This is a genomic window from Micromonospora sp. NPDC047670, assembly GCF_043204915.1.
Classification (GTDB): domain Bacteria; phylum Actinomycetota; class Actinomycetes; order Mycobacteriales; family Micromonosporaceae; genus Micromonospora.
Genome location: NZ_JBIDDA010000001.1, coordinates 1 through 181229, shown reverse-complemented (window position 1 = coordinate 181229; position 181229 = coordinate 1). Strand labels below are relative to the sequence as shown.

Annotated in this window: 174 protein-coding genes, 4 tRNA genes, 4 pseudogenes and 1 riboswitch; of the genes and pseudogenes, 88 read left to right on the top strand and 94 right to left on the bottom strand. The window is 74.1% G+C overall.

All coding sequences use genetic code 11. The features are described from left to right. Window positions 1-271 precede the first annotated feature (271 nt). Entirely contained in the window at window positions 272-892 is a 621-nt protein-coding gene (locus ACGF7U_RS00910; protein ID WP_393102879.1) for a putative glycolipid-binding domain-containing protein, read from the top strand. Between the two features lie 16 nt (window positions 893-908). On the opposite strand, the gene ACGF7U_RS00905 is transcribed toward ACGF7U_RS00910, so the two are convergent. The 3 genes from ACGF7U_RS00905 to ACGF7U_RS00895 all read right to left on the bottom strand — a co-directional run bounded on the left by ACGF7U_RS00905 (window position 909) and on the right by ACGF7U_RS00895 (window position 3396). Next, complete coding sequence (locus ACGF7U_RS00905) at window positions 909-2000, bottom strand: PLP-dependent cysteine synthase family protein (RefSeq protein ID WP_393102013.1); 1092 nt, start codon at window positions 1998-2000, stop codon at window positions 909-911. A 22-nt stretch (window positions 2001-2022) separates the two neighbouring features. Beyond that, window positions 2023-2850 carry an SDR family NAD(P)-dependent oxidoreductase gene (locus ACGF7U_RS00900; RefSeq protein ID WP_393102012.1) on the bottom strand — a complete coding sequence of 276 codons (828 nt, stop codon included), beginning with the start codon at window positions 2848-2850 and terminating at the stop codon, window positions 2023-2025. Between the two features lie 87 nt (window positions 2851-2937). Further along, window positions 2938-3396 (bottom strand): Lrp/AsnC family transcriptional regulator, encoded by a 459-nt coding sequence (locus tag ACGF7U_RS00895; RefSeq protein WP_393102011.1) that lies wholly within the window; start codon window positions 3394-3396, stop codon window positions 2938-2940. A 269-nt stretch (window positions 3397-3665) separates the two neighbouring features. Here ACGF7U_RS00895 and ACGF7U_RS00890 point away from each other — a divergent pair, with 269 nt between their 5' ends. Then, entirely contained in the window at window positions 3666-3932 is a 267-nt protein-coding gene (locus tag ACGF7U_RS00890) for a BldC family transcriptional regulator (protein ID WP_089002465.1), read from the top strand. A 62-nt stretch (window positions 3933-3994) separates the two neighbouring features. Here the strand turns inward: ACGF7U_RS00890 and ACGF7U_RS00885 are convergent, their stop codons facing one another. After that, window positions 3995-4624, bottom strand: coding sequence for a UbiX family flavin prenyltransferase (locus tag ACGF7U_RS00885; RefSeq protein WP_393102010.1), 630 nt, complete (start codon window positions 4622-4624; stop codon window positions 3995-3997). A gap of 201 nt (window positions 4625-4825) precedes the next feature. Between ACGF7U_RS00885 and ACGF7U_RS00880 the strand changes: the two genes are divergently transcribed. Continuing rightward, window positions 4826-5809: a terpene synthase gene (locus ACGF7U_RS00880; RefSeq protein ID WP_393102009.1), complete on the top strand. Its 984-nt coding sequence runs from the start codon at window positions 4826-4828 to the stop codon at window positions 5807-5809. Between the two features lie 137 nt (window positions 5810-5946). Here ACGF7U_RS00880 and mqnP read toward each other — a convergent pair whose 3' ends face one another. Both mqnP and ACGF7U_RS00870 read right to left on the bottom strand, forming a co-directional pair. Further along, on the bottom strand, window positions 5947-6921 hold the full coding sequence (mqnP, locus tag ACGF7U_RS00875) for a menaquinone biosynthesis prenyltransferase MqnP (protein ID WP_393102008.1): 975 nt from the start codon (window positions 6919-6921) through the stop codon (window positions 5947-5949). After that, on the bottom strand, window positions 6921-8381 hold the full coding sequence (locus ACGF7U_RS00870) for a menaquinone biosynthesis decarboxylase (protein WP_393102007.1): 1461 nt from the start codon (window positions 8379-8381) through the stop codon (window positions 6921-6923). The genes mqnP and ACGF7U_RS00870 overlap by 1 nt, the downstream gene beginning before the upstream one ends. A 108-nt stretch (window positions 8382-8489) precedes the next feature. Here ACGF7U_RS00870 and ACGF7U_RS00865 point away from each other — a divergent pair, with 108 nt between their 5' ends. After that, window positions 8490-8810 (top strand): alpha/beta fold hydrolase, encoded by a 321-nt coding sequence (locus ACGF7U_RS00865; protein WP_393102006.1) that lies wholly within the window; start codon window positions 8490-8492, stop codon window positions 8808-8810. Here the strand turns inward: ACGF7U_RS00865 and ACGF7U_RS00860 are convergent. After that, the gene (locus ACGF7U_RS00860) at window positions 8752-9312 is read right to left on the bottom strand and encodes a carboxymuconolactone decarboxylase family protein (protein WP_393102005.1); all 561 of its coding nucleotides are present in this window, start codon (window positions 9310-9312) and stop codon (window positions 8752-8754) included. The two genes, ACGF7U_RS00865 and ACGF7U_RS00860, sit on opposite strands and share 59 nt — an antisense overlap. 110 nt (window positions 9313-9422) lie before the next feature. On the opposite strand from ACGF7U_RS00860, the gene ACGF7U_RS00855 reads away from it, so the two are divergent. Continuing rightward, window positions 9423-9899, top strand: a complete 477-nt coding sequence (locus tag ACGF7U_RS00855; RefSeq protein WP_393102004.1) for a MarR family winged helix-turn-helix transcriptional regulator — start codon at window positions 9423-9425, stop codon at window positions 9897-9899. Between the two features lie 122 nt (window positions 9900-10021). On the opposite strand, the gene ccsB is transcribed toward ACGF7U_RS00855, so the two are convergent. From ccsB to hemL, 6 genes are all read right to left on the bottom strand, one after another. Beyond that, window positions 10022-10999 carry a c-type cytochrome biogenesis protein CcsB gene (gene ccsB / locus ACGF7U_RS00850; protein ID WP_393102003.1) on the bottom strand — a complete coding sequence of 326 codons (978 nt, stop codon included), beginning with the start codon at window positions 10997-10999 and terminating at the stop codon, window positions 10022-10024. Continuing rightward, complete coding sequence (locus ACGF7U_RS00845; protein ID WP_393102002.1) at window positions 10999-12654, bottom strand: cytochrome c biogenesis protein ResB; 1656 nt, start codon at window positions 12652-12654, stop codon at window positions 10999-11001. The genes ccsB and ACGF7U_RS00845 overlap by 1 nt, the downstream gene beginning before the upstream one ends. Beyond that, window positions 12654-13499 carry a cytochrome c biogenesis CcdA family protein gene (locus ACGF7U_RS00840; RefSeq protein ID WP_393102001.1) on the bottom strand — a complete coding sequence of 282 codons (846 nt, stop codon included), beginning with the start codon at window positions 13497-13499 and terminating at the stop codon, window positions 12654-12656. The genes ACGF7U_RS00845 and ACGF7U_RS00840 overlap by 1 nt, the downstream gene beginning before the upstream one ends. Further along, window positions 13499-14071 (bottom strand): TlpA family protein disulfide reductase, encoded by a 573-nt coding sequence (locus ACGF7U_RS00835; protein WP_393102000.1) that lies wholly within the window; start codon window positions 14069-14071, stop codon window positions 13499-13501. Before ACGF7U_RS00835 ends, ACGF7U_RS00840 begins: the two co-directional genes overlap by 1 nt. Then, on the bottom strand, window positions 14071-14718 hold the full coding sequence (locus ACGF7U_RS00830; protein ID WP_393101999.1) for a histidine phosphatase family protein: 648 nt from the start codon (window positions 14716-14718) through the stop codon (window positions 14071-14073). Before ACGF7U_RS00830 ends, ACGF7U_RS00835 begins: the two co-directional genes overlap by 1 nt. 64 nt (window positions 14719-14782) lie before the next feature. Continuing rightward, the gene (gene hemL, locus ACGF7U_RS00825; protein ID WP_393101998.1) at window positions 14783-16120 is read right to left on the bottom strand and encodes a glutamate-1-semialdehyde 2,1-aminomutase; all 1338 of its coding nucleotides are present in this window, start codon (window positions 16118-16120) and stop codon (window positions 14783-14785) included. 175 nt (window positions 16121-16295) lie between these two features. Between hemL and ACGF7U_RS00820 the strand changes: the two genes are divergently transcribed. Next, window positions 16296-16631 carry an STAS domain-containing protein gene (locus ACGF7U_RS00820; protein ID WP_393101997.1) on the top strand — a complete coding sequence of 112 codons (336 nt, stop codon included), beginning with the start codon at window positions 16296-16298 and terminating at the stop codon, window positions 16629-16631. A 124-nt stretch (window positions 16632-16755) separates the two neighbouring features. Here the strand turns inward: ACGF7U_RS00820 and ACGF7U_RS00815 are convergent, their stop codons facing one another. Further along, entirely contained in the window at window positions 16756-17310 is a 555-nt protein-coding gene (locus ACGF7U_RS00815) for a two-component system response regulator (protein ID WP_393101996.1), read from the bottom strand. Further along, window positions 17307-21674 carry a HAMP domain-containing protein gene (locus ACGF7U_RS00810; protein WP_393101995.1) on the bottom strand — a complete coding sequence of 1456 codons (4368 nt, stop codon included), beginning with the start codon at window positions 21672-21674 and terminating at the stop codon, window positions 17307-17309. The genes ACGF7U_RS00815 and ACGF7U_RS00810 overlap by 4 nt, the downstream gene beginning before the upstream one ends. A 233-nt stretch (window positions 21675-21907) precedes the next feature. Here ACGF7U_RS00810 and ACGF7U_RS00805 point away from each other — a divergent pair, with 233 nt between their 5' ends. Beyond that, the gene (locus ACGF7U_RS00805; RefSeq protein ID WP_393101994.1) at window positions 21908-23995 is read left to right on the top strand and encodes a SpoIIE family protein phosphatase; all 2088 of its coding nucleotides are present in this window, start codon (window positions 21908-21910) and stop codon (window positions 23993-23995) included. Between the two features lie 37 nt (window positions 23996-24032). Here ACGF7U_RS00805 and ACGF7U_RS00800 read toward each other — a convergent pair whose 3' ends face one another. Next, complete coding sequence (locus ACGF7U_RS00800; protein WP_393101993.1) at window positions 24033-24686, bottom strand: TetR/AcrR family transcriptional regulator; 654 nt, start codon at window positions 24684-24686, stop codon at window positions 24033-24035. Window positions 24687-24753: 67 nt separating this feature from the next. On the opposite strand from ACGF7U_RS00800, the gene ACGF7U_RS00795 reads away from it, so the two are divergent. From ACGF7U_RS00795 to ACGF7U_RS00780, 4 genes are all read left to right on the top strand, one after another. Beyond that, on the top strand, window positions 24754-26310 hold the full coding sequence (locus ACGF7U_RS00795) for an MFS transporter (RefSeq protein WP_393101992.1): 1557 nt from the start codon (window positions 24754-24756) through the stop codon (window positions 26308-26310). A 32-nt stretch (window positions 26311-26342) separates the two neighbouring features. Further along, window positions 26343-27233, top strand: a complete 891-nt coding sequence (locus ACGF7U_RS00790; protein WP_393101991.1) for an aldo/keto reductase — start codon at window positions 26343-26345, stop codon at window positions 27231-27233. A 77-nt stretch (window positions 27234-27310) separates the two neighbouring features. Next, the gene (locus ACGF7U_RS00785) at window positions 27311-27916 is read left to right on the top strand and encodes an NADPH-dependent FMN reductase (RefSeq protein WP_393101990.1); all 606 of its coding nucleotides are present in this window, start codon (window positions 27311-27313) and stop codon (window positions 27914-27916) included. A 49-nt stretch (window positions 27917-27965) separates the two neighbouring features. Further along, window positions 27966-28316 (top strand): DoxX family protein, encoded by a 351-nt coding sequence (locus ACGF7U_RS00780; RefSeq protein ID WP_393101989.1) that lies wholly within the window; start codon window positions 27966-27968, stop codon window positions 28314-28316. A 147-nt stretch (window positions 28317-28463) separates the two neighbouring features. On the opposite strand, the gene ACGF7U_RS00775 is transcribed toward ACGF7U_RS00780, so the two are convergent. Next, complete coding sequence (locus ACGF7U_RS00775) at window positions 28464-29819, bottom strand: FAD-binding oxidoreductase (protein WP_393101988.1); 1356 nt, start codon at window positions 29817-29819, stop codon at window positions 28464-28466. 90 nt (window positions 29820-29909) lie between these two features. Between ACGF7U_RS00775 and ACGF7U_RS00770 the strand changes: the two genes are divergently transcribed. Beyond that, window positions 29910-32006: a S9 family peptidase gene (locus ACGF7U_RS00770; protein ID WP_393101987.1), complete on the top strand. Its 2097-nt coding sequence runs from the start codon at window positions 29910-29912 to the stop codon at window positions 32004-32006. 319 nt (window positions 32007-32325) lie between these two features. Further along, window positions 32326-32451 (top strand): hypothetical protein, encoded by a 126-nt coding sequence (locus ACGF7U_RS00765; protein ID WP_393101986.1) that lies wholly within the window; start codon window positions 32326-32328, stop codon window positions 32449-32451. Between the two features lie 86 nt (window positions 32452-32537). Here the strand turns inward: ACGF7U_RS00765 and ACGF7U_RS00760 are convergent, their stop codons facing one another. From ACGF7U_RS00760 to ACGF7U_RS00735, 6 genes are all read right to left on the bottom strand, one after another. Next, window positions 32538-34658 (bottom strand): bifunctional polysaccharide deacetylase/glycosyltransferase family 2 protein, encoded by a 2121-nt coding sequence (locus tag ACGF7U_RS00760; protein WP_393101985.1) that lies wholly within the window; start codon window positions 34656-34658, stop codon window positions 32538-32540. A 2-nt stretch (window positions 34659-34660) separates the two neighbouring features. Then, window positions 34661-35077, bottom strand: a complete 417-nt coding sequence (locus tag ACGF7U_RS00755) for a hypothetical protein (protein ID WP_393101984.1) — start codon at window positions 35075-35077, stop codon at window positions 34661-34663. Between the two features lie 111 nt (window positions 35078-35188). After that, window positions 35189-36715: an FtsX-like permease family protein gene (locus tag ACGF7U_RS00750; protein ID WP_393101983.1), complete on the bottom strand. Its 1527-nt coding sequence runs from the start codon at window positions 36713-36715 to the stop codon at window positions 35189-35191. Continuing rightward, window positions 36712-37413, bottom strand: a complete 702-nt coding sequence (locus tag ACGF7U_RS00745) for an ABC transporter ATP-binding protein (RefSeq protein ID WP_393101982.1) — start codon at window positions 37411-37413, stop codon at window positions 36712-36714. The genes ACGF7U_RS00750 and ACGF7U_RS00745 overlap by 4 nt, the downstream gene beginning before the upstream one ends. Beyond that, on the bottom strand, window positions 37410-37946 hold the full coding sequence (locus tag ACGF7U_RS00740) for a PadR family transcriptional regulator (RefSeq protein ID WP_393101981.1): 537 nt from the start codon (window positions 37944-37946) through the stop codon (window positions 37410-37412). The genes ACGF7U_RS00745 and ACGF7U_RS00740 overlap by 4 nt, the downstream gene beginning before the upstream one ends. Window positions 37947-38060: 114 nt before the next feature. Next, window positions 38061-38633 (bottom strand): TIGR03086 family metal-binding protein, encoded by a 573-nt coding sequence (locus ACGF7U_RS00735; protein WP_393101980.1) that lies wholly within the window; start codon window positions 38631-38633, stop codon window positions 38061-38063. Between the two features lie 31 nt (window positions 38634-38664). Here ACGF7U_RS00735 and ACGF7U_RS00730 point away from each other — a divergent pair, with 31 nt between their 5' ends. Next, window positions 38665-39510: a DUF6597 domain-containing transcriptional factor gene (locus ACGF7U_RS00730; protein WP_393101979.1), complete on the top strand. Its 846-nt coding sequence runs from the start codon at window positions 38665-38667 to the stop codon at window positions 39508-39510. Window positions 39511-39549: 39 nt separating this feature from the next. On the opposite strand, the gene ACGF7U_RS00725 is transcribed toward ACGF7U_RS00730, so the two are convergent. From ACGF7U_RS00725 to ACGF7U_RS00700, 6 genes are read right to left on the bottom strand one after another with little or no spacing between them, the layout of a single operon-like run. Then, complete coding sequence (locus ACGF7U_RS00725) at window positions 39550-41088, bottom strand: SpoIIE family protein phosphatase (RefSeq protein ID WP_393101978.1); 1539 nt, start codon at window positions 41086-41088, stop codon at window positions 39550-39552. A 2-nt stretch (window positions 41089-41090) separates the two neighbouring features. Then, window positions 41091-42419 carry an ATP-binding protein gene (locus tag ACGF7U_RS00720; protein ID WP_393102877.1) on the bottom strand — a complete coding sequence of 443 codons (1329 nt, stop codon included), beginning with the start codon at window positions 42417-42419 and terminating at the stop codon, window positions 41091-41093. Between the two features lie 35 nt (window positions 42420-42454). Then, window positions 42455-43474 (bottom strand): SpoIIE family protein phosphatase, encoded by a 1020-nt coding sequence (locus tag ACGF7U_RS00715; RefSeq protein WP_393101977.1) that lies wholly within the window; start codon window positions 43472-43474, stop codon window positions 42455-42457. Next, the gene (locus ACGF7U_RS00710; RefSeq protein ID WP_393101976.1) at window positions 43471-43890 is read right to left on the bottom strand and encodes an ATP-binding protein; all 420 of its coding nucleotides are present in this window, start codon (window positions 43888-43890) and stop codon (window positions 43471-43473) included. The genes ACGF7U_RS00715 and ACGF7U_RS00710 overlap by 4 nt, the downstream gene beginning before the upstream one ends. Beyond that, entirely contained in the window at window positions 43887-44300 is a 414-nt protein-coding gene (locus ACGF7U_RS00705; RefSeq protein ID WP_393101975.1) for an STAS domain-containing protein, read from the bottom strand. Before ACGF7U_RS00705 ends, ACGF7U_RS00710 begins: the two co-directional genes overlap by 4 nt. After that, window positions 44300-45157 carry an STAS domain-containing protein gene (locus tag ACGF7U_RS00700; RefSeq protein ID WP_393101974.1) on the bottom strand — a complete coding sequence of 286 codons (858 nt, stop codon included), beginning with the start codon at window positions 45155-45157 and terminating at the stop codon, window positions 44300-44302. The genes ACGF7U_RS00705 and ACGF7U_RS00700 overlap by 1 nt, the downstream gene beginning before the upstream one ends. Before the next feature lie 163 nt (window positions 45158-45320). On the opposite strand from ACGF7U_RS00700, the gene ACGF7U_RS00695 reads away from it, so the two are divergent. Further along, window positions 45321-45677, top strand: coding sequence for an STAS domain-containing protein (locus ACGF7U_RS00695; protein ID WP_092381119.1), 357 nt, complete (start codon window positions 45321-45323; stop codon window positions 45675-45677). A 10-nt stretch (window positions 45678-45687) separates the two neighbouring features. On the opposite strand, the gene ACGF7U_RS00690 is transcribed toward ACGF7U_RS00695, so the two are convergent. Beyond that, a complete protein-coding gene (locus ACGF7U_RS00690) occupies window positions 45688-47004 on the bottom strand; it encodes an MFS transporter (RefSeq protein ID WP_393101973.1) in 1317 nt (438 codons plus the stop codon). Window positions 47005-47054: 50 nt separating this feature from the next. Here ACGF7U_RS00690 and ACGF7U_RS00685 point away from each other — a divergent pair, with 50 nt between their 5' ends. From ACGF7U_RS00685 to ACGF7U_RS00660, 6 genes are all read left to right on the top strand, one after another. Next, on the top strand, window positions 47055-47738 hold the full coding sequence (locus ACGF7U_RS00685; protein WP_393101972.1) for a FadR/GntR family transcriptional regulator: 684 nt from the start codon (window positions 47055-47057) through the stop codon (window positions 47736-47738). A 39-nt stretch (window positions 47739-47777) separates the two neighbouring features. Then, window positions 47778-48251, top strand: a complete 474-nt coding sequence (gene mscL, locus ACGF7U_RS00680) for a large conductance mechanosensitive channel protein MscL (RefSeq protein ID WP_393101971.1) — start codon at window positions 47778-47780, stop codon at window positions 48249-48251. 82 nt (window positions 48252-48333) lie between these two features. Continuing rightward, window positions 48334-48582 (top strand): hypothetical protein, encoded by a 249-nt coding sequence (locus ACGF7U_RS00675; protein ID WP_393101970.1) that lies wholly within the window; start codon window positions 48334-48336, stop codon window positions 48580-48582. Between the two features lie 51 nt (window positions 48583-48633). Continuing rightward, window positions 48634-49008, top strand: coding sequence for a hypothetical protein (locus ACGF7U_RS00670; RefSeq protein WP_393101969.1), 375 nt, complete (start codon window positions 48634-48636; stop codon window positions 49006-49008). Between the two features lie 360 nt (window positions 49009-49368). After that, window positions 49369-49884 (top strand): SigE family RNA polymerase sigma factor, encoded by a 516-nt coding sequence (locus tag ACGF7U_RS00665; RefSeq protein ID WP_393101968.1) that lies wholly within the window; start codon window positions 49369-49371, stop codon window positions 49882-49884. Continuing rightward, window positions 49881-51050: a hypothetical protein gene (locus ACGF7U_RS00660; RefSeq protein WP_393101967.1), complete on the top strand. Its 1170-nt coding sequence runs from the start codon at window positions 49881-49883 to the stop codon at window positions 51048-51050. The genes ACGF7U_RS00665 and ACGF7U_RS00660 overlap by 4 nt, the downstream gene beginning before the upstream one ends. Before the next feature lie 184 nt (window positions 51051-51234). Here ACGF7U_RS00660 and ACGF7U_RS00655 read toward each other — a convergent pair whose 3' ends face one another. Then, complete coding sequence (locus ACGF7U_RS00655) at window positions 51235-52584, bottom strand: benzoate/H(+) symporter BenE family transporter (RefSeq protein ID WP_393101966.1); 1350 nt, start codon at window positions 52582-52584, stop codon at window positions 51235-51237. A gap of 56 nt (window positions 52585-52640) precedes the next feature. Here ACGF7U_RS00655 and ACGF7U_RS00650 point away from each other — a divergent pair, with 56 nt between their 5' ends. Beyond that, window positions 52641-53201 (top strand): helix-turn-helix domain-containing protein, encoded by a 561-nt coding sequence (locus ACGF7U_RS00650; RefSeq protein ID WP_393101965.1) that lies wholly within the window; start codon window positions 52641-52643, stop codon window positions 53199-53201. A 26-nt stretch (window positions 53202-53227) separates the two neighbouring features. On the opposite strand, the gene ACGF7U_RS00645 is transcribed toward ACGF7U_RS00650, so the two are convergent. Then, the gene (locus ACGF7U_RS00645; RefSeq protein WP_393101964.1) at window positions 53228-54292 is read right to left on the bottom strand and encodes an AAA family ATPase; all 1065 of its coding nucleotides are present in this window, start codon (window positions 54290-54292) and stop codon (window positions 53228-53230) included. Between the two features lie 62 nt (window positions 54293-54354). Here ACGF7U_RS00645 and ACGF7U_RS00640 point away from each other — a divergent pair, with 62 nt between their 5' ends. Both ACGF7U_RS00640 and eis read left to right on the top strand, forming a co-directional pair. Next, complete coding sequence (locus tag ACGF7U_RS00640; RefSeq protein ID WP_393101963.1) at window positions 54355-55074, top strand: PP2C family protein-serine/threonine phosphatase; 720 nt, start codon at window positions 54355-54357, stop codon at window positions 55072-55074. Window positions 55075-55318: 244 nt separating this feature from the next. Next, on the top strand, window positions 55319-56518 hold the full coding sequence (gene eis / locus ACGF7U_RS00635) for an enhanced intracellular survival protein Eis (protein ID WP_393101962.1): 1200 nt from the start codon (window positions 55319-55321) through the stop codon (window positions 56516-56518). A 45-nt stretch (window positions 56519-56563) separates the two neighbouring features. On the opposite strand, the gene ACGF7U_RS00630 is transcribed toward eis, so the two are convergent. The 5 genes from ACGF7U_RS00630 to ACGF7U_RS00610 all read right to left on the bottom strand — a co-directional run bounded on the left by ACGF7U_RS00630 (window position 56564) and on the right by ACGF7U_RS00610 (window position 59308). Continuing rightward, entirely contained in the window at window positions 56564-57637 is a 1074-nt protein-coding gene (locus ACGF7U_RS00630; protein ID WP_393101961.1) for an NAD-dependent epimerase/dehydratase family protein, read from the bottom strand. Window positions 57638-57681: 44 nt separating this feature from the next. Further along, entirely contained in the window at window positions 57682-57984 is a 303-nt protein-coding gene (locus ACGF7U_RS00625; protein WP_393101960.1) for a hypothetical protein, read from the bottom strand. A 104-nt stretch (window positions 57985-58088) separates the two neighbouring features. Beyond that, window positions 58089-58577, bottom strand: coding sequence for a DUF1772 domain-containing protein (locus tag ACGF7U_RS00620; RefSeq protein ID WP_393101959.1), 489 nt, complete (start codon window positions 58575-58577; stop codon window positions 58089-58091). 213 nt (window positions 58578-58790) lie between these two features. Continuing rightward, a complete protein-coding gene (locus ACGF7U_RS00615; RefSeq protein WP_393101958.1) occupies window positions 58791-59051 on the bottom strand; it encodes a flavin reductase in 261 nt (86 codons plus the stop codon). Further along, entirely contained in the window at window positions 59048-59308 is a 261-nt protein-coding gene (locus tag ACGF7U_RS00610; RefSeq protein WP_393101957.1) for a hypothetical protein, read from the bottom strand. The genes ACGF7U_RS00615 and ACGF7U_RS00610 overlap by 4 nt, the downstream gene beginning before the upstream one ends. A 264-nt stretch (window positions 59309-59572) precedes the next feature. Between ACGF7U_RS00610 and ACGF7U_RS00605 the strand changes: the two genes are divergently transcribed. The 3 genes from ACGF7U_RS00605 (at window position 59573) to ACGF7U_RS00595 (ending at window position 60782) form a co-directional block, all read left to right on the top strand. Then, window positions 59573-60379, top strand: a complete 807-nt coding sequence (locus ACGF7U_RS00605; RefSeq protein WP_393101956.1) for a helix-turn-helix transcriptional regulator — start codon at window positions 59573-59575, stop codon at window positions 60377-60379. Further along, complete coding sequence (locus tag ACGF7U_RS00600) at window positions 60366-60557, top strand: DUF397 domain-containing protein (RefSeq protein WP_393101955.1); 192 nt, start codon at window positions 60366-60368, stop codon at window positions 60555-60557. Before ACGF7U_RS00605 ends, ACGF7U_RS00600 begins: the two co-directional genes overlap by 14 nt. A 153-nt stretch (window positions 60558-60710) precedes the next feature. After that, a tRNA-Lys gene (locus ACGF7U_RS00595) sits at window positions 60711-60782 on the top strand. Between the two features lie 84 nt (window positions 60783-60866). On the opposite strand, the pseudogene ACGF7U_RS00590 reads toward ACGF7U_RS00595, so the two are convergent. Then, a pseudogene (locus ACGF7U_RS00590) lies at window positions 60867-61317 on the bottom strand (site-specific integrase); the annotation flags it as partial. 538 nt (window positions 61318-61855) lie between these two features. Between ACGF7U_RS00590 and ACGF7U_RS00585 the strand changes: the two are divergent. After that, the gene (locus ACGF7U_RS00585) at window positions 61856-62368 is read left to right on the top strand and encodes a hypothetical protein (protein ID WP_393101954.1); all 513 of its coding nucleotides are present in this window, start codon (window positions 61856-61858) and stop codon (window positions 62366-62368) included. Between the two features lie 57 nt (window positions 62369-62425). On the opposite strand, the pseudogene ACGF7U_RS00580 reads toward ACGF7U_RS00585, so the two are convergent. Continuing rightward, a pseudogene (locus tag ACGF7U_RS00580) lies at window positions 62426-62675 on the bottom strand (GntR family transcriptional regulator). A 308-nt stretch (window positions 62676-62983) separates the two neighbouring features. Here ACGF7U_RS00580 and ACGF7U_RS00575 point away from each other — a divergent pair. Further along, window positions 62984-63235 (top strand): hypothetical protein, encoded by a 252-nt coding sequence (locus ACGF7U_RS00575; RefSeq protein WP_393101953.1) that lies wholly within the window; start codon window positions 62984-62986, stop codon window positions 63233-63235. 314 nt (window positions 63236-63549) lie between these two features. On the opposite strand, the gene ACGF7U_RS00570 is transcribed toward ACGF7U_RS00575, so the two are convergent. Beyond that, window positions 63550-64527, bottom strand: coding sequence for an SDR family NAD(P)-dependent oxidoreductase (locus tag ACGF7U_RS00570; protein WP_393101952.1), 978 nt, complete (start codon window positions 64525-64527; stop codon window positions 63550-63552). Window positions 64528-64618: 91 nt separating this feature from the next. On the opposite strand from ACGF7U_RS00570, the gene ACGF7U_RS00565 reads away from it, so the two are divergent. Next, a complete protein-coding gene (locus tag ACGF7U_RS00565; RefSeq protein WP_393101951.1) occupies window positions 64619-65260 on the top strand; it encodes a TetR/AcrR family transcriptional regulator in 642 nt (213 codons plus the stop codon). A gap of 181 nt (window positions 65261-65441) precedes the next feature. Here the strand turns inward: ACGF7U_RS00565 and ACGF7U_RS00560 are convergent, their stop codons facing one another. Further along, window positions 65442-65846: a RidA family protein gene (locus tag ACGF7U_RS00560; protein WP_393101950.1), complete on the bottom strand. Its 405-nt coding sequence runs from the start codon at window positions 65844-65846 to the stop codon at window positions 65442-65444. A gap of 104 nt (window positions 65847-65950) precedes the next feature. Between ACGF7U_RS00560 and ACGF7U_RS00555 the strand changes: the two genes are divergently transcribed. Then, entirely contained in the window at window positions 65951-66628 is a 678-nt protein-coding gene (locus ACGF7U_RS00555) for a DUF1028 domain-containing protein (protein ID WP_393101949.1), read from the top strand. Between the two features lie 71 nt (window positions 66629-66699). On the opposite strand, the gene ACGF7U_RS00550 is transcribed toward ACGF7U_RS00555, so the two are convergent. Both ACGF7U_RS00550 and ACGF7U_RS00545 read right to left on the bottom strand, forming a co-directional pair. Further along, the gene (locus ACGF7U_RS00550; RefSeq protein WP_393102875.1) at window positions 66700-66969 is read right to left on the bottom strand and encodes a cupin domain-containing protein; all 270 of its coding nucleotides are present in this window, start codon (window positions 66967-66969) and stop codon (window positions 66700-66702) included. A 154-nt stretch (window positions 66970-67123) separates the two neighbouring features. After that, window positions 67124-68278, bottom strand: a complete 1155-nt coding sequence (locus tag ACGF7U_RS00545; protein WP_393101948.1) for a Cmx/CmrA family chloramphenicol efflux MFS transporter — start codon at window positions 68276-68278, stop codon at window positions 67124-67126. A gap of 419 nt (window positions 68279-68697) precedes the next feature. Here ACGF7U_RS00545 and ACGF7U_RS00540 point away from each other — a divergent pair, with 419 nt between their 5' ends. Next, window positions 68698-69375: a M23 family metallopeptidase gene (locus ACGF7U_RS00540; protein ID WP_393101947.1), complete on the top strand. Its 678-nt coding sequence runs from the start codon at window positions 68698-68700 to the stop codon at window positions 69373-69375. Window positions 69376-69441: 66 nt separating this feature from the next. On the opposite strand, the gene ACGF7U_RS00535 is transcribed toward ACGF7U_RS00540, so the two are convergent. Both ACGF7U_RS00535 and ACGF7U_RS00530 read right to left on the bottom strand, forming a co-directional pair. Continuing rightward, window positions 69442-70476 (bottom strand): questin oxidase family protein, encoded by a 1035-nt coding sequence (locus tag ACGF7U_RS00535; protein WP_393101946.1) that lies wholly within the window; start codon window positions 70474-70476, stop codon window positions 69442-69444. A 34-nt stretch (window positions 70477-70510) separates the two neighbouring features. Continuing rightward, window positions 70511-70828 (bottom strand): NIPSNAP family protein, encoded by a 318-nt coding sequence (locus ACGF7U_RS00530; protein WP_393101945.1) that lies wholly within the window; start codon window positions 70826-70828, stop codon window positions 70511-70513. Between the two features lie 339 nt (window positions 70829-71167). Here ACGF7U_RS00530 and ACGF7U_RS00525 point away from each other — a divergent pair, with 339 nt between their 5' ends. Then, entirely contained in the window at window positions 71168-71674 is a 507-nt protein-coding gene (locus ACGF7U_RS00525; RefSeq protein ID WP_393101944.1) for a hypothetical protein, read from the top strand. Here the strand turns inward: ACGF7U_RS00525 and ACGF7U_RS00520 are convergent. Continuing rightward, a complete protein-coding gene (locus tag ACGF7U_RS00520; RefSeq protein ID WP_393101943.1) occupies window positions 71618-72109 on the bottom strand; it encodes a GNAT family N-acetyltransferase in 492 nt (163 codons plus the stop codon). The genes ACGF7U_RS00525 and ACGF7U_RS00520 overlap by 57 nt on opposite strands. Window positions 72110-72161: 52 nt before the next feature. After that, entirely contained in the window at window positions 72162-74567 is a 2406-nt protein-coding gene (locus ACGF7U_RS00515) for a glycoside hydrolase family 65 protein (RefSeq protein ID WP_393101942.1), read from the bottom strand. 170 nt (window positions 74568-74737) lie between these two features. Here ACGF7U_RS00515 and ACGF7U_RS00510 point away from each other — a divergent pair, with 170 nt between their 5' ends. After that, window positions 74738-75367 carry a phosphatase PAP2 family protein gene (locus ACGF7U_RS00510; protein WP_393101941.1) on the top strand — a complete coding sequence of 210 codons (630 nt, stop codon included), beginning with the start codon at window positions 74738-74740 and terminating at the stop codon, window positions 75365-75367. A gap of 200 nt (window positions 75368-75567) precedes the next feature. Here ACGF7U_RS00510 and ACGF7U_RS00505 read toward each other — a convergent pair whose 3' ends face one another. Beyond that, entirely contained in the window at window positions 75568-76323 is a 756-nt protein-coding gene (locus ACGF7U_RS00505; RefSeq protein WP_393102873.1) for a prepilin peptidase, read from the bottom strand. Window positions 76324-76931: 608 nt separating this feature from the next. On the opposite strand from ACGF7U_RS00505, the gene ACGF7U_RS00500 reads away from it, so the two are divergent. The 12 genes and pseudogenes from ACGF7U_RS00500 to ACGF7U_RS00445 form a co-directional block, all read left to right on the top strand. Further along, window positions 76932-77498, top strand: a complete 567-nt coding sequence (locus ACGF7U_RS00500; RefSeq protein WP_393101940.1) for a hypothetical protein — start codon at window positions 76932-76934, stop codon at window positions 77496-77498. Further along, window positions 77492-78499: a hypothetical protein gene (locus ACGF7U_RS00495; RefSeq protein ID WP_393101939.1), complete on the top strand. Its 1008-nt coding sequence runs from the start codon at window positions 77492-77494 to the stop codon at window positions 78497-78499. The genes ACGF7U_RS00500 and ACGF7U_RS00495 overlap by 7 nt, the downstream gene beginning before the upstream one ends. Then, entirely contained in the window at window positions 78496-79155 is a 660-nt protein-coding gene (locus tag ACGF7U_RS00490) for an SAF domain-containing protein (RefSeq protein ID WP_393101938.1), read from the top strand. Before ACGF7U_RS00495 ends, ACGF7U_RS00490 begins: the two co-directional genes overlap by 4 nt. A gap of 2 nt (window positions 79156-79157) precedes the next feature. After that, the gene (locus ACGF7U_RS00485) at window positions 79158-79958 is read left to right on the top strand and encodes a ParA family protein (protein ID WP_393101937.1); all 801 of its coding nucleotides are present in this window, start codon (window positions 79158-79160) and stop codon (window positions 79956-79958) included. Next, window positions 79948-81507 carry a CpaF family protein gene (locus ACGF7U_RS00480; RefSeq protein ID WP_393101936.1) on the top strand — a complete coding sequence of 520 codons (1560 nt, stop codon included), beginning with the start codon at window positions 79948-79950 and terminating at the stop codon, window positions 81505-81507. The genes ACGF7U_RS00485 and ACGF7U_RS00480 overlap by 11 nt, the downstream gene beginning before the upstream one ends. Before the next feature lie 7 nt (window positions 81508-81514). Continuing rightward, complete coding sequence (locus tag ACGF7U_RS00475; RefSeq protein ID WP_393101935.1) at window positions 81515-82414, top strand: type II secretion system F family protein; 900 nt, start codon at window positions 81515-81517, stop codon at window positions 82412-82414. A gap of 94 nt (window positions 82415-82508) precedes the next feature. Next, window positions 82509-83378 (top strand): type II secretion system F family protein, encoded by an 870-nt coding sequence (locus tag ACGF7U_RS00470; protein ID WP_393102871.1) that lies wholly within the window; start codon window positions 82509-82511, stop codon window positions 83376-83378. A gap of 26 nt (window positions 83379-83404) precedes the next feature. After that, the gene (locus ACGF7U_RS00465; protein WP_393101934.1) at window positions 83405-83608 is read left to right on the top strand and encodes a hypothetical protein; all 204 of its coding nucleotides are present in this window, start codon (window positions 83405-83407) and stop codon (window positions 83606-83608) included. Between the two features lie 9 nt (window positions 83609-83617). Continuing rightward, window positions 83618-84142: a TadE family protein gene (locus ACGF7U_RS00460; protein WP_393101933.1), complete on the top strand. Its 525-nt coding sequence runs from the start codon at window positions 83618-83620 to the stop codon at window positions 84140-84142. Beyond that, a complete protein-coding gene (locus ACGF7U_RS00455; RefSeq protein ID WP_393101932.1) occupies window positions 84127-84606 on the top strand; it encodes a TadE/TadG family type IV pilus assembly protein in 480 nt (159 codons plus the stop codon). Before ACGF7U_RS00460 ends, ACGF7U_RS00455 begins: the two co-directional genes overlap by 16 nt. Continuing rightward, on the top strand, window positions 84603-85043 hold the full coding sequence (locus tag ACGF7U_RS00450) for a pilus assembly protein TadG-related protein (RefSeq protein WP_393101931.1): 441 nt from the start codon (window positions 84603-84605) through the stop codon (window positions 85041-85043). Before ACGF7U_RS00455 ends, ACGF7U_RS00450 begins: the two co-directional genes overlap by 4 nt. 14 nt (window positions 85044-85057) lie before the next feature. After that, window positions 85058-86137, top strand: a pseudogene (locus ACGF7U_RS00445) (LysM peptidoglycan-binding domain-containing protein); the annotation flags it as partial. Window positions 86138-86511: 374 nt separating this feature from the next. Here the strand turns inward: ACGF7U_RS00445 and ACGF7U_RS00440 are convergent. Together ACGF7U_RS00440 and bluB are read right to left on the bottom strand one after the other, a co-directional pair. Beyond that, a complete protein-coding gene (locus ACGF7U_RS00440; protein ID WP_393101930.1) occupies window positions 86512-87351 on the bottom strand; it encodes a Rieske 2Fe-2S domain-containing protein in 840 nt (279 codons plus the stop codon). Between the two features lie 277 nt (window positions 87352-87628). After that, complete coding sequence (gene bluB, locus ACGF7U_RS00435) at window positions 87629-88258, bottom strand: 5,6-dimethylbenzimidazole synthase (RefSeq protein WP_393101929.1); 630 nt, start codon at window positions 88256-88258, stop codon at window positions 87629-87631. Between the two features lie 35 nt (window positions 88259-88293). Continuing rightward, window positions 88294-88494, bottom strand: a riboswitch (cobalamin riboswitch). Window positions 88495-88607: 113 nt separating this feature from the next. On the opposite strand from bluB, the gene ACGF7U_RS00430 reads away from it, so the two are divergent. Continuing rightward, window positions 88608-89525, top strand: a complete 918-nt coding sequence (locus ACGF7U_RS00430) for a DMT family transporter (protein ID WP_393101928.1) — start codon at window positions 88608-88610, stop codon at window positions 89523-89525. A 40-nt stretch (window positions 89526-89565) separates the two neighbouring features. Here ACGF7U_RS00430 and ACGF7U_RS00425 read toward each other — a convergent pair whose 3' ends face one another. After that, the gene (locus tag ACGF7U_RS00425) at window positions 89566-91032 is read right to left on the bottom strand and encodes a dihydrolipoyl dehydrogenase family protein (RefSeq protein WP_393101927.1); all 1467 of its coding nucleotides are present in this window, start codon (window positions 91030-91032) and stop codon (window positions 89566-89568) included. A 91-nt stretch (window positions 91033-91123) separates the two neighbouring features. On the opposite strand from ACGF7U_RS00425, the gene ACGF7U_RS00420 reads away from it, so the two are divergent. After that, the gene (locus ACGF7U_RS00420; protein WP_393101926.1) at window positions 91124-92188 is read left to right on the top strand and encodes a serine hydrolase domain-containing protein; all 1065 of its coding nucleotides are present in this window, start codon (window positions 91124-91126) and stop codon (window positions 92186-92188) included. A 54-nt stretch (window positions 92189-92242) separates the two neighbouring features. Here the strand turns inward: ACGF7U_RS00420 and ACGF7U_RS00415 are convergent, their stop codons facing one another. Next, window positions 92243-93184 carry a phytoene/squalene synthase family protein gene (locus ACGF7U_RS00415; protein WP_393101925.1) on the bottom strand — a complete coding sequence of 314 codons (942 nt, stop codon included), beginning with the start codon at window positions 93182-93184 and terminating at the stop codon, window positions 92243-92245. Window positions 93185-93248: 64 nt separating this feature from the next. Here ACGF7U_RS00415 and ACGF7U_RS00410 point away from each other — a divergent pair, with 64 nt between their 5' ends. From ACGF7U_RS00410 to ACGF7U_RS00375, 8 genes are all read left to right on the top strand, one after another. Continuing rightward, the gene (locus tag ACGF7U_RS00410; RefSeq protein ID WP_393101924.1) at window positions 93249-94403 is read left to right on the top strand and encodes a polyprenyl synthetase family protein; all 1155 of its coding nucleotides are present in this window, start codon (window positions 93249-93251) and stop codon (window positions 94401-94403) included. Next, window positions 94403-95911, top strand: a complete 1509-nt coding sequence (crtI, locus tag ACGF7U_RS00405) for a phytoene desaturase family protein (RefSeq protein WP_393102869.1) — start codon at window positions 94403-94405, stop codon at window positions 95909-95911. Before ACGF7U_RS00410 ends, crtI begins: the two co-directional genes overlap by 1 nt. Before the next feature lie 34 nt (window positions 95912-95945). Further along, entirely contained in the window at window positions 95946-96566 is a 621-nt protein-coding gene (gene idi, locus ACGF7U_RS00400; protein ID WP_393101923.1) for an isopentenyl-diphosphate Delta-isomerase, read from the top strand. After that, window positions 96556-97506 carry a MerR family transcriptional regulator gene (locus ACGF7U_RS00395; protein ID WP_393101922.1) on the top strand — a complete coding sequence of 317 codons (951 nt, stop codon included), beginning with the start codon at window positions 96556-96558 and terminating at the stop codon, window positions 97504-97506. Before idi ends, ACGF7U_RS00395 begins: the two co-directional genes overlap by 11 nt. 75 nt (window positions 97507-97581) lie before the next feature. Further along, the gene (locus tag ACGF7U_RS00390) at window positions 97582-98382 is read left to right on the top strand and encodes a polysaccharide deacetylase family protein (protein ID WP_393101921.1); all 801 of its coding nucleotides are present in this window, start codon (window positions 97582-97584) and stop codon (window positions 98380-98382) included. 154 nt (window positions 98383-98536) lie between these two features. Beyond that, a tRNA-Glu gene (locus tag ACGF7U_RS00385) sits at window positions 98537-98609 on the top strand. 32 nt (window positions 98610-98641) lie between these two features. Continuing rightward, window positions 98642-98715, top strand: a tRNA-Asp gene (locus ACGF7U_RS00380). A 103-nt stretch (window positions 98716-98818) separates the two neighbouring features. Then, window positions 98819-98892 (top strand) — tRNA-Phe (locus tag ACGF7U_RS00375). A gap of 105 nt (window positions 98893-98997) precedes the next feature. Here ACGF7U_RS00375 and ACGF7U_RS00370 read toward each other — a convergent pair. Beyond that, window positions 98998-100089, bottom strand: a complete 1092-nt coding sequence (locus ACGF7U_RS00370; RefSeq protein ID WP_393101920.1) for a hypothetical protein — start codon at window positions 100087-100089, stop codon at window positions 98998-99000. A 222-nt stretch (window positions 100090-100311) separates the two neighbouring features. Between ACGF7U_RS00370 and ACGF7U_RS00365 the strand changes: the two genes are divergently transcribed. Further along, window positions 100312-100827 (top strand): SRPBCC family protein, encoded by a 516-nt coding sequence (locus ACGF7U_RS00365; protein WP_393101919.1) that lies wholly within the window; start codon window positions 100312-100314, stop codon window positions 100825-100827. Between the two features lie 48 nt (window positions 100828-100875). Here the strand turns inward: ACGF7U_RS00365 and ACGF7U_RS00360 are convergent, their stop codons facing one another. Together ACGF7U_RS00360 and ACGF7U_RS00355 are read right to left on the bottom strand one after the other, a co-directional pair. Further along, on the bottom strand, window positions 100876-101583 hold the full coding sequence (locus ACGF7U_RS00360) for a DUF2786 domain-containing protein (protein ID WP_393101918.1): 708 nt from the start codon (window positions 101581-101583) through the stop codon (window positions 100876-100878). A gap of 95 nt (window positions 101584-101678) precedes the next feature. Continuing rightward, on the bottom strand, window positions 101679-102068 hold the full coding sequence (locus ACGF7U_RS00355) for a hypothetical protein (RefSeq protein ID WP_393101917.1): 390 nt from the start codon (window positions 102066-102068) through the stop codon (window positions 101679-101681). 155 nt (window positions 102069-102223) lie between these two features. Here ACGF7U_RS00355 and ACGF7U_RS00350 point away from each other — a divergent pair, with 155 nt between their 5' ends. Further along, the gene (locus ACGF7U_RS00350; protein ID WP_393101916.1) at window positions 102224-103573 is read left to right on the top strand and encodes an ABC transporter substrate-binding protein; all 1350 of its coding nucleotides are present in this window, start codon (window positions 102224-102226) and stop codon (window positions 103571-103573) included. Window positions 103574-103651: 78 nt separating this feature from the next. Here ACGF7U_RS00350 and ACGF7U_RS00345 read toward each other — a convergent pair whose 3' ends face one another. Together ACGF7U_RS00345 and ACGF7U_RS00340 are read right to left on the bottom strand one after the other, a co-directional pair. Continuing rightward, entirely contained in the window at window positions 103652-104395 is a 744-nt protein-coding gene (locus ACGF7U_RS00345; protein ID WP_393101915.1) for an enoyl-CoA hydratase/isomerase family protein, read from the bottom strand. Window positions 104396-104447: 52 nt separating this feature from the next. Beyond that, window positions 104448-105305 (bottom strand): 3-hydroxyacyl-CoA dehydrogenase family protein, encoded by an 858-nt coding sequence (locus ACGF7U_RS00340; protein ID WP_393101914.1) that lies wholly within the window; start codon window positions 105303-105305, stop codon window positions 104448-104450. Between the two features lie 163 nt (window positions 105306-105468). Between ACGF7U_RS00340 and ACGF7U_RS00335 the strand changes: the two genes are divergently transcribed. Then, window positions 105469-105765 carry a hypothetical protein gene (locus ACGF7U_RS00335; protein WP_393101913.1) on the top strand — a complete coding sequence of 99 codons (297 nt, stop codon included), beginning with the start codon at window positions 105469-105471 and terminating at the stop codon, window positions 105763-105765. Window positions 105766-105812: 47 nt separating this feature from the next. Here the strand turns inward: ACGF7U_RS00335 and ACGF7U_RS00330 are convergent, their stop codons facing one another. Next, window positions 105813-106592 carry a class I SAM-dependent methyltransferase gene (locus ACGF7U_RS00330; RefSeq protein WP_393101912.1) on the bottom strand — a complete coding sequence of 260 codons (780 nt, stop codon included), beginning with the start codon at window positions 106590-106592 and terminating at the stop codon, window positions 105813-105815. 54 nt (window positions 106593-106646) lie between these two features. Between ACGF7U_RS00330 and ACGF7U_RS00325 the strand changes: the two genes are divergently transcribed. Next, the gene (locus tag ACGF7U_RS00325; protein ID WP_393101911.1) at window positions 106647-107045 is read left to right on the top strand and encodes a PPOX class F420-dependent oxidoreductase; all 399 of its coding nucleotides are present in this window, start codon (window positions 106647-106649) and stop codon (window positions 107043-107045) included. A gap of 81 nt (window positions 107046-107126) precedes the next feature. On the opposite strand, the gene ACGF7U_RS00320 is transcribed toward ACGF7U_RS00325, so the two are convergent. Together ACGF7U_RS00320 and ACGF7U_RS00315 are read right to left on the bottom strand one after the other, a co-directional pair. After that, window positions 107127-107336, bottom strand: coding sequence for a BldC family transcriptional regulator (locus ACGF7U_RS00320; protein ID WP_007073996.1), 210 nt, complete (start codon window positions 107334-107336; stop codon window positions 107127-107129). Between the two features lie 251 nt (window positions 107337-107587). Continuing rightward, complete coding sequence (locus tag ACGF7U_RS00315) at window positions 107588-108427, bottom strand: hypothetical protein (protein ID WP_393101910.1); 840 nt, start codon at window positions 108425-108427, stop codon at window positions 107588-107590. Between the two features lie 171 nt (window positions 108428-108598). Here ACGF7U_RS00315 and ACGF7U_RS00310 point away from each other — a divergent pair, with 171 nt between their 5' ends. Continuing rightward, on the top strand, window positions 108599-109681 hold the full coding sequence (locus tag ACGF7U_RS00310; protein ID WP_393101909.1) for a Glu/Leu/Phe/Val dehydrogenase: 1083 nt from the start codon (window positions 108599-108601) through the stop codon (window positions 109679-109681). A gap of 290 nt (window positions 109682-109971) precedes the next feature. Next, window positions 109972-110187 carry a DUF3073 domain-containing protein gene (locus tag ACGF7U_RS00305; RefSeq protein ID WP_091099829.1) on the top strand — a complete coding sequence of 72 codons (216 nt, stop codon included), beginning with the start codon at window positions 109972-109974 and terminating at the stop codon, window positions 110185-110187. 145 nt (window positions 110188-110332) lie between these two features. Here the strand turns inward: ACGF7U_RS00305 and amcA are convergent, their stop codons facing one another. The 5 genes from amcA to ACGF7U_RS00280 form a co-directional block, all read right to left on the bottom strand. Continuing rightward, a complete protein-coding gene (amcA, locus tag ACGF7U_RS00300) occupies window positions 110333-110566 on the bottom strand; it encodes a multiple cyclophane-containing RiPP AmcA (protein WP_393101908.1) in 234 nt (77 codons plus the stop codon). Then, window positions 110535-111638, bottom strand: coding sequence for a cyclophane-forming radical SAM peptide maturase AmcB (gene amcB / locus ACGF7U_RS00295; RefSeq protein ID WP_393102867.1), 1104 nt, complete (start codon window positions 111636-111638; stop codon window positions 110535-110537). Before amcB ends, amcA begins: the two co-directional genes overlap by 32 nt. A gap of 174 nt (window positions 111639-111812) precedes the next feature. Next, complete coding sequence (purM, locus tag ACGF7U_RS00290; RefSeq protein ID WP_393101907.1) at window positions 111813-112967, bottom strand: phosphoribosylformylglycinamidine cyclo-ligase; 1155 nt, start codon at window positions 112965-112967, stop codon at window positions 111813-111815. A gap of 59 nt (window positions 112968-113026) precedes the next feature. After that, entirely contained in the window at window positions 113027-114568 is a 1542-nt protein-coding gene (gene purF / locus ACGF7U_RS00285; RefSeq protein ID WP_393101906.1) for an amidophosphoribosyltransferase, read from the bottom strand. 170 nt (window positions 114569-114738) lie between these two features. After that, a complete protein-coding gene (locus ACGF7U_RS00280) occupies window positions 114739-115092 on the bottom strand; it encodes a sterol carrier family protein (protein ID WP_393101905.1) in 354 nt (117 codons plus the stop codon). 160 nt (window positions 115093-115252) lie between these two features. Here ACGF7U_RS00280 and ACGF7U_RS00275 point away from each other — a divergent pair, with 160 nt between their 5' ends. Continuing rightward, window positions 115253-117166: a hypothetical protein gene (locus tag ACGF7U_RS00275; RefSeq protein ID WP_393101904.1), complete on the top strand. Its 1914-nt coding sequence runs from the start codon at window positions 115253-115255 to the stop codon at window positions 117164-117166. A 110-nt stretch (window positions 117167-117276) separates the two neighbouring features. Here ACGF7U_RS00275 and ACGF7U_RS00270 read toward each other — a convergent pair whose 3' ends face one another. The 4 genes from ACGF7U_RS00270 to purS all read right to left on the bottom strand — a co-directional run bounded on the left by ACGF7U_RS00270 (window position 117277) and on the right by purS (window position 121819). After that, complete coding sequence (locus ACGF7U_RS00270) at window positions 117277-118032, bottom strand: 2-phosphosulfolactate phosphatase (protein ID WP_393101903.1); 756 nt, start codon at window positions 118030-118032, stop codon at window positions 117277-117279. Window positions 118033-118036: 4 nt separating this feature from the next. Beyond that, complete coding sequence (gene purL / locus ACGF7U_RS00265; RefSeq protein ID WP_393101902.1) at window positions 118037-120805, bottom strand: phosphoribosylformylglycinamidine synthase subunit PurL; 2769 nt, start codon at window positions 120803-120805, stop codon at window positions 118037-118039. Window positions 120806-120875: 70 nt separating this feature from the next. Continuing rightward, complete coding sequence (purQ, locus tag ACGF7U_RS00260; RefSeq protein WP_393101901.1) at window positions 120876-121559, bottom strand: phosphoribosylformylglycinamidine synthase subunit PurQ; 684 nt, start codon at window positions 121557-121559, stop codon at window positions 120876-120878. Then, complete coding sequence (gene purS, locus ACGF7U_RS00255) at window positions 121556-121819, bottom strand: phosphoribosylformylglycinamidine synthase subunit PurS (protein WP_030332194.1); 264 nt, start codon at window positions 121817-121819, stop codon at window positions 121556-121558. Before purS ends, purQ begins: the two co-directional genes overlap by 4 nt. Window positions 121820-122234: 415 nt before the next feature. Here purS and ACGF7U_RS00250 point away from each other — a divergent pair, with 415 nt between their 5' ends. Beyond that, window positions 122235-122918 carry a S1 family peptidase gene (locus ACGF7U_RS00250; protein ID WP_393101900.1) on the top strand — a complete coding sequence of 228 codons (684 nt, stop codon included), beginning with the start codon at window positions 122235-122237 and terminating at the stop codon, window positions 122916-122918. A 23-nt stretch (window positions 122919-122941) separates the two neighbouring features. Then, window positions 122942-123509 (top strand): annotated as a pseudogene (locus tag ACGF7U_RS00245) (YbjQ family protein). A gap of 110 nt (window positions 123510-123619) precedes the next feature. Here ACGF7U_RS00245 and purB read toward each other — a convergent pair. Further along, the gene (gene purB / locus ACGF7U_RS00240) at window positions 123620-125044 is read right to left on the bottom strand and encodes an adenylosuccinate lyase (protein WP_393101899.1); all 1425 of its coding nucleotides are present in this window, start codon (window positions 125042-125044) and stop codon (window positions 123620-123622) included. A 309-nt stretch (window positions 125045-125353) separates the two neighbouring features. Between purB and ACGF7U_RS00235 the strand changes: the two genes are divergently transcribed. Continuing rightward, complete coding sequence (locus ACGF7U_RS00235; protein WP_393101898.1) at window positions 125354-125830, top strand: hypothetical protein; 477 nt, start codon at window positions 125354-125356, stop codon at window positions 125828-125830. A gap of 304 nt (window positions 125831-126134) precedes the next feature. On the opposite strand, the gene ACGF7U_RS00230 is transcribed toward ACGF7U_RS00235, so the two are convergent. From ACGF7U_RS00230 to ACGF7U_RS00215, 4 genes are all read right to left on the bottom strand, one after another. Further along, window positions 126135-127949, bottom strand: a complete 1815-nt coding sequence (locus ACGF7U_RS00230; RefSeq protein ID WP_393101897.1) for a sugar ABC transporter permease — start codon at window positions 127947-127949, stop codon at window positions 126135-126137. 155 nt (window positions 127950-128104) lie between these two features. After that, on the bottom strand, window positions 128105-129397 hold the full coding sequence (locus ACGF7U_RS00225; RefSeq protein ID WP_393101896.1) for an acetyl-CoA C-acetyltransferase: 1293 nt from the start codon (window positions 129395-129397) through the stop codon (window positions 128105-128107). A 165-nt stretch (window positions 129398-129562) separates the two neighbouring features. Continuing rightward, window positions 129563-130417 carry an ABC transporter permease subunit gene (locus ACGF7U_RS00220; protein ID WP_393101895.1) on the bottom strand — a complete coding sequence of 285 codons (855 nt, stop codon included), beginning with the start codon at window positions 130415-130417 and terminating at the stop codon, window positions 129563-129565. A gap of 76 nt (window positions 130418-130493) precedes the next feature. Further along, window positions 130494-131402 carry an ABC transporter ATP-binding protein gene (locus ACGF7U_RS00215; protein ID WP_393101894.1) on the bottom strand — a complete coding sequence of 303 codons (909 nt, stop codon included), beginning with the start codon at window positions 131400-131402 and terminating at the stop codon, window positions 130494-130496. An 85-nt stretch (window positions 131403-131487) separates the two neighbouring features. Between ACGF7U_RS00215 and ACGF7U_RS00210 the strand changes: the two genes are divergently transcribed. From ACGF7U_RS00210 to ACGF7U_RS00175, 8 genes are all read left to right on the top strand, one after another. Continuing rightward, a complete protein-coding gene (locus tag ACGF7U_RS00210; RefSeq protein WP_393101893.1) occupies window positions 131488-131970 on the top strand; it encodes a GbsR/MarR family transcriptional regulator in 483 nt (160 codons plus the stop codon). Window positions 131971-132052: 82 nt separating this feature from the next. After that, on the top strand, window positions 132053-133408 hold the full coding sequence (locus ACGF7U_RS00205; RefSeq protein ID WP_393101892.1) for a 3-oxoacyl-ACP reductase: 1356 nt from the start codon (window positions 132053-132055) through the stop codon (window positions 133406-133408). After that, the gene (locus tag ACGF7U_RS00200) at window positions 133408-134475 is read left to right on the top strand and encodes a MaoC/PaaZ C-terminal domain-containing protein (protein WP_393101891.1); all 1068 of its coding nucleotides are present in this window, start codon (window positions 133408-133410) and stop codon (window positions 134473-134475) included. The genes ACGF7U_RS00205 and ACGF7U_RS00200 overlap by 1 nt, the downstream gene beginning before the upstream one ends. Before the next feature lie 96 nt (window positions 134476-134571). Next, on the top strand, window positions 134572-135324 hold the full coding sequence (locus ACGF7U_RS00195; RefSeq protein WP_393101890.1) for an NUDIX domain-containing protein: 753 nt from the start codon (window positions 134572-134574) through the stop codon (window positions 135322-135324). Continuing rightward, window positions 135321-136295 (top strand): serine/threonine protein kinase, encoded by a 975-nt coding sequence (locus ACGF7U_RS00190; RefSeq protein WP_393101889.1) that lies wholly within the window; start codon window positions 135321-135323, stop codon window positions 136293-136295. The genes ACGF7U_RS00195 and ACGF7U_RS00190 overlap by 4 nt, the downstream gene beginning before the upstream one ends. Window positions 136296-136304: 9 nt before the next feature. Further along, window positions 136305-137264: a hypothetical protein gene (locus tag ACGF7U_RS00185; protein WP_393101888.1), complete on the top strand. Its 960-nt coding sequence runs from the start codon at window positions 136305-136307 to the stop codon at window positions 137262-137264. Further along, complete coding sequence (locus ACGF7U_RS00180; RefSeq protein WP_393101887.1) at window positions 137261-138538, top strand: adenylosuccinate synthetase; 1278 nt, start codon at window positions 137261-137263, stop codon at window positions 138536-138538. Before ACGF7U_RS00185 ends, ACGF7U_RS00180 begins: the two co-directional genes overlap by 4 nt. Before the next feature lie 57 nt (window positions 138539-138595). After that, window positions 138596-139195 (top strand): DedA family protein, encoded by a 600-nt coding sequence (locus ACGF7U_RS00175; RefSeq protein WP_393101886.1) that lies wholly within the window; start codon window positions 138596-138598, stop codon window positions 139193-139195. A gap of 39 nt (window positions 139196-139234) precedes the next feature. Here ACGF7U_RS00175 and ACGF7U_RS00170 read toward each other — a convergent pair whose 3' ends face one another. The 3 genes from ACGF7U_RS00170 to ACGF7U_RS00160 all read right to left on the bottom strand — a co-directional run bounded on the left by ACGF7U_RS00170 (window position 139235) and on the right by ACGF7U_RS00160 (window position 141871). Next, on the bottom strand, window positions 139235-139876 hold the full coding sequence (locus ACGF7U_RS00170; protein ID WP_393101885.1) for a response regulator: 642 nt from the start codon (window positions 139874-139876) through the stop codon (window positions 139235-139237). Continuing rightward, the gene (locus tag ACGF7U_RS00165) at window positions 139873-141186 is read right to left on the bottom strand and encodes a sensor histidine kinase (RefSeq protein WP_393101884.1); all 1314 of its coding nucleotides are present in this window, start codon (window positions 141184-141186) and stop codon (window positions 139873-139875) included. The genes ACGF7U_RS00170 and ACGF7U_RS00165 overlap by 4 nt, the downstream gene beginning before the upstream one ends. A 67-nt stretch (window positions 141187-141253) precedes the next feature. Then, entirely contained in the window at window positions 141254-141871 is a 618-nt protein-coding gene (locus tag ACGF7U_RS00160; RefSeq protein ID WP_393101883.1) for a TetR/AcrR family transcriptional regulator, read from the bottom strand. 89 nt (window positions 141872-141960) lie between these two features. Between ACGF7U_RS00160 and ACGF7U_RS00155 the strand changes: the two genes are divergently transcribed. Continuing rightward, window positions 141961-142854 (top strand): NAD(P)-dependent oxidoreductase, encoded by an 894-nt coding sequence (locus ACGF7U_RS00155; protein ID WP_393101882.1) that lies wholly within the window; start codon window positions 141961-141963, stop codon window positions 142852-142854. Window positions 142855-142992: 138 nt separating this feature from the next. Beyond that, entirely contained in the window at window positions 142993-143634 is a 642-nt protein-coding gene (locus ACGF7U_RS00150; RefSeq protein ID WP_393102865.1) for a DedA family protein, read from the top strand. Window positions 143635-143717: 83 nt separating this feature from the next. Here ACGF7U_RS00150 and ACGF7U_RS00145 read toward each other — a convergent pair whose 3' ends face one another. Beyond that, complete coding sequence (locus ACGF7U_RS00145; RefSeq protein WP_393101881.1) at window positions 143718-144353, bottom strand: TetR/AcrR family transcriptional regulator; 636 nt, start codon at window positions 144351-144353, stop codon at window positions 143718-143720. A gap of 68 nt (window positions 144354-144421) precedes the next feature. On the opposite strand from ACGF7U_RS00145, the gene ACGF7U_RS00140 reads away from it, so the two are divergent. The 4 genes from ACGF7U_RS00140 (at window position 144422) to ACGF7U_RS00125 (ending at window position 149306) form a co-directional block, all read left to right on the top strand. After that, window positions 144422-144874 (top strand): SCP2 sterol-binding domain-containing protein, encoded by a 453-nt coding sequence (locus ACGF7U_RS00140; RefSeq protein WP_393101880.1) that lies wholly within the window; start codon window positions 144422-144424, stop codon window positions 144872-144874. 1 nt (window position 144875) lies between these two features. Continuing rightward, window positions 144876-146090, top strand: a complete 1215-nt coding sequence (locus tag ACGF7U_RS00135) for an acyl-CoA dehydrogenase family protein (RefSeq protein WP_393101879.1) — start codon at window positions 144876-144878, stop codon at window positions 146088-146090. A gap of 225 nt (window positions 146091-146315) precedes the next feature. Further along, a complete protein-coding gene (locus ACGF7U_RS00130; RefSeq protein WP_393101878.1) occupies window positions 146316-147878 on the top strand; it encodes an AMP-binding protein in 1563 nt (520 codons plus the stop codon). Between the two features lie 102 nt (window positions 147879-147980). Continuing rightward, a complete protein-coding gene (locus tag ACGF7U_RS00125; RefSeq protein WP_393101877.1) occupies window positions 147981-149306 on the top strand; it encodes an MFS transporter in 1326 nt (441 codons plus the stop codon). Here ACGF7U_RS00125 and ACGF7U_RS00120 read toward each other — a convergent pair. The 9 genes from ACGF7U_RS00120 to ACGF7U_RS00080 form a co-directional block, all read right to left on the bottom strand. Continuing rightward, window positions 149297-149509 carry a sigma factor gene (locus ACGF7U_RS00120; protein ID WP_393101876.1) on the bottom strand — a complete coding sequence of 71 codons (213 nt, stop codon included), beginning with the start codon at window positions 149507-149509 and terminating at the stop codon, window positions 149297-149299. The two genes, ACGF7U_RS00125 and ACGF7U_RS00120, sit on opposite strands and share 10 nt — an antisense overlap. Window positions 149510-149568: 59 nt before the next feature. Further along, complete coding sequence (purD, locus tag ACGF7U_RS00115) at window positions 149569-150816, bottom strand: phosphoribosylamine--glycine ligase (RefSeq protein WP_393101875.1); 1248 nt, start codon at window positions 150814-150816, stop codon at window positions 149569-149571. Window positions 150817-150827: 11 nt separating this feature from the next. Continuing rightward, window positions 150828-153035: a DUF2357 domain-containing protein gene (locus ACGF7U_RS00110; RefSeq protein ID WP_393101874.1), complete on the bottom strand. Its 2208-nt coding sequence runs from the start codon at window positions 153033-153035 to the stop codon at window positions 150828-150830. Beyond that, the gene (locus ACGF7U_RS00105) at window positions 153036-155456 is read right to left on the bottom strand and encodes a hypothetical protein (RefSeq protein WP_393101873.1); all 2421 of its coding nucleotides are present in this window, start codon (window positions 155454-155456) and stop codon (window positions 153036-153038) included. It abuts the gene before it with no gap. Then, the gene (locus ACGF7U_RS00100) at window positions 155456-156952 is read right to left on the bottom strand and encodes a hypothetical protein (protein WP_393101872.1); all 1497 of its coding nucleotides are present in this window, start codon (window positions 156950-156952) and stop codon (window positions 155456-155458) included. Before ACGF7U_RS00100 ends, ACGF7U_RS00105 begins: the two co-directional genes overlap by 1 nt. Continuing rightward, window positions 156921-160265 carry a DEAD/DEAH box helicase gene (locus ACGF7U_RS00095; RefSeq protein ID WP_393101871.1) on the bottom strand — a complete coding sequence of 1115 codons (3345 nt, stop codon included), beginning with the start codon at window positions 160263-160265 and terminating at the stop codon, window positions 156921-156923. Before ACGF7U_RS00095 ends, ACGF7U_RS00100 begins: the two co-directional genes overlap by 32 nt. Then, window positions 160265-161692: a hypothetical protein gene (locus tag ACGF7U_RS00090; RefSeq protein WP_393101870.1), complete on the bottom strand. Its 1428-nt coding sequence runs from the start codon at window positions 161690-161692 to the stop codon at window positions 160265-160267. The genes ACGF7U_RS00095 and ACGF7U_RS00090 overlap by 1 nt, the downstream gene beginning before the upstream one ends. A 70-nt stretch (window positions 161693-161762) precedes the next feature. Continuing rightward, window positions 161763-162425, bottom strand: coding sequence for a VWA domain-containing protein (locus tag ACGF7U_RS00085; protein WP_393101869.1), 663 nt, complete (start codon window positions 162423-162425; stop codon window positions 161763-161765). A gap of 344 nt (window positions 162426-162769) precedes the next feature. Further along, the gene (locus ACGF7U_RS00080) at window positions 162770-164056 is read right to left on the bottom strand and encodes an adenylosuccinate synthase (RefSeq protein ID WP_393101868.1); all 1287 of its coding nucleotides are present in this window, start codon (window positions 164054-164056) and stop codon (window positions 162770-162772) included. Between the two features lie 123 nt (window positions 164057-164179). Here ACGF7U_RS00080 and ACGF7U_RS00075 point away from each other — a divergent pair, with 123 nt between their 5' ends. Together ACGF7U_RS00075 and ACGF7U_RS00070 are read left to right on the top strand one after the other, a co-directional pair. Beyond that, window positions 164180-165214, top strand: a complete 1035-nt coding sequence (locus tag ACGF7U_RS00075; RefSeq protein ID WP_393101867.1) for a hypothetical protein — start codon at window positions 164180-164182, stop codon at window positions 165212-165214. A gap of 77 nt (window positions 165215-165291) precedes the next feature. Then, window positions 165292-167496, top strand: a complete 2205-nt coding sequence (locus tag ACGF7U_RS00070) for a chromosome partitioning protein (RefSeq protein WP_393101866.1) — start codon at window positions 165292-165294, stop codon at window positions 167494-167496. A gap of 58 nt (window positions 167497-167554) precedes the next feature. Here the strand turns inward: ACGF7U_RS00070 and ACGF7U_RS00065 are convergent, their stop codons facing one another. Then, window positions 167555-167983 (bottom strand): DUF3151 domain-containing protein, encoded by a 429-nt coding sequence (locus ACGF7U_RS00065; protein WP_393101865.1) that lies wholly within the window; start codon window positions 167981-167983, stop codon window positions 167555-167557. A gap of 340 nt (window positions 167984-168323) precedes the next feature. Between ACGF7U_RS00065 and ACGF7U_RS00060 the strand changes: the two genes are divergently transcribed. After that, entirely contained in the window at window positions 168324-169577 is a 1254-nt protein-coding gene (locus tag ACGF7U_RS00060) for an LOG family protein (RefSeq protein ID WP_393101864.1), read from the top strand. A gap of 68 nt (window positions 169578-169645) precedes the next feature. Here the strand turns inward: ACGF7U_RS00060 and fbaA are convergent, their stop codons facing one another. Together fbaA and ACGF7U_RS00050 are read right to left on the bottom strand one after the other, a co-directional pair. Beyond that, a complete protein-coding gene (gene fbaA / locus ACGF7U_RS00055) occupies window positions 169646-170671 on the bottom strand; it encodes a class II fructose-bisphosphate aldolase (RefSeq protein ID WP_393101863.1) in 1026 nt (341 codons plus the stop codon). Between the two features lie 152 nt (window positions 170672-170823). Next, complete coding sequence (locus tag ACGF7U_RS00050) at window positions 170824-171207, bottom strand: phage holin family protein (RefSeq protein WP_393101862.1); 384 nt, start codon at window positions 171205-171207, stop codon at window positions 170824-170826. Window positions 171208-171332: 125 nt separating this feature from the next. Here ACGF7U_RS00050 and ACGF7U_RS00045 point away from each other — a divergent pair, with 125 nt between their 5' ends. After that, window positions 171333-171545 carry a hypothetical protein gene (locus tag ACGF7U_RS00045; protein ID WP_393101861.1) on the top strand — a complete coding sequence of 71 codons (213 nt, stop codon included), beginning with the start codon at window positions 171333-171335 and terminating at the stop codon, window positions 171543-171545. Window positions 171546-171601: 56 nt separating this feature from the next. Here ACGF7U_RS00045 and ACGF7U_RS00040 read toward each other — a convergent pair whose 3' ends face one another. Together ACGF7U_RS00040 and ACGF7U_RS00035 are read right to left on the bottom strand one after the other, a co-directional pair. Beyond that, on the bottom strand, window positions 171602-172645 hold the full coding sequence (locus ACGF7U_RS00040) for an LCP family protein (RefSeq protein ID WP_393101860.1): 1044 nt from the start codon (window positions 172643-172645) through the stop codon (window positions 171602-171604). Continuing rightward, a complete protein-coding gene (locus tag ACGF7U_RS00035) occupies window positions 172642-173127 on the bottom strand; it encodes a SigE family RNA polymerase sigma factor (RefSeq protein WP_393101859.1) in 486 nt (161 codons plus the stop codon). Before ACGF7U_RS00035 ends, ACGF7U_RS00040 begins: the two co-directional genes overlap by 4 nt. A gap of 178 nt (window positions 173128-173305) precedes the next feature. Between ACGF7U_RS00035 and ACGF7U_RS00030 the strand changes: the two genes are divergently transcribed. The 4 genes from ACGF7U_RS00030 (at window position 173306) to ACGF7U_RS00015 (ending at window position 180039) form a co-directional block, all read left to right on the top strand. Next, on the top strand, window positions 173306-174859 hold the full coding sequence (locus tag ACGF7U_RS00030) for an LPXTG cell wall anchor domain-containing protein (RefSeq protein ID WP_393101858.1): 1554 nt from the start codon (window positions 173306-173308) through the stop codon (window positions 174857-174859). 279 nt (window positions 174860-175138) lie between these two features. Continuing rightward, window positions 175139-176593 carry a 3' terminal RNA ribose 2'-O-methyltransferase Hen1 gene (locus ACGF7U_RS00025; protein ID WP_393101857.1) on the top strand — a complete coding sequence of 485 codons (1455 nt, stop codon included), beginning with the start codon at window positions 175139-175141 and terminating at the stop codon, window positions 176591-176593. After that, entirely contained in the window at window positions 176590-179115 is a 2526-nt protein-coding gene (locus ACGF7U_RS00020) for a polynucleotide kinase-phosphatase (protein ID WP_393101856.1), read from the top strand. The genes ACGF7U_RS00025 and ACGF7U_RS00020 overlap by 4 nt, the downstream gene beginning before the upstream one ends. A 210-nt stretch (window positions 179116-179325) precedes the next feature. Next, a complete protein-coding gene (locus ACGF7U_RS00015; protein WP_393101855.1) occupies window positions 179326-180039 on the top strand; it encodes a DedA family protein in 714 nt (237 codons plus the stop codon). A 58-nt stretch (window positions 180040-180097) separates the two neighbouring features. Here ACGF7U_RS00015 and ACGF7U_RS00010 read toward each other — a convergent pair whose 3' ends face one another. After that, on the bottom strand, window positions 180098-180475 hold the full coding sequence (locus tag ACGF7U_RS00010) for a helix-turn-helix transcriptional regulator (RefSeq protein WP_007073957.1): 378 nt from the start codon (window positions 180473-180475) through the stop codon (window positions 180098-180100). Window positions 180476-180532: 57 nt separating this feature from the next. Next, the gene (locus tag ACGF7U_RS00005) at window positions 180533-181072 is read right to left on the bottom strand and encodes an orotate phosphoribosyltransferase (RefSeq protein ID WP_393101854.1); all 540 of its coding nucleotides are present in this window, start codon (window positions 181070-181072) and stop codon (window positions 180533-180535) included. Between the last annotated feature and the right edge of the window lie 157 nt (window positions 181073-181229).

Below are 181229 nucleotides of genomic sequence, written 5' to 3'. Positions count from 1 at the left end.
CGGCGACCGGCCCACCGACGGCCGCAGCTACGGCGACCGCCCCCAGGGCGAGCGCCGCTTCGGTGACCGGGGCGGCTTCCGGCCGGAGGGCCGGGGTCGCGACGACCGGGTCCGCGACGAGCGGCGGGGCTTCGGCGGCCGGCCGCCGGCCCGTACCCACTGATCACGAACGTCGACCGGAACGCCGTCGCGGAGCGCATGCTCCCCGGCGGCGTTTCCGCATCCGCTGCCGGTGCCGGTCCGGTCGCGTAACGTCCGGCTCATGCCGACCATGCCGAAGTCGCTCTTCTGGACCCGGACGGACACCGCCGGCTCCGAGCACGCGCTGCTCGACGACGGACGAGGGCTGGCGGCCCGGGGCACGCTCACCGCCGTCGACCCGGTCCCCTACACCTGCCGTTACCGGCTCGCCACCGACCCGGAGTGGGTCACCGCCCGGGTGGAGGTCGAGGTGGAGGGCTCCGGGTGGCTGCGGAGCGTACGCCTGGAACGGGCCGGCGACCGGTGGCGGGTGACCACCGGCGAGCAGGGTGACCTCGACGCGGCGCTGCGGGCCGCCGGCCACCCGCCCGCCGGGTTGCCCGGCACCGACGACCCGGACCGGCTGGCCGAGGCGCTGGACGTCGACCTCGGCGGTTCGCCGCTGTTCAACGCCCTGCCGGTGCACCGGCTCGGGTTGCCCCGCGCGACGGCCGACATGCCACACCGGATCGCCGTGGCCTGGGTGTTGGTGCCCAGCCTGCTGGTGGTGCCCGCCGAACAGGTCTACACGCCGCTGGGCCCCGGCCGGGTCCGCTTCACCAGCGACACGTTCAGCGCCGACATCGACCTCGACGCCGACGGCTACGTGGTGCGCTACCCGGGGCTCGCCGAGCGCGTCGACCCGCGCTGACCGACCCGCCGGCGGGTCAGGCCGGCCAGGCGCCGTCGGTGAGGAAGCGCTCGATCGTCGCGAGGTGCGGCCCCAGGTCGAGCCCCTGGGCGGCCACCCAGTCGTCGGCGTAGTAGGTGTCCGCGTAGCGGTCGCCGGCGTCGCAGATCAGGGTGACCACCGAGCCGGCGCGGCCCTCGGCGAGCATCCCCGCGATCAGCCCGAAGGCGCCCCACAGGTTGGTGCCGGTCGAGCCGCCCACCCGGCGGCCGAGCACGGCCGAGCCGGCCCGCATGGCCGCCAGCGAGGCGGCGTCGGGCACCTGGACCATCCGGTCCACCACCGACGGTAGGAACGACGCCTCCACCGTCGGCCGGCCGATCCCCTCGATCCGGGAGCCGCGCCCGGTGCGGACCGACCAGTCGGCGGCCTGCCAGGCGGGATAGAACGCGGAGTTCTCCGGGTCGACCACGCAGAGCTTGGTGGGCAGCCGCCGGTAGCGGGCGTACCGGCCGATGGTGGCGCTGGTGCCGCCGGTGCCGGCGCCCACCACGATCCAGGCCGGCACGGGGTGCCGCTCCAGGGCGAGCTGCGCGTAGATCGACTCGGCGATGTTGTTGTTGCCCCGCCAGTCGGTGGCCCGCTCGGCGAAGGTGAACTGGTCCATGAAGTGCCCGCCGGAGTCCTCCGCCAGCCAGCGGGCCTCGACGACCACCTTGGCCGGGTCGTCGACGAGGTGGCAGCGCCCGCCCTGGAACTCGATCTGGGCGATCTTCTCGGGTGAGGTGGAGGCCGGCATCACCGCGATGAACGGCAGCCCCAGCATCCGCGCGAAGTACGCCTCCGAGACGGCCGTCGAGCCGGAGGACGCCTCCACGATCGTGGTGCCCGGGCCGATCCACCCGTTGCACAGCCCGTAGAGGAAGAGCGAGCGGGCGAGCCGGTGCTTGAGCGAGCCGGTCGGGTGCACCGACTCGTCCTTGAGGTAGAGGTCGATCCCCCAGGCCCGGGGCAGCGGGAACGGCAACAGGTGGGTGTCGGCGGACCGGTTGGCGTCCGCCTCGACGGTGGCGATCGCCTCGGTCACCCAGCGCCGGCTGGCCTCGTCGCACCGGTCGAGATGAGTCACGCCCGAAACCTAGCAAGCCCGCTCAGCGCGGCTCGCCTCCGACCCGGCGGCGTAGGCGGCGCTGGCCCGACCGGCCGGCCGCGAGGATCAGCGGGGCGAGCCGCACCGCAGCGCCGGGCAGGGCGTCGAGGAGCCGGACCTGCGCGCCCCGCCAGCGCGGGACGCTGACCACCGGGCGGGGCCGGCGGGCCAGTCGCGCGGCCCGGCGGGCCACCCGCTCGGGGCTCAGCAGCGTTCCGGTGAAGGAGGCCGCGGCGCCCGGGTCGTCGAGCCGGTCGTGCAGCATCGGCGTCCAGATCCCGTCCGGGCAGAGACACGAGACGTGTACGCCCCGGTGCCCGGCCAGCCGCAGGTCGGCGAGGGTGCCGATGCTGAAGGCGATCAGCGCGTGCTTGCTGGCCGCGTAGACGGTCTCGCCGGGGGCGGCCACCAGGCCGGCCAGCGACACGACGTTGACCACGTGCCCGTTCCCCTGGCCCCGCATGACGGCCAGCGCGGCGAGGGTGCCGTTCATCGCGCCGAGGACGTTCACCTCGACCAGGCGACGGCGGGTGGCCGCGTCGTGCTCCCAGGAGGGGCCGGTGACCAGGATGCCGGCGTTGTTCACCCAGAGGCCGAGCCCGCCCCGACCGGCCGCCTCGGCGGCGACGGCGGCGCAGGCAGCCTCGTCGCGTACGTCCAGCGGGCGGGACCAGCCGCCGAGCGACGCGGCGGCCCCCGCCACCGCCCGGGCGTCGAGGTCGGTGAGGAGCACCGACCAGCCGTCGGCGTGCAGCGCGGCGGCGATGGCCCGGCCGAGACCGCCGGCGGCGCCGGTGACCACGGCCGCCCCGGGAGCGGGCTTCGTCATCGGCGCACGCTACCGCCGCCCGGCGGCCCGACGCCAGAGCGAGCACACCCGCCGCCCGGACGCCACCTGCGCGCGGCCGGGCGGCGGTCAGGCGCCGGGCGACACCGGGGGCTGCGGGCGGTTCTCCCACTTGGTGGAGAGGGCGATGCCGGTGCGGGTGGAGGCGACGCCGGGGGTGCGGTTCAGCCGCACGATCAGGCGCTCCAGCTCGGCGATGGTGCCGACCCTGGCCTTGAGCAGGAACGACTCGACGCCGGCCATGAAGTAGCAGGACTCGATCTCGGGCATCTGCCGGAACGCCTCGAGCACGTCGTCGGTGTCGCCGCCGGAGTCCTGGACGATCCCGATGAGCGCGGTGACGGCGAAGCCGATGGCCTCGGGCTCCACCTCCGCCCGGTACGCCCGGATCACCCCGCTGGCCTCCAGCTTGCCGACCCGCTCGTGCACGGCCGGGGCGGAGAGGCCGACCTGCCGGGCCAACTCGGCGTAGGACAGGCGGGCGTTGCCGCGCAGCAGCTCGACGAGGCTCAGGTCGATGGCGTCCACGGACTGTAGACACTAGCTGCCCGGGCGTAACGTCGGCCATTCGGGATGCGTTGAACATGACAGGGTGTAGTTGTTCGCAGACTCGCAGTCAAGGGAGCCGTCCGCAGGTAATATTTCCTAACTTCCCACTCAGTGCTTTTTTCGCGTTTGGCGGACAGGCCAGGTCGCTGGTGCTGTAATTGCCATACGTCCCTCATGACGGCTCTGGGCTCGCACCGGCCGGGGGCAGTGTGTTCAGCCGGGGGCTTCGTCGACGCGAGGAGGGGGCTGTGGACACTGGAGATCGCCTGCTGACACCGGGTGAAGTTGCCGCGTTGTTTCGGGTCGACCCGAAGACTGTGACGCGATGGGCGGCGGCGGGCCGGATAGGCAGCATCCGGACTCCAGGCGGGCATCGCCGGTTTCGGGAATCCGAGGTGCGGGCCCTGCTTGAGGGTGAGGGCATGTTGGACGAGGCGGAGGACGTCGGCAAGCCGCGTAACGCGGGCCCGGCCGCCTCGACGGGCCCGGGCCCGGCCAACGCCGGCATGTACTGATCGGTGCGGATCGCGCGGACCGGACACCTGCTCCGGTCCGCGGCCCTGTGAACCGGCCGGGGTCAGCCCCGCGCCGCGCCCAACTCGCCCGACCAGCGACGGAACAGGTCGTGCGGCACGCCGAGGGCGTCCAGCACCTTTCCGGCCACGAAGTCGACGAGCTGCTGGGCGGAGGCCGCCGCCCCCGCCCCGTAGAAGCCCGGGCTGGCCGGCAGCACCACCGCCCCGGCGTCGTGCAGGGCGAGCAGGTGCTCCAGGTGACTGCGGGTCACCGGCGTCTCCCGGGGCACCACCACCACCGGCCGACGCTCCTTGAGGTTCACCTCGGCGGCGCGCTGGAGCAGGTCCTTCGAGAGCCCGATCGCGATGCCGGCGCAGGCCGCCGTGCTCGCCGGCACCACCGCCATCCCGCGTACCCGGTAGGAGCCGCTGCTCGGGCCGGCCGCCAGGTCACCGGCGGGCCAGTGCCGCACGTCGGCCCCCGCGAGGTCCCGGCCCAGCCAGCCGGCGAGGTCCTGCTCCCAGTGCCCGTCCCGGAACGGGCGGCCCGTCTCGTCCAGGACGGTCAGCCGCGCGGCCCGGGAGACGATCAGGTCGACCGGCTCCCCGGCGTCGAGCAGCCCCCGCACGACGGCCGCCGCGTACGGCGTTCCGGACGCCCCGGAGACCCCGACCACCCATGGTTCCCGCATGCCCCCAGCCTGCCTGGTCGCCCTCCCGCACCGGCGGGCACCCCCGGGGCCGGAACCCGGCCCGCCCACCCGCTATGCCCCACTGCGGGGTGGTTGTCCCCGACGAGCGCGATGTCGGCCGGGATCGCGGGTGTCCCGGCGACCTGGCATGCTGCCGAGGGCGATTCGCACGGGCGCAGATCGCACGCGGGAGGAACGGTGATGACCGGCGAGATCCTCTGGTCGCTACGGTCCGAGTGCCCCATCGCGCCCCGGCTCTCGCCGCACGCCGACCGCGTGCAGCGGTGGCTGACGGACGACCTGCTGCCGGGCCTCGGCCTCCCGGCGGGCGACGCGGCCCCGCAGCGGCTCGCCGGCGCCGGCGTCGCCCGGTACGCCGGCCGGCTCTACCCGGACGCCGCCGAGGCCGACCTGCGCGTGCTGGCCGCGCTGTTCACCTGGTTCTTCCTGGTCGACGACGCGTGCGACGGCCCCGGCCGGCTCGACAGCGACCAGATCCGCGCGCTGCGCGCCGGCACGCTGACGCTGCTGCACGACGGTCCGCGGCTCCGGCACGCCGCCCTCACCGGGCCGCTGCGGCGGCTGCTGGTACGCGCGTGGCGGGAGCCGCGGCGGCGGATGCCGGCCCGCTGGCGGCAGCGCTTCGCCGAGGCCGTCGCCGACCACCTCGACGGCGCGTGGCGGGAGGCGGTCAACAAGTCCGTCGGGCACCGCCCCGGCGTCGCCGAGTACGTCGAGCTGCGACGTGCCACGTCCGCCGCGTACGTGTCCTATCCGTTGGTGGAGTTCGTCACCGGGCGTCCGCTGCCGGACGCGGTGCATCACCACCCGCTGCTGCGGCGGATCGCCGACACCGGCAACGACCTGCTCTCCTGGTACAACGACCTGGCCTCGCTGGAGCGCGACCGGGCCACCTCCGGCGGGCACAACCTGGTGCTGGCGACGGCCGCCGAGCGCGGGGTGCCGGTGGAGACCGCGATCGCGCTGACGGCCGAGCGCTGGCGGGCGTCGATGCGCCGCTTCGTCGAGCTGCGCGCGGCGGTGCCGTCGTTCGGTCCCGCGCTCGACGAGGCGGTCACCGACCACCTCGACGGGGTGGCGAACGCCGTCCGGGGCACCATCGAGTGGACGCTGGAGAGCGCCCGCTACCCCGGCGCCCGACCCGAGCCCGCCGCCCTCGGCTGAGCCCGACCCGAGCCCGCGCCGCCGGTGCCGCCGTGGGGGTGGGCCTTTCCTTGCCCGGGGACCGTGGCCCCGGACAGCGGCCACCGGCGACCGCCCCGGTCAGGGGCGACCGCCCCGGTCAGGGGCGACCGCCCCGGTCAGGGGCGCAGGTCGAGGCGGATCACCAGGTCGAGCAGGGCGAAGACGAACAGCGCGATGCCGACGAAGCCGTTGGCCGTGAAGAAGGCCCGGTTGACCTTGCTCAGGTCGGTCGGGGTGACGACCACGTGCTGGTAGCCGAAGGCGAGCGCGGTCAGCGCCAGCCCGATCCACCAGGGCCAGCCGAAGCCGACGAGCGCGCCGAACCAGATGAACAGCGCGAACGTGACCACGTGCGCGACGGTCGAGGCGTGCAGCGCGAACCGCAGCCCGTACCGGGCGGGCACGCTGTGCACGCCGATCTTCCGGTCGACGTCGGCGTCCTGGCAGGCGTAGATGAGGTCGAAGCCGCCGATCCAGAGCCCGACGGCCGCGCCGAGCAGCCAGGCCGGCCACGAGCCGTCGAGGGTGCCGGTGACCCCCAGCCACGCGCCGACCGGGCCGACCGCCTGGGCGACCGCCAGGATGGCGTGCGGCCAGTTGGTGAACCGCTTGCCGTACGGGTAGACGACCAGCGGCACCACGGCGAGCGGCGCGAGCAGCAGGCAGAGCGGGTTGAGCAGGGCGGCGGCGGCGAGGAAGACCACGACCGCGACCGCCGCGCCGGTCCAGGCCGTCCGGACGCTGACCGCCCCGGTGACCAACTCACGGGAGGCGGTACGCGGGTTCCGTGCATCGATCCGCCGGTCCAGGATCCGGTTGGCGGCCATCGCGAACGTCCGCGCGCCGACCATCGCCACCGTGATCAGCAGCAGGTCGAGCCACCGGACCCGTCCCCCGTTGACCTCCATCGCGGTCAGCGCCGACAGGTACGCGAACGGCAGCGCGAACACGGAGTGCTCGATCGCGACGAGGTCGAGGAACGCCCGGACCCTGCCCCGCGATCGCGCACCGGCCGCCGGGGCAGAGCCGGCGGAACCGGGCGAATCAGCGACGGAGACGGCGAGATCGCGCGGATCGGAGGCGGCGGCCATCAGATGCCGTACTCCTTCCAGCGCTTGTCGACCAGGGAGACGACCTCGGGCGCCATGCGCATCGCCTCCGGCCAGTCACGGGTGTAGCCCTCCTCGGGCAGCTTGCGGGTCGCGTCGACGCCCGCCTTGCCGCCCCAGAACTGCTGGTAGGACGCGTGGTCCAGGTGGTCCACCGGGCCCTCGGTGAGCAGCAGGTCGCGGGCGTAGTCGACGTTGCCGAACGCGCGGAAGGCGACCTCGTTGTAGTCGTGCACGTCGCAGTCCTCGTCGACGATCACGATCAGCTTGGTCAGCGACATCATGTGCGCGCCCCAGATCGCGTTCATCACCTTCTGCGCGTGCTTCGGGTAGCGCTTGCGGATCGACACGATCGCGCAGTTGTGGAAGACCCCGGCGGCGGGCAGGTCGTAGTCGACGATGTCCGGGATCAGGAAGCGCAGCAGCGGCGCGAAGATCCGCTCGGTGGCCTTGCCGAGACCGTGGTCCTCCTGCGGCGGCTGCGACGTGACGATCGAGTGGTAGACCGGGGCGCGCTGCATGGTCATGCACTCGATGTGCATCACCGGGAACGGCTCCACCGGCGTGTAGAAGCCGGTGTGGTCGCCGAACGGGCCCTCCGGGAGCCGCTCGCCCGGCTCGATGTAGCCCTCCAGGACGATCTGCGCGTGCGCCGGCACCTGCAGCGGGACCGTCAGGCAGTCCACCATCTCGACCCGCTCGCCGCGCAGGTAGCCGGCGAACAGGTATTCGTCGATATCCGCGGGAAGTGGCGCGCTGGCCGCGTAGGCGACCGCGGGGTCGGCGCCGATGGCGATCGCCACCGGGAGCCGCTGCCCCAGCCGCTCGGCGACCGCGTGGTGCGCCGTGGAGTTCTTGTGGATCTGCCAGTGCATGCCGATGGTGTTCCGCGAGTGCTGCTGCAACCGGTACAGCCCCAGGTTCCGCTTGCCGGTCTCGGGGTGCTTGGTGTGCGTCAGCCCGAAGTTGTGGAAGATCCCGCCGTCCCCCGGCCAGACCTGCAACCCCGGCAGCCGGTTGAGGTCGACGTCGTCGTCGCGGTAGACCACCTGCTGGCAGGGGGCCGTCCTGACCTTCTTCGGCGGCATCGACTTGAGCTGCATGACCTTGCCGAGGCCGTCCATCATCCCGGAGAGGCCCATCGGCAACTCCGGCTTGAGCATGTTGCCGATCCGCTCGCCGATCTCGTCGAGGTGCTCCACCCCGAGCGCCATCGCCATCCGCTTCTCGGTGGCGAAGAGGTTGATCGCCACGGGCATCTCGCCCCTGGTCGGCCGCTCGAAGAGCAGCGCCGGGCCGCCCGCGCGGACCGTCCGGGTGACGATCTCGCTGATCTCCAGGGTGGGGTCGACGGGGACACTCACCCGCCGTAGCTCACCCGCGCGCTCCAGCGCCGCGAGGAAGTCCTTGAGATCGGTGTACGGGAAGCCACGAGCCGCCATGCCTGCCAGTCTCCCGCACCGGTGGCCCGACCGCCCCAGCCGGGTCGGGTGATGTCGGCGGCGGTGTGCGCTGCGCCACACGGACGCCCGGCGGGGCGGTCGTTGTCGGTGTCCGGCGGCAGCACGCGTGGCCGTCGTAAGGATCCGGAGGGCGGCGCCCCGTTCGCCCGGCCGACCCTGGTCCTCACCCGGCGGCAGGACCACGCGACGGGCTACCTCGACCAGTTCGCGCTGCTGCCGCACTTTCCCCGGGCGACGTTCGCGGTGCTCGACGTCGCCGGCCACAACCTCCAGATCGAGCAGCCCGGCCTGTTCGACGCGCTGGTGGGCGAGTGGCTCGACCGGGTCGCCGGAGCGCTGACCGCCGCCGTCAGCCGGCCGGCTCCCAGGCGTACGCGGCCACGGGCGGGTCGAGCGGTGCGCCGGTGAGCCGGTTGGCGAAGGTGGAGATCGTGTACGTCCCGACGCCGAGCACCACGTCCAGGGCGTGCCGGGGCTGGTAGCCGGCCGCCAGGAAGGCGCGCGTCCCCGCCTCGGGCACCGCGCCCCGGTAGTCGAGCACGGCGAGGGTGAAGCGCCGCAGCGCCTCCAGCCGGTCGTCGGGCAGCGGCGTGCCGGCGCGGAGCGCCTCGATCAGCTCGGGCGCGGCGCCGTGCCGGGTCAGCGTGGCGGTGTGCATGGCCACGCAGAGGTGGCACTCGTTGCGGGTGGCGACGGTCAGCACGACGACCTCCCGCTCGACCGGATCGAGGGCGCAGCCCTCGAAGATGCCGTTGACGGTGAGGAACCCCCTGAGCAGCTCCGGGGACTCGGCCATCAGGCCGACCGCGGCGGGCAGGTGGCCGAGCTTGCGGCGCACCCCCTCGATGGCAGGGCGTGCGGCGGCCGGGGCGGTGGCGACGGTGTGGGCGGTGAACGGGGACGAGGACACAGGGCCTGCTCTCGGGGTCGGGCGGACCGGCGCGGCCGGAACGGCGGCACGCCGCGCGTGACGTACGATCGTCAACGTGGTTGTCCAAATAGTAAACGTGGTTGTCGAACATGGCAACGGCTGAGCCCGCGCGCCCCGGCTTCCTGCTGCCCCTGCTGCTGCTCGCCGGCTTCCGTACGCTCATCGACGACCTGCACGCGGAGCTGGCCCGGCAGGGGCACCCGGAGCTGCGGCCGCTGCACGGCTTCGTGCTCCAGGCCGTCGGCCACGAGGGCACGACCGCCACGGAGCTGGGCCAGCAACTCGGCATCTCCAAGCAGGCGGCCGGCAAGACGGTCGACCGGCTGGTCGCGCTCGGCTACCTGGAACGCGCCGACGACCCGCGCGACGCCCGGCGCAAGCTGGTCCGGACGACCCCGCGCGGGCTGGACGGCCTGCGCCGCTCGGCGGTCGTCTTCGACGAGCTGCGGCAGCGGTGGGCGGCGACCCTCGGCCCGGAACGGGTGGCCGCGATCGAGGACGACCTGCGCAGGGTCGCCCCGGCCAACCTGTTCCGCCTCGACGTGCCCGGCTGGTTCGGCGGCTGACCCGGGCGGGCGCCGGCGAGACGTGTCACCGCGCCGGCCCGGCACCCTCCGGCCCGGTGCGCGGCGTCGGGGACCCGGGGGACGGTTCCCGGAGGCGTCGTCCTACCGGGCGCGGCGGGGAATCAGTCGAGGCCGCCGTAGGAGTGCAGGCCCTCGAAGAAGATGTTCACCCCGAACAGGTTCATCAGCATGGTGAGGAAGCCGGCGACGGCGAGCCAGGCGGCCACGTTCCGCTTCACGCTCGGGGTGGCCCGCGCGTGCAGGTAGCCGGCGTAGATCACCCAGGAGATGAACGACCACGTCTCCTTCGGGTCCCAGCCCCACGGCCGGCCCCAGGCCGCCTCGGCCCAGATCGCCCCGGCGATCACCGCGAAGGTGAAGACCGGGAACGCGAAGGCGTGCAACACGAACGTCAGCCGCTCCAGGCCGGCCGCCGTCGGCATCCGCTTCGCCAGCGTGTACGGGAAGCTCCGCCTGCCCTGCTCGTAGCCGGACCGCATCAGGAACGCCACCGCCGGCACCGCGCCGAGCAGGAAGATGCCGGAGGCGAAGACGATGGTCGAGACGTGGATGACGAACCAGTACGAGTTCAGCGCCGGCACCAGCGGCACGATCGGCACGTAGAGCACCAGCTCGGCGGTCGCCAGCAGCAGCACCATCACCAGCGACAGGAAGAGACCCAGGCGGCGCAGCATCGGCCGCTTCCAGAGCACCACCAGCCAGGCGGCGGCGCCGATCCACGACACCGTGAGCACGAACTCGTACATGTTGCCCCAGGGCATCCGGTCGGCGGCGATGCCGCGCGCGACCAGCGCCCCGAGGTGCAGCAGCGCCGCCAGCGCCGTGGCGGCGACGGCGCCCAGGCCGGCCGACCGGGCGCGCCGGGCGGTGCGCCCGGCCGCCGCCGCGTCGGCCCCGGTGGGGGCCTCGGGCAGGCTGCCCCCGGCCGCGCCGACGCCGGCACCGACCAGCTCGCGGGCGGGGGGTGCCGCGACCCGCGTCCGGGCGTTGCCGAGCGCGTACTCGACGGCGTGGCTGATCATCGCGACCAGGTACGCCAGGATCGCGAACGACACCAGCTGGTCGGAGAGTGCGGACATCACTCGGCTCCTTCTCGCGCTCCGGCCCGCTCGCCGCCGTCGCGATCGACACCGGCCCGCCCGTCCGGCCGCCCGTCACCGCTGACCGCGGCGACGAGCTGCGCGAACTCGTCGGCGAACCCTGGATGGTCGGTGCGCGGCAGGCCACCGGCCTCGACCAAACTACTACCGCCCGTCGGAGATCCACTCGTGGGGTCGGCCGGAAGCACCCGGAAGAAGACCCGCCGGCGCCGGCCGAACAGCGAACCCATCAACCCGACCAGCAGCACGGCCGAGCTGACCAGCAGCAGCGTCGAGCCGGGGTCGTGCCGGACGGACAGGGTGACGTACGGCCGGGTGTCCAGGAACTCGACGGTGGTGCCGTCGTCCAGCGTCCAGGTCTCGCCCTTGCGGAGCAGCTTCGTGCCGACCTCCTTCACCTTGCCGGCGCGCACCTGCCGCTGGTCCAGCTCGTAGATCGAGCCGGGGATGCCCGCGTCCAGCCCCAGGTTGCCCCGGTAGGCGACGAGGTTCAGCGCCGGGTTGCGCTCGGTGGGGTACTCGGAGCGCGCGTACGGCGGCGCCCCGGGCGCGGTCGGCAGGTAGAGGCCCGAGAAGGCCATCTGGAGATCCGGGCTCCGGCCGCCGGTGGCCGGGTCGACGTTGGCGTCCGGGAAGGCGGCCAGCCCTTCGCTGGTCAGCCCGACGTCGCCGGTCGTCAGGAACGGCACGGTGCTGGTCTGGCTCCGGCCGAACCGGTCGGTGTAGCGGATCACCGGGGCGTAGCCGTGGCCGAGCAGGTGGACGTTCGCGTCGTCGAGGCGCAGGGGCGCGTTGACGGAGAATTCGGCCTGCCGCCGCCCGCCGTCGGCCTCGTCGACGGTCACCGTGGCGTTGAAGAACTCCGGCTGGCCGGACTCCAGGAACCGGGCGTGGAAGTCGTCGAGCCGGACGCAGAAGCCCGGCAGGTCCTCACTGCCCACGCGCGGGCCGAGCTTGGCCTCGGCGTACTGCTGGCGGGTGTTGCAGAACGCGTTCTCCTCGCCGGCGACCAGCAGCCGGTTGCCGCTCCAGCCGTACCACGAGCCGAGCGCGACGCCGACCAGCACGACCACCATCGAGGTGTGGAAGAGCAGGTTGCCGGTCTCCTTCAGGTAGCCCTTCTCGGCGGAGACCTCGTCGCCGCGGACCACCACCCGCCAGCGTCGCCGGCGCAGCGCCTCGGCGATCGCCGCCGCGCCGCCCTCCGGGGCGGGCAGCACCGTGTGCTGCGGCAGCCGGTCCAGCCGCTTCGGGGCGGCCGGCGGCTTCGACCGCAGCGCCCGGACGTGGTCGCGCAGCCGGGGGGTGATGCAGCCGATCAACGACGTGAACAGCAGCAGGTAGATCGCCGAGAACCAGACCGAGCCGAACGCCTCGAAGGCGCCGATCCGGTCCAGCACCGGGGCCAGTTCGGGGTGCTCGGTGAAGTAGTCCCGCACGTCCTCCGGGTTGACCCCGCGCTGCGGCAGCACCGAGCCGGGGATGGCGGCGACCGCGAGCAGGAACAGCAGCACCAGCGCCGTACGCATGCTGGTGAGCTGCCGCCACGAGTTGCGCAACAGGGCCAGCAGCGGGTTGGGCCGACGCCGGGGCGCCTCGGCCGGCGTCGCCGGCCGCTCGTCCACGACGGTCATCAGATGCTCACCTCACCCACCCCGACGGTGGTCTGCAACCAGATCACGAAGTTCGTCCACCCGCCGGTGACCAGCGCGAGGCCGATCAGGACCAGCAGGGCGCCGCCGACCCGGGTGACCCAGCGGCTGTTGCGCCGGACGGCGCGGAAGACCCCGAGCAGGCGGTGGAAGCCCAGCCCGAAGACGACGAACGGTACCCCCAGCCCCAGGCAGTACGCCACGGCGAGCACCACGGCCCGGTCCGTCTGCCCGCCGACGGCCGCCATGCCGATCACCGCACCCAGCGTCGGGCCGACGCAGGGCACCCAACTGAGCGCGAAGACCGCGCCGAACACCGGGGCGCCGAGCAGCCCGGCGGCGGGCAGCCGGTGGATCCGGAACTCCCGCTGCAACCCCGGGACCACCCCGACGTAGCCCAGGCCGAGCACGATGACCAGCGCGCCGATGACGATCTCCAGCGTGCGCTCGTACTCGAAGAAGACCCGGCCGACGCCGGCGAAGAGGATCGCGGTGGCGGTGAAGACGACGGTGAAGCCGGCGATGAACAGCAGCGTGCCGGCCAGCACCCGGCCCTTCACAGCGGCGACGGCCGGCGTGGTGCGCTCCCGCACCGCCACCCCGCCGCTGCCGGCAACCGCCGGATCCGTCACCGGGGCGCCCCCCGTCGCACGCGGGCCGCGGGTTTCGAGGTCGGTTCCGGCGAGGCCGGTGACGTACGACAGGTAGCCCGGCACCAGCGGGAGAACGCACGGGGAGAGGAAACTGACCAGGCCGGCGAGCGCGGCCGCGCCGATGGCGAGCAGCAGCGGACCGGACTGGGCGAGTTCCCGGAACGTCTCGCCCATCAGCGGGAACCGTTGGGCTGCTCGGCCGCGACCCGCTCGACGATGGGCTGGAGGCCCTCCTGCTTCACCGCCGCACGGATCACCGCGGCGATCCGGCCGTCCCGGTCGAGCACGATGGTGGCCGGGATCGTGTTCGGGGGGATGTCCAGGGCGAGCGCCACCCGGCTGGGCGGGTCGAACAGGCTCGGGTAGCTGACCCCGAACCGCTCCTCGAAGGCGATCGCCTTGTCCCGGCTGTCCTGGATGTTGACGCCCAGGAAGGTCACCCCGGATGCCTTGGTGGCCTGGTAGGTGTTCTCCAGGTCGTCCGCCTCGGCGCGGCACGGGTTGCACCACGAGCCCCAGAAGTTGACCACGACGACCTGGCCGCGGTCCTTCACCACGTCGTGGCTGCCGCCGGTGAGCAGCTCACCGGAGATCTTCGGAGCCGCGGAGCGCTCGTCGGGCGCGCACTCGATGACGCCGTCCGGGCTGGTGCCGCAGGCCTCCTCCCGGCTCGGCGAGGAGCAGCCGGCCAAGGCCACCGTCGCGACGGCGGCGAGCAGACCCGCGGTCCACCTCCGGGCGTTCATCAGGCCCCCTTGGCCGTCCGGGCGGTCGACGACATCGCGATCAGGTGCGCGGCCGGCTCCGAGTAGCCGATGCCGACCACTTTGGCGCCCTCGAAGTGGAAGGAGGTGAGGCTGGCCAGCCCGCACTGGCGCCGGCGCGGGTCGTGCCAGAGCCGCTTGCGCTCGACGTACCGACGCAGCGTCCAGATGGGGAGCTGGTGCGAGACCAGCACGGCCTCGCGCCCCTCGGCCGCCACCCGGGCGGCGTGCAGGGCGGCGAACATCCGCTCCGCGATCGCGCGGTACGCCTCGCCCCAGGACGGGGTGACCGGGTCCCGCAGCACCCACCAGTTGCGCGGGTCGCGGAACGAGCCGTCGCCCGGCGAGACCTTCTTGCCCTCGAACCAGTTGGCGCTCTCGATGAGCCGCTCGTCCACCCCGACCGGCAGCCCGAACTGCGCGGCGATCGGCTCGGCGGTCTGCTGGGCGCGTTCCAGCGGGCTGGCCACCACGTGCACGACCTCCCGCTCGGCGAGCCCCTGCGCGGCGGCCTTGGCCATCTGCACGCCGAGCTCGGAGAGCCGGAAGCCGGGCAGCCGGCCGTAGAGGATGCCCTCCGGGTTGTGCACCTCACCGTGCCGCAGCACGTGGACCACCGTCTTGCTCACCGCTGCGTCCCCTTCGTTCGCGACCGCAGGGTTCGCAGACCCGGCTCACTCCTCGCGCTCATCGCTACCCCCCGTGACCCGCCGCTGCCGCCGCGTTCGCCGCCGCCGGCAGCGCGGCGGCGACCTGCTCCAGAGCGGCGTCGTCCAGCGCCGCCGACACGAACCACGCCTCGAAGGCGCTCGGCGGCAGGTAGACGCCGCCGGCGAGCATCGCGTGGAAGAACGCCTTGAACGCCGGCACCCGCTGGGTGCGGGCGCTGTCGTAGTCGACCACGTCGGCGTCGGTGAAGAAGATCGAGAACATGTTGCCCGCGTACGACAGCCGGTGCGGGACCCCGGCGGCGGCGAGCGCGTCGGAGGCGAGCTTGCTCACGACGGCGGCCGTGGAGTCGAGCTTGCGGTAGAGCGCGTCGTCGGCCAGTCGCAGGGTGGCCAGGCCGGCGGCGCAGGCCAGCGGGTTACCGGAGAGGGTGCCGGCCTGGTAGACGGGGCCGGCGGGGGCCAGCCGTTCCATGATCTCCGCCCGCCCGCCGAACGCCGCGGCCGGCAGCCCACCACCCATGACCTTGCCGTACGTCCACAGGTCGGCGTCGGAGGCGTCGATGCCGTGCCACCCGGCGCGGGAGACGCGGAACCCGGTCATCACCTCGTCGACGATGAGCAGCGCGCCGTGCGCGTGCGCGATCCGGGCGAGCTGCTGGTTGAAGCCGTCGCGCGGGGCGACCACGCCCATGTTGCCGGCGGCGGCCTCGGTGATGATCGCGGCGATGTGCTGGCCCTCGGCGGCGAACGCCTGCTCCACCGCGGCGATGTCGTTGTACGGCAGCACGATCGTGTCGCCCGCCGCCGCGCCGGTCACGCCGGGCGAGTCGGGCAGACCGAGGGTGGCCACGCCCGAGCCGGCGGCGGCCAGCAGCGCGTCGGAGTGCCCGTGGTAGCAGCCGGCGAACTTGATGATCCGGGGCCGACCGGTGAACCCGCGGGCCAGCCGGATCGCCGACATGGTGGCCTCGGTGCCGGAGTTGACCAGCCGGACCTGCTCGACCGGGGTGCGGTCGACGATCTCGGCGGCCAGCTCGACCTCGCCGGGGGTGGGGGTGCCGAAGCTGGTGCCCCGGGCGGCGGCGGCGCGGATCGCCTCCACCACGTCCGGGTGGGCGTGGCCGAGGATCAGCGGGCCCCAGGAGGAGACCAGGTCGACGTAGCGCCGGTCGTCGGCGTCGTAGAGCCAGGGCCCCTCCCCCCGGACCATGAAGCGCGGGGTGCCGCCCACGGCACGGAACGCGCGCACGGGGGAGTTCACCCCGCCCGGCACGATGGCCTTGGCGCGGTCGAACAGGGCCTCGGAGGCCGGCGCGTCGGCCGGGTAGCGGCCGGATCCGGCGGGAAACATATCGGTCACGATGCCGCCATTGTGTCAGCGCCGGACGGCGAATCGGCAGCCACCCCGCACCGGGGTTACCAGGCTCACCCGGGCCGACCGCTCAGCGCCCGCCCGGGCGCGCTGGTCGTGCCCCGTGGGCGCGGTCGCCGCCGCTCGACAGGCCGGGTCGGCCGGATCGCGCTAGGCTGACCCGGTGGATCGTGCCGAACTGTCCATCACGCTTCACCGGACGGGCGACGAAGCTGTGCTTCGCCTGGCCGGCGAGATCGACATGCTCACGGCCGCCCAGCTGTCGACCGTCGTCAACGAGGTGCTCGCCGATCCACCGCCACGGATCGTCCTCGATCTCGGCGGGGTCACGTTCTGCGACTCGCAGGGCCTGGGCACCCTCGTCGTGCTCAGCCGCAAGGCCAGCCACGCGCAGAGCCTCCTGGTCCTGACTAACGTCGGCGACTTCTTGCTCCGCGTCCTGGACATCACCGGCCTCCGCAGCGCCCTGATGATCCGCAACGACCAACCCACCGGCTGACCCCACGCCCCGCCCCGCCCGCAACACCGCGGCGATCTTGCGCTTTCGGCCCGCGACTTGTCCGCTTTCGCGGGCTCTGCCGGGGCACGGAAGTGCAAGATCGGCGCGTGCCGGGGGGCAGGGGTCAGGGGGTGTTGCCCCAGCGGGCCTGTTCGAGGAGTTCGACGGCGCGGTCGCGGGCGTCCGGGTCGTCCGTACGCAGCATCGCGGTGGCCTCGTCGACCGCGTCGGTGAGCATCCGCCACTGCGAGTCGCGTTCCCGCACCAGGTCGGACTGGGCCGCGAGCTGCCGGGTCTTCACCCACAGCTCGACAAAGACCGACACCTTGGCCCGCAGCACCCACGGGTCGAACGGCTTGGTGAGGTAGTCGACCGCGCCGACCGCGTAGCCGCGCAGCGCGAGCTGGGCGTCCCGGTCCGCCGCGGTGAGGAAGATGATCGGCACGTGCCGGGTACGCTCGCGCCGCTTGATGTGGCTCGCCGTCTCGAAGCCGTCCATGTCCGGCATCTGGGCGTCCAGCAGGATCACCGCGAAGTCGTCCACCAGCAGCTGCTTGAGGGCCGCTTCGCCGCTCTCGACGGCGACGGACTGGACCGGCAGCCCCTGGAGGATCGCCTCCAGCGCCATCAGGTTCTCCCGGCGGTCGTCCACCAGCAGCGCCTTAGCCATCTGGGTCACGAACTCTCCTCGCTCCGGCTGCCGCTGATCCAGGACGACATGAGTTCGATCAACTCGTCCAGGTCGACGGGCTTGGTGATGTAGTCACTTCCCCCGGCCGCCAGCGCCGACTCGCGGTCGCCGGGCATGGCCTTCGCAGTCAGGAAGACGATCGGCAGGTCGGCGAACCGGTGGTTGCGCCGGATCTGCCGGGTCGTCTCGTACCCGTCCTGATCGGGCATCATCGCATCCATCAGGACGATGTCCACCTCCGGATGCTCGGCCAGCAGGCGGACGCCGTCCGCCCCGTTGTCCGAGTACAGCACGGTCAGCCCGTGCAGTTCCAACGCACTGGTCAGCGCGAAGACGTTCCGGACGTCGTCGTCGACGATCAGCACGGTGGCCCCCTCCAGTCGCCGGGTGGCCGGCGTGGAGGCCGGCTCGGGCAGCTCCGGCGGCGGCATCAGCAACGACGACGGCAGCCCGGCCCGCGCCGGCGACGGCGGCAGCGGCGCCACCACCGCGTCCGGGGCGAGCACGTCCGGCACGAAGAGCGTGAACGTCGAGCCCTGCCCGGGCGCCGACGACACGGCGATGCTCCCGCCCAGCAGCCGGGCCAGGTCCCGGCTGATCGACAGCCCCAGCCCCGTGCCGCCGTAGCGGCGGCTGGTGGTGCCGTCGGCCTGCTGGAACGCCTCGAAGATCAGCGACAGCTTGTCGTCGGAGATGCCGATGCCGGTGTCGACCACCGTGAACGCGATGACCTGCCGCGCGTTGATCAGCGCCGGCACGTCGAAGACCGCGTTCTCGGGCGCCGGCGCGATCCGCAGCGTCACCGCGCCGTTGTCGGTGAACTTGACCGCGTTGGAGAGCAGGTTGCGCAGGATCTGCTGCAGGCGCTGGGCGTCGGTGACCAGGGCGGGCGGCAGGTCCTTGCTGACCCGCACCTGGAAGTCCAGGCCCTTCTCCTCGGCCTGCGGCGCGAACGCCTGCTCCACGTAGCCGCGGATCTCGTCGAACCGGACCTCGGTCGGCTCGACGTCCATCCGCCCCGCCTCGATCTTGGACAGGTCGAGGATGTCGTCGATCAGCGACAGCAGGTCGGAGCCGGCCCCGTGGATCGTCCGGGCGAACTCGATCTGCTTCGGCGTGAGGTTCTGCTCCGAGTTCTCGGCCAGCAGCCGGGCCAGCAGCAGCAGCGAGTTCAGCGGCGTACGCAGCTCGTGGCTCATGTTGGCCAGGAACTCCGACTTGTACGCCGACGCCCGGGTGAGCTGCTGGGCCTTCTCCTCCAGGCCGAGCCGGGCCAGCTCGATCTCCCGGTTCTTGGTCTCGATGTTGCCCTTCTGCTCGGAGAGCAGCTGCGCCTTGTCCTCCAGCTCGGCGTTGGTGCGCTGGAGCTCCGCCGACTGCTCCTGCAACTCGTGGGCGAGCCGCTGCGACTGGGCGAGCAGCTCCTCCGTACGCCGGTTGGCCTGGATGGTGTTGACCGCGATGCCGGTGGTGAGCACCAGCCGCTCCAGGAACGCCAGGTGCAGCTCGGAGAAGGGCGTCACGCTGGCGAACTCGATCACCCCGAGCAGCTCGCCCTCGAAGAGCACGGGCAGCACCACCAGGTCGGCCGGCGGGGTGTCGGCGAGACCGGAGCGGAGCATCAGCTTGCCGTCCGGCGTCCCGCCCATCCGGATCGTCCGGCGGGAGAGGGCGGCCTGGCCGACCAGGCCCTCACCCGGCCCGAAGGTGACGTCGTGCCCGCGGGCGACGTAGCCGTACGAGGCGGTCAGCCGCAGCCGCGTCACACCCTCCGAGTTGTCCGCCAGGAAGAAGGCGCCGAGCTGCGCCTCGACCAGCGGGGTCACCTCCATCATGATCATGCGGCAGACCTCGCCGAGGTCGCGCTGCCCCTGGAGCAGGCCGCCGATCCGGGCGAGGTTCGAGTCGAGCCAGCCCTGCTCGGCGTTCTTCTTGGTCGTCTCCCGGAGGGTGACGATCATCTGGTTGATGTTGTCCTTCAGCTCGGCGACCTCGCCCTGCGCCTCGACCGCGATCCGCTGGGTCAGGTCGCCCCGGGTCACCGAGGTGGAGACCTGGGCGATGGCACGCAGCTGGGTGGTGAGGGTCGAGGCGAGCTGGTTGACGTTCTCCGTCAGGTCCCGCCACGTGCCGGAGACGCCCTTGACCTGGGCCTGACCGCCCAGCTTGCCCTCGATGCCGACCTCGCGCGCGACGCGGGTCACCTCGTCCGCGAACGACGAGAGCTGGTCCACCATCGTGTTGACGGTGTTCTTCAGCTCCAGGATCTCGCCCTGCGCGTCGACCGTGATCTTCTGCGACAGGTCGCCGTTGGCCACGGCGGTGGTCACCGAGGCGATGTTGCGCACCTGCGACGTCAGGTTCGACGCCATCGAGTTCACGTTGTCCGTCAGGTCCCGCCACGTACCCGAGACGCCCTTGACCTGGGCCTGACCGCCCAGCTTGCCCTCCGTGCCGACCTCGCGGGCCACCCGGGTCACCTCGTCCGCGAACGACGAGAGCTGGTCCACCATCGTGTTCACGGTCGACTTCAGCTCCAGGATCTCGCCCTGCGCGTCGACCGTGATCTTCTGGCTGAGGTCGCCCTTGGCGACGGCGGTGGAGACCTGGGCGATGTTGCGGACCTGGGCGGTGAGGTTGGACGCCATCGAGTTCACGTTGTCGGTCAGGTCCCGCCAGGTGCCGGCGACGCCGCGCACCTGCGCCTGGCCGCCCAGCTTGCCCTCCGTGCCCACCTCGCGGGCCACCCGGGTCACCTCGTCCGCGAACGACGAGAGCTGGTCCACCATCGTGTTGACCGTCGACTTCAGCGCGAGGATCTCGCCCCGGGCGTCGACGGTGATCTTCTGCGACAGGTCGCCCTTCGCCACGGCGGTGGTCACCGAGGCGATGTTGCGCACCTGCGACGTCAGGTTCGACGCCATCGAGTTCACGTTGTCCGTCAGGTCCCGCCACGTACCCGAGACGCCCTTGACCTGGGCCTGACCGCCCAGCTTGCCCTCCGTGCCCACCTCGCGCGCCACCCGCGTCACCTCGTCCGCGAACGACGAGAGCTGGTCGACCATCGTGTTGACGGTGTTCTTCAGCTCCAGGATCTCGCCCTGCGCGTCGACCGTGATCTTCTGGCTGAGGTCGCCCTTGGCAACGGCGGTGGAGACCTGGGAGATGTTGCGGACCTGGCTGGTCAGGTTGCCGGCGAGCTGGTTGACGTTCTCCGTCAGGTCGCGCCAGGTGCCGGAGACGCCGCGCACCTGCGCCTGGCCGCCCAGCTTGCCCTCGATGCCCACCTCGCGGGCCACCCGGGTCACCTCGTCGGCGAACGACGAGAGCTGGTCCACCATCGTGTTCACGGTGTCCTTGAGCTCCAGGATCTCGCCCTGCGCCGCCACGGTGATCTTCTGCGACAGGTCGCCCCGCGCCACCGCCGTGGAGACCTGCGCGATGTTGCGCACCTGCGACGTCAGGTTCGACGCCATCGAGTTGACGCTGTCGGTCAGGTCCTTCCACGTGCCCGCCACGTTCGGCACGTCGGCCTGGCCGCCCAGCTTGCCCTCGGTGCCCACCTCGCGGGCCACCCGGGTCACCTGCTCGGCGAAGAGCCGCAGGGTGTCGGTCAGGTAGTTCATCGTGTCGGCCAGCTCGGCGACCTCGCCGCGCGCCCCGACCGTGATCTTCTGCGACAGGTCCCCCTTGGCCACCGCCGTCGCCACCTGGGAGATCGACCGCACCTGGCCGGTGAGGTTCGACGCCATGGTGTTCACCGAGTCGGTGAGGTCCTTCCAGGTGCCGGCGACGCCCCGCACGTCGGCCTGGCCGCCGAGCTTGCCCTCGGTGCCCACCTCGCGCGCGACGCGGGTGACCTCGTCGGCGAACGACGAGAGCTGGTCCACCATCGTGTTCACGGTGCGCCCGATGCGCAGGTACTCGCCACGCAGCGGCCGGCCGTCGATCTCCAGCGCCATGTGCTGGGACAGGTCGCCCTCGGCGACCGCCACGATGACCCGGGCGATCTCGGTGGTGGGCCGGCCGAGGTCGTCGATCAGCGAGTTGATCGCCCGCTGGCCCTCCGCCCAGGAGCCGTCCAGCCCCTCGTCGTCCAGGCGCTCGGTGAGCCGGCCGTCCCGGCCGACGATCCGGCTGATCCGTCGCAGGTCGAGGTACTGCCGCTCCTGGAGCGAGACGACATCGTTGAAGGCGTCCGCGACCTCACCGGCCCGGCCCGCCCGTCGGGGCAGCCGGACCTTGAGGTCGCCGCGGCGGACCCGCCGCAGCGCCTCGGTCAGTTCGACGAGGAGCGCCTCGTGGTCGGGCGCGGACGGATCCGCGGTCGCCGACTGTTTCGCCGTGGTCATCAGTCCTCGCTCAGCTCGGGGCCACCGACGCCTGCGACGCAGGCCATCCCATCATTGTGCCCGTGGCCCCGTCCCCGCCACGGGTGCGCGGCCCGTCGCCACGCCCGACAGTGCCCCGCCCGCGCCGTTCGTCCCGTTCGCGGGGCCGTCCGCCGTGACCGGCCGGCCACCGAGCGCGCCACTCGTCCGGGACCGGCTTGGCACCCGAGCGGACGGCGGTGGAGGATACGAGGGTGTCAGCGGAGGCGGGGCCCGCGGAGACCGGGGGCCGAGACGAGCACGTCCGGCGCGTCCGGCTCCCCGCCGACCGGCGTACGCCCGCCGCGGCGCGGGCCCTGGTGCGGTCGGTGCTCACCGAGGCGCACCTGGACGAGCTGGTCAACGAGGCGCTGCTGCTGACCACGGAACTCTCGACGAACGCGGTGGAACACGCCCGCACCGAACTGGACATCGAGGTCGTCGCCGACCCGTTCGGGCTCACCGTCACCGTCTCGGACTTCGCGGCCGGCCCGGTGGACGAGCTGACCGTCGGGGTCCGCAACGACGCCACGGACATCGACGAGGTCTCCGAGCGCGGCCGGGGCCTGCTGCTGGTCGACCACTTCGCCAGCCGCTGGGGCACCACCTACCTGCCGACGGGCAAGGGCGTCTGGTTCCGGCTGGACCGGCCCGGCCCGGCCGGTGACGGGGAAACGGGCGCCCCGGCGCGGGCGACGCCGGGCGCGGCGACCGCCGGGGGTGGCGCCGCCGCCAGGTCGGAGAGCTCCGCGCCGAGCGCGGGGGCGATGAGCGAGCTGATGCAGACCACCCCCGACCCGTACGCCGAGGATCCGCTGCCCGACTTCGCGGCCAGCCTCCTCACCCGGGTGGCCGAGATGGTCGGCGCGGCCGGCGGGGTGGTCCGGCTGGACCGGGGCGACGGGCAGGGCACGCAGGCGCTGGCCCGGTACGGCCGCCAGCCCCGGCCCGGCAACGAGCTGCTCCGGGTGCCGCTGGCCGTGCACCGGCCGTACAGCGGGGAACTGGAGCTGGACGCCGCGCCGTCGGCGTACGCCCGGCCGCTGGCGGTGCTGATGGCCGAGCGGCTCTCGCTGCACCTGGAGAACGACCGGCTGCGCCGGGCGGACGTACGCCGGCAGGCGTGGCTGACCTTCCTCGCGGAGGCCAGCGAGCTGCTCGCGCAGTCCCTGGACGTCGAGCTGACGATGGCGCTCGTCCCGCAGCTCGTGGTGCCCCGGCTCGGGCAGTGGTGCGCGGTGCACACCACCGACGAGTGGGGCCGGTTGCGCCTCGCGGCGGCCAGCCACGCCGACGAGTCGGTGCTGCCCCAACTGCACAAGGTGCTCCAGGAGACCGGCCCGGACTCGGTCCAGGAGCGGCTTCGCGAGGCGTCGCGCAACGGCACCCAGATGCCCCTCGGCACGCCGATGGAGGGCTTCGCGGTGCCGCTGATCGCGCGGGGGCAGCGGCTCGGCACCCTGGCCGTCGGCCGGCACCAGCGGCACCGGCACGACCCGGACGAGGTCGCCGTGCTGGAGGACGTGGCCCGGCGGGCGGCGCTGGCGATCGAGAACGCCCGGATCCACGCCGAGCGGCGCCGGGTCGCGCAGACCCTCCAGCAGTCGCTGCTGCCGCCGGTGCTGCCCGTGGTCGAGGGCATCGGCTTCGCCGCCGAGTACGTCCCGACCGGCGGCGACGCCGACGTCGGCGGCGACTTCTACGACGTGGTGCCGCTGCCGGACGGGCGCTGGCTGGTGGTGGTCGGCGACGTCTCCGGCAAGGGGGTGCAGGCGGCGACGGTCACCGGCCTGGTCCGCGACGTCATCCGGGTGCTGGTCGGCGACGGCAAGCCGCTGCCGGAGGCGCTGGCCAGGGTCAACGAGACGCTGGTCGAGCGGGGCGGCGGGCGGTACTGCACGCTGGCCCTCGCGGCGGTCGGTCCGGGCAGCGGCGGGCAGCTCGACGTGTCGCTGCACCTCGCCGGCCACGACCGGCCGGTGCTGCTGCGCTCCGGTGGCGGGGCCGCCTTCGTCGGCACCGGCGGCACCGCGCTCGGGCTGCTCGACTCGATCACCTCACCGGCGGCGGAGATCCCGCTCGGCCCGGGCGACTCGCTGGTCTTCTACACCGACGGGGTCACGGAGCGGCGGCGCGGCCGGGAGCTGTTCGGCACCGACCGGCTGCGCGACGCCGCCGCCCCGCTGGCCGGCTACTCGGCCGACGTGGTGGCCGCCCGCCTCCGCTCAACGGCGCTGGGCTTCTCGGCGGAGGCGCCCCGCGACGACATCGCCATCCTGGTGCTCCGCAACGAGGCGGCCTGAAGCACCGCCGACCCGGAGCCGCCGCGGCCCTGACGACTCAACCCTTGTAGCCGTAGAGGAAGGCGTGGACTCCGGCTGCGGCGACCTCGTCTATCTCGGCCTCCGACATGGCGTCCATGCCTGCCCGGTCCCTGCCCCAGGTGTTGGTCACCAGCGCCGCGAAGTGCTGCGCCGCCATCTCCGCGTCCCGGACGCGCAGCAGCCCGCGCTCGGCGAGCCGGGCGATCCTGGCCCCGAGAGCACGCTGAACTCTCAGCGGGCCGGCCTTCTGCCAGGCGTCGTGCAGATCGCGGGGGAAGTGCTCCCCCTCGGCGTTGATCCTGGCGACGATCGCGAAGTGGTCGCTGAACTCGGGCCGCGGCCGCACCCATTCCTTGGCGAGGCCGACGAGATTCGCCTCCAGGTCGTCGCCTCCCACCGTCTCTCCGAGGTGGCGCTCGATCATCGCCTCGTGGGCGGCTGCCACCTGCTGCGAGCTGTCGGTCAGCACGGTGGCGAACAGCTGATGCTTGTTCTCGAAGTGGTTGTAGATCGTGCGGGTCGACACCGCGGCCTCGGTGGCGATCATGTCGATGCTCGCCCCCAGGTAGCCGACCTGCCCGAAGACCTTCCGGGAGGCGCGCAGGATGGCCTGCCGCTTCTCCGGGAATCCCTTGCGCGGCCGGTTCTGCTGGTCGTCCGTCCTGGTCACCTGGCACCTCCTGGTTGATTACAACCATCACTTTACATGAGTGCAATGCACGTTGTACTTTACTTTCATGAGCACATCGCAGAAGCTCGGCCGGCCGGCGGGGCCTCCCGGCGTCCGACCCTCTCCGGCCGCTGCCGGCCGGGTCAGGGCGGCGCTGACCCTGGGCTCCGTGCTGCTCGGCTACCTCGTCGTCCCGATGGCCATGTCCGGCACCAGCGTCGCCCTGCCCCATATCGCGGCCGACCTGGGCGGGAGCGGCGCCGCCCTGCAGTGGGTGGTCACGGGCTACTTCCTGGCGGCCTCCTGCCTGATGCTCGTCGCCGGATCGCTCGGTGACCTCGTCGGCCGGCGGCGGATCTTCACCATCGGAGCCGTCGTCTACGCGGTGAGCACCGCGGGCGCCGCCCTGGCCCCCCATGTGCTGCTGTTGGACGCCGCCAGGACCCTGTCGGGCGTGGGCGCGGCCGGCGTGATGGCCGGTGGGGGCGCGCTTCTGGCCAGCACCTTCGAGGGGTCCGCCCGCACCCGGGCCTTCGCCATGGTCGGCACCACCGTCGGCGTCGGCCTCGCCTTCGGCCCGACTCTCACCGGCTGGCTGGTCAGCGCGCTCGGGTGGCGCGCGATGTTCGGCGCCTTCGCCGGCGTGGGCGTGCTGCTCGTGGCGGGCACGCGGGTCATGCGGGAGTCCGCCGCCGACCGCCGGCCCAGGTTCGACCTGCCGGGGACCGCCGCTTTCGTCCTCGGCGTTGTCGGGCTGATGTACGGCGCCAACCAGGTGGCGGGGGCGGGCTGGACCAGCCCCGTCGTCCTCGCCTACATCGGCGCCGGCCTGCTGCTGCTGGTGCTGTTCGGCTTCCTGGAACGACGCACCGACCATCCGGTCCTGGACCTGGCGCTGCTGAACAACGGCCCCTTCCTCGGCTGGCTGCTGGCCGCCCTGACCACGGCGGTCGGCACCGTCGGAGTCCTGGTGTACCTGCCCACGTACCTTCAGGGCGCGGCCGGCTTCTCCGCCGGAGACGCGGGCACCATGATGCTGGCGATGACCCTGCCGGTCCTGGCGGTGCCCCCACTGGTCGGAAGGCTGGTGAACCAGGGGGTCTCCGCCAAGCGGCTCATCGTGCTGGCGATCGCGCTCATCGCCGGGGGCAACGCCTGGATGACCGTGCTCGGCCCGGGCTCCGGTGTCGCGGAGCTCCTCGGCCCGCTACTGCTCATCGGTGTCGGCAACGGACTGGCCGCCGCGCTCGTCGACGCGCAGGCGATGGAGCACGTCGCCGCCGACCGTGTCGGGATGGCCTCCGGCCTGCTCAACACCGCGCGCGGCGGCGCCAACGCATTGGCCCTCGCGGTCTTCGGCGCGGCTCTGATCAGCCTCATGCAGTCCCAGATCGGCGGGCGCGAGCTCGCCGGACGGGTCACCGCGGGCGATTTGAGCGGAGGCTCCCGGCCTCTCCTGATCGAGCAGTACACCAGCGCGTGGCACACGGTGCTGTGGACGGTGGCGACGCTGTGCGCCATCTCCGGCGTGGTGGTTCACCGGCTCCTCACGGCACGGGTCGCCGAGCGCGCCGGGACCGGGGATCCGGACATGGATCCGACAGACCCCGGGGAAAGGGGGTGACGAGCGTGCGCACGCGATTGAGGACGACCCCCATGGGCCGCACCGGGCTCGTGGTCCCCGTCCAGGGACTCGGCTGCATGCGGATGACCGAACCCGGCACGGCGGTCGGACCGTCGGAAGCGACCGCTGTCATCAACCACGCGATCGACCTTGGCGCGACGATGATCGACACGTCCGACATGTACGGCCGCGGACGCAACGAGGAGATCGTCGGCGCGGCCATCCGCCACCGCCGCGACGAGGTCGTGCTGTGCACCCGGTTCGGAGTGGTGTTCGGACCCGGCGACACCTGGTGGGTCCGCGGCGACGCCCCGTTCGTGCGCGCCGCCTGCGAAGCCAGCCTGCGCCGCCTCGGCACCGACGTCATCGACCTCTACTACCTGGCCCGGCCCCAGGTGAACGTCCCCTTGGAGGAGACCATCGGCGCCATGGCCGACCTGGTCACCGAAGGCAAGGTGCGCCACCTCGGGCTCTCCGAGGTCAGCGGCGAAGAACTTCGTCGAGCCCACGCTGTGCACCCCATCTCCGCAGTGCAGTCCGAGTGGTCACTGGGTGCCCGCCGAATCGAGGCGATGGTGCCGGTCTGCGCCGAACTCGGCGTCGGTGTGGTGCCGTTCTCACCGAACGGTCGCGGTCTGCTCGCCGCGGGGTCGGATCGGTCCGCTCGGTTCGCCACGACCTTCCCCGGCCGGGCCGCGCTTCCCGCAGTGCTGCGGGAGATCGCCGACGGGCGGGGCGTCAGGCCCGGCCAGATCGCACTGGCCTGGGTGCACCACAGGGCCCAGGCGTGGGGGATCCCCGTCACGCCCATCCCCGGCACCGGCCGGCTGCGACATCTGGAGGAGAACGTCGCGGCCGCAGGCATCGCACTCGACCCCGGAGAACTGGCGCGACTCGACGCCGCCGCACTTCCGGACGTGTGATCCGGAACAGCCCAACCCCTCTTTCCTCTCTCTGTTTCCGCACGCCCAACTGTCCAGGAACAAAGGAGTAACCCAGCATGTCCCGTGACACGCTCAAGCTCGCCGTCATCCTCGCAAGCGTCCGCGAGGGGCGGTTCGGCGAGGTCGTGACCCACTGGTTCGCCGAGCTGGCGACCGAGCACAGCGCCTTCGAGGTGGAGGTCGTCGACCTGGCCCGGACCGATCTCCCGCTGGCCCTGCCCGCGACGCCGCCCGCCATGGCGACCGAGGAGACCCGCCCGGCCGAAATGCTCCCGCTCTCCGCCAAGCTGGCCGAGGCGGATGCCTTCGTGGTGGTGACCCCTGAGTACAACCGCAGCTTTCCCGCCTCCCTGAAGTCCCTCATCGACTGGCACTTCACCGAGTGGCAGGCCAAGCCGATCGGGTTCGTGTCCTACGGCGCCCAGGCCGGCGGCCTGCGGGCCGTCGAGCAGCTGCGCCCGGTCTTCGCCGAACTGCACGCCGTCACCATCCGAGACACCGTGGCCTTCCCCTACTACTGGGAGCAGTTCGGGGAGGACGGGCAGCCGCGTGACGTCGAGGCCGCGCAGGCCGCCGTCAAGATCATGCTCGACGAGCTGGCCTGGTGGGGCACCGCGCTGCGCGAGGCGCGCGCCAAGACCCCGTACAACCCGGCGGGCTGACACCGCCCTCACTGCCGCGCAACTCCGCTGCCTACTCCTGGGAAGAATCATGTTCATCGCGTACGTCGTGCTGGCGGTGCTGCTGTCAGTGCTGCTGGTGGTCTCCGGGCGAGCCAAACTCGTCAAGGACAAGGACATCGCGGAAACCCTGACCCGGCTGGGCGTCCCCCACAACTGGTTCCCGATCCTGGCGCTTCTCGAGTTCGCCGGGGCGCTGGGGCTGCTGGCCGGCATCGTCTACCGGCCACTGGGAATCGCCGCGAGCATCGGCGTGGTGCTCTACTTCGTCGGCGCGGTCGTCTCCCATCTGCGCGTCAAGGACGTCAAGGGCGCCCCCGTACCGACCGTCCTCGTGCTGGTCTCGGCCGCACCCCTGGTGCTCGGCCTGGCCACCCACTGATCACCACGCCAACGGAACCGGCCCGCACGACCATGCGGGCCGGTTCCGCCCCGGGCAAGGCTCGCCATGCATGCGGGGCAACGAGGAAATGACCACCGGGAGGACCGAGAACCCCGCGGGGCAGACCCTCGAGTCCACTGGACGGGGCTACAGGCCGCCCGGCAGGCGGCCGGGGGCGAGGCGGTGGTGCGGGTCCAGGTGCTCCTTGGCCGCGCGCAGCCGGGGCAGCCCGGCCAGCTCGCCCCAGAGGTCGACGGCCCGCCGGACGGCCGCCGGCGCGGAGACCACCACGCACCGGCCCTGCCGGGCGAGGAGCACCCCACGGACGGCGGCCAGGATCGAGGCCACCCGGTCGGGAGCCATGGCGCCGGGCAGGGCCGCGTGCACGACGCCCAGGCCGGCGGAGCCGCGCACCGGGACGGGGGCGCCGGCGGCGTCGCGCAGCGCGTAGACGGCGGCGTGCAGGTCGGCGATCGGCACCTCGATCCGCAGCGCGGTGTCGCCCGGGCCGAACGGATAGCGCCGCCACCACTGCGGCGCCGAGTGGCTGACCCCGGACCTGCCGCCGAGGAGCGTGACCAGGCGGTCGGCGCGCTCGGCGACGTCGGCCGGGCCGCCCTCCAGCAGCACCGCCAGCCGGCCGGCGCCGGCGCCGGCCGGGCCGACCGAGGCGCGCCCGGTCATGGACGGGTGGCGCGCCATCGACTCGGCCCGGCCGCCCTGGCGCGGCCGGGGTCCCGCGCCGGCCGGCAGGTCCAGCTCGACCGCGGCCGGGTCGAGGCGTGCGGCGAGCACCGTACGCACGAGGTCGTGCACCTCCAGCGGGGTCCAGACCGGCCGGGTGACCCAGATCCGGCTGGCCGGGACGGTCTGCACCCGCAGCGTCGCCGAGACCAGCACGCCGAGCGCCCCCTGCGAGCCGCAGAGCAGCCGGGCCAGCTCCAGCCCGTCGATGCCGCCACCGGCGTTGACCAGCTCGCCGTCGGCGTCGAGGTAGCGCACGCCGAGGAGCTGGTCGCACGGGCTGCCGTGGCGGTGCCGCAGCGGGCCCGCCTCCCCCGCGGCGAGCACCCCGCCGAGGGTGGCGCCGGGCGAGGGGGCGTCGACCGCCAGCCGCTGCCCGGTGCGTTCGAGCGTGGCCTGCACCGCGCGCAGCGGGGTGCCCGCGCCGACCTCGGCGGTGGGCGCGGCGAGCGGCTCGTGCCCGATCCCGGCGAGCCGGCCGGTGTCGAGCATGATGTCGACCCGGTCGGGGGCGGCACCCCAGTCGATCTTCGTGCCGGCGCCGCGCGGCACCACGCTCAGGTCGTGCCGGGCGGCCAGCCGCAGCACCTCGGCGGCGGCGTGCGGACCGCCCGGCACGGCCACCCAGCGGGCCGGGCGCCCGGCCACCTCGTCGGCCGGGCCGGCGAGGCGGGCGAACGGCGGACCGCAGATCTCCGTCAACCGCCGCGTGATGTCGAGGGCTCCGGGCCGGTCGGTGGAACTCGCTGCTGCCGCCATGCCGGCCATCGTACACATGTTCGAAAGATGTGGCGGCGGTTCGAGCGACGAGGCCACCCGGAGGGCGACCCGCGCCGGTAACGTGGCGCCGTGACCACCGAGACCCCCGTGCCCACCGCGAAGCGGGTGCCCAGCGAGCGCACCCACCACGGCGACACCGTCACCGACGAGTACGCGTGGCTGGCCACGAAGGACGATCCGGAGACGATCGCCTACCTGACCGCCGAGAACGCCTACACCGAGGCCCGGACGGCGCATCTCGAAGGGCTGCGCGCCGACCTGTTCGAGGAGACCCGCCGGCGCACCCAGGAGACCGACCTGTCGGTGCCCAGTCGCAAGGGCGGCTACTGGTACTACACCCGCACCGTCGAGGGGCAGCAGTACGGCGTGCAGTGCCGGCGGGCGGTCCGCGACGGCGAGACCGACCCGCCGGTCAGCGCGGACGGCGCGCCGCTGGACGGCGAGGAGGTGCTGCTCGACGGCAACCTGCTCGCCGAGGGGCACGACTTCTTCGCGCTCGGCGCGTTCGACGTCAGCCCCGACGGGCGGTGGCTGGCCTACTCGACGGACTTCTCGGGCGACGAGCGGTTCACGCTGCGGGTCAAGGACCTCTCCACCGGGGAGCTGCTGCCCGACGAGGTGCCCGACACCTTCTACGGCACCGCCTGGTCGGCCGACGCCTCGGTGCTGTTCTACGTGACGGTGGACGACGCGTGGCGCCCCAACCGGGTCTGGCGGCACACCCTCGGCACCCCGTCCAGCGAGGACGTGGTGGTGCACCAGGAGGACGACGAGCGGTTCTGGGTCGGCGTCGAGCTGACCCGCTCGGAGAAGTTCGTCCTGATCGACATCCACAGCAAGATCACCAGCGAGGTGCTGGTGATCCCGGCCGGCAACCCGACCGGCACGCCCGCGTCCGTCGCGCCCCGCCGGCAGGGCGTGGAATACACGGTCGAGCACCACGGCCACCGCTTCCTGATCCTGCACAACGACGGCGCCGAGGACTTCGCGCTGGCGTACACCTCGGCGGACGCGCCCGGCGACTGGGTGCCGCTGATCGAGCACTCCCCCGGCACCCGGTTGGAGGCGGTGGACGCCTTCGCCGACCACCTGGTCGTCTCGCTGCGCACCAACGGGCTGACCGGGCTGCGGGTGCTCCCGATCGGCGGCGGCGACGCCTTCGACATCGACTTCCCGGAGCCGCTCTACAGCGTCGGCCTGGACAGCAACCCGGAATATCGCACCGGCCAGATCCGGCTGCGCTACACCTCGCTGGTCACCCCCGACTCGGTCTACGACTACGACCTGGTCACCCGGCAGATGGTGCTGCGCCGGCAGAAGCCGGTGAAGCCCGGGCCGGACGGGCGGGCCTACGACCCGGCCGGCTACGAGCAGCACCGCGACTGGGCGCTGGCCGACGACGGGACGCGCGTGCCGATCTCGCTGGTCTGCCGGGCCGGCACGCCGAAGGACGGCTCCGCCCCCTGCGTCATCTACGGCTACGGCTCGTACGAGGCGAGCATGGACCCGTGGTTCTCGATCGCCCGGCTCTCCCTGCTCGACCGCGGCGTCATCTTCGCCGTGGCGCACATCCGCGGCGGCGGCGAGCTGGGCCGCCGCTGGTACGACCAGGGCAAGCTGCTGGCCAAGAAGAACACCTTCACCGACTTCGTGGCCTGCGCCCGGCACCTGGTCAAGGCCGGCTGGACGGCGACCGACCGGCTCGTCGCCCGGGGCGCCTCGGCCGGCGGGCTGCTGATGGGCGCGGTGGCAAACCTCGCCCCGGACGCGTTCGCCGGCATCGTCGCGCAGGTGCCCTTCGTGGACGCCCTCACCTCGATCCTGGACCCGTCGCTGCCGCTGACCGTCACCGAGTGGGAGGAGTGGGGCAACCCGCTCGACGACCCGGAGGTGTACGCGTACATGAAGTCCTACACCCCGTACGAGAACGTACGGGCGGTTGACTACCCGGCGATCCTGGCGGTGACCAGCCTCAACGACACCCGGGTGCTCTACCACGAGCCGGCGAAGTGGATCGCCCGGCTGCGGGCGGTCGCCCCGCAGGGCGACTACCTGCTCAAGACCGAGATGGGCGCCGGCCACGGCGGGCCGAGCGGCCGCTACGACGCGTGGCGCGAGGAGGCGTTCGTCAACGCCTGGATCCTCGACCGCCTCGGCCGCGCCTGAGCGACGACGGGGTGACCGAGGCGCACGGGGGCCGGGCGGCGGACGGTTCGCCCGGCCCCACCCCCGGCCCGGCCCCTGCCCCTGGCCCCGCCTCCGGCCCTGGCCTTGGCCCTGGCGACGGCTCTGCCCCTGGTCCTGGCCCTGGCGACGGCTCTGCCCCTGGCCCCGCCTCCGGCCCCCAGCCTGACGACGGCCCTGGCCCTGGGGACGGGCCCGAGCCTGGCGACGGCCCTGGCCCTGGGGACGGGCCCGAGCCTGGCGACGACCTGGCCCTGGGGACGGGAAAAGGGACCAGAGCGACGCTGCTACGGAGCCGGGCGTGGCCCGGCGCGGGCCGACCTGGGTGATCCTGGCGGTGATCGCCGCCGTTCTGCTGGTCTGCTGCTGCTCGGCCGTGCTCGGGCTCGCCCTCTCCTGGTCCGCCGGCCTGTTCGACGCACGCTGAGGGATCTTGGTGCGAAGTGGCCCCTCCAGGGGCCGTTTCACACCGAGATCGGCACGGCGGGACGCACGGGACCGCGAGTGGGTGGGTCAGCGGGGGGTGGGGAGCAGGGCGGCCGCCTCGCCGGTGCGCACCATGCGCTGCCAGCGCAGCCGGTTGCCGATCAGCGCGGTGACCACCGACTGCACCACCACCAGGTACATCACCTGCCGGTAGATCAACTGCTGGAACGGCAGGCTCCACAGCGGACCGAGCCGTTCCCGGTCCAGCCGCAGCGCGTACGCGGCGGTGACCGCCTGGAGCAGCAGCAGCACCGCCCAGGCCAGCACCAGCGTCGACCAGGGCAGGAACAGCAGGCCGTAGACGGCGTAGACGTCCACCGCCGGGGCGGTCAGCGGCAGCACGATCTGGAACACGGTCAGGTACGGCAGGCCGCGCCGGCCGAGCTTGCCGCCCGCGCCCCGCTCGCGCAGCGCGTGCCGGTGCTTCCACATCGCCTGCATCGTGCCGTAGCACCAGCGGTAGCGCTGCCGCCAGAGCTGCCGCAGCGAGGAGGGCGCCTCGGTCCAGGCGATCGCCGCCTCCTCGTAGACCACCCGCCAGCCGGCCCGCAGCACCTGCATGGTGAGGTCGGTGTCCTCCGCCAGGGTGTCCGCGGGCACCCCGCCGACCGCGAACAGCGCCTCGCGGCGGAACGCGCCGATCGCGCCGGGGATGGTCGGCATGCACTCCAGCACGTCGTACATCCGGCGGTCGAGGTTGAAGCCGATCACGTACTCCAGGTGCTGCCACCGGCCGAGCAGCCGGCGCCGGTTGGCGACCTTGGTGTTGCCGGAGATCGCGCCGACCGTGGGGTCGGCGAAGCCCTGCACCAGCCGGCGGACGGTGTCCGGCTGGAAGACGGTGTCCCCGTCGACCAGCACCAGCAGGTCGGCGCGGGCCGCCCGGATGCCCGTGTTCAGCGCCGCGGGCTTGCCGGCGTTGGCCTGCCGGATGACCCGCACCCCGCGCAGGCGGAGCCGCTCGACGATCCCGGCGGTGTCGTCGCTGGACCCGTCGTCCACGACGATCACCTCCAGCGTCGGGTAGTCGCTGGCCACCAGCGACCGGACGGTCGCGGCGATGTTCGCGGCCTCGTTGTAGGCGGGCACGATCACCGACACCGGGGCGGTGATCGCCGGCGGCACCCGCCTCGGCCGGCGGACCCGCCGCACGTGGACCTGCGCGCAGCACACCTGCACGAGCAGCCGGGCCACGCCCAGCACCAGCGCGATCCCGAGCAGCAGATCCATCGCCCCGGCCAGCCAGCCGGCGCCGGCCTGGGTCCACCGCAGGGCGTGACCGCTCAGCCGGCTGTCCCCGGCGGCCGGCACCATGGAGGCCGGCGCGCCGATCCCCTCGGAGACGGTGGTGAACCGGTAGCCCTGCCGGGTCAGCCCCGGCAGCAGCCGGTCGAGGGCGGCCACCGTCTGGGCCCGGTCGCCGCCGCCGTCGTGCATCAGCACCACCGCGCCGCGCCCCCGCTGCGGGGTGGCGGCCTCGACGATGGCCGGCACGCCCGGCCGCTGCCAGTCCTTCGTGTCCCGGTCGGCGAGCACGGTGACGTGCCCGGTGCCGGCGGCGGCGCGCAGCGCGGCGTACTCGGGAGCGGTCAGCGCCGACGGATGCGACGAGAACGGCGGTCGGAGCAGGGTGACCTCGCGGCCGGTCGCGCCGGCGACCGCCTTGCGGGTCAGCGAGAGTTCCAGGTCGCGCCGCCAGCCCGGGGCCGCGCCGAGGTCGGTGTGGGTGAAGCTGTGCGAGCCGATCTCGTGCCCCTCGGCGAGGATCCGGCGGACCAGCTCGGGGTGCTCGTTGACCCGGGCGCCGACCACGAAGAAGGTGGCGCGGGCGCCGTGCCGGCGCAGCGCGTCGAGCACCTGCGGCGTCCACTGCGGGTCCGGCCCGTCGTCGAAGGTCAGCGCGATCGTCCGGTCGGGCATCGTGCGACTGACGGGCCGCTCCCGGTCCAGCCGCAGCACCGGCCCGCCGGTGGCGACCTCCTTCGGCACCGCCGGCCCGGCGGACGGGTCGGCGCGCGGCTCGCCGGAGCCACCCGCGAGCCCGGTCACCAGGCCGTCGACGGTGAGCGCCGCGAGCAGCAGCGCCAGCCCGAGCAGGAGCAGAATCCAGTGCGCCCGCGGGTCCCGGCGGGCGACGTGCCGTGCCACCGCTACCTCGGCTTGCCCGGGGAGCGGCCGGGCTTCGCGGTGCGCCGCTCGTCGCCCTGACCCGGCTGTTCGGACGGGTTCGGCCGGGCGGTGGGGGCGCCGGCGGCCGGAACGGCGCCGGGGGCGCGGGTGTGCGTCGGCGCCGAGGTGCTGGTGGCGGGCGACGGACGGGGGGCGGTCGGCGACGCGCCGCCCAACTCGTCGCGGCCGTCCACCCCGGCTTCGAGCGGTGCCGCCGGCCGGCTGTCCGACCAGCCGGGCAGCGACACCGACGAGTCCATGAAGAGTCCGGCGGCGATCAGGCCGAGGCTGGTGAGCAGGCCCAGACCCATCGCGGTGCCGGCGATCACCGTGAGCCGGCGCCGCCGCCCGGTCCGGTCGACGAACACCGGCGGCGCTCCACCCGGCTGGTTCTGCATCTGCTGAGCTCCCGCTGCCACGCGCGACCGGGGCCCTCCGGCCCCGGTCCGGGCCCGTCGGCCGGGCCTCCGGAGCGAACAGCGCCCCCGGCGCCACCTGCGTTACACCGCTCAGGCCGCCCGCAGCTCCTCCACGGCGGTGCCGGCGCGCAGGAAGAGCAGCCCGACGCCGACCGTCACCAGCACCGCGGCCAGCGCGCCACCGCCGAGCGCCGCCAACTGCTCCACGGGTACGCCGGGCGTCACGGTCACCTCCGGCACCCGGACGATCCGGGTGTGCTGCGCGCGGGTGACCGGGTCGGCGCAGAGGTGCTCGGCGGCCTCGCAGACCTCGTCGGTGTAGCCGCCACCGCTCGGCGCGCGGAAGAGGCCCCGGGCCAGCAGCAGGCCGACGGTGAGCGCCACGGCCACCGCCGGCACGGCCGGCGCCAGCGACTGCCAGGCGATCGACCGGCCGAGCGTGTGCCGCGGCACGCCCGTCGCGACCAGGGCCGCGTACGTCCGGCGCCGGGCGACGATCCCCTCCACGAGGGCGACGACCAGCCCACCGGCGGCGACCAGCATCGCCACCGCCACCGCCAGGTCCACCAGGTCCATGGTGCGGAGATAGAAGTCGTCGCCGTCGGCCGGCCCGGCGTTGGTCAGTCGGTGAAGCTCGTTCTGGGCGACGAAGTACGACCGGAGCCCGGCCGCGCCGGCGCCGAGGAGCACCGCCGCCAGCAGGGTGGCGAAGGTCCGGCTGCCCGCCCACGGGTCGGCCGTGAGCCGGCGGGCGGCGAGCAGTGCCGCCGGACCCCGGGCGTAGCGGTGCAGCACCCGCCCGGCGGTCCAGGAGATCCAGCCGGTGCCGACGACCACGCCGATCATCGCGGCCAGCCCGCCGCCGACCAGCAGCGTCGGCACCAGCCACAACGGCGGATCGGCCTCGCGCCGGACGTACCAGCTCACGACCGGTTCGACGGAGACGAACGCGGCGAGGCCGGCGCCGATGAGCACACCGGCCCAGGGCCGGGGCCCGCGTTCCCGGCGGGCCCGGCGCACGACGCCGAACGGGGTGGCGCTCACCCTGCGCAGCATCAGCGCGGTGGCCAGCGCCGCGGCGACCGGCAGCCCGAGCAGCACGGCGGTCAGCACGCCCGTCGCGGGCAGCACGTCGGTGGGAAGGGCGAGCCGGCCGTCGGCGGCGGGCCGATCCCACGCCTTTCGGCCGGCGAAGTAGATCGACGCGCCGGCCAGCGTGCCGAGCAGGCTCGCCAGGCCGGTTTCCAGCACGGCGATCCAGGTCACCTGCCCGGGGGTGGCCCCGGCCAGCCGGAGCGCGGCGAGCCGGCGGTCCCGCGCCGGGGCGCCGAGCCGGGCGCACTGCCCGGCCAGCGCCAGCACGGGAATGGTGAGCAGCAGCAGGGCGAAGGCGGTGCCGCCCCGCAGCCCCGGCTCGACGAGCAGCGGGTTGGCGTACTGCTGCGACCAGCGGTTCTCGTTTCCGGCGGTGGCGGGCGGCGTGGGGATGGCCAGCACGGTGAGCGCCGCCAGGCCGGTGAGGGTGGCCAGGGTGGCACTGAGCGCGGTCAGCGCGACCCGGACGGTGTCGGTGCGGGTGCCGGCCAGGGCGAGCCGGGCCAGGGTCGACGGCCTCACCGCTGCCCACCGGTCAGCGGCGCGTCGAGCCCCAGGCCGGTGTGGTCCACCTCGCCGTCGCGCAGGACGACCTCGCGGTCGGCGTACGCGGCGATCCGCGGCTCGTGCGTGACCAGCACGACGGCGGTGCGCTGCTCGCGGGCCAGGCGGACCAGCCGGGTGAGCACCTGCTCGCCGGTGAGCGTGTCCAGGGCGCCGGTGGGCTCGTCGGCGAAGAGCATCCGGGGCTCGGTGACCAGGGCCCGCGCCATGGCGCAACGCTGCTGCTGTCCGCCGGACATCTCGCCGGGCCGGGTGTCGGCCAGGTCGACCACCCCGAGCCGGTCCAGCCAGGACAGGGCCGCCGTCCGCGCCTCTCGCCGCCCCGTGCCGGCGAGAAGCAGCGGAAGGGCGACGTTCTCCGCGGCGGTCAGCTCGGCGACGAGCTGGCCGAACTGGAACAGCACGCCGAACTCGGTGCGGCGCAGCCGGGACCGGGCCGCCTCCGGCCAGGTGTCGATCCGTTCGCCGCGCCAGCTCACCTCGCCCGCGTCGGGGCGAAGGATCCCGGCGAGGCAGTGCAGCAGGGTCGACTTGCCGCAGCCGCTGGGCCCGGTGACGGCGACGATCTCGCCCTCGGCGACGTCGAGGTTGACCCCGCGCAGCGCGGGCGTCGGCCCGTACGAACGGACGACTCCGCGAGCCTGGAGTTGTGTCACGAGTGCACCTCCCGGTGCCAGTCGGCGACCCGGTCCAGGGTGGTGTGCAGCCACCGTAGATCGGCGTCGACGTGGGCGATGGCGTAGTCGGCCGCGACGACGTCGTCGAGCGTGGCCGAGGGGGACGTCTTGACGGCGGTCAGCTCCCGCAGCCGCTCGGTGTGCGCGCGGCGCTGGGCGATCAGGTAGGCCCGGGCCCGGTCGACGTCGGCGACCAGCAGTGCCACCACGACCTTGGCGAAGAGGGTGCTGGACACGTGCGGCATCGGCGGCTCGACCGTGCCGAGCCACCGGTCCAGCGCGGCGCGCCCGTCACCGGTCAGCGCGTACGCCGTGCGGTCGGGGCCGCCCTCGCGCTCCTGGCCGGTGACGGTCACCAGGCCGTCCCGGTGCAGCCGGCCGAGGGTGGCGTAGACCTGCCCGAAGGCCAGCGGCCGGGCGCGGGGCAGGCGCTCGTCGTGGGCGCGCTTGAGCTCGTAGCCGTGCTTCGTGCCGGTGGCGAGCAGCCCGAGCAGCACATGCGGGGTGGACACCCCGCCACTATTCACCGAGTGAATAGACGGTGTCAACGGGCCCGCGGCGGCGTGCCGCGCGGGCCCCGGGGTGCCGACGGCAGGCGTCGAGCGGTGGTCGTGCCGCCCCCGGCGTCAGGCGGTCGGGGACCAGGCGGGGTCGCGACCGGTGTCGCAGAGCAGCCGGTGCAGTTCCGGCAGGTCGGCGTCGGCCGGAACCGGCTCGGCGAAGACGCCCATCCGGCGGGCCTGCGGCCCGAGCTGCCCGACCAGCTCGTGCAGCGCGGCCATCGCCTCCGGTGCGGGGCGGTACGGCTGGCCGGTGGCGACGGCGAGGTCCCAACCGTGCACCGTCAGGTCCAGCAGCGCCATGCCGCCGACCGTCGTCTGCGGCATGCCCATCCCCGGCGAGACGCCCTCCAGGGTGGACGGGTCGGACCAGGCGTCGACCAGCCGCCGCGTCTCGGCCTCGAAGCGGTCGCGCCAGCCGTCGGTGAGGTGGTCGGGCTTGTCCGCCCACGCCACGCCGCGTTTCGCCGCCAGGTCCTGGAAGTTCACCACCACCTCGAACAGGTGGTTCAGCAGGTCGCGCACCGCGTACTCGCGGCAGGGCGTCGGCAGGTCGAGCTGGTCGTCGGCGATGCCGCGCACCACCGCCACCGTCGGCGGCGCGGCCACCGCCAGCAGGTCACTAGTCTGGGTTGCCATACGGCCAGCGTATGAGGGTGGTCTTGAAGAAATGCGACACCAGCCGCGCGGGGACAGCCGGGGCATCCTGGACCCGGCCCGGCTGCTGCGGCGGGTCCGCTTCCGCCGGCACCTGCCCGCCGTCGCGCTGCGGCCGTACGTCGAGCACTACTGGCTGGTCGACTGGGAGCTGACGGAGCCGCTCACGCAGCGGATCGTCCCGCACCCGGCGGTGAACGTGGTGTTCCGGCGCGACGGCGACGGCCCGGAGACCGCCGAGGTGGCCGGGGTCGGGCGGGAGCTCTTCGCGATCACGCTCGCCGGAGCCGGCCGGGCCAGCGGGGTCCAGTTCCGGCCGGGCGGCTTCCGCCCCTTCTGGGGACGGTCGGTCGCCGAGCTGACCGGGCGGCGGTGGCCGATGCCGTCGCTCGCCGGGCGCTGGCCGCCGGCCGCCGCCCTGGTCGACGCGGCGTCGGGCGGCGCCGGATCTCCGCCCGCCGGCCGCTGCGACGGTACGGACGCCGAGCGCTGCCGCGCGCTGGACGACCTGCTGCTGGGCTGGGCGACGGAGGCGCACCCCGTCACGGAGGAGGTGATCGCGCTGGTCGAGGCGGTCCGCGTCGACCGGACGGTGCTGCGCGTGGACGACTTCGCCCGGCGGCGGGGCCTCTCCGTCCGGCGGCTGCAACGCCTGTTCCTGGCGCACGTCGGCGTCGGCCCGAAGTGGGTGATCCGTCGGTACCGGCTCCAGGAGGCGGTCGAGCAGGCGGCCGGTGGTCCGCCCGACTGGGCGGCGCTCGCGGCGGACCTCGGCTACAGCGACCAGGCCCACCTGGTCCGCGAGTTCACCGCCGTCGTCGGCGTCTCCCCGGCCGCGTACGCCCGCTCGGTCGGCTGACCACGGCCGCCGGCCCCGTCCGGGAGCCTTCCCCGCGCGTCAGCGGCGGCGCAGGGCGACCACGGCGACGTCGTCGTGGATCTCCGGCGGGGCCAGCTCGACCAGGAGCCGCTCGCAGAACCGGTCCAGGTCGTCGTCGATCTGGCTGGCGACCGAGGCCAGGGCGGCCAGCCCGTCGTCGATCGTGGTGTCCCGCCGCTCGATGAGGCCGTCGGTGTAGAAGACCAGCGTCGCCCCGGCCGGCAGCACGAACTCCAGGTCGGGCGGTCGCTGTGCGCGGACCCCGAGCAGCGGCGCCGAGTGCTGCACGAACTCCACCTTGCCGTCCAGGTTCAGCACCGGCGGCAGGTGCCCGGCGCTGGCCAGCCGGACCCGGCCGGTGGGCGGGTGCAGCAGCAGCACGCAGATCGTGGCCAGCTCGGTGGGGAGCAGGGTGCGCATCAGCTCGTTCACCCGCTCCAGGATCTCGCCCGGCTGGTGCCCCTCCACCGCGTACGCCCGCACCGCGTGCCGCAGCTCGGCCATCACGGTCGCGGCGTGCAGCGAGTGGCCCGCGACATCGCCGATCGCCAGCAGCAGGTGGCCGTCGAGCATCACCAGCTCGTAGAAGTCGCCGCCCACCTCGGTCTGCGCGCTCGCCGGCTCGTAGCGCACGGCCAGGTCGAGCCCGTTGATCTCCGGGATCCGGCGCGGCAGCAGGCTGCGCTGGAGGGTGACCGCGATCCGGTGCTCCTCGTCGAAGGAGCGCTGCGCCTCCACCGCCGCCGCGACGGCCTGGGCGAGCTGCACCAGCACGGGGGTGCGGGCGGTCTGCGTGGCGGTGGGCACGACGACGTAGAGCGGCGCGCGGTCCTCGCGCAGCCGGGCGGCGGCCACCGTGACCGTGTCGCCCGCCGGCCAGTCCACCAGACCCCAGTTGGTCGGGTCGTCCACCCGGACCGTCGCGCCGGTCGGCACGCCCGCGTCGTCCACGATCCACGGCACGATGGCGGCCCCGGAGCCGGAGCCGGCCGCCACCCCGGCGAGGCAGTCACCGTCGAACGTCTCGGCGATCACGGCGGCCGGGCTCTTGAAGATCCGCGCGGCGCCGGTCGCCGCCTCCTCCAGCAGCCGCGCGAAGTTCGGCGCGGAGTGCACCGCCACGGTGGTGTCGGCCAGCCCGAGCAGCCGCTCGGCGAGCAGCTCCGCCCGCTGCCGGGCCCGGTAGTAGCGCAGCACCGCGTGCGCGGTGGCGACCAGCTCGTCCGGCTCGATCGGCTCGGCCAGGTACGCGTCCGCGCCCCGGGTCAGGCCCTGCGTCCGGTCCACCACGTCCACCGCGTGCGCGGACACGTGGATCACCGGCATCGCCGGGTGCGCGGCCTTGATGCGCTCGCACACCTCGAACCCGCTCAGGTCGGGCAGCCGCACGTCGAGCACCACGAGGTCGATCGGTTCCACCCCGACCCGGGCGAGGGCCTCGCCGCCGGTCTCCGCCTCCAGCACCGTGAAGCCCGCCCGGGAGAGCCAGCTGACCAGCAGGTACCGCTTGGTGCGACTGTCGTCGACCACCAGGACGGTCGCCGCGCCGCCCTCCACCGTCACGCTCCGCCCGCGGGCAGGCTGACGGTGAACGTGCTGCCCCGGCCCGGCTCGCTGGACAGCTCCAGGGTGCCGCCGAGCAGGGTCGCCAGCCGCCGCGCGTACGGCAGGCCGAGGCCGGTGCCGCCGACCCGGGTCACGCCCGGCACCTGGTAGAACTCCTCGAAGATCCGGTGGTGCTGCTCCGGCGGGATGCCGGGACCGGTGTCGGAGACCGACAGCAGCCAGCGGTCGCCCCGCCGCTCCGCCCGCAGCCGGACCTCGCCGCGCTCGGTGAACTTGAGCCCGTTGTGCAGCAGGTTGCGCAGCACCTGGGCGAGCAGCACCTCGTCGGTGCGCAGCGTGGCCGGAACCGGCGGCTCCTCCACCACGAGCTCCACGTCCGGCCGGGTGGCCAGGGCCCGCAGCGTGCCGCGCAACTGGCCGAAGACCGGCCGCAGGTCGACCTCGGCCCAGTTGGGCTCGATCCGGCCGGACTCGGCCTTGGCCAGGTCGAGCAGCTCGTTGACCAGGTTGAGCAGGTCACTCGCCGAGGAGCGGATCAGCCCGACCTGGCGGGCCTGCTCGGCGGTGAGCGGGTCGGACGCGGAGTCGCCCAGCAGCCGGCCGAGCCCCATGATCGCGGTGACCGGCGCGCGCAGCTCGTGGCTGACGTTCGCCAGGAACCGGCTCTTCGACTCGCTCGCCGCCCGCAGTTGGGCGGACTTCTCGTCCAGCTCGGCGTAGAGGGCCACCACGCCCCGGTTGGTCTCCTCCAGCTCCTCGGTGAGCTGGTTGTAGAGCGCCATCACGCCACGGTTGGTCTCGGCCAGTTCCTCGTTCAGCACGGCCAGCTCGTCGCGCTGGCTGCGCACCTCGTCGAGGGCGGCGACGAGTTGCGCGTTCTGGGCGGCCAACTCGTCGAGGGCGCTGCCCGGAGCGTTCCGGCCGAGCTCGGAGCGCAGCTCGGTGAGACGCTCCGGCGTCAGCACCTCCGCGGTGACCGGGACACGTCGGGACATCCTCACGACCGTATCCCCCTCCCCGGTCACCACGCCCAGCATGTCCACCAATCGCGCCACCGCGCCCGACTGCGGCTCGTACCGCCCGCCGGGCAGCGGGCGCACCGGGACGAGGTCCACCCGCAGGTGGCTCCTACCGCCAACGGCGTCATGGGCGACCGCGAATGTCACATCGGCCCCGCCGACCCCGCGCAGCAGGTCCCGGGCGACCTCGCTGAGCGCCGTGGCCACGCGTACCTGGTCCTGGTGCTCCAGGCCGACCGCGGCGGCGACCTCACGGCCCCGCTGCCGGACCACGAAGATGTCGTGCTCCACCCGCAACGCCATCTGGAGCAGCGGCGCCGCCGCCCCGGCGGGGCCGGTCACGACCACGCCCGGGCGACCAGGACGCACGCGTCGTCACGGCGGGTGCCGGCGTCGCGCAGCACCGTCGCGGCCACCACGAGGGGCGACCGGTCGACGAGACCGGGATAGTCGGCTAGCTGCCAGCGATCCACCACCCCGTCACTGTGCATGACCAGCAGGGCGCCGGGGTGGAAGGGGTAGTCGTACTCCCGGACCGGGGGCCGTTGGTGCCCGGCGATGCCGGGCAGCGAGACCAGGCCCCGGCGCTGGCCGTCCGCGCCGATCACCGCCGCGGAGATGTTGCCCAGCCCCGAGTAGCGCAGCACCCCGGCCGACGGGTCCAACTCGGCGACGGCCAGCGCCGCGCCCCGGGTGTGCGACATCGACCGGTGCAGGTGCTGGACGACCGCCGCCGGCGGCCCCGCCGGCGCCTTCCGGAACGCGTCGAGCGCGGCGTCGGTGGCGGCGGAGGCGAGCGGCCCGTGCCCCAGGCCGTCGCAGGTCAGCATCTGCCGCCGGCCCTCGGCGATCCGCCAGGCGTACCCGTCGCCGCTGACCGTCTCCCCGGCCAGCGGCCGGGTGAGCGCGCCGACCCAGGGCCGCTCCCGCTGCGCCCGGCGGTCGGGCCAGATCTCCACGGCGAGGACGGTGCCCCGCCCCGGGCGGGAGTAGCCGTCGAACCAGCTGGCCTGCCGGACGATCGCGCCGAGGCCGATGCCGAGCGTGCCCGTGGTGGAGTGCCCGTCCTGCGAGGAGACGGTCAGGTCGGCCATCCCCGGCCCGGCGTCGATGGCGACCAGCTCCACGCCGGCCTCCTGCTCGTGTCGGACCGGCCGCAGCAGCAGCACCCCGTCCTCGGCGTGCTTGACCAGGTTGCTGGTCAGCTCGGCGGCGACGATCGCCAGGTCGGCCGTGCGGGCCTCCCCCAGGACGAGCTGGGCGCCGAGCCGCTCGGCGGCCCGGCGCACCGCGCTGGCCGCGCTGCCGCTCTCGACCCGGAACCAGATGCCGCGGTCGGGGACCGCGTCCTCGCTCATCTCGACCACTTGGTGACCGTGATGCGGGTGCCCTCACCCACCGCGGTCTGGATGTCGAACTCGTCGACCAGCCGGCGCGCGCCGCTGAGCCCGAGGCCGAGCCCGCCGCCGGTGGTGTAGCCGTCGGTCAGCGCCAGGTCGAGGTCGGCGATGCCGGGACCGGAGTCGGTGAAGACGATCCGCACGCCCCGCCGCATCCCGTTGTCCACCGTGCCCACCTCGACCGTGCCACCGCCGCCGTAGACCAGCGTGTTGCGGGCCAGCTCGCTCGCCGCGGTGACCACCTTGGTCTGGTCGACCAGGGAGAGCTTCACCGCCACCGCGACCGTACGCACCAGCTGCCGGACGCGTACCACGTCCTCGTCGCTGCGGATCGCCTGCGCCTGCGGCTGGCCCAGGTCGATGCCGGCGGTCATGACGAGGCCGTCGTCTCGACGTCCGGTTCGTCGTCGAACGCGAGCTCGTGCTCGTCCGCGCGCGCCGCCGCGATCAGCTCCATGCCCCGTTCGACATTGAGCGCCGTGCGGATGCCGTTGAGCGACAGGCCGAGTTCCACAAGCGTGATGGCGACGGCGGGCCGCATCCCGACGACCACCGTCTCCGCGTCGAGCACCTTGGAGATGGAGGCGATGGTCGACAGCATCCGCCCGACGAAGGAGTCGACGATGTCCAGGGCGGTGATGTCGATGATCACGCCGTGGCAGCCGGTGGCGACGATCCGCTCCGCGAGGTCCTCCTGGAGCTGGACCGCCGTCTGGTCGGACATGTCGACCTGGATGGAGACCAGCAGGATGTCGCCGATCTTGAGGATCGGCACCCGCTCCATCACGCCTCCCGGCGCTGGCGGCGGCCGGTCTCGACCCCGGTGAGCCGGAGCACGTGCCGCAGCGCGTCGGCGAGGCTGGCCTTCGTGGCGATGTCGCCGAACTCGATGCCCAGGGCGACGATCGTCTGCGCGATCTGCGGGCGGATGCCGGAGATGATGCAGTCGGCGCCCATCAGCCGGGCGGCCACCACGGTCTTCAGAATGTGCTGGGCGACCTGGGTGTCCACCGCCGGTACGCCGGTGATGTCGATGATCGCGTAGGGCGAGCCGGTGTCGACCAGGGTCTGGAGCAGCCGCTCCATCACCACCTGGGCGCGGGCCGAGTCGAGGGTGCCGACCAGCGGCACGGCGACGACGCCCTCCCAGAGCTTCACCACCGGGGTGGAGAGCTCCAGCAGCTGCTCCGCCTGGTCGGCGATGAGGCTCTCGCGGGTGCGCACGAAGCTCTCGAAGGTGAACAGCCCCATCTGGTCGATCAGCCCGGAGAAGGCGACGTAGTCGCGGAGCGTGTCGGGGCCGTTTTCGGCCTCCATCAGCTCCAGCAGCACCTCCTTGAGCGCGAACACGCTGATCGCCGTCTCGGAGGCGGAGAAGCCCTGCCGGGCGCGCCCCCGGGACAGCTCGGAGAGCACCGCGCGCAGCTCCGTGGCCTGCTCGGAGTCGAGGTCGACGGCACCCTGGTGGCCGACGGTGATCATGCTGGAGTGCAGCTCCTGCACCTGCCGGCGCAGTTCCCCCTGGCTGAGCCGCCCGCGCAGCGACCCGGCGACGATCTCCGTCCAGCGCTGTGTGATCCGCTCGGCGTGACTGGTCAGCAGACCGGCCAGTCGGCTGCTCTCGTCGGCGCTCAGCGCCATGGCAAACCCCCTTCGACCTGGACCGGCGGACTCTATCACCGGAGGCCGGAGAGCTACTTGCCACGTGGCAAACGAATGATGGTGGCCACCGGATACCGGCTCCCCTTCTGCGTACCACCCCGATCGTGGGATACCGTTTCCCCGATAACAGGAGGTCTGGCGAATGTCCTTGACGGTGCACACGGAACAGCGCGGCGACGTGGTCGTCGTGTCGGTCGCGGGCGAGCTGGACATGGCGACCGCACCGCAGCTACAGGACCAGATCACCGACCTGCTCGACAAGGGCCGCAGCCGGCTCGTCTTCGACCTGGCGAACGTCTCGTTCTGCGACTCCACCGGGTTGTCGGTGTTCGTCCGCGCCAAGAACAGCTGCGACGAGGCCGGCGGCGTGGTGCGGTTGGCCGCCCCGCAGCGGGGCGTGCTGCGCATCCTGGAGGTCAGCGGCCTCGTCGAGGTGCTGCACACCTACCCGACGGTCGACCAGGCCGTGGCGGGCGACCCGACGCCGGCCTCCTCCTGACCGTCCCGCCTCACGCCTCGTCCTCGATGTACCGGGGACGGGCGATCACCAGGCCCGCGCCGGTCTGCACGGCGAGCGCCGCCAGCAGGAACCCGATCGGCGCGGTCCACCCGCCGGTGGCCTCGTAGAGGATGCCCACCAGCAGCGGCCCCAGGGCGGCGATGACGTAGCCGGTGCTCTGCGCGAAGGCCGACAGCGCGACGGTTCCCTCGGCGGTCCGGGCGCGCAGGCCGATCACCGTCAGGATCAGCGGGAACGCGCCCTGCCCGATCGCCAGCAGGGCCACCCAGAGCAGCGCCGCGCCGTGCGGGGCCAGGGCGAGCCCCAGGTAGGCCAGGGTGGACGCGGCGGTCAGCGAGAGCACCAGCGGGCGTAGCGTCCGCAGCCGGCCGGCCATCGTGGGCATCAGCAGGGCGATCGGCACACCGAGCGCGGTCACCCCGGCGAGCAGCAGCCCGGCCGTCTCCGGGTGGTAGCCGGCGTCCCGGAAGAGCTGGGCCAGCCAGCCCATGATCGCGTACCCGCTGAGCGACTGCGCTCCGAAGTAGACCGCCATCGCCCAGCCGAGCCGGGTGCGGCCGGGCCGGATCCGGACACGGGGCGCGACGGCCTCCGTCGGGGTCGCCCGTCGGGCGGCGGCCCGGGCCCGCAGCGCCAGCGGCACCCACGGGAGTACGGCCAGCGCGGCCAGGCCGGCCCAGACCCCGAGCCCGACCCGCCAGGAGCCGAACGCGTGCGCCACCGGCACCGCCGACGCGGCGGCCACCGTCGTGCCCACGGTCAGCGCCATCGTGTACGCCCCGGTGACGAGCCCGGTGCGGTGCGGGAAGTGCTGCTTGACCAGCATCGGCAGCAGGATGTTCGCCACCGCGATGCCGGCCAGCGCCAGCGCGCTGGTGAGCACGAAGACCAGTGCGGAGTCGGTGACCACCCGCAGCACCTGACCGGTGGCGAGCGCGAGCATCGCGACCACCAGCACCCTTGCCGGGGCGAACCGGCGGACCAGCCACGGGGTGAGCGCGCCGAGCCCCGCGAAGGCGATGGTGGGCAGGGTGGTGACGAGGCCGGCCATCGCCCCGGAGAGCGCCAGGCCGTCCCGCACCTCGTCGAGCAGCGCCCCGAGACTGGTCACGGCGGCCCGCAGGTTCACGGCGACCAGCAGCATCCCGACCAGCACCAGCACGCCTCCGGCGCCGGGGCGGACCGCCCGGTCCGGGCGCGCCGGACCCGCCGTGGCGGCGGCCTCGGGGGCCGGGCCGGGGGTCACGTCGGCGGTGGTCGTCGGCGTGCCGGCGGCGTACGCGGTGGGAGTTGCTGGCGGCGTCATGCGCTTGAACCTACAATCATGGGATGAATTTCGGGCAGGAGTTGTAACGCGTGCCACCGCCGATTGATTCCGCCACCGCGCCGCCCCGCGGGCACCGGGTGCGGCAGACCATCGCCCAGCTCAGGGAGCGGATCCTCGGCGGCGAGTGGCCGGTGGGCGGCCGGATCCCCACCGAGCCGCAGTTGGTCGCGGCGTTGGGCGTGGGGCGGAACACGGTCCGCGAGGCCGTGCGGGCGCTGGTGCACGCCGGGGTGCTGGAGTGCCGGCAGGGCTCCGGGACGTACGTGGTGTCGACCGACGAGCTGGCCCCGGTGGTGGCCCGCCGCCTCACCGACGACCGGATGGCCGAGGTGGTCGAGGTGCGGCGCGCCTTCGAGGTGGAGGCGGCCCGGCTCGCCGCGCTGCGGCGTACGCCGGAGGACCTGACCGCGCTCGACGGCGCGCTCGCGGCCCGCGAGGCGGCCTGGCGCGGTGGCCGGGTCGACGAGTTCGTGGAGGCCGACGCCGCGCTGCACGTCGCCGTGGTGGCGGCCGCGCACAACGGCATGCTCGCCGAGCTGTACGCCTCGGTCGGCACCGCGATGCGCAGCACCGTCGCCCAGTCGATGGGGGACGCGCTGGAGCCCGAGCGCTACGTCGACCACTCGCGGCTGGTCGAGGCGATCCGGGCCGGCGACCCGGACCGGGCGGCGATCGAAGCCGGCGCTTTTCTGGAGCCTCCCCGCAGGGCATAGGTTGTGCCGGACGGAAGACCGGACACTTCGGGAGTACGGATGCTCAAGGGCTTCAAAGACTTCATCATGCGCGGAAACGTGGTCGATCTCGCGGTCGGCGTCGTCATCGGCGCCGCGTTCACGGGCGTGGTCACCCAGCTCACCAAGTCGTTCCTGGAACCGCTGGTGCGCGTCCTCATCGTGCTGATCACCGGCAACAAGAACGGCCTCACCGGCTCGACGCCGTCGTTCCGGGGCATCCCGTTCGACTGGGTGGCCTTCGTGAACGCGCTGATCACGTTCCTGCTCACCGCCATGGCGCTGTACTTCCTGGTCGTCTACCCCATGAACAAGCTGGCCGAGCGGCGCAAGCGCGGCGAGGAGCCGCCGCCGAAGGCGCCGAGCGAGGAGGTCCGGCTGCTCACCGAGATCCGGGACGCCCTGGTCGCCGCCGGGCACACCACCCCCGGGCAGCAGCGCGGCGCGCTCGACGACGTGCTCGGCCGCCGGGAGGAACCGCCCACTCCGCGCTGAACCCGGCACACGCACATCGGCCCCTGCGGGAATCCCGCGGGGGCCGCACTTTTTAGTACGCCTGTTCGATAGAGTCCCCGCCATGGAGCAGCGGAAGCACTGGTGGAACGGGAAATGGGGCCGGCTGGCGCGGCGGGACGTCTTCCTCCGGGTGGACGCCGACCGGTGGCACGTCGAGCAGCGGGCCGGCGGTGCCGAGGGCGTCTCCCGGTTCTACGAGTACGACAGCGCCGAGGAGGCCGAGGAGACGGTCCGGGCGCTGCTCCAGGGCACGGACGGTTGGCGCGAGCTCTCCCCCCGCCCGCCGAGCGCCTGGTCCCCCGACGCCTGAGACGGGGGCGCGGGCGGTTTAGCCGGAGCGGGGGCCGGGAACCGCGCGGGAATGAACCAACAGGGCACCGAGCGGCAGGCGATGGTTTCCCGGGTCACCACGGGCATGCGGGTGATCGACGTCGACGGCACCGAGGTCGGCACGGTCGACCTCGTGCAGCGGGGTGACCCGAACGCGGTGACCGCGCAGGCGCCGACCGCCGACCCGGGCAGCAGCCTGGACGAGCTGATCGAGTCGACGGCGGTCGAGGAGCCGGACGTGCCGGCCGACCTGGCCGCCCGGCTGCTGCACAGCGGCTACCTGAAGGTCTCCACGGACCTGGCGCCCACCGGCGCGGTCTACGTGCTCGCCGAGCAGATCGCCACCGTCGCCGACGACCGGGTGAGCCTCGACGTCCCGGCCCGCGACCTGCCGCCCGAGGAGTGAGTGACGTCCCGCCAGTGGCAGGGGCCTCGAACGCCGGGGGTGATGGCGTGCCCGCGCACGCTGTCGAGCTGATGTCGTAAACGATTCACCGTTCCGGTCCCGCATCCCTGCCACCGGCTCTACCACAGCCACTCCCACACCAGCCACCGCGGCTCCGCCACGTGCCACCGCCCGTCCCGCGAGCTGATCATTCTGGGGTCAGCCGAGATGAGTGCGTCCGATCATGCCGATGGCAGGACGTTCTCCGACGGGTCGGTGGCGCTACGGTCACCGGCGTTGATCTGGCACCCCGCCGAACTCCGACGTGACGCAACCCGACGGTCGTCCGGACCCGTCGAGCTTGCGGAGGAGGGAGCCCCGATGGCGGATGCCGAGCGTGAGTTCGTGGAGTACGTCTCCGCGCGACTGCCGAGACTGCACCGGACCGCGTTCCTGATGTGCGGCGACGCCCACCTGGCCGACGACGTGGTGCAGCAGACGATCACGGCGCTGTACGTGAACTGGCGCCGGGTCAGCCGGGCCGACAACGTCGATGCGTACGTGCACCGGATGCTGGTCCACAAGCTCGTCGACGAGAAGCGGTTGAGCTGGGCGAAGGTCCGGCTGCTGGGGTGGATGCCGGAGCCGGAGCGCCCGCCGGTCACGCCGCACGACGACCTGGCCGAGCGGGACAGCCTGCTCGCCGCGCTCGCCCGCCTTCCCCGGGGTCAGCGCACCGTACTGGTCCTGCGGTTCCTGTGTGACCTGTCGCTGGCCGACACGGCCGCCGCGATGGGCTGCTCCGAAGGCAACGTGAAATCGCAGACGGCGCGGGCGCTGGCGGCGGTCCGCCAGGTGCTCGACGTCACCGAAACGGCCGGGAGGAATTCGAGATGACCGCGTTGGACGACCAGCGGATGGCCACCCTGATGCAGGCGGCACCGGTTCCCGAGCCACGGGTTGACGTGGGCCGCGCGGTCCGGGACGGCCGACGTCGCCGCCAGCGCCGCCGCCTCGGCGGGATCACTGCGGTGACGGTGCTGGCCGGGCTCGGCGTCGTGGGCGCGGTCCAGCTCGGCGGGGCCGCCAGCCGGCCGGCTCCGGCCACGCCGGCCCTCGCGGCGTCACCGGCCGGGACCGTGTCGGCCGCCCCGGTCTCGCCGGTCACCTGCGAGGCGTCGTGGTTGCCGCAGCCGATCGACGGTCCGGTCGCGGTGGCGAACGGCGTCGACCCCACCGGGCGGCACATCGTCGGCGAGATCGGCACCGGGCAGGAGGACGGGCGGGTCGTGCTGTGGACCGACGGCCAGGCACGCGTCCTGCCGGCCGGCGCGCGGCACGCGGCCGCGGTCAACGCCGGCGGCGTCGTGGTCGGCACCAACGGCGACGGCACCGGGTGGGTCTACCGCGACGGGAAGCTGCGCTTCCTCGCCACCCCACCCGGCTACCGCGCGGTCCTCGTGCACGCGGTCAACGGCCGGGGCGACATCGTCGGCACCGCCAGGGGAGCCGGCGACTCGCACCACGCCGTGCGGTGGTCGGCGGACCGCCCGCAGGAGCACCGGCTGGTCGGCCAGTCGGGTTCCACCGCGACCGGGATCACCGAGGACGGCACGGTCGTCGGCGCGATGGGCCAACTGCCCTACCGGTGGACGCCGCAGGGGATCGGGGCGGCGCTGGCGGTGCCCGACGGTTACCCGCGCGCCTCGGTCGACTCCGCGCACGGCGAGTGGGCGATCGGCATGGTTCCCGGCGCCCAGCAGGGCGGTGCCGTGCAGATGCTGCCGGTGCGGTGGAATCTCACGACGGGGGCGGTGGGCGTGCTGCCGTTCCCGGGGGCGACCGCGATCGCCGGCAACGGCGACCTGCTGGTCGGCGGCAGTGAGCCGATGGTCGTCGCCCCGGACGGCACGTCCCGCCGGTTGCCGGGCCGGCCCGACGTCCGGGCGACCGAGGCGGGCACGTACACGGCCAACGGGATCAGCGACGACGGTCTGACCGTGGTCGGTGCCGTCTACGAGAACCAGATGCACCGGCCGCTGGTGTGGCACTGCCGCCGCTGAGGGGCGCGCACCGGTCCGTGCCCCTGACGCCGGGCTCCGGAAGGGTCGATTCGGGCGGTCAGGCGCAAGGCGGCGATCATGTGCCGGACGCCCTGGTCACGGGGTAGGTGGCCCGTAGCCGTGCCGGCCGCTGCCGGGCACTGCGGCGATGTCGTGGACGACTCAGCTCCACGGCGCGTGGAGATCAGTTGCCACCGGTCCGGCCGCTCGCTGACGAGGTGACCGCGACGGAGTCCGGTCCAGCCGGGTCTGGCTCGGCCGCACCTGGCCCGGAAACGCCTGGCCCGGCCGAAGCCGGCCCAGCCGAAGCCGGCCCGGCCGCCCTCGGCCCCGCCGACCCCGTCGCGGGTTCGGGCGACGGCTCCGGCGCGGCCGGGTCGGCGGGACGCCGGCGGAAGAGCAGGAGCATCAGCCCGCCGGCGACCAGCCCCCAGAACGCGCCGCCCACGCCGACCAGGGTCACCCCGGAGGCGGTGACCACGAACGTGACCACCGCGGACTCCCGGGCGGCCGGCTCGGCCAGCGCCGAGGTGAGCGCCGTGGCCAGCGCGCCGAGCAGCGCCAGCCCGGCGACCGCCTCGATAAGCACCGGCGGCGCGAGCGCGATCAACGCGGTGGCCGCCCCGGCGCCCAGCCCGAGCAGGGCCAGCCCCGTCCCGGCGGTGACCGAGGCGATCCAGCGCCGGTCCGGGTCGGGGTGGGCGTCCGGGCCGGCGGCCAGGGCGGCGGTGAGCGCCGCGAGGTTGACCGCGTGCCCGCCGGCGGGGGCGGCGGCCAGGCTGGTCAGCCCCGTCGCCCGCAGCGCGGCGCCGAACGGCGGCCGGTAGCCGTAGCCGACCAGCACCGCCATCCCGGGCACGTTCTGCGCGGCCATGGTGACCAGGAAGAGCGGCAGCGCCAGGCCGACCAGGGCGGAGACGCTCCAGGCCGGCGTGGTCAGCTCGACGGCGGGCAGCAGCCGCGCGCCGCCGAGGTCGGCGACCGGGGTGGTCAGCGCGATCGCCGCCACCGCCACGACCAGCGCGCCGGGCACCGCCCAGCGCCGTGCGAAGCGGTGCAGCAGCAGCCAGGCCAGCACCACGGGGGCGGCCAGCCGGGGCACCTCGACCAGCGCGCGGACCGGCGCGGTGCACAGCGGCAGCAGGACGCCGGCCAGCATGGCGCCCGCGATCGGCCGGGGGATCGCCGCGACGGCCCGACCGAGCGCCGGGAACAGCCCGGCGGCCACGATCAGCACGCCCGAGACGAGGAACGCCCCGACGGCGACGGGCCACCCACCGGGCACCGGGCCGGTGGCGACCAGCAGCGCCGCGCCCGGGGTGGACCAGGCGACGCTCATCGGGATCCGGTGCCGCAGGCCCAGCCAGACGGCGGAGACCCCCGACGCGACGCAGACCGCGAGCAGGCCGGAGGCGGCCTGCGCGTCGGTGGCGCCGACGGCCCGCAGGCCCGCCAGCACCACGGTGAACGAGCTGGCGAACCCCACCAGCGCGGTCACCACCCCCGCCAGCAACGGTTGCGACCGTCCCGCCATCCCCGCCCCCCAGATCGTTCCGTTTACGGAACACGGACCTGTAGCACCATAGCGGGGTGCCACCGACCTCACCAGCCCGCCCACCGCATCCCGACCCGGGCGCCGACGCCGTCGGCCGCCGGGTACGCGCGCTGCGCGAGGAGCGGGGCATGTCGCTGTCCACCCTGGCCCGGCTGGCCGGGGTGGGGAAGGCGACCCTTTCCGGGCTGGAGAACGGCACCCGCAACCCGACCCTGGAGACGCTCTACGCGATCACCGCGCAGCTCGGCGTGCCGCTGGCGGCCGTGCTCTCCGGCCCGGCCGCGACACCCACCGTCCGCGGCACTGCGGTCAGCGCCATCCTGCTGGAGGTCTTCGAGGAGGCCGACGCCACCTACGAGCTGTACCGGATGCTGATCACGCCCGGCCCGGAGCAGCTCTCCCCAGCGCACCAGCCCGGCGTCACCGAACACGTCACCGTCTTCGCGGGCGTGCTGCGCGCCGGCCCGGTCGACGCGCCGCTGACCGCGACCGCGGGCGAGCACCTGCGCTGGACGTCCGACGTGCCGCACGTGTACGCCGCCGTCGGCGACGAGGAGGTCGCCGCCAGCCTCCTGCTCCGCTACCCCCGCCCCTGAGCGCGGGCGACGGCCGCCGCGCCGGCTCAGCCGTCGACCGGCGTCGGCACCGCCATCCGCCGCTGCACCGCCCAGATCGCCGCCTCGGTACGCGACGCCGACCCGGTCTTGCGCAGCAGGTTGGAGACGTGCACGGTGACCGTCCGCACCGAGATGCCGAGCGCCCGCGCCGCCTGCTTGTTCGACATCCCGGCGACCAGGCAGCCCAGCACCTCGATCTCCCGCCCGGTCAGCTCGGCGTCCACCGGGCCGGCCGGCCGGGGCACCACCGCCGCCGAGGGCGCCGGCGTCGACCGCGCGGCCCGCGACGGGGCCGGCGGCGGCGGGCGGAGCAACGCCTCGGGCCCCCGGCCGGCGTGCGCGGCGAGCAGTTCGGTCAGCAGGTACGGGTTGCCGCCGGTGCGCCGCCAGACCGCGCGCACCAGCCGACCGGAGGGGCGCGGGTCCGCGTACACCTGGGTCAGCACCTCGGCGACCTCGGCCGGGAGCAGCGGTCCGAGGTGTTGGCGGACGGCGCCGCGGACGCCGCAGAGCCGGGCCAGCGCGCGGACCGCGAGGTCGGGCGCGACCGCGTCCGCGGCGGGCCGGGTGGCCACCACCAGCAGCGCCGGCAGGTCGGCGGCGGTGGCCAGCTCGCCGACCAGGTTCAGGCTGGCCGGGTCGAGGGCGTGCAGGTCCTCCACCACCAGCACCGCCGGCCCCGCGCCGACCAGCAGCCGGACGACCCGCACCGCGAGCCGGAGCAGGGTGCCCGGGGCGTAGCGCTCGCGCGGCGCGGTGGGCTGTTGGGCGAGCCAGGCCAGCGCGTCCGGCGGCAGGTCGAGCCCGCTGGTGTCCCGACCGGTGAGAACGGCGGCCAGCCAGTCGTACGGGGCGGGGCTGTGCACCCGGGCGGCGCCGGAGAGCACCACCGCGGGGCGGGGGGCGAAGGCGTCCAGGGCGGCCGCGACCAGCAGGGACTTGCCCACCCCGGCCTCACCGGTGATGACCGCGACGGCGGGCGCGGAGCGCCGGGAACCGGCCACGGTGGACCACGCCCGGTCGAGCTCGGCCAGCTCACCGGCGCGCCCCACCATGGACACCGGCATCATTCCCACACCCTACGCAGTAGTGCGTAGAGACGGCGGCAGGGTGTTCTTGGCAAGCTTGTCCCATGACGCTGATCCTCCGCTCGGCCATCCTCAACGACATCGGCCTGGTCCGCACCAACAACGAGGACTCCGCCCTCGCCGGTGACCGCCTCGTCGCGGTGGCGGACGGCATGGGCGGCCTGCCCGCGGGCGAGGTGGCGAGTGAGATCGTCATCCGCATCCTGGACGAGCTGAGCCCGCCGACCGACCCCGACGAGGCCGCCGACGCGCTGCGGGCCGTGGTGAGCACCGCCAACCGGCGCATCCACGCCGCCATCGCCGTCGACCCGGCCCGCGACGGCATGGGTACGACCCTCACGGCGGCCCTGCTCGCCGGGGACGCGCTGGTGCTGGCCCAGGTCGGCGACTCCCGCTGCTACCTGCTGCGCGACGGGCAGCTCACCCAGCTCACCCGGGACGACACCTTCGTCCAGGCGCTGGTGGACCAGGGGGCGCTCTCGCCCGAGCAGGCGCGCCACCACCCGCAGCGGTCGTTGGTGACCCGGGCGGTGCAGGGCGCGGACGCCCCGCCCGCGATCGGGGTGCTCACCGTGGTCGCCGGCGACCGGCTGCTGCTGTGCAGCGACGGCCTCTCCGACTACGTCGACGACGCCACGATCGCCGGGACACTCGGCATGTACGCCGACCGCCAGCAGTGCGGCGAGCAGCTCGTCAAGCTCGCCCACCAGGCCGGCGCGCCGGACAACGTCACCGTCGTGGTCTCCGACGTCACCGCCGTCTAGAGCCGGGAGATCGCCACCTGGGCGGTCGACCACGCGGACTCCGGCTACCTGACCCCGGGGTCGCCGCACGGGCTGGCCGTCACCGCGTTGCTGGTCGTCACCGTGGCGGCCGTGTTCAGCTGCCGGCTGCGCCGCCGCCGGCACCTGCGCCACCCTGCCGACCGGCTGACCGCGGCGACGGGTGGGCCGACCACTTCCGGCGATTGCGGTTGCGCGGAGCGGGAAGCCGGGTTGGGATTGGCAGATGACCATCCGCCGTGTGCGCGCCGAGAAGCGCCTGACCACCAGCTTCCCGCTCCAGGCGTACGCGTTCGAGACGTCGCCGCTCACCGCCGCCCGGACGGAGGAGTTCCGCGACTACCTGCCCTACAACGAGGGCAACCGGACGCTGGTCGTGGAGGCGGACGGCGTGACGGTGGCCGCCGCCTCGGCGGTGCCCATGCGGCAGAACCTGCGCGGCAGGGTGCTGCCGATGGCCGGCGTCGCCGGGGTGACGACCCATCCGCTGGCCCGCCGGCAGGGACACGTCCGGGCCCTGCTGCACCAACTCCTCGACGAGATGCGCGACGAGGGGCACCGGCTGACCGCGCTCTGGCCGTTCCGGCCGTCGTTCTACGCCCGGTTCGGCTATGTCGGGCTGCCGAAGGCGCGTACGGCCACCTTCTCGCCGGCCGACCTCGGCGAGTTGCTCCGCGCCGACCTGCCCGGCGAGGTGGGCTGGGAGCGGATCGGCGCGGGCTACCGAACCTGGCGCGAGTTCACCGAGCGCTGCCTGCGCGAGCGGCACGGCTTCGCCATCTTCCCCGACTACCGGGACGTCGGGCTGCGCGACCGCGACGAGCGGTGGCTGCTCACCGCCCGGGTGGGCGGGACGGTCACGGGCGCGGTTACCTACCGGATCGACGACCACGGCGGCACCCTGATCGCCGACGACCTGCTCGCCACCGACCCGGTCGCCCGCGCGCTGCTGCTGCAGTTCTTCGCCCGGCACGTCGACCAGGTGGAGCGGGTGCGCGTCCAGATCCCCGCCGACGAGGTGCCGGAGCTGTGGCTCACCGACCTGGCCGTGCACGTCGAGGCGCGGGTGGCCCGCCCGGGCTCGTCCGCGCCGATGGCCCGGCTGCTGTCGGTGGAGGCGCTGGCGGGGCTGCCCGCCGGGCCGGGCCGGGTGCGCGTCGAGCTGACCGGCGACCGCTGGCTGGCCGGGTCGTACCTGCTGGACGGCGCGACCGGCGCGCTGGAGCTGGTCGGCGGCGCCGCCGCCACCGCCGGGGAGCCGCCGGTCGCCACGCTGACCGCCGCCGGGATCTCCGCGCTGGCGTACGGGGTGCTCGACCCGGTGGAGGTGGGGCTGCGAGGGCTGGGCGAGGTGCCGGCGGACGCGGCGGCGGAGCTGCGCAACCTCTTCCCGCGCCAGCTTCCGTACCTCTTCGCCGACTTCTGACGCGACGGTCGGCGGGCGCCGGGTGCGGTCCCACGGATGCCGGCGTCAGTAGGGGTTGCCGTGGCCGGCGGGACGGCCGCGCAGCAGGGCGGCGGGGCGGCCGCTGGCGGCGGACATCGCGGGGCTGGCGGTGCGGGCGCCGCCGGCCATCCCGGCGAAGAGTTCCTTGAGGGCGCTGAGCGCGTCGTGCCGGGGCTGCCAACCCAGCTCCGCCTCGGCGCGCTCGCTCGACATCAGCGGCACGTTCAGCGCCAGCTCCACCCAGCCGGCGTCGATCGGTTGCAGCCGCGCCCGCCAGGTCAGCGCGGCGGCGGCGCGCAGCACCGGGGCGGCCACGGGCACCGTCCAGCCGTGGAAGTGCCGGGCCACCAGCTCCGGGGTCAGCACCGGGTCCGCCGCGAGGTTGAACGGGCCGCGCGCGTCGCCCAGGACCGCTCGGGCGTACGCGTCGGCGACGTCGTCGGTATGCACCGCCTGCATCCGCAGCCGCCGGTTCGTCGGCACCAGCGGGATCCGGCCGAAGCGGAGCAGCCGCACCGGCGCGAACGGGCCGAGGAAGTAGCGGGTGATCTCGGTGGCCGCCACCCGCTGGAAGTTCAGGCCGGGCCGCATCCGCACCACGCGCAGCCCCGGGTGCTCCCGTTCGGCACGGTCGAGCAGCGCCTCCACGTCGGCCTTGTCCCGGCTGTACGACGAACCGGGCACCCCGGTCGCCGGCCAGCGCTCGGAAACCGGGTGGTCCTTGGGGCCGGGCGCGTAGGTGCCGACCGACGAGGCGTAGACGAGGGCCGGCACGTTCGCGCGGACCACGGCGTCGACCACCGCCGCGCTGCCGCCGACGTTGGTCCGGCGCAGCACCCGCTGGTCGTGGCTGGGCTGGATCTGCCAGGCCAGGTGCACCACCGCGTCGGCCCCGGCGAAGACCTCGGCGAGCTGGTCGGCCGCGCCCGGCAGCCCGACGTCGCAGGAGTGCCACTCCACCTGGTCGTACGGCTCACCCGCGTCCGGCCCCGGCAGTCGGCGGGCCACCCCGGCGAGATCCACTCCGCGTTCCCGGCGCAGCCGGCGCAGCAGGGCGGTGCCCGCGTTGCCGGTGGCCCCCACCACCACGATCCGCATGCCGACCCCGTACCCGGTCAGCCGCCCGCCAATCGCGGCGGCCGTCAGGGGCGGGGCGAGTGGCGGACCCAGCTCTTCTTCTCGTCCCGGCGGCGGCCTTCCGCGGCGGCCTGGCAGCGCGGGCAGATCCGGCCCACCGCGTCCGCCTCGGTGAGCACGTCCGTCGAGCGGTAGTCGAACCGCACGTGCGGGAAGCGGCGCAGCCGGGTCCGGCTGAGCGGGAGCCCGCAGACGGTCTGGTTCTGCCCGGGCAGCCAGGCGTGCACCTCGCCGGCCGGCTCCCGTACGCCGTCCGGGCCGGTCTCCTCGCCGGAGGCCGCCACGGCGGGGGTGCTGCTCATCCTCATGCGGACACGGTTCCCCCGCGCCCGCCCGCCCATGCCTGCCTGTCGGGCGGGTCTCCGGCGGCGGGCGCGGGCGGCGCTCGGCCGCGCCGGGTGCCGGCGGGCGCTCAGCGCCGGGCCAGCAGGGCGGCGATCAGGCAGGCGAGGGCGGCCACCGAGGAAACCGTGCGGACCAGGTTCCAGCGCACCCAGGTCGCCTCGAACCAGGCCCGCACCTCGGCCGGGTCGCCGATCCGGTCCACCGGGCCGGCGGCCTCCAGCCGGTCGTTGAGCGGCACGTTGAGGCCCATGGTGACCCCGACGGTGACCAGGTAGCAGACCAGCGCGGCGAGGGTCCAGAACAGCACCGGGCCGCCGCGGGACAGGTGCGCGGCGGCGGCCACGGTGAGCAGCAGCACCGCGCCGAGGAACGCGGTCAGGAACCAGCCGTTGAGGATCTTCCGGTTGATCGACTGCATCGCGCCGATCAGCGTCCGGTCGTCGGTCGCGCCCAGACCCGGCATCACCGAGCAGGTGTACGCGAGGAAGAGCCCGGCCATCAGCCCGGTGGTCAGGGTCGCACCGGCCAGGGCGGCAGTGCGGATCGGCTCAGGCATCGTGGTCCTCCCGTTGTTCGTCCCCTCAGTCAACCGGCGGAAGATCCGTTCAGCCATGGCCGGACCACTCGGCCCCATAAGCGAGCGTCCACCGCTCGCGGTGGCTGCGGGCTGAGCGTGAGGGGGCCGCCCGGGCCGGCCCACGGGAAAGACCGGCCCGGGCGGGATCAGGGGTGGCCTGCCCGCCGCGCGTCGCGGGGTGGCTCGCCCTCTTCAGGCGGTGGCCTGCCCGCGCGGGCGGGCCCAGCCGGTGAAGCGCTCGGCCAGGTCGGTGCACGGCCGCTCGCCGTCCAGCCCGGCGAGCTGCCCGGCGGCCTCGGCCTGGAGCGTGCCGAGATAGACCAGCAGCGCGGTCCGGTCGGTGCGGTACTCGCCGAGCAGCCGCAGCTTCGCCGCCGAGCAGGGCCAGGCGATCCCGCAGGCCGCGCAGCGCCAGGTGGGACGGGAGGGCAGGTGGTCCCGGCGTCGGGTCACCGCGCCGGCACCGTCACGACGGTCGCCCGGTCCACCCGGACGAAGGCGTACCGCTCGCGCGGCCGGAGCGCGCCGCCCAGGGTCAGTTCGCGGCCGCGCAGCTCGACCCACTCCGCGCCCTGGAACGGGCCCCGGCTGACGATCTCGGTGACGTACAGGGTGAGGACCCCGGTGCCGAACCGGTAGGAGTCCTCCGGGACGCGGATGACCTCGCCCGTCACGATCGCGCCCTCCCGGCGCGGCCCGTCGCCCGTCACGTCTTCCTCCTGCCTGTCGACCTGTCGTCGGCCGGTCCGCCGGCCGGTCCGGTGCGTTGGAGGGGCCGCCGACGGATGCTCGCCCGGGCGGCCCCCACGAGGACCACCCCCGGCCAGTGCTCCACGAGCGGCCCTCGCTGGTGACACTCTGCTGTGGAGGCGACTACGCTCGGAAGGCTCCGCGGGCGTCCGGGTGGAGCTGGCCGGCCCCGCGCCCGGCGGGTGGCGTCGTGGGTAGTCGATCTTCAAACTGGGAGGGCCTGGATGGCCGACGTGCCGAGTCCGCTCGCCGCCTTCGTCGTGGCCGAGATCCGCCGTGCCCGGGGCGCGGCCGGGATGACGCAGGAGACCTTCGGGCGGGGCGCCGGGTTCAGCGCATCGCACGTCAGCGCCGTCGAGGGCGGCACCCGCGCCCTGACGATGGATTTCATCAAGGGCGCGGACCGGGCGCTCAGGACCGGCGGGCTCTTCGAACGGCTCGTCGCCAGCGTCGGCGCGCCGTCCTGGTTCCTACCCTGGCTCGACGCCGAACGCGCTGCGCGGCAACTCCGGCTGTTCGAGCCGCTGCTGGTCCCCGGTCTGTTGCAGACCGAGAACTACGCCTGCGTGGTCATGCGCCTCAACGACCTGATGTCGGCGACGGAGGTCGACCAGCAGGTGAGCGCCCGCATGGAGCGCCAGAGAATCCTGACCGGCGAGAACCCGCCGCAACTGGTCGCCGTCATGGACGAATCGGCGCTGCGCCGGACGGGCGACGGATTCAGCGGCATCATGGCCGAACAGGTGGCGCACCTCGTCGCGATGGCGGAACTGCCCCACGTTCACGTGCACGTGATCCCGGCCGCGACCGGCCTGCACATCGGCCTGTCCGGTCCCTTCGCCCTGGCTCGGTCGGCCGACGGCGGATGGGTCGGGCACCTGGAGAACCAGCTTGGCGGAGTGGTGGCCGACAGCAAGGATGATGTGGCTAGCCTCCTGGCGAAGTGGGAGGGCGTGCGAAACGAAGCGCTCCCACGTCGGCAGTCCATCGACCTGATGAAGGAACTGGAGAGCCATCATGGACCTCAGTAGCGCGCGGTGGCGCAAGTCCAGCCGCAGTGGTTCGAGCGGCGGGAACTGCGTCGAGGTGGCCGACAACCTGCCCGGCGTGGTCGCCGTCCGCGACTCCAAGGACCCGGCCGGCCCGGCGCTGACCTTCACCCCCACGGCCTGGCGCGCGTTCGTCGCCCGGACCGCCGACCGGGCCTGACCGCCCTCCCGTACGCCCGGAGGAGCCCGTCCCCCGACCGGGGCGGGCGCCTCCGGTGGTCGCGACCTGAACACCCCCATTGAGCTGCTGGTATCGACGGCGGCGCGGAAGCCGTAAGTCGCTGCCGGCCGACGTCCGGTAACCTGAGCGCGCGGGCCGCTAGCTCAATGGCAGAGCTGTGGACTTTTAATCCATAGGTTCAGGGTTCGAGTCCCTGGCGGCCCACTCCTCCGCAGGTCAGCGGCCCTCTGGGGGTCGCTGTCTTTGTCAGCACGGCTCGTACAGCAGCGAAGTGCAGCAGTAGCTGCCTTACCGGTCCAGCGCGCTGCCGAGCCGCTTGAGGGCGTCGCGGGTGGCCGACGAGGAGACCACCGTGTAGATCTCCATCGTGATGGCGAACTGGGCGTGCCGGAGGATCTGCATCGCCACCCGGGGGGTGAACATCCAGGTCCGCCAGGATCAGGTCGGACGAGTGCCAGGCTGGGCCGGCGGCATCCCGGGCGGTGGTCTGGGCGGCACGGCGGCGATCGAGCGCCACGGTGCAGATGTCCGGCAGCGGGAGGGTGGCGTCCGAGGCGGCCGTCTTCGTCTCCCGGTGCAGCAGGTCGGCACCGACCCGCTGGAGCTGCCGATCGATCGTCAACTCACCGACGTCCGGGGCGACGTCAGCCCAGGTGAGCCCCAGCATCTCGCCCTTGCGGAGCCCGAGCACCAGGACTAGGACGTACGCGGCGTAGAGCGGGTCGTCGTCGGCGCGGGCGCGTCACGGAGCGTGGCGAGGTTTCTTCGCCGAGGCGCGGTTCGAGCGGGCGGGCCGAGGAGGCGTACGTCGACAGCGGGAGAGGGCGTCACGGGGTGAAGGCTCGGCGGTAGGCGGTAGGCGGTAGGCGGTAGGCGGCAGGCGGTGGGCGTGGTCGCGAAGGCTCGGTGGAAGTGTGCCCGCAGGTCGGTAGCGGTGCCGAGGTCCGCTTGACGTGGCGGGCCGGGCGGCGGCCCGCTCCCCAGGAGGGCGGGCCGAGGGCAGACGAGATGGCAACGGCGCGCGTGGGCGTTAGCCGGGCAACGATTCGCGGCGTTCAACCCGGTTGCACACATATGCAGGAGCCCCGATTAGATACCTGCTAGATGCCATCGAGAAGTGGGAGGACCCGCGTCAGTGAGGTATGGCAGGATATAGGACTCCGTGATTCTGAGAGCAAGGAGGGTCTACTGGCATGCAATGGGGTGCCCATCGCGGCCGTCGCATCGTCCTTCCTAGAGGAGTTGACGAGACTGACGTAGAAGACTGTGCTTCCTTGATGAACGCCACAAAGGTGCGAGACACGACCGCACTGGTCGAGATCGGCTTGACAAGGGAAGTGACGTGGCGAGTTGCCAACGACTACTATATGCATTTCGGCAAGGAGTACCCCTTCGGGATCAATTTTGTCTTCGCCTCCGGTCCGGAGGAACCGGAAGTGGGCGAACTGACTGCGATGCTATCGGAGTACTTCGAGCCACCAACCGATGAGGAACTGCTCTCCGCCGTTGACAGCTCCACCTCTGTTGAACAAAGGAGAGAGAACCTAACTCGCCTGGGCGTCGGGGCTTCCACTGTGGAGGACCCACGCTATCGAGAGAAAATCGTCGAGGCAATGCGTTCCAGTGACGAGCGAGTACGTGAGGCTGGACTTTGGGCAGCGCTGTGGGCACTTTGGCCACAAATCCTTCCCGAGATCGACTCGATGAATAAGAACGATGCAAACCCAGTTCTGCGAGCTCAGGCAGGAGCGCTGGCAGGGTGGATGAGGCGGGAAGGCATTACACCGTGATCCGCTGTGCGGATATACCTTGCGGCGGATCAACAGACGCGGCGTCTACACCTGAGATCAACCCGCTTGGGTGACTAACTGGGTGACGACGGGTACGAATGGTGCCGGACGCCCACGGACTCCCGCCGACGGGCTCCGCAGGTAGGCCTTGAGCACGAGCATGGCGGCGCGGATCACTGTGTGGCTGACCTTGTAGTGCTCGCAGAGGGCGGCGAACGAGGGCAGCTTGTCGCCCGGCTTCAACTGGCCGCAGCTGACCTGCTCGCGGATATCCCGGGCGACCTGTAGGTAGGGCAGCTTCAGACATAGGCGGTGCTCCCAGCTTGGCGGCTGGTGCAGCCAGACCACATCGCGGGCTCGACTTACAACGCTATGTGTCGTAGCCGTTGGCCCAGCGCACATTGCGTCTTAAGTTGCTCGTGGGGCTACCCAGCTTGGTGGCTTGGTCGTCCTGCCGTGGGTGCCCTGTCTCCGGACACGGCTGACCGGGTGCCCACGGGATCCCAAGCGTCGGCGGGAGGCGTGATGACCGCACCGCACGATGCAAGTAATTTAACCGCAGGTGCCGTGCGGGATGCCGGGTGCCAACAGCGGCGGGACAACAGCTGGCGGCGTGTGTCCTACGACGAGTACGTCCTGGCGGCGGCGCTGACCCTCGCCCGCCTACACCGGCCTCTGTGGTCATGGCGGCACTGGCGGCGCATCTGCCGCCAGAACGTCACATTGCAGCGTGTCACCGTCGTCGTTGCGGTCCCCGACAAGCGCCCGCAACAGCACAGGCAACGCGGCGGTTTCGCATGCCCCCGCCAGCACACGCGCGATCTGATCCCGGGCAACAGAGTCGTCGGCGGCAACGTACCGATGTAGCAGTTCCTCCAGACTGGGCTGAAGGAACCCGGCCGCTGGCCTGGCGAGCTGTTCAACAAGGCCTGCGGTACGTCGCCGACGATCGGAGCCCTGATCGCTGTCCAACTGTAGGACCAACTCGTGAAGCGCTTGCCTCAAGCCCGCCCGGTCCCGATCATCCGCATGTCGCGTCACGGCGGGAACCCTAACTTCGGGTCTCCGACGGTCAAAGTCCAGCGTCACCAGACGATCACGTTCCACCCAGGACTCGAACCCGAGCCACGGCCCATCGTCGCTGGCCAGGTACCAATGAGAATTGGCTTCGTCAGGAGCTCTCAGCGTTTGTCGAGCTCTGCGTCAATCATCGCTTCGAACTTGTCGCGGCCCTGGATGCCCAGAGCGCTGCCGAGTGCGGTCGCCAGCCGGTCGAACGGGTCCTCGAGTGGCAGTGCTGTCAGTTCTGCCGCCAGCTCGGGAACCGTCCAGAGCGTCTTGTCCTTGTTGACCTGCGCGCCGCGCGACCAGCCGTGGTTGACCCCGATCGAGCCGCCACGCACCGACAGCACTTGTCCGGTCAGTGAGCACGCCTCGCTGACCAGGTAGGCGACGAGGGGAGCCACCCAACGAGGGTCCTTGGGATCCGGTTCCCCGTCCGGCGGCGTCTGATCCATGCCTGGCACGGGGTTCGTCAGCCGAGTGCGCACCATCGACGGGCTGACGCAGTTCACCCGGACTCCCAGCCGCCGCAGTTCCAGCGCGTGCACCGTGGTCATGGCCGCGACCGCGGCGTTCGCCGCCGCGTAGTTCGTCTGGGTGGGCAAGGGATTGAGCAGGCCGGAGCCCGACGCGGTGTTGACGATGGCGCGGTCCGTGCGGACTCCTTCGTCTCGCCGGTCACGCCAGTACGCCGTGGCCCAGCGGCTCACCGCGAAGGTCCCTTTCAGCTTGACCGCCACCACGTCGTCGAACTCCGCTTCGGTCAGCCGTTCAAGCCCTTTGTTGATCTCGATCGTGGCGTTGTTGACCACCGCGTGCAGGTCGCCGAACTCCGCGACGGCCAGTTCGACCATGCGCTGGGCGGCCGTCCAATCGGTGACGCTGCCGGTGTCGGCGACCGCGCGCCCGCCCTGTGCGCGAATCTCGTCGACCACAGCGGCGGCGACGCTGGCGTCGCCGCCGCGCCCGTCGATCTCCACGCCGGGGTCGTTCACGACCACATTCGCGCCGCTGGCGGCCAGATACAACGCTTCCGCCCGGCCGATGCCCCGCCCGGCACCGGTCACCAGCACCGTCCGTCCAGTCAACTCGCCCATTCGGCACCTCGCTCCGCTTCATCCATCTCGATGCACTCAGTGTACTCATGCACTCGGTGAACTGATATACGCGGTGTACTACGCTCGTCCCGTGCCAGAGGACCTCGGACGCCGTGAACGCAAGAAGCAGCTCACCCGGCAGGCGCTGGTGAACGCGGCGGTCCGCCTGTTCACCGCGAAGGGTTACGACCAGACCAGCGTGGCTGACATCGCCGAGGCCGCCGACGTCAGCAAGCGCACGTTCTTCCTGCACTTCGCCACCAAGGAGGACGTCCTGCTGGCTGACGGCAGCAGGAGGATCGACCTGGCCGTACAGGCCATCGCGGCACGGAAGCCCGGCGCGTCGATCCAGGAGGCACTGGCCGAAGCGACGCGAAGCATGATCGCCGACACCGCCGCGGGTGACCTACCGAGCGGGCTGGCGGCGCTGCGTGCGCAGCTGGTGGTCACCGCACCCACTGTTCAGGCCCGCGTGCTGCACACCATCTTCACCGCTCAGACCCGTATCGCCGAGGCGCTGCACCGGGCCTACCCACAAGCACTCGACGAGGTCACCGCGGCAGCCGTCGTCGGCGCGCTGATGGGAGCCGTCAGCGCGGCCGCCGTGACCAGCCTCCAGCACGCCGAGCCACCGGAACGCACCCGCGCCGCGATGCAGCACGCGGCCGAGATCGCACTGCACTGCCTGGAAGCGCCACACCTGTCCGACTCCACCGACGACGCCACCCCATAGGTTTCCGCGCGGTAGGGCACCCCGGTGCCGCTCGTCCTCTGCCTGGGCGCGCAGCTCGTCGACGCCGCCGAGGACCTGGGCCACGTCCCCGCCGGCCACCTGCACCGCCCACTTTTCCGCAGGTCAACAGCCCTGATCTTCATGCCGGATCCGGTCGCCGGCATGGTCCCCGTCGTGAGGTTCAGCGGTCGGCGATGGCGGCGACCGCCTCGATCTCGATCAGCAGATCCGGTCGGAACAGACCTGCTACCTGGACAAGCGAGCTGGTCGGTGGCCGCTGGGTGTTGATGAACTCGTCCCGTACCGCCCGTACGACCGCCAGCGCAGAGGTATCCGTCAGGTAGAAGGTGAGCTTGAAGACGTCGTCCCAGGTCGCGCCCGCGGCGGACAGGGCGGCACCGACATTGCGCATGGCCTGCCGGGTTTGGGCCTCCCAGTCGTCACTGGGCGCTGCGGTGCCGTCTGCGGCGATGGGCACCTGACCCGACGTCCAGACCAGCCGGCAACCCGGACCGATGGTGGCTGCATGGCTGTACCCGTTCGGCTGCGGGAGCGTCGGCGGCGTGGTGAACTCGATGTCGGCCATGGCGACCACCCTAGGACCGGGCTCAGGCGGGCATCCGGCCTGGCCGCCGGCACGTGGGGTACGTCCGTCGGCATGCCGGTCACTCGTCCGGGTACCCGCTGGCCGTGACCTTCTCGATCGCCGCGCGGTGTCCGCGTACCGGCCAGCTCGGGGTGGGCGCCCTGACGGCCCGGCCTGCGGTGGGCAAGCTCGTCGCCCACGTCCACGCCGGCGGTGGCGCGGTGGCGACCCAGGCCACCCCCAATCCGTTCCTGGCCTACGACGGCCTGCCACTGCTCGGCGAGGGACGCTCGCCGCAGGACGTCCTGACCGAGTTGCTGGCCCGCGATCCGGGTCGGGAGGTGCGGCAGGTCGGCATGGTCGACCGCCAGGGGCGCTCGCACGCCTTCACCGGCTCCCGTACGGCGGACTGGGCGGGGCACCGCACCGGGCCGGGTTACGCGGCGCAGGGCAACCGCCTGGTGGGCCCGGAGACGCTCGCGGAGATCGTCCGGGTGTTCGAGGAAAGCCGGGAACTCGACCTGGCGGAGCGGCTCGTGCGGGTCATCGAGGCCGGTGAGGAGGCCGGCGGTGACCGGCACGGCGCCCGTTCGGCGACCGTGACGGTGATCGGCGACCAGCCGTACCCGCTCTGGGACGTGCGGGTCGACGACGCCGAGCATCCGGCGGGGGAGCTGCGGCGGCTGCACGGCGTCTTCCAGGAGGAGGTGCTGCCGACCGTCCAGCGCCTGCCCACCCGCCAGGATCCCATGGGCGAGGGTGCCCGGCAGGCGCTCGGGTAGCCCGCGCGGAGCCGGGCGGGCCGGCACCCGGCGGACGGGTGCGGGCCGGGCGGCGAGCCGCCCGGCCCGTGCTAGATCTTCACCTCGTACTGGTCGTGGCGGGCGTACAGCTCGGTCCACTCGTCCTCGGTGAGCTGCCGGCCGGTGGCGACGATGTCGGCGAGCTCTTCGAAGTACGCCTCGCGCGGCGCGCCGGGCGTGAACAGCACCAGCATCGAGGCGGCTGCCCCGGAGTTGTTGCGGAAGGCGTGGATGCCGCCCGGTGGCACGTACAGGAAGTCGCCCGCGGTGGCGTCGCGCCAGGTGTCGCCGTCGTAGAGCGACACGGTGCCGTCCAGGATGAAGAACGATTCGGAGAAGGTCCGACGTTAGTGACCGCACCGGCGCGACGGGTAGATCCAATTCGGGGCTCGCCCGTTGGGCAGAAGCGCGTGACTCGCGCACCGGCGAATGCGGGTGCACGCCGTCGCGCACCCGGTTGGTCGGGGCGGCGCGTCACCTCGGTGCCGCCACGGCGGCTCGCGTCCGGGCGGCGACGATGACGACGGCCGCCGCCGCCAGCGCGGCGCTGACCCACGCGGCGTGGCGGTAGTCGTGCGTCGTCTCGGTCGCGATGCCGGCGAGGAGCGGTCCCAGAAACGCGCCGGCGTTCAGCGCGACCGTGGCGAACGACCCGCCCAGCGACGGCGCGCGGGAGGCGACCACCATGACGCGGTTGACGAGCATCGAGCCGATGCCGAACGACAGCCCGCCCTGGAGGATCGTCACGACGAACAACGGGGCGGTGTGGGCGCTGGTCGCGGCCAGCACCGCCCATCCGGCAGACAGGGCACACACGGCGAGGACCAGGCCCCGCCGTAGCTGTCCGTCGCCGATCCGACCGGCCGCCGTGACCCCGACGAACGCGCCCACCCCGAACGCGGCGAGCAGCCCGGGCACCGCGCCGCCGGGCAGGTGGGTGACCTCCGTCGCGATGACGGCGAGGTACGCGAACGTCGCGAAGGTCGCCCCGTTGACCAGCGCCGCGAGGATCATCGCCAGCCGCACGGGGCGCGACCCCACCTCGCGCGCTTCCTTCCTGATCGACACGTCCCGGCGGCGGGCCGCGGCGGCGGGCGCCGACCGGAACACGAGCGCCAGTGCGGGTAGGCAGAGCGCGGCGACCGCCCAGAACGCCGACCGCCAGCCGAAGCGGTCGCCGAGCAGCGCGCCCGCCGGCACGCCGGCGACGCACGACAGCGTCACCCCGGACAGCATGACCGCCGTGGCTCTGGCCTGCCGGGCCGGGCCGGCCAGGGCGGTCGCGGCGGACATCGCGACCGCGAGGAAGCCGGCGTTGACGATCGCGGCGACGATGCGGGTGCCGAACAGCACCGGGAAGCTCGTGGTGACCGCGCCGACCACGTGCACGACGACGAACGCGGCCAGGAAGCCCGCCAGCGCCCGACGACGTGGCCATCGGGCGCTGAGCACGGCCATGGCCGGCGCCCCGACGATCATCCCGACGGCGTACGCGGAGGTCAGGCCCGCGGCGGCCCCCACCGACACGGACATGTCGCGGGCGATGCCCGGCACGAGACCGGACAGCATGAACTCGGAGGTTCCCTGCGCGAAAACGGCAAGGCTGAGGACGTAGACGAACAGAGGCATGGGTCGACTCCAGCGCTGGGATACGCGAGCAGAGGCAGCGCGCGCCGGGCAGCGACCTACGTCAACCGGGAAGCCGGGACGAGAGACGGAACTGGGCCGGACGCGCGGGACACGTGTCCGGTCACTGGGAGCGAGACCCGATCGGGAACCGATCGGTCACTGGTCAGAGAACAACCCGCCGCCGAGCGACCGGCGGCTCCACTCTGTCTGACTCAGGGCTCACCCGAGGCACAGTACCCGCGACTCCTCGGGCCGCCAAGCTTGCGCACCTGTGCCAGGGTCGTCGGTGGTGCGGGACACGACGTGGGCGGGCCGATCACCGGCCGGTCGGCGCGGGAGCCTCGTGGCACGCGACCGCGCGGAGAAACGCGCCTGGCGCTCGCGCCCCGCCACGAGCAGGCGACACGGAAGGACCCGCGATGTCCACACCCGAACCGGTCGTACTCTCGCTGCCGTTTCGCGGCACGTGGCTCGCGCGGAACAGCCCGGCGCGGCGCGTGCCGAGCCACGGCACCGACCTGTTCGCCACGACGTACGCCATGGACTTCGTCGCGGTGCGGGGACGGCGCACGGCGACCACGCGGGACTGGCGCGCGCTGTTGTCCACGGAGCCGGTGGAGCGGTTCTTCGCGTTCGGTCAGCCCATCCTCGCGCCCGCCGCCGGCCGGGTGGTGTCGGTGCACGACGGCGAGCCGGACCTCGTGGCGCGGCGGTCGCCGCTCGCGCGGGTGCCCTACGCCCTGACCCAGGCGGCCCGGGTTCGCGGGGGCGCGGGCGCCATCGCGGGCAACCACGTCGTCCTCGAACTGGACGATCGCGGCGGGTACGTCGTGCTCGCGCACCTGCGCGCCGGTTCGATCCGGGTCGGCGAGGGCGAGCCGGTCGCGGCCGGCCAGGAGTTGGGGGCCTGCGGCAACTCGGGCAACTCCACGCAGCCGCACCTGCATATCCAGGTCATGGATTCGGCGGACCCGTTCACCGCGCGCGGCGTTCCCCTGTCCTTTCGGGACTATCAAGTGTGGCGCCGGCCCGACGGGCCGCCGGTCGCGGTCGAGCAGGGCATCCCCCACGAGTCGGAGGTCGTCGAACGGCGGTGACGCGGCCGGCCCCCATGACCGCGGCTCGCGCGGGCGTACCCGCTCGCGTTCCCCCGGCGGCGACGGTCAGTCGGCGAGGATCTGATCTGTCGCCTCGGCGGCGACGGCGAGGATCGCGGGGCTGCCGCTGCGGGCGTACGTGTCCATCGCGGTGTCGACGAACTTGATGGCGTGGGCGTCGCCGGTGTCCATGGCGCGGCGCATGACCTCGTCGGGGTCGGGAGCGGAACCGGCGCGCGGGGCGGGCCGTCCCTCCGCGGGGGCGTAGGCGGCGGTCACCGCGGCCGTCGCCGCCCAGGCGGCGGCGAGACTCGGCGCCCAGAGCGCTCCCGGCAGCGCGGGCAGCGTCCGCAGGACCGCGTTCGGCGCGGTGGCGGCGTGCACGAGCATGACAGGGCTGGCGTATCCGTGCGTGCCGTGTCGGACGACGGCGGCGTCGACGATGCCGGCGAGCCGGGCCGGCACGTCGTCCGTGTCGCTGCCGGGCACCGCACCCGCCGCTGCCGGCCACTCGGCCAGGTCGGCCAGCTGGGCGAGGCGGGCGCGGATGCCGAACCGCTGGTCGGGCACGCGGGGCACCGCGTCGAGCGCGGACCGGGGGTCGGTCGTCCGGTACGGCCCGGTGCCGGGCGGGGCGAGGGGTTGCCACCGGGCGGCCCAGTAGGCCAGCCCCTGACCGAGCTCGGCGACGCGCGGGCCGGTCTCCTCGTCGAGCAACGCGCGTACGGCGTGCCCGACGCGGATCACGCCGTGGGTGGCGCCCGCGGCGATGCCGGGGAGCAGACGCGGCCACCAACGGACGAGCACCTCGCGCCAGTGTTCGCCGGCCAGCTCGCGGTCGAAGTAGTCGAGCCAGTCGCCGGTGCGGACCGGGTCGCCGAGCGGGTCACGCCACTCGTCGGCGGGAATGGCCCGGATGCCGCGCGGCCGCTCCTCCAGCCGGTCCGCGTAGGAGTCGAGCCACCGGTGGACGGCCTGTTCGTGACCGCGGTGCGCCAACGCCTCCACCGCCATCGGCGCGTGGTTGGACAGCCAACCGTTCCGCTCCGGGCCGGTGTTCCGCACCCGTTCGTACGCTTCGTCGAGCATCGAGCCTGTCATGCGTACGAGGCTAAAATCTCAAGTTGGGTTGAGGTCAAGGGCGGGACGGCGGCAGCAGGGGGCGCATGAAGGAGCGGTCGTAGCGCAGGACGCAGCCGCTGTCGTCACGGATGCGGTCGGCCGCCACGAAATCCGGGTCGGTGCCGAACAGCGACCGGTACTGCTCGTACGCGGCGAGGCTCGGGAAGCTGAACAGGGCGAGTGCGCGGTCACTGGCGCCTTCCGCGGGAAGGAAGTAGCCGTGGTGGGTCCCCCCGTGCCGCGCCACCAGCTTTATCCAGCGGTGGGCGAACCGCTCGAACTCGTCCAGCTTGCCGGGATCAATCACGTAGTCGACGACACAGGTGATCATGCGTCAACGCTACGCCGTCCAGCGGACGAGGTAGCGTCCGTGAGCTGACGTTCAGCCCGGCCGACCTGCGGGCGATCGGTGTCGACGACACGGAGCCGAACACCACGGACCACCCGCTCTACGAGGGCTGACCCCGGCACGCCGGGCGCCGACGTCCCCCGGCGACCCGCCGTCGCGTCCGCCGTTTGGGTCGCCGCTCTCGGCGAACCGCGTCCACGCGCTGATCCGGTCGGGCCCGCCGTGTCGTTGATCCGGTCGGGCCCGCCGTGTCGTTGATCCGGTTGAGCCTGCCCCCACCTGCGGCGACGGTGGGGGCACCGACCGTGAGGAGGCACGCCGATGACCCGTCAGCGCGAAACCGTGGAGGTCGACCCGGTCCTGTTCCGTGCCGTCTACGACTCGCCCGCGTCGCTGCCCGGCGCGCACCGGTGGACGACGCCCGAGTCGGACGTACGGCGGATCGAGAAGTTGCTCGGCATGCCGCTGCGCAGCATCGGCGCCCCGCTGTGGGTCAGCGGCGACGAGCCGGACTGCCCGAAGTGCGGCCGGCGGGTCAACTGGTACGACATCGTCTCCTCGGCGCTCTCCGGCGTACACGACCGGATGATGATCGCGACGGTCATCCTCGGCGACCGCAAGTACGTCAACACCGAGGTCCCGGACGCGATCGCCGGGGTGCGCTGCTCCGACTGCCGCACTTCGATCGAGGGGCTGCGCAGCTTCAAGTGCCACAACTGGGCGTACGCCTTCGAGGCGCTGGAGGCCGTCCGGGAGCGGATGTCCGGCGCGTCAGTCGTCGGCCGTCAGCTCGCGGGCGAACCGCAGACCGGGGCGCCCGTCGAGTGACACCTCGCCGACCCGCGTGAAGCCGGTGCGCCGGAGCACCGCGAGGGAGCCGGCGTTGTCCAGAGTGGTCCGGGCGGTCAGCCGGCGCAGCCCGTACGTCCGGCGGGCCAGCGCGACGACGCGGCGGACGCCGTCGGTCGCCACCCCGCGCCCGGCGGCCCGCTCGGCCACCCGGTAGCCCAGCTCGGCCTCGCCGTCGGCGACGTCGACCAGGTTGAACCGGCCCAGCACCGTGCCGTCGCCGTCGACCAGGACGTGGAAGTGGCACACGCCGGCCTCCTGCTCGGCGACCAGCCCCGCGAGCCGCGCGTCGAAGTCGGCGAAGTACGCGTCGCCCCGGTCCGGCACCGACCGGGCGAACCACTCCCGGTTGTCGAGTTCGAAGCGCAGCAGGGCCGCGGCGTGGTGGGCGGCGAGCCGCTGGAGGTCGGGCACCGCGCCACCCTAGCCGGGGCGCGCCCGCGATCGCCCCCGGATTTCGGTGCGGTCAGCGTTCGCCCGCGGAGCGGCGGGTGGGGCGGCGGCCGGGCGGGGAGGGCGGCTCCGGGCCGGGGTCGGGGACCTCGGGCATCGGCCGGACCACCGCTTCGCCGCCGGTGACCCGCAGCGGCTCGCCGTGGTGCCACAGCTCGATGCCGGTCTCCGGGCCGGCGTCGGGCAGCTCGTAGCGGGCCTCGTTGCGGGTGAGGGCGACCCGGAGCCGGTGACCGTGCCAGCGCAGGTGGAACACCAACCGGTCGACCGCCGCCGGCAGCCGGGGGTCGAAGGAGAGCACGCCCCGGTCGTCGCGCATCCCGCCGAAGCCCTGCACCAGCGCCAGCCACGCCCCGGCCAGCGACGCCAGGTGCAGCCCGTCGCCGGTCTTGTCGCCCAGGTCCGCCAGGTCCTGCAGCACCGACTCGGCGAACAGGTCGTACGCCAGGTCGAGGTGCCCGACCTCGGCGGCGAGCACCGCCTGCGGGGAGGCCGACAGCGACGAGTCCCGGACGGTCCGGGCCTCGTAGTAGGCGAAGTTGCGCGCCTTCTCGTCGGCCGTGAACTCCCCCGGGCAGCGCTGCATCGCGAGCACCAGGTCGGCCTGCTTGACCACCTGCCGGCGGTAGAGCTCCAGGTAGGGGAAGTGCAGCAGCAGCGGGTAGTCGTCGTCGGAGGTGTTCGCGAAGTCCCACTCCGGCTGCTCGGTGAAGCCGGCCGCCTGCTGGTGCACCCCGCGCTTGCGGTCGTACGGGACGAGGACCGCGTCGGCGGCGGCCCGCCAGCCGGCCACCTCGGCCGGGTCCACGCCGAGCCGGGCCGCCGCCTCGGGGTGCCGCTCGGCGGCGTCGGCGGCGCCGCGCAGGTTGCGCCGGGCCATCAGGTTCGTGAAGACGTTGTCGTCGACGAGGGCGGAGTACTCGTCCGGGCCGGTCACCCCGTGCAGGTGGAAGGTGCCGGTGTCGGACCAGTGGCCGAAGCCGTGCCACAGCCGGGCCGTCTCCACCAGCAGCTCCAGCCCGGTCTCGGCGAGGAACTCCTCGTCGCCGGTGGCGGCGACGTAGCGCAGCACCGCGTCGGCGATGTCGGCGTTGACGTGCAACCCGGCGGTGCCGGCCGGCCAGTAGCCGGAGCACTCCCGGCCGCCGATGGTGCGCCACGGGAAGCTCGCCCCGGCCAGCCGCAGCTCCGCCGCGCGTTCGCGGGCCTCGGGCAGGTGGGCGTGCCGCCAGCGCAGCGCCGAGCGGGCCACCCGCGGGGCGAGGTAGGTCAGCACCGGCAGCACGTAGCCCTCGGTGTCCCAGAGGACGTGCCCGTCGTAGCCGTTGCCGGTCAGGCCCTTGGCCGGGATGGTCCGGTCGCCGTCCGGTCGCCCCGCCTGGATGAGGTGGAACAACGCGAACCGGATGGCCTGCTGGAGTTCGACGTCGCCGTCGAGCAGCACGTCGGCCGCCTGCCAGGCGTCGTCCAGCGCCGCGCGCTGGGCGGCGAGCAACGCGTCGAAGCCCGCCGCGCGGGCCGCCCCGGCCGCATCGACCACCAGGCCGGCCAGTTCCTGCGGCGGCGTCGCGTCCACCGGCGCGCACTCGTACGCGGCGAACTTGGTCAGCCGCACCCGCTCGCCGGCGCGCAGCGTCCCCGTCAGGGTGAGGCGCAGCCGGTCGGGCGCGCAGTCGACGCCGGTGGCGAAGCCCTCCGGGGCCCGCACCTCGTGCGCGACGGCGACGGCGACCCGCTGCCCGCTGCGCCCGGTGCGGTGCACGAGGACGCCGTCGTGCCCGTTCGAGTGGCGGTACTCGGCGGTCAGCGGATCGGTGATCACCGACGCGGCGCGGGGGTCGTCGGAGCGCTCCGGTACCCGCTCGTTGGCGAGCAGGTCGGCGCAGACCCGCACCTCGACCGTCCCGTCCAGCGGCTCGACGCTCCACCGGACGGCGGCCACCGGGCGCCGGGGCAGCGAGACCAGCCGGGTGCTGCGGACGCGTACGCCGCGCCCGGCCGGGGAGACCCACTCGGTGTGCCGCTCGACCACCCCGGCGCGCAGGTCGAGCACCCGCTCGTGGACACGCAGGGTGCCGGTGCGCACGTCCAGCGGCTCGCCGTCGACCCAGAGTCGGATCAGGGCGGCGTTCGGCGCGCTGATCACCGTGTCGCTGAGCTGCGGGAAGGCGTACCCGTCCTCGGGGTAGCTCAGCTCCCGCCGCTCGTGGAAGCCGTTGAGGTAGCTGCCGGGCATCCCGTACGGCGTGCCCTCGTCGAGGTTGCCGCGCCAGCCCACCCACCCGTTGCCCAACGCGAAGATCGACTCGGTCTCGGCGAGCCGGTCGAAGTCCGCCTCCGTACGCCGGATCCGCCAGACCTCGTCGTCCCCCGTCCCGCGCACGGCCGGCGGTCGATCGGCGGTGGGGGTGTCGTGCACAACGCCTCCAGGAGTCGACGTACCGGGGTCAACCGTGGCAGACCGGGCTGAGAGGTCGCTGAGACGAAAGTCAGGGCTGCCACCTGACCAACGCACACTGCGTCCGACTTGCAGATGTTCCAGGGTTGTCTGGCCGCTAAACGCGGTATGAACGATCGGTGAGGTGAATCATGGTTGATGCGGACGTGCCGGATGTTCCGGAGATCAGCGTCGAGTGGTACCAGGACATCGTCGACTTCGCCGCCGACACCCCGCAACCGGTGCAGTGGTTCGCCGGGCACTTCACCGAGGGCGCGATCCTGCTGCTCGGCGCACTGTGGCTGGTCGCGGCCGTGTCCCGGCTCGGAGGTGGGCCGCGCGACCGGGCGTACGCCCTGGTGACGCCGGTGGCGGTGGTGCTCGCGTACGGGTGCAGCGAGGCGTTGAAGACGGTGGTGGACCAGGAGCGCCCCTGCCGGGCGGTCGCCACCGAGCTCGCCATCGTCGCGAGCGAGTGTCCACCGACGGGCGACTGGTCCTTCCCCAGCAACCACTCCACGATCGCGGGCGGGCTGGCGGTGGCGACGCTGCTGCTGTCCCGCCGGGTCGGCTGGGTGGCGTTGCCGGTGGCGGCGCTCGCCGCGTTCTCCCGCACCTTCGTCGGCGTGCACTACCCGCACGACGTGGTCGCCGGCGTCCTGCTCGGCGCCTTGGTCACCGCACTGCTCACGCCGCTGCTCGCCCGCCCCGCCGCCGGGCTGCTCCAGCGCCGCGCCCGCCACGCCGAACGCCCCGTCCCCACCCCCACCCCCCGCCGCTGACCCCTCCCCCTCCCTCTCCCTCACCCTCCCCCTCTCCCTCTCCCTCTCCCTCTCCCTCACCCTCCCCCTCTCCCTCTCCCTCTCCCTCTCCCTCTCCCTCTCCCTCTCCCTCTCCCGCGATCTTGCAGTTTCTGCCCCGGCGAGGCGCACGAAGCACGCATCTCCGGGGCCACAAGTGCACTATCGCGGCAGTGGGAGGGTCAGGTGAGGAGGAGGGCGGCCAGGGCGCCCAGGACGAGGAAGGGACCGAAGGGGAGGTGGCTGCGCCAGGCGACGCGGCGGGCCGCCAGGAGCGCGACGCCGGCCACCCCGGAGAGCAGCAGCGCGAGCGACAGGCCGGCGACCAGGACGGCCCAGCCGTACCAGCCCAGCAGCGCGCCGACACCGAGCGCCAACTTGGCGTCGCCGAGGCCGAACCCGCGCGCTCCGAGCAGCAGCGTGGTGGCGGCGAAGAAGAGCGCCAGCGCGAAGCCGGCCGCGGTGGCCCGCAGCCAGGGTGCCGGACCGGCGCCGGCCAGCGCGGCCACGCCGAGCAGCAGCCACGTCCCGGCCGCTGCGGGCCCGGTGAGCCGGTCCGGCAGCCGGTGCACGGCCGCGTCGACGAAGGTCAGGGGGATCGCCCAGCCCAGCCACCAGGCGGTGGCGGCCAGCACGGCGGCGGGCGGCCCCGCCAGCAGCAGCACCCCGACCGCCGCCGCCAGGACGAGTTCGACAGTGCCGGGCGGCGGGCCGACCCGCGCGTCGCAGCGCCCGCACCGGGCCGCCGGGCCCAGCGCCGGCCACGGCCAGGCCAGCCCGATCTGGGTGCCGCAGGCGTCGCACCCGGTCCGGATGGCCACCCCCGGCGGTACGGCGTGCCGGAGCACGGCGAGGCGGAGCACCGGAGCGACGGCGAGGACGGCCAGCGTCCGCGCGGCGCGGGAGCCGAGGGGCCGCCCGGTCGGCTCCGCCACCACCGGCGGTTCGGTCAGCGCCACGGCAGCCCCTCCGATCGGACGCCGGGACACGACACGGAGGGTGACGCCACCGCCGCCGGTCGGTAACGGGCGGATCGGCCTGCGCCCCTGCTGTCGAAGTCGCGGAAATGCGCGCGGAAATGGCGTGGACGCATAAGCGGGAATCCCATGTGAATGCAATGGCGGGCCATCGACATGGGGGACGGATCGGACCAGACGCCACGTCCGGGACACGTCCCGCCGGCCACTGCGGCAACTCGCCCGTCCGGCGAACTCCCACCGCGTCGACTCCCTCGGCCGCCGGCCACAGCCCGGCCATCCGGCCCCGCCCCGCCGTCCGCCACCACCCGTGCCACCACCTGTCATCACTCACCGTGTCGACCAGAATTGCCCCTGTTGCATCGGCGAACGTCAGCCTATGCTCGCCCCTTGGGCACTGTGCAACCCCGCGACAAAGCGACAGGACGATCCAGGATTTGCATTTGTAGAGATCTATAACGGCGAATGCAGCGACGCTTCCCGACAGGTCCGGATGACCCCATTCGGCCGCGTCGCCGCATGCCCGGAGGCCGGCGCGCCGGTCACCGGACAGCCAGAGGAGGCACCACGTGCGCGGACGGCAACTCGGCCGACGGGCGACCAGCCTGCTCACCGTCGCGGCGGTCGGCGCGGCCACGGCCTGCGGCGCCGACCCGGCGACGACCGCCCGGACGGCCCCCGCCGCCGGCACGCCGACCCCGACCCACTCCGCGGCCGACGAGCGGGCGGCCAGGCAGGCGGCCCTGGCCGCGTACGCCGGGTATCTCGCCGCCTCCCGCACGGCGAGCGGGCGCAGCGACCCCCACCATCCGGACCTGGCGCGGTTCCTCGCCGACCCGCTGCTGACCCGGGTCCGGCTCTCCATCCACGAGGCGAAGGAGCACGGCGCGATGCGTACCGGCACGTTGGTCTCCGACCCCACCGTGACGTCGGTCAGCCTGGATTCGAGCCCGCCCACCGTGGAGATCCAGGACTGCCTGGACGCGACCGGCTACCGCCTCGTCTACGCCCGGAGCAAGCGGGTCGTCCCCGGCACCGGCGGGACCCGGCACCTGGCCACCGCGACCGCCACCCGCTACCCGGACGGCCGCTGGCTGATCAGCGCCGGCGCCGCCCACGAGGACCTGCCGTGCTGACCTGGGGAGGAAGGGACGCCCCGGCCCTCGCGTCGACCGCGGCCGGGGCGACCCGTCCGCGTACCGCCGGCGCGCGGGCCGGGGCGACCCGCCGGGCGCTCGCCGGCGCCGGGCTGGCCCTGCTGCTGGCGCTCGGGGCGGCCGTGCCCGCGCTCGCCGCCGGGCGCGCGGACCCCGGCGCGGAGTGCCCGCCCGGGCAGAGCGACTGCAGCGTCTGGGACGACGATCCCGGCACCCCGGGCGGTGGCGGGGACACCGGCGGAGGTGGCGACCCCGGCGGTGGGGGCACCGGCGGAGGTGGCGGAAAGTGCCAGTGGAACGGCCGGACCGTCAAGTGCTACCACGACGTGCTCGGCTGGTTCAACAACGGCGACGGCTGCTACTACAAGCTCTCGGAGCCACAGAAGGAGGCCCCCGAGGGCAAGCAGTGGTACACGCGCACCTGCAACGGCGGCGACCTCGGCGCCCAGACCGAGGTCCTGCTCGACGCCCCGCCGCCCGGGTTCGGCGCGCCGCCCGACCCGGAGGAACTCGCCCGCCGGGCCCTCGCCAAGATCACCATCGCGGCGCCCCGGATCGCGGTCGCCCCCCGCCGCAGCAAGGGGCCCGGCCTGGTCGGGCTGCCGGTCTGGATGTGGGGCAGGAACGACGATCCCAAGTACTTCGGGCCGACCCAGGAGGCGTCGGAGACCGACCGGGGCCTGACCGTGGAGATCACGGCGACGTTCGACCGGATCGTCTGGGACATGGGCAACGGCCGCACGGTCACCTGCTCCGGCGCCGGCACCCCGTACGAGGCCGGTGGCCGGTACGCCGGCCGCCCCTCCCCCGACTGCGGCTACGACAGCGGCTACCCGAAGGCCGGCGACTACCGGGTGCGGGCCACGACGTACTGGACGGTGACCTGGCGCGGCGGCGGCGAGAGCGGCGTCATTCCCCTCACCCGGACGACGGGCACGGTCCCGGTCCGGATCAACGAACTACAGGTGGTGTCCGAGTGAGCGTGGCGACCCGTGACGGAACCGGACCGGTGGACGCGCCGGTCGCCCCGCCGAAGGTGGTACGGCAGCGCCGCATGCGGCCCGGGCTGCTCGGCCTGGCCGTGCTGCTGATCGCCCTCGGCGGCCTCGGCGCGGCGTTCGCGGTCACCTCGGTACGCGCCACCGGCAGCTACCTCGCCGTGGCCCGACCGGTCGAGGTCGGCCGGCAGATCAGCGCCGACGACCTGGTCCCGGTGCAGGTGGCCGGCGGCCAGGGGCTGTCCCCGGTGCCCGTCGGCCGACTCGACGAGGTGGTCGGCAAGCGGGCCGCCGTGTCGCTGACCCCCGGGACGCTGCTGACCATGGCCCAGCTCACCGACGACCCGCTGCTCGGCCCCGGCCAGCAGCAGCTCGCGCTGGGTCTCGGGCCCGCCGAGGTGCCCGCCCGCAAGCTGCACCCCGGCGACAGGGTTCTGCTGGTCAGCCGCCCGGACGGCGACGACGACCGCCCGGCGGGCGCCGCCACCCGGTTCGAGGCGACGGTCATCGACACCGCGACGTCCGACAACGACGACGAGGTGGTGGTCTACCTGGCGCTCGCCGTGCGGGACGTGCCGGCCGTGGTGGCGCTGTCCGCGCAGGAGCGCATCGCCGTCGTGCTGACCGAGGCGGCCTGACCATGGCGATCATCGCGCTGGTGTCGGCGAAGGGCTCCCCGGGCGTGACCACCTCCGCCCTGGCCTGCGCCCTCACCTGGCACCGACGGCTGGTGCTCGCCGAGTGCGACCCGGCCGGCGGGTCCGTCCTCGCCGGCTACCTGGGCGGCGCGCTCGACGGCCCCCGGGGTATCGGCGAGCTGGCGGTCGGCGAGCTGCGCGACGGCAACCTCGAGACGGCGTTCTGGTCGCAGTTGGTCGACCTGGACGCGCCGAAGCGGGAGCGACTGCTGCTGCCCGGCGTCGTGGACCCGGCGCAGGCCGGCAGCGTCGCCCCGCTCTGGCAGCGGTTCGCCGACTTCTTCGGCAGCCTGGAGCGCGGCGACCCGCCGTACGACGTGCTCGTCGACTGCGGGCGGCTGCACGTCGTCGGCCCACCCTGGCCGATCCTGCGCGCCGCCTCGGTGGTGCTGCTGGTCAGCCGCGCCCGGCTGCCCGACCTGTCCGGCGCCCGGGCCATGATCCGGGCGATCGAGCGGGACTTCGCCGAGCACCGGGTGCCGCCGGGCAGCCTGCGGCTGCTGTTGGTGGGCGACGGCCACGGCAGCGGCGAGGTGAGCAAGGCCCTGCGGCTGCCGGTCGCCGCCCGGCTCCCGCACGACCCGCGTACGGCCGACGTGCTCAGCCTGGGCGGCACCGTGCGGGCCGGTCGGCCGCTGATGCGCGCGGCCGGGGCCCTGGAGGTGCCGGTCGGGGCGCTGCTGGAGCGGCGGCGCGCCCGGCTGGCCTGGCCCGTGTCGCAGGGGGTGCCGGATGCGGTTTGAGCCGGTCTCCGCCGACCCGCGCCGGCAGCCGCCCGGCGCCACCTCCACCGCGCCACCCGGTGCCACCTCCACCGCCCCGCCGCTGCCCCCGCCCAATGGGCGGCACCACCATCCCCTCGCGCTGCCGGCGCCGGTGGCCGCGCCCCCGCCGGAGCCGCCGCCCCGCCACCGGATCGACTTCCAGGTGGTCCGCGAGCTGCGCCGCGAACTCAGCGAACGGCTCACCCGGTGGCAGCGCGGCCGGGAGTTCACCGTCGACGAGGAGGACACCGAGCGGGCCCGGCTGGCGGTGGCGGTGGTGGCCGAGTACGCCGACGCGGTGCGCCGGTCCGGCACCCCGATGGCCGCCGGCGAGGAGCGGCTCCTGCTCGACCAGGTCACCGCCGAACTGGCCGGGCTGGGCCGCCTCCAGACGCTGCTGGTCGACGACACCATCGAGGAGGTGCACATCCTCGGCTGCGACCAGGTGCGCGTCACCCGGCACGGCGGCGGCGTCGACTGGGCCGAGCCCATCGCCGACAGCGACGACGAGCTGGTGGAGATCCTCCAGGCGGCGGCCCGCCGGGCCGGGGCCACCGAGCGGTCGCTGTCGACCTCCAAGCCCACCCTCGACCTGCAACTGCCCGACGGCAGCCGGTTGGCCGCGGTGTTCCTGGTCAGCCACCGCCCGTACGCGGTGATCCGCAAGCACAACACGCTGGACGTCAGCCTCGACGATCTCGCCGGGGGCCGGGGCGACCTGGACGAGATGATCGACCCGCTGGTGCGCGACTTCCTGCGCGCCTCGATGCGCGCCGGGCTGAACATCATGGTGGCCGGGCTCGCCGGGGCCGGGAAGACCACGGTCATCCGGGCGCTGATGGACGAGATCCCGGCCGACGAGCCGTACGTGCTGCTGGAGGAGAGCCGGGAGCTGCTGCCCGCCCGCCGACGGCTCAAGCACCGGGCGGTGATGAGCTTCGAGGCCCGCGAGGGGCACGGGGAGCGCGGGCCGGACGGCCGCCCGGCCGGCGAGGTGAGCATCGCCGACCTGATCCCCGTCTCGCTGCGGATGGGCGTGCTGCGGATCATCGTCGGCGAGGTCCGGTCGCGGGAGATCGTCCCGATGCTCCAGGCGATGACCACCAGCCGCGGCTCGATGTGCACCATCCACGCGCGTACGCCCGCCGGGGTGAGCGAGCGGATCATCGAGCTGGCGCTGGCGCACGGCCGGGAGATGACCGTCGACCAGGCCCGCCGGATGGCCGGCAACGCGCTCGACCTGATCGTCTACGTCACCGTCGAGGACGAGACCGCGATCGGCGGGCGCAAGCACCGCTTCGTCTCGCACGTCGAGGAGGTCATCGGGGTCGGCGACGGCAACCGGATCACCACCACGCAGGTGTTCGGTCCCGGGCCGGACGGCCGGGCGGTGCCCCGGCACCTGCCCGAGCGGATCCGCGCGCAACTCCTCCGGGTCGGCTACGACGCCCGGCTGCTCAGCCGGTGGATCGAGGCCGGCACGGGCGCCTGGCGGCGGCCCCGGCAGACCCGGCTCGGACGGCGGTGACCCGGAGATGCCGGACAACGTCGAACTCGTCGCGGTGGTCTCCGGGGCCGCCTGCGTGGCCGGGCTGCTGCTGGCGGTCGTCGCGCTGGTCGGCACCCGCCGGCCGCCCGGCCGGCCCGGCGCGGGCCGGGGGCTGGACCGCCTGTGGAAGGGCTCCGGCGCCACCCCGCGCGAGCAGCGGGCCTACCAGGCCCTGCTGGTCGGCGCCCTGGTGGCCGGCGCGCTGGCCTTCCTGGTCACCGGCCTGCCGGTGGTCGGCCTGCTGGTCGCGGTCGCGGTCCCCGGCACGCCGTGGCTGTTCTCCGTCGGCAAGGCCGAGCAACGCGCCATCGCCCGCATCGAGGCGGTCGGCGAGTGGACCCGCCGGCTCAAGGACGTCTCCGCCACCGGCCAGGGACTCCAGCAGACGATCATCGGTACGGTCGCCACCGCCCCGGAGGAGATCCAGGAGGAGGTACGGCTGCTCGCCGCCCGCCTCCACGCCGGCTGGCTGGCCCGCTCCGCGCTGCTCGCCTTCGCCGACGAGATCGGCGACCCGGTCTGCGACCAGGTGGTGGCGGCGCTGATCCTGCACGTCACCGACCGGGGCGAACGCCTCGGCGACGTGCTCGGCTCGATCGCGCAGGCGGCGGCGGCCGAGGTCGCCACCCGCCGGGAGATCGAGGCGAAGCGCACCCAGCCCCGGTTCGCGGTCCGCTTCCTCACCGGGATGACCCTGGCCACCGTCGCGTACGGGCTGCTCAACACCGAGTACGTCAGCCCCTACGGCACGCCCTTCGGCCAGCTCGTGATGGCGGCCCTCGGCGCGGCGTTCGTCGGCCTGCTGGCCTGGGTGCGGTCCATGAGCCAGCCGCGCCGGCCGGCCCGCTTCCTGCCCGCCCCCGACCCGCAGGAGGTGCTGGCGTGACCACGTACGGGCAACGCGCGGGCGCCGCGGTCCACGTGCCGGCGCCGGCCCGGCGCGCCCCGGCCGACGTCGGGAACGGGAGGCCGGTCCCGTGATCCTCAACTGGCAGCTCGCGCTCGCCGTCAGCGGCGGGGCGACCGTCGGGCTGGGCGCCTTCCTGGTGGTCCGCGAGCTGGTGCCGGCCACCCCGGCGCTCGGGCCCGCGCTGCGCCGGCTGCACCAACCGCCGGGCGGCGGGCAGCTCACCACCCCCGCCGACCGGCGGCTGGAGTGGCTCACCGGGCTGTCCCGCTGGCTGCGGCCACCGCACCGGCAGCTCGCCCTGATCGACCGGAGCCCCGAGCAGTACGCCCTGTCGATGCTGCTCTCCGCGCTGATCGGGCTCGCCGCGCCGACGCTGCTCGGCGCCACCCTGTTCGCCGTCGGGGTCCGGCTGCCGGTGGTCGTGCCGGTGCTCGGCAGCCTCGGGCTGGCGCTGCTCTGCGCCCTGGCCGCGCACCGGGCCGTGCTCGACCGGGCGGACAAGGCCCGCGACGAGTTCCGCCAGGCCGTCTGCACCTACCTCGATCTGGTCGCGTTGCAGCTCTCCGCCGCCCACGGGCCGGTGCAGTCCCTGGAGCGGGCGGCCGCGGTCTGCGACGGCTGGGTCTTCGACCGCATCTCGGAGGCCCTGCGGATCGCCCAGATGCAGATGCACTCGCCCTGGGACGAGCTGCGCGACCTGGCCGAGCGCATCGGCATCCCGGAGCTGGGCGACGTCGGAGCCATCATGCGCGCCTCGGGCAGCGAGGGCGCGCAGGTGCACGAGACCCTGCGCAGCCGGGCCGACTCGCTGCGCGACCAGATCCGCACCGACAACCTGGCCCGTGCCGAGGGGGTGACCAGCCGGCTCGACATCCCCGGGGCGCTGCTCGTCTTCGTCCTGCTCGGCTTCGCCGTCTATCCGTTCATCGCCCGCCTGTGATCCGACCCCGAGAGAAGGAGCACGTCATGTCCGTCATCACCTACCTGCACGTCGCGCTGGCGGCGCGGCTGGCCGAGCTGCGCCGCGACGGCGACCGGGGCGACAGCCCCGTGCCCACCGCCGTGATCATCTTCGGCCTGGTCGCCGTCGCGATGGCGGTCACCGCCGCCGCCCTCGGCGCGGCCAACGACTGGATGGACAACATCCCGACCCACCAGGACCCGAAGTAACGCCGGGCCGTGCGCCGAGCAGACTCCGTACCGGGACGCCGGGTGGCCACCGCCGCCCGGCGTCCCGCCCTGGCCGCCGAGCGCCGCCCCGTCCCCGCCGGGGCCGGTCCCGGCGGCTGGCGTCCCGTCCCGGCCGTCGCCCGGCGCCTCGCGGCCGGCGGGGCCGACCGGGGCGCCAACCCCGTCGAGCTGGCGGTGGCGATGCCGGCGATCCTGCTGCTGCTCTTCGCCTCGATCCAGACCGCCGCCTGGTTCGTCGCCCGGTCCACCGCCCTGAACGCGGCGCAGAGCGCGGTCAACGCCCAGCGGCTGCACCAGGCGCCGCCCGGCGCCGGCGAGGCCCGGGCCACCACCTTCCTGCGCGCCGCGGGCGGCTGGCTCGTCGACTGGGACGACCCCGCCCCGAGCTGCCAGACCAGCGCCACCGAGGTGACCTGCACGGTGCACGGCCGCTCCCTGTCGGTCGTACCCGGGGTCGACTTCCCGGTGCGGCAGACCGCGCACGGGACGGTGGAACGGTGGACGACGCCGTGAGCCGTACCGCCGAGCGGGGCTCGGTCTCGATCGAGGTGGCGGTGCTCGCCCCGGCCTTCATCGCGCTGATCGTGCTGGCCGGCGTCGCCGGGCGTACCGCCGTGGCGGCCGAGGCGATCGACGCCGCCGCCCACGACGCGGCCCGCGCCGCCTCGATCTCCCGGGACGCCCGCACGGCCCGGGCGGAGGCCCGGGACGCGGCCCGCCGGCAGCTCGACTGGCGCGGCCTGGACTGCGTCGGCGCTCCGCAGGTGACCTTCAGCGGCGCGGTACGTGGTCGCGCCACCAGCTTCGACGCGGCGTTCCGCAGCCCGGCCGGGCAGGACGCCTCGGTCACCGTCCGGATCGCCTGCACGGTCTCCTACCAGGACCTGCGCCTGTCGGCCCTGCCGGGGATGCCGGCCGGCAGGCGGGTGTCGGCGAGCTTCACCTCGCCGCTGGACCGCTACCGGAGTCGGGGATGACCGCCCGTCACGGCCGGCCCGGCGGACGGGACGACGGGCGGGTGAGCGTCTTCCTCGCGGTGGCGATGGTGGGGGTCCTCGCCGTCATCGGCATGGCCTTCGACGGCGCGGGCCAACTGCGCACGTTGCAGCGGGCCGGCAACCTCGCGGCCGAGGCCGCCCGCGCCGGTGGCCAGGCCATCGACCGGGCCACCGCCATCGAGGGCGGGCCGACGCGGATCGACCGCCCGCAGGCCCGCCGGGCCGTCGCCGCCTACCTCGCCGCGGCCGGCGTCACCGGCCACGCCGTCAGCTTCCCGGTGGTCGACGGGGAGACCCGGGTCCGGGTACGGGTCACCGTCACGCACCACCGATCCATGCTCGGCCTGTTCGGCTTCGACGAGACCGTCACCGTCTCCGGCGAGGCGACCGCGCGGCCGCTCACCGGGGCACCGTAGGAAGGAAGGCAGCCATGGCCGCATCGGGGCGTTCCGCCGTACGGCGGACCGGACGCATCCTGACCGGGTTCGGCGCGCTCGTCGTGCTCTGCGCGGTGCTGGCCGGCGCGCCGGTGGCGCTGCTCGCCCTCGCCGGCAACCCGCTGCCCGACCACCTGCCCACCGTCGCGGAGATCGGCGCGACCCTGACCAGCCGCGACGACGGGCGGCTGTTCCTGCGCGCCCTGGCGCTGGCCGGGTGGTTCGGCTGGGCCACCTTCGCCCTCTCGGTGCTGGTGGAACTCTGCGCGCAGGCGCTGCGCCGGCCGGCGCCCCGGCTGCCCGGCATGAGCCGCCAGCAGCGGGCGGCCGCCGCGCTCGTCGGGTCGGTCGCGCTGATCGTCGCGGCCAGCCCGGCGGCGAGCGCGGCCACTGCGGTCGCCGGCCCGTACGCCCCGCCGGCGCCGACCACGGCGACCGCGGCGGCGGTCACGCCCCGGGCCGCCTGGCCGGACTCCGCCGCCCCGACCGTCCAGCCGGTCGCGGGCCGGGCCGGCCCGGTGACCCGCGCCGCCCCGGCGGTCCAGCCTGTTCCGGCGGACCCGGACGAAGACCCGGCGGTCTACCGGGTCGCCCGGGGCGACCACCTGGGCACCGTCGCCCAGCGCTACCTGGACGACTTCGGCGACTACCGCGAGCTGGCCGCGCTGAACCGGCTCGCCGACCCGGACCGGATCCACCCGGGCCAGTTGCTGAGGCTCCCGCAGGAGGCCGAGGACCGGGGTGCCCGCCGGCACGCCACCGGCCACCTCGTCGCCCGCCCCGCACCAACCGCCCCGGCCCCCCGGCCCGCGCCGGAACAGGCCGCGCCGGAACAGGCCGCGCCGGAGCGGCCGACGTCACCCCCGCCGGCGGAGGCCCCCGCGCCGCCGGCGGACGCGCCCGGCGACGACGGTCCGACGGTGACCGTCGGGGCGGCCCGGCCCGGCGAGCCCGACCGGGTGAACCGGCCGCTCGCGGTCTCCGCCGTCCTGGCGGTGGCGAGCATCGTCGGCGCGCAGATCGGCGCGGTCCTGGGCCTGCGCCGCCGCCCCGCCCCCGTACCGGCCGGCACCAGCACGGCACGCCGCTCAGGTGCCGGCGGCGGCGCGAGCAGCCACCGCGGGGCAAGCGGCCACGGCGGCGCAAGCGGGCACGGCGGCGCAAGCGGCCAGCACGGCGCGAGCGGGCACGGCGGCGCAAGCGGGCACGGCGGCGCAAGCGGCCAGCACGGCGCGAGCGGGCACGGCGGCGCGAGCGGGAACCGGCACGCCGGACCGGTGGTCGGTGCCCAGGCGCGGGCGCACGCCGACGCCACCCGGGAAGGCCCCGTCGGCCGCCACCGCCGCCCCTGACCCACGCCGGGACTCGCGCTCCGGCCAGGACGTTGCTGCGGGGCACGCCGATCAGGACGACAACGACGGCAGGCGGGAGGGTGCGGCGGGGGCGGTCAGGGGAGGCGGGTCTCCAGCATGCCGTTGACGATGCGGGTGGGCAGGACCTGCTGGTCGTTGCCGGACGGCCCGTGCACGACCTCGCCGCCGTTGAGCCGGAACGTGCTGCCGTGCCAGGGGCAGACCACGCACTCGTGCCCGTCGACCTCCCGCACCTCGCCCTCGCCGAGCGGGCCGCTCTGGTGCGGGCACCGCTCCAGCATCACGGTCACGTCGTCGCCGTGTCGGTAGAGGATCACCGAGACGTCGTCGACCTCCCGGGTGATCAGCTTCCGCTGCGGCAGAGTGGCCATGTCGGCGATCGAGTGCCAGCCGTCGCTCATCCGGTGCAGTTCGGAGATGCTCTGGTTGACCTGCGCGCCCTGCTTGTACGCCAGGTGTCCGCCGAGGTAAGCCCCCATGCTCGCGGCGCTGAGCCCGAGGAAACCCAGCGTACGGCCGAGGTTGTGCCGGCCGGACATCCGGGCGGCGACCGAGCCGGCGTAGAACGCCAGGCCCACGCTGTTGGAGGCGGCGTGCACCAGGCCGATCCGGCGCTGGTCGCGGGCGAGCGCCGCCCAGTCGTTGAGCCCGGCGACCGCCGCCGGCAGCGCGCTGACGGTGCCCACCGCGCAGAGCGTGGTGGCGGCCCTGCGCTGCCCCGGCATCAGGTCCAGCACCGCGGTGCTGATCCACGCGCCGACCGGCACCTGCACCATCGCGGGGTGCAACGGGTGCCCCAGCCAGACGCCGTGCAGCAGGTCACGGACCCGCTGCGGACGGAGGGTGGCCTGGACGGCGCGCTGCAACCGGTCGCCGATCCGGTCCAGCCCGGAGGCCTGCTCGATCTTCGTCATCAGTGCTCGCACCCGTACCGACTTCCCGGCAGGAGCGGCCGCAAACCGGTCGCCGGTGACGGATCCGCAGCGGTACGTGACGAGGCCCCTGCCGGCCCACAACCGGACGCGCCGCCCCCGAGGCGGTGAGGTCGGCGCCCGGCAGAGCCGAGAGGCGCAACTTCCCGGAAAGAGTGGCCTCGGCACGCCGGGAGGCGACTCTTTCCGGGAAGTTGCGCCGCCGGCCGCCTGCGTCCGCGCCGGCCGGGTCCGCCAGCCGGGTCCGCCGGTGGTTGGGTCAGGGGCCCGGGGGCGTCCAGCGGTCGTGGTGGATCGCCTCGGCCAGCGGGCGCTTCTGCCGCCAGCCGTGCCGGGCCAGGTCGGGCACGCGCTCGAAGTGGGTGACCGGGCCGACGCAGAGCCACGCCACCGGCCGTACGCCGTCGGGGATGCCGAGCAGGTCCGCCAGCCACGGCTCGCGGTAGAACGACACCCAACCGACGCCGAGCCCTTCGGCGGTCGCGGCCAGCCAGAGGTTCTGGATGGCGAGGCAGGCCGAGTAGAGCCCCGTGTCGGCGATGGCGTGCCGGCCGAGCACGGCGGGGCCGCCCCGGGCCGGGTCGTAGGTGACCACCACCGACAGGGTGGACTCCAGCACCCCGTCGATCTTGATGCGGGCGAACCGCTCGGCCGCCTCCCCCTCCAGCGTGGCGGCGAAGGTCTCCCGCTCGGTGTGGACGTGCTCGTGGAACCGGCGCCGCAGCTCCGGGTCCCGCACGACGATGAAGTCCCAGGGCTGGGAGTAGCCGACGCTCGGCGCCGCGTGCGCCGCCGCCAGCACGCGGTGCAGCGTCTCCTCGGGCACCGGCGCCCCGGTGAACTGGGCGCGTACGTCCCGGCGGCGGTGGATGACGTCGTACAGATCCAAGGCAGGCTCCCGCTGCGCTCGGCCCACGCTCCGGGCGTGGGCACCTGACGCGAGGCCGGTCTTCGGACTCCCGGATCGACGCCTGGCCGTCCGCCTTCCCGGCCCGTCCGGGCCAGTGGCTGCGCTCTCGCGCGTGGACGGTGGCTCCCCGGTCACCGCGGCGGGCCCGTGCCGGATTCGCACCGGCTTCCCGATTCTCCCCGCTCGCGCGGGGCACCTCACATGATCGTGCCGCCCGGCATGGTAGCGGGATCGGCGGCGCACCGCCGACGGGCGGGTGCCCGGCGTCGCCGGGGCGGGCGTGGAAATCCGGTCGCGCGGCGCGCCGTCCGCGAGCACCGTGGTCCGGGTGTACGCACTCGCCTCCCGCCCGCTGCCGGCCGGCCACCCGGCGGCCCGGCTGACCGTCGCCCTCGGCCGGCCCCGGGCCGTGCCGCCGCCCCTGCTGATGCTGCTGGGCATGCTCTCCACCCAGGTCGGGGCGGCCGTCGCCAAGCAGCTCTTCGGCAGCACCAGCGCCGGCGGTACGACCACGCTGCGGCTCGGCTTCGCCGCGCTGATCCTGCTGCTCGTCGCCCGGCCCGGGCTGCGGCTGGGCTGGCGCACCGCCGGCCTGGTCGGGGCGTTCGGGCTCACCCTGGCGCTGATGAACCTCGCCTTCTACGCGGCCCTGCACCGGGTGCCGCTCGGCGTCGCGGTCACCATCGGCTTCGCGGGGCCGTTGCTGGTGTCGCTCGCCGGCAGCCGCCGCCCCGCCGACGTGGCGTGGGCGGTCCTGGCCGGCGGCGGGGTGCTGCTGATCAGCGGGCTCGGCGGGACCGGGCTGGACCGGGTGGGGCTGCTGCTCTGCGTCGCCATCGCGGTCGGCTGGGCCGGGTACGTGCTGCTCGGCAAGGCGGTCAGCGCCCGCGTGCCGGGCAGCCGGGGTCTCGCGCTGGGGATGGCCGTCGCCGCACTGGCCGTACTGCCGTTCGGGGTCGCCGGCAGCGGCACGGCGCTGCTCGACCCGTGGACCCTCGCGCTGGGCGTCGCGGTGGCGCTGCTGTCGTCGGTGCTGCCGTACTCGGCGGAGTTGGCCGCGCTGCGCCGGATGCCGGCCCGGGTCTTCGCGATCCTGCTCAGCCTGGAGCCGGCGATCGGCGCGCTGGTCGGGCTGGTCCTGCTGGGCGAGGTGCTGGCCTGGCCGCAGGCGGTCGGGGTGGCCTGCGTGGTCGGCGCCGCGCTGGGCGCGACCCTGGTCCGCCCCCGACCGGCAGAGACACGCTGATCCCCTTGGGCCGACGGCGGCGGGATCCGCGCCCGGCCGCCTAGCGGAGGTTGCGCAGGGCGTCCTCGATCGCCCGGTGGAACGTCGGGTACGCGTAGATCATCTGCCGGAGCCGGCCGAGCGGCACGGCCGCGTGCACCGCCACCGCCAGCCCGGAGAGCACCTCGCCGCCGGCCGGGCCGACCGACGTCGCGCCGACCAGTACGCCCCGGTCGGCGTCGGCGACCAGCTTGACGAAGCCCTCGTTGCCGCTCTTGTGGATCCAGCCCCGCGCCGACGACGGCAGCTCGGAGAGGCCGACCTGCACGTTGATCCCCCGCTCGCGGGCCTGCCGTTCGGTGAGGCCGACCGCGCCGACCTCGGGGTCGGTGAAGGTGACCCGGGGCAGCGCGCGGTAGTCGGCGCGCGGCACCGCGCCGGCGGAACCGTCCGCCCCGGCGGCGCCCGACGCGCCGACCGCGCCGCCCGTCACGCGGGCGGTCCCGCTGGCGTCCGGCCCGCCGTCGGCGCGCGCGACGTGGTCGAGCACGTCGGCGACGACGATTCCCGCCTGGTACATCGCGACGTGGGTGAACGCCCCCTCGCCGGTGACGTCGCCGACCGCCCAGATCCCCTCCGTGACGTGCAGCCGGTCGTCGACAACCAGGTAACGCTGCCCGGCGTCCACCCCGACGGTGTCCAGGCCCAGCTCGTCCAGGTGGGCCCGGCGGCCGGTCACCACCAGCAGCCGCTCGGCGGTGAACCGCGCCCCGCCGGCCCCGCGCAGGGTGAAGCCGCGCCCGTCGTGGCCGACCCGCTCCGCCCGCACCCCGGTGTGGATCTGGACGCCGTCGGCGCGCAGCGCGGCGGCGGCCACCTCGGACGCCTCGGGCTCCTCGACGGCGAGCACCCGGTCCGCCGCCTCGACGACGGTGACCCGGACCCCGAACCGGGCGAAGACCTGGGCCAGCTCCAGACCGATCGCGCCGCCGCCCAGCACCAGCAGCGACTCCGGCAGCTCCTCGACCTCGATCGCCTGGCGGTTGGTCCAGTACGGCGTGTCGGCCAGCCCGTCGACCGGCGGCACGGACGGCTTGGTGCCGGTGCCCAGCACGATCCCGTGCCGGGCCTGGAACACCCGCTCGCCGACCCGGACCCGGCCGGGGCCGTCGAGGCGGGCGCTGCCCCGGACGAACCGGCCGCCCTTGCCGGTGAAGCGTTCCACCGCGACCGTGTCGTCCCAGGTGTCGGTGGCCTCCTCGCGGATCCGCTTCGCCACCGGCGCCCAGTCGGGCCGGACCTCGGCGGCGCCGGCGAGCCCGTCGATCCGGCGCGCCTCGGCGATCGCGTTGGCCGCCCTGATCATCATCTTGCTCGGGATGCAGCCCCAGTAGGGGCACTCCCCGCCGACCAGGTCGCGCTCGACGCCGACGACGGTCAGCCCGGCCTCCGCGAGCCGGCCGGCCACCTCCTCGCCGCCGACCCCGAGCCCGACCACGACCACGTCCACCACTTCCGGCTCCGCCATCCCGCCAGCATTGCGCACCGCCCGGTTGCGGGCCAACGATCACCCCCGGAATTCCGCTGCCCGTCGGCTCCCGGCCGCCTACGGTGGCCGGATGCGCGCACGCTTCTCCGCCGTCCACGACTGCTTCGCCGAGCTGCTCGCCGCCGGCCGGGAGACCGGGGCCGGCCTGGCGATCTGGTACGACGGCGAGCCGGTCGTCGACCTCGTCGGCGGCGTGCGGTCGCCGGGGCGGGCGTGGCGGCCGGAGACGCTGGTGAACGTCTACTCGGTCGGCAAGCCGGTCGCGGCGCTCTGCCTGCTGATGCTGGTCGACCGGGGCCGGCTCGACCTGGACGACCCGGTCGCCGCGCACTGGCCCGGCTTCCGCACCCCGGCCACCGTCCGGCAGGTGCTCACGCACACCGCCGGGCTGCCGGCCTTCCCGGTGCCCCGGCCGGCCGCCGCGATCGCCGACTGGGACCTGCTCTGCGCCGACCTGGCCGCCGCCGAGCCGGAGTGGCCGCCGGGTTCCGTCGCGGGCGAGCACGCCTGGACGTACGGGCACCTGGTGGGCGAGCTGGTGCGGCGGGTCGACGGTCGGCCGGTGGGCCGGTTCCTGGCCGAGGAGATCGCCGGGCCGTGGCGGCTGGACCTCGGCTTCGGCCTCGGCGAGGCGGACCAGCGGCGCTGCGCCGAGCTGCGGTACGGCGATCCGGCTTGGCCGGACCGGGCGGCCGGTGAGCCGGGCTCGCTCTGGGCGCGGGCGCTGGACAACCCGCCCGGCGGGCGGGACCTGGCCGTGGTGAACAGCCCGCTCTGGCGGGGCGCCGAGGTGCCGGCGGTCAACCTCCACTCGACCGCGGGCGCCCTGGCCCGGCTCTACGCGGGCCTGCTCGCCGGCGGCGTCCTCGACGGCGTGCGCCTGTTCGGCCGGGAGTTGGTGGCCGAGGCGGCGCGGGTCCAGTACGACGGCGACGACCTGCTGCTGGGCCGGCGTGTCCGGTGGACGCTGGGCATGCAGTGGGAGGAGGACGGGAGCTGGGGCATGGCCGGGATCGGCGGCAGTTCCGCCTGGGCCGACCCCGGGCGCGGCTACACGTTCGCCTACGCCACGTCCCACCTGGCCGACCACGACCGGGTCGACGCACTGGTGGACGCCCTGCACTCCTGCCTCTGACCGCCCCCGGCGGGCGCGCTCGCCGGAGGCGACCGGGTCACCGGGTCGGCACGCTCACCGGCTCGGCACGGGCACCGGGGTGGGCGCCGGGGCGGGCGGCCCGGGCACGACCACCGGCGTGCCGGCCGGGGTGACCAGGGCGCGGGCGGCCACCGCCAACCGGCGGCGCCGCGGCACCCCCGCCCGGCCGGCGAAGACGTCGTAGTCCCGCGCGGCCACCTCGTCGAGGATGCCGCCGTAGAGCGCGTACGCGGTGCGCATGCACGCCTGCGAGGCGGGCGCGAGCAGCGTGATGCCGGGCGCGGCGGCGGCGTAGTGCGCCTGGGCGCGGCTCACCTCGTACGCGATCAGCTCCCGGATCCGCGGCGTGGCGCGACCACGGGCGCGGGCCTCGACCAGCTCCTCGCGGGCGACGCCGAACAGGGCCAGGTCGTCGTCGGGCAGGTACGTCCGCCCGCGGTCGAGGTCCTCCGCCACGTCCCGGATGAAGTTGGTGAGCTGGAAGGCGAAGCCGAGCTGGCGGGCCGGCTCCCGGGCGGCGGCCGGGTCGGAGCTGCCCAGGATCGGCAGCATCATCGTGCCGATGACCGCCGCCGAGCCCTCCATGTAGCCGAGCAGGTCGTCGTAGGTGCGGTACGAGGTGACCGTCAGGTCCATCGTCATGCTCCTGAGGAACGACGCGAAGTCGTCCCGGTCGAGATCGAAGACGGCGATGGTGTGCAGCACGGCCGGGAGCAGCGGGTCGTCGACCGGTTCGCCGTGCAGCCCGGCGACGAAGCGGCCCGCCCAGTCGTCGAGGCGCGCCGCCCGCTCGGCCGGCGGCAGCTCCTCGGTCCGGTCGACGATCTCGTCGGCGTGGCGGGTGAACCCGTACAGCGCGTGCACGTGCCGCCGTTTCCATGCGGGCAGCAGCCGGGTGGCGAGATAGTAGGTGCGGCCGTGGTGTCGGTGCAGCTCACGGCAACGGTCATAGGCAGCGGTGAGATCCAGGTCCACCGGCCCTCCTCATTATCGACGCACCAATCGACGCAACACGTAACCCTAGGGTACTCTCGGCCGCATGGCCAACGACGCAGTTGCGGGTAACACCCTCCGCGTGGCCCCGGCCGGACGGGCCGACGGAGACGACCCGGTCCGCGCGGTCCTGGCCGCGTACACGAGGGATCTGGTCTCGGCGGTGGACGACACCCTCGCCGCCTTCCTGGCCACCGAGGTCGCCTCGCTGACCGAGATCGACGCGGCGATGGGCGGCTTCGCCACGACGGCGCGCGACAGCGTGCTGGCCGGCGGCAAACGGCTCCGCCCGACGTTCGCCTACTGGGGCTGGCGCGGCGTGGTGGGCGGCGCCGAGCCGCTGCCGCCCGTGCTGCCGGCGCTCGCCGCCCTGGAGTTGCTGCACACCTTCGCCCTCGTGCACGACGACGTGATGGACGCCTCCGCCACCCGGCGGGGCAGGCCGACGGTGCACACGGCGCTGGCCGCCCGGCACGCCGCCGCCGGCCACCGGGGCGACCCACGCCGGTTCGGCGAGGCCGTCGCGGTGCTGGTCGGCGACCTCTGCATGGTCTGGGCCGACCGGCTCCTCGCGCACGCCGCCCTGCCGCCGGCCCGGCTGCTCGACGTCCGCCGCTGCTACGACCAGATGCGGGTGGAGACGGTGGCCGGGCAGTATCTCGACGTGCTCGGGGAGAGCGACGCGGCGAACTGGACGGTGGACCGCGCGCTGCGGGTGGCCCGCTACAAGACCGCGAGCTACACGGTGCAGCGTCCGCTGCTGTTCGGCGCCTGCCTGGCCGGCGTCGGCACCGACGCCCCGCTGATCGCCGCCTACACCCGCTACGGGCTCGCCGTGGGCGAGGCGTTCCAGCTCTGCGACGACCTGCTCGGCGTCTACGGCGACCCGGCGGCCACCGGCAAGCCGGCCGGCGACGACCTGCGCACCGGCAAGCCCACCGCGCTGCTCATGCTGGCCCGGCAGCTCGCCACGCCCACCCAGCGGCGCGCGCTGGACGGGCTCCGCCCCGGGGCGGGCGACGGGGAGATCGCCCGGCTCGCCGGCCTGGTCGCCGAGACCGGCGCGGTCGACCGGGTGGAGCGCATGATCTCCGACCGGGTCGCCGAGGCGCTGGCCGCGCTCGACACCGCGTCGATCGACGGGACGGCGCGCACCGCGCTCACCGGTCTCGCCACCGCCGCCACCAACCGGCGGGCATGATGGGCAACTTCGCACAAGGAGGTGGTCGCGTGCGCACCGTGAACGGGCGTACGGACCGGGTGGTGGTCGTCGGCGCCGGCCTGGGCGGGCTGGCGTGCGCGCTGCACCTGGCGGGCAGCGGTCGACAGGTGACCGTGCTGGAGCGCGAGCCGGTGCCGGGCGGCCGCGCCGGGCGGCTCAGCGTGGACGGCTACGAGTTCGACACCGGCCCCACCGTGCTCACCATGCCGGACCTGATCGCCGAGGCCCTCGCCGCCGTCGGCGAGGAGCTGGACGACTGGCTCGACCTGACCCCCCTCGACCCGGCCTACCGGGCGTACTACCCCGACGGGTCGACGCTGGACGTCATCACCGACACCACCCGGATGGCGGCCGAGATCGCGCGGGTCTGCGGCCCCCGCGAAGCCGACGGCTACCTGCGCTTCGTCGACTACGCCCGGAAACTCTGGCAGTGGGAACGCGCCGACTTCATCGAGCGCAACCTCGACGCGCCCACCGACCTGCTCACCGGCAACCTCGTGAGGCTGCTGGCGGGCGGCGCCTTCCGCCGGCTCCAAACGAAGATCAACCAGTTCTTCCGCGACCCGCGCACCCAGCGGATCTTCTCCTTCCAGGCGATGTACGCCGGCCTCGCCCCGCACGACGCGCTGGCCATCTACGCCGTCATCGCGTACCTCGACTCGGTGGCCGGGGTCTACTTCCCGCGCGGCGGCATCCACGCGGTCTCCCGCGGCATGGCCGGCGCCGCCGAGAAGCACGGCGTGCAGATCCGGTACGACACCACGGTCACGCGGGTGGAGACCGCGAACGGCCGGGCCACCGGCGTGCTGACCGCGGACGGGGAGCTGATCCCGGCCGACGTGGTGGTGCTCAACCCCGACCTGCCGGTCGCCTACCGCGACCTGCTGCCGCCGGCCCGTCCCCGCCGGCTCACCTACTCGCCGTCCTGCGTCGTCCTGCACGTCGGATCTCGCCAGGGATATGGGAAGATCGCCCACCACAACATCCACTTCGGACGGTCGTGGAAGGGCACCTTCGATGAGGTCATCCGGCGTGGCGAGCTGATGAGCGACCCGTCCCTGCTGGTCACCAACCCGAGCCGGACGGACCCGTCGGTGGCGCCCGCCGGCCGGCACACCTACTACGTGCTCGCCCCGGTGCCCAACCTCGACCGGGCACCCTTCGACTGGCGGGGCGACCTCACCGACCGGTACGCCGACCAGCTCGTCGGCACCCTGGAGGAGCGGGGCTACGCCGGCTTCGGGGAGGGCGTCGAGGTGCTGCGGGCGGTCACCCCGGCCGAGTGGGCCGAGCAGGGGATGGCGGCCGGCACCCCGTTCGCCGCCGCGCACAGCCTCTTCCAGACCGGCCCCTTCCGCCCGTCGAACCTGCACCGGACGCTGCCGAACGTGGTCTTCGTCGGCTCGGGCACCCAGCCCGGCGTCGGCGTGCCGATGGTGCTCATCTCCGGCAAGCTCGCCGCCGCCCGGATCACCGGCGGATCCTGATGGCCCACCCCCGCACAACCGAAAGGCACGCGCCGTGACCACCCGCGAGAAGCACCTCGTCGAACTCGTCGACGACGCCGGACGAGCGCAGGGTGAGACCACCGTCTCCGCCGCGCACCAGCCCCCGGGCCAGCTGCACCGCGCCTTCTCGGTGCTGCTCGTCGACCCCGAGGGCCGGGTGCTGCTGCAACGGCGGGCCGGCGTGAAGACCCGCTTCCCGCTGCGCTGGGCCAACTCGTGCTGTGGCCACCCCGCGCCGGGCGAGTCGCTGGTCGAGGCCGCCAACCGCCGGCTGCGCGAGGAGCTCGGCGCCGAACCGGTCGAGCTGACCGAGGTCGGGGTGTACATCTACTACGCCGAGGACCCGGCCACCGGCCGCGTCGAGTTCGAGTACGACCACGTCCTGCGGGGCGAGTTCCGGCCGGGCGCGCCGCTGCTGCCCGACCCGCACGAGGTGGCCGAGCTGCGCTGGGTCGACCCCGTCGAGCTGGCCGCCGACCTCGACGCCGACCCCCGCGCGTACGCGCCCTGGCTGGGCGGGGTGGTGAACCGGCTGCGGCAACCCTCGGGGCCGTCCGCCGGCGGTCCGGATGCGGCCATGACCCCCTCCGGGCTGCCGGCGGACGACGCGTCGGAGCGGCCGGGTGGTCGATGAGGCGCTGAGCGCGGGGGCCGTGGCCCGGCGGCTGGGGGTCGCCGTCACCACCCTGCGCACCTGGCACCAGCGCTACGGGCTCGGCCCGAGCGAGCACGTCCCGGGGCACCACCGGCGCTACACGCCGGCCGACCTCGCGCGCCTGGAGATCATGCGGCGGCTCACCGCCCAGGGGGTCACCCCCGCCGAGGCGGCCCGCTGGGCCCGCCGGGCGCCGGACACCGCGCCGACCGACGCCGGCACGCGCCCACGCGCCCGCACCACCGGCACGCGGGACGGCGGCGGCCTGACGATCCCGGTCGGCCGGGCCGGGCCGGCTGCCCGCGGGCTGGCCCGCGCCGCCATGCGGTTGGATCCGGTCGCGGTCAACGAGGCGATCGCGCACGCCATCGAGGCGGACGGGGTGGTCGCCACCTGGGACCGGCTGCTGCGCCCGGTGCTCGTCGGCATCGGGGAGCGACACGCCGCCACCGCCGGCCTGATCGAGGTCGAGCACCTGATCTCGCGCTGCGTGTCGGAGGCGTTCGCGGCGGTCACCCGGGCCGGCGCGCCCGCCGAGCCGCCGCGCGTCCTGCTCGCCTGCGCCGACGAGGAGCAGCACAGCCTGCCGCTGGAGGCGCTCGCCGCCGCGCTCGCCGAGGCCGGGGCGGGCTACCGGATGCTGGGCGCCCGGGTGCCGGCGGCGGCGCTGGTCGAGGCGGTCAACCGGACCGGGCCGGCCGCCGTGGTGATCTGGTCGCACACCCGGGCCACCGCCGACCCCGCCCAGCTCGCCGCCCTGCTCGCCGCGCCCCGCCGGCCGCTGCTGGTGCTCGCCGCCGGGCCGGGCTGGCTGGCGGACTCGCTGCCCGCCGGAGTGGTGCGGCCCGTCGACCTCACCGAGGCGCTCTCGCTGGCGCTGGCCGTACGCGACTCGCTGGACCAGTCGACGACGGACTGACCGGGGGTGCGGGGACGGAACGCCGTCCACTAGCGTCGGGGGCTGCTGACCCCCGACCCCCTTCGGGAGCGAACGATGCGCCCACGCGCCGTACTGGCGTCCGGTCTGGCCCTGGCCCTCCTCCTCGGCGGCTGTGGCGACACCACTCCGTCCGCGTCGGAGCCGGCCGGCCCCAGCCCCGTCGCCTCGGCGCCGCTGCCGCCGGAGCCGAAGCCGACCGCCAGTCCACGTCCGACCCGCACCACGCCGCCGCCCAGGCGGCCCGTCCGCCCGCTGCCGACCGCGCTGCCGGCGGGCCTGCACCGCACCACCGGCGCGCGGACGGTGGCGCTGACCTTCGACGACGGGCCGGACCCGGTCTGGACGCCGAAGGTCCTCGACCGCCTCCGCGCGGCCCGGGTCACGGCCACGTTCTGCGTGGTGGGCACCCAGGCCCGCCGCCACCCCGACCTGATCCGGCGGATCGTGCGGGAGGGGCACCAGCTCTGCAACCACAGCTGGCGCCACGACATGGACCTCGCCCGGCGACCGGTCGCCGAGATCCGCGCCGACCTGGCGCGCACCAACGCGGCCATCCGGGCGGCGGTGCCCGGCGCCAAGGTGCCGTTCTACCGGCAGCCGGGCGGCCGGTGGACCCGCGAGGTGGTGTCCGTCGCCAAGCAGCTCGGCATGCGGTCGCTGCACTGGAACGTCGACCCGCAGGACTGGGGCAAGCCGACCGCCGCGACGATCACCAAACGGGTACGCGCCGCGGCCCGGCCCGGATCGGTCGTGCTGCTGCACGACGGGGGCGGTGATCGCGGTGCGACGCTGGCCGCCTGCCCGCACCTGATCATCGACCTGAAGCGCCGCTTCGGCATCGCGCGGCTCCGCTAGAACGCCTCTGACCTGCGGTTTTGCGGGCCGGTGTGGCTAGGGCCATACCGGTTTGGTCGACCGGGGGGCCATCACGTAAGCTATCCAAGCCTCCGGCGGGGCCGGATGGGAGCAAGTCCGCTTGAAGTTGCGAGTGTGCAATGATGGCGGGGCCGCCCTCATCGTCTAGCGGCCCAGGACGCCGCCCTTTCAAGGCGGTAGCACGGGTTCGAATCCCGTTGGGGGCACGGTCCGGCTTCGGCCGGAGGCAACAAAGCTAGGTCCTGTGGAGCAGTTGGAGTGCTCGCCGCCCTGTCAAGGCGGAGGTCGCGGGTTCAAGTCCCGTCAGGACCGCAGCGCTTACGCCGCGCCCATCATGCGCGGCGTTCTGCGTATCGGAGCGTGTGACCCTCCCGGCGGAGAACCCGCCGTGCGGGTAGCATGAACCGAGCAACACGGCCAGGTAGCTCAGTTGGTACGAGCGTCCGACTGAAAATCGGAAGGTCGGCGGTTCGACCCCGCCCCTGGCCACATAGCCTTTCGCCGGGCTACTGAAGATCCCCACCTGCGGAAACGCCGGTGGGGATCTTCTTGTACGCCCTCCTGACGGACGAACGGCGGTGGCGCCGGCCCGCGTCAGCGCCCCTGTTGCCGGTGCTGGGCGATCCCGCTCTGGATCGCCTCCCACACGCTCCGCCCGGCCTGCCGCAGCGTCTCCCCCGCCTGCTCGGCGAGCTGCGTCGCGCTCGGCGGCGCGCCAGCGGCGTCGTCGGGCCGCGTGCCCGGCCCGCCCCCGGGTCGGTCCTCGGACGGCTTGCGTTGGCCGGCCTCCGGCCCGCGGTCCTCCCCGCCCTGGCGCGCGCCACCGCCGGGCTTCTCCGCCGGGGCCGGACCGCCACCCTGCTCGCGCGGCCGGCGGTCGGGCCCGCCCGGCTCGGGGCGCGCCTGCTCAGCCGGGCCCCGCTCGCGCTCGGGCCCACCCCGCTCCTCGCGGGCCTGCTCGGGTCCACCCTGCTCGGGCGGGCCCGCTCCGCGCGCCGACTGCTCCCGGGCGCGCTGGGCCCGGCCCTGTTCGCCACCGCCGCCCGAACCGCTGGCGAGACCGCCGCCGCGCGCCGCCTGGCCAGCGCCGGGCCCGCCGCCCTCCGCGCGGCCGCCGGGCTTCCCGCCCTGATCCGGTGCACCCGGCTTCCCGCCCTGGCCGGAGGTGCCCGGCTCGCGCAGCGACCGGTCGGCGACGGCGCCGATCGCGCCGACCTGCTGGCCGAGTTCGTCGGTCGCGCCGCCGAACCGCTCCGCCGAGGCGGCGACCTGCCCGCTCAGGTTCGTCACCTGTTGCGTCGCCCGGTTCACGTCGTCGACCGAGACGGTCGCCGTACGCGACAGCGCCTCGATGATCTGCGGATTGCGGTCGATGGTCGTCAGCGCCCGGTCCAGGATGTCGACGACCTTCTCCAGACGCACCTTGAGCTGCGCCTCGGCGTGCACCCCGGTGATGTCCAGCTCGACGCCCCGCAGGTGCACCCGCACGCCGGCGTCGAGCTCGAGGAGGTTGGCCAGCCGCGCCCGCAGGGACAGGTCGGCGTCCAGCCCGTCCACGGCGAGCCGGATCGAGTCGACCGACACCTCCGGTACGTCGAGCAGGACGTCCGGCTCGGCCGCCCCCTCTCGTCGGGCTGGTCGCTCACTGACCTGGTCCGGTTCGCGCTGCTGTGCGTTCTCGCTCATGCTCCCCGCTCCGCCTCCTCCGGCCCGGCCGGCCGGGACCGTCCGGCGCGGTTACCCGCTATCCGACCGACCATCCCGCCCTCCGTCCCCGCGCCCCGGCGGGCGGGCGCCACCGGCCGACCTGGCCGTACGCCCGCCATCGCGCGTACGGGAAAGGGGTGTCCGGAACCGGGCAGAACGCGAAGCTGCGCACCCGGGCACCAGCCGGTATGGTCCGGGCCTATGGGACAGGAGATGGCTGACCCGGCCGACATCCGGCAGGAGTCCGAGCGGTTCTCGTTGCGCAGCGTCCTCCTGGTCCACGCCCCCGCGGATCGGGCGTTCGCGGTGTTCACCGACGCCCTGGCGGACTGGTGGGTGATGGAGTACACGTGGTCCGGCCCGGAGCGCCTGGCCGAGCTGGGCATGGAGCCGCGCGCCGGCGGGATGCTCTACGAGATCGGCCCGTACGGCTTCCGCTGCGACTGGGGGCGGGTGCTGACCTGGGATCCGCCCCGGCGGCTGGTCTTCACGTGGCAGATCGGCGCGGACCGGGCGCCGGTCCCGGATCCGGCGCGGGCCAGCGAGGTGGAGGTGCTCTTCCAACCGGACGCACCGGAGCGGACCCGGGTGGAGGTCGAGCACCGGCACTTCGACCGGCACGGCGAGGCCGCCGAGGGCTACCGGCAGGCGCTGACCGCCGGCTGGCAGGAGTTGCTCTCCCGCTACGCCGCCACGGTGGCCAACGGCGCCGGCTGACCGACTCGTCCGACCGACCGGGCCCCGCGCACCGTCACCCGCGGCGCGTCAGCGCCCGATGCCGGGGCGGGTGCCGGGAGCCGTGGCGACACCCCGGCCGCCGAGATCGGCGCGGCGTCCCGCCTCGGCGCCGGAGCCGAACCCGGTGCCGGCCAGCCGACGCGGCGCGGCGGTGCGCAGCCGCGGATACACCTCGGCGACGCGGTGCCGCACGCGGTCCGACCGGTCGGCCAGCACCAGCGCGACCGACGGCCCGCCCGCCTCGGTGGCCGCGTCGATCTCGGCCGCCCTCAGCCGGAAGCCGATCACCTGGGCGAAGCCGGCCAGCCAGGAGCGCCGGAAGGCGGCGGGATGTTCGCCGGGCGGCACCTCGGCCGCGGCCAGCCCGTGCGCGGCCTGCACCAGCAGCGAGGTGAAGAGCAGGTCGACCCGTTCCAGGTCGCTGGCGAAGCCGAACAGGTGCATGGCAAAGCCACTGCCCTGCCGGCGGCGGACGCAGCGGCAGCGGAGCGGGTCGGCGACCGCGGCGAGCAGGCCGGCCTTGTCCCGGGCGTACGGGGCGACGACCTCGACCACCCGGTCGCCCACCGGGTCGGTTGCGGGGTCGCGGGCGGCCAGCAGCGCCCGGTCCACGCCGTAGCGGGCGATCAGCTCGGTCGCCTTGGCGGTGAACGCGGCCGACTCGGCGGGGGTGCAGGCCGGGTCCTCGGCCTGGGCCAGGAGCTTGCGCACCTTGCTGAGCATGGCCTCGGACATGCCCCCAGCCTGTCACGCCGGACGCTCGAGGCGGGACGGCGACCGGCCGGTCGCCGCGCAGGGTGTCGGCGTAGCGACGGCCCGTGTCCGCGCCGTCAGCCCGCCCGGCTGCGCAGGGTCGCCACCGTCGAGCCGGCCAGGGTGAGCAGGCAGTCGGGCAGCAACCCGTCGGCCGCCGCCGCCCCGAACAGCGCCTCGCCGGTGTCGGCGTCGGCGTTGGCGTACGCGCTGACGAACCGGGCCACCCAGCGGGTGTCGTAGTCCGCCTCGTCGATGCCGGGAAAGTCCAGCGCGCAGCTGCCCGGCGGCACCGGCCCGCCGACCATCGTCGCGGCGAGGCACCAGGCCACACCGTACGCGCCGGCCAGGCCGGACCGGTCGACGACCGCGTCGAACGCTCCCACCACCGCGTCGCCGTCCCCGGCCAACGCCGAGCGGAGCACGGCGGTCGCGTCGTCGAGCGTCTGCTGTGGTGATTCGGTCACGCACCGCACGGTAGGGCAGGAGGTCAAGTGACCGAGCCGGAATCACTCTCCGTGAGCATGGCGGGCGACCTGCGGATTGAGTCGCCTCCGTGGTCACGCCACCCGCCTCGGCACGCTAATGTGCGCAGCGGACCTTCGCCGGAGGAAGGACGACCATGCTCAAGTCACGCGCCTCGCGGGCGGCCACCCTGGCCGCCTGCGTGACGTTCCTGCTCGCCAACAGCGCCTGCGGGACCGAGGGCGCCGAAGAGGCGACCACCCACCAGGTGCGCCTCTACGGCACCGACGGCAACATGCTCAACTCCTACCCCGCAGAGCTGAAGGATCGCGCCAGCCTGGTCGACGGCATGAAGGGCACCACGCCCATGACGCCGCTGCCGGAGAGCTTCAAGAACCGGCTACGGTCCGTCGACGCGGAGCTGAACGACTTCGTCTACGCCGCCGAGACGTACGACGCGGTGGTGATCAGCGCGCTCGCCGCCCAGCTGGCCGGCAGCACGGACCCGGCCGCGATCGCCAAGCAGATCGTCGGGGCCACCAACAACGGGCAGCGCTGCGAGGACGTGGCGACGTGCCTGGCGCTGGCCCGCGCCGGCCAGGACATCGAGTACCGCAGCGTCTCGATGACCCGCGCCGGGTTCACCGACGCCGGCGAGCCGGCCACCGCCAGCTACGCCACGGTGCACTTCGACGGGCAGCAGCTCAACGACGGCAAGACGGAGTTCGTCGGCGCCGGGGACGAGTCGGCCGCGAGCACCAAGGCACCGCCGAAGGCGAAGAAGCAGCGCGGTGGCCGCACCGACCGCAGCGACGGCTCTCCGCTGGTGCTGGGCGGCCTGCTGCCGAAGAGCGGTGACCTGGCGCTGGCGTACCCGCAGATGGCCGCCGCGGTCGCCGTCGCGGTCAAGGAGATCAACGCGGCCGGCGGGGTGCTCGGCGAGCCGCTGGTCTGGATCGAGGGCGACGACGGCACCAACCCGGCGGTGGCCAAGGCAACCGTGGCGAAGCACGTCGAGCGGAAGGTGCACGTCATCATCGGCGCCGGCGGCTCCGGGATCTCCCGGGAGGTGCTGCCCGACGTGGTACGGGCCGGGAAGGTCCTGTTCTCCCCGTCCAACACGGACGCCAGCCTGACCGAGCTGGACGACAACGGCCTCTACTTCCGCACCGCCCCGCCCGACAACCTGCAGGGGCGGGCGCTGGCCGACGTGATCCTCCGGGACGGGCCGCAGAAGATCGCGATCGTCGCCCGCAAGGACTCCTACGGCGAGGGCCTCCAGGCCACCGTCAAGGCCGAGCTGGAGCGCGCCGGCGTCGGCGGTGACCGGTTGAAGCTGCTGACCTACGACCCGCCGGCCGACGCCAAGGCCAGCCCCGTCGATTTCACCGCCACCGCGAAGGAGATCAAGGACTTCGGCGCGGAGGCCGTGCTGATCATCGGCTTCGCGGAGTCGGCGCAGGTGATCCGCGCGCTCGCGGACGCCGGCGTGGAGATCCGGCACTGAGCCGCTGACCCGTCGCACTCCGACGGCCGCACCGGTGATCCGGTGCGGCCGTCGTCGTCCGGGGTGCGTCGCCGCGACTCAGCGGGGCCTACGCCGCTCCAGGAACTCGGTCATCCGCCGGTGCTTCTCCTCGTCCTCGAAGAGCACCGCCTGGCTGACCAGGTCGAGGTGCGGGTGGGCGGCGGGCGGCGCGTCGACGGCCAGCTTGGTCAGCCGCAGCGCGAGCGCGGACCCCTTCGCCATCTCGTCCAGCAGCCCGTGGGCGGTGGGCAGCAGCTCGGCGGGCTCGGCGACCACCCGGTTCACCAGACCGATGCGCAGCGCCTCCTCCGCGTCCACCCGGCGGCCGGTGAAGAGCAGCTCCTTGGCCAGGGCCTCCCCGACGAGCGCCGGCAGCCGGTGGGTCGCACCCGCGCCGGCCAGGATCCCCAACCGGACCTCCGGCTGCCCGAACACCGCCCGCGCCGTGCAGACCCGCAGGTCGCAGGCGTACGCCAGCTCGGCCCCGCCGCCCAGCGCGGGCCCGTCCACCGCCGCCACGGTCGGCATCGGCAGTGCCCGGATCCGGGCGAAGGCGGCCGAGTTGATGGCCGCCAGGGCGTCCAGCCGGCCCCGCTCGCGCAGCTGACCGATGTCCGCCCCGCCGGCGAAGATGCCCTCGGTGCCGCCGGTGAGCAGCAGCAGGCGGGGGCGCGCCTCCAGCTCCGCGCAGACCTCATGCAGCTCGGCGATCAGGTCGGCGTCGATGGCGTTGCGCTTCTCCGGTCGGTCGAGCGTGACCACCAGCCGGTCCGGCCGCTCCTCGACCCGCAGCCCGCTCACGCGGTGCCCCCTGCGCCCGCGACCGCGGGGCTCACGGACTCGCTCCTCGCGCTCACGAACGAACCCCGTCTTCCCAGCGGTAGAAGCCCTGCCCGGACTTCTTGCCGAGCTTCCCGGCGGCCACCATCTCCACCAGCAGCGGCGGCGGCGCGAACCGGTCCCCGTACGCGGCCTGGAGGGTGCGCGCGATGTCCAGCCGCACGTCCAGCCCGACCAGGTCGGTCAACTCCAGCGGGCCCACCGGGTGCCGGTAGCCGAGCACCATCGCCTTGTCGATGTCGGCGGGGCTGGCCACCCCGTCGGCGACCATGCGGATCGCCTCCAGGCCGAGGGTGACCCCGAGCCGGGAGGTGGCGAATCCCGGCATGTCGCGTACGACCACGGGATCCTTGCCCAGCCGGCCGGCGAGCGCGACGGCCGCGGCGGTGGTCTCGTCGGCGGTGGCCGGGCCGACCACGATCTCCAGCAACGCCATCGCCCAGACCGGGTTGAAGAAGTGCAGCCCGAGGAAGCGTTCCGGCCGCGCCAGCCCGTCGGCCAGCTCCGCGATCGGGATGCTGGACGTGTTGCTGCCCAGCAGCGCGGGGCGCAGCGCCTCGGCCTCGCGCAGCACCGCCCGCTTGAGGTCCCGCCGTTCCGGCACGGCCTCCACCACCACGGCGGGCTCCGGCGCGACCTCGGCGAGCGCGGCCCGCAGGGTGACCCGCTCCCGGTTCGTCGCGGCCTGGTCGGCGGTCAGCTTCCCGCGCCGCACCGCCCTGTCCCACAGCTCACCGAGCCGGTCCACGGCCGCCGCGCCCCGGGCCCGGTCGACCTCGACCAGCTCGACGGCGTGCCCGGCCCCGGCCGCCACGTACGCGATGCCGAGCCCCATCGTGCCGGCCCCGACGACGACAAAGCGGTCGCTCATGACGCCTCCCTGCCTCCGGCGGCGACCCGGGGTTGACCCGCGCTCCGCCACCCGCTCCACTCGCTCATGGGCCGACCCTATGCAGCGACGCTCTCCCCGGCATGCGTGGGGGCGGCGCGGATCGGGTACGACGGCCGTCAACGACAGGGAAGGACGGGCCGAGATGAGCCAGGCACCGGAGACCGTGGACAGTGCGGGCGCGGCGGAGACCGTGGAGACCCGTGGGGACGAGCGGGTGGACCTGCTGCGTGCCGACACCAACAACGACGGCCGTACCGACGTCTGGGTGGCGGACACCGACGGGGACGGCAAGCCCGACCTGTTCCAGTTCGACACCGACCACGACGGCAAGGTGGACATCACGATGGTCGACCTCGACGAGGACGGCACCCCGGACGAGGTGGTCGACGGCGACGGCGGCCTCCCGCCCGAGCAGCTCCCCCCGACCGTCCAGGTCTGAGGGGTACGCCGGTGTCCGGGGCCCCGCCACCCGGCGGGGCCCCGGCGTCAGCCGGTCAGGCGCAGGGTGGCGAGGTAGTACGGCGCGTCCCGGTCGTCCACGTCGGTCAGTCGCCAGGCGGTGCCCCGGACCAGCCCGGCCAGCTCGTCCGGCGAGCAGACCAGGTAGTCGAACCACTCGGTGCCCAGTTCCCGGTAGCGCAGCCGGAGCCGGAGTTGCCCGCCGAGGCGGCCCCGGCGGCGGTTGCGCTCGTGGTAGCCGGTGTGCAGCGGGTCCCGGGTGCCGTACGGGTCGGTGCCCTGCGCGATGACCTGCGCGCCCGGCCGGGCCAGCGCGGCGAGCGCGGCCAGCAGCACCGGGGCCCGTTCCCGCCCCTCCAGCAGCCCGACGTTGTTGCCGAGCAGCAGGAACGTGTCGTAACTGCGGCCGTCGGCGACGTGCGCGTCGACCGTGCCGTGCACCAGGTCGCGGACGCCCCGCCGGCGGCAGACGGTCAGCGCGCCGGCCGAGGTGTCGAGCCCGGTGACCGGCACGCCCCGCTCCTGGAGCAGCAGCGCGACCCTGCCCGCCCCGACCCCGACGTCCAGGGTGGCGCCCTCGACCCGGTCCACGGCCCGGTGGTCGTACGGCTGCCAGTCCGCCGGGCCGTCCAGGTAGTGCGCGGCGGGCGCGCCGTTGATCAGCCCGTCGTCCCGCTCGATGATCTCGATGACGGGTCGGGGCAGCCGCCCGCCGGCCAGCGGCCGGGGGCCGACGCCGGTGGCCACGGCGAGCGCGTCGCGCAGCATCTCCCCGAACACGTCGCCGATCAGCGGTTCCACCGTCACGGCTTTCACGCTATCCGGCCGGTCAGTCAGCCGCAGCGGCCGTATCCTGACGGCGTGACCACACTGGATCGCCTCGCGGCGGAGAAATACGTCCTGCTGACGACGTTCCGCAAGGACGGTCGGGCGGTGCCGACGCCCGTCTGGGCGGTGCGCGACGGCGACGCGCTGGCGGTGTGGTCGGCGGCGGATTCCGGCAAGGTGAAGCGGATCCGGCGCAGCGGGGACGTCACGGTCGCGCCGTGCGACGTCCGGGGCCGGCCGCACGGCGAGGCGGTGCCCGCCCACGCGACGCTCTGCGGCCCGGCCGACACGCGGCGGGTACGCGACCTGATCAAGCGGAAGTACCGGCTGATCGGCCGGCTCAGCCTGCTCGGCAGCCGGCTGCGGCGCGGCGAGGGCGGGACGATCGGCATCCGGGTCTCCCTCGCCGACCGACCGTCGGGCGGCGGCTGACCCGCCCGCCCGGTCCGGACACGACGAAGGGCGGCGGACCGTGTCCGCCGCCCTTCGTGAACACCTGTTGACTTCCGGCCGTCAGTCCCCCTGGCGCTGCTGGGGGATCTGCCCCTGCAGCAGGGCCCTGACCTCCGACTCGCGGTACCGGCGGTGGCCCCCCAGGGTGCGGATGGCGCTGAGCTTGCCAGCCTTGGCCCACCGGGTCACCGTCTTCGGGTCGACACGGAACATCGACGCCACCTCGGCCGGTGTGAGTAGCGGCTCTGGTTCGTGCGTTCGCGATGCCATCGGTCACTCCTCCACATGTATAGACATCGGCCGGGGTCCCGCCGGCCGACGCGTCTCCCATGGTCCGGCTAGTCCCCGATGTCCGACATGGGCCGAACGGCCGAACGTCCCTAGACGGACGGATGAACCATGCCCGATTTATGCGACTTTTACACGGCAGAAAGTACCTTATTCGGACTCATGATCACGGTTCGTGATGCGCCAACTACGAGTACGCCTCGGATCGAGGGCGCTTCCTGGGCGATTTGGGATTAGTTGCACCGTTCCAGCAACTGCACCGCGCGCCACCGGGCGACGAGCTTGTCGTACGCCGCGGAAGCCTCCTCGGCCTCGCCCCGGGACAGCCCGGCGAGCCCGCTCGCCACCAGCTCGGGCGAGTCGTCGGCGGCCAGCGTCTCGTCGGAGAGCAGCTCGACCAGGCCGCCGTAGTCCAGCTCCACCACCGAGCGGGGATGGAACTCCTCCAGCCAGCGGGCGGCCTCCTCGACCGCTTCGGTGATGGGCGCGTCCCCCACCGACTTGCGCAGCACCGACAGGGCGCGCGACGACCGGCGTCGGGCCTTGGAGATCTCCGTCCGGTAGCGCAGCGCCCGCCGGCCGGGACTGGTCACGTGGTGCCGCTCCTCCGGGTCGAAGAGCACGAACCAGCGCAGCGGCACGCCCCAGGTGGCGATCTGCTCGTGCAGCCGGGGGACACCGTGCTCCAGCACCCGGGCCCCGCTGCGCCAGTCCTCCACCACGGCCTTGGCCTGCCCGGCGAGCACCGGCGGGACGAACGCGTCGGCCAGCACCGGCGGCACGCCGTCGCGGGCGCTGAGCGCCGCCTCGGCCACCCGGATGCGCAGGTTCCACGGGCAGACCAGCAGCGACTCGTCGGTCTCCAGGACGTACGCCTCGTCCGGCAGGTCGGGCAGCCGCGTCCAGCCCGCGCCGAGGGCCTCGATCACCGACGTCCGTTGCCGACCGGGCCCCTCGACCGGGGCCACCGCCCGCCCCTGCTCGACGTAGCGGCGCCAGTACGTCTGGCGATCCCGGTCGAAGGCGGTCAGCGGCTCGTACACGCGCAGGTATGAAGCGAAGAGCGACGGCACGGCGCGATCCTCCCACGAATCGGAACCCAACCGTCGTCGGCGCTGCGATCACGCGTGCCGTGGGCGGTCGGACGGCGTCGGCCGATACTAGGCTCAGCGGCACCGGCAGCATCCCGCCGGCGTCCACAGGCCGCGTCCCACAAGGACGCACCCCAAACCCAGGAGCTAGTCATGGGCGTATTCGCCACCAACGACGACCCGGGATCCACCGGTCACGAACAGGTCGTCTTCTGCCAGGACAAGCAGTCCGGCCTGAAGGCGATCATCGGGATCTACTCCACCGCGCTCGGCCCCGCGCTCGGTGGCACCCGGTTCTACCCGTACGAGAGCGAGGAGGCCGCCCTCGCCGACGTGCTCGACCTGTCTCGGGGCATGGCGTACAAGAACGCCCTGGCCGGGCTGGACCTGGGCGGCGGCAAGGCGGTCATCTGGGGTGACCCCGAGCGGATCAAGAGCGAGTCGCTGCTGCGCGCGTACGGCCGCTTCGTCGAGTCCCTGGCCGGGCGCTACTACACCGCCTGCGACGTCGGCACCTACGTCGCCGACATGGACGTGATCGCCCGGGAGACGTCGTACGTCACCGGCCGCAGCGTCGAGCACGGCGGCGCCGGCGACTCCTCGATCCTCACCGCCTGGGGCGTGTTCCAGGGCATGCGGGCCGCCGCCGAGCACGTCTGGGGCGCGCCGACCCTGGCCGGCAGGCGGGTCGGCGTGGCCGGCCTGGGCAAGGTCGGCAAGTACCTCGTCGGCCACCTGCTCGACGACGGCGCCGAGGTGGTGGCGACCGACGTCAACCCGAAGGCCCTGGAGTGGGCCCGCACCACCCACCCGCAGGTCGCGCTGGTCGACGACGCCGCCGCGCTGGTCGCCGCCGACATCGACGTGTACGCCCCGTGCGCGCTGGGTGGCGCGCTCAACGACGACACGGTGCCGGCGCTGCGCGCCAAGGTGGTCGCCGGCGCGGCCAACAACCAGCTCGCCCACTCCGGCATCGAGAAGCTGCTGGCCGACCGCGGCATCCTCTACGCCCCCGACTACGTCGTGAACGCCGGCGGCGTGATCCAGGTCGCCGACGAGATCGACGGCTTCAACTTCGAGCGGGCCAAGCTGCGCGCGACGCGGATCTACGACACCACGCGGGAGATCCTGCGGCTGGCCGACGCCGAGGGCGTGCCGCCGGCGGTGGCGGCGGACCGGCTGGCGGAGCGGCGGATGGCCGACGTCGGCCGGCTGCGCACGATCCACCTGCGATGAGCGGCACGGGGCGGAGCCGGCCGGTTCCGCCCCACCGCGCCGCCCTTGGCGGTCCGCGCCGTTAAGCTGTTTTCGCGGGGGTTTGTCCGGTGTCACGGGCGCTCCCGGCACCGCTCCTTACCCGGTACAATCGGTGACGGCTGGATGACCGCGACGCGCGGTGCCGGTCGACGGTAACCCGAGGTGCCGAACGATGGCATCCCCATGTACCGTAAGAGCCACGAGAGATGCCTGACGTCATCGGGGCCCGCCTTCGGGCTGCCCCGCATTCTGTGCGAGGGGGTCGAGCCATGGGGCGCGGCCGTGCTAAGGCCAAGCAGACGAAGGTGGCCCGGGAGTTGAAGTACCACTCCCCGAACACCGACCTCACCGCCTTGCAGCGCGAGTTGGCGGGTGCTGGTAAGTCTGAGCACAACTTCGACGACGACTACAAAGAGTATGTCGACGACGATGATGAGGATCACGCGGACGAAGACCCGGACCCCTGGGTACGTCCGACCCGCTGACCTCCGGTCGCAGCTGAGCACGCGGTAATCCCCCGCGTGCTCACGCATGTGCCCATCTGAAGCGGCGCCGAAACCGACGATCAGGGACCATGCCGTCCCGGAGGCGACTCCGGCTGCTCGGCAGGTCCCTGATCGCGGTGCGCCCTCAGCGAGGGCGGTTGTTCCAGTTGTAGAACGTCGGGATGTTCTCGAAGTGGTTCCAGGCGCAGACGGCGCTCGCGCCGTCGCCGCCCGCCACCTCCGCCCGCAGTCGCCGCGCGGCCTCCGCCTCGTGGAGCAGCGCGGTGAGTCCCGGCGCGGCGTCCCGCACCCGATCGGCGACGTCCGCGGCGGCGTCCGCCCCGCGCTCAGGCTGCCGGTGACTGGTGGTCTCGGGCATGCTCCAACACTCCCTCCAGTAGGTGGATCTTGCTGTTGCGGCAGTGCGCGGTCTCCGTACCGTCGAAACGCCCCAGCTCGAAGTAACGGTTGGCCGCGTGGCCACCGCCGCAGAAACCGAAGTAGGGGCAGGACGAACGGCACGCCTCGACCCCGGCGAGGAACTCGCCGACCCAGGGCGTCCGGTCCGCTCCGGCCAGGATCTCGGCCAGCGGGGCGGTCAACACGTTGCCGCTGCTGAAGTCGCCGTACCGGACGTCGGTGAAGCCGGCCAGCTCGGGCGAGAGCACCGTCACCGAGCCGTCGTGCCCGACGGTCGGGATCGGGTCCAGCCGCCGGGGCAGCAGGTCGTCGGCGGTGCCGTCCAGCACGGCGGCGGCGTACCGCAACGACCACTCGACCTCACGCAGGTGGATCCGGGGATCCCGGCGCCAGGCCGCCACCAGTTCCGCCCAGAACGCGGTCACCGCCCGGGCGTCGTGGGAGTTGTCGCGGAGGTTGACCCCCTCGGTCTCCTCGATGTTGATGCCGAGCACGTCACACCCGAGGCCGAGGAAGTAGTCGTACAGCTCCGTGGCGAGGCCCGGCTCGGGGCGACCCACCACCGCGAGCGCGGAGAACGGCAGCCCGTGCCGGCGCAGCGCCGCCACCCCGCGCACGATCCGGTCGTACGCCGGCCCGCCTGCCCGGGTGACCCGGTCGGCGTTGCGCTCCCGCGGGCCGTCGACGCTCACGCTCACCCGCACCCGGTGCTCGGCGAAGAACGCGCACCAGGCGTCGTCGATCAGCGTCGCGTTGGTCTGCACGTGGTGCTCGACCTCGGGCCCGAAGGGCGCGAGCAGCGCGGCCAGGTGCTCCCGGCCGGCCGCGAGCGGCTCCCCGCCGTGCCACACCACGGAGAACCGGCCCGCCGCGGCCCACGGGTTGACCGACTCGGCCACCGCCTCCGCCACCGACACCGGCATCCGCCGGTCGGCGGCACGGAACGGCAGGTAGCAGTACGCGCAGTCCAGGTTGCACAGGGTTGTCGGCTGCATCACGACGTACGAGGGGACGGCGGCCAGGCCACGCATCCCGCTGAACGACTGTCCCCGAGCAGCCATTGCCCTCCTTCGCGCCTGAAGGGCTGTCGGGAACCCCGGTGAGGGGGTTGCCCCGACAGCTTTTGAGGGTGCCCTTCAGGCTAGGCGGCGACGGCCACTCGGGTGAAGCCCTGATCAGGTGCCCGTACGATCACCGGAGCGTGATCATCCCCGGGTGTGCTGCCCGATCATCTGCACGTTGCCGGAGCCCTCGATGATCTCGCCGGCCTGCCACGCGTCGACGCCGCGGCCGGTCAGGGTGGCCAGCGCGCGGTCGGCGTCCTCGGCGGAGACGATCGCGAACATGCCGACGCCCATGTTGAAGGTCGCCTCCATCTCCGGGTCCTCGATCCGCCCCTTGGACTGGATCAGGTCGAAGATCGGCTGCGGCTTCCAGGTGGAGCGGTTGACCACCGCGTCGACGTGCTCGGGCAGCACCCGGACCAGGTTGCCGGGGATGCCGCCGCCGGTGACGTGGGCGATGGACCGCACCTCGGCCTCGGCGATCAGCTTGAGGCAGTCCTGCGCGTAGATCTTGGTCGGGGTGAGCAGTTCCTCGCCGAGCGTGCGCTGCCGGCCGAAGTCGTCGATCACCACGTCGAGCCGCATCCGGCCCGCGCCCAGCAGCACGTGCCGCACCAGGGAGTAGCCGTTGGAGTGCAGGCCCGAGGAGCGCATCGCGATGACCACATCGCCGACCTCGACCCGCTCCGGGCTGAGGATGTCGGCCTCCTCCACCACGCCGACGCCGGTCGCGGAGATGTCGTACTCGTCCGGGCGGAGCACGCCGGGGTGCTCGGCGGTCTCGCCGCCCAGCAGGGCGCAGCCGGCGTACCGGCAGCCGTCGGCGATGCCCGCGCCGATCTCGGCGACCTTGTCCGGCACGACCTCGCCGGTGGCGATGTAGTCGAGCAGGAACAGCGGCTCGGCGCCGCAGGCGACCAGGTCGTCGACGACCATCGCGACCAGGTCGATGCCGACCGTGTCGTGGATGTCCATCTGCTGCGCGATCACCAGCTTGGTGCCGACGCCGTCGGTGGACGAGGCCAGGATCGGGTTCTTGTACTTCTTCGTGTCCAGCCGGAACAGGCCGGCGAAGCCACCGAGGTCGCCCATCACCTCCGGGCGCCGGGTCTGCTTCACCTTCGACTTGAGCAGCTCGACAGCCCGGTCGCCCGCCTCGATCGAGACGCCGGCGTCCGCGTACGAGACCGAGCGTTTGCGCGCCTGGCGGCCGGCCCCGGCCGTCCAGGGCTGGCGGTCGCCGCCGGCGCCGGTCGGGCTGCTTCCTGCGCCGCTGCGCTCGGACACGTGCGTCACGGTTCTCCCCTTTGTGGTTCTGGCGCCGCGCCGGTGGTGACCGGCCGCGCCGGGTGGTGCTACGGGCGGTGTGTGGTCACGCCGCCCGGAGTGGCGACGAGCGGAGGGGTGGTGTGCTCCGGGTTGTCGGGCGCCCCGGCGGCGACCCGCCGGCCCACCCCCTCGAGCACGTGCTTGCCGATCAGGTTGCCGGCGGGCAGGTCGATCGGGTATTCCCCGTCGAAGCACGCGCGGCACAGCCGGGTCTTCGGCTGCTCGGTGGCGGCGATCAGCCCGGAGAGCGAGACGTAGCCGAGCGTGTCCGCCCCGATCGACCGCCGGATGCCCTCGTTGTCCAGCCCGTTGGCCAGCAGCTCGGCGCGGGTGGCGAAGTCGATGCCGTAGAAGCAGGGCCAGCGGACCGGCGGCGAGGAGATGCGTACGTGCACCTCCAGCGCGCCGGCCTCGCGCAGCATCCGCACGATCGCCCGCTGGGTGTTGCCGCGCACGATCGAGTCGTCGACCACGACCAGCCGCTTGCCCCGGACGTTCTCCCGCAGCGGGTTGAGCTTCAGCCGGATGCCGAGCTGGCGCAGGGTCTGCGACGGCTGGATGAAGGTGCGCCCGACGTACGGGTTCTTCATCAGGCCGGCGCCGTAGGTGATGCCGGACTCCTCCGCGTAGCCGATGGCGGCCGGGGTGCCGGACTCCGGCACCGGGATGACCAGGTCGGCCTCGACCGGGTGCTCCTTGGCCAGCTGGCGGCCGATCTGCACCCGCGCGGAGTGCACGTTGCGGCCGGCGATGGTGGCGTCCGGCCGGGCGATGTAGACGTACTCGAAGAGGCAGCCCTTGGGCTCCGGGGCGGCGAACCGGCTGGAGCGCAGGCCGTCCTCGTCGATCGCGATCAGCTCGCCGGGCTCGACCTCGCGGACCACGCTCGCGCCGACGATGTCCAGGGCGGCGGTCTCGCTGGCCACCACCCAGCCGCGCTCCAGCCGGCCCAGCACCAGCGGGCGCACACCGTGCGGGTCGCGGGCCGCGTAGAGGGTCGACTCGTCCATGAACACGAAGCTGAACGCGCCGCGCAGCTGCGGCAGCACCTCCAGCGCGGCCGCCTCCACCGACAGGTCGGGGCGGCTGGCCAGCAGCATCGTCACCAGGGAGGTGTCGTTGGTCGAGCCGTCGGCGACCAGGCCCCGCTCGGTGACCTCGCGCTGGAGCTCGGCCGTGTTGACCAGGTTGCCGTTGTGCGCCAGCGCGATGGTGGTGCCGGAGGTGGTGGAGCGGATGGTCGGCTGGGCGTTCTCCCAGGTCGAGCCGCCGGTCGTGGAGTAGCGGGCGTGGCCGATCGCCACGTGCCCGCGCAGGCTGGCCAGGGTCGGCTCGTCGAAGACCTGCGCGACCAGGCCGAGGTCCTTGTAGACCACCACGCCGGAGCCGTCGCTGACCGCGATGCCGGCGGCCTCCTGGCCGCGGTGCTGGAGGGCGTAGAGCCCGAAGTAGGTCAGGTTGGCGACCTCCTCCCCCGGCGCCCACACGCCGAAGACGCCACACGCGTCCTGCGGGCCTGGTCGTTGGGGGTCAAGGTCGTGGCTCAGCCGGCCGTCGCCTCGGGGCACCTGCGCTCCCTCATGCTGGTCTGGACCGGCCGTGCGAACCACGCGGGGGGCGGATTCGCACTCCTCGGCCGGGACCACTGTCGTCGCCTGACAGTGTACGCGAATCGCTGTCGATACAGAAAGTCACGATCTGGCTCCTGAACGTCACCGGTCGATGCCCGTCGCCGCAGCTAGAGCGGCAGGTGCGCGGAGAGATCCGCCCGAATTCCGCTCACCTGTACGCGACCCTGCGTGATCGCCTCGGCCCATTCGAGCCGCCCGGTGGCCACCGCCAGCCAGGTCGCCGGATCCATCTCCACGACGTTCGGCGGGGTGCCGCGGGTGTGTCGGGGACCGGGAATGCACTGAACTGCGCCGTAAGGTGGGACACGCACCTCCACCGATCGGCCGGGGGCGCGCTCCGCGAGGGTGGCCAACAGGGCACGGACCGCCTCCCGGAGGACCGGCCGTTCGGGTGTACGCCCCTCGTCGAGCGCCGACAACGCCGCCGCGACCGCGGCGGACTTAATGTGCGGAGAGGACACGACGGGACGATACGACCCGAACGCACGGTGGCTCACGCTGGCCCTGGGTCGCGCCGATCCGGTCAGACAAGGCATAGTTGCCGACGGCGTATTCGTACCGTGATGATCCCCGGCCCGGCGCCCCGCCGGTCGAGGGAAGTCAGTCCGGAAGGCGGTGGACGTGTCAACACACCGACGTGCCTGGAAGCAGCGGGCCGGTGTGGTCGTGGCGCTGGTTGTCGGCGCTGTGCTCGCTGTCCCCGCCACACCAGCCCTGGCCGCCGACGTCAGCGTGTCGCCCGGCTCGATCACCGTCAACGCCGGCAGCGACGCCGCCGTCACCGTGCAGGTGACCCCCCGCGACGGCGACGAGAGGGTCCGGATCAGCCTCGCCGGCCTCCCGGGCGGCGTGAGCTGCGCCAGCGGCTGCGGGGAGGTCGACTTCAACAACGACCGGCCGAAGTCGCAACTGCTGCGGATCAGGGCCAACGACAACGCCGGCGACGCGAACGTCACCGTGACGGTGGCGGCCGAGGCCGAGTCCGGTCCGGGCACCGCGACGTTCCAGCTGACCGTCAGGGGCAAGGCACAGCCGTCCCCGACCCAGTCGCAGACGGTCCGGTCGGTCTCCGGCAAGGTGGTCATCCAGGCGAACGGCAAGGCCGTGCCGAACGCCGTGGTGATGCTCCAGGACGGCGCCGGCAAGAAGATCGACACGATCAGCGACGACAGCGGCAACTTCCGCTTCACCGGCACCAGCGAGAAGCCGATCGCGCCGGGGCGGCTCGCCGTCGGCGCCAGCGTCGGCGACGTGTACGCCACCAAGAGCTTCGACGCGGCGGCGGGTCAGAGCATCACCGGCCAGCGCATCGCCCTGGCGATCAAGGTCGAGACGACCCCGAGCGCCACCCCCTCGGCCAGCGAGGAGCCCCTCCCCACCGACGAGGCCCTCGACGAGACCGCCGAGGAGAGCACCGAGGCCACCCCCGGCGCGGCGGCCAACGCCAGCAACGAGGACTCCGGCGGCATGGGGAACTGGCTGTTCATCCTGCTCGGCGGCCTGCTCGTCGCCGCCGGTGTGGGCACCATCGTGCTGCTGTGGATGCGGCGCAAGGACAACGACGACGAGGCCGACGCCCCCGCCGGCGCCGCGGCGGGCGCGGCCCCGGCGGGTCGTGGGGGGTACCGGGGCGCCGGCGCGGACGACCAGACGCGGGTGGTCAACCGGGTCGGCGCGGGGCCGGACCCGACGATGGTCGGCGGCACCTCGCTCAGCGACGCCCCGACGATGATGCACCGCCCCGTGGTCGACGACGTGCCGCCGGACCCGTACGGCGCGCCCCCGCAGCCCTACGGCGCGGCGGGCGCCGGGCAGGGCTGGGCCGGCAACGGCTACGGCGACGAGCCGGCCGGCGCGGGCGGCTACGGCGCCGGCGGGTACGGCAACGCGCCGTCCTCGGGCGGCGGCTACGGCAGCAACGCGCCCGCCTCCGGCGGCGGCTACGGCGGCCACGACTACGGCGCGCCGGCAGGCGCCGCGGGTGCCGCGGGTGCCGCGGGTGCCGCCGGCTACCCGCCGGCAACCGGGGGTGCCCGGGGCTACGGCGACCGGTACGACGAGCCGACCGGCCGCTACACCGGCGACGCCACCCAGTACCCGGCTCCGGCCGACCCGTACGCGACCGGCGTCTACCAGCCGGAGCAGGGCCAGGGCTACGGCCGGTCCGAGCCCGCGCCGTACGGCCGGGGCGCGGAGCCGGCCGGCGGCTACGACCAGCGCGGCGGCTACGACGACCCCGGCTACGGCCAGCAGGGCGGCTACGGCCAGGAGCCGGCGCCGCGCGGCGGCTACGGCCAGCCGGGCGGCTACGACCAGCCCACCTCGTACGACCAGGGCGGGTACGGCCAGCAGGGCGGCTACGGCCAGGAGCCCCCGCAGCAGCGCGGCGGCTACGACGACCGCGGCTACGGCCAGGGTGGCGGCTACGGCCAGCCGGGCGGCTACGACGACCCGCAGGCCGGGCGTGGCCGACCGGACGGCCCGCCGCCGCAGCAGGACCGGGGCGGGCGCCGGCTGGACTGGCTGGACGACTGACCGCGCGGGCCGCGCGCCCGACGACAGCAGCACGGCGAGGGCCGTCCGGGGATCCCCCGGGCGGCCCTCGTCGTGAGCGGTGGTCAGACGGCCCTCGTCGTGAGCGGTGCTCAGGCGGCGGAGAAGACGCCCTGGCGCAGCACCGGGACCACGTCCGAGACGCCGACCCGGACCGCGATCTCCACGTCCTGGGCGAAGCCGCCCTCGACCAGCTCGCGGCCGGACACGCTGCCGCGTACCGCGGCGGCGACGTCGGGAGTGCTGGCGAGCGCGGCGAGCGCCATGGCCGCCTCGACGGAGAGGCCGCCGGTCACACCGGAGAGGGCGTCCAGCACGCTGGCCGCCCCGAGCTGGTCCTCCACCGAGGGCCGCAGCGACCCGTCCGGCCAGCGCTCGCCCGAGGCCACCACACCGATCGGGGCTTCCGTCGAGCCGTACCCCTGGTGGCGCAGCCAGCGCCCGACGGCGGGCGCGTTGCGCAGGCAGGCGGCGACCACCGGCAGCCCGGTGGCGCTGGCCGCGGCGCTGATCGCCGAGCCGTTCGGCGAGGGCAGCACGAGGTCGGCGACGACCGGCGCGGTGCTCAGCGCCGCCGGTGAGAGCGACCACGGGTGTTCCGGGGTCGTCTGCCGGCGGCCCACCGCGGCGACCGCGCCGACCCGCCGCGCGTAGTCGGCGGCCTGTTCGCCCCACGGGAACGGGTGCACCCGCATGCCGCGCCCGACGGCGACCTCCACGGCGGTGGTGAACGAGAGCACGTCCACCACCACCAGCACCGCGCAGACCCGGCCGAGCTCGGCCGCCCCGGTCAGCCCCCAGTCGAACCGGGCGCCGGATCCGGGTTGGCCGTAGACCGCCGCGGCCAACGCCTCAGCGCTTGTCGGGCGCGGAGGGCTGCTCGGTGTCACCGGAGTCGGGAGCGGACGCCTCGCCGCCCTCGGTCGGAGCCTCGGCCCCGGTCGGACCGTCGGTGGCCCCGGCCGCCGGCTGCTCGAGACCCGCAGGCTGCTCCGGCCCCGCCGGTGCTGCGACATCCACCGACGCCACGGCGCCTGTGGACGGGACCGGCGCGGCCGACGCGATCGGCTCGGCCGCGACGTCCGCCGGGTCCACCGGCGCCGCCTCGGCCCGCTCGGCGGGCAGCGGCACGGCCTCGACCGCACCGGCCACACCGGTGGCCGGCGCGGGCACCTCGACGACCTCCGAGCCCCCGAAGAGGCGCGGCAGGGTCGCGGTGTGCGCGGCGCGCAGCTCGTCCAGGCCGATCCGGAACTGGCCGTGCACCTCCAGCGCGCCGCCCGCCGGGTCGGTGACGCCGATCAGCTCGAACGGCACGCCCCGCTCGGCGCAGAGGGCGGTGAACGCCTTCTCGTGGCCGCGCGGCACCGAGACCAGGACCCGCCCGGCGGACTCGCTGAACAGGTAGACGAACGGCATGGACCCGCCGGCGAACCGCTCCGGCACGGCGATCCGGGCGCCGACCCCGCGCCGCAGGCAGGACTCGACCAGGCTCTGCGCGAGGCCGCCGTCGGAGAGGTCGTGCGCGGAGCTGAGGTGCCCGACCCGGGCGGCCTCCGCCAGCAGGTCCGCCAGCAGCCGCTCGTGGGCCAGGTCGACCTGCGGGGGCACGCCGCCGAGGTGCTCGTGGGTGACCCAGGCCCACTCCGAGCCGGAGAGCTCCACGTGCGTCTCGCCGAGCAGGAAGAGTTGGTCGTGGTCGCCACCCGGCCGGGGCACGAAGCCCATCGGCACCCGGTTGGCCACGTCGTCCAGCACGCCGAGCACGCCGACCACCGGGGTCGGGTGGATGGCGGCCGCGCCGGTCTGGTTGTAGAAGCTGACGTTGCCGCCGGTCACCGGGATGCCCAGCTCGGCGCAGCCGTCGGCCAGGCCGCGGACGGCCTCCGCGAACTGCCACATCACGCCCGGGTCCTCCGGCGAGCCGAAGTTCAGGCAGTTGGTGACCGCGATCGGCTTCGCGCCGGTGACCGCCACGTTCCGGTACGCCTCGGCCAGCGCGAGCCTGGTGCCGTGGTAGGGGTCGAGGCGCGCGTACCGGCCGTTGCCGTCGACCGACAGCGCCACGCCGAGCCCGGTCCGCTCGTCGATCCGGATCACACCGGAGTCCTCCGGCTGGGCGAGCACGGTGTTGCCCAGCACGTAGCGGTCGTACTGCTCCGTGACCCAGGTCTTGTCGGCCAGGTTGGGCGACGCGATCATGCGCAGCACGGTCTCGCGCAGCGCCTCCGGGTCGGCCGGCCGGGGCAGCGTCTCCGCCCGGTCGGCCTGGAGCAGGATCAGGTCGGCCGGCTCGCGCATCGGGCGGGCGTAGACCGGCCCGTCGTCGACCAGCGAGCCCGGCGGCACGTCGACCACGAGCTGGTCCCGCCAGGTGATCAGCAGGCGGCCCGGCTGGCCGTCCGGCGACGGCGGGGTGACCTCGCCGATCGCGGTGGCCCAGACGCCCCACTTCTCGGCGGTCTTGAGCACCGCGTCGAGCTTCTCCGGCTCGACGACCAGCAGCATCCGCTCCTGGGACTCGCTGGCCAGGATCTCGTGCGGCTCCATCGAGGGCTCGCGCAGCGGCACCCGCTCCAGCCAGACCCGCATGCCGGTGCCGGCCGCCGCGGCGGTCTCGGTCAGCGCGCAGGTCAGGCCGGCGCCGCCGAGGTCCTGGATGCCGACGACGAGCTGGGCGTCGTAGAGCTCCAGGCATGCCTCGATGAGCAGCTTCTCCATGAACGGGTCGCCGACCTGCACCGACGGGCGGCGCTGCTCGCTGCCCTCGTCGAAGGTGGCGCTGGCCAGCACCGACACGCCGCCGATGCCGTCCCGGCCGGTCTTGGCGCCCATCAGCACCACGACGTTGCCCGGCCCGGCGGCGGCCTTGTTCTGCAGCCGGTTGACCGGCAGCACGCCGAGGCAGAGCGCGTTGACCAGGGGGTTGCCCTGGTAGCAGGGGTCGAAGACGACCTCGCCGCCGATGTTCGGCAGGCCGAGGCAGTTCCCGTAGCCGCCCACGCCGGCGACGACGCCGGGCAGCACCCGGGCGGTGTCGGGGTGGTCGGCGGCGCCGAAGCGCAGCGGGTCCATCACCGCCACCGGGCGGGCGCCCATGGCCAGGATGTCCCGGACGATGCCGCCGACGCCGGTCGCCGCGCCCTGGTAGGGCTCGACGAAGCTCGGGTGGTTGTGCGACTCGACCTTGAAGGTCACCGCCAGCTCGTCGGAGACCTGCACGACACCGGCGTTCTCGCCGATGCCGGCGAGCAGCCGGTCGCTCGGCGGGGCCTTCTCGCCGAACTGGCGCAGGTGCACCTTGCTGGACTTGTAGGAGCAGTGCTCGCTCCACATGATCGAGTACATGGCCAGCTCGGCCTGGGTGGGCCGGCGGCCGAGGATGTGCCGGATCCGGTCGTACTCGTCGTCGCGGAGCCCGAGCTCGGCGTACGGCTGCAGCTCACCGGGGGTGTCCCCGGCGTGCGGCACCGTGTCCACGCCCGCGGCCCAGTCGGCGGTCGCCGGCCCGGTGGGCGCGGCCGGCGGCGCCACGGCGGCCGGACGCGGCTCCACCGGCTGCGCCGGGGCGGCCGGGAATGCCTCCGGGGTCTCCCGTACCTCGTCCGGATGGGTGGTCATGATCTCTCCTCGCTGCGCTCAAGGCCGCCCGGAGGGCGGGTGAGCCGACCGGTGATGCCGCCGCGCACGGTCACGCCGGCGCCCCCACCAGGTGCTTGAGCACCGAGGTGAAGAAGCCGAGACCGTCCAGGGAGGGGCCGGTGAGCGCCTCCACCGCGTGCTCGGGATGCGGCATGATGCCGACCACGTTGCCGGCGGGGTTCGTGATCGCGGCGATGTCGCGCTGCGACCCGTTGGGGTTGCCGCCGACGTAGCGGGCGACCACCCGGCCCTCGGCTTCGAGCTGGTCCAGCGTCGCGGTGTCGGCGACGTAGCAGCCCTCGCCGTTCTTGACCGGGATCAGCACCTCCTGGCCGGGCTGGAACGCGTTCGTCCACGCCGTGCCGACCGACTCGATGCGCAGGACCTGGTCCCGGTTGCGGAAGTGCAGGTGCTGGTTGCGGGTCAGGGCCCCGGGCAGCAGGTGCGCCTCGCAGAGGATCTGGAAGCCGTTACAGACGCCGAGCACGGGCAGGCCGCCCCGGGCCGCGTCGACGATCGTCTCCATCACCGGGGCGAACCGGGCGATGGCGCCGCAGCGCAGGTAGTCGCCGTAGGAGAAACCGCCGGGCAGGACGACGGCGTCCACCCCGTGCAGCCGGGGGTCACCGTGCCAGAGCCGGACCGGTTCGGCGCCCGAGATGCGGACGGCCCGGGCCGCGTCCCCGTCGTCCAGCGAACCGGGGAACGTGACCACACCGACCCGGGCGGTCACGAGCGGGCGTCCGCGGTCTCGTCGGCCTCGACCAGGCGGACGGTGAAGTCCTCGATGACCGGGTTGGCGAGCAGCTTGTCGGCGATCTCCCGGGCCCGGTCCAGGTCCGGTTCACCGGTGAACTCGATCTCGATCCGCCTGCCGATCCGAACCGAGGCGACGTCGCTGACGCCGAGCCGGGGCAGCGCGTTTGCGACGGCCTGGCCCTGGGGATCGAGGATCTCGGGCTTGAGCATGACGTCGACGACGACGCGAGGCACTGGGCACTCCTGACTGTGTACGCAGTTGGGTGCCGACCCACAACGGGCGAGCGCAGCCAGCCTACCTGGCAGATCCGGCCCTGGACGCACCGGCCGGACGCAGTTCAGGCAGTGATCCACATTCCCGGCGCGGGGGCCGGAAGACCGATGCGGGTTCGTTGCGATCCCGATGCGGTTCCGTTGCCGACCGGCCCGTTTCGCCCCACTCCGCCGGACACCCGGGGCCACCCCCGGCAGTCCGCGCACCATCGAGGTAAATCGAAGAATTTCGATGACACTCTTGTGAACGACATCTCAGGGGCCCTACCGTACATCGTCGTACGTCGATCGGACGTGCACGGCCGCCGGGCCACCCCCGCCCGCCGACCGACAGCTCGACCCGGTGAACCCGGGCCCATCCCCGAAGGAGCCCCACATGCGCATCCGATCCATGATCGCGGTGCTGGCCACCGCAGCGGCCGGCCTGCTCGGTGCCAGCTCCGGCGCCGTCGCCGCCCCGGCCGGCCCGCAGCCGATCATCGGCGGCAGCACCGTCTCGTCCGCCCCGTGGGCCGCCGCCGTGTTCAGCAACGGCTCGTTCACCTGCTCCGGCACGATCATCGCCGCGCAGTGGGTGCTCACCGCCCGGCACTGCGTCAGTGGCACGATGTCCGTCCGGGTCGGCAGCGTCTACCGCTCCTCCGGCGGCGTCACCCGCACGGTCAGCGCCAGCTACAGCCGCTACGACCTGGCCCTGCTGCGCCTGTCCAGCTCGGTGAGCACCAGCTACGTCACGCTGGCCAGCAGCAACCCGCCGATCGGCTCGACCAACTCGATCTACGGCTGGGGCATGACCTGCTACAGCGGCTGCTCGGCCTCCACCCAGCTCAAGACCGCGTCCGTCCAGGTGACCAGCAACAGCGCCACCGACGCGTACGGCGGCCAGGCGATCCGCAGCACCCGGATCAACGGCAACGCGTGGCGGGGCGACTCGGGCGGCCCGCAGTTCTACAACGGCCGCCAGGTCGGCGTCGCCTCGACCGCCGACGGCCAGAGCATCCAGAACTACGGCAGCGTCGCGTACAACCGGGCCTGGATCACCCAGACGGCCGGTGTCTGACGGTTAGCGCCCCGGCGGCGCGGATGGTCGGCGACGCGCCGGCCGTCCGCGCCGCGCCGTTTTGCAGCATCCGATCAGGTGAACACGGCTCGCGATCGGGCGCGCGCTCACCCTGACAGCATCGGAAACGTGCTGGTCGTGACGACGGAGCAACTACCCGGGTACGAGATCCGCCAGATCCTGGGCGAAGTGGTGTCATCGATGGCCAGGACGCGGAACCCGTACCGCGAGGGGGTCAAGAACCTGCGCGGCGGCGCGTACGACCCGATGGCGCCGGACAACCTGACCCGGTGGCGCACCGACTCGGTGGCCCGGCTCGGCGAGGAGGCCCGCCGCCTCGGCGCGAACGCCGTGGTGGGCATGCGCTTCGACAGCCGCGACTGCGGCGAGATGTGGATGGAAATCTGCGCGTACGGCACGGCGGTGATCGTGGTGCCCAAGATGCCGGACGTCATGCCGCCCGACCAGCCGCTGGTCGCCGCGGAGACCGCCCACGACCCCGCCTTCGCCGAGACCCCGGGCGGCATCGCCGAGCCGGCGAGCGCCCCCAACCTCCGCACGGCGGCGGAGACCCCCACCCGCGACTCCTGACCACCCGCCGGCGCCGGTGCGGCCCGCCGGCCCGGTCGGCGCCGGTGCGGCCCGCCGGGCGGCGGCGAGCGGTGCCGGCCCCGGGCCGGGCGAGCGGTGCCGGGGGAAGGTCAGAGGATGGGGGGCGGGGTGTAGGCGGCGGCCTCGGGGTGGGCGTCGACCACGGCGGCGACGCGCCGGGCGACGGCCTCGACCTGGGCGGGGGCGGCGCCGACGAACGCGGTGCGGTCGGCGACGAGGGCGTCGATCTCGCCCCGGGACAGGCCCAGGCGGCCGTCCGCCGCGAGGCGGTCGAAGAGGTCGTTCTCGGCGGCGCCCTTCTCGCGCATGGCGAGCGCGACGGCGACCGCGTGCTCCTTGATCACCTCGTGGGCGACCTCGCGGCCGACGCCGCGCCGGACCGCCGCCACCAGGATCTTGGTGGTGGCCAGGAACGGCAGGAAGCGCTCCAGCTCGCGGTTGATCACCGCCGGGTACGCGCCGAACTCGTCCAGCACGGTGAGGAACGTCTGGAAGAGCCCGTCGGCGGCGAAGAACGCGTCCGGCAGGGCGACCCGGCGCACCACCGAGCAGGAGACGTCCCCCTCGTTCCACTGGTCGCCGGCCAGCTCGCCGACCATCGACAGGTAGCCCCGGATGATCACGGCGAAGCCGTTGACCCGCTCGCTGGAGCGGGTGTTCATCTTGTGCGGCATCGCGCTGGAGCCGACCTGGCCCGGCTTGAAGCCCTCGGTGGCCAGCTCCTGGCCGACCATCAGCCGGATCGTCGTGGCCAGCGAGGAGGGCGCGGCGGCGATCTGCGCCAGCGCGGAGAGCACCGCCAGGTCGATCGAGCGCGGGTAGACCTGGCCGACGCTGTCGAGCACCCGGGAGAAGCCGAGGTGCTCGGCCACCCGGCGCTCCAGCTCGGCCACCTTGTCGGCATCGCCGTCGAAGAGGTCGAGCTGGTCGGCGGCGGTGCCCACGGGCCCCTTCACGCCGCGCAGCGGGTACCAGTTGATCAGGTCGTCCAGCCGCTCGTACGCGATCAGCAGCTCCTCCGCGGCCGACGCGAAGCGCTTGCCGAGCGTGGTGGCCTGCGCGGCGACGTTGTGCGAGCGGCCGGTCATGACCAGGCCCGAGTGCTCGACGGCGAGCCGGGACAGCCGGGCCAGGGTGGCCACCACCCGGTCCCGGACCAGCTCCAGCGAGGCACGTACCTGGAGCTGCTCGACGTTCTCGGTGAGGTCCCGGGAGGTCATGCCCTTGTGCACGTGCTCGTGCCCGGCGAGCGCGCTGAACTCCTCGATCCGGGCCTTCACGTCGTGCCGGGTGACCCGCTCCCGCTCGGCGATCGAGGCGAGGTCGACCTGGTCGAGCACCCGCTCGTACGCCTCGACCACGCCGTCCGGCACCGGCACGCCGAGGTCGCGCTGCGCCCGGAGCACGGCGAGCCAGAGCCGCCGTTCCATCCGGATCTTCTCCTCGGGGGACCAGAGGGCGACCAGTTCGGGCGAGGCGTACCGGTTGGCGAGCACGTTCGGGATCGTCGTCACGTAGCTCATTCTCTCGTATCCGCAGGCGAGGGCTTCGCCGGGCGGGTCGCGGCCACCCCGATCTGCCGCACGGGCCGGGTGCCGGCACCGCCGCCGGAGCGGTGGGTGATCGCGTACACCATCGCACCGCGATCTAGAGCGGGGCTCTCGGCGCGAGCCCTCGCCGTAGGAAATTACCGATCACGGCAGTTTCGCCGAAAGCTCTTGCCATCCGTGTCTCATCTGTCTACACAGGACGTCTCTGCATCGAGTGATGTCGACGGGCGGGGCGCCCCCACCCGTCCGATCGGCACGACAGGAGGCCCGAGGATGAACCGAAAGATCAAGTTCGGCGCGGCGGCGACGGCGTCGGCGCTGGCCGTCGGCGGCGCGCTGGTGCTGGGTGCGGCGCCGGCGAGCGCGGCCACCGCGTGCAAGACCAACACCAAGGAGTTCCCGACCGACTTCTACAACGCCGACGTGACGGTGAAGCTCTGCGTCGTGTCGCGCAACGGCGGCCACTTCGCCGACGGCTACGTCTCCTGGAACGAGGCGGGCAGCAACAAGTTCGACAAGTTCGTGGTCCAGGTCCGCCTGGAGCGCAACGACGCCGACATCGCCGTCACCTCCTGCTCGATGACATCGTCGATCAACTCCCTCTACCAGGGCGACGACTTCTGCGGCCGGGGCAGCTTCGTGAGCGGCAGCGGCGGCTGGACCGCCGACGGCAAGGTCACCTACAACATCAACAACGACGGCAAGGGCGACATGGTCTGGGAGCTCACGGGCTCGCCGTCGATCAGCTGAGCCGCACCGGGGCCCGCCGGTGGCCGTCCGCACCGGCGGGGCCCGGCCGGAGCCCCCCGCGTCCGGTCGGTCGTGCCCGCCGGTGAGGACGGCACGACCCGGGCCGGGAGCACACTCCGGCCGGTCGTGCCCGCCCGTGCGGACGACACGCCCCGGCCGGGAGCACGCGGCGGAGGGCAACGCGGGAAGCAGGGGTCGGGATGGAGCCCGCAGGTGCTCGCACCGGGCGTGTGCGCTGAACCCCCGGGCGAGAACTCGGGCGGGGCACGCCGGCTCGCGAGCACGTCCCCCGGTTCTCGCGACCTCAGTCCTTCCGTACGCCCGGAACGCCCTGAGCGCCCGGAACGCCGTCAGCGCCCGGAACGCCCTGGACGGCTTGGAGGACGCTGCCGGACGCTGCCCCGTCGGCCGGCCCGGCCTCCCCCCGGCCGGCCGCGATGACGAGCCGGTCGAGGTAGAGCAGCTGCAACGCCAGGAACGCGACCAGGAACAGCAGCAGCATCGGCAGCGGCAGCACCTGGGCGACGAACCCCCGCATGGCCGCCGGGTCGCCGAGCGTCTCCGCGAGCCGCAGGAGGACCAGGTTCGTCGCCGGCGCGTGCTCGGCGTCCCGGACGACCAGCTGCGGCCACAACCAGCTCTGCGCGCCGACCAGCCAGCTCAGCAGCCCGGCGCCGGCCAGCATCGGCAGGGCGGGCAGCAGCATGGTCGGCCCGAACCGCCCGCCGGCCTCCCAGCGCTCCCGCTGGCCCCGGAAGAAGAGGGCGAACACCACGAGCGCGGGGACGGAGAGCCAGCCCGGCGGGATCAGCCCGACGAAGGTGTTGAGCTGGTCATTCTCCTGGGCCCGGATGAAGTGGGCGATGGCCAGCGGGCCGTCGCCGACGAAGAGCCAGGGCGCGAACGGCAGCAGGAGCAGCTCGCTGGCCCGGCCCAGCGGGCGCAGGCCGCCGATGGCGAAGCCGGCCAGGGCGGCGAGGCCCACCCCGACCACCGTCGAGACCAGCGGCGGGAGCCAGGTGTTGACCTGGACCGCGCCGGTGGAGACGCCGGAGGGCAGCGGTGGCGCGTCGGCGGTGAGCGCGCGCAGCCACGGCGTCAGCACGTAGGCGAGCACGCCGAGGAACACCGCCAGCCCCACGACCAGCAGACCGAGCGCGACCGGGTTGCGCCCGCCCGCCGGAGCGCCCGCGGCGGCACCGGCCGGGGTGACCGTCGGGGCGCCCGCCGGGCGGTCGCGCCACCCGGTGAAGGCGATCCTCGTCCGGGTGCCCAGGAGCAGGAGGACGGCCAGGACGCCGAGCACGGCCAGCAGCGCCAGCAGCAGCACGCTGCCCGCGGCGCCGACCCCGATGTCGAACCGGACCAGGCTCTCCCGGACGGTCCGCACCAGCGGGCCGGTCCGGTCGCCCCGGGCGGCGAGGAAAGGCCACTGGAGGGACCAGGACTGCACGGTCACCGCGACGACGGTCAGCCCGAGCACGCCGCCGACCGCCAGGGCCGCCAGGCCCGGACGGCCGCCGCCGCGGCCGCGGCGCAACGCGGCGAGGAAGACGGTGGCGCCGACCGCGACCACCAGCCCGGCCGTCAACAGCGCCACGGTGCGTACGGCGGTCAGCGTGGGCGACTGCGTCCAGGCGTCCCGGTCGGCCTCGAACCGGTCCACGGTCCACGCCACCCCCACGGCGACCGGGGCGTAGGCGGCCAGCGGCAGGGCGAGCAGTGCCCGGGTCACCAGGCGGGGCACCCGCCCGGCCCGCTCCGCGGCGAGCGCGAGCAGCGGGGCGACGAGCAGCGCGAGGAGCAGCGGCACGAGCGCGAGAAGCAGCGCGTAGCCCAGGTCACCCAGGAACCCCCGCTCGATCACCTGCGCGTAGTTGTCGCCGCCGGCCGACTCGGTCGGCCCGCTCAGCCCTCGGCTCCGCTGGAAGCTCTTCACGAGCGTGCTGACCGACGGGAGCACGTAGGACCAGAGCAGGGCGACGGCCGCCGGCGCGAGCAGCACCAGGGCGATGACGACCTGGGCGCTCCGGCCGATCCGGACGCCCCCGGGTGGGGCGGGGAACGGCGGCGCGGGATGGGCCTGGGGATCGGGCACGGACATCGGGGCGGCAGACACCGGGACGGTCCTCCGGTCGGGGAGTGGACGGGCTGCCCCAGGCTAGGCCACCGGACCGGCACCGCGTCCAGGTGCGAATCCGCACAGTCGCCCGGCCGGCGACCCGCGCCGCACAGTCCCGGCCGGCGACCCGCGCCGCACAGTCCCGGCGGGCCTCAGCGCTCCAGGATGGCCGTCACGCCCTGGCCCCCGGCGGCGCAGATCGAGATCAGCCCCCGCCCGCTGCCCTTCTCGGCGAGCAGTTTCGCCAGGGTCGCCACGATCCGGCCGCCCGTCGCCGCGAACGGGTGCCCGGCGGCGAGCGAGGAGCCGTTGACGTTGAGCCTGTCCCGGTCGATCGCACCGAGCGGAGCGTCCAGCCCGAGCCGGTCCTTGCAGAACTCTGGGGACTCCCAGGCGGCCAGCGTGGCCAGCACCTGGGAGGCGAACGCCTCGTGGATCTCGTAGTAGTCGAAGTCCTGGAGCGTCAGCCCGGCCCGCGCCAGCATCCGGGGCACCGCGTACGCGGGGGCCATCAGCAGCCCTTCGTCGCCGTGCACGAAGTCGACGGCGGCGGTCTCCGACCAGGAGAACCAGGCCAGCACGGGCAGGTTCCGCTCGCGGGCCCACTCCTCGCTGGCCAGCAGCACGGTGGAGGCGCCGTCGGTCAGCGGCGAGGAGTTGCCGGCGGTCATGGTCGCCGCGTCGGCGTCCGGGCCCTTCGCGCCGAAGACCGGCTTGAGCGCGCCGAGCCGCTCCAGGCTGGTGTCCGGGCGCAGGTTCGCATCGCGGGTGAGCCCGAGGTAGGGCGTCAGGAGATCGTCGAAGAACCCCCGGTCGTACGCGGCGGCGAGCCGCTGGTGCGAGCGCAGCGCCAGCTCGTCCTGGGACTGCCGGTCGATCTGCCAGCGCAACGCGGTGCGGGCGGCGTGCTCCCCCATCGACAGCCCGGTGCGCGGCTCGGCGTTGCGCGGGATCTCGGGCCGGAACGGCTGGTGCGGCCGGAGCTTCGCGGCGATCTTCAGCCGCTCGCCGAGGGTGCGGGCGCTGTTCAGCCTGAGCAGCGTGCGGCGCATGTCCTCGTTGACCGCCAGCGGCGCGTCGGAGGTGGTGTCCACGCCCCCGGCGATGCCCACCTCGATCTGCCCGAGAGCGATCTTGTTGGCGACCAGGATGGCCGCCTCCAGGCCGGTGCCGCAGGCCTGCTGGATGTCGTAGGCGGGGGTGTGCGGGTCGAGCTTCGAGCCGAGCACCACCTCGCGGGTCAGGTTGAAGTCCTTCGCGTGCTTGAGCACCGCGCCGGCCACCACCTCGCCGATCCGCTCGCCGACCAGGCCGAACCGGGCGACGAGCCCGTCCAGCGCCGCGCCCAGCATGTCCGCGTTGGACGCGCTCGCGTACCGCGAGTTGGACCGGGCGAAGGGGATGCGGTTGCCGCCGATGACCGCGACCCGCCGGATGCTCTGCACGATCCCGCCTCCTCGAAAGGTTGCCGTGAACCTACTCGCCAGTAGGCTACGCCGGTCAGCGGCAGCGGCGCGAGTCCTGGCCACCTCGCACCTCCAGCGAACACACGCAGGCCCGACCGGCTGCTGCCGGCCGGGCCGAGGCGCGTGGACCGCTGGTCGCGCGGCTCAGCGGCCGAGGTCACGCCGTTCGAACCGCCAGGCCCCGGCGACGAGCAGCACCGCAGTGGCTGCGATCAGGACGGTCACGTCGACTCCCTGGAAGCCGTTCCGCAGCGGTTCGCCGCCGATGTAGTAGTGGAACGGGGTGAGGTACCGCAGCCACTCAACGCCGATCTGCGGAGCGAAGCCGTTCAGCGCGTAGCTGAGCACGCCCACTCCCCCGGTGATGCCGAACACTGTGGCCCGGCTCTTGCCGGTGGCAGCGCCGATCGCCGTCGCGAGGGCACCGAAGAACAGGCCGAGCAGCGCCAGGTTGACCGCCTGGGCGGTGAAGCCGGCGACGCTGACGGAGTCGAGTCGGGCGCTGCTCCGGACGGCGAGCACGGCCAGCAGGACGACGACGGCGATACCCACCGCACCGACGGTGAGGGCCGCGAACCGCTGCAGCAGCAACCGCCACCGCCCGAGGGGGTGGGCCAGCAGCAGGTCGAGGTAGCCCGACTCCTCGTCGGCGGAGGTCATCCGCGCGCCGGTCGCCGACCCGTAGAAGGTGATCAGCAGAGGCACGAGGAGCCCGAACACCGCGCCCTGCAGGTAGCCGGCGGCGGTGACGGTGTCCGCGAAGCCGAAACCGCGCATCGCCTCCGGCACGTTGGCCGCCGACTCCGCGGTGATCTGCGGGTAGAAGCTGGCGTACGCCATGGCCAGCAGGCCGGTGGTCAGCGACCAGACCGTGAAGATGCGACGGTTGTCGTAGAGGGTCTTCGTCCACATCGACCGGCTGAAGGCCCGGCCGATGCGCGACGTGCCGGGGATCGCCCCGGTCGCGGTCGTCGCGGGGTGGGCCTGGGTGGTCGTCACTGCGTTCATCTTGCCGCCGTTCGTCATCGTGCCCCGGGGGGCGTCGGAGTGGTTGGGTGCAGCGGGGGTACGGGCGTCAGGCGACATCGGCCCGCTCCCGCTCGCCGGTGTAGTAGCTGTGGAAGAGTTCCTCCAGGTCCTGGCTCTCGGCGCGCAGCCCGGTGACGGTGTGCCGGGCGGCGGCCTTGATCAGCGCGTCGGGGCTGCCGTCGACCCGGCAGGTCAGGGTGGCGTCCTCGACGACCAGGTCGGTGACGCCGGGCAGGGTGGCGAACTCCCCGGCGGCGACGGTGTCACCGAAGGTGATCCGGACCTGCAGGAAGGAGCGGTCGCGCAGGTCGGCGACCGTGTCGAGCGCGACCAACCGACCTTCCCGGATGATCGCCACCCGGTCGGCGACCGCCTCCACCTCGCTCATGATGTGGCTGGACATGAAGACCGTCTGCCCGCCCTGGCGGGCCTCCGCGACCAGGTCCAGGAAGGTCTGCTGCACCAGGGGGTCCAGCCCGGAGGTCGGCTCGTCCAGGATCAGCAGCTCGGGGCGGTGCATGAACGCCTGGACCAGACCGACCTTCTGCCGGTTGCCCTTGGACAGGCTCTTGATCCGAGCGTTCAGGTCCAGCTCCAGGCGGTCGGCCAGCTCGATGATCCGGGCGGTGGGCACGCCGCCGCGGAGGTTGCCCAGGAAGGTCAGGCACTCCCCGGCTCGCTGGCGGCCGTCGACCACGAAGTCACCGGCGAGGTAGCCGATCCGGCGGTGCAGATCGACGGCGTCGGTGCGCGGATCCATCCCGAGGACGCGGGCGGAGCCGGAGGTGGGGCTGATCAGGTTCAGCAGTAGCCGGATGGTGGTGGACTTCCCGGCGCCGTTCGGTCCGAGGTAGCCGAACACCTCGCCCTCCCGCACGTCGAGGGTGAGGCCGGCCAGGCCACGCCGGGAGCCGTACGTCTTGGTCAGTTCGCTGAGTTCGATCGCGGGTCGCATGCCTGGACAGTATCAGAGAGTTCAGAGATTTCTGAAGACTGAGAGATGATAAAGTTTTGGAAACGGACGGAAGGAAGGTGACGACGTGGCGGACACCACCGAGGCAGCGGAGCGGATGGCGCTGACCCTGGCCCAGGGCGGGCTCCAGAAGGCGACCGCGCGCGTGCTGGCGGCGTTCCTGTTCGCCGACGCGGACAGCGTGACCGCTACCGAGCTCACCGAACAGCTCGGCGTCAGCTCCGGGTCGGTCTCCGGCGCGATCAAGATGCTGTCGACCGTCGGCCTGATCGAACGGGTCCCGGCGCCGGGCAGTCGGCGAGAGCACTACCGGTTGCGCGAAGGCGCGTGGGCGACGCTGATGTCCACCCAGAACGGCATGGTGCAGGCCATGTTCGAGGCCGCCGACCATGGCATAGCCGCCGCGGATACGGACACGCCAGCGGCGCGCCGCCTGGCGGAGATGCGCGACTTCTACGGCTTCATGTTCCGGGAACTCCCGGCGCTGGTGGACCGTTGGTGGGCCGCACGTGGCCGTCCGACCACGCCGGACGGACCGGCCAGTCGCTGATCCAGGATCGGAAACGCCCGGCGATGGGCAGCCGCGGCCGTTCGGGGGTTGCCCTCAACCTACTCGCCAGTAGGCTACGCCTATGACCGACAGGTACGCGAGCTTCGTCCGATCGGGGGCCGGTCGCGCGCTGGTCAAGCGCCTCGGGCTGCCCGACCCGCCGCGACTGCGCCGGCACACCCCCGGCGACCCCCTCGTCCCCGGGCCCGTCCTGCTCGGCGCCGCGACCGGGGGTCGGCTCGCCGAGCCGGTCGGCAGGATCCTCGCCGCCGCCGGGGTCGAGCTGCGCGATCCCGGCACCGTGCAAGCCACCGAGCGCTTCGCCGCCGTCGTGTACGACGCCACCGGCGTCACCGACTCCACCGGCCTGCGCCAGCTCTACGACTTCTTCCACCCGCACGCCCGGTCGGTGCTGCCCAGCGGCCGGGTGGTCGTGCTCGGCACCCCGCCCGCCGAGGGCGGCTCGCCCCGGGAGGCCACCGCCCAGCGGGCCCTGGAGGGGCTGACCCGCAGCATCGGCAAGGAGTTCGGCCGGGGCGTCACCGCCCAGCTCGTGTACGTCACGAAGGACGCCGACGCCGGCACGTCGACCAGCCTGGAGGCCACCCTCCGGTTCCTGCTCTCCGGCCGGTCCGCGTACGTCTCGGGGCAGGTCGTCCGGGTCGGCGCCGGCACGGCCGGGCCGCCGGCCGACTGGGACCGCCCGCTGGACGGGCAGGTCGTCCTGGTTACCGGGGCGGCCCGGGGCATCGGTGCGGCGCTGGCCCGGGTGCTGGCCCGCGACGGCGCACGCGTCGTCGCGCTGGACGTCCCGGCGGCCGGCGACGAGCTGGCGGCGGTCGCCAACGAGATCAGCGGGACGGCCGTCCAGCTCGACCTCACCGCCCCCGACGCGCCGACCCGGCTCGCCGAGCACCTCGCCGGCCGGCACGGGCGGGTCGACGTGGTCGTGCACAACGCCGGCATCACCCGCGACAAGACCCTCGGCCGGATGGACGCCGACCGCTGGGACTCCGTGCTCGACGTCAACCTCTCCAGCCAGGAGCGGATCAACGACGTGCTGCTGGAGCGGGAGCTGATCCCGGCCGGCGGGCGGATCGTCTCGGTCTCCTCGATCGCCGGCATCGCCGGCAACCGGGGCCAGACCAACTACGCCACCAGCAAGGCGGGCGTGATCGGGCTGGTCGACTCGCTCGCGCCCGTCCTGCGCGAACGGCAGATCAGCGTGAACGCGGTCGCCCCCGGGTTCATCGAGACCCGGCTGACCGCGCGCATCCCGCTGGTGCTGCGCGAGGCGGGCCGGCGGATGAACAGCATGTCCCAGGGCGGGCTGCCGGTGGACGTCGCCGAGACCATCGGCTGGCTGGCGTGGCCGGCCTCCGGCGCGGTCAGCGGCAACGTCGTGCGGGTCTGCGGCCAGAGCCTGCTGGGGGCGTGATGGCCGGGCGGAGGGGCCCGGCGGAGGGCCCGGCGGACGACCTGTCCCTGCACGAGCTGATCGACGGCCCCACGGAGGTGCTGGCGGAGGAGACGCTGGCGGCGATCCGCCGGCCGGGGCCGACCGGCCACGATCTGAGCGTCGAGGAGACGCACGACCTCTCCGGGCCGGCCGACGAGGTGACGCGGGACCTGGCCGGGCACGCCGCGACGGATGCCCGGGAGCGCGTGGAGCTGCCCCGGATGCCGGCGGCCGGGGCGCTCTACCGGCGGGCGCTGCTCGGCGCGCTGCCCGGCCTCGGCGACGGTCGGCGGTCGGCCGGCGTGCCGGCGGTGGAGCTGGCCGTCGGCGGGGTCGCCGTCGACCGGGCGCACCTGGCCGACTACGACCGGGTCTGCGGGTTCCGGCTCACCGACCGGCTGCCCGCCACGTACCCGCACGTCATGGGCTTCCCGCTGGCCCTGCGGCTGATGACCGCGCCCGGGTTCCCGATCCCGCTGACCGGCGTGGTGCACGTCGGCAACCGGATCACCGTGCACCGCCCGGTCACCGCCGACGAGACCCTCGACTTCTCCACGTACGCGGAGCACCTGCGCCCGCACGACCGGGGGCGGCAGATCGACGTGGTGCTCGTCGGCTCGGTCGGCGGGGAGGAGGTCTGGCGCGGCGTCTCGACGTACCTCGGCCGGGAGCGCACGCCCGGCGGGCGGCGGCGACGCGACCGGGGCGAGTGGTCCCCGGCGCCGGCCGGCTCCGCCCGCTGGCGGGTCGAGCCCCGCGTCGGTACGGACTACGCGCGGGTCTCCGGGGACCACAACCCGATCCACACCTCCCGCCTCGGCGCCCGGCTGTTCGGGTTTCCCCGGCCGATCGCGCACGGGATGTGGAGCAAGGCCCGCTGCCTGGCCGCGCTGGAGAACCGCCTGCCCGACGCCTACACCGTCGAGGTGGCCTTCAAGCTGCCGGTGCCGCTGCCGGGCACGGTGAGCTTCACGCGGCTGCCGGAGGGCGGATTCGCCCTGCACGACCTGCGCGGTCGCCCGCACCTGGTGGGTCTCGTGCGCTGAGCCGCCCCTGCCGATCCGGACACCGGGCTTGGCAGGGGCGACTTCGTGCGCTAAGTTCTTCTCTGACAGAGATGTTCTCAACATGAGAGGGACGACGTGGACGAGCGGGAGTTCCTGGCCGCGTACGACCCCCGGGCCTATCCGGCGGTCGCGGTCACCGTCGACGTGGTGGCGCTGACCATCCGGGACGGCGCGCTGCACCTGCTGCTGATCCGGCGCGCTGAGCCGCCGTTCGCGGGGCACTGGGCGCTGCCCGGCGGCTTCGTCCGCCCCGCCGAGGACCTGGCGGCCGGCGCCCGGCGGGAGCTGGCCGAAGAGACCGGGCTCGGCGGCGAGGGGCTGCGCCGCGTACACCTGGAGCAGTTGGCCAGCTACGGCACGCCCGACCGCGACCCGCGGATGCGCGTCGTCTCGGTCGCCCACCTCGCGTTCGCGCCCGACCTGCCGGACCCGGCCGCCGGCAGCGACGCCGACGCGGCGGCCTGGCTGCCGGTGACCGCGCTGACCAGCCGGCAGCTCGCCTTCGACCACGGGCGGATCATCGACGACGCGCTGGAGCGGGCCCGCGCCAAGCTGGAGTACACCCCGCTCGCCACCCGCTTCCTCGCCCCCGAGTTCACCGTCAGCGAGCTGCGCGCCGTCTACGAGACGGTCTGGGGGCACCCGCTGCACGCCGGCAACTTCCACCGCAAGGTGCTCTCCGTGCCCGGCTTCTTGGAGAGCACCGGGGCCAGCACCGAGCGCGGCGGCGCCCGTGGCGGCCCCCGCGCCAAGCTCTACCGGGCCGGCGACGCCCGGCTGCTGCACCCGGCGCTGCTGCGCCCCGCCCGGGAGGAATCGGTCCGGTGAGGACCGCGGAAGCCATCCGCCTGGTCACGGCGGCCCGCACCGACGCCGACCTGTTCGGCACGGACCAGCCGGCCCGGCGCTACCGCGAGCTGGTCGCGGCCCTGCACCCCGACCGCCTGCCGGCCGACCCGACGGTACGCGCCGCGGCCACCGACGCGTTCGTCCAGGTCACCACCCGCTGGCGGGCCCGGCAGGTCACCGTCCTCGGCGACTACCGCCTCGGCACGCCGGCGCACTCGGGCGATCTGGCCGACCTCTACGACGTCGGGGCGGACCGGCTGCTCAAGCTGCCCCGGCGGCCCACCGACAACGACCTGATGGCGCGCGAGACGCACGCCCTGCGCACCATCGCCGAACGCGGCGACCCGCGCTACCTGCCGTACGTGCCCCGGCTGGTCGAGGACTTCCGGCACCGGGACGCCGCGACCGGCGCCGAGCGGCGGATCAACGTGCTCGCCACCGCGCCCGGCCTGCACGACCTCGACGAGGTGCGGCGCGCGTACCCGGACGGGCTGGACGCCCGCGACGTGGCCTGGATGTGGCGCCGGCTGCTGGTGGCGCTCGGCCTGGCCCACCGGGCGGGCGTCGTGCACGGCGCTGTCCTGCCGCCGCACGTGCTGATCGAGCCGGACGGGCACGGCGTGGTGCTCGTCGACTGGTGCTTCTCCGCCCCCGTCGGCAACACGATCCCCGCGCTGGTGCCGGGCTACGAGGCGCGGTGGTATCCGGACGAGATCCCCCGTCGGCGGCCCTGCGGGCCGGGCACCGACATCGCGATGGCCAGCGCGTGCATGAGCTGGCTGATGGGACCGCGCGCGCCCCGCGAGCTGCACGACTTCGCGCGGGGCTGCCGCCAGCGGTCCCTGGACGCCCGGCCCGACGACGCCTGGCGCCTGCTGCGCGAGCTGGACGAGGTGCTGGAGCGGCTCTACGGGCCGCGCACCTTCCGACCCTTCACCCTCACCCCCTAAGGAGCTGTCATGGGCAGTGGAATGTGGTCCACCGACGTGTACGACGCCGCCGACCGCTACCGCCGGACCACCGGCAAGAGCGCGTTCTCCTACAGCGACAGCGGGGCGCGCACCGTGCACCCCGCCCTCGACCCCCGCGACGCGACGCGCGAGAGCCGCGACTCCGACGAGCACCCCCGGTCGACGCCCATCGCGGTGCTCTTCGACGTCACCGGCTCGATGCGCAACGTGCCGCGCGTCCTGCAGACCAAGCTGCCGCAGCTGCTCGGGCTGCTGCAGCGGCAGGGCTACGCCAGCGACCCGCAGATCATGTTCGGCGCGATCGGCGACGCCACCTGCGACCGGGTGCCGTTGCAGGTCGGGCAGTTCGAGTCGGACAACCGGATGGACGACGACCTCGGCCGGATCGTGCTGGAGGGCGGCGGCGGCGGGCAGATGACCGAGTCGTACGAGCTGGCCATGTACTTCATGGCCCGGCACACCGTGACCGACTCCTGGGAGAAGCGCGGCCGGCGCGGCTACCTGTTCATCATCGGCGACGAGCTGGCGTACCCGCAGGTGAAGTCCCGGGAGGTGGCCCGCGTCATCGGCGACGACCTGCGCGAGGACGTGCCGCTGCGGCGGATCGTCGACGAGCTGACCCGCCGCTGGGACACCTACTACCTGCTCCCCGCCGGCAGCCACTACTCCGGCAACGCCAAGGTGCTCGACTCCTGGCGGGACCTGCTCGGGCAGAACGCCGTGGTGCTGGACGACCTCGACGCGGTCTGCGAGACGATCGCGCTCACCGTCGGGCTCGGCGAACAGGCCATCGACCTGGACGAGGGCCTGCGTGACCTCGACCGGGTCGGCTCGGCCGCCACCGGCACCGTGTCCAAGGCGCTGGCCCGCCTCCGCGGGGAACGGCGCGCCGAGGTGTCGACGCTGCCCGCCTTCCGCGACACCGGCGGCGAGGTGACCCGGCTGTGAACCACGTGGCGGTGGTCGACCTCGGCTTCGGCGACGCCGGCAAGGGCACGGTGGTGGACTGGCTCTGCGCCACCCGGCCCGTGCACACGGTGGTCCGCTTCAACGGGGGCGCGCAGGCGGCGCACAACGTCGTGCTGCGCGACGGGCGGCACCACACGTTCGCGCAGTTCGGCGCCGGCACGTTCCACCCCGGCGTCCGTACGCACCTGTCGCGGCACGTGGTGGTGGACCCGCTGGCGCTGGCCGCCGAGGCCGACCACCTGGCCTCGGTGGGGGTGCCCGACGCGCTCGACCGGCTGACGGTGGACGGGGAGGCGCTGCTCGCCACCCCGTACCACCGGGCCGCCAACCGGGCCCGCGAGATCGCCCGGGGAGCCGACCGGCACGGCTCCTGCGGGCTGGGGGTGGGCGAGACCACGGCGTACGGGCTCGCCCACCCCGACGAGGCGCCCCGGGTGGCCGACTGCCTCGACCCGGCGCTGCTGCGCCGCCGGCTGACCGCCCTGCGGGACCGGCTGACCGCCGAACTCGGCCCGCTGGACGCGCCGCCCGTCGACGACTGCCTGCCCGCGTTCACCGGGTTCGCCGGGCGGGTGGCGATCGTCGACCGGGGCTGGCTGGCCGGGACGCTGCGCGCCGGGACGTGCGTCTTCGAGGGCGCGCAGGGGGTGCTGCTCGACGAGTGGCACGGCTTCCATCCGTACACGACGTGGAGCACCACCACGTTCGCCAACGCCGACAGCCTGCTCGCCGAGGCGGGCCAGGCGGGCGCGGCGACCCGGATCGGGGTGCTGCGCGTGGTCACCACCCGGCACGGGCCGGGGCCGCTGGTGACCGAGGACGGGGCCCTGCCGCTGGCCGACCCGCACAACCCGACCAACCCGTGGCAGGGCCGCTTCCGGTTCGGCCACTTCGACGCGGTCGCCCACCGGTACGCCCTCGATGCCGCCGGCGGGGTCGACGGCCTGGCGCTGACCCACCTCGATCTCGCCGGTCCCGGGCTGCGGATCTGCCGCCGCTACGACTGGACCGACCGACTCACGCCGGGCCCGCCCGGCGACCTGGACCGGCAGGCCGCGCTCACCGAGCGCCTGCTGCGCTCCCGCCCGGTGTACGACGCCCCGCCGCCCGACTGGGCGGAGGCGGTGCACGCGGAACTGGGCGCGCCGGTGGTGCTCACCTCGCACGGCCCCACCGCCGGGGACAAGGTCCCGCACGGTCCGCTGCTCGCCCCGCCGGCCCTGGTCGGTCCGGGTCCCGGCGGGTCGGGCTGATCCCGCGAGTCTCGCGACTCGGCCACCGGGCGGGTCGCGCCCGGCGAGCATGGGGGCATGGAGTCCGCGCTCGACCTGCTCCGGCAGCTGGTCGCCTCGCCGTGGGTGTACCTGCTGCTGTTCGGGCTCACCGCGGTCGACGCGTTCTTCCCGGCGGTGCCCGGCGAGGCGGCCGTGATCACCGCCGCCGTGCTCGCCACCGGCGGGAGCCCCGAGCTGGTGGCGGTGATCGTCGCCGCCGCGCTGGGCGCCTGCGTCGGCGACCACGTCTCGTACGCCATCGGGCGCGGCGGCGGGGCGAACCGGCTCGCCCGGTTCCCCGCCGGCAGCCGGCGGCGGGCCGGTTCCGACTGGGCCCGCCGGGCGGTGCACCGGCGCGGCGGACTGATCCTGACCACCGCCCGGTACGTCCCCGGCGGACGGACGGCGGTCACCCTCACCATGGGCGCGGTCCGCTACCCGCTCCGCTCGTTCCTGCTGTTCGACTCGATTGCGGCGGCGAGCTGGGCGCTCTACTGCGCCCTGCTCGGCTACTTCGGCGGGCTGGCGTTCGAGCGCGACCCCGTCAAGGGCATCCTCGCCGGGGTGGGCGTGTCGGTGGCGGTCACGCTGCTGCTGGAGACCGTCCGCTGGTTGCGCCACCGCAGCCACCGCTGACCCCGACACCCACCCACCTGCCGCCCTCCCCCCGGCGAGTCAGAGCAGGTCGGCGTCGTGGACCAGGATCGCCAGCTGCACCCGGTTGGCGACCTGGAGCTTGGCGAGCGCCCGGCTGACGTGCGCCTTGACGGTCGCCTCGCTCATCGTCAGCCGGCGGGCGATCTCGGCGTTGCCGAGCCCCCGTCCGACCTCCCGGACGATCTCCCGCTCCCGGTCCGTGAGCTGGCCGAGCCGCTGCCGCGCGGCGTCCCGCCGGGCCGGGCCCCGTTCGGCGAAGGAGTCGATCAGCCGCCGGGTCACGGTCGGGGCCAGCATGGCGTTCCCGGCGGCCACGGTACGCACGGCGGCGGCGAGTTCCCGGGGCGGCGTGTCCTTCAGCAGGAAGCCGACGGCCCCCGCCCGCAGCGCCCGGTGCACGTACTCGTCCCGGTCGAAGGTGGTCAGCATGATCACCTTCACGCCGAGGGCGACCAGCTCCGGCGCGGCGGTCAGCCCGTCGGTCCCCGGCATCCGGACGTCCAGCAGCACCACGTCGGGGCGGAGTCGCCGGGTCTCGGCCAACGCCGCGGACCCGTCGGCCGCCTCGCCGACCACGGTGAGGTCGGACGCCGCCTCCAGGATCAGCCGCAGCCCGGAGCGGACCAGGTGCTCGTCGTCGACGACCAGGACCCGGATCACGTCGCCTCCTGAACCGGAATCAGCGCCCGGACCAGGAAGCCGCCGTCGCGCGGGCCGGCCTCCAGCCGCCCGCCCAGCAGCTCAACCCGCTCCCGCAGGCCGATCAGCCCGAGCCCCGCCCCCGGCAGGGCCGCGCCGTCCGCCGACCGGCCGCCCGTACCCGGCGGGGGCGCACCGCCCGCCGGCCGGCCCACCCGCTGCGCGGCCGCGCGGCCCGCCGACGGGCCGTCCGCGTCCGAGCCGGGCACGGCACCCGCCGGCGGAGCATCCACGTCCGGCCCGCGCACCGCGCCGGGCGGACCGTTGCGGACGCTGACCTCCACCCCGCCGGACAGGTACCGCAGCCGGACGGTGGTGTCCGCGTCCGGCGCGTGCTTGCGGACGTTCGTCAGCGCCTCCTGGACCACCCGGTACACCGTCCGGTCGACGGTGGCGGGAACCGGCCGGGGCGTCCCCTCGTCCCGCCGGTCCACCCGGAGGCCGGCGGCGCGCGACTCCCGGAGCAGGTCGTCGACGCCGGCCAGGCCGTCGGCGGCGGTGGCCGGGCCGTCGGCGGGAGCGGGCTGGCGCAGGACGCCGAGCACCTCCCGCAGGTCGGTGAGGGCCTGTCGCCCGGTGGACCGGATCAGGGCCGCGGCGTCGACGGTCGCCGGGTCGGCGGCGGTGACCTCCAGCGCGCCGGCGTGCACCACCATCAGCGACACCCGGTGCGCCACCACGTCGTGCATCTCCCGCGCGATCCGGGCCCGCTCCTCGGCCCGGACCCGCTCCGTCCGCGCCTCCTGCTCGCGTTCCAACCGCTCGGCCCGGTCCCGCAGGGCGGCCAGGGTCTCCCGGCGGGCGCGTATCCAGAGCCCGACGACCAGCGGGAACAACACCGCCAGCGCGAACATCGCCGCCGCGTTGGCCGGTGTGGCCGTGGTCAACCGCCGCTCGCCGCCCACCGCGACACCGATCAGCGCACCCACGACCGCGACCAGGGCGGCGCCGGCGAGGAAGGCGACGAGCCGCCGTCGGCCCCGCAGCCGCAGACCGGCCTGCCCGGAGGCCACCACCGCCGCCGGCCAGGCCGCCAGGAGCAGCCACGCGACGGCGGCCGTCGCGAAGAGCGGCCAGCACCGTACGCGTACCGTCGCGGCGGCCCAGCCGGCGAGGACGGCGACGGCGAGGACCAGCGCCCGGGGCAGCGGCGAGCGCACCCCGAGCGAGCCGGTCGCCGACCCCCACACCCCCGCCGCCACGACGACGGCGAGCAGCACGGGCGCGTACCGGTCGACGGTGCGGCGGAGCGCGACGGCGCGGGAGGTCACGTCCCGAGCCTAGGCGGGGCGGCGGCCGGTGCCGCCCCGCCTCGGGTGTCCGCGCGGCCCGCTCCGCTCAGACACCCGGCGACCGGTGCAGGTTGATCAGCTGGGCCAGGTGCCGGCCGGCCGTCAGCAGCGGCCTGTCGCTGCGGGAGACCTGGGCCGCGAGTTCGGCGCCCTCCAGCGTGGAGATCACCGTGTGGGCCAACGCCTCCGCGTCGTCCTCCGCGACACCGGCGCGGCGGAGCTTGTCCGCGACCAGCAGCCGCCAGTGCGCGAACGCCTCCGCGGCGGCACGCTGGATGTCCGGCGCCCGGCTCGCCGTGCCGAGGGCGGTGGCGGTGACCGGGCAGCCCTCGGCCCAGTCGGAGTCGCGCAGCCCCTCGGCGAGGTCGCGGGCACAGGCGACCACCGCCTCGGCCGGGTCCGCGACCTGGTCGAGGATCACCCGGAGCAGGTCGGCGAACTCCTGGTCGCCGTGGCGGATGGCGGCCACGGCCAACTCCTGCTTGCCCCCCGGGAAGAAGTGGTAGACCGACCCCAGGGTCGCCCCGGCCTCGACCGAGATCTGCTTGATGCCGGTGCCGTCGAAGCCCTGGCGCTGCATCAACCGGGAGGCGACCCGCACGATCCGGTCCCGGGTGCCGAGGCCGCCCTCCGGGGTCGCGGACTGCCGCACGGACGTCTTCATGCCGCCAGGCTACCGGATAGAACGTTCGCTCTAGTGCCGTGCTAACGTCCTCTCACTAGATAGAGCGTTCGTTCTAGAGGAGGATCTTCATGACTGACCGCGCAGTGACCGTCATCGGCCTCGGGCCGATGGGCCGGGCGATGGTGAGCGCGTTCCTGGACCGGGGATACGAGGTCACGCTGTGGAACCGGACCGCGGCCAGGGCCGACGAACTGGTGGGCAGGGGTGCCCGCCGGGCGGCGACCGTGAACGAGGCGCTGACCGCCAACGAACTGGTGGTGCTGAGCCTCACCGACTACGACGCGATGTACGAGATCCTCGGCGGTGCCACGGCCGAGTTGCCGGGTCGGGTGATCGCCAACCTCAGCTCGGACACTCCCGATCGGGCCCGGGAGGCGGCGACCTGGCTCGCCGGACACGGCGCCCGGCAGTTGACCGGTGGCGTGCAGGTTCCACCGTCCGGCATCGGGGTCCCGGAGTCCAGCACGTACTACAGCGGACCGGCCGACGCGCTCGCAGCTCACCGGGAGGCCCTGGAGGTGCTGACGGGCGTCGACTACCTGGGCGAGGATCCGGGACTGGCGGCGCTGTACTACCAGCTCGGGATGAACCTGTTCTGGACCATCATGGTGAGCTGGCTGCACACGGTGACGGTGGCGCGAGCCCATGGCATCACCGCCACGGAGTTCCTACCCATCGCGCGGAAGACGGCCGACGTGGCCCGGTTCCTGGAGTTCTACACCCCCCGCATCGACGCGGGCGACCACCGGGGCGAAGTGGACCGGCTGGCGATGGGCATCGCCAGCGTCGAACACGTCCTGGACACCGTCCGGGCGGCCGGCGTCGACACCACGCTGCCGGCCGCGGTGCTCGACGCCTTCCGCCGGGGCATGGCGGACGGCCGTGCCGACCAGAGCCTCACGAGCCTGGTCGAGGTGTTCCCGGCCGGTACGGCCGTGGCCGGCCGCGGCACCCGGCCCTGACACCGCCGCCCGCCGGGACCCTGACACCGGCCCGTGCCCGACCCGGACGCTCCTCCGGGTCGGGCACGACTTAAGTCGTAGGCGCGGGGTGACCACCGGGCGATGGCGGGACCGGTCCCCGGCACCAGCATCGAGATCATGGATTCGGTGCTCGACCTGCTCCACCAGACGATGTCCTCGCCCTGGGTCTACCTGGCGCTCTTCGCGATCGCGGTGATCGACGGCTTCTTCCCGGCGGTGCCGAGCGAGACGGCCGTGATCACCGCCGGCGTGTTCGCGGCGACCGGTCAACCCGACCTGCTGGCCGTGATCGTGGTCGCGGCCGCCGGCGCGCTGGTCGGCGACCACGTCTCGTACGCCATCGGCCGGCACGGCGGCGGTCGCCTGCTCGCCCGCCTGCCCGACGGCGGGCGACGGCGGGCCGCCTACGAGTGGGCGCGGCGCGGGATCGCCGTCCGGGGCGGGCTGGTCCTCACCGTCGCCCGGTACGTCCCGGGCGGCCGGACCGCCGTCACCATGACCATGGGGGCGACCCGCTTCCCCCGGCGGCGCTTCCTCGCCTTCGACGCGCTCGCCGCCGGCTCGTGGGGGATCTACTCGGCGCTGGTCGGCTACCTCGGCGGGCTCGCCTTCGAGCAGGATCCGATCCGGGGGCTGCTGCTCGGCCTCGGCCTCGCCCTGACGGTGACCCTGGTGGTGGAGGTGGCCCGCTGGCTGCTGGCCCGTCGCCGGGCGGCCGCCGCCGGGCCGGCCCGCCAGCCGGTGGAGCTGCGGCGGTGACCCCGTCCCCCGCCGCCCGCGCGGGGTTCCGCCGCCCGCGCGGGGCAGGGGCCCGCACCCACCGGAGGCGTCGGCGGGGCGCCTCAGGTCCCGGGTCGCCAGGTGGCGCCGGCCAGCAGCTGCCCGGCCCCCAGCCAGGCCACGTTCATCATCCGGGTCGCGGTCTTCTCCGGGTCGGCCTCCGGGTGGTCGGCGAGCCAGTCCGCCAGGGACTCGGTCGCCCCCACCAGGGCGTACGCGACGACCTCCAGGTCGGTCTCGCCCACCTCGCGCCCCTGGGCCCGCAGGGCGTGGTCGAGCATCCCGGCGACCACGTCTACCAGCCGGGCGCGCATGCCCGCCAGCTCGCCGGCGAACGGCTGCTCGCCGCGGGCCTGCCGGTAGAGCACCGCCCACCCGTCCCGGTGCGCCCCGACGAAGCCGAAGAACGCCCGCAGACCGCGCCACAGCCGCTCGTCGGCCGACAGCCCGGGGGCGGCCGCCCCGGCGATGGCCTGCATCATCCGGGTGCCCTCGCGGTGCAGGCAGGCGACGAAGAGCTCCTCCTTCGTGCCGAGGTACGCGTAGACCATCGGCTTGGAGATGCCGGCGTCCTCGGCGATCTCGTCCATGCTGGCCGCGTGGAACCCCCGGCGGGAGAACACTTTCACGGCCGCGTCGAGCATCTGCTGCTCGCGTACGGCGCGGGGGAGGCGCTTGAAGGTGGGTGGGGTGGACACCCTTGCGAGCATACCTACTCGTGCGTAGGGTTACGCACGAGTAGCCAATTCCCGGAAGGTGCAGCCCCATGACTGACTTCGACCCGGCCAACTTCGCGAACGTCGGCCCCAAGGAGTTCGCCCAGCTGGTCAAGTCCACCCCGGACGACAAGATCGCCGAGGTCATGTCCGGCGACCTGCGCGGCAAGATCCTGGGTGAGGTCTTCGGCCGGATGCCGCAGCTCTTCCGCGCCGACCGGGCGGGCTCGACCAACGCGGTCATCCACTGGAACATCACCGGCCGTCCCGACGGCGGCACCGACACCTACGAGGTGGTCATCGCCGACGGCGCGTGCACCGTCAACGAGGGCCCGCAGCACGACCCGAAGCTGAGCCTGACCATGGGCCCGGTCGAGTTCCTGAAGATCGTCTCCGGCGGGGCCAACCCCGTCATGATGTTCATGACCGGCAAGCTGAAGGCCAAGGGCGACCTGGGCCTGGCCGCCAACATCGCCAACCTGTTCGACATCCCCAAGGCCTGACATGGCCGAGTTCTCGCTCGACCTGAACGAGGAACAGCGGGATCTGCGCGACTGGGTGCACGGCTTCGCCGCCGAGGTCGTGCGCCCGGCCGCGGCCGAGTGGGACGCCCGGGAGGAGACTCCCTGGCCGATCATCCAGGAGGCGGCGAAGGTCGGCCTGTACGGCTTCGAGTTCCTCGCCACCTGCTGGGCCGACCCCACCGGCCTCTCCCTCCCGATCGCCAGCGAGGAACTCTTCTGGGGTGACGCCGGCATCGGGCTGGGCATCTTCGGCACCTCCCTCGCGGTGGCCGCCATCTACGGCGCCGGCACCCCGGACCAGCTGGTCGAGTGGGTGCCGCAGTGCTTCGGCACCGTCGACGAACCGGCCGTCGCCGCGTTCTGCACCACCGAGCCCGAGGCCGGCTCCGACGTCGGGGCGATGCGCACCCGCGCCGTCTACGACGAGGCGTCCGACGAGTGGGTGCTCAGCGGGCAGAAGGCGTACGCCACCAACGGCGGGATCGCCGGGGTGCACGTGGTCACCGCCTCGGTCGACCCGACGCTCGGCTCCCGTGGGCAGGCGGCGTTCGTCGTACCGCCGGGCACCGAGGGGCTCACCGCGACCCGCAAGCTGCGCAAGCTGGGCCTGCGCGCGTCGCACACCGCCGACGTCTTCCTCGACGACGTACGCGTGCCGGGGCGCTGCCTGCTCGGCGGCAGGGACGCCCTGGACGAGCGGTTGGCGCGGGCCCGCTCCGGCCAGCGCGCCTCCGGCCAGGCGGCGATGCGCACCTTCGAGCTGTCCCGGCCCACGGTCGGCGCGCAGGCACTCGGCGTGGCCCGGGCCGCCTACGAGTACGCCCTGGACTACGCGAAGGACCGGGTCCAGTTCGGCCGGCCGATCATCGAGAACCAGGCGGTCGCGTTCGCGCTGGCCGACATGAAGACGGAGATCGACGCCGCCCGGCTGCTGGTCTGGCGGGCCTCCTGGATGGGTCGCAACAACCGGCCCTTCACGGCCGGCGAGGGCTCGATGTCCAAGCTGAAGGCCGGCGAGGTGGCCGTCTCCGTGACCGAGAAGGCCGTGCAACTGCTCGGCGGGGCCGGGTTCCTGCGGGACCACCCGGTCGAGCGCTGGTACCGGGACGCCAAGATCTACACCATTTTCGAGGGCACCTCCGAGATCCAGCGACTGGTCATCTCGCGCGCCATCTCCGGCGTCCAGATCCGCTGACCCCGCACCCCGCCCGTCCGGGCCGTCGACCGGCGGCCCGGACGACCGCAACCCTCCCCTCAGGGGCCGCCGGCCGGCGGCCCAGACGACCGCAGCACCCCCGAGGGCCGCCTTCCGGCCCGAACGACCGCAGCACCCCGACCAGCCCCGGCGCGTGATCGAAGTGATCGCCCGCGGCGGGCCCCCGAGCGGGGCCCTCCGCGCACCGCACGAGGAGGCCACGTCATGGACCTGCCGTTCGTCATCGCCACCCTGACCCGGCGCGGGTTACTCACCCCCGGCCGGCCGTCCCGCATCGCCGCCCAGCTCGGCGCGCTGCGCAAGTGGGGCCTGAGCCTCGGCGGGGAGCTGCGCCAGGCCGCCGCCCGTAACCCCGACCGGACCGTGGTGATCGACGAGGGGGGCGCCGAGCTGACGTACGCCGAGCTGCTGGACCGGGCCGAGCGGCTGGCTCGGGCGATGCGGGCGGCGCTCGGCGTGCAGACCGGCGACCGGGTCGGTGTGCTCTGCCGCAACCACCACGGCCTGATCGAGACGATCGTGGCCGCCATCCTGCTCGGCGCGGACGCGGTGCTCGTCAACACCGGGCTCTCCGCCGCGCAGCTCGCCACGGTGGCGGAGGAGCAGCGGCTGCGGGCGCTGGTGCACGACGCCGAGTTCGCCGAGCGGATCGTCGGCCTCCCCGCCGAGGTGCACCGGCTCGACGAGCGCGGCCGGGAGGAACTGGTGACCGGCGCGTCGCCCGGCGCGCTGCGTCCGCCGGAACGCGACGGCAGGATCATCGTGCTCACCTCCGGCACCACCGGCGCCCCGAAGGGCGCCCGACGCCCGACGCCGCACGGATTCGGGCCGCTGGTCTCCATCATCGACCGCATCCCCCTGCACGCCGGGAACCGGGTGCTGATCGCCGCGCCGATCTTCCACACCTGGGGGTTCGCGGCCCTCCAGGTGTGCTTCGCCCTGCGGGCCACGATCGTGCTGCAGCGCCGGTTCGACCCGGCCGCCACGCTCGCCGCCCTGACGGAGCAGCGCTGCGACGCTCTCTTCGCCGTGCCGGTGATGCTGCAGCGGCTGCTGGAGATGCCGCCGCCGGACCCGCGGCCCCCGCTGAAGGTGGTCGCGGTCAGCGGATCCGCGCTCCCCGGCGGCCTCGCCCCGCGGTTCATGGACGTCTACGGCGACGTGCTCTACAACCTGTACGGCTCCACCGAGGTCTCGTGGGCCTCCATCGCCGGCCCCGCCGACCTGCGCGCGGCACCCACCACCGCCGGCCGACCGCCGCACGGCACCCGCCTGGCGATCCTCGACGCGGCCGGCGAGCCGGTGCCCGACGGGCGGGTCGGCCGGATCTTCGTCGGCAACGAGATGCTCTTCGAGGGATACACCTCCGGCGCCACCCGGGAACGCCGCGACGGCCTGCTCGACACCGGCGACCTGGGCCGGGTCAACGCCGACGGGTTGCTCTTCGTCGACGGCCGGGCGGACGACATGATCGTCTCGGGCGGGGAGAACGTCTTCCCGTCCGAGGTGGAGGACCTGCTCGCCGGGCTGCCGCAGGTGCGCGAGGCCGCCGTGATCGGCGTGCCCGACCCCGACTACGGGCAGCGGCTCGCCGCGTTCCTCGCCCTGCACCCCGGCGAGACGCTCGATCCGGAGGCGGTCCGCGAGTACGTCCGGCACTACCTGGCCCGCTTCTCGGTGCCCCGCGACGTCGTCTTCGTCAGGTACCTGCCGCGCAACGCCACCGGCAAGGTGCTCACCCGCGAGCTACGCCGCTACTACGCCTGACCGGCGGCCCGGAGCCGGGCGGCGGGTCGCCCCGGGCCCGGCGGGCCGAGGGCGGCCGTTCCGTTTCGCGCCCCCGCCGGCGGACTCTAGGCTGGCAGCACGATGATCAGGTCCGGGCCCCGCCGCCGCACGCCGCTGCTCCTGGTAGAGGCGGCGACCCTGCTCTCCGGCATCGGCAACGGGGTGGCCACCGTGGCCCTGCCCTGGCTGGTGCTGGAGCGCACCGGCAGCGCCACCGCGGCCGGCGTGGTCGCGGCGGCCACCGCGCTGCCGCTGCTGCTGTCGAGTCTCGTCTCCGGCACCGTCGTGGACCTGCTGGGCCGGCGGCGTACGGCCCTGGCCTCCGACGCGCTCTCCGCCGTCTCGGTCGCCGCGATCCCGGCGCTGGACGCCCTGGTCGGGCTGAACCTCGGCTGGATCGTGGCGCTGGCCGCGCTCGGCGCCGTCTTCGACCCGGCCGGGCTGACCGCCCGGGAGACCCTGCTGCCGGCCGCCGCACAGGCCGCCCGATGGCGGATCGAGCGGGCCAACGGCATCCACGAGGCGGTCTGGGGCCTCGCCTTCCTGATCGGGCCCGGCGTCGGCGGCGTGCTCATCGCCGCGATCGGGCCCGGCCCGACGCTCTGGGTCACCGCCGCCGGCTTCGCGCTGGCCGTCGCGCTGATCGCCGCCGTCCGGCTGCCCGGGGCCGGCCGCCCGGAACGCCCCCCGGCCGGCCTGTGGGCCGGCACCGCCGAGGGGCTGCGGTTCGTCTGGCGGGACCGGCTGCTGCGGACCATCGCGTTGATCACGATGGTGCTGGTCGCGCTCTACCTGCCGGTCGAGGGCGTGCTGCTGCCGGCGTGGTTCGTCGCCCAGGGCGAGCCGGCCCGGCTCGGCGCGATCCTGATGGCGATGAGCGCCGGAGCGGTGGTCGGGGCGCTCGCCTCCGGCATGGCGGGACGACGCATCCGGCGGCGCACGCTGATGGTGATCGCCCTCGTCGTCACCGGGGTGGCCCTCGTCGGGCTGGCCACCCTGCCGCCGTACCCGGCCATGCTCGGCTTCGCCGCCGTGATCGGGCTCGCGTACGGGCCGGTCAATCCGCTGGCCAACTACGCCATGCAGACCCGCACCCCGGAGCGGCTGCGCGGCCGGGTGGTCGGGGTGATGACCTCCTTCACGTACGCCGCCGGCCCGGCGGGCTATCTGCTCGCCGGGCCGTTGGTGGAGTGGCTCGGGCTGCGCCCGGCGTTCCTGCTGCTCGCCGGGGCGCTGCTGGTGGCGGCGCTGGTCGCCGCGCCGCTGCCGGTGCTGCGGGCGCTGGACGAGCCGCCCCGCCACCCGCCCGCCCCGGCCGGCGGCACGTCGGGCCGGGTAGAGGGCCCGCTCCCGCTCGGCGAGCAGTGGGCGCCCTCGGCGCACCGGGACCCGCCGGATCAGGGGTAGAGCGTGAATCCGGGCGTGGTGGCGATGGCGGTCAGGTGCGCCATGGCGGACACCCGTCGCCAGTGCCGCAGCAGCTTGACCAGCGCCGTCGACACCAGGTCGTCGGCCGTGTGCCAGTCGCCGCAGAGCAGGTACGCCGTGCGGCGCAGCGGCTCCAGCCTCGCCCCGACGTACTCGCGGTAACTCTCGATGTCGGCAGGCAATCCCGCCACCTCCTCGCCTCACCGCTCAAACGGAGGCCGGGAGGGTGGAGGTTGCCCGGTCAGCCCGGAATCGTGATCCGGCCCTCGACGGCGGCGGAGGCGATGTCGCTGCGGTGGTGCGAGCCGGGCAGGTCGACGCCGCGTACCAGCTCGTAGGCGGCCTCGCGCGCGGCGGCCAGGTCGGGGCCGGTGCCGGTGGCGCAGACGACCCGGCCACCGGCGGAGCGCAGTGTCCCGTCGTCGTGCCGTCGGGTGCCGGCGTGGATGATCCCCGGCCCCTCGGCCCCGGAGATCACGCCGCCGGTACGCGGGGCGGCCGGGTAACCCTCGGCGGCGACCACGACGGTGACGGCTGCCCCGTCGCGCCAGCGCAGCGGCGGGTGCGCGGCCAGCGTGCCGGTGGCGGCGGCGTGCAGCAGCCCGGCGAGCGGGGTCTCCAGCAGCGCGAGCACGACCTGCGTCTCCGGGTCGCCGAAGCGGGCGTTGAACTCGATCACCCGGGGGCCGTCGGCGGTGATCGCCAGCCCGACGTAGAGCAGGCCGGCGAACGGCGCGCCGCGGCGCGCCATCTCGGCCAGGGTGGGGTGGACGACGTCGCGCATGACCTCGTCGACCAGGCCGGGCGGCGCCCAGGGCAGCGGCGCGTACGCCCCCATGCCGCCGGTGTTCGGGCCGGTGTCGCCGTCGCCGACCCGCTTGAAGTCCTGCGCCGGCAGCAGCGGCACCGCCGCCTCGCCGTCGGTGACCACGAAGAGGGAGACCTCGGGGCCGGCCAGGTATTCCTCCACGACGACCCGGCCGCACTCCTCGGCGTGCCGCAGCGCGGCGGCGCGGTCGTCGGTCACCACGACGCCCTTGCCGGCGGCGAGCCCGTCGTTCTTCACCACGTACGGCGCGCCGAACTCGTCCAGCGCCCGGCCGGTGCTCTCCGCGTCCGTGCAGGTGTACGCGCGGGCGGTCGGCACGCCGGCGGCGGTCATCACGTCCTTGGCGAACGCCTTCGAGCCCTCCAGCCGGGCGGCCTCGCCGGACGGCCCGAAGGCGGCGATCCCCTTGGCGCGTACGGCGTCGGCGACCCCGGCCACCAGCGGCGCCTCCGGCCCGATCACCACCAGGTCGACCCCGGTCTCCACGGCCAGCGCGGCGACGGCCGCCGGGTCTGCCGGATCCACCGACCGCAACTCGGCGACCCCCGCGATGCCGGGGTTCCCCGGCGCGGCGATCAGCTGGTCGACGGCGGGATCGGCGGCCAGGCCGAGCGCGAGCGCGTGCTCCCGCCCGCCGCCACCCAAGAGAAGTACGCGCACGACCCGAGATCCTACGCGCGCCGGCCGGGTGCCTCCCGCTTCGGCCCCGACCGGCTCTGCGGACCGCACCCCCGTGCGCAGCCGGCCTCGCCCGCCGCGAAGTGCCGACCGCAGTGGCCGCAGTGCGGGCAGACGAAGAGCCTCCGCTCGCTCGGCAGCCAACACGGGACGCTCAACACGTCGTTGCCGTGCGACAGGTCGAGCGCGTCGCCGTCGCCGCCGGGGAGGTGGGTTGAGCCGTACCAGAGCACGGGATACCGGCCCTGGCACTCCCCGCAGGCGTTCACCCCCCACTCGGTGCCGCAGGGGCCGCAGGTGACGTGGAAGGTGCGCCCCTGCCAGGCGGTGAAGTCGTGACCGCCGGCCACCGTCCCGCAGGTGGGGCAGGTGGCGAGCCGGGTCAGCGCCGCAGCGGCCGTGACCAGCCGGTGCTCGACGTCCACCACGGGCACCTGGCTGCCCCGGCGGGCCTCCCGGGCCGCCCACTGGCGCAGCGCGGCCCGGACGGCCTCGAACTCGTCGGCCCGGGGCGGCCGTACGGCGAGGAGCCGCCCGTCCACCACGCGCAGCCAGGTCGACGCGGCCGTCACCGGTTCCACCGCCGCGTCCGGCACCGGGACCACCGGCGGGTACGCCAGCAGCCGGGGTACGTCGACGGTCCACCGCAACGCCCGGGCGACCCGCTCCAGGGAGTCGGACTCCAGCGGGCTCACCGGCACGCAGAGCGGACCGGGCGGGGCGGCCGCTCCGGCGGCTCGCTGGAAGCCGGCCCAGAACGCCCGCAACCGGGTGGCGACCGGAAGCACCGCCCGCTCCTCCGCGGTACCGGGATAGAGGAGAACGGTCGTCACGTCCGTCGGCGGCAGGTCGTCCAGCAGGGCGGCGGCCGCCCCTCCCGGACTGGTGAGCGCGTGCGGCAGCGGGACGAACCGGACGAGTGGCCGCTCGACTCCGGGCTCCCGCTCGACGAGCAGGAGCACGCCGTCCGGGCCCCAACCCAGGTGGTAGGTCACGTCGTCGCGGTGCAGGGGGACCGCCGGGCCGGACCGGTCCGGGGCCGGCGCCCGGCCCACCTCCATCCGCAGGTACTCGCAGGCCCGCAGGACCAGCAGTGCGCAGTACCGCTCGAAGCCCACCGCGAACCGCTGGTGCCGCGACCGGTCCGTGCTCCGCGCGTGCACCTCGTCCGTCCAGGCGGTCCAGAGCCGGCCGACCCGGCGGTACCGGTCGTCGTTGTTGACGAGATTGGTCCGCTGCAGCGTGACCGGCAGGTGCGCGTGGCGGTTGACGCCCTTCACCAGGCGTGACCCGCGCAGGGCGTGGACCTGCCCCCACCACTGCCGCAGCACGGCGCCGAACGCGGTCGCCTCCGCGATCACCCGGTCCGAGTCGGCGGCCATCTCCTCAAGCAGGAGCGCGAACCGGAACGCGTTGCGCCACGAGGGCCGTTCGACGTGCCGGTGGTCGACCAGCCGCGCGACCAGGCGGGCGATGTCCTCCACCTCGCGGATGCGCGACGCCAGGTAGACCGCCAGCCGTTCCACCAGCCGGCCGGCGAGCCGATTCTCGTAGAGGTCGATGTCGTCGTCGAAGCGCAGCGCCAGGATGTGCGACGGGACCACCCCGCGGACGGTCCGCACCTGCCAGTACTCGCTGTGCTGCGACAGGTGGGCGGTGGCCGTGGTGGCGATCCGAGCGGCCCGGTCGACCCGGGTGACCTCCCGCAGGACGCGCAACCGGTCCGCCGGACTCCGCCCGACCGCGACCAGGGCGTTCAGGCCGGAACGGATCTCCTCGTCGAGTCGGCTCGGGTTCAGCCGCTCGCGCGGCTCGGCGATCAGCGGGGACTGCTCGGCCCAGTCCTCGGCGGTCCCGCCACCCGCGGCGATCGACGCGAGCCGACCGGAGATGGTCAGGATGGTGTCCACCACGAGCGGTTCCGACTCGCCGTGCGGCCGCAACTGCCCGACGACCGTCTCCCCCGGCGCCGGTGTGCCCCGCCCGGTGGGCGGGGCGCCCGACGGGTCGGCCGGAAGCCGCAGCGACCAGCGTTCACCGGTGACCGGCACCAGGTAGTCGCCGGGCCCCACCGGACGGCCGTCGAGCGTCGCGCCCGCCGGCGCGGTGTGCAGCAGGTACCGCCCGGCCGGCGCGGGCCCGACCGGCAGGGCCGGCAGCCGGCGGCCGGTGAGCCGGTCGTACCACTCGACGCCGCTCATTCAGCCCCGTCCCCGGCGGCGGATCGCCCGGTCCAACACCGTGTCGACGGCGACCGGTTCGCCGTCCAGGCCGTGGGCGTGCCAGGCGACCGACACCGCCTCCCGCACCCGGTCGAGCGTCTCGGCGCTGATCTCGTAGTGATGCTCGATCTTGTGCAGGACCTTGGTGGCGAGCAGCCGGTCCGCCGCCTCACCCACGGTGCCCCCGGCCGCGCAGACCACCGGCACGTACGCGTCGATCTGGCGCCTGAGCCGGGACCCCCAACCGAGGTGGCACTCCTCGGCGAGCAGCGTCTTGAGGTCTCCCTCGAGGAACCGCCACACGGCGCCCGGCTGCTCCCGGAACGTGCGCCGGGCCCGGCCGAACGCCTTCCGGAGCCCGGCGAGCGTGACGACCGGCTGGGCGGTCGGCGCGGGCTCGTCGATCCAGGGCCGCTGCGCCGGCAGTTCCAGCACGTACGCGCGGTCGTAGGTCTTGTCGGCGAACCGCACGGTCGTCTCGTCGTTGTTGGCGGTGCCGACGAACCAGACGTTCTCCGGCAGCGCGATCCGCCACTCGCCGTCCGGCTCGTCGGTCAGCAGCCGCCGTGGCGCTCGCCCACTGCCGCTCGGCAACAGGTCGAACGCGGCGCCGCGGGGGTTCTCCAGCTTCGACAGCGCGTCGGCGAAGTACTGCTCCGGGTGCGACAGGTTCATCTCGTCGAGCACGATGAAGTAGGGAACCTCGGCGTAGTGGGGGCACTGCGCCTCGTAGAGGGCCTTGAGGAAGGCCGACTCGTGGAACCGCCGCTCGAAGGTGTTGTAGTGCCCGAGCAGGTCCTGCCGGTCACGCCAGCCCGCCTGGACCTCCACCACCCGGTGACCGGCGCCGATCGCCCGGGCGAACGCCCGCGGCAGGCTGGTCTTGCCGATCCCGCTGAGTCCTTCGAGCAGGTGCAGGCGACTCATCGCCAGTCCGCCCAGGAACGACCGGACGTCCTGCGCCGAGTACGCGAGCCGGTCGGCCGGATCCTGGTGCCACATGGTCCGGCGCACCTCGAACGCGAACTCGGCGAGGTCCGGCTCGCCCACGTCCTCCAGGTCGCGGGCGTTGTTCAGCTCCGGATCCCGGTCCATCTCGTCGCAGCCCCGGAACGCGGTCTCCCGCTCGGCCTGCCTGCTCAGCGAGTCGTACCGCTGGTGCAGCTCCTCGATGGTGGCCTGATAGCCGTTGATCACCCCCTGGTACGCCAGCTGGGTGTCGCGAAGCAGCTCGACCTCGGCGACGGCCACGCGCGAGGCCTGCACCTCGCCGAGCAGCCGCTGCTGCTCCAACCGCAGCTCGGTCACGCGCTGCGCGCAGCGGCGGTGCTCGTCCGCGGTCCGCCGCAGGTGCAGCACGTCCTCCTCGTCGGGCCGGCGGGCCAGCTCGTCGCGGAGCCGCTGGTTCGCGCTCTCCAGCTCCTGGAGACGCCGGGCCGACGCCTCCGGGCTGTGCTGCCCGAGCAGGTCCAGGTCACGGCGCTGCTGCTCGATGAGGCCACGCTGACGCTCGACCTCGGCGTGGGCGGCGGCGAGGCGCTCCGCGTCGGCGCGCAGCCTGAACTCCAGCTCGGCGACCCGGCGGGCCGACTGCGACTCGACCGCCAGCCGTACCGTCTCCGACTGTTCCTCGACCTCGCGGCGGGCGCTCTCGACCTCGCGGCGGTCGGCGCGCAGCAACGCCCACTGCCGTTCCAGTTCGGCCGCTTCGTCCTCGGCCCGCTTGCGTCGACCGGCCAGCTCCTGCTCCAGGGCTGCCCGCTCGGCGTCCAACGACTCCCGGTGCTGCCTGCGCTCCCGGTCCCGGCGGTCACGATGCTCCCGCTCCTCGGCCTCGAGCCGGGCCACCAGCTCCGCCAGCTCGGCGTCGAGCCGGGCCCGGGCCTGCGCCCCGTACTCCCGGAAGCCGGCCTCCGCGTCCAGCTCCCGGTCGCGGATCGACTCCTCGCGCTCCCGCAGCCCCCGCTCACGGTCGTCGAGGGTGGTGGCCAGGCGCCGGGCCTCGGCTTCCGCCTCGGCGAGGGCCGTCTCCCTGCGGTGCAGGTCGGCGAGCCGGTCCTCGGCCTCCTCGATGCGCCGGGCGGCGGACCGGGCGGCCTCGGCGTACACCTTCTGCTGCCGCCGCACCTCGGCCAGCGCCCGGGCGAGCGTCCGCCCGTCGGCCGCCCCGTCCTCCGGCGCGCCGCCACCGTCCGGGCCGGCGTCGTCCACGTCCAGGCCCTCCGCGGCGGCGAGCGCCTCGACCTCCTCGGCCCGCTCGAACGCCTGCTCGATGGCGCGATCGGTCGTTCCGGCGGGGGCCGGCTCGGTGGCCGTCCCGCCGCGCGGGGACGGTACGCCAGGGGATCGTGCCGGGGTGGCCTTGCGCTGGGGGGTGCGGGACGACCTGCGCTTCGACATCAGGTTGGGGTTCCTTCGCTGCGGGCGGGCAGGGAGCTGAGATAGGCGTCGACCATGTCGTGGGCGAGATCGCGACTCCACTCGACCTCGTCGGGCGTCGGGTCGGAGATGGCCGCGTGGGAGCCGTCGTTGCGCAGGTTGCCGAGCAGGTCCCAGGCGTCGACGAAGCCCGGTTGCCGTTGGCCGAGGCGGGCCAGGGGGTGCCCGGGCCGGCCGTCGAGCACGCTCAGCACCGCCGTGGCGAGCAGGGCGTGGCGGTTGACGTGGCCCTTGCCGGCGAACGCCTCCTCGATGTCGTGCCACGACACCGAGGCGAGCCGCCCGGGCCGCCCGAACCCGATGGTCCGGCAGACGGTGTCCAGGGTCCTGCGGCGCAGGGTCTCGTTGCGCCGGAGTTCCGCCATCACCTGGCTGTCCGGTCGGTACTCGGCGACCATCCTGCGCAGCAGCAGCTCGATGGTGCGGGCGGAGTAGGTGAGGGTGTGCTCGTTGGCCGCCCTGCCCCGTCCCTTCCCGCTGCGCAGGTAGGCGGCCTCCACCACCACCATCAGCCGGCACAGGTCCGGGTCGTCGGCGGCCCGCAGGCCGAACCGCAGCTCCAACTGCGCCTCGACGTCACGGCGGACCCCGAGGTCCGCCTCGTAGAGGTCGACGGCCCGCTTCTCCGCGGTGCCGCTGATGAGGTCGGCGAGGACCTGCTTGAGCCCCTGGTCGTGGTCGGTGCGCGACACCACGAAACTCCGCAGCAGCGGGCTCGCCCGCGGGCCGAACGGATCGCGCGCCTGCCACACCTCGTCCTCGCCCGGGTTGTTGACGTAGAGGCAGGTGGCCAGCCACACCGTCGCGGGTGCCGGGTCCACGATGGACACCCGCCGGATGGCCCGCGGCGGCGCCTGACCCTCCGGGCGGCGCACGCGGCGGCGCCGTACCGCGTCGAGGATCGTCACCGCGTCCGGCGGCTGCGGCGCCAGGCCGTCCGGCAGGTGCACCGGCACCAGCCGGCGCGGTGGCCCGGGACTGCCCTTGCTGCCGCTGCGCAGGAACGGGCCGCCCTGGTCCCAGGCGAGGTCCGCGTACCGCGGCGCCACCTCCGCCCCCGGCCACAGGGTCTGCGAGAAGACGTCCTGGAAGACGTACGCGACCTGGGTGTCCTGCGGATCGACCTCGCCGGTGACGAACGCCTCCCGGCCGGCCTCGGTGACCTGACGGATCTCGTCCAGGTAACCGAACCGCGTCAGCTCGCCGACCACCACCCGCACCAGGGAGGGGTGCAGGCGCATCGCGGCGGCGATCTGCTCGGTGTGCCGGACGCCGACCCGGCACAGCCCCAGCACACCGCGCTGGAACAGGTTCAGCTCGTCCTGCTCGGCGACGGGCGCGCAGATGCGGTACTGCCAGGCCGGCCAGAGGATCCACCGGTGCGTCACGTCGGGGATCCGCCGGACCATGTCGACGACCGGCAGGTCAGACCGGAAGGTGGCGACCGAACTGTCCATGGCACAACTCCCGGAAGGCCGTCAATCCCTCAAGCTGTTCCGGGGCGGCGCCCCGGAGGAACATCTCGCTGTCACCCACCGCGATGAGCAACCTCCGTTGGCGGCTCAGCGCCACGCAGAGCCGGTTGACGAGCATCAGGTGGCCGTACCTGCGCCAGTGCTGCCCGGGGGTGGTCGGCATGTCGTTGCTCCTCGTGGTGGAGAGCAGCACGACGTCGAACTCCTTGCCCTGGAACGCGTCGACCGTGCCGACCCGCAGCCGTTCCTCGCCCGCGGCGTTGAACTCCAGCTCCGGGATCGGCCGGTAGTCGTCGCCGTCCCTGAGGGCGAGGCCGGCCAGCACCAGCTCCGCCCAGATCTGGTCGACCTGTGGGCGGTGGAAGGCGATCACCCCGAAGGTAAGGGTCGGGTCCTGCTCGGCGAGCCGCCCCAGCTCGGCCGCGACCACCTTGGCCTCCAGCGGCCGCCGCCACGAGGTGCGGACCCGCTCCTCGGCGGCGGCCTCGAACGGCACGTGCCGCCAGACGCCGACCAGTCCCTGGTACGGGTGCAGCGAGTGGCTCAGCTCGTCCGCCGACCTGCCGGCCTGGATCCTGTCCGGGCCGCCGTAGAACACGGTGCTGACCAGCCGGCCGAGTTCGGGGTGCATCCGGTACTGCACGTCCAACCGGACGGTCCGGTCGGCCTTCCGCTCCAGCAGCTCGAACAGTCGCTCGAACAGGCTGCGACCGAGATCGGTCGCCAGCCGCTCGTCGCCGGGCCGCTGGCGCCGCAGGACGTCGACGAGCTCCCGCTCGACCGTGTGGGGCAGCTGCGCCTGGTCACCGACGAGCACGATGCGTTTCCGGGCACAGGCCATCGGGATCATCAGGTCGAGCGGATTGGCCCGGGCCGCCTCGTCGATGATCACCGTGTCGAACGACAGCCTCCCCTCCGCCGCCAGCTCCCGCATCTGGGCTGAGTCCACCTGCTGACAGGTGGCGGCGAGGACCGGCGCGTAGGCGTGCACGGCTTCGTAGACCCGCTCCGGATCATGCTCGAAGACGTCGACGTAGTCGGCGAGAACCGCGTCCCGGCCGTCACGCGAGTCGTGCAACCGCTGCTCCGCCTCGGCCGACAACTCCAGCAGCGCGTCCCGGACCAGCGGGTTCAGGCCCGGAGCGGCGACCGGACCGCCGGTGCCGGCGAGCAGGTTCAACAGGCGGCGCCGCAGCGCGCGCAGGTCGTCGAGGAAGCCCGGCGCGGCCCCGCCGGTCCAGGCGGCGGCCCGGGCGAGCAGGTCGGCTCCGGCCGCGTCGAGCAGCTCGCCGCCACCGAGCTGGTCGAGCACCCGCCGGCAGCCGTACGGGCCGTCGTCGGCGAAGCCCGCCGGTGTCTCCCGCAGGCCACGGACGAGCCGGCGGAGCCGGCCGGCCCGGACCGGGTCGACCAGCGGGGTCTCCAGGGCCAGCTCCAGTTGGCTCCGGACCGTCGCCACCCGGTCCCGCACCGCCAGGCCGACCTCCCCCTCGGCGAGCTGTTCGACCTGACGGAGCAGGCCGACGGTAGCCTCCAGCGGAGGGGGCGCGACGAGGTACGAGGCGACCAGCGTCTGCACGGCCCCCAGTCGACGCCGCCGGGCGCTCTCGGGACGCCCCGCCAGGTCCTCGTTGAGCCGGCCCAGCAACTGCCGCCGCCAGCGTTCCGCGGTCCGGACCGTGCCCCGCTTGCGGGCGTCCACCTTGACCCCCGGCAGGTCGTAGACGCTCGTCTTGGCGAGGACGTGGTCCAGGGCGTCGTGCTGGTACGTCGTCAGCAGGGTGTTCCGCCCCACCGTGCAGACCAGCTCGTCGACCTCGGCCAGCCGCTGTTGCAGCGCCGTGATCACCTGCGTCTTCCCGGTGCCGGGTGGGCCCTGGATCAGCACGATGCCCGTGGTGTTCAGCGCGATGCGGATCGCTTCCTGCTGCTTCTCGGTCGGGCGGCCCGGCCGGAACACGTCCCTGGTCGCCGCCGACATCGCCTCGTGGCCGAGCGGGCGGGTGTCCGGCGGGACGGCCCCGTTGATGAGCAGACCCAGCCCCTTCATCTCGGCCTGCCCGCGCGCGATCCGGTCCCGCGCGTGTTCCCGGCGCTGCTTGCTGACCTCGCTGCCCCGGTAGGCGTAGTGCAGGTGACCGCTGGGCGGCGGGGCCACGTCGTCGCGGTGGCCCAGCCGGGTCACGAGCTCGAGCTGCATGCTGTCCCGGTCGATCCAGCGCAACGGCGCGCTGAACGTCGGACCGCCGCGCGCCGAGCCGGCGTTCTCGTCGGCGCCGAGCAGGAGCGCCGGCACCCGCTCCGACGCCTGCAACTCGAGGTTGGGCTCGTCGGCGCGGGCGTCCCTGACCTGCTCGACGAAGCGCCGCGTCTTCGGGTCGGCGGCGAGCCGGAAGCGCCACGCGCCGCCCTCGACCGCTTCGCAGGACGTGTAGTGGCCGGTGCCGAGGTCCGTCGCGAACCGGACGGCGCGCGCCCACTCCTGGTTGTTGTACTCCTCCCACAGCTCCAGGTAGGAGCGCTCCCCGCCGGTCACGCCGTCGAAGCCGCCGAGCTGGTGCGCGTCGAGCCGCGCCCCGGCCGTGTCGTCGGTGAAGCTGAGGTCGGTGCGCAGCAGCGTCAGTTGGCGGCCGTCCGCCGGGCGACGGGCGATGAGCAGCCTCGTCAGCAGGAGGCGCCCGTCGTGCTGGCCCAGGTCGGCGTCGACGTCGAGGCCGTGCAGCCGCAGCCCGGTGTAGCGGTCGGCGTCGATGGTCCGCCCGGACACGACGGCCCGCCGGTGCGCCTCGCCCGGCAGCGGCGGCAACAGCAACTGCTGCCGCAGCCACCGGCACACGTCCTCGACCGAGGCGAGCGTCCGGTTGCGCCGTTGCGCGTACGCGATGGTCCGCTCGTCGACGCCGACCCGCACGGCCTCACCCCAGAGCAGGTCCCGGTCGAACAGGTGGATGCGGACGGCGACCCCGCGCCGGTCCCGGTCGACCCGGGCCGCCCACGCCACCGACCGGCGTCGCGCGGCGAGCACCAGCCCCAGCGCGTCCTCGTCCCGCGCGGTCCTTCCCCGGACGGCGACACCCGCGGCCGAACCGGCCCGGGGCGGACCGCCGCCGGCGTCGCCCGCCCGGCCGAGCAGCGCCTCGCCCTGACCGGGCGCCAGGACCACCTCCTCGGTGGCGCGCATGCTCTCCGGGAGCCGTTCCGAGCCCACCGTCCGCAGCTCCAGGTCGACGACCTGCCCCTGCCACGGCCGGAGACCGCTCGCCAGGAGACCCGCGCGGGCTCCCCTGCCCGACATCAGCGCACCGCCCCGGCCGGCCCGACGACATCGAACGTCACCTGCCGGTGCGGGCTGAGCGGATCGCTGGTGAAACAGAGCCGCCACGGCGGGACGTCCGGACGCAGCTCGACCTCGGCGTCCCGGCCGGGCGGCAGCCGCCGCTGCACCTGCCGGTCGCCGGAGACCAACAGCAGCGGCCGAACCCCGACGTTCGTCACCCGGACCCTGCGCCCGCCGTCCCAACTCACCGTGGACAACGGCCGGTGGGGGTCGTCCGAGCGGATCTCGCCGTGCCGGGCGGTCAGCTCGAACGGCCGCCCGCTGTCGATGGCGACGACCTCACCGGCCGGGATGCTCCAACCCTGTGCCCCCATCACCCGCTCCGGGTCGGCCGCGTCCGAGGCCCGTGCCAGGCTGAAGATGTCGGGCCCGGCGTGCAGCCAGACCCGGCAGACGAGGTCGTTGCCCGGCGTCGTGCCGCACCACGGACAGGCGCGGGCCGCGAACCGGTGGCCGCTGCAGGAACGACAGGTGAGCGTGGCGTCGACCGCCTGCCACAGGGCGGTGGCCCAGTCGGCGCAGGAGGGACGCCGGACGGGGGCACACAGGCCGTCCTCGAAGGTGGCGCGGAAGTAGCCGCCCAGCGTCCGGGTCAGCAACCGGTCGCGGCCGGGGAGCCCCATGGTCGAGGTGTTGCTGCGGTCGTGGCTGTGGTCGATCCAGGGCACCCGGTACGTGTGGGCGGCCTCCTCCAGCTCGACCGGCCCGTCCTCGATGTCGTCGCCGACGAAGGGATGCGCGACGAACAGGGTGTGGTGTGCCAGGACGGCGAAGGCGAACGCGTCCGACAGCGTGCTGGTCCGGCTGCCCCGGCTGACGAGTTCCGGCGCGCCGTAGCCGGGGGTGTAGACGGCGGGCCGCGAGCCGTCGGACTCGACGGCGAGGTTGTCGGGGTCGACCAGCCAGATCTGGTCCTGGTCGAGCGGCTCGGACACCAGCACGTTGCCCGGCGACGGATCGCCGTACACCATGCCCCTGGCGTGCAGCGCCGCGAGCGTGGTGGCGAGCCGCGCGAGCACCCGCAGCCGCCGGCGCAGTCCTCCGGTCGCCAGGTACCAGGAGATCAGCTCCACCTCGTACGGCGGGAGCATCTGCTTCTCCAGCGGCACCATGTCGTCGAGCAGCTCCATCACGTAGCCGATCTCCGGCTCGGCGAGCATGACGAGCGGCCGCGCGACCGGCAGGTCCTCGATCGGCATCCGGGCGACCGCCCGGAGTCGCTCGTCGAGCAGGGCCGCGTGGTGGGAGCGAGGCCCCCGGAGGAAGAGGCGCTTGACCGCCAACGGGCTGTCCCGGACCCGGTTGACCACCCCTTCCGCGCCGTGCCCGAGCCGCTCGGCCAGCGGCAGTGTCCGACCCCGCACGTCGCGTACGGTCGATTCCATCGCTGCTCCTTCGGATCCGGCGGCGCGGCGCTGAGCGCGCCGCGCGGACGCCGGCAGGGGTGAGCCGGGGTCAGATCAGGTCCTGTAGTTCCTCAGGATCCAGCGGCGGGATGGTGTCCGGCTTGACGCTGTGGACCCGCTCGGTGACCCGCATGGTCACCCAGCGGAAGAACTGCGGGATGCGGTTGACGTCCTCCGCCCGGAAGACCGGCAGCGCGGGGTTGGCGACGAAGGTCTCCAGTACGTGCTGCGCCTCGTCGTCGATGTCCTGACCGATCCCGACGGCGATCCGCAGGGCCGCCCGACCGCGCCTGGAGTCGAGGAACCTCTCCATGCCCGGCTGCCAGTCGTCCGTGGGCCTGCCGTCGGACACCAGGATCACCGTCGGCGTGAGCGCGCGGGCGGGGACGACCCCGTCGTCCGCGAGCAGGTCGGTGGCCAGCGAGAGCGCGGCGCCGATCGGCGTGCGACCGAACGGCCGCAGGTCCGTCCAGGCCGCCGAGGGCGCCGGTGTCATCGGCTGGTGCAGGTGCGCCTCCTCGCCGGCGAACACGATGGCCGCGACGTGGATCAGCCCGCGCGGGGAGTCCTGGGCGGCGAAGTCCCGGAACATCGTGGCGATGCTGCGGTTCAGGACGCCGATCTTGTCGTCCTCGGCCATGCTGCCGCTGGCGTCGGCGAGGACCAGCACCGGAAGCGGACGGGGCGTGGACGACCGGGGCCGGAGATTCATGATCGGCTCGGCGGCCGGCGGCTCGTTCGATCGCGTCGATTCTTCGCCGATCACAGTCTGTCCTCCGGTGAACTCGGGCGAAAGCAACACGACAGGATCGCGAAGCCGATCGATCGTGTCAACGACAAATCGACCGACTGTCGTCATTGCGTCAGCACGAGCACGAGGACGGACAGGACGGCACGAAAGGTGGTAGGGCGCCGTTCTGGGTGGCCCAGCCGACCATGCCGCAGCCTTCCGACACCAACGCACCGCCGGACCGGGAGCCGGAGACGCTCCCGTGAGCTGCCGGCGGTTCCGAGCCGAACCGCCGGCAGCTCACCGGCGAGGGGACGGGTGAAGGATCAGAGGAGGGGGTGGCGGAGGACGTTCTCGTCCCGGCCGGGGCCCACGCCCACCACGCTCACCCGGGTGCCGCAGAGTTCCTCGATGCGGGCGATGTAGCGGCGGGCGTTCTCCGGGAGGTCGTCCTCGGTCCGGGCCTTGGTGATGTCCTCCCACCAGCCGTCGAGCTCCTCGTAGATCGGAGTCGCGTGGTGGAAGTCGGTCTGGGTCATCGGCATGTCGTCGAAGCGCTCGCCGTTGATCTCGTAGCCGACGCAGATCGGCACCTTGGCCAGGCCGGTGAGCACGTCCAGCTTGGTGACCACCAGGTCGGTGACGCCGTTGAGGCGGCAGGCGTACCGGGCGACGACGGCGTCGAACCAGCCGCAGCGGCGCTCCCGGCCCGTGGTGGTGCCGTACTCGTGACCGATCTTGCGCAGGTGCTGACCGTTGTCGTCGAAGAGCTCCGTCGGGAACGGCCCGGAGCCGACCCGCGTCGTGTACGCCTTGCTGACCGCGATCACCTTGCTGATCGCCGTCGGCGGGATGCCGGCACCCACGCAGGCCCCGCCGGCCGTCGGGTTCGACGAGGTTACGAAGGGGTACGTGCCGTGGTCCATGTCGAGCATGGTGGCCTGGGCGCCCTCCAGCAGGACCGTCTCGCCGCGGTCCAGCGCGTCCCAGAGCATGACCCGCGTCTCGGCGATGTACGGCTTCAGCCGCTCCGCGTACTCCAGGTACTCCTCGATCGTCGCGTCGACGTCGATCGCCTTGCGGTTGTAGACCTTGAACAGGAGCTGGTTCTTCTCGCGCAGCGCCAGCTCCAGCTTCTTGCGCAGGATGCCCGGGTCGAGCAGGTCCTGCAGCCGGATGCCCATCCGGGCGACCTTGTCGCCGTACGCGGGGCCGATGCCGCGCCCGGTGGTGCCGATGCGGGCGCTGCCGAGGTAGCGCTCGACCACCCGGTCCAGCGCCCGGTGGTGCGGCATGATCAGGTGCGCGTCGCCGGAGATCCGCAGCCGGCTGACGTCCACGCCCCGCTCGGCGAGGCCGTCGATCTCGGCCAGCAGCACCTTCGGGTCGACCACCACACCGTTGCCGATGACGATCATCGCGCTCGGTGAGAGGGCGCCCGACGGCATCAGGTGCAGCGCGTACTTCTGGCCGTCCGGGGTGATCACCGTGTGGCCGGCGTTGTTGCCGCCGGAGTAGCGCACGACGTAGTCGACCCGCTCACCCAGCAGGTCGGTAACCTTGCCCTTGCCCTCGTCGCCCCACTGGGCGCCGAGGAGCACGATCGCTGGCATCTTCTCGCCTCCAGAAGGCTCGGGTGCCAGGTGGCGACCGGTCAGCGAGCCCGGGGTGTCAGGCTAACAAGTAGTGACGGCGCGGCCGGCAGGGGTCGCGTCGAGAGGCAGGAGGCCGTTTCCGTGTACGACGTGGTGCTGCTCACCCTCGGCTCGGAGCGCGACGCGCCCGGCGGGGCCTGCGGCAGCGGCGGCGCCTGCTGCGGCGGCGCTACGGCGCACGAGGCCGACGCCGGGACGCCTGACGCCTGCGCGACCGACGGAACCGAGGCCGGGGAGCGCTGCGACACCCCACGCGTACCGGTGCTGGCCTGCGCGGACGCGCTCACCGCCCGGGGCGCCCGGGTGGAGACGGTCACGGCCCGCTCGGACGCCGAGATCGACGAGGTGCTGGCCCGGTTCGACGGGCCGCCCCGCCCCGACGGCCTCACCTGGCCCGACCCGGACTCCAAGACCCGACTCGTGGTCGCCACGGCCAGCGACGCCCAGTTGCGCGCCGTCGTGCGCCGGCTCGTCCGGCGGTACGCCCCACCGCCCAGCCGCCGCCCCGACGACCTGCCCGGCAACCGGACTGTGCCGGACCTGCCGCCGATCGGCGTACTCCCGCTCGATCCGGCCCGGAGCACCACGCACCGTGACCTGGCGGCGCAGCTCGGGTTGCCCCGCGACCCGGCGGCGGTGGCCGCCGCCGTGCTGGACGGCACGGCCCGCCGGCTGGACCTGCTACGCAACGACGGCGGCTCGGTGACCCTGGACGGCGCGCTGATGGGCGCCGCCGACGACAACGGCCGCCCGCTGCACTGGCGAGGCCGGGTGGAGGTGGACGACGTGGTCCTCTCCACCGGCGAGGAGCCGCTGCTGGCCTGCGCGATCGGCAACGCGGGCGGCTACGCCCGGCTGGACGACGTGGCGCTGCTCAGCCCGCCGGATCCGACCGACGGGCGGGTCGAGGTGGCGGTCGCGGTGCCGGTGGTCGCCCGGTCGGCGTTCGGCCGCAAGCGGGTGCGGCTGGAGGTACGCCGGGCCCGCGGGCGGGCCGTTTCCGTGCTCCCCCGGGACGAGAAGCTCCCGTACCTCGACGACGGTGTCGAGGGCGAACTGAACCGAAAGCGGTCCTGGTGGACCGAGCCGGGCGCCTGGGCGGTCTGGGCGGGCTGACCTCGACGTCCCCTCGCGGCACCCCGACCCCGTTCGGCCCGTGGGCCTATCCTCGGCAGGAGGAATGGGGAGGAACCGTGGTGGACAACAACGCCGACCGGGCCCACGTGCCCGGCCAGCAGCCAGTGCCGGAGCGGGACATCGAACCACTCTGGCCGCCGGACCAGATCGACGGTGGGCCGGGCGTCGGCACGCCGCCGTGGGCCGTGGACCCGTCGACCGGCGCACCGCCGCCCGCCGCCCCGCCTCCGGTGCCCCGACCGGCGACCGGCCAGCCGCCGGCCGCGCCGCCCTCGCCCGCCGACTACCCGTCGCTCACCGGCGGGGTGCCCGCTGCCGGCGGTTGGGCGATGACCGGCCAGCCCGGCGCTTCGTCCTGGGCTCCCACCCCACCCGCGCAGGGCTGGACGCCCCCGGTGGTGCACGCGCCACCAAACCCGGCGACCGGACCGACGGTCCCGCCCGCAGCCGGCCCGGCTGCGCGGCCGACCACCGACGCCAGCGGCACGCCGGCCGGCGCAGCCGCCGCGACCGCCACCCCGGACGCCGCGACGGGTGGCACGCCGCCAGCGGTGCCGGCGCCCCGGGTCGACCTCGACCTGCCCTTCACCCTCGACCAGCCGGCCCCGGCCATCGCGTCGGCCGGGCCCGCGCCGGGTCCCGACGCGCTTGCCGCCGGCGGTGGCGACCCGACGGACCGCACGTCGCAGGGCGCGCGCCCGGACGCCGACGGCCCGGCGCCCGCTCCGGACGAGGCCGCCCCGTCCCGGGCCAGCGGCACCACCCCGCCGGGCACCCCGTCCTCGGCCAGCGGCCGGGCTACGGTCGGCGGCGCTGCGCCGACCACCGCCAGCGGCAGGGCCGCGGTCGGCGGCTCACGCGGGGCCGAATCGCCGTGGGCCCAGCCACCGCAACGGACCGGGGCGGCCGGCGCGGAGCCGGCCACCGGTTCGACACCTCCGGCCACCGGCGGCCCGGGGCCGGCGCGGCCGGGGACCGGCCCGGAGACACCGCAGGCGTCCGGCCCGGGACCACAGCCGACCTCTGGCGGTGTGCCGCCGCAGTTCGGCCCGCCGCCACCCGGCCCCCAGCAGCACGCCCCGGCACCGCCGCAGCAGGCCGCACCACCGCAGGCCGCCCCGACGCCGCCCGGGCCGTACCCACCGCAGTCCGGGCCGTACCCACCGCAGTCCGGCTGGTACCCGCCGCCCTGGCAGCCGGGCGGCACGCCGGCACCGCCGCAGGCGTACCAGCCGGCGGTGGGGGTGCCCCAGCCGGCGGTGGGGGTGCCCCAGCCGGCGGTGGGAGTGCCCCAGCCGCCGCCCGCCTACCCGGACCCGAGCTGGCGTCCCGATGCCGCCGCGGCGCCGACCGCCGAGGACTTCGCCCGGCGCCGGCAGGTCCGCCCGGCCGACCCGGTCGCCAGCATGGGCGTACGGGCGGTGGCCAACAAGATCGGGCTGCGGCTCCCACCGGGACGGCACGAGCAGGAACTCAGGCGCGACATCGAGATGGTCCGCCGCAACTTCGGCGGCCTGCGTCAGGTGACCGTGGTCAACCCGAAGGGTGGCGCCGGCAAGACGGTGGCCATCCTGCTGCTCGCCATGACCTTCGGTCAGAAGCGCGGCGGATACGTGCTGGCCTGGGACAACAACGAGACCCAGGGCACCCTGGGCATGCGCGCCCAGCAGGACTTCCACGCCCGCACGGTCCGCGACATGCTGCGTGACCTGGGCCAGTTCCAGGGGCACGGGCGGGTCGGCGACCTGTCGCAGTACGTCCGGTCGCAGGGCGAGGGGATGTTCGACGTCCTCGCCTCGGACGAGTCGGCCACCGGCGGCGAGATGCTCACCGCCGCCGCGTTCGCCGAGATCCGCGAGGTGGTGAGCCGGTTCTACAAGCTGATCTTCGTGGACACCGGCAACAACGTGCGCGCCCAGAACTGGCAGGCCGCGATGGACGCCACGGACCAGTTGGTGGTCACCATGTCGGCCCGGAACGACTCGGCGGAGACGGCCGCCCGGATGCTGGACCACCTGGAGCAGAGCGGCCGGCAGCGGCTGGTCCGCCAGGCGGTCACCGTGGTCTCCATGCCGCCCTCGCGCAAGGAGATCGACCTGCCGGCGATCCAGGAGCACTTCGCGGCCCGCACCCGCGCGGTGCTGCTCGCCCCGTACGAGCGGCTCATCGACACCGGCGAGCCGATCCGGTACGCGGCCCTCTCCTCGGCCACCCGGGACGCCTGGCTGAAGATCGCCGCCGCCGTCGCCGAGGGGTTGTAGGGGCCGGAACAGCTCGACGGCCGGCCCGTGGTGCCTCGGGCCGGCCGTCGATGCGGGATCAGTTGCTCGCCAGCGCGTCCGCGGCGGCCGGGTCGCAGTCCCGCAGGAACTGGGCGCAGCGGGCGGCCTCGTCCGCCTCGCCGATCTCGTCCGCGGCGCGGGACAGCACGTAGAGGCAGCGCAGGAAGCCCTGGTTCGGCTCGTGCGACCACGGCACCGGGCCGTGCCCCTTCCAGCCGTTGCGGCGCAGCTGGTCCAGCCCGCGGTGGTAGCCGGTGCGCGCGTAGGCGTACGCCGGGATGACCTGGCTCGCGGCGAGGGCCCGGGCCGCCAGCGCGCCCCAGCCGGCGCTGTAGGTCGGGAAGCGCGCCGCCACCTCGGCGTACGCCTCGTCGCTGCCGGCCTGCTCGGCGGCGGCCAGGGCGGCGTCGGCCTCGTCGTGCGCGGGGAGGAGGGTGGCCGGTGGTTCCGGCAACAGGTTCTGCATCGTCCCATTCAACCCGCTTCGCCCGCGGCCGCGCGAGGGGGTTGGCCGAGCCGGTTGACTGAACGGCTGAGGAGTTGGTCACGCCTGCGGCCTATGCCACCGGCAGATGTTTTCCACTACAACTATTGGTCCGGAGCCTCCCCAGGACCGGGTTATGCAGGAGCCCGGTGGCCGCAGCCGCCGGGCTCCTGTCCGTTCCGGGGCAGGCCGGCGCGAGCCGGGCGGCCCGCCGCGCCGCCCCCCAGGGGACGCGCCACGACCGCAGCGCCGGCCGGGACCGCCGGCGCGCGGACCGACCCGCGGGTTTGGCCTCTTGCCCGGGCGGGGCAGGATGGCGAGGGTGCCGACCCCACCTCCCGCGGACGTCATCGAGCCGCACACCTGCACCGACGAGATCGAGACCCGCGCCGAGTTCGACCGGCGACTGGCCACGGGCAGCCTGGTCGGGCTGACCGTGCAGGGGCTGCGGCTCGACCTCGCACCCGTCCCCGACCTCACCGGGATCGAGGTGGCCGGCACCCTCTTCGTCGGGTGCCGCTTCGCCTCCCGCGAGGTCGGCGCCGACCTGGTCCGGCGCGGCGCGAACGTGGTGCCGCCGTTCTCCGGGCTGCCCTACCCGACCCAGCCGTCGCACCTCTACACCCCGGAGGACCTCGCCGCCGGCTTCGCCGAGGGCGGGTTCGCCGGGATGTACGACACCCGGGTCTACGAACACTTCCGCGCGCACGGCGGCGCGCTGCCGGAGGTCAAGGAGGCGCTCGGCCAGCGGCTGCACGACCACGGCGTGGACAACGCCCTCGCCGACGCCACTCGCGCCTGGCTCGCCACCCACGGGCCGCAGTCGGTCATCGGCATCATGGGCGGGCACGCCGTGCCGCGCGGCAGCGCGCCGTACCGGATGGCTGCCGTGCTGGGCTGGGAGCTGGCCCGCGCCGACCGGCTGGTGGTGACCGGCGGCGGGCCCGGGGTGATGGAGGCCGCCAACCTCGGCGCGTTCCTGGCGCTGCGGCCGGTCGAGGACCTGGACGCGGCGATCGACCTGCTCGCCGGCGCGCCGGACTTCACCGACCACGACCGCTACACGGCGGCGGCGCTGCGGGTGCGGGAGCTCTACGGCCGGCCGGTGACGCCGCCCCGGCCCCGCGCCGCCGACCCGGCCAGCGTGTCCCGCGTCGACTCGGCCGCCCTGGCCGGCGGCGACGTGGACTGGGCGCGCACCGGCGGGCTCGCCATCCCCACCTGGCTCTACGGGCACGAGCCGGCGAACCTCTTCGCCGGCCGGATCGCCAAGTACTTCTCCAACGCCATCCGGGAGGACACCATCCTGCGGTTGGCCCGGGGCGGGATCGTCTTCGCGCCCGGCCGGGCCGGCACCGTGCAGGAGGTGTTCCAGGCGGCCACCAAGACCTACTACGGCACCGACGGCGCCAGCGGGGCGTACGTCTTCCTGGACCGCGCGTACTGGACCCGGGAGCTGCCGGTGGAGGCGCTGCTGCGGCCGCTGCTGAGCGCCTCGCCGTTCGGCGACCTGTCGGCCACCGTGCACCTCACCGACGACGTCCACGAGGCCGTCCGGGTGCTCACCGCGACCTGACGGAGCCGGGCACGCCGACGGCCGGCCCCCGAGCGGGGAGCCGGCCGTCGGCGGTACGCGTCAGCGCGTCACTTGGCCAGCGTGGTGCCGGTCGAGCGCAGGTGCTCGCAGGCCTCCACGACGCGGGCGGCCATGCCGGCCTCGGCGGCCTTGCCCCAGACCCGCGGGTCGTACATCTTCTTGTTGCCGACCTCGCCGTCGACCTTGAGGACGCCGTCGTAGTTGCGGAACATGTGGTCCGCGACCGGGCGGGAGAAGCAGTACTGGGTGTCGGTGTCGATGTTCATCTTCACCACGCCGTAGTCGAGCGCCTCGCGGATCTCCGACAGCAGCGAGCCCGAGCCGCCGTGGAAGACCAGGCTGAGCGGCTTCTCCTTGCCGTACTTGGCGCCGACCGCCTCCTGGATCTGGTTGAGGATCTCGGGACGGAGCTTGACGTTGCCCGGCTTGTAGACGCCGTGCACGTTGCCGAAGGTCAGCGCCGCCATGTAGCGGCCCTTCTCGCCCAGGCCGAGCGCCTCGACCATGGCCAGGCCGTCCTCGACGGTGGTGTAGAGCTTGTCGTTGATGGCGTTCTCGACGCCGTCCTCCTCGCCGCCGACGACGCCGACCTCGATCTCCAGGACGATCTTGGCCTCGGCGGCCCGGTCGAGCAACTCGGCCGCGATCTGGAGGTTCTCCGCCACCGGCACGGCCGAGCCGTCCCACATGTGCGACTGGAACAGCGGCTCCTGGCCGGCGGCCACCCGCTCCTTGGAGATCTGCATGAGCGGCCGGACGAACTTGTCCAGCTTCTCCTGCGGGCAGTGGTCGGTGTGCAGGGCGATGTTGACCGGGTACTTCTTGGCGACCTCGTGCGCGTACGCGGCGAACGCCACCGCGCCGGTCACCATGTCCTTGATCGAGGGTCCGGAGAGGTATTCCGCGCCACCGGTCGAGACCTGGATGATGCCGTCGCTCTCCGCGTCGGCGAAGCCCTTGAGCGCAGCGTTCAGGGTCTGCGAGGACGTCACGTTGATCGCGGGGTACGCGTACCGGCCGGCCTTGGCGCGGTCCAGCATCTCCGCGTAGGTCTCGGGGGAAGCGATGGGCATGTCGAACGCTCCTTACTTACCGCTGTCGGCCGTCGCCGGCCGCTGTTCTCCTTGGGTGCGCCGGACCGCGCTGTCCACCGTCGGCAGTATCCCGTAGCGACGGGCCGCCGGCACAACCGACCCGGTACGCGCCCGAACCTCGGCGGCGGGCCTCACCGCTGCTCCCACCTGTCGGGCACCACGACGCTGATCAGCCAGGTGGCCACGGCCATCACGATGGCGCCCCAGAAAGCGGGCCAGAAACCCTCCACGTCGAACGGCAGGTCGAACGCCCGGGCGATCCGGTCGGTCAGCAGGAACAGCAGCGCGTTGACCACCAGCGCGAACAGGCCGAGGGTGAGCAGGTAGAAGACGCAGCCGAACACCTTGATCAGCGGCTTGAGCACCGCGTTGACCACACCGAAGATCAACGCCACGACGACGAGCGTGAGCGCGGTGTCGGTGCCGGACCGGCCACCCACCTCCACCCCGGGCACGATCAGCGTGGTGATCCACAGCGCGACCGCGGTGATCGCCAGCCGGATCAGGAAGCCCACGCGACCATCCTGGCACCGGGGGCGGCGGCCGGTGGGGCGATTCGGTCGACTCGGCTTCCGAGCGGCGGACGGGCGCAGCCCGTACGGTGTGTGGGAACCGTCCGCCGAGATCCCGGGAGGGACTGATGGGTCAGCCCGACGAGGACTTCGCCCCCAGCGACCACCTCAGCCCCGAGGAGCGCGACATGGAGGCGGAACCGGCCGACGCGGTCGAGCAGGCCGCCGTGGTCGGCCCCGGCGAGGCCGACACGGAGCCGCACCGCGGCCTGGAGGTCGACGACTGGGACGCCATGGAGCAGGCCCGGGTGGTCGCCGTCGACGAGGACGACTACCGCTGACGGCGTGGTCCGGGGCGGGACGCGACCGGAGACCCGGTGGCGTCCCGCCCCGAGGGTCAGCGCACACGGTCCGGGTTCTGGGCCGCCCACTGCGCCAACCGGTCCTCGCGCAGCGCGGCGAGGAAGGCCGGAGCTCTCTGCGGATCCGGCCGCAGCCGCCAGCCGGGGCCGTCGGGCTCTCCGACCGGGAGGCTGAGCCCCACCGGCTCGACGGACCTCAACCGCGGCACCACTGCCACCAGTTCGGCCACGGCTGTCCCGTCGGCCGTCACCAGGTCGGCGGCGTCGAGCAGCGCGTGGAGCCTGGCCGGACTGGTCAGCACCCCCTGCTCGACGGCCCGCCGGACCAGCCCGGCGGCGAAGAGTTGGGCGTGCCGGTCACGGTCGGACGAACCCTCGGGCAGCCCCCGCCGCTGGCGCAGCAGGTCCACGGAGGCGCCTCCGTCGAGTCGCTGGCAGCCGGCCGGGAAGACCCGCTCCGTGTGGACGGAGCGGACCTCTCGCGGCAGGCACACCTCGACCCCGTCGACCTCGTCGGCGAGCCGCCGCAGCGCCGGGAACGTGAGCACCACACCGGCGTCGACGCGTACGCCGGTCAGGTCGCCGACCACCCGGCGCGTCAGGTCGTAGCCGCGCTCCAGGTCGGGCTGGTCGGATCCGGCGCCGAGCAGGAAGGCGGCGTTGAGCTTGTCGGTGCCGTGCCCGGGGATCGGCACTTCCAGGTCGCGGGGCAGCGAGATCAGGTAGACGCGGCCACGATCCGCCGGCACGTGCACCAGCAGCACCGAGTCGGCCCGCCGCGCCTGGTCCTCCGCCGAGCCGTCCAGGCCGAGCAGCAGGATGTTCAGCGCGCCGGTCGGCGCCGGCGCGGCCGTCCCGAGGAGCAGCGTCGCGTCGGGAGCGGCGCGGTCGGGGGCGAGCCGGGGCACCCCGATCCCCAGCACAGCCAGCAGGGCCAACGCGACGCCAGCGGCCCGGAAGCGCCGACGGCGTCGGCGGCGGCCGGCGGCGAGCCGGTCGATCACGGCGCGCACCGGAGCAGCGGCGGGGGCCAGCGGCTCGTGTCGGGCGAAGGCGGCACGCAGGTCGTCCTCGATCATGAGCAAGCCTCCACGTGTTCGGCCCGGAGCGTGGCCAGGGCGCGCGAAATGGACGAGCGGACCGTCCCGACGGCGCAGCCGAGGATGTCGGCGATCTCCGCGTCGGGCAGGTCCTCGTAGTAGCGCAGCACCAGCGTGGCCCGCTGCCGGCGCGGCAGTCGGGACAGCCAGGACCAGACCTCGTCCCGCTCCACGGCGTGCTGGGCGTGGTCGGTTGGCACCGGCACCGCGTCGTCGGGCTCGGCGCGCAGCAGCACCCGGCGCATCCAGGAGCCCCGCCGCCAGTCGACGTACTGGTTGGTCAGCATCCGGCGGACGTAGCGCTCGGGCGAGTCGGCACGGGCCACCCGACGCCAGTTGAGCTGCACCCGGACCATCGTGTCCTGCACCAGGTCCTGGGCCTGGTGCGGGTCGCCGGTCAGCATGACCGCGTACCGCAGCAGCGCGGCCAGCCGTGAGTCGGCGAACTCCTCGTACGTCACTGCACCTCCCGGGCTCCTGCTCCTGATGACGGACGTGGGCGGCCGGAACGTTGCGGCGGTCCTGCTCAGCCGTTCGGTCGACATTGGCCCTGTGGGCGGGTCGGGGGCAGCGGCGAGTCTTAACGAATCCTTAAGATCCGCTGGCCACTCCTGGCACCCCCACGGGAGGACCCCCCACATGCTCAAGCACTCCACCCGGCGCTGGCTGGCCGGGCTGGGCGTCGCAGGCGCGCTCGTCGCCGCCTCCGCCACCCCCGCCGTCGCCGAAGAGCCCGGCGACGAGCTTCTCCTCTACGCCAACAACGTGCTGGTCGCGCCGGGCGGCGAGGCCAGGTCCGTCACCCTGTACGCGTTCGCGGAGGTGTTGCCGGAGAAGCTGACGCTCACCATCGATCGCGGCAAGGTCGACGGCTTCGCCGAGGTCGTCCTGGGCGACCGGATGCCGGGCTGCACGGAAGCCGGCCCGGTCATCACCTGCGCGCTCGACGGCACCGAGATCACCGACTACCTGGTCAACCTGAACGTCACCGCCAAGGATTCCGCCGCACCGGGCGACAGGGGCGAGCTCGCGCTGAGCGTGGCGGCCAAGGGGATGCCCACCGCCACCGCGCGGTCCACCATCGAGGTCGGCGAGGGCGTCGACCTGAAGGCGGAGCGCTCCCTCGAACTCGCCGGTGACCCCGGCGCGACGGTCAAGGCGCCGCTCACGGTGGCCAACGTCGGCGAGAGCCGCGCCCGTGGTGCGGTGCTGCTCCTCGCCACGACCCCCGGCCTCACTCCGGCGCGGCGGCACTCCAACTGCTCCTACCTCTCGGAGTTCGGCAGCAACTTCGCCCAGTGCCACTTCGACGAGGAGCTCCCGCCGGGGGCCGCCCTCCAGCTCAACGACTCGTCCGCCCTGACGATCGCATCCGACGCCTGGGCACCGGGCCGGCAGTACGGCCAGGCGATCTGGTTCGCCAAGGGTGACTGGGAGCAGTTCATCGCCGACTTCTCCGGCGCGGACTGGGAGAAGGGCAGCGGGAGCGCCCTGAAGCTGGTGCCGGCGCCGGCATCGCGGGCCCGCGCGGTGAAGCAGACCGACAAGGACACGACGAACAACGTCGCCGAGATCGACGCCACCGTCACCGGAGACCAGCGGGCCGACGTCGCCGCCGGCGGCGCGGAGGTCGTCGGCGCGGCCGGCCGGACGGTCACCGCCAAGGTCGGCTTCGTCAACAACGGCCCCGCGGCGGTCAACTCGTACGCCCCGGGCGAGCTCCTGACCGGTGCCCTGGTGACCGTCCCCGCCGGCGCGACCGTGGTGGACGCGCCGGAGCAGTGCTCGCCGGGCACGGCCGAGGAGCCGACCGGCTGGTACGGCGAGCCGGGCGGCCGCGTCTACTTCTGTGAGTGGTTCGAGCTGCTTCACAAGGGCGAGTCCGCCGTCTTCGAGTTCGGTTTCCGGATCGACGAGGTGGGCGGCGCGCCGGGCTCGGTGCGGCTGCTGCACTTCGGCCCGGGCGAGCCCGGCCAGGCCGCCGACCTGAACCCGGAGAACGACACCGCCGCGCTGGTCGTCAAGGCCGCGACCGGCGGCGGGGGCGGCGGCGGTAACGGCGGCGACGACCCCGAGCTGCCGATCACCGGTGAGTCCACCGGCCTGATCGCCGGCCTCGGTGGCCTGCTGCTCGTCGCCGGCGCCGGCGGCTACCTGGTGGCCAAGCGCCGCCGGACCCGCTTCGTCGCCTGATCCACCCGCACCACCGGTGCCCCGCCGCCCACCCGGCCGGCGGGGCACCGCCGTCTCTACGCCCACCTCCAGGATCCCCACCCCCGACGGCACGCGCCCCACCGCACCCCGATCGACGCCATCGGACGAACCGGAACCACGACGGGTTTCCGGGGGAGCCCCGCCCGCGCAGGGATCAGGCCTGACCGCCCGGAGCGGGTGGGGCTCCCCCGGAAACCCCACCCGCGAACGAGCGAAAACGGGACGACGCAAGATCGAGGACACTGAGACCATGGGCGCGTGCTGCTCACCCTGACCACCACCCACCACCCGGCGACCGACCTCGGTCACCTGCTGGTCAAGCACCCCGACCGCGCCCACTCCTTCGACGTGCCGGTCGGCACCGCGCACGTGTTCTACCCGGAGGCGGGCGAGCAGCGCTGCACCGCCGCCCTGCTGCTCGACGTCGACCCGCTGCGGCTGGCCGGCGCGCGGGGCAGGGGCCGCGGCCGGCAGCAGGCCCCGACCCCGGAGGGCTTCACCCTCGGGCGGTACGTCAACGACCGGCCGTACGCCGCGTCCAGCCTGCTCTCCTCCGCGCTGTCCAGGGTGTACCGGTCCGCGCTGCGCGGCGAGTCCCGGGAACGCCCCGAGTTGGCGCGTACGCCGATCCCGCTGGAGGTGCGGGTGCCGGTGCTGCGCTGCCGGGGCGGCGCGGACGTGGCCGTCCGGATGTTCGGCCCGCTCGGCTGGGCGGTGACCGCCATCCCGATCCCCCTCGACGAGCAGCACCCGGAGTGGGGCGACAGCCGGTACGTGGACCTGAGCCTGACCGGAACGTTGCGGGTCGCCGACGCGCTCAACCACCTCTACGTCCTGCTGCCGGTCCTCGACGACGCCAAGCACTACTGGGTGGCGCCGGACGAGGTGGACAAGCTGCTCCGGGCCGGCGAGGGCTGGCTCGCCGACCACCCGGAGCGCGACCTGATCAGCCGCCGCTACCTGGCGCACCGGAGGGCGCTGGCCGGGCTCGCCCTGGCCCGCCTCGCCGAGCAGCGCCTGGCCGACGAGCCGGCCGCCGACGAGGTGACGGTGGACGAGGCGACCGTGGACGGGACCGACGAGCGGGTGACGGCGCGCCGGGCGTCGCTGGCCGCGCGCCGCCGGGAGGCGGTGCTCGGCGCGCTGGTCGGGGCGGGGGCGAGCCGGGTGCTGGACCTGGGCTGCGGCGGGGGCGCCCTGCTCGCCGCGCTGGTCGGCGACCGCCGGTTCACCGAGATCGTCGGCACCGACGTGTCCCCGCACGCGCTGACCCTGGCCGCCCGGCGGCTGCGGCTGGACCGGCTGCCCGAGCGGCAACGGAACCGGGTCCGACTCTGGCAGTCCGCGCTGACCTACCGGGACGACCGGCTGCGCGGCTACGACGCGGCGGTGCTCATGGAGGTGATCGAGCACGTCGACCCACCCCGCCTGCCGGCGCTGGAGGACGCCGTCCTGGGTCACGCCCGCCCCGCCACCGTCGTGGTGACCACGCCCAACGTCGAGCACAACGTCCGCTACGAGGGCCTGCCCGCGGGGCGGTTCCGGCACGCCGACCACCGGTTCGAGTGGACCCGCGCGGAGTTCGCCGCCTGGGTCGACCGGGTGGCCGCCACGTACGGGTACACGGCCGCGATCAGCGGGGTCGGCGACGACGATCCCGAGGTCGGCGCCCCCACCCAGCTCGCCGTGCTGACCCGGAAGGAGATCCCGTGACCACCCTCGACATCCCCGAGCTGGCCCTGGTCGCGCTGGTCGGCGTCTCCGGCTCCGGCAAGTCGACCTTCGCGCGCCGGCACTTCGCGCCCAGCCAGGTGCTCTCCTCCGACGCCTTCCGGGCGATGGTGGCCGACGACGAGAACGACCAGTCGGCCTCCGCCGACGCGTTCGACGCGCTGCACCACGTCGCCGCCACCCGGCTGCGGCGGGGCCGGCTCACCGTGGTCGACGCGACCAACCTCCAGCCGCACGCCCGGGCCGCCCTGGTGCGGGTGGCCCGCGAGCACGACGTGCTGCCGGTGGCCATCGTGCTGGACGTGCCGGAGGCGCTGGCCTGGGAGCGCACCGAGGGTCGCGCCGACCGCACCTTCGGCCGGCAGGTGCTCGCCCGGATGCAGCGCGACCTGCGCCGCTCGTACGGGCAGCTGGCCCGGGAGGGATTCCGGAAGGTGCACGTGCTGCGCGGCACCGACGAGATCGACGCCGCCGAGATCCGCTACGAGCGGCTGTTCAACGACCGGCGCGAGCTGACCGGGCCGTTCGACGTCGTCGGCGACGTGCACGGCTGCCGCGCCGAGCTGGAGACGCTGCTGACCCGGCTCGGCTGGGAGCTGCGCCGCGACGGGCACGGCCGTCCGGTGGACGCGACGCACCCGGCGGGGCGTACCGCCGTCTTCGTCGGTGACCTGGTCGACCGCGGCCCGGACTCCCCGGGCGTGCTCCGCCTGGTGATGGGCATGGTGGCCGCCGGGCACGCGATCTGCGTCCCCGGCAACCACGAGCAGAAGCTGCTGCGCCGGCTGCGCGGCCGCGACGTGCGCCTCACCCACGGCCTGGCCGAGACGATGGCCCAGCTGGCGGCGGAACCGGACGCCTTCGTGGCCGAGGTCGCGGCTTTCGTCGACGGCCTGGTCAGCCACTATGTGCTCGACGGCGGCCGGCTGGTGGTCGCGCACGCCGGGCTGAAGGAGGAGTACCAGGGCCGCGCCTCGGGCCGGGTCCGGGCGTTCGCGCTGTTCGGCGAGACCACCGGCGAGACCGACGAGTACGGGCTGCCGGTGCGCTACCCGTGGGCGCGGGAGTACCGGGGCTCGGCGATGGTGGTCTACGGGCACACGCCCACCCCCGAGCCGGAGTGGGTGAACAACACCATCTGCATCGACACCGGCTGCGTCTTCGGTGGCCGGCTCACCGCGCTGCGCTACCCGGAGAAGGAACTGGTCTCGGTGCCGGCGGAGCGGGAGTGGTACGCCCCGGCCCGCCCGCTGACCGCCGCCCCGGCCCGGCCGGACCAGGTCCTCGAGCTGACCGACGTGTCCGGGCGGCGGCACATCGAGCACGCGTACGGGTCGCTGACGGTGCCGGCGGAGAACGCCGCGGCGGCGCTGGAGGTGATGAGCCGGTTCGCGGTCGACCCGCGCTGGCTGGCCTGGCTGCCGCCGACGATGGCGCCCTGCTCGACGGCGACCGTGGGCGGTTTCCTGGAGCACCCGGCGCAGGCGTTCGCCGACTACCGCGCGGCGGGCGTGGACCGCGTGGTCTGCGAGGAGAAGCACATGGGCTCGCGGGCGGTGGTGCTGGTCTGCCGGGAGCCGGACGGCGGGCCGTTCGGTCCCGGCGGCGGGGTGGTGCACACCCGCACCGGCCGGCCGTTCTTCGGCGAGCCGCTCGACACCGAGCTGCTCGACCGGGTGCGCGCGGCGGTCGGCGGGGCGGGTCTCTGGGCGGAGCTGGAGACCGACTGGCTGCTGCTCGACTGCGAGCTGCTGCCCTGGTCGGCGAAGGCGGGCGGGCTGATCCGCGAGCAGTACGCGGGGGTCGGCGCCGCCGGGCGGGCCGCGCTGCCCGCGGCGCTGGCCGCGCTGGAGGCGGCCGTGGGCCGGGGTCTGCCGGTGGGCGACCTGCGCGACCGGATGGCCCGCCGCCGCGACGAGATCGTGGCCTACTCGGCGGGCTACCGGGCGTACGTGGGGCCGACCGACGGGCTGCGGGGGGTGACCCTGGCCCCGTTCGCGGTGCTGGCCGGCGCGAAGGCCAGCTACGCCGACCGGGACCACGGCTGGCACCTCGGGCTGGCCGACCGGCTCTGCGCGGCCGACCCGGAGTTCTTCACCCCGACCCGTCGGCAGGTGGTCGACCTGGCCGACCCCGCCGCCGAGGCCGCGGCGACGCAGTGGTGGCTGGAGCTGACCGCCGCCGGCGGCGAGGGCATGGTGGTCAAGCCGTACGCCGGGCCGGCCGCCCGCACGGAGCGGGGCTCGCTGCTCCAGCCGGGAATCAAGTGCCGGGGCCGGGAGTACCTGCGGATCATCTACGGTCCCGGGTACGACGAGCCGGAGCAGCTCGCCGCGCTGCGCCGCCGGTCGCTGGGGCGCAAGCGGGGGCTGGCGCTGCGCGAGCACGGTCTGGGGCTGGCGGCGCTGGACGCGCTGGTCGCCGGCGCCCCGCTGTGGCGCCGGCACGAGCTGGTCTTCGCGATCCTGGCCTGCGAGTCCGAGCCGGTGGACCCCCGGCTGTAGGGCGGCGCTTCCGCCGCCCCGGCAGGGCGGCCGGGCCGGCCCGGTGGCCGCCGCGGCGGGCAGGGCGCTCGCGCCGACCCCGGGCGGTGGCGTGTCGGCGCGCCGCCCGGGCGGCGCGGGCGCGGGTGTGACGTCGAGCACCAGCGCGCCGGACCGCCACCTAGACTACGGACGATCCGTCACCGACCGGCATCCATCGGAGGTCACCTCGTGCCGACGCCCACCACCACCCTGGCCCTGGGGCCGAGCTGGCTCGATCCAGAGGTGTTGATCTCGACGTTCGGGCTGATCGGCATCCTGGTCATCGTCTTCGCCGAGTCCGGCCTGCTGATCGGGTTCTTCCTGCCGGGTGACTCGCTGCTGTTCACGGCGGGGCTGCTCACCGCCGACGGGAAGTACATCACCTACCCGCTGTGGCTGGTCTGCCTGCTCATCACCCTCGCGGCGATCGCCGGCGACCAGGTCGGGTACGCGTTCGGCCGCAAGGTCGGCCCGGCGCTGTTCCGCCGGCCGAACTCGAAGCTGTTCAAACAGGAGAACGTGCTCAAGGCGCACGACTTCTTCGAGAAGTACGGCGCGCGCTCCATCGTGCTGGCCCGCTTCGTGCCGATCGTGCGGACGTTCACGCCGATCGTGGCAGGGGTCAGCCGGATGAACTACCGCACCTTCGTCATCTACAACGTGATCGGCGGCGTCCTCTGGGGCACGGGCGTGACCGTGCTCGGCTACTTCCTGGGCCAGATCCCGTTCGTCAAGGCGAACATCGAGATGATCCTGATCGCCATCGTGGCCATCTCGGTCGTGCCGATCGCCGTCGAGCTGCTCCGGGCGCGGCTGGCCGCCAAGCGTGGCACCACCCCGCAGGAGCGGGCCGCCGCCGAGGAGGCGATCCGCGAGACCCGCGAGCACTACGGCAAGCACTGACCAACCGGCCGTCCGGTGCCGTCCCCGACCGGGGATGGCACCGGACGATCGGCACAGGTCAGCGAGCCTTCTTGGTGGCGCGCTTGCGCGGCGGGGTCAGCAGATCCGCGATCGTGGCGATCGCGGTCGGCACCAGCCGGTAGTAGGCCCAGACACCGCGCTTCTCCCGCTCCAGCAAGCCGGCCTCGGTGAGGATGCGCAGATGGTGACTGACCGTCGGCTGCGAGAGGCCGAGCGGCGCGGTGAGGTCACACACGCACGCCTCGCCCTCGGGCGCCGACTGGATCAGGCTGAGCAGCCGCAGTCGAGCGGGGTCGGCGAGGGCCTTGAGGACCCCGGCGAGACGCTCGGCATCGGCACGTTCGATCGGCTCGCCGGCAAGCGGCGAGATCTGAGGCATGGTCATTTCAGCCAACGCAGTTCCCACGTATTCCATCCTTCCACCAGCAGCATCGATCCGCCTGCATATCGGCGAATCCGAATCGGCAGACTTTTACGCCACAAGGCCGAGGTCAGCCAACGTATAGGCCGCCCGATAAGGCAGTCCGGCGGCTCGCACCGCGTCGCCGGCGCCACGATCAACAATAACCGCCACGCCCACGATCTCGGCTCCGACCTCACGAAGGGCCTCGACCGCCGTCAACACGCTCCCCCCGGTGGTGGACGTGTCCTCCACCGCCAACACGCGCCGGCCGGCCACGTCCGGCCCCTCGATCCGGCGCTGGAGCCCGTGCGCCTTGCCCGCCTTACGGACCACGAACGCGTCCAGCGGGTGATCAGTCGCGGACGCGGCGTGCAGCATCGACAGCGCCACGGGGTCGGCGCCCAGAGTCAGCCCGCCCACCGCGTCGTAGTCCCAGTCGGCGGTCAGCTCGCGCATCACCCGGCCCACCAACGGAGCGGCCTGGTGATGGAGCGTGACGCGACGCAGATCGACGTACCAGTCCGCCTCGCGCCCCGAGGAGAGCACCACCCGGCCGTGGACCACCGCCAGGTCGGTAATGAATTTACGCAGGTCGTCGTGGTCCCCCATGGCGATAGAGGGTACTGCGCAAGTCTGTGAGCCGCGTGCCGGGTCCACCCCGAGTCAACCCCGGGGGGGTGTCCCTATGGGTTTGGTCAAGCGGGGACGGGGCTGGTGGGGCGTGGTTGGTAGGGGATCTTGTCGCGGAGCATGGCGTAGAGGACGT

Excerpts from the sequence above, each read along its gene's own strand:
- ACGF7U_RS00735 (WP_393101980.1), bottom strand. The coding sequence starts at position 38,633 with ATGGCAACCCAGACTAGTGACCTGCTGGCGGTGGCCGCGCCGCCGACG.
- ACGF7U_RS00660 (WP_393101967.1), top strand. The coding sequence starts at position 49,881 with ATGACCGCGTTGGACGACCAGCGGATGGCCACCCTGATGCAGGCGGCA.
- amcA (WP_393101908.1), bottom strand. The coding sequence starts at position 110,566 with ATGCCCGAGACCACCAGTCACCGGCAGCCTGAGCGCGGGGCGGACGCC.
- ACGF7U_RS00510 (WP_393101941.1), top strand. The coding sequence starts at position 74,738 with ATGGTTGATGCGGACGTGCCGGATGTTCCGGAGATCAGCGTCGAGTGG.
- ACGF7U_RS00080 (WP_393101868.1), bottom strand. The coding sequence starts at position 164,056 with ATGCCAGCGATCGTGCTCCTCGGCGCCCAGTGGGGCGACGAGGGCAAG.
- ACGF7U_RS00420 (WP_393101926.1), top strand. The coding sequence starts at position 91,124 with ATGCGCGCACGCTTCTCCGCCGTCCACGACTGCTTCGCCGAGCTGCTC.
- mscL (WP_393101971.1), top strand. The coding sequence starts at position 47,778 with ATGCTCAAGGGCTTCAAAGACTTCATCATGCGCGGAAACGTGGTCGAT.
- ACGF7U_RS00475 (WP_393101935.1), top strand. The coding sequence starts at position 81,515 with ATGCCGGACAACGTCGAACTCGTCGCGGTGGTCTCCGGGGCCGCCTGC.
- ACGF7U_RS00910 (WP_393102879.1), top strand. The coding sequence starts at position 272 with ATGCCGAAGTCGCTCTTCTGGACCCGGACGGACACCGCCGGCTCCGAG.
- ACGF7U_RS00530 (WP_393101945.1), bottom strand. The coding sequence starts at position 70,828 with ATGATCACCTGTGTCGTCGACTACGTGATTGATCCCGGCAAGCTGGAC.
- ACGF7U_RS00140 (WP_393101880.1), top strand. The coding sequence starts at position 144,422 with ATGACTGACTTCGACCCGGCCAACTTCGCGAACGTCGGCCCCAAGGAG.
- ACGF7U_RS00855 (WP_393102004.1), top strand. The coding sequence starts at position 9,423 with ATGGCAACGGCTGAGCCCGCGCGCCCCGGCTTCCTGCTGCCCCTGCTG.
- ACGF7U_RS00675 (WP_393101970.1), top strand. The coding sequence starts at position 48,334 with ATGGAGCAGCGGAAGCACTGGTGGAACGGGAAATGGGGCCGGCTGGCG.
- ACGF7U_RS00600 (WP_393101955.1), top strand. The coding sequence starts at position 60,366 with ATGGACCTCAGTAGCGCGCGGTGGCGCAAGTCCAGCCGCAGTGGTTCG.
- ACGF7U_RS00095 (WP_393101871.1), bottom strand. The coding sequence starts at position 160,265 with ATGTCGGGCAGGGGAGCCCGCGCGGGTCTCCTGGCGAGCGGTCTCCGG.
- ACGF7U_RS00100 (WP_393101872.1), bottom strand. The coding sequence starts at position 156,952 with ATGGACAGTTCGGTCGCCACCTTCCGGTCTGACCTGCCGGTCGTCGAC.
- ACGF7U_RS00900 (WP_393102012.1), bottom strand. The coding sequence starts at position 2,850 with ATGACGAAGCCCGCTCCCGGGGCGGCCGTGGTCACCGGCGCCGCCGGC.
- ACGF7U_RS00795 (WP_393101992.1), top strand. The coding sequence starts at position 24,754 with ATGAGCACATCGCAGAAGCTCGGCCGGCCGGCGGGGCCTCCCGGCGTC.
- ACGF7U_RS00340 (WP_393101914.1), bottom strand. The coding sequence starts at position 105,305 with ATGAGCGACCGCTTTGTCGTCGTCGGGGCCGGCACGATGGGGCTCGGC.
- ACGF7U_RS00585 (WP_393101954.1), top strand. The coding sequence starts at position 61,856 with ATGAACGCCACAAAGGTGCGAGACACGACCGCACTGGTCGAGATCGGC.
- ACGF7U_RS00085 (WP_393101869.1), bottom strand. The coding sequence starts at position 162,425 with ATGAATCTCCGGCCCCGGTCGTCCACGCCCCGTCCGCTTCCGGTGCTG.
- ACGF7U_RS00410 (WP_393101924.1), top strand. The coding sequence starts at position 93,249 with ATGGCCAACGACGCAGTTGCGGGTAACACCCTCCGCGTGGCCCCGGCC.
- ACGF7U_RS00785 (WP_393101990.1), top strand. The coding sequence starts at position 27,311 with ATGTCCCGTGACACGCTCAAGCTCGCCGTCATCCTCGCAAGCGTCCGC.
- ACGF7U_RS00200 (WP_393101891.1), top strand. The coding sequence starts at position 133,408 with ATGGCCGGGCGGAGGGGCCCGGCGGAGGGCCCGGCGGACGACCTGTCC.
- ACGF7U_RS00605 (WP_393101956.1), top strand. The coding sequence starts at position 59,573 with ATGGCCGACGTGCCGAGTCCGCTCGCCGCCTTCGTCGTGGCCGAGATC.
- ACGF7U_RS00840 (WP_393102001.1), bottom strand. The coding sequence starts at position 13,499 with ATGGGCGAGACGTTCCGGGAACTCGCCCAGTCCGGTCCGCTGCTGCTC.
- ACGF7U_RS00690 (WP_393101973.1), bottom strand. The coding sequence starts at position 47,004 with ATGACGCCGCCAGCAACTCCCACCGCGTACGCCGCCGGCACGCCGACG.
- ACGF7U_RS00720 (WP_393102877.1), bottom strand. The coding sequence starts at position 42,419 with ATGGCGTTGCGGGTGGAGCACGACATCTTCGTGGTCCGGCAGCGGGGC.
- ACGF7U_RS00620 (WP_393101959.1), bottom strand. The coding sequence starts at position 58,577 with ATGCCTGAGCCGATCCGCACTGCCGCCCTGGCCGGTGCGACCCTGACC.
- ACGF7U_RS00655 (WP_393101966.1), bottom strand. The coding sequence starts at position 52,584 with ATGGCGGGACGGTCGCAACCGTTGCTGGCGGGGGTGGTGACCGCGCTG.
- ACGF7U_RS00440 (WP_393101930.1), bottom strand. The coding sequence starts at position 87,351 with ATGACGAAGATCGAGCAGGCCTCCGGGCTGGACCGGATCGGCGACCGG.
- ACGF7U_RS00780 (WP_393101989.1), top strand. The coding sequence starts at position 27,966 with ATGTTCATCGCGTACGTCGTGCTGGCGGTGCTGCTGTCAGTGCTGCTG.
- ACGF7U_RS00110 (WP_393101874.1), bottom strand. The coding sequence starts at position 153,035 with ATGAGCGGCGTCGAGTGGTACGACCGGCTCACCGGCCGCCGGCTGCCG.
- ACGF7U_RS00845 (WP_393102002.1), bottom strand. The coding sequence starts at position 12,654 with ATGACCGTCGTGGACGAGCGGCCGGCGACGCCGGCCGAGGCGCCCCGG.
- crtI (WP_393102869.1), top strand. The coding sequence starts at position 94,403 with ATGGGCAACTTCGCACAAGGAGGTGGTCGCGTGCGCACCGTGAACGGG.
- ACGF7U_RS00090 (WP_393101870.1), bottom strand. The coding sequence starts at position 161,692 with ATGGAATCGACCGTACGCGACGTGCGGGGTCGGACACTGCCGCTGGCC.
- ACGF7U_RS00155 (WP_393101882.1), top strand. The coding sequence starts at position 141,961 with ATGACTGACCGCGCAGTGACCGTCATCGGCCTCGGGCCGATGGGCCGG.
- ACGF7U_RS00030 (WP_393101858.1), top strand. The coding sequence starts at position 173,306 with ATGCTCAAGCACTCCACCCGGCGCTGGCTGGCCGGGCTGGGCGTCGCA.
- ACGF7U_RS00215 (WP_393101894.1), bottom strand. The coding sequence starts at position 131,402 with ATGCGACCCGCGATCGAACTCAGCGAACTGACCAAGACGTACGGCTCC.
- ACGF7U_RS00525 (WP_393101944.1), top strand. The coding sequence starts at position 71,168 with ATGACCCGTCAGCGCGAAACCGTGGAGGTCGACCCGGTCCTGTTCCGT.
- ACGF7U_RS00370 (WP_393101920.1), bottom strand. The coding sequence starts at position 100,089 with ATGAGCGAGAACGCACAGCAGCGCGAACCGGACCAGGTCAGTGAGCGA.
- ACGF7U_RS00870 (WP_393102007.1), bottom strand. The coding sequence starts at position 8,381 with ATGGCGGCTCGTGGCTTCCCGTACACCGATCTCAAGGACTTCCTCGCG.
- eis (WP_393101962.1), top strand. The coding sequence starts at position 55,319 with ATGACCATCCGCCGTGTGCGCGCCGAGAAGCGCCTGACCACCAGCTTC.
- ACGF7U_RS00310 (WP_393101909.1), top strand. The coding sequence starts at position 108,599 with ATGGGCGTATTCGCCACCAACGACGACCCGGGATCCACCGGTCACGAA.
- ACGF7U_RS00450 (WP_393101931.1), top strand. The coding sequence starts at position 84,603 with ATGACCGCCCGTCACGGCCGGCCCGGCGGACGGGACGACGGGCGGGTG.
- ACGF7U_RS00755 (WP_393101984.1), bottom strand. The coding sequence starts at position 35,077 with ATGCAGAACCAGCCGGGTGGAGCGCCGCCGGTGTTCGTCGACCGGACC.
- mqnP (WP_393102008.1), bottom strand. The coding sequence starts at position 6,921 with ATGGCCGCCGCCTCCGATCCGCGCGATCTCGCCGTCTCCGTCGCTGAT.
- ACGF7U_RS00010 (WP_007073957.1), bottom strand. The coding sequence starts at position 180,475 with ATGGAATACGTGGGAACTGCGTTGGCTGAAATGACCATGCCTCAGATC.
- ACGF7U_RS00185 (WP_393101888.1), top strand. The coding sequence starts at position 136,305 with ATGGGCAGTGGAATGTGGTCCACCGACGTGTACGACGCCGCCGACCGC.
- ACGF7U_RS00480 (WP_393101936.1), top strand. The coding sequence starts at position 79,948 with ATGCGGTTTGAGCCGGTCTCCGCCGACCCGCGCCGGCAGCCGCCCGGC.
- ACGF7U_RS00645 (WP_393101964.1), bottom strand. The coding sequence starts at position 54,292 with ATGATGCCGGTGTCCATGGTGGGGCGCGCCGGTGAGCTGGCCGAGCTC.
- ACGF7U_RS00775 (WP_393101988.1), bottom strand. The coding sequence starts at position 29,819 with ATGGCGGCAGCAGCGAGTTCCACCGACCGGCCCGGAGCCCTCGACATC.
- ACGF7U_RS00175 (WP_393101886.1), top strand. The coding sequence starts at position 138,596 with ATGGAGTCCGCGCTCGACCTGCTCCGGCAGCTGGTCGCCTCGCCGTGG.
- ACGF7U_RS00305 (WP_091099829.1), top strand. The coding sequence starts at position 109,972 with ATGGGGCGCGGCCGTGCTAAGGCCAAGCAGACGAAGGTGGCCCGGGAG.
- ACGF7U_RS00640 (WP_393101963.1), top strand. The coding sequence starts at position 54,355 with ATGACGCTGATCCTCCGCTCGGCCATCCTCAACGACATCGGCCTGGTC.
- amcB (WP_393102867.1), bottom strand. The coding sequence starts at position 111,638 with ATGCGTGGCCTGGCCGCCGTCCCCTCGTACGTCGTGATGCAGCCGACA.
- ACGF7U_RS00250 (WP_393101900.1), top strand. The coding sequence starts at position 122,235 with ATGCGCATCCGATCCATGATCGCGGTGCTGGCCACCGCAGCGGCCGGC.
- ACGF7U_RS00065 (WP_393101865.1), bottom strand. The coding sequence starts at position 167,983 with ATGCAGAACCTGTTGCCGGAACCACCGGCCACCCTCCTCCCCGCGCAC.
- ACGF7U_RS00390 (WP_393101921.1), top strand. The coding sequence starts at position 97,582 with ATGCGCCCACGCGCCGTACTGGCGTCCGGTCTGGCCCTGGCCCTCCTC.
- ACGF7U_RS00670 (WP_393101969.1), top strand. The coding sequence starts at position 48,634 with ATGAACCAACAGGGCACCGAGCGGCAGGCGATGGTTTCCCGGGTCACC.
- ACGF7U_RS00625 (WP_393101960.1), bottom strand. The coding sequence starts at position 57,984 with ATGAGGATGAGCAGCACCCCCGCCGTGGCGGCCTCCGGCGAGGAGACC.
- ACGF7U_RS00730 (WP_393101979.1), top strand. The coding sequence starts at position 38,665 with ATGCGACACCAGCCGCGCGGGGACAGCCGGGGCATCCTGGACCCGGCC.
- ACGF7U_RS00205 (WP_393101892.1), top strand. The coding sequence starts at position 132,053 with ATGACCGACAGGTACGCGAGCTTCGTCCGATCGGGGGCCGGTCGCGCG.
- ACGF7U_RS00810 (WP_393101995.1), bottom strand. The coding sequence starts at position 21,674 with ATGACCACGGCGAAACAGTCGGCGACCGCGGATCCGTCCGCGCCCGAC.
- ACGF7U_RS00105 (WP_393101873.1), bottom strand. The coding sequence starts at position 155,456 with ATGTCGAAGCGCAGGTCGTCCCGCACCCCCCAGCGCAAGGCCACCCCG.
- ACGF7U_RS00160 (WP_393101883.1), bottom strand. The coding sequence starts at position 141,871 with ATGAAGACGTCCGTGCGGCAGTCCGCGACCCCGGAGGGCGGCCTCGGC.
- ACGF7U_RS00630 (WP_393101961.1), bottom strand. The coding sequence starts at position 57,637 with ATGCGGATCGTGGTGGTGGGGGCCACCGGCAACGCGGGCACCGCCCTG.
- ACGF7U_RS00560 (WP_393101950.1), bottom strand. The coding sequence starts at position 65,846 with ATGGCCGACATCGAGTTCACCACGCCGCCGACGCTCCCGCAGCCGAAC.
- ACGF7U_RS00425 (WP_393101927.1), bottom strand. The coding sequence starts at position 91,032 with ATGGCGGAGCCGGAAGTGGTGGACGTGGTCGTGGTCGGGCTCGGGGTC.
- ACGF7U_RS00570 (WP_393101952.1), bottom strand. The coding sequence starts at position 64,527 with ATGGGCGAGTTGACTGGACGGACGGTGCTGGTGACCGGTGCCGGGCGG.
- ACGF7U_RS00540 (WP_393101947.1), top strand. The coding sequence starts at position 68,698 with ATGTCCACACCCGAACCGGTCGTACTCTCGCTGCCGTTTCGCGGCACG.
- ACGF7U_RS00360 (WP_393101918.1), bottom strand. The coding sequence starts at position 101,583 with ATGTCCGAGGCCATGCTCAGCAAGGTGCGCAAGCTCCTGGCCCAGGCC.
- ACGF7U_RS00130 (WP_393101878.1), top strand. The coding sequence starts at position 146,316 with ATGGACCTGCCGTTCGTCATCGCCACCCTGACCCGGCGCGGGTTACTC.
- ACGF7U_RS00235 (WP_393101898.1), top strand. The coding sequence starts at position 125,354 with ATGAACCGAAAGATCAAGTTCGGCGCGGCGGCGACGGCGTCGGCGCTG.
- ACGF7U_RS00365 (WP_393101919.1), top strand. The coding sequence starts at position 100,312 with ATGGGACAGGAGATGGCTGACCCGGCCGACATCCGGCAGGAGTCCGAG.
- ACGF7U_RS00695 (WP_092381119.1), top strand. The coding sequence starts at position 45,321 with ATGTCCTTGACGGTGCACACGGAACAGCGCGGCGACGTGGTCGTCGTG.
- ACGF7U_RS00135 (WP_393101879.1), top strand. The coding sequence starts at position 144,876 with ATGGCCGAGTTCTCGCTCGACCTGAACGAGGAACAGCGGGATCTGCGC.
- purL (WP_393101902.1), bottom strand. The coding sequence starts at position 120,805 with ATGACCACCCATCCGGACGAGGTACGGGAGACCCCGGAGGCATTCCCG.
- ACGF7U_RS00485 (WP_393101937.1), top strand. The coding sequence starts at position 79,158 with ATGGCGATCATCGCGCTGGTGTCGGCGAAGGGCTCCCCGGGCGTGACC.
- ACGF7U_RS00715 (WP_393101977.1), bottom strand. The coding sequence starts at position 43,474 with ATGAGCGAGGACGCGGTCCCCGACCGCGGCATCTGGTTCCGGGTCGAG.
- fbaA (WP_393101863.1), bottom strand. The coding sequence starts at position 170,671 with ATGCCCATCGCTTCCCCCGAGACCTACGCGGAGATGCTGGACCGCGCC.
- ACGF7U_RS00335 (WP_393101913.1), top strand. The coding sequence starts at position 105,469 with ATGAGCCAGGCACCGGAGACCGTGGACAGTGCGGGCGCGGCGGAGACC.
- ACGF7U_RS00880 (WP_393102009.1), top strand. The coding sequence starts at position 4,826 with ATGACCGGCGAGATCCTCTGGTCGCTACGGTCCGAGTGCCCCATCGCG.
- ACGF7U_RS00350 (WP_393101916.1), top strand. The coding sequence starts at position 102,224 with ATGCTCAAGTCACGCGCCTCGCGGGCGGCCACCCTGGCCGCCTGCGTG.
- ACGF7U_RS00045 (WP_393101861.1), top strand. The coding sequence starts at position 171,333 with ATGGGTCAGCCCGACGAGGACTTCGCCCCCAGCGACCACCTCAGCCCC.
- ACGF7U_RS00885 (WP_393102010.1), bottom strand. The coding sequence starts at position 4,624 with ATGCGGGAACCATGGGTGGTCGGGGTCTCCGGGGCGTCCGGAACGCCG.
- ACGF7U_RS00545 (WP_393101948.1), bottom strand. The coding sequence starts at position 68,278 with ATGCCTCTGTTCGTCTACGTCCTCAGCCTTGCCGTTTTCGCGCAGGGA.
- ACGF7U_RS00125 (WP_393101877.1), top strand. The coding sequence starts at position 147,981 with ATGATCAGGTCCGGGCCCCGCCGCCGCACGCCGCTGCTCCTGGTAGAG.
- ACGF7U_RS00150 (WP_393102865.1), top strand. The coding sequence starts at position 142,993 with ATGGATTCGGTGCTCGACCTGCTCCACCAGACGATGTCCTCGCCCTGG.
- ACGF7U_RS00465 (WP_393101934.1), top strand. The coding sequence starts at position 83,405 with ATGTCCGTCATCACCTACCTGCACGTCGCGCTGGCGGCGCGGCTGGCC.
- ACGF7U_RS00040 (WP_393101860.1), bottom strand. The coding sequence starts at position 172,645 with ATGATCGAGGACGACCTGCGTGCCGCCTTCGCCCGACACGAGCCGCTG.
- ACGF7U_RS00700 (WP_393101974.1), bottom strand. The coding sequence starts at position 45,157 with ATGGCGCTGAGCGCCGACGAGAGCAGCCGACTGGCCGGTCTGCTGACC.
- ACGF7U_RS00705 (WP_393101975.1), bottom strand. The coding sequence starts at position 44,300 with ATGGAGCGGGTGCCGATCCTCAAGATCGGCGACATCCTGCTGGTCTCC.
- ACGF7U_RS00790 (WP_393101991.1), top strand. The coding sequence starts at position 26,343 with ATGGGCCGCACCGGGCTCGTGGTCCCCGTCCAGGGACTCGGCTGCATG.
- ACGF7U_RS00665 (WP_393101968.1), top strand. The coding sequence starts at position 49,369 with ATGGCGGATGCCGAGCGTGAGTTCGTGGAGTACGTCTCCGCGCGACTG.
- ACGF7U_RS00835 (WP_393102000.1), bottom strand. The coding sequence starts at position 14,071 with ATGAACGCCCGGAGGTGGACCGCGGGTCTGCTCGCCGCCGTCGCGACG.
- ACGF7U_RS00005 (WP_393101854.1), bottom strand. The coding sequence starts at position 181,072 with ATGGGGGACCACGACGACCTGCGTAAATTCATTACCGACCTGGCGGTG.
- ccsB (WP_393102003.1), bottom strand. The coding sequence starts at position 10,999 with ATGTCCGCACTCTCCGACCAGCTGGTGTCGTTCGCGATCCTGGCGTAC.
- ACGF7U_RS00535 (WP_393101946.1), bottom strand. The coding sequence starts at position 70,476 with ATGACAGGCTCGATGCTCGACGAAGCGTACGAACGGGTGCGGAACACC.
- ACGF7U_RS00710 (WP_393101976.1), bottom strand. The coding sequence starts at position 43,890 with ATGACCGCCGGCATCGACCTGGGCCAGCCGCAGGCGCAGGCGATCCGC.
- ACGF7U_RS00320 (WP_007073996.1), bottom strand. The coding sequence starts at position 107,336 with ATGGCATCGCGAACGCACGAACCAGAGCCGCTACTCACACCGGCCGAG.